164 protein-coding genes and 6 pseudogenes are annotated in these 174,636 nt (G+C 67.4%); 91 read left to right on the top strand and 79 right to left on the bottom strand.

From position 1 onward, the window contains the following. Positions 1–4 precede the first annotated feature (4 nt). The 8 genes from ABZ863_RS13990 (at position 5) to ABZ863_RS13955 (ending at position 17,796) form a co-directional block, all read left to right on the top strand. A complete protein-coding gene (locus ABZ863_RS13990) occupies positions 5–5,242 on the top strand; it encodes a type I polyketide synthase (RefSeq protein WP_358535068.1) in 5,238 nt (1,745 codons plus the stop codon). A gap of 1 nt (position 5,243) precedes the next feature. Continuing rightward, positions 5,244–8,333: an acyltransferase domain-containing protein gene (locus ABZ863_RS13985; RefSeq protein WP_358535055.1), complete on the top strand. Its 3,090-nt coding sequence runs from the start codon at positions 5,244–5,246 to the stop codon at positions 8,331–8,333. 81 nt (positions 8,334–8,414) lie between these two features. Further along, positions 8,415–11,561, top strand: a complete 3,147-nt coding sequence (locus tag ABZ863_RS13980; protein ID WP_358535054.1) for an AMP-binding protein — start codon at positions 8,415–8,417, stop codon at positions 11,559–11,561. Positions 11,562–11,730: 169 nt separating this feature from the next. Further along, positions 11,731–13,071, top strand: a complete 1,341-nt coding sequence (locus ABZ863_RS13975) for a lysine N(6)-hydroxylase/L-ornithine N(5)-oxygenase family protein (RefSeq protein WP_358535053.1) — start codon at positions 11,731–11,733, stop codon at positions 13,069–13,071. 41 nt (positions 13,072–13,112) lie between these two features. Beyond that, complete coding sequence (locus tag ABZ863_RS13970) at positions 13,113–13,907, top strand: alpha/beta fold hydrolase (protein WP_358535051.1); 795 nt, start codon at positions 13,113–13,115, stop codon at positions 13,905–13,907. Continuing rightward, entirely contained in the window at positions 13,897–15,504 is a 1,608-nt protein-coding gene (locus ABZ863_RS13965; protein ID WP_358535049.1) for an AMP-binding protein, read from the top strand. Before ABZ863_RS13970 ends, ABZ863_RS13965 begins: the two co-directional genes overlap by 11 nt. 3 nt (positions 15,505–15,507) lie before the next feature. After that, the gene (locus ABZ863_RS13960; RefSeq protein ID WP_358535047.1) at positions 15,508–15,774 is read left to right on the top strand and encodes a phosphopantetheine-binding protein; all 267 of its coding nucleotides are present in this window, start codon (positions 15,508–15,510) and stop codon (positions 15,772–15,774) included. A 51-nt stretch (positions 15,775–15,825) separates the two neighbouring features. Further along, positions 15,826–17,796, top strand: a complete 1,971-nt coding sequence (locus tag ABZ863_RS13955) for a radical SAM protein (RefSeq protein ID WP_358535046.1) — start codon at positions 15,826–15,828, stop codon at positions 17,794–17,796. 104 nt (positions 17,797–17,900) lie between these two features. On the opposite strand, the gene ABZ863_RS13950 is transcribed toward ABZ863_RS13955, so the two are convergent. Further along, positions 17,901–18,569, bottom strand: a complete 669-nt coding sequence (locus ABZ863_RS13950; protein WP_358535044.1) for a hypothetical protein — start codon at positions 18,567–18,569, stop codon at positions 17,901–17,903. A 104-nt stretch (positions 18,570–18,673) separates the two neighbouring features. Here ABZ863_RS13950 and ABZ863_RS13945 point away from each other — a divergent pair, with 104 nt between their 5' ends. The 5 genes from ABZ863_RS13945 to ABZ863_RS13925 are packed head-to-tail and all read left to right on the top strand — an operon-like array spanning position 18,674 to position 21,385. Next, positions 18,674–19,072 (top strand): DUF2089 domain-containing protein, encoded by a 399-nt coding sequence (locus ABZ863_RS13945; protein WP_358535043.1) that lies wholly within the window; start codon positions 18,674–18,676, stop codon positions 19,070–19,072. Next, on the top strand, positions 19,069–19,329 hold the full coding sequence (locus ABZ863_RS13940) for a hypothetical protein (RefSeq protein ID WP_358535041.1): 261 nt from the start codon (positions 19,069–19,071) through the stop codon (positions 19,327–19,329). The genes ABZ863_RS13945 and ABZ863_RS13940 overlap by 4 nt, the downstream gene beginning before the upstream one ends. A 19-nt stretch (positions 19,330–19,348) precedes the next feature. Continuing rightward, positions 19,349–19,762, top strand: coding sequence for a hypothetical protein (locus ABZ863_RS13935; protein ID WP_358535039.1), 414 nt, complete (start codon positions 19,349–19,351; stop codon positions 19,760–19,762). A 52-nt stretch (positions 19,763–19,814) separates the two neighbouring features. After that, positions 19,815–20,624 carry an ATP-binding cassette domain-containing protein gene (locus ABZ863_RS13930; RefSeq protein WP_358535037.1) on the top strand — a complete coding sequence of 270 codons (810 nt, stop codon included), beginning with the start codon at positions 19,815–19,817 and terminating at the stop codon, positions 20,622–20,624. After that, positions 20,624–21,385, top strand: a complete 762-nt coding sequence (locus ABZ863_RS13925) for an ABC transporter permease (RefSeq protein WP_358535036.1) — start codon at positions 20,624–20,626, stop codon at positions 21,383–21,385. The genes ABZ863_RS13930 and ABZ863_RS13925 overlap by 1 nt, the downstream gene beginning before the upstream one ends. Positions 21,386–21,524: 139 nt before the next feature. Here the strand turns inward: ABZ863_RS13925 and ABZ863_RS13920 are convergent, their stop codons facing one another. The 4 genes from ABZ863_RS13920 to ABZ863_RS13905 form a co-directional block, all read right to left on the bottom strand. Then, positions 21,525–22,223 (bottom strand): LmbU family transcriptional regulator, encoded by a 699-nt coding sequence (locus ABZ863_RS13920; protein WP_358535034.1) that lies wholly within the window; start codon positions 22,221–22,223, stop codon positions 21,525–21,527. Positions 22,224–22,451: 228 nt separating this feature from the next. Then, entirely contained in the window at positions 22,452–24,998 is a 2,547-nt protein-coding gene (locus ABZ863_RS13915) for a non-ribosomal peptide synthetase (RefSeq protein WP_358535032.1), read from the bottom strand. Beyond that, the gene (locus tag ABZ863_RS13910; protein WP_358535030.1) at positions 24,995–25,819 is read right to left on the bottom strand and encodes an SDR family oxidoreductase; all 825 of its coding nucleotides are present in this window, start codon (positions 25,817–25,819) and stop codon (positions 24,995–24,997) included. The genes ABZ863_RS13915 and ABZ863_RS13910 overlap by 4 nt, the downstream gene beginning before the upstream one ends. Next, the gene (locus ABZ863_RS13905; RefSeq protein WP_358535029.1) at positions 25,810–26,703 is read right to left on the bottom strand and encodes an alpha/beta fold hydrolase; all 894 of its coding nucleotides are present in this window, start codon (positions 26,701–26,703) and stop codon (positions 25,810–25,812) included. The genes ABZ863_RS13910 and ABZ863_RS13905 overlap by 10 nt, the downstream gene beginning before the upstream one ends. Before the next feature lie 419 nt (positions 26,704–27,122). Between ABZ863_RS13905 and ABZ863_RS13900 the strand changes: the two genes are divergently transcribed. Together ABZ863_RS13900 and ABZ863_RS13895 are read left to right on the top strand one after the other, a co-directional pair. Beyond that, the gene (locus tag ABZ863_RS13900; RefSeq protein WP_358535028.1) at positions 27,123–27,314 is read left to right on the top strand and encodes a hypothetical protein; all 192 of its coding nucleotides are present in this window, start codon (positions 27,123–27,125) and stop codon (positions 27,312–27,314) included. Positions 27,315–27,756: 442 nt separating this feature from the next. Next, positions 27,757–27,936: a hypothetical protein gene (locus tag ABZ863_RS13895; RefSeq protein WP_358535026.1), complete on the top strand. Its 180-nt coding sequence runs from the start codon at positions 27,757–27,759 to the stop codon at positions 27,934–27,936. Positions 27,937–28,084: 148 nt separating this feature from the next. Here ABZ863_RS13895 and ABZ863_RS13890 read toward each other — a convergent pair whose 3' ends face one another. From ABZ863_RS13890 to ABZ863_RS13875, 4 genes are read right to left on the bottom strand one after another with little or no spacing between them, the layout of a single operon-like run. Continuing rightward, positions 28,085–28,549 (bottom strand): hypothetical protein, encoded by a 465-nt coding sequence (locus ABZ863_RS13890; RefSeq protein WP_358535024.1) that lies wholly within the window; start codon positions 28,547–28,549, stop codon positions 28,085–28,087. Then, entirely contained in the window at positions 28,546–28,800 is a 255-nt protein-coding gene (locus ABZ863_RS13885) for a hypothetical protein (RefSeq protein WP_358535022.1), read from the bottom strand. Before ABZ863_RS13885 ends, ABZ863_RS13890 begins: the two co-directional genes overlap by 4 nt. A gap of 58 nt (positions 28,801–28,858) precedes the next feature. Further along, entirely contained in the window at positions 28,859–29,713 is an 855-nt protein-coding gene (locus tag ABZ863_RS13880; protein ID WP_358535020.1) for a mycofactocin-coupled SDR family oxidoreductase, read from the bottom strand. Between the two features lie 45 nt (positions 29,714–29,758). Next, on the bottom strand, positions 29,759–30,589 hold the full coding sequence (locus ABZ863_RS13875; protein ID WP_358535018.1) for a mycofactocin-coupled SDR family oxidoreductase: 831 nt from the start codon (positions 30,587–30,589) through the stop codon (positions 29,759–29,761). 133 nt (positions 30,590–30,722) lie between these two features. On the opposite strand from ABZ863_RS13875, the gene ABZ863_RS13870 reads away from it, so the two are divergent. Both ABZ863_RS13870 and ABZ863_RS13865 read left to right on the top strand, forming a co-directional pair. Further along, positions 30,723–31,547, top strand: a complete 825-nt coding sequence (locus ABZ863_RS13870; RefSeq protein ID WP_358535016.1) for an enoyl-CoA hydratase/isomerase family protein — start codon at positions 30,723–30,725, stop codon at positions 31,545–31,547. Between the two features lie 126 nt (positions 31,548–31,673). Continuing rightward, positions 31,674–31,976, top strand: coding sequence for an SDR family NAD(P)-dependent oxidoreductase (locus tag ABZ863_RS13865; protein ID WP_358535014.1), 303 nt, complete (start codon positions 31,674–31,676; stop codon positions 31,974–31,976). On the opposite strand, the gene ABZ863_RS13860 is transcribed toward ABZ863_RS13865, so the two are convergent. From ABZ863_RS13860 to ABZ863_RS13840, 5 genes are all read right to left on the bottom strand, one after another. Then, the gene (locus ABZ863_RS13860) at positions 31,957–32,838 is read right to left on the bottom strand and encodes an aminotransferase class III-fold pyridoxal phosphate-dependent enzyme (protein WP_358535012.1); all 882 of its coding nucleotides are present in this window, start codon (positions 32,836–32,838) and stop codon (positions 31,957–31,959) included. The two genes, ABZ863_RS13865 and ABZ863_RS13860, sit on opposite strands and share 20 nt — an antisense overlap. After that, entirely contained in the window at positions 32,835–33,323 is a 489-nt protein-coding gene (locus ABZ863_RS13855; protein ID WP_358535010.1) for a nuclear transport factor 2 family protein, read from the bottom strand. The genes ABZ863_RS13860 and ABZ863_RS13855 overlap by 4 nt, the downstream gene beginning before the upstream one ends. 2 nt (positions 33,324–33,325) lie before the next feature. Then, a complete protein-coding gene (locus ABZ863_RS13850; RefSeq protein ID WP_358535008.1) occupies positions 33,326–33,874 on the bottom strand; it encodes a hypothetical protein in 549 nt (182 codons plus the stop codon). An 81-nt stretch (positions 33,875–33,955) separates the two neighbouring features. Then, complete coding sequence (locus tag ABZ863_RS13845; RefSeq protein WP_358535006.1) at positions 33,956–34,378, bottom strand: LLM class flavin-dependent oxidoreductase; 423 nt, start codon at positions 34,376–34,378, stop codon at positions 33,956–33,958. A 167-nt stretch (positions 34,379–34,545) separates the two neighbouring features. Then, positions 34,546–35,007: a nuclear transport factor 2 family protein gene (locus tag ABZ863_RS13840; RefSeq protein WP_358535004.1), complete on the bottom strand. Its 462-nt coding sequence runs from the start codon at positions 35,005–35,007 to the stop codon at positions 34,546–34,548. A gap of 188 nt (positions 35,008–35,195) precedes the next feature. On the opposite strand from ABZ863_RS13840, the gene ABZ863_RS13835 reads away from it, so the two are divergent. Further along, positions 35,196–35,579, top strand: coding sequence for a nuclear transport factor 2 family protein (locus tag ABZ863_RS13835; RefSeq protein WP_358535002.1), 384 nt, complete (start codon positions 35,196–35,198; stop codon positions 35,577–35,579). Between the two features lie 23 nt (positions 35,580–35,602). Here the strand turns inward: ABZ863_RS13835 and ABZ863_RS13830 are convergent, their stop codons facing one another. Further along, on the bottom strand, positions 35,603–35,938 hold the full coding sequence (locus tag ABZ863_RS13830; protein ID WP_358535000.1) for a hypothetical protein: 336 nt from the start codon (positions 35,936–35,938) through the stop codon (positions 35,603–35,605). Next, the gene (locus ABZ863_RS13825) at positions 35,827–36,057 is read right to left on the bottom strand and encodes a helix-turn-helix domain-containing protein (protein ID WP_358535066.1); all 231 of its coding nucleotides are present in this window, start codon (positions 36,055–36,057) and stop codon (positions 35,827–35,829) included. Before ABZ863_RS13825 ends, ABZ863_RS13830 begins: the two co-directional genes overlap by 112 nt. Here ABZ863_RS13825 and ABZ863_RS13820 point away from each other — a divergent pair. The 8 genes from ABZ863_RS13820 (at position 36,049) to ABZ863_RS13785 (ending at position 43,806) form a co-directional block, all read left to right on the top strand. Then, positions 36,049–36,552, top strand: a complete 504-nt coding sequence (locus tag ABZ863_RS13820) for a hypothetical protein (RefSeq protein WP_358535070.1) — start codon at positions 36,049–36,051, stop codon at positions 36,550–36,552. The two genes, ABZ863_RS13825 and ABZ863_RS13820, sit on opposite strands and share 9 nt — an antisense overlap. Positions 36,553–36,564: 12 nt before the next feature. Next, positions 36,565–38,199, top strand: a complete 1,635-nt coding sequence (locus ABZ863_RS13815) for an NAD(P)/FAD-dependent oxidoreductase (RefSeq protein WP_358534998.1) — start codon at positions 36,565–36,567, stop codon at positions 38,197–38,199. Continuing rightward, positions 38,196–39,281 carry an LLM class flavin-dependent oxidoreductase gene (locus ABZ863_RS13810; RefSeq protein ID WP_358534996.1) on the top strand — a complete coding sequence of 362 codons (1,086 nt, stop codon included), beginning with the start codon at positions 38,196–38,198 and terminating at the stop codon, positions 39,279–39,281. Before ABZ863_RS13815 ends, ABZ863_RS13810 begins: the two co-directional genes overlap by 4 nt. 229 nt (positions 39,282–39,510) lie before the next feature. Continuing rightward, a complete protein-coding gene (locus tag ABZ863_RS13805) occupies positions 39,511–40,458 on the top strand; it encodes an SDR family NAD(P)-dependent oxidoreductase (protein ID WP_358534994.1) in 948 nt (315 codons plus the stop codon). Beyond that, entirely contained in the window at positions 40,455–41,480 is a 1,026-nt protein-coding gene (locus ABZ863_RS13800; RefSeq protein ID WP_358534992.1) for an NADP-dependent oxidoreductase, read from the top strand. The genes ABZ863_RS13805 and ABZ863_RS13800 overlap by 4 nt, the downstream gene beginning before the upstream one ends. Beyond that, a complete protein-coding gene (locus tag ABZ863_RS13795; protein WP_358534990.1) occupies positions 41,480–42,271 on the top strand; it encodes an acetoacetate decarboxylase family protein in 792 nt (263 codons plus the stop codon). Before ABZ863_RS13800 ends, ABZ863_RS13795 begins: the two co-directional genes overlap by 1 nt. Before the next feature lie 78 nt (positions 42,272–42,349). After that, complete coding sequence (locus ABZ863_RS13790; protein WP_358534988.1) at positions 42,350–43,153, top strand: MoxR family ATPase; 804 nt, start codon at positions 42,350–42,352, stop codon at positions 43,151–43,153. A gap of 188 nt (positions 43,154–43,341) precedes the next feature. Beyond that, complete coding sequence (locus ABZ863_RS13785; protein ID WP_358534986.1) at positions 43,342–43,806, top strand: VWA domain-containing protein; 465 nt, start codon at positions 43,342–43,344, stop codon at positions 43,804–43,806. Between the two features lie 195 nt (positions 43,807–44,001). On the opposite strand, the gene ABZ863_RS13780 is transcribed toward ABZ863_RS13785, so the two are convergent. The 10 genes from ABZ863_RS13780 to ABZ863_RS13735 all read right to left on the bottom strand — a co-directional run bounded on the left by ABZ863_RS13780 (position 44,002) and on the right by ABZ863_RS13735 (position 55,451). Further along, positions 44,002–45,204, bottom strand: a complete 1,203-nt coding sequence (locus ABZ863_RS13780) for an ABC transporter permease (protein ID WP_358534984.1) — start codon at positions 45,202–45,204, stop codon at positions 44,002–44,004. Continuing rightward, a complete protein-coding gene (locus ABZ863_RS13775) occupies positions 45,201–46,655 on the bottom strand; it encodes a sugar ABC transporter ATP-binding protein (protein ID WP_358534982.1) in 1,455 nt (484 codons plus the stop codon). The genes ABZ863_RS13780 and ABZ863_RS13775 overlap by 4 nt, the downstream gene beginning before the upstream one ends. Next, complete coding sequence (locus ABZ863_RS13770; protein WP_358534980.1) at positions 46,652–47,791, bottom strand: substrate-binding domain-containing protein; 1,140 nt, start codon at positions 47,789–47,791, stop codon at positions 46,652–46,654. The genes ABZ863_RS13775 and ABZ863_RS13770 overlap by 4 nt, the downstream gene beginning before the upstream one ends. A 28-nt stretch (positions 47,792–47,819) precedes the next feature. Further along, complete coding sequence (locus tag ABZ863_RS13765) at positions 47,820–48,656, bottom strand: mycofactocin-coupled SDR family oxidoreductase (RefSeq protein ID WP_358534978.1); 837 nt, start codon at positions 48,654–48,656, stop codon at positions 47,820–47,822. Next, positions 48,653–49,027, bottom strand: coding sequence for an iron-sulfur cluster assembly protein (locus ABZ863_RS13760; protein ID WP_358534976.1), 375 nt, complete (start codon positions 49,025–49,027; stop codon positions 48,653–48,655). Before ABZ863_RS13760 ends, ABZ863_RS13765 begins: the two co-directional genes overlap by 4 nt. Beyond that, the gene (locus ABZ863_RS13755) at positions 49,024–50,124 is read right to left on the bottom strand and encodes an amidohydrolase family protein (RefSeq protein WP_358534974.1); all 1,101 of its coding nucleotides are present in this window, start codon (positions 50,122–50,124) and stop codon (positions 49,024–49,026) included. The genes ABZ863_RS13760 and ABZ863_RS13755 overlap by 4 nt, the downstream gene beginning before the upstream one ends. A 121-nt stretch (positions 50,125–50,245) precedes the next feature. Then, positions 50,246–51,307, bottom strand: coding sequence for an acyl-CoA dehydrogenase family protein (locus ABZ863_RS13750; RefSeq protein ID WP_358534972.1), 1,062 nt, complete (start codon positions 51,305–51,307; stop codon positions 50,246–50,248). 23 nt (positions 51,308–51,330) lie between these two features. Beyond that, positions 51,331–52,545, bottom strand: coding sequence for an acyl-CoA dehydrogenase family protein (locus tag ABZ863_RS13745; protein WP_358534970.1), 1,215 nt, complete (start codon positions 52,543–52,545; stop codon positions 51,331–51,333). A gap of 33 nt (positions 52,546–52,578) precedes the next feature. Further along, positions 52,579–53,430 carry a cyclase family protein gene (locus ABZ863_RS13740; RefSeq protein ID WP_358534968.1) on the bottom strand — a complete coding sequence of 284 codons (852 nt, stop codon included), beginning with the start codon at positions 53,428–53,430 and terminating at the stop codon, positions 52,579–52,581. Further along, a complete protein-coding gene (locus ABZ863_RS13735; protein WP_358534966.1) occupies positions 53,427–55,451 on the bottom strand; it encodes a 3-hydroxyacyl-CoA dehydrogenase NAD-binding domain-containing protein in 2,025 nt (674 codons plus the stop codon). Before ABZ863_RS13735 ends, ABZ863_RS13740 begins: the two co-directional genes overlap by 4 nt. Before the next feature lie 179 nt (positions 55,452–55,630). Between ABZ863_RS13735 and ABZ863_RS13730 the strand changes: the two genes are divergently transcribed. The 6 genes from ABZ863_RS13730 (at position 55,631) to ABZ863_RS13705 (ending at position 62,292) form a co-directional block, all read left to right on the top strand. Next, entirely contained in the window at positions 55,631–56,494 is an 864-nt protein-coding gene (locus tag ABZ863_RS13730; protein ID WP_358534964.1) for an alpha/beta hydrolase, read from the top strand. A 160-nt stretch (positions 56,495–56,654) separates the two neighbouring features. Next, positions 56,655–57,146, top strand: a complete 492-nt coding sequence (locus ABZ863_RS13725; protein WP_358534962.1) for a biotin/lipoyl-containing protein — start codon at positions 56,655–56,657, stop codon at positions 57,144–57,146. Next, complete coding sequence (locus tag ABZ863_RS13720) at positions 57,139–58,521, top strand: biotin carboxylase N-terminal domain-containing protein (RefSeq protein WP_358534960.1); 1,383 nt, start codon at positions 57,139–57,141, stop codon at positions 58,519–58,521. The genes ABZ863_RS13725 and ABZ863_RS13720 overlap by 8 nt, the downstream gene beginning before the upstream one ends. Continuing rightward, a complete protein-coding gene (locus ABZ863_RS13715; RefSeq protein WP_358534958.1) occupies positions 58,518–60,068 on the top strand; it encodes an AMP-binding protein in 1,551 nt (516 codons plus the stop codon). The genes ABZ863_RS13720 and ABZ863_RS13715 overlap by 4 nt, the downstream gene beginning before the upstream one ends. Positions 60,069–60,374: 306 nt before the next feature. Continuing rightward, positions 60,375–61,031 (top strand): TetR/AcrR family transcriptional regulator, encoded by a 657-nt coding sequence (locus tag ABZ863_RS13710; protein WP_358534956.1) that lies wholly within the window; start codon positions 60,375–60,377, stop codon positions 61,029–61,031. Between the two features lie 430 nt (positions 61,032–61,461). After that, positions 61,462–62,292, top strand: coding sequence for an enoyl-CoA hydratase-related protein (locus ABZ863_RS13705; RefSeq protein WP_358534954.1), 831 nt, complete (start codon positions 61,462–61,464; stop codon positions 62,290–62,292). A 110-nt stretch (positions 62,293–62,402) separates the two neighbouring features. Here the strand turns inward: ABZ863_RS13705 and ABZ863_RS13700 are convergent, their stop codons facing one another. Continuing rightward, positions 62,403–63,365: an LLM class flavin-dependent oxidoreductase gene (locus ABZ863_RS13700; protein WP_358534952.1), complete on the bottom strand. Its 963-nt coding sequence runs from the start codon at positions 63,363–63,365 to the stop codon at positions 62,403–62,405. Between the two features lie 360 nt (positions 63,366–63,725). Then, positions 63,726–64,409, bottom strand: a complete 684-nt coding sequence (locus tag ABZ863_RS13695) for a hypothetical protein (RefSeq protein ID WP_358534950.1) — start codon at positions 64,407–64,409, stop codon at positions 63,726–63,728. 150 nt (positions 64,410–64,559) lie between these two features. On the opposite strand from ABZ863_RS13695, the gene ABZ863_RS13690 reads away from it, so the two are divergent. The 7 genes from ABZ863_RS13690 (at position 64,560) to ABZ863_RS13660 (ending at position 73,174) form a co-directional block, all read left to right on the top strand. Next, positions 64,560–66,041 (top strand): carboxyltransferase, encoded by a 1,482-nt coding sequence (locus tag ABZ863_RS13690; protein ID WP_358534948.1) that lies wholly within the window; start codon positions 64,560–64,562, stop codon positions 66,039–66,041. Then, positions 66,038–66,817, top strand: a complete 780-nt coding sequence (locus ABZ863_RS13685; protein ID WP_358534946.1) for an enoyl-CoA hydratase-related protein — start codon at positions 66,038–66,040, stop codon at positions 66,815–66,817. The genes ABZ863_RS13690 and ABZ863_RS13685 overlap by 4 nt, the downstream gene beginning before the upstream one ends. Before the next feature lie 145 nt (positions 66,818–66,962). Next, on the top strand, positions 66,963–68,012 hold the full coding sequence (locus tag ABZ863_RS13680; RefSeq protein WP_358534944.1) for an LLM class flavin-dependent oxidoreductase: 1,050 nt from the start codon (positions 66,963–66,965) through the stop codon (positions 68,010–68,012). Between the two features lie 234 nt (positions 68,013–68,246). After that, positions 68,247–69,374 (top strand): hypothetical protein, encoded by a 1,128-nt coding sequence (locus ABZ863_RS13675; protein ID WP_358534942.1) that lies wholly within the window; start codon positions 68,247–68,249, stop codon positions 69,372–69,374. 2 nt (positions 69,375–69,376) lie between these two features. Next, positions 69,377–70,531 (top strand): thiolase domain-containing protein, encoded by a 1,155-nt coding sequence (locus tag ABZ863_RS13670; RefSeq protein WP_358534940.1) that lies wholly within the window; start codon positions 69,377–69,379, stop codon positions 70,529–70,531. Between the two features lie 106 nt (positions 70,532–70,637). After that, positions 70,638–71,567 (top strand): OB-fold domain-containing protein, encoded by a 930-nt coding sequence (locus ABZ863_RS13665; RefSeq protein ID WP_358534938.1) that lies wholly within the window; start codon positions 70,638–70,640, stop codon positions 71,565–71,567. A 110-nt stretch (positions 71,568–71,677) separates the two neighbouring features. Then, a complete protein-coding gene (locus ABZ863_RS13660; RefSeq protein WP_358534936.1) occupies positions 71,678–73,174 on the top strand; it encodes an AMP-binding protein in 1,497 nt (498 codons plus the stop codon). Positions 73,175–73,294: 120 nt separating this feature from the next. Here ABZ863_RS13660 and ABZ863_RS13655 read toward each other — a convergent pair whose 3' ends face one another. From ABZ863_RS13655 to ABZ863_RS13645, 3 genes are read right to left on the bottom strand one after another with little or no spacing between them, the layout of a single operon-like run. After that, positions 73,295–74,101, bottom strand: a complete 807-nt coding sequence (locus ABZ863_RS13655; RefSeq protein ID WP_358534934.1) for a mycofactocin-coupled SDR family oxidoreductase — start codon at positions 74,099–74,101, stop codon at positions 73,295–73,297. Beyond that, on the bottom strand, positions 74,101–75,198 hold the full coding sequence (locus ABZ863_RS13650) for an LLM class flavin-dependent oxidoreductase (protein WP_358534932.1): 1,098 nt from the start codon (positions 75,196–75,198) through the stop codon (positions 74,101–74,103). Before ABZ863_RS13650 ends, ABZ863_RS13655 begins: the two co-directional genes overlap by 1 nt. After that, on the bottom strand, positions 75,195–75,659 hold the full coding sequence (locus tag ABZ863_RS13645; RefSeq protein ID WP_358534930.1) for a hypothetical protein: 465 nt from the start codon (positions 75,657–75,659) through the stop codon (positions 75,195–75,197). The genes ABZ863_RS13650 and ABZ863_RS13645 overlap by 4 nt, the downstream gene beginning before the upstream one ends. A 286-nt stretch (positions 75,660–75,945) precedes the next feature. On the opposite strand from ABZ863_RS13645, the gene ABZ863_RS13640 reads away from it, so the two are divergent. From ABZ863_RS13640 to ABZ863_RS13625, 4 genes are all read left to right on the top strand, one after another. Beyond that, positions 75,946–76,134, top strand: coding sequence for an ATP-binding cassette domain-containing protein (locus ABZ863_RS13640; protein ID WP_358534928.1), 189 nt, complete (start codon positions 75,946–75,948; stop codon positions 76,132–76,134). An 80-nt stretch (positions 76,135–76,214) separates the two neighbouring features. After that, a complete protein-coding gene (locus ABZ863_RS13635) occupies positions 76,215–77,033 on the top strand; it encodes an SDR family oxidoreductase (protein ID WP_358534926.1) in 819 nt (272 codons plus the stop codon). Then, on the top strand, positions 77,030–77,944 hold the full coding sequence (locus ABZ863_RS13630; protein WP_358534924.1) for an alpha/beta hydrolase: 915 nt from the start codon (positions 77,030–77,032) through the stop codon (positions 77,942–77,944). The genes ABZ863_RS13635 and ABZ863_RS13630 overlap by 4 nt, the downstream gene beginning before the upstream one ends. Beyond that, positions 77,941–78,675: an SDR family NAD(P)-dependent oxidoreductase gene (locus ABZ863_RS13625; RefSeq protein ID WP_358534922.1), complete on the top strand. Its 735-nt coding sequence runs from the start codon at positions 77,941–77,943 to the stop codon at positions 78,673–78,675. Before ABZ863_RS13630 ends, ABZ863_RS13625 begins: the two co-directional genes overlap by 4 nt. Positions 78,676–79,328: 653 nt before the next feature. Here the strand turns inward: ABZ863_RS13625 and ABZ863_RS13620 are convergent. Genes ABZ863_RS13620 through ABZ863_RS13600 form a run of 5 tightly spaced genes read right to left on the bottom strand, consistent with a single transcriptional unit; the run spans position 79,329 to position 83,289 of the window. Beyond that, positions 79,329–79,832: a flavin reductase family protein gene (locus ABZ863_RS13620; protein WP_358534920.1), complete on the bottom strand. Its 504-nt coding sequence runs from the start codon at positions 79,830–79,832 to the stop codon at positions 79,329–79,331. A gap of 21 nt (positions 79,833–79,853) precedes the next feature. Then, a complete protein-coding gene (locus ABZ863_RS13615) occupies positions 79,854–80,297 on the bottom strand; it encodes a nuclear transport factor 2 family protein (protein WP_358534918.1) in 444 nt (147 codons plus the stop codon). A 16-nt stretch (positions 80,298–80,313) separates the two neighbouring features. Next, the gene (locus ABZ863_RS13610; protein ID WP_358534916.1) at positions 80,314–81,150 is read right to left on the bottom strand and encodes a mycofactocin-coupled SDR family oxidoreductase; all 837 of its coding nucleotides are present in this window, start codon (positions 81,148–81,150) and stop codon (positions 80,314–80,316) included. 2 nt (positions 81,151–81,152) lie between these two features. After that, the gene (locus ABZ863_RS13605) at positions 81,153–82,412 is read right to left on the bottom strand and encodes a bifunctional 3,4-dihydroxy-2-butanone-4-phosphate synthase/GTP cyclohydrolase II (RefSeq protein ID WP_358534914.1); all 1,260 of its coding nucleotides are present in this window, start codon (positions 82,410–82,412) and stop codon (positions 81,153–81,155) included. Positions 82,413–82,443: 31 nt separating this feature from the next. Next, the gene (locus ABZ863_RS13600) at positions 82,444–83,289 is read right to left on the bottom strand and encodes an enoyl-CoA hydratase-related protein (RefSeq protein WP_358534912.1); all 846 of its coding nucleotides are present in this window, start codon (positions 83,287–83,289) and stop codon (positions 82,444–82,446) included. Between the two features lie 146 nt (positions 83,290–83,435). Here ABZ863_RS13600 and ABZ863_RS13595 point away from each other — a divergent pair, with 146 nt between their 5' ends. The 5 genes from ABZ863_RS13595 (at position 83,436) to ABZ863_RS13575 (ending at position 87,890) form a co-directional block, all read left to right on the top strand. Further along, positions 83,436–84,560 carry an acyl-CoA dehydrogenase family protein gene (locus ABZ863_RS13595; RefSeq protein ID WP_358535064.1) on the top strand — a complete coding sequence of 375 codons (1,125 nt, stop codon included), beginning with the start codon at positions 83,436–83,438 and terminating at the stop codon, positions 84,558–84,560. A gap of 6 nt (positions 84,561–84,566) precedes the next feature. Then, the gene (locus ABZ863_RS13590; protein ID WP_358534910.1) at positions 84,567–85,466 is read left to right on the top strand and encodes an acyl-CoA dehydrogenase family protein; all 900 of its coding nucleotides are present in this window, start codon (positions 84,567–84,569) and stop codon (positions 85,464–85,466) included. Positions 85,467–85,495: 29 nt separating this feature from the next. Beyond that, complete coding sequence (locus tag ABZ863_RS13585; RefSeq protein ID WP_358534908.1) at positions 85,496–86,326, top strand: mycofactocin-coupled SDR family oxidoreductase; 831 nt, start codon at positions 85,496–85,498, stop codon at positions 86,324–86,326. A gap of 21 nt (positions 86,327–86,347) precedes the next feature. Continuing rightward, positions 86,348–86,578 (top strand): hypothetical protein, encoded by a 231-nt coding sequence (locus ABZ863_RS13580; RefSeq protein ID WP_358534907.1) that lies wholly within the window; start codon positions 86,348–86,350, stop codon positions 86,576–86,578. A 229-nt stretch (positions 86,579–86,807) separates the two neighbouring features. Then, positions 86,808–87,890, top strand: a complete 1,083-nt coding sequence (locus tag ABZ863_RS13575) for an LLM class flavin-dependent oxidoreductase (protein WP_358534905.1) — start codon at positions 86,808–86,810, stop codon at positions 87,888–87,890. A gap of 80 nt (positions 87,891–87,970) precedes the next feature. Here ABZ863_RS13575 and ABZ863_RS13570 read toward each other — a convergent pair whose 3' ends face one another. Continuing rightward, a complete protein-coding gene (locus ABZ863_RS13570) occupies positions 87,971–88,597 on the bottom strand; it encodes a TetR/AcrR family transcriptional regulator (RefSeq protein ID WP_358534903.1) in 627 nt (208 codons plus the stop codon). A gap of 297 nt (positions 88,598–88,894) precedes the next feature. Between ABZ863_RS13570 and ABZ863_RS13565 the strand changes: the two genes are divergently transcribed. The 5 genes from ABZ863_RS13565 to ABZ863_RS13545 all read left to right on the top strand — a co-directional run bounded on the left by ABZ863_RS13565 (position 88,895) and on the right by ABZ863_RS13545 (position 94,335). Continuing rightward, the gene (locus ABZ863_RS13565; RefSeq protein ID WP_358534901.1) at positions 88,895–89,371 is read left to right on the top strand and encodes a biotin/lipoyl-containing protein; all 477 of its coding nucleotides are present in this window, start codon (positions 88,895–88,897) and stop codon (positions 89,369–89,371) included. 11 nt (positions 89,372–89,382) lie between these two features. Further along, positions 89,383–90,861, top strand: coding sequence for a carboxyltransferase (locus ABZ863_RS13560; RefSeq protein WP_358534899.1), 1,479 nt, complete (start codon positions 89,383–89,385; stop codon positions 90,859–90,861). Beyond that, positions 90,858–91,787 (top strand): cyclase family protein, encoded by a 930-nt coding sequence (locus ABZ863_RS13555; protein ID WP_358534897.1) that lies wholly within the window; start codon positions 90,858–90,860, stop codon positions 91,785–91,787. The genes ABZ863_RS13560 and ABZ863_RS13555 overlap by 4 nt, the downstream gene beginning before the upstream one ends. Positions 91,788–91,867: 80 nt before the next feature. Continuing rightward, positions 91,868–93,169 carry an MFS transporter gene (locus tag ABZ863_RS13550; RefSeq protein WP_358534895.1) on the top strand — a complete coding sequence of 434 codons (1,302 nt, stop codon included), beginning with the start codon at positions 91,868–91,870 and terminating at the stop codon, positions 93,167–93,169. A 23-nt stretch (positions 93,170–93,192) separates the two neighbouring features. Further along, complete coding sequence (locus ABZ863_RS13545) at positions 93,193–94,335, top strand: thiolase family protein (RefSeq protein ID WP_358534893.1); 1,143 nt, start codon at positions 93,193–93,195, stop codon at positions 94,333–94,335. A gap of 177 nt (positions 94,336–94,512) precedes the next feature. Here ABZ863_RS13545 and ABZ863_RS13540 read toward each other — a convergent pair. Further along, a pseudogene (locus ABZ863_RS13540) lies at positions 94,513–94,677 on the bottom strand (IS5/IS1182 family transposase); the annotation flags it as partial. A 104-nt stretch (positions 94,678–94,781) separates the two neighbouring features. Here ABZ863_RS13540 and ABZ863_RS13535 point away from each other — a divergent pair. The 3 genes from ABZ863_RS13535 (at position 94,782) to ABZ863_RS13525 (ending at position 97,479) form a co-directional block, all read left to right on the top strand. After that, a complete protein-coding gene (locus tag ABZ863_RS13535) occupies positions 94,782–95,162 on the top strand; it encodes a hypothetical protein (RefSeq protein ID WP_358534891.1) in 381 nt (126 codons plus the stop codon). A 279-nt stretch (positions 95,163–95,441) separates the two neighbouring features. Continuing rightward, positions 95,442–95,579 carry a hypothetical protein gene (locus tag ABZ863_RS13530; protein ID WP_358534889.1) on the top strand — a complete coding sequence of 46 codons (138 nt, stop codon included), beginning with the start codon at positions 95,442–95,444 and terminating at the stop codon, positions 95,577–95,579. 586 nt (positions 95,580–96,165) lie between these two features. Next, positions 96,166–97,479, top strand: a complete 1,314-nt coding sequence (locus ABZ863_RS13525) for an IS110 family transposase (protein ID WP_358534887.1) — start codon at positions 96,166–96,168, stop codon at positions 97,477–97,479. A gap of 423 nt (positions 97,480–97,902) precedes the next feature. On the opposite strand, the gene ABZ863_RS13520 is transcribed toward ABZ863_RS13525, so the two are convergent. From ABZ863_RS13520 to ABZ863_RS13505, 4 genes are all read right to left on the bottom strand, one after another. After that, positions 97,903–98,775: a crotonase/enoyl-CoA hydratase family protein gene (locus ABZ863_RS13520; protein WP_358534885.1), complete on the bottom strand. Its 873-nt coding sequence runs from the start codon at positions 98,773–98,775 to the stop codon at positions 97,903–97,905. A gap of 154 nt (positions 98,776–98,929) precedes the next feature. Continuing rightward, complete coding sequence (locus tag ABZ863_RS13515; protein WP_358534883.1) at positions 98,930–99,706, bottom strand: enoyl-CoA hydratase-related protein; 777 nt, start codon at positions 99,704–99,706, stop codon at positions 98,930–98,932. A gap of 4 nt (positions 99,707–99,710) precedes the next feature. Continuing rightward, the gene (locus ABZ863_RS13510; protein WP_358534881.1) at positions 99,711–100,214 is read right to left on the bottom strand and encodes a nuclear transport factor 2 family protein; all 504 of its coding nucleotides are present in this window, start codon (positions 100,212–100,214) and stop codon (positions 99,711–99,713) included. 49 nt (positions 100,215–100,263) lie between these two features. Beyond that, positions 100,264–101,160 (bottom strand): hypothetical protein, encoded by an 897-nt coding sequence (locus ABZ863_RS13505; protein ID WP_358534879.1) that lies wholly within the window; start codon positions 101,158–101,160, stop codon positions 100,264–100,266. Positions 101,161–101,317: 157 nt separating this feature from the next. Between ABZ863_RS13505 and ABZ863_RS13500 the strand changes: the two genes are divergently transcribed. Then, positions 101,318–101,962 (top strand): carboxymuconolactone decarboxylase family protein, encoded by a 645-nt coding sequence (locus ABZ863_RS13500; protein ID WP_358534877.1) that lies wholly within the window; start codon positions 101,318–101,320, stop codon positions 101,960–101,962. A gap of 213 nt (positions 101,963–102,175) precedes the next feature. Here the strand turns inward: ABZ863_RS13500 and ABZ863_RS13495 are convergent, their stop codons facing one another. The 3 genes from ABZ863_RS13495 to hisD form a co-directional block, all read right to left on the bottom strand. Then, a complete protein-coding gene (locus ABZ863_RS13495; RefSeq protein WP_358534875.1) occupies positions 102,176–102,844 on the bottom strand; it encodes a TetR/AcrR family transcriptional regulator in 669 nt (222 codons plus the stop codon). Positions 102,845–103,563: 719 nt separating this feature from the next. Continuing rightward, positions 103,564–104,337 (bottom strand): SDR family oxidoreductase, encoded by a 774-nt coding sequence (locus ABZ863_RS13490; RefSeq protein ID WP_358534873.1) that lies wholly within the window; start codon positions 104,335–104,337, stop codon positions 103,564–103,566. Then, a complete protein-coding gene (gene hisD / locus ABZ863_RS13485; protein WP_358534871.1) occupies positions 104,316–105,629 on the bottom strand; it encodes a histidinol dehydrogenase in 1,314 nt (437 codons plus the stop codon). Before hisD ends, ABZ863_RS13490 begins: the two co-directional genes overlap by 22 nt. A gap of 30 nt (positions 105,630–105,659) precedes the next feature. Between hisD and ABZ863_RS13480 the strand changes: the two are divergent. Beyond that, positions 105,660–105,773 (top strand): annotated as a pseudogene (locus tag ABZ863_RS13480) (LacI family DNA-binding transcriptional regulator); the annotation flags it as partial. A gap of 78 nt (positions 105,774–105,851) precedes the next feature. Then, complete coding sequence (locus ABZ863_RS13475) at positions 105,852–106,688, top strand: substrate-binding domain-containing protein (RefSeq protein ID WP_358535063.1); 837 nt, start codon at positions 105,852–105,854, stop codon at positions 106,686–106,688. A gap of 406 nt (positions 106,689–107,094) precedes the next feature. Here the strand turns inward: ABZ863_RS13475 and ABZ863_RS13470 are convergent, their stop codons facing one another. From ABZ863_RS13470 to ABZ863_RS13455, 4 genes are all read right to left on the bottom strand, one after another. Next, the gene (locus ABZ863_RS13470) at positions 107,095–107,364 is read right to left on the bottom strand and encodes a hypothetical protein (RefSeq protein ID WP_358534869.1); all 270 of its coding nucleotides are present in this window, start codon (positions 107,362–107,364) and stop codon (positions 107,095–107,097) included. Positions 107,365–107,641: 277 nt separating this feature from the next. After that, positions 107,642–108,505, bottom strand: coding sequence for an enoyl-CoA hydratase-related protein (locus ABZ863_RS13465; RefSeq protein WP_358534867.1), 864 nt, complete (start codon positions 108,503–108,505; stop codon positions 107,642–107,644). A 235-nt stretch (positions 108,506–108,740) separates the two neighbouring features. Further along, positions 108,741–109,724: a nitronate monooxygenase family protein gene (locus ABZ863_RS13460; protein ID WP_358534865.1), complete on the bottom strand. Its 984-nt coding sequence runs from the start codon at positions 109,722–109,724 to the stop codon at positions 108,741–108,743. Positions 109,725–109,966: 242 nt separating this feature from the next. After that, positions 109,967–110,659 carry an SDR family NAD(P)-dependent oxidoreductase gene (locus ABZ863_RS13455; protein ID WP_358534863.1) on the bottom strand — a complete coding sequence of 231 codons (693 nt, stop codon included), beginning with the start codon at positions 110,657–110,659 and terminating at the stop codon, positions 109,967–109,969. A gap of 349 nt (positions 110,660–111,008) precedes the next feature. On the opposite strand from ABZ863_RS13455, the gene ABZ863_RS13450 reads away from it, so the two are divergent. Continuing rightward, positions 111,009–113,048 (top strand): NAD(P)/FAD-dependent oxidoreductase, encoded by a 2,040-nt coding sequence (locus tag ABZ863_RS13450; RefSeq protein ID WP_358534861.1) that lies wholly within the window; start codon positions 111,009–111,011, stop codon positions 113,046–113,048. Between the two features lie 399 nt (positions 113,049–113,447). Here the strand turns inward: ABZ863_RS13450 and ABZ863_RS13445 are convergent, their stop codons facing one another. The 5 genes from ABZ863_RS13445 to ABZ863_RS13425 all read right to left on the bottom strand — a co-directional run bounded on the left by ABZ863_RS13445 (position 113,448) and on the right by ABZ863_RS13425 (position 119,257). Next, a complete protein-coding gene (locus ABZ863_RS13445) occupies positions 113,448–115,118 on the bottom strand; it encodes a class I adenylate-forming enzyme family protein (protein ID WP_358534860.1) in 1,671 nt (556 codons plus the stop codon). 333 nt (positions 115,119–115,451) lie between these two features. Further along, positions 115,452–117,137, bottom strand: coding sequence for an FAD-dependent oxidoreductase (locus tag ABZ863_RS13440; protein WP_358534859.1), 1,686 nt, complete (start codon positions 117,135–117,137; stop codon positions 115,452–115,454). 35 nt (positions 117,138–117,172) lie between these two features. Beyond that, entirely contained in the window at positions 117,173–117,718 is a 546-nt protein-coding gene (locus ABZ863_RS13435; protein WP_358534858.1) for a nuclear transport factor 2 family protein, read from the bottom strand. Positions 117,719–117,904: 186 nt separating this feature from the next. After that, complete coding sequence (locus ABZ863_RS13430; protein ID WP_358534857.1) at positions 117,905–118,369, bottom strand: nuclear transport factor 2 family protein; 465 nt, start codon at positions 118,367–118,369, stop codon at positions 117,905–117,907. 69 nt (positions 118,370–118,438) lie between these two features. After that, positions 118,439–119,257, bottom strand: coding sequence for an SDR family NAD(P)-dependent oxidoreductase (locus ABZ863_RS13425; protein WP_358534856.1), 819 nt, complete (start codon positions 119,255–119,257; stop codon positions 118,439–118,441). A gap of 291 nt (positions 119,258–119,548) precedes the next feature. On the opposite strand from ABZ863_RS13425, the gene ABZ863_RS13420 reads away from it, so the two are divergent. From ABZ863_RS13420 to ABZ863_RS13410, 3 genes are all read left to right on the top strand, one after another. Next, the gene (locus ABZ863_RS13420; protein WP_358534855.1) at positions 119,549–120,937 is read left to right on the top strand and encodes an MFS transporter; all 1,389 of its coding nucleotides are present in this window, start codon (positions 119,549–119,551) and stop codon (positions 120,935–120,937) included. A gap of 356 nt (positions 120,938–121,293) precedes the next feature. Continuing rightward, positions 121,294–122,988 carry an FAD-dependent oxidoreductase gene (locus ABZ863_RS13415; protein WP_358534854.1) on the top strand — a complete coding sequence of 565 codons (1,695 nt, stop codon included), beginning with the start codon at positions 121,294–121,296 and terminating at the stop codon, positions 122,986–122,988. A gap of 510 nt (positions 122,989–123,498) precedes the next feature. Beyond that, entirely contained in the window at positions 123,499–124,014 is a 516-nt protein-coding gene (locus ABZ863_RS13410) for an FCD domain-containing protein (RefSeq protein ID WP_358535062.1), read from the top strand. A gap of 352 nt (positions 124,015–124,366) precedes the next feature. Here ABZ863_RS13410 and ABZ863_RS13405 read toward each other — a convergent pair whose 3' ends face one another. Beyond that, positions 124,367–124,489: a hypothetical protein gene (locus tag ABZ863_RS13405; protein ID WP_358534853.1), complete on the bottom strand. Its 123-nt coding sequence runs from the start codon at positions 124,487–124,489 to the stop codon at positions 124,367–124,369. Between the two features lie 177 nt (positions 124,490–124,666). Here ABZ863_RS13405 and ABZ863_RS13400 point away from each other — a divergent pair, with 177 nt between their 5' ends. Together ABZ863_RS13400 and ABZ863_RS13395 are read left to right on the top strand one after the other, a co-directional pair. Continuing rightward, on the top strand, positions 124,667–125,569 hold the full coding sequence (locus tag ABZ863_RS13400; RefSeq protein WP_358534852.1) for a helix-turn-helix transcriptional regulator: 903 nt from the start codon (positions 124,667–124,669) through the stop codon (positions 125,567–125,569). 133 nt (positions 125,570–125,702) lie between these two features. Continuing rightward, positions 125,703–125,972 (top strand): cyclophilin-like fold protein, encoded by a 270-nt coding sequence (locus tag ABZ863_RS13395; protein ID WP_358534851.1) that lies wholly within the window; start codon positions 125,703–125,705, stop codon positions 125,970–125,972. Positions 125,973–126,104: 132 nt separating this feature from the next. On the opposite strand, the gene ABZ863_RS13390 is transcribed toward ABZ863_RS13395, so the two are convergent. Beyond that, positions 126,105–127,331, bottom strand: a complete 1,227-nt coding sequence (locus ABZ863_RS13390) for an MFS transporter (protein ID WP_358534850.1) — start codon at positions 127,329–127,331, stop codon at positions 126,105–126,107. A gap of 320 nt (positions 127,332–127,651) precedes the next feature. On the opposite strand from ABZ863_RS13390, the gene ABZ863_RS13385 reads away from it, so the two are divergent. The 7 genes from ABZ863_RS13385 (at position 127,652) to ABZ863_RS13355 (ending at position 133,512) form a co-directional block, all read left to right on the top strand. Then, a complete protein-coding gene (locus ABZ863_RS13385; RefSeq protein ID WP_358534848.1) occupies positions 127,652–128,317 on the top strand; it encodes an SDR family NAD(P)-dependent oxidoreductase in 666 nt (221 codons plus the stop codon). After that, complete coding sequence (locus ABZ863_RS13380; RefSeq protein WP_358534846.1) at positions 128,314–129,405, top strand: PQQ-dependent sugar dehydrogenase; 1,092 nt, start codon at positions 128,314–128,316, stop codon at positions 129,403–129,405. The genes ABZ863_RS13385 and ABZ863_RS13380 overlap by 4 nt, the downstream gene beginning before the upstream one ends. 15 nt (positions 129,406–129,420) lie before the next feature. Next, positions 129,421–130,155, top strand: coding sequence for an SDR family NAD(P)-dependent oxidoreductase (locus ABZ863_RS13375; RefSeq protein ID WP_358534844.1), 735 nt, complete (start codon positions 129,421–129,423; stop codon positions 130,153–130,155). A 40-nt stretch (positions 130,156–130,195) separates the two neighbouring features. Next, complete coding sequence (locus ABZ863_RS13370; protein ID WP_358534842.1) at positions 130,196–130,963, top strand: glucose 1-dehydrogenase; 768 nt, start codon at positions 130,196–130,198, stop codon at positions 130,961–130,963. A 17-nt stretch (positions 130,964–130,980) separates the two neighbouring features. Next, on the top strand, positions 130,981–131,535 hold the full coding sequence (locus ABZ863_RS13365; protein WP_358534840.1) for a cyclophilin-like fold protein: 555 nt from the start codon (positions 130,981–130,983) through the stop codon (positions 131,533–131,535). A 37-nt stretch (positions 131,536–131,572) separates the two neighbouring features. Then, positions 131,573–132,127: a cyclophilin-like fold protein gene (locus ABZ863_RS13360; protein WP_358534839.1), complete on the top strand. Its 555-nt coding sequence runs from the start codon at positions 131,573–131,575 to the stop codon at positions 132,125–132,127. A 347-nt stretch (positions 132,128–132,474) separates the two neighbouring features. Continuing rightward, a complete protein-coding gene (locus ABZ863_RS13355) occupies positions 132,475–133,512 on the top strand; it encodes an alpha/beta hydrolase (RefSeq protein ID WP_358534837.1) in 1,038 nt (345 codons plus the stop codon). A 1,030-nt stretch (positions 133,513–134,542) separates the two neighbouring features. Here the strand turns inward: ABZ863_RS13355 and ABZ863_RS13350 are convergent. The 9 genes and pseudogenes from ABZ863_RS13350 to ABZ863_RS13310 all read right to left on the bottom strand — a co-directional run. Then, positions 134,543–135,466 carry a LysR family transcriptional regulator gene (locus ABZ863_RS13350; protein ID WP_358534835.1) on the bottom strand — a complete coding sequence of 308 codons (924 nt, stop codon included), beginning with the start codon at positions 135,464–135,466 and terminating at the stop codon, positions 134,543–134,545. A gap of 213 nt (positions 135,467–135,679) precedes the next feature. Continuing rightward, complete coding sequence (locus ABZ863_RS13345) at positions 135,680–136,657, bottom strand: tripartite tricarboxylate transporter substrate binding protein (RefSeq protein WP_358534833.1); 978 nt, start codon at positions 136,655–136,657, stop codon at positions 135,680–135,682. A gap of 26 nt (positions 136,658–136,683) precedes the next feature. Further along, the gene (locus ABZ863_RS13340; RefSeq protein ID WP_358534831.1) at positions 136,684–138,207 is read right to left on the bottom strand and encodes a tripartite tricarboxylate transporter permease; all 1,524 of its coding nucleotides are present in this window, start codon (positions 138,205–138,207) and stop codon (positions 136,684–136,686) included. 34 nt (positions 138,208–138,241) lie between these two features. Then, positions 138,242–138,712 carry a tripartite tricarboxylate transporter TctB family protein gene (locus tag ABZ863_RS13335; RefSeq protein WP_358534829.1) on the bottom strand — a complete coding sequence of 157 codons (471 nt, stop codon included), beginning with the start codon at positions 138,710–138,712 and terminating at the stop codon, positions 138,242–138,244. A gap of 32 nt (positions 138,713–138,744) precedes the next feature. After that, positions 138,745–139,578, bottom strand: a complete 834-nt coding sequence (locus ABZ863_RS13330) for an RraA family protein (protein WP_358534827.1) — start codon at positions 139,576–139,578, stop codon at positions 138,745–138,747. Between the two features lie 563 nt (positions 139,579–140,141). Beyond that, positions 140,142–140,780 carry a GntR family transcriptional regulator gene (locus ABZ863_RS13325; protein WP_358534825.1) on the bottom strand — a complete coding sequence of 213 codons (639 nt, stop codon included), beginning with the start codon at positions 140,778–140,780 and terminating at the stop codon, positions 140,142–140,144. A 66-nt stretch (positions 140,781–140,846) separates the two neighbouring features. Further along, entirely contained in the window at positions 140,847–141,674 is an 828-nt protein-coding gene (locus ABZ863_RS13320; RefSeq protein WP_358535060.1) for an ABC transporter permease, read from the bottom strand. Next, entirely contained in the window at positions 141,671–142,069 is a 399-nt protein-coding gene (locus ABZ863_RS13315) for an ATP-binding cassette domain-containing protein (RefSeq protein ID WP_358535058.1), read from the bottom strand. Before ABZ863_RS13315 ends, ABZ863_RS13320 begins: the two co-directional genes overlap by 4 nt. 31 nt (positions 142,070–142,100) lie before the next feature. Then, positions 142,101–142,400: pseudogene (locus ABZ863_RS13310) on the bottom strand (ATP-binding cassette domain-containing protein); the annotation flags it as partial. Positions 142,401–142,554: 154 nt separating this feature from the next. Between ABZ863_RS13310 and ABZ863_RS13305 the strand changes: the two are divergent. The 7 genes from ABZ863_RS13305 to ABZ863_RS13275 all read left to right on the top strand — a co-directional run bounded on the left by ABZ863_RS13305 (position 142,555) and on the right by ABZ863_RS13275 (position 150,644). Beyond that, entirely contained in the window at positions 142,555–143,286 is a 732-nt protein-coding gene (locus tag ABZ863_RS13305) for an NUDIX domain-containing protein (RefSeq protein ID WP_358534823.1), read from the top strand. Then, on the top strand, positions 143,283–144,419 hold the full coding sequence (locus ABZ863_RS13300; RefSeq protein ID WP_358534821.1) for a 5'-methylthioadenosine/S-adenosylhomocysteine nucleosidase: 1,137 nt from the start codon (positions 143,283–143,285) through the stop codon (positions 144,417–144,419). The genes ABZ863_RS13305 and ABZ863_RS13300 overlap by 4 nt, the downstream gene beginning before the upstream one ends. A 50-nt stretch (positions 144,420–144,469) precedes the next feature. Continuing rightward, complete coding sequence (locus ABZ863_RS13295) at positions 144,470–146,416, top strand: hypothetical protein (RefSeq protein WP_358534819.1); 1,947 nt, start codon at positions 144,470–144,472, stop codon at positions 146,414–146,416. A gap of 184 nt (positions 146,417–146,600) precedes the next feature. Next, positions 146,601–147,020 carry an MFS transporter gene (locus ABZ863_RS13290; protein WP_358534817.1) on the top strand — a complete coding sequence of 140 codons (420 nt, stop codon included), beginning with the start codon at positions 146,601–146,603 and terminating at the stop codon, positions 147,018–147,020. 2 nt (positions 147,021–147,022) lie between these two features. Then, positions 147,023–148,468, top strand: coding sequence for an amidase (locus ABZ863_RS13285; protein WP_358534815.1), 1,446 nt, complete (start codon positions 147,023–147,025; stop codon positions 148,466–148,468). Between the two features lie 46 nt (positions 148,469–148,514). Further along, a complete protein-coding gene (locus tag ABZ863_RS13280) occupies positions 148,515–149,534 on the top strand; it encodes a hypothetical protein (protein ID WP_358534813.1) in 1,020 nt (339 codons plus the stop codon). 57 nt (positions 149,535–149,591) lie between these two features. Beyond that, a complete protein-coding gene (locus tag ABZ863_RS13275) occupies positions 149,592–150,644 on the top strand; it encodes a hypothetical protein (RefSeq protein ID WP_358535057.1) in 1,053 nt (350 codons plus the stop codon). Between the two features lie 393 nt (positions 150,645–151,037). On the opposite strand, the gene ABZ863_RS13270 is transcribed toward ABZ863_RS13275, so the two are convergent. Both ABZ863_RS13270 and ABZ863_RS13265 read right to left on the bottom strand, forming a co-directional pair. Then, positions 151,038–151,505, bottom strand: a complete 468-nt coding sequence (locus ABZ863_RS13270) for a pyridoxamine 5'-phosphate oxidase family protein (RefSeq protein ID WP_358534811.1) — start codon at positions 151,503–151,505, stop codon at positions 151,038–151,040. Between the two features lie 487 nt (positions 151,506–151,992). Further along, positions 151,993–152,124 (bottom strand): annotated as a pseudogene (locus tag ABZ863_RS13265) (oxidoreductase); the annotation flags it as partial. Here ABZ863_RS13265 and ABZ863_RS13260 point away from each other — a divergent pair. Further along, a pseudogene (locus tag ABZ863_RS13260) lies at positions 152,093–152,296 on the top strand (acyl-CoA dehydrogenase family protein); the annotation flags it as partial. The pseudogenes ABZ863_RS13265 and ABZ863_RS13260 sit on opposite strands and share 32 nt — an antisense overlap. A gap of 99 nt (positions 152,297–152,395) precedes the next feature. Beyond that, the gene (locus ABZ863_RS13255) at positions 152,396–153,298 is read left to right on the top strand and encodes a LysR family transcriptional regulator (RefSeq protein WP_358534809.1); all 903 of its coding nucleotides are present in this window, start codon (positions 152,396–152,398) and stop codon (positions 153,296–153,298) included. A 32-nt stretch (positions 153,299–153,330) separates the two neighbouring features. Here ABZ863_RS13255 and ABZ863_RS13250 read toward each other — a convergent pair whose 3' ends face one another. Together ABZ863_RS13250 and ABZ863_RS13245 are read right to left on the bottom strand one after the other, a co-directional pair. Continuing rightward, entirely contained in the window at positions 153,331–154,773 is a 1,443-nt protein-coding gene (locus tag ABZ863_RS13250) for a cation:dicarboxylase symporter family transporter (RefSeq protein WP_358534807.1), read from the bottom strand. Positions 154,774–154,795: 22 nt separating this feature from the next. After that, entirely contained in the window at positions 154,796–156,256 is a 1,461-nt protein-coding gene (locus ABZ863_RS13245) for a class II fumarate hydratase (RefSeq protein ID WP_358534805.1), read from the bottom strand. A 213-nt stretch (positions 156,257–156,469) separates the two neighbouring features. Between ABZ863_RS13245 and ABZ863_RS13240 the strand changes: the two genes are divergently transcribed. Continuing rightward, complete coding sequence (locus tag ABZ863_RS13240) at positions 156,470–156,769, top strand: hypothetical protein (protein ID WP_358534803.1); 300 nt, start codon at positions 156,470–156,472, stop codon at positions 156,767–156,769. On the opposite strand, the gene ABZ863_RS13235 is transcribed toward ABZ863_RS13240, so the two are convergent. Beyond that, positions 156,766–157,410, bottom strand: coding sequence for a TetR family transcriptional regulator (locus tag ABZ863_RS13235; protein WP_358534799.1), 645 nt, complete (start codon positions 157,408–157,410; stop codon positions 156,766–156,768). The two genes, ABZ863_RS13240 and ABZ863_RS13235, sit on opposite strands and share 4 nt — an antisense overlap. Positions 157,411–157,512: 102 nt before the next feature. On the opposite strand from ABZ863_RS13235, the gene ABZ863_RS13230 reads away from it, so the two are divergent. From ABZ863_RS13230 to ABZ863_RS13220, 3 genes are read left to right on the top strand one after another with little or no spacing between them, the layout of a single operon-like run. Further along, a complete protein-coding gene (locus tag ABZ863_RS13230) occupies positions 157,513–157,995 on the top strand; it encodes a 2Fe-2S iron-sulfur cluster-binding protein (protein ID WP_358534798.1) in 483 nt (160 codons plus the stop codon). Then, entirely contained in the window at positions 157,992–158,984 is a 993-nt protein-coding gene (locus ABZ863_RS13225; RefSeq protein ID WP_358534796.1) for a xanthine dehydrogenase family protein subunit M, read from the top strand. The genes ABZ863_RS13230 and ABZ863_RS13225 overlap by 4 nt, the downstream gene beginning before the upstream one ends. Continuing rightward, positions 158,981–161,185, top strand: coding sequence for a xanthine dehydrogenase family protein molybdopterin-binding subunit (locus tag ABZ863_RS13220; protein WP_358534795.1), 2,205 nt, complete (start codon positions 158,981–158,983; stop codon positions 161,183–161,185). The genes ABZ863_RS13225 and ABZ863_RS13220 overlap by 4 nt, the downstream gene beginning before the upstream one ends. Before the next feature lie 96 nt (positions 161,186–161,281). Here the strand turns inward: ABZ863_RS13220 and ABZ863_RS13215 are convergent. From ABZ863_RS13215 to ABZ863_RS13195, 5 genes and pseudogenes are all read right to left on the bottom strand, one after another. Beyond that, positions 161,282–161,464, bottom strand: a pseudogene (locus tag ABZ863_RS13215) (site-specific integrase); the annotation flags it as partial. A 115-nt stretch (positions 161,465–161,579) separates the two neighbouring features. Next, positions 161,580–161,942 (bottom strand): nuclear transport factor 2 family protein, encoded by a 363-nt coding sequence (locus tag ABZ863_RS13210; protein ID WP_358534793.1) that lies wholly within the window; start codon positions 161,940–161,942, stop codon positions 161,580–161,582. A 51-nt stretch (positions 161,943–161,993) separates the two neighbouring features. Then, the gene (locus tag ABZ863_RS13205) at positions 161,994–162,143 is read right to left on the bottom strand and encodes a hypothetical protein (protein WP_358534791.1); all 150 of its coding nucleotides are present in this window, start codon (positions 162,141–162,143) and stop codon (positions 161,994–161,996) included. Between the two features lie 79 nt (positions 162,144–162,222). Next, positions 162,223–162,996, bottom strand: coding sequence for an ABC transporter substrate-binding protein (locus ABZ863_RS13200; protein ID WP_358534789.1), 774 nt, complete (start codon positions 162,994–162,996; stop codon positions 162,223–162,225). A gap of 50 nt (positions 162,997–163,046) precedes the next feature. After that, positions 163,047–163,238, bottom strand: a complete 192-nt coding sequence (locus tag ABZ863_RS13195) for a DUF4177 domain-containing protein (RefSeq protein ID WP_358534787.1) — start codon at positions 163,236–163,238, stop codon at positions 163,047–163,049. 792 nt (positions 163,239–164,030) lie between these two features. Between ABZ863_RS13195 and ABZ863_RS13190 the strand changes: the two genes are divergently transcribed. Next, entirely contained in the window at positions 164,031–164,990 is a 960-nt protein-coding gene (locus ABZ863_RS13190; protein WP_358534785.1) for a DUF5996 family protein, read from the top strand. Positions 164,991–165,146: 156 nt separating this feature from the next. Here the strand turns inward: ABZ863_RS13190 and ABZ863_RS13185 are convergent, their stop codons facing one another. Next, entirely contained in the window at positions 165,147–167,933 is a 2,787-nt protein-coding gene (locus ABZ863_RS13185) for an AAA family ATPase (protein WP_358534783.1), read from the bottom strand. Between the two features lie 213 nt (positions 167,934–168,146). Between ABZ863_RS13185 and ABZ863_RS13180 the strand changes: the two genes are divergently transcribed. The 3 genes from ABZ863_RS13180 to ABZ863_RS13170 all read left to right on the top strand — a co-directional run bounded on the left by ABZ863_RS13180 (position 168,147) and on the right by ABZ863_RS13170 (position 170,328). Next, positions 168,147–168,809: a hydrolase gene (locus ABZ863_RS13180; RefSeq protein WP_358534781.1), complete on the top strand. Its 663-nt coding sequence runs from the start codon at positions 168,147–168,149 to the stop codon at positions 168,807–168,809. A gap of 80 nt (positions 168,810–168,889) precedes the next feature. Further along, positions 168,890–169,927, top strand: coding sequence for an LLM class flavin-dependent oxidoreductase (locus ABZ863_RS13175; protein WP_358534779.1), 1,038 nt, complete (start codon positions 168,890–168,892; stop codon positions 169,925–169,927). Then, positions 169,924–170,328 carry an NAD(P)-binding domain-containing protein gene (locus tag ABZ863_RS13170; protein WP_358534777.1) on the top strand — a complete coding sequence of 135 codons (405 nt, stop codon included), beginning with the start codon at positions 169,924–169,926 and terminating at the stop codon, positions 170,326–170,328. Before ABZ863_RS13175 ends, ABZ863_RS13170 begins: the two co-directional genes overlap by 4 nt. Here ABZ863_RS13170 and ABZ863_RS13165 read toward each other — a convergent pair. From ABZ863_RS13165 to ABZ863_RS13155, 3 genes are all read right to left on the bottom strand, one after another. Beyond that, positions 170,265–171,593: an ISL3 family transposase gene (locus tag ABZ863_RS13165; protein WP_358534775.1), complete on the bottom strand. Its 1,329-nt coding sequence runs from the start codon at positions 171,591–171,593 to the stop codon at positions 170,265–170,267. The two genes, ABZ863_RS13170 and ABZ863_RS13165, sit on opposite strands and share 64 nt — an antisense overlap. Positions 171,594–171,760: 167 nt before the next feature. Then, on the bottom strand, positions 171,761–172,186 hold the full coding sequence (locus ABZ863_RS13160; RefSeq protein ID WP_358534773.1) for a nitroreductase/quinone reductase family protein: 426 nt from the start codon (positions 172,184–172,186) through the stop codon (positions 171,761–171,763). A gap of 47 nt (positions 172,187–172,233) precedes the next feature. Continuing rightward, on the bottom strand, positions 172,234–173,013 hold the full coding sequence (locus tag ABZ863_RS13155) for an SDR family oxidoreductase (protein ID WP_358534771.1): 780 nt from the start codon (positions 173,011–173,013) through the stop codon (positions 172,234–172,236). A 143-nt stretch (positions 173,014–173,156) separates the two neighbouring features. Here ABZ863_RS13155 and ABZ863_RS13150 point away from each other — a divergent pair, with 143 nt between their 5' ends. Both ABZ863_RS13150 and ABZ863_RS13145 read left to right on the top strand, forming a co-directional pair. After that, the gene (locus ABZ863_RS13150; protein ID WP_358534769.1) at positions 173,157–173,801 is read left to right on the top strand and encodes a TetR/AcrR family transcriptional regulator; all 645 of its coding nucleotides are present in this window, start codon (positions 173,157–173,159) and stop codon (positions 173,799–173,801) included. A gap of 317 nt (positions 173,802–174,118) precedes the next feature. Continuing rightward, positions 174,119–174,636: IclR family transcriptional regulator C-terminal domain-containing protein (locus ABZ863_RS13145; RefSeq protein ID WP_358534767.1), on the top strand; the 518-nt coding region annotated here is incomplete at its 3' end.

The raw sequence follows: 174,636 nt of genomic DNA, 5'->3' as shown, positions 1-174,636 counted from the left end.
GGCCATGCGCCACGGGGTGCTGCCCCGGACGTTGCACATCGACCGGCCCTCCACCCACGTGGATTGGTCGGCCGGGGCCGTGGAGTTGCTGACCGCGGCCAGACCATGGCCCGGCACACCGGATCGGCCGAGAAGAGCCGGGGTGTCGTCGTTCGGGGTCAGTGGCACCAACGCACACCTCATCCTCGAGCAGGCACCCGACGAGGAGGCGGCCGCTACCACCGATCGCGGTGCCGACGGGGTGGTGCCGTGGGTCGTGTCGGCGCGGTCGGCGGCGGCGCTGCGGGCGCAGGCCCGGAACCTCCGCGAGTTCGCTGCCGGTCAACCAGACCTGGAAGTCGGCGACGTCGGCTGGTCGCTGGTGTCGAGCCGGTCGCGGTTCGAGCACCGTGCGGTGGTGCTGGGGCGTGACCGGCAGGAGTTGCTCGACGGCTTGGCGTCGGTGAGTGACGGCGCGGAATCCGCCTCGGTGGTGCGTGGCGTCGCCGAAGAGCCCGGTGGCGTGGTCTTCCTGTTCCCCGGGCAGGGCGCGCCGTGGGCCGGCGTGGCCAGGCAGTTGTGCGACGTCTTCCCCGCCTTCGCCCAGAGCCTCGACGAGATCTGCGAACGCTTCGACGCGCACCTCCCGTATGCGCTCAAACCCCTGCTCCTCGCGCCGGCGGAACAGCCCGTCGGGCGAACCGACATCACGCAGCCGGCGTTGTTCGCCATCCAGATCAGCCTGTGCCGGCTCATGCAGCGGTTCTGCCCGCAGCCGAGCCACCTGATCGGTCACTCTGTCGGTGAGATCGCCGCGGCCCACGTCTCCGGAGCCCTCGATCTGGACGGCGCGGTCAGGCTCGTGGCCGCACGCGGACAGGCCATGCAGGCGGTCGGCGAACGCGGCGCCATGCTGGCGGTGCGCGCACACGAGGACGAGGTCAGCGCGCTGCTCCGCCAGTACGAGGGTGTCGGCATCGCCGCGGTCAACGGGCCGGATTCGGTGGTGGTCTCGGGTCGCCGCGACGTGGTCCTCGACCTCCGGGAGAAGTTCGTCGCGGATGGCACGTCGGCGAAGCTGCTCGGCGTCGATCAGGCGTTCCACTCGCCCCTCATGGACCCGGTCCTGGCCGACTTCGCGGGATCGATCGACGAACTGCCTGCGGGCCGGTTGTCGATCCCCCTCGTCTCGACCTCGCTGGGCCGCGAGGCCACGCTCGAGGAGCTGACGTCCGTCGCGCACTGGGTGCACCACGTCCGCGCCCCCGTTCGCTTCTTCGACGCGGTGCGGCACGCACGGGCGGCCGGTGCGAACATCTTCCTCGAGGTGGGGCCCGGCGCGACGCTCGCGAGCATCACCAAGGAAGCCCTGGCCGGCGATGGCGTACCCGAGGCGCTGGTCCTGTCCTCGTCACGGCGCGACCGCGGGGCGGTGGACGCCGTGGTCGGCGCGCTGGCCCACTTGCACGTCCGGGGTGTCGAGGTGGACTGGGGCGCCCTGTTCGGCCCACGCCAACGCGTGGACCTGCCGACGTACGCGTTCCAGCGGCAGCGGTACTGGCTGGACTTCCAGGCCGGGCCGGGTGGTGGGGGCCTGGGTTCCGCCGGGCTGTCGGCCACGGAACACCCGCTGGTGAGCGCCGTGGTGGAGCATCCCGGCACCGGAGAGATCGTCTTCACCGGGGTGTGGTCCCAGCGGACCCACGGCTGGCTGGCCGATCACGTCGTGCTGGGCGCGGTCGTCGTACCGGCGACGGTCTACCTGGACCTGGCGCTGTGGGCGGGGGAGTTCGCGGACTGCGCGGTGATCGAGGAGCTCTCCCTGGAGGTTCCCCTGGTTCTTCCCCGTGACGGCGGCATGCAGGTGCGGATCGTCGTCGGCGCGGCGGACGAGGCAGGGCGCAGCTGCCTGACCATGTACTCGCGCCCCCATGGTGACGGCCAGGGCCGGTGGACGAGAGGCGGGTGGACCCGCCACGCGACCGGGAGCCTGTCGTCCAGCGCGCCGCAGCGCACCGACGACGTACGTTCGCTGGCCGTCTGGCCACCGGCCGGGGCGACCCGACTCGACCTCGACGGTCTCCACGACGCCTTCGCCACGGCGGGCTACGACTACGGTCCGGCCTTCCGCGGGCTGCGGGAAGTGTGGCGGCGCGGCGATGATCTCTACGCGTCGGCCACGCTGCCGGTGACCGCCGACGGTCCGGCAGGTGGCGGGTTCGTCCTCCACCCGGCGTTGTTCGACGCCGCGCTGCACGCGATGGTGGCGGGCGGTGTCCTCGAGGTGGGAGACGGCCAGGTGTGGCTGCCGTTCTCGTGGTCCGGGGTGACCCTGACCGGCGCGTGCGGGCCGGGCTTGCGGGTCCGGATCTCACCGGCGGGCGACGGCGTCGTCGCGGTGACGGCCGCCGACGAGCAAGGCCGCGAGATCGCGCACGTCGGGGCGTTGACGTTGCGGCCGGCGAATGCGCTGCCGCACTCGGTGCGTGGCGGGCAGGAGCGCTCGCTGTTCGCCCTGGAATGGCGGCCGGTCCAGCCAGGCGAGCGGGAAACTCACCGCGGGCGGTGGTGCGTTCTCGGTGCGAAGAACGGCCTGGCCGGGCGAGTAGCGGCGGCCGGCGACCAGAGCGTCGTGCTCATCGAGTCCCTGGACGATGTGCCGGGGGAGTGCCCCCGGCACATCGTTCTCTGCCTGGACGATCTCTACCTCGCCGACATCGAGCTGACCGCCGCGGTCGGCGACGCCACCACCCGGGTGCTTGCCTGCGTCCAGCGGTTCCTCGCCGAGGAGCAGCTCGCCGGAGCCGCGCTGGTGGTGCTCACCCGCCTGGCCCTCGACACCGGCGGCGGGGAGAAGGTCGAAAGCCTCCCCGGCGCATCCGTGTGGGGCTTGGTCCGGTCCGCCCGGACCGAGCACCCCGGCCGGTTCCGGCTGGTGGACATCGACGACGACGAAGCGTCTCTGACGCGACTCCCGGACGCGCTCGCCGTCGACGAGGACCAGCTGGCAGTACGAGGCGGCGCGTACCTCGTCCCCCGCATGACGCGGGCCGCACCCCCGAGCGGGCAACTCCCACCACCGCCGGCCGGCGCACACCGGCTGGGCCTCCGAAGCCAGGGGACGCTGGAGAACCTGGCCTGGACTCCCTGCCCCGAGGTGGAGGCGCCGCTGAGCGGTGGGCAGGTGCGTATCGCCGTGCACGCCGCCGGGCTCAACTTCCGGGACGTGACGATCGCCCTCGGGCTGGTGGCGGGGACAGCCCTCGGTGCCGGGCTCGGCGGTGAGGGTGCCGGAACGGTGCTGGAGGTCGCCGGCGACGTCAAGAACCTGTCGCCGGGTGACCGGGTGATGGGCATCTTCCCGGGCGCCTTCGGCCGGGTGGCCGTGGCCGATCACCGCATGATCCTGCCCATTCCCGGCGCATGGAGCTACGCCGAGGCGGCGTCCGTGCCGGCCGCCTTCCTCACCGCCTACTACGCGCTCCACCACGTGCGGCACCTCGCGAGGGGGCAGCGGATTCTCATCCACGCCGCCGCGGGCGGTGTCGGCCTGGCCGCCGTCGCGCTGGCGAAACACGCCGGTGCCGAGATCTACGCGACCGCCAGCCCGGCCAAGTGGCAAACCCTGCGCGACCTGGGACTGGACGACGACCACCTGGCGTCGTCGCGGGATCTGGACTTCGCGGGCAAATTCCTGGAAACCTCCGGCGGTCGCGGGGTGGATGTCGTGCTGAACTCCCTCGCGCACGCCTTCGTCGACGCCTCGCTGACGCTGCTCCCCGAAGGCGGGAGCTTCATCGAGATGGGGAAGACCGATATCCGCGATCCCCGCCGGATCGCGGCCGATCACCCCGGCGTCGACTACCGGGCCTTCGACCTCTACGAGGCCGGCCCGGACCTGATCAACGAGATGTTCCGGGCCGTCATGGCGCTGTTCGCCGGCGGGCGGGTGCACCTCAACCCCATCTCCGTCCGGCACATCCGCGACGTGCGCCACGCTTTCCGCGAGATGAGCCGAGGCCGCCACACCGGGAAGCTGGTCCTCGAGGTGGGCGACGGCTTCGGCGGTGGGACCGTGCTGGTCACGGGCGGGACCGGGGGAGTGGGTTCGCAGGTGGCGCGGCACCTCGTCGCCGAACACGGGGTGCGGAGCCTAGTGCTGGCGAGCCGCCGGGGCATGGCCGCCGACGGCGCCGCCGAACTGGTCTCAGACCTGGAGAAGGCGGGCGCGGCAGTCAAGGTCACGGCATGCGATGTCGCGGACCCGGCCGCCGTGGCGGCCGTGCTCGCCGACATGCCCGGTGGATACCCGCTGACGGCGATCGTGCACGCGGCGGGTGTGCTCGCGGACGGCACGGTGGCGTCGCTGACGACGGAGAGCGTCGAACGGGTGCTGCGCCCCAAGGTCGGCGGTGCGGTCAACCTGCACGAGCTGACCAGGGACCGCACCCTGTCGGCGTTCATCCAGTTCTCCGCCTTCGCGGGCACGCTCGGCACCCCGGGACAGGCGAACTACGCCGCGGCCAACGGGTTCCTGGACGGTCTGGCGGCACAACGCCGGGCGTCCGGACGGGCAGGCACCTCGCTGTGCTGGGGCTGGTGGCACCAGGACGGCGGCATGACCGGGGACCTGGCCCAGGCCAGCCGCTCGCGGATCCGGCGGCTGGGCATCGCCCCGATGGCGGCACCCGAGGCACTGGCCCTGTTCGACGCGGCGTGCGCGATCGGCGCGCCGGTCCTCATCCCGGCCCGGCTGGACGTCAGCGCCCTGCGGAACTCGACCGGCGGCGAACTGCCGCACCTGCTGCGCGATCTCACCGGCAGCGGCGGTCCACGCCGGAACGGGGCGAGCAAGTCCAGGGACGGCGGCCTGTCCGCCAGGCTCGCCGCGTTGCCGGCGGAGGAGGCCGGGGCGGCTGTGGTGGACTGGGTCCGCGATCACGTCGCCACGGTTCTCGGGCACCCCGCCGGTGCCGTCGTCGAGGCCGATCTGTCGTTCACCCACCTCGGGCTCGACTCGCTGACCTCGGTCGAACTGTGCGGCCGCCTGGGTTCCTCGACCGGACTGCGCCTGCCGTCGACCGTCGTCTTCAACTACCCGACCCCCCGCGAGCTGGGTGAGCACATCTTCAGCCTGCTGCGCCCGGCCCCGGGTGCCAGGGACGCCGGGATCCCGGAGGCGCCGCGGGCGCACACGGACGAACTGGCGGACCTGGACCTGGACGCACTCGTCGACCTGGCGCTGAACGAGAGGGGCAGCTGACATGACCGACTCGGCGGATCGGGTCGAACGGGCGCTCCGCGCGCTGTTGGCGGAGCGCGACCAGTTGCGGCAGGAGAACGACGCACTGAGGGCCGGCCGCGCCGAGCCGATCGCCGTGGTCGCGATGGCGTGCCGCTACCCGGGCGGGGTGTCCTCTCCCGAGGAGTTGTGGGACGTGGTCCGCGGTGGCCGGGATGTCGTGACCGAGTTCCCGGACGACCGGGGGTGGCGGGACGTGTACGACCCGGACCCCGACGCCGCCGGCAGCTCGTACACGCGCCACGGCGGTTTCCTGACGGACGTGGCCGGCTTCGACGCGGACTTCTTCGGCATCAGCCCCCGTGAGGCGCTGGCGGTCGATCCGCAGCACCGGCTGCTGCTGGAGACGTCGTGGGAGGTCTTCGAGCGGGCGGGCATCCTGCCCGCCGAGGTGCGGGGGACCGGCGTCGGTGTCTTCACCGGGGTGAGCTCGTCGGAGTACGGGGTGCGGTTCCTGGCGGCGGGCAACGACGAGCTGGAGGGCTACCTGCTGCACGGCAGCGCGCAGAGCCTCGCGGCCGGCCGGGTGGCGTACGAGCTGGGGCTGACCGGGCCGGCGGTCGTCGTGGACACGGCCTGTTCGTCCTCGCTGGTGGCGATGCACCTGGCGGCGCAGTCCCTGCGTCTGGGGGAGTGTTCGCTCGCGCTGGCCGGCGGAGTGTCGGTGATACCCACGCCCGCGCTCTTCGTGGAGTTCTCCCGGCAGCGGGCGGTGTCGGCCGACGGCCGGTGCAGGTCCTTCGCGGATAGCGCGGACGGCACCGGCTGGGCGGAGGGGGCCGGGGTGCTGCTGCTGGAGCGGTTGTCCGACGCCCGCCGCAACGGGCACCCGGTGCTGGCCGTCGTCCGGGGCTCCGCCGTGAACCAGGACGGCGCCAGCAACGGGCTGACCGCGCCCAGCGGACTCGCGCAGGAGAAGGTGATCCGCCAGGCACTGGCGAACGCCGGGGTCGCGCCCGCCGGGGTGGACGTGGTCGAGGCCCACGGCACCGGAACCAAGCTCGGCGACCCCGTCGAGGCGCACGCCCTGCTGGCGGCCTACGGAACGGACCGCGCGCCGGACCGGCCGCTGTGGCTGGGGTCCCTGAAGTCGAACCTCGGTCACACCCAGGCCGCGGCCGGCGTGGCCGGGGTCATCAAGGTGGTGCAGGCCATGCACCACGGTGTGCTGCCGAAGACCTTGCACGTGGTGACGCCGTCCCGGCACGTGGACTGGTCCCGCGGCGCGGTCGAACTGCTGACGCGGGAGCGGGAGTGGACCCGGGCGGACGGTCCGCGGCGGGCCGGGGTGTCGTCGTTCGGGGTCAGCGGCACCAACGCGCACCTGATCCTCGAAGAGCCCGCGCGGGACCAAGCCGGCGAACCGGCGGGCCGGCGCGGTCCTGTGCTCGGCGAGCTGGTGCCGTGGGCGGTCTCCGGCAAGGGCGCGGCGGCCTTGGCGGGGCAGGCGGAGAAGCTGCGCGCGTTCGCCGTCGCCGCACCAGAGGTGGACATCGCCGACATCGGCTGGTCCCTGGTGTCGGGCCGGACGCACTTCCCGCATCGCGCGGTCGTGCTGGGCCGCGACCGGGACGAGTTGCTGAGCGGGCTGGCGTCGTTGCGTGACGGCGCCGAGTCCGCCGGGGTGGCGCACGGTGTCGCCAGTAACCCGGGCGGGGTGGTCTTCGTCTTCCCCGGGCAGGGGTCGCAGTGGGCAGGCATGGGCCGGGAGCTCTACGACACCTTCCCGGTCTTCGCGCGGGCACTGGACGAGTGCGCCGCGGCTCTGGCCGAATGGGTCGATTGGCCGCTGCTCGACGTGCTGCGCGGCGTGCCGGGAGCGCCGGAACTGGACCGGGTGGACGTGGTTCAGCCGACGTTGTTCTCGGTGATGGTCGCCATGGCCGCGCTGTGGCGCTCCTGGGGGGTGGAGCCGGCGGCGGTGGTGGGGCACAGCCAGGGCGAGATAGCCGCCGCCTGCGTCTGCGGTGCGTTGTCGCTGCGGGACGCCACCAAGGTCGTGGCGTTGCGCAGCAAGGCCTTGGTCGCTCTGACCGGTCGCGGCGGCATGGCCTCGGTCGCGCAGGCCGAGGACCTCGTCGCGGCGCGGCTAGCACCGTGGCAGGACCGGGTGTGCATTGCCGTGGTCAACGGACCCAGCTCGGTGGTGGTGTCCGGGGAACCGGGCGCACTCGACGAGTTCGTCGAGAAGATGACGGCCGAAGGCGTGCCGGCGCGGCGGATCGCGGTGGATTACGCCTCCCATTCACCCCAGGTGGCCCAGATCCGCGACCAGGTGATCGAACCCCTGTCCGGCGTGCGCCCGGCGACGTCGGCGCTGCCGTTCTACTCGACCTTGCGCGGCCACCGGATCGACACCGCGGAGCTGACCGGCGACTACTGGTACCGCAACCTGCGGGAGGGGGTCCGCTTCGAATCCGCCGTCCGGCGGCTGGTCGCGGACGGCCACCGGGTGTTCGTCGAGATGAGCCCGCACCCCGTGCTGGCCGCGCCGGTGCAGGAGATCACCGAGGACGTCGACGGCGCGGTGGTCCTGTCTTCGACGCGGCGGGGCGGGGGAGAGGTGGCGGCCGTCGCCGGCTCGCTGGCGCGACTGCACGTCCACGGTGGATCCGTCGACTGGGCCGCGGTCTTCGGGACGCGGCGGCGGGTGGAGCTGCCGACGTACGCGTTCCAGCGGAAGCGGTACTGGCTGACTTCCTCGCCCACGGCGGCGGCGGTGGTGGCGGCGCCCCCGCCCGACGACGAGCACCCCGTCTCCCTGGCGGACCGGATCGCCACCCTCCCGCACGGTGACGGGACGGCACTCGTGCTGGACCACGTCCTGCGGAAGGTCGCCGTCGTGCTCGGCCACCCCGCGGGCGAGACCTTGGACCCCGACCAGGAGTTCAAGCTCCTCGGCTTCGACTCGCTGCTGTCGGTGGAGCTGAGCAAGCGCCTGGCCGCGTCGACCGGGCTCAAGCTGAAGGCGACGCTGGTGCTGCGGTACCCGTCACCGAGACTGATCGCCGGGCACCTCATGTCCTTGCTGGCCGGCCGCGATCGGCCGTGATCCCTGTGCCCGGAACGCTTTCCGCCCGGTCGGACCGTCCTGTCGACAGGACACCGCGAGTTCTCCGAGGAGATGGTCTGTGTGCGTTCGCTCAGTGCGTCGTCCGCGCAGCGAGGCTTGTGGCTGGCGCAGAGGATGTCCCCGGACACGTTGAACCACCCGCTGTTCCTGTGGGACGTGGACGGTGAGCTGGACACGGCCATCATGGCCGCGGCGTTCCGCCACGTGCTCGCCGAGGCGGAGGTGCTGCGGGCCGGCTTCGCCGACGACGGCGGCGAGCTGCGGCTGGTGCCCAGGGAGCCGGCGGACTGGGAGCCGTTCCTCCTGGACCTGCGCGACGCGGCCGATCCCGAGCAGGCGGCCCGCGAGGCGCTGGCTGACCTGGTGGGGCAGCCGTTCGACCTGGAGCGCGACGTACTGCTGAGGCTGGGTGTGGTCCGGCTCGCGGCGGCCCGCTCGCTCGTGGTGATCGCCTACCACCACCTCGTGTCGGACGGGTACGGCGCGGGAAACCTGCTGTCGCGGCGCCTCGCGGACGTGTACACGGCGATGGAGCGGGGCACGCGGATACCGGACCTGCCCCAGCCGTGGACCGCCGAGCCGTTCGCGGCCGAGGCAGCGGCGTACCGCGCCTCCCCGGCGTTCGCCGAGGACACGGAGTTCTGGCGCACCTACCTGACCGGCGCGCCCGCACCCGCGCGGATCCCGCCGGTCGCCCAGTCCGACGCGGCGCGGTCGGCCCTGTCCGAACCGGTGAGCAGCGCCGACCGCTGGTCGGAGCTGGCCGGCGCCATCGGCATGACGAGCCGGACGCTGACCGTCACGCGTGCCGAGGCGGACGCGTGGACCGAGGCGGCGAAGTCCATGGGCGTGTGGATGTCGTCGCTGCTGGCCGGGGCGGTGGCGGTGTACCTGCGGCACCGCTGCGATCGTCCCGAGCTCCTCTTTTCGCTGGCCGTGGGCAACCGGGCCGGAGCGGCGAGCCAGGTGCCCGGCCTGGCGGTGAACGTGGTCCCGGTCCGGGCGCGCGTGCCGCTCGGCGCGAGCTTCACCGAGATCGTCGAGGCGGTCATCGACGAGACGTACGCGATCGCCGGTCACACCGCCTGCCACTACTCCGACATCCAGCGCGTGAGCGGAGCCGTCCTGAGCGGCCGCAGCTGTTTCGGTGCCCTCCTCAACGTCGTCGAGCTCGGGGATCAGCTCCACTTCGCCGGCCACCCGGCGCGCCACGTGAGCGCGACGATCGGGGCTTTCGACGAACTGACGGTCACCACCTACACCGACGGCAGCGCCGACAGCGACCTGTTCCTCCGGCTCGACGCCCCCGCGGGCCTGTACTCCCGTGCGGAGCTGCGGTTCCTCGGCGAGGAGCTGATCGCGTTCATCCACGGCCTGGTAGCCGCCCACGCACAGCCGGTCGGTGCCGTGGACGTGCTGAGCACCGCCGAACGGGACCGGGTGCTGCCCGCGCCGGACCACGCGGAGGCGGTGGTTCCGGGTGCAACGGTTCCGGAGCTGTTCGCCCGGCAGGTGCAGCGGACTCCCGACGCCGTCGCGGTGGTGGCCGGGGACTCGGCGGTCTCGTACCGGGTGCTGGACGAGCGGTCGAGCCTCGTGGCCGCGGCGCTGCGACGCAGGCAGGTCCGAGCCGAGACGGTTGTGGCGGTGGCGATGCCTCGATCGGCGGACCTGGCCGTCGCCCTGCTCGCGGTGGTGAAAACGGGCGCGGCCTACCTGCTGATCGATCCCGCGTCGCCCGCGGGCCGGATCCGGTCGATGGTCGCCGAATCCTCGGCGCGCGTGCTGATCACCGGTGCGACGGCGGCCGGGGCGTCGCTCGCCGAGCCGGACGTGCCGGTGATCCCGTTCGCCGACCTCTGCGCGGATTCCGGTGGTGTACCTGAGATCCCGGCCTCTCCGCGGGAGGACAACCTGGTGGCCGTGCTGCCCGGCTCCGGTGCGGCCACCGGCGTCGAGGTGACGCACCGGAACCTGCGGCGGCTGGTCACCGACCGCGGCCCGCACACCGTGCTGTGGCACTCCCCGCACAGCGGCGACGGGTTCGCCGTCGAATGGTGGGGGTCCGTGCTGACCGGCGGACGGGTGGTGGTAGCCACGCCGGGAGAGCCGGACGCCGACGCGCTGACCGGGATGCGCACGGCGAACGGCATCTCCGCGATGTGGCTGCCCGTCGGCCTGTTCTCGGCGATCGCGGCGGAACGCCCCGCGTGGTTCGCCGGGCTGCGCGAGGTGTGGACCGGTGGTGACCGGGTGCCCGCGGCCGCCGTGCGGCGGGTGCGGGACGCCTGCCCCGAGCTCACGATCGTCGTCGAGCACGGTTCGGCGGAGACGGCAGTTCTCAACCTGCCGGGCGAGGACGAACCGGGTGACACGGCTTTCCACGTGCTGGGGCCGGGTTTGACGCCGGTCCCCGCGGGCGTGGCCGGTGAGCTGTACGTGGCCGGGTCCGGCGTGGCGCGTGGCTACCGCGGGCGGCCGGGGCTGACCGCGGAACGGTTCGTCCCGTGCCCGTTCGGTGCGCCCGGCGGGCTCATGTACCGGACCGGCGACCGGGTCCGGTGGGGCACCGGCGGCCACCTGGACCACGTCGGCCGGACCGGCGGCCAGGCCGAGATCCGCGGCGAGCTGGTCGAGCCCGCCCGGATCGAGGAGGTACTGGCCGAGCACCCCGGGCTGGCCCGGTCGGTGGTGGTCGCCAGGGAGGACGCCGCCGGGCAGCAGCGGCTGGTGGCCTATGTGGTCCCGGTGCGCGACCACGGCCCCTCCGTGGCCGAGCTCCGCCGGTTCGCCGCGGAACGCCTGCCGGAAACCATGGTGCCCTCGGTGTTCGACGTGGTGGAGCACCTGCCGGCGACACCCGGCGGGAGGGTGGACCGGGCGCTGCTGCCGGACCCCGTGTTCGACGACCGGCCGCACCGGGCCCCGCGCGACCATCCCGAGCAGGTGCTGGCCGAGGCGTTCGCCGAGGTGCTCGAGCTGAACCGGGCGGTGGGCATCGACGAGGACTTCTTCGATCTCGGTGGCAACTCGCTGCGCGCGATCCGGCTGGTCGGCCTGATCCGGACGACGTTGAACCTCGAGCTCTCCATCCGGACGTTGTTCGCGGCACGCACCATCGCCGGCCTGTCGGACAGACGGAAGGACCTCGCCGCGTCGAGCAGGCCCGCGCTGCGGCGCCGGACGAGGAACGGCGAAATGCTCTGAGCGTTCGTCCTTTGCCTAGTGCCGGTCAAGACTGCCCGGGGAAGCGATCCGGGGATATCGTCATTCCAGCCCTCGCCCATCAATTGTATGGCTTTCTTGGAGAGAGCAAACACTGGTCGGAAACGCGAACTCCGTGCACTCTGCAGCCATGCCAGCGGGAGAATTCTCTATGAGTGATCGAGGACCTGAGATCTACGATGTGGCCGGCATCGGGTTCGGCCCGGCCAATCTGTCGCTGGCCATCGCCATCGAGGAGTACGGGGCGAGTCGGCCGGGAAAGGGGATCAGCAGCCTCTTCTTCGAACGTCAGGCTTCTTTCGGCTGGCACCGCAACATGTTGCTTCCATCGGCGACGATGCAGATATCCTTTCTCAAGGACCTGGTCACCATCCGGAATCCGACGTCGAGTTTCAGCTTCGTCGCGTACCTGCACGCGTCGGGGCGGCTCCCGCAGTTCGTCAACAAGCAGGATTTCTTCCCCACCCGCCGCGAGTTCCACTCCTACCTCGAGTGGGCGCAGGCGCGGGTGTCCGACCGCATCGCCTACGGCTCGGAGGTCACGTCGATCCGGCTGCCGGCCGGCGAGGCCGCGGAAGCGCCGGACCACCTGCTGCTGGAGATCGCGGACGACACCGGCCGCCGCGTGATCAAGGCGCGGAACGTGGTGATCTCGACCGGGTTGGTCCCGAGCCTGCCCGAGGGGACCGAGCGTGACGAACGTGTGTGGCACAGCTGCGATTTCCTGGAGCAGTACCGGCGGATGGACCCCAGGACCCTGCGCCGGGTCGCGGTGGCGGGCGCCGGCCAGAGCGCAGCCGAGATCACCCGGTTCCTCTACGACGAACTGCCCCACGCCCAGGTGTACGCGGTCACCCCGTCCTACGGCTACTCCGTCGCCGACGACACGCCTTTCGCGAACCAGGTCTTCGACCAACCGGCCGTCGACGACTACTACTTCGGCACCGAGCAGACGCGCGAGGCGTTCTGGCGGTACCACCGCAACACCAACTACTCGGTCGTCGACGACGAGGTGATCAGGGAGCTGTACCGCAGGTCCTACGACGACGACGTGCTCGGGGTCAGGCGCCTGCGGTTCCTCAACCTGACCAGGGTCACCGGTGCCAAACGCGCGGGCGAGGAGACCCGGATCTCGCTACAGGTGGGGGAGGACGGCGAGGTGCGTGAACTCGACGTCGACGCGCTCGTGTGCGCGACCGGCTACCGCGCGATGGAGCCCGCCGGGCTGCTCGGCGACCTCGATCGGCACTGCCTGCGTGACGAAGCGGACCGGTACCAGGTCGACCGGGACTATCGGCTCGTCACCGTGCCCGAGGTGCGGTGCGGCATCTACCTCCAGGGCGGTACCGAGCACACCCACGGCCTGACCTCCTCACTGCTGTCGACCATCGCCTTGCGAAGCGGCGAGATCGTCGAATCGATCGTCTCCCGGCAGGCCGGGGACAACGTGGACAGTGCCGTTCCGGTCAAGGTCGGGAGCGATCTCCGTTGACCACACTGACGATTCCTTCCGATCCTGATAGGAGGACTCTGTTGCGGAGTCCGGTGGAAGAGCGGTGGATACGCCGCTTCCGTGATGACGCCGGGTGCCAGACGAAGCTCGTCTGCTTCCCGCACGCCGGCGCGGGTGCGAGTGCCTACCGCACCTGGCCCCTGGGACTGCCGTCGAACGTCGGCGTGCTCGCCGTCCGGTACCCGGGCAGGGAGGACCGGTTCGGCGATCCGTTCCCCGCCCGGCTGGAGGCCCTCGCGGACGACATCGCGGGCGCGCTCGGCGATCTGGCCCCCCACCGGCTGGTGTTCTTCGGGCACAGCATGGGTGCCTCGGTGGCGCACGAGGTGGCTCTGCGCTTCCAGGACCAGGGTCGTCCGCCCGCCACGCTGTGCGTCTCCGGCAGGCGGCCGCCGCACGCGCTGGCCGGCCGGCAGATGATCTCCGGCACGGACGAGGAGATCATCGCGCACGTGATGAGCTTCGACGCGAGCGCGTCCGCGGTCTTCGCCGATCGTGGCCTGCGGGAGGTCGTGCTCCCCGCGATCCGCGCCGACTACCGCCTGACCGACGACTATTCCGGCGGCGCCCGGCCGCCGCTCGACTGCCCGGTGTACGGCTACGTCGGGAACCACGATCCCGAAGCGTCCCCGGAGCAGATGCGCCGCTGGGCGGAGACGACGAACGCCGCCTTCCGGCTCCGGGTGCTGCCCGGTGACCACTTCTACCTCAGAGCCAACGCGGCCGCGCTGCTCGCGGACCTGCATGACGTGGTCATATCCGGTCGTAACGGTGTCCTGAGCGACCTCGGCCAAGGGATGGCAGATGGCCAGTGAAGCGACCGCGCTGACCACACCCCGCCGGCTCACTTCACTGTCGGGCGGCACGGCGGATCCGCCGTGCCTGATCGACGCGCTGGCCGCGACCGCGGCGGCGCGGCCGGGCCACGTCGCGGTCCGCGACGAGGACCACGAGCTCACCTACCACGACCTGAGCAGGTGGACCGAGCAGATCGCCGCGCTACTGGCGGACCACGGCATCCGCCCCGGCGACCCGGTGGCCATCACCGGCACGCGAAGCGCCGCGATCGTGGCGGCGATGCTCGCCACCGTGCGCATCGGGGCCACCTACGTGCCGCTAGACGCCGGCTACCCGGTGAAACGGCTCGAGTACATGACGGCCGACAGCGGGGCCAGGATCGTGCTGTGGGCCGGCACCGAACCCGGGTTCGCGACCGGCGTGCCGTCCGTGCGCATACCGCCTGCCGACGACGCGGCCGCGGTGGGAACGCGCGCCCACGCGGCCGTTCTGCGGCAGCCGTGCCGGGCGGACCTGCCGGTGTACATCATCTACACCTCCGGGTCGACCGGCCTGCCCAAGGGCGTCGTGCTGCCGCACCGCAGCATCGACAACATGGCGCACTGGCAGCGCGGTCACTCGGTGCGGCCGGACCTGCGCACCGCCCAGTTCACCCCGCTCAACTTCGACGTGTGGTTCCAGGAGGTCCTCGGCACGCTGGGTGGCGGCGGCACGCTGGTGATCATGCCCGAGCCGCTGCGCCGTGACCCGATCGCGCTGCTCGACTGGCTCGCGGACAACCGGATCGAGCGCCTGTTCCTGCCGTACGTGGCGCTGCACATGCTCACCACCGCCGCGGCCGCCGCGGACTCACTCGACGGTCTCGCGCTGCGGGAGGTGAACCTCGGTGGCGAGCAGCTCGTCTGCACCGCGACCGTCCGGGACTTCTTCCGGCGCCTGCCGGGAAGCCGGCTCAACGTCCACTACGGACAGAGCGAGTCCGCCATGGTCACCGCGCACACGCTCACCGGGCCGCCGGACAGCTGGCCGACGCTGGCGCCGATCGGGCGCCCGCTGCCGGGCTGTCAGGTGTTCGTCGACCCGGTCGACCCCGGCGAACCCGCGGTGGGGGAGCTCCTGGTGGCCGGCCTGCCGCTCTCGATGTGCTACCTCAACCAGCCCCGCCTCACCGCGGTGCGGTACCTCCCGGTCACCGGCGGCGACCGCACCTTCCGCACCGGTGACCTGGTGCGCGTCGAGGACGAGGTCATCCACTACGTCGGCCGTGCCGACCACGAGGTCAAGATCCGCGGCGTCCGGGTGAACCCCCTCGAAGTGGATGCCTGCCTGCTCGAGCAGCCGGGCGTCACGGAAGCGGTCTGCGTTCCGCTCGAGATCACCGAGGGCGCCCGCCAGTTGCGGGCCGCGGTCACCGTCGACGGCGACAGCGTGGGATTCGACCAGGGCCGGGCGCTCGCCGCCCTGGCCGAGCTGCTGCCCGCGCAGGCGGTTCCCGTCTCCATCACCGTCCTGCCGGAACTGCCGCGGACACCGAGCGGCAAGGCGGACCGCAAAGCCGTCGCCCACGCGCTCGCCGGTATGCACCTGCGAGGCCACCGACGCAGACAGGGGTAGGGAATGGATGGCGACTTCGAGACGCGGACGGAACACCAGCTCGCGGAGATCTGGGCCGGTGTGCTCAAGATCGACAAGATCGGGCGCGAGGAGAACTTCTTCAACCTGGGCGGGGATTCACTGCTGGCCACCAAGGTCGTGCTCGCGGCCCGCCGCCGGTGGCAGATCGATTTCACGGTACGGGTGCTGATCGACCGGCCGGTCCTCGCCGACCTGGCCGAGCACATCGACCTGTGGGCGCACCAGGACGCCGGGACACACGCACCCTGAAACCAGCCGGTGCCGGCACGGACAGTACGCACCTCGGCGGGAGGCCGGAAGTTGCTGATCAACAATTTCGCGCAAGAGGGCGGCGACCAGGATCGCAAGAAGGTCGTGCTCGTCGAGATTCCCAGCTACGAGAACATCCTGCCGCTCGCGTCCGGTTACATCCAGGCGTGCGCACAGGAGGACGAGGGAGTGGCGGCGACGCATTCCTTCGAAATCTTCTCCTACCCGGTGAAGGACGACCGGCACAAGCTGCTAGAAGAGCTGGTCGGGAAGTACGCGGACATCTACACGTTCAGTTGCTACATCTGGAACATGAAGCTGATCCGCTGGGTGCTGAAGGAGTTGCGGGAGCGGCAGCCGAACGCCCATTACCTGCTCGGCGGCCCGCAGGTGATGAACCATGCAGCCACCTACCTGGCGGATGCGCCGGAGAACGTGTACGTGTGCAACGGCGAGGGGGAGCGAACGTCGGTGGAGCTGTTCAGGCAGCTCAACAGCGCGGCTCCCGACCTGCGCCAGGTCCCCGGGCTCAGCTTCTGGTCCGGCGGCGAACTCGTCACGACCGAACCCGCGCCGCGGATCGGCGATCTCATGGAGATTCCTTCGCCTTTTCTCACCGGCGTCTTCGATGGTTACGAGTTCAGTCTCGGGATCCTGGAGACCAACCGCGGGTGCCCGTTCCGCTGCAGTTTCTGCTACTGGGGCGCGCGCACCAACTCGAAGGTGATCAAGTTCGAGGAGGACCGGATCAGGGACGAGCTGACCTGGATCAGCGACAACGGGTTCTCCGGCCTCTTCATCGCCGACGCGAACTGGGGGCAGTCACCCCGTGATGTGGCGATGACCGAGCACATCGTCGAGCTCAAAAGGGAAAACGGCTACCCGCTGGTCGTATACATGGCGGCGGCCAAGAACCGGCCGGAGCGCATGGCGCAGATCACCGAGATCTTCGTGCGGGGCGGCCTCATGGTGACCCAGCCGATTTCGCTCCAGACGCTGAACCCCGTGGCGCTCAAGCTCGTCGAGCGGGACAACATTCGCGAGGAGACCTACGTCGAGTTGCAGCGCACGCTGCGGGAAAAGCAGATCAGTTCCTATGTGGAACTGATCTGGCCACTGCCGGGGGAAACCTTCGAGTCCTTCAAGGACGGGTTGACGAAGCTGTGCCGCTCCTATGCCGACACCGTCATCGTCTACCCGGAGCTTCTCCTGAACAACACGCCCATGTACCTGCAGCGGGAACTCTACGGCCTGGTCACGGAACCGGTCCCGAGCGACGTGTCCGAGGCGGAGGTCGTCGTCGGCACGAACTGGGTGTCCAGGGAGGCGTGCTTCGACGGGTACTGGCTGTACAACGCGATGCACACCGTGTACAACATGCGGGGTCTGTTCCTGCTCTCCGGCTACCTCGACGAGGTCGGCATCCTCTCCTACGGCGATTTGTTCGCGAGCGTCGCGCGTTACTTCGAACAGCGGACCGATTCCGAGGTGCTCCAGCTCTTCACCAAGTCCTTGGCCCACCTGGCCAACTACGACGTGCTCGTCAGCGGCAAGATCGGGCACATGATCCTCAGCACCCACCGTGAGGAATTCGACGCGTTGCTGGCCGCCTATGTCCGGTCCCAAGAGTGGTGGTCCGACCCGCTGGCCCGGCAGGCGTTCGAAATGGACCTGCTCGCCCGGCCTTACATCTACCGTGAACCGGTGCGGGTGCCGGACTACGAATTCACCGAGTGCACCGTGCACGGCCTGGGCGACGCCGAGAGTTTCCTCGTGGAGGTCCCCGCCGAGCTGGCCGGGTTGCTGGTGGCGCGCGAGGTGCTCGACGCCGGCGTGCTGGGTGACGCGGCGTCGGGCCGGGTCACGCTGCGCATCAACCACCATGCCCGGCAGAAGATGCCCTACATGCCGCAGCGGAGCCTCGAGCACAACGCCAACTACTGCCACGGCACCGTCCTGCGCTTCCGCGAGATCCTGCCCTTCGTCGAGGTTCACTCACCCGAGGTGGTCGCGACGCGCTGATCCGGCGATCGCACCCCGGCGGCCAGAAAGGAGCCGCGCGTTCTCCGGCCGCCACGCGACAGGCGACCTTCCACCGTGTCGTCGGCCCCACCCGCGGGATCGGGTCAGCGGCTGCTGGCGGTGATGGTGCCTTCGGTGGTGGTGGCGTGGATGTCGAGTTCGGCGGCGGTGCCGTCGTTCCTGAGGGAGTTCTTGATGCGGCCCCCGCCGCCGGCGTCGAGGGTGGCCATGACCCCGGCAGCGGCGCTGACGGAGATGTCGCCGGACAGGGCGTGCAGCACCACCTTGCCGCGCACGGCCTCGCCGATCCGGATGTTGCCCTGCAGCGTGCTGATCTCCGCGGGCCCGCCCAGCCTGCCGACCTCGATGTCGCCGTCCACCACGGTGATGTGGACGCTCGCGGCCTCGTCGATGGTGACCGGGGCTTGCACGCCCTCGAACTTGACGTCGCCGAGCCGTCCGACGGTTCGGAACTCGGTACTGGCCGCCTGCGCGTCGACCCGGGAACCGGTGGGCAAGTGGACCCTCACCTTGACGGAGCCGGAACCGGAACCGCCGCCGAGCAGTCCGGTCGACTGCCAGCGAATCCGCAGGGCGCCATCGCCGTAGTCGACCTTGATCTGCTCGGCCACTTTCACATCGTCGCTCTTCGCGCCGTCCGCGGGCAGGACCTCGACCGCGGTGTCGGCCCGGTCGGTGGCGACGAACTCGATCCGCCCCGCGACGATTTCGACGAGGGCGGAGATCGGGGCTGGGGTATCGAATGTCTGCATCGTGCTCCTTGTCCTGACGGGAACGGCGGAGGGTTCATAATATTGCATAATAGGTATGAGAACTCAAGAATTCGGCGTTGACAGCTTAAGAAAATCAAGGAAGCATGGCGTCGTACCGCGTTGGGAGTGGAGGGGTCGAGGTGGACTGGCAGGAGCTGACGGACCTGACGCGCGGTCAGCCGTTCGTGGTCGAGCGGGTCCGCATCGTCAGCAGTGGGGTGGCGATAGAGGCTCCGTTCGAGCCGCCGCAACTGGCCAAGCTCAGCGTCGACGACCAGGTGTTCGTCACCGCCTTCGTGCGTTCGCACGGTTCGATCAAGGAGATGGAGCGGGTCTTCGGGGTGAGCTACCCGACGGTCAAGGCCCGGCTGAACCGGATCGCCGAGCAGCTCGACTTCGTCGACACGGATCCGGCGCCGACCGGCGCGGACGTCGTCGACCGGCTGCGGCGGGGGGAGATCAGTGCCCGGGAGGCGCTGGACGAGCTGGAGAGGTCCCGATGATCCCGCAGCTGGTGACCTACCGCCAACGCCGTTCCGATGGCCGCTGGCTGCGGCTGTACATCCCCGTCGTACCGGTCGTCCTGGTGCTGTCGCCACTGCTGCTGCTCGGCGTGCTGGCCGGACTGGTCGCCTGCCTCGTCACCGGGGTGAACCCGGTTGGCGCGCTGCGTGGTCTCGGGCAGTTCGTGTGGGCGCTGCCCGGCACCCGGTTCGAGATCGAGGATGGCCGCACGGCTGTGCTGGTCAGCATCAGATGAGTCGCGAAGGAGGGCAATGATGAACGAGCAGCGCCGCCAGGTCCTGCAGATGCTGGCCGATGGCAAGCTCGCCGCCGACGAGGCCGAGCGGCTGATCGATGCCCTTGACCGGGAACGGCCGGTGTCGACGCCGAAGGGCACCACCCGGCCCAAGTACCTGCGCGTGGTGGCGGTGGACACCTCCGGGGACAGCGGGCCGAGCCGGGTCAACATCCGGATCCCGCTCCAGCTGTTGCGTGCCGGGGTCCGCCTCGCGAGCCTCATCCCGCCGGAGGCACTCGTCAAGATCAACAAGGCCTTGGAACGGTCGGGAACACCGATCGACCTGACCGAGCTCAAGCCGCAGAACATCGGGGAGTTCATCGAGCAACTCGGCGAGGTCGACATCGACGTCGACGACGCCGACAGCAGGGTGCAAGTGTTCTGCGAGTGACCAGCGAAGACTCCGCTATCTCCACAACTACACAGCAGAAAGGGCCGTCCGAATGACAGCACAGCATGCGATCCGCGTGCAGGGCCTGGAGAAATCGTACAAGCGGTTGCAGGTGCTGCGCGGCGTGGACTTCGACGTGGCGCGGGGCAGCATCTTCGCCCTTCTCGGCCCGAACGGGGCGGGCAAGACCACGACCATCAAGATCATGTCCACGCTGCTCAAGGCCGACGCGGGTACCGTCACCATCAACGGCTTCGATGTCGTCAAGCAGGCTGGGGAGGTACGGGAGTCCATCAGCCTGACCGGGCAGTTCGCGGCCGTCGACGAGATCCTGACCGGGCGCGAGAACATCGTGCTGGTCGCCGAATTGCGGCATCTCAAGGCCCCGGGAAAGATCGCGGATGATCTGCTTGGCCGTTTTTCGCTGATCGACGCGGCAGGGCGGAGGGTTTCGACGTATTCCGGTGGCATGCGCCGCCGTCTCGACATCGCGATGAGCCTGGTCGGGGAGCCGCCGGTCATCTTCCTCGACGAGCCGACGGCCGGGCTCGATCCCCAGGCGCGCAACGAGGTGTGGCAGTCGGTCAAGGAGCTCGCCGAGCGCGGCACGACGGTGCTGCTCACGACGCAGTACCTGGAGGAGGCCGAAAAGCTGGCCGACCGGATCGCGATCCTGCACGGGGGCCGGATCATCGTGAACGGCACCCTCGCCGAGCTCGGGCAAGTGCTCCCGCCCACCCAGGTCGAATACGTCGAGAAGAAGCCGACCCTCGATGACATCTTCCTCGCCATCGTCGGCCGCGACAGCGATGACAGTGCCGTCGATGAGCGCAGCGTCAGCTCGACGAGAAAGGAAAGCTGATGGCCAAGAGTCTTCTCGGCGACACGACCGTCCTGCTGCGTCGATCCCTGCGCCACATCATGCGCAGCCCGGACACCATCATCACGACCGCGGTCATGCCGATCGCGATCATGCTGATGTTCGTCTACGTGTTCGGTGGCGCGATCGAAACGGGGTCGGAGTCGTATGTGAACTTCATGTTGCCCGGTATTCTGCTCATCACCATCGCTTCGGGCATCTCGTACACCGCGTACCGGATCTACGGGGAGATGTCGAGCGGCATTTTCGAGCGACTCCAGTCTCTGCCGATCGTGCGATCGTCCGTGCTGTGGGCCCACGTGCTGACCTCGCTGATCGCCAATCTGATCTCGCTCGTGCTCGTCGTGGGTGTCGCCCTCCTCATGGGCTTCCGCTCGGGGGCGAGCTTTCTGGACTGGCTCGCGGTCGCCGGCGTGCTGCTCCTGTTCACCCTGACCCTGACGTGGATCGCCGTCATTCCCGGCCTTTCCGCGAATTCCCCGGACGGCGCGGGCGCATTCTCCTTCCCGCTCATCTTCCTGCCGTTCGTCAGTTCGGCATTCGTGCCCACCGAAACAATGCCCGGCCCGGTGCGCGCCTTCGCCGAGAACCAGCCGATGACCTCCATCGTCAACACGATTCGCGACCTGTTCGCCCAGAACCCGGTCGGCAACGACATCTGGGTCGCCCTCGCCTGGTGCGTGGGCATCCTCATCGTCGCCTACGCCTTCGCCAGGGTCGTCTACCACCGCAAAATCGCCTGAACGGCGCGCCCCTCACCCCATCACTTCCGACGAACAATCACCGGAGAACTGATCACCCCTCGTGACGGCATGGGTACAGGCCTGCGTTTCCTGTGCCCATGCCGTTCCTTCGACCCAGGATTCACCTGCACCGTGAAGATCAGCTCACCTTGCTACTCGGGGATGGGGTCAGAGTCCTGAGCGCTGCTGTCACCAGGATCTGCTCGGCCCATGCCTCCACCTCGAGGCCGAGTTTGCTCGCCGCCTCGTGGCAGGACTCGAGACTTTCCGCCGCGATCGAGACTCTGAGCAGCACGGTTTCCTCGGGTGAAAGCGCAGCGGTACCTTCGCTGGATTGACTTCTACCTCGTTCCAGTTCGTTGTCATTGGTTCGTTCCAGCATGCTCGTCTTCACCTCGCGACGCAGGCGTTTGGCCGACCATGCGTTCTCCTCGGCCTTGCGCAGCCAGAAGTCCTGTTCGGGTTCCGTGAGGCCTGCCACCTCGGCATGATGGGTGAAGCTGAGCGTGTCCCGGCGGCGAGACAGGGGAAAGCTCCGCGCCACCCACGCGTGATTCCGCAGAGTCTGGTAATCCAGTGACGTGAGCGTGATCGCGTCTTTGTAGCGGCCGTTGAAACTGGCCTCTCCGTACAGGAGCCAGTCGCCAAGGCACCACGCCGACGAGGAATAAATGCCGGACAGGTAGCTGCCGAGCCCCATCCAGTTATCGAATGATATCCTCTTCGGGAGGAGCAGTCCTTGCCTGGTGACAAAGGACGAAATGTCGTAGGCTGCGCTTTTGTTCCGTCTCAAGGAAGGTAGCTTACCCGTTTGCCGATCTGGCAGACCCCCAGTCATCCCAACTCCTCGCACGTAGATTTACTCGGTTTATCGTTGGGGCGTGAGCTAAGCGCGCCTCAGCCTGCCATAACCCCGACACCGGCGGTAGCCGCAGGTACGCTTGCGGCCGGACCTATTGACTATCCGGCCACGCCTGTCGCTGTCGGTCTATCCGCCACCTGCCGGATGGCTATTCAAGATCGTCGCTCAGTCTCCCGCTTTCGCGGATTGCGCGGTGATCTTCGGTTAATGCGCAACTAGTCCATACGGAAGCGGTTGTTGGTCTACTCGGCGCGTGCCGCGCGGACCGGCGAACCCTGATTCCCGGACGCTGTCGGCGAGTGCGGCGGGGGTGGGGTGGCGGTAGAGGTCGCGCAGCGCGAGCGAGCCGTGACCCGCCTTGCGCAGCGCCGTCAGCAGGCGCACCGCGAGCAGCGAGTTGCCGCCCAGTTCGTCGAAGAAGTGCGAGTGCTCGTGCAGATCGCCGCGCAGGACGGACCGCCACAGTGCGACCATCGCGCCGACGGGGGAGTCGGGGCGGGCGGCCGATCCGGCGGGGGCGGCAGCGCTGGGTAGTGCCCCGCGGTCGAGCTTCCCGTTGCCGGTCAACGGGAGAACGGGAAGTGGCACGAGATCGGCCGGAAGCATGTAGTCCGGCAGCACGGCGGCGATCCGGTGCCGGACCGCCCGGGGTTCCGCACCGGCGCGCAGCACGACGTAGGCCACGATGCGCGCGTACTCGGCGCCGCGCTCGCGGTCGAGCACGATCACGGCCGCGTCGGTCACGTCCTGGTCCTCGAGCAGCACGGAGCGGATTTCGCCGAGCTCGACGCGGTGACCGCGGATCTTCACCTGGTCGTCGAGCCTGCCGAGGTGATCGAGCGTGCCGTCCCGGTTCAGCCGGCCGAGGTCGCCACTGCGGTAGAGCCGCTCGCCGCCGACGTCGACGAAGCGTGCCGAGGTCAGCTCGGGGCGGTGGAGGTAGCCGTGGGCGAGGCCCGCGCCGCCGACGTAGATCTCCCCGACCGCGCCGACGGGGAGCGGCCGCCCCCTGCTGTCGCGCACCGACACCGTCCAGCCCGGCAGCGGCCGGCCGACGCAGTGCGTTCTCGGGTGGCGCGCGTCGACGTCGTGGCTGGTGACGTGCACGGTCGTCTCGGTGATGCCGTACATGTTGACCAAGCGGGTGGCCGGCCGGTCCCGCAGCCAGCCGACGACCGCGTGCGGGTCGAGCGCCTCGCCACCGAAGACCACCAGCCGGGGTGCGGGCCCCGCGAACCCCGAGAGCGCGGCGAACGCCGACGGGGTCTGGCTGAGCACGCTCACCTGTTCGCGGACGAGCAAGTCGGCGAACTCCTCCGGCGACCGGGCCGTCAGTGCGGGCACGACGACCAGCCGGCCACCGGTGAGCAGGCAGCCCCAGACCTCCCAGACCGAGAAGTCGAAGGCGGCCGAGTGGACGAAGGTCCAGCTGTCGGCGGGCCCGAGGCCGAGGTCGTCCTCGGTGGCGGTGACCAGGGCCAGGACGTTGCGGTGCGGGACCACCACGCCCTTGGGCTTGCCGGTGGTGCCCGAGGTGTACACGACGTAGGCGGGTGAGTCCGGTGACCGGGCGGGCAGTTCGGCGTCCGATGCGACGTCGAGGTCCTTCGGCCGGAGGGGGTGCTCCGCCGGGAAACCGGAGATGCCGGTCACCACCAGCGCCGCGCCGGAATCCGCCGCCGCGTGGCGCAGGCGCTCGTCGGGTGACTGGACGTCCATCGGGACGTAGGCCGCGCCCGCCTTGAGGACGGCGAGCAGGGCGACCACGAGGTCGACGGTGCGTTTGAGGCACACGCCCACGTACCCGCCCGTCGCGCCGCGGTCGACGAGGACCCTGGCCCACGCGGTGGACCGCGCGTCGAGTTCGCGGTAAGTCAGGCGCCGGGTCGCGTCGCACACCGCGACGGCGTCCGGGTCGCGTGCCACGACGCGCCGGAACGCTTCGTGGATGGTCTCCGCGCCGGCCGGCCCGGGAACCGGTCCCCGGCCGAGCGCGACCACCCGCGCGGCCTCCGCGTGGTCGAGCAGGTCGAGGTCGCCCACCACACGTCCCCCTGGCGCGGCCAGCGCCGCGGCCACACGGGCGGCGTGCCGGGCGAAGTCCTCAGCCAGGTCCGGCGTGAGCCCGTGCTCGTCGTGCGCGTGGCCGCCTGCCGTGGCGCCGGCCGGGAACGGGACGTAGTCCTCGGCGTCGGGCTGCCCCGCCAGCACCACGCAGGGCGGGGGATCGGTGCCGACCGCGCCGGCCAGCGCACCGGCGACCGCGTCGAGAAAGTCCGCCACCGGCTGGCCGTCGTCGACGTCGACGGCCAGTGCCGCGCCCGGCGTGCCGACTCGCACCGAGCGCGTGTGCGTGTACCGCGACAGGGCGATGGCCGCGGCCGCGACGGGCACCACGGGAGCGGGCGGGGCCGTGCCGGTGCCGCCACCCGCGCACCGGTGCGCCTCGGCACGCAGCCCGGCGTGGTCGAGCGCCTTCCTGGCCGCCACCACGACGAGGTCCGCGGTGGCATCGGCGTAGGTGGTCAGCACGGTGCGCACCGGCGGACCGCCGGGGTCGACGGGGCGGCGGGCCTCGCGGTACGGCAGCAGCCGGGCGGTCTCCGCGTCGTGGTGGGCGTCGATGTGCTGGTGCCACTGGACGGCGGCCCGTGCGGCGGCGATCCGCGCCGGGTCGGTCAGGCGCAGGACGAGGCCGTGGTGCAGCTCGCCGTGTGTGGTGCGCGTCGTTCCGTCGGGTGCCGGTGTCATCGGGCGGTGAACCCGCCGTCGACCGTGACCGTGGTGCCGGTGACGTGGCTGGAGTCGTCGCTGGCCAGCCACAGCGCCGCACCGGCCACCTCGGCGGGCTCGACCAGCGCGTTGGTGGGCTGGGCGACGACGAACGCCTGCTCGTGTTCGTCGACGTCGACGTCGAGGCTGCGGGCGATCTCGCCCAGCATCCGGCCGTCGACCGCCGGCGTGTCCCGTACCGAGCCGGGACACAGGGCGTTGACCCGGACGCGGGCTGGTGCGAGGTCCAGCGCGGCGGCCTTCGTGAGTCCGACGAGACCGTGCTTGGCCGCGACGTAGGCGGCGAAGTGCCGGTAGCCCACCAGACCGGCGGTGGAGGCGACGTTGATGATGCTGCCGGTGCGGCGCGCGAGCATGCCGGGCGCGACCGCCCGGATCACCCGCCACGCCCCGGACAGGTCGACGTCCAGCATCAGTGCCCACTCGTCCTCGCTCATGCCGTGCACGGGTTTGCCCGCGGGCGCGGCGATGCCGGCGTTGTTGACCAGCACGTCGATGCGGCCGAACCGGTCGAGCGCCCGGCGGACGGCCGCGTCGACGTCGGCGCGGTCCCGCACGTCGGCCAGCACGCCCAGCGTCGCGGCACCCGCCTGGCGGCACAGCGCCTCGGTTCGGGTGAGCTGGGCTGTCGTGGCCAGCGGGTAGGGCACGCCGGGGACGTCCCCGCCGATGTCGACGAGGACGAGATCCGCACCTTCTTCCGCGAACCGCACGGCGCACTCGCGGCCCAGCCCGCGCCCGGCACCGGTGACGAGGGCCGTTCTGCCGTTCAGCCGCACGACGAGTCCAGCGTGCTCGCGATGACGCCCATGACGGCCTCCGGGTCCTCGGTGAGGTACATGTGGCCACCCGGCAGCTCGGCGTAGGTGAACGAGCCGCTCGTCGCTTCCGCCCACGCCATCGCGTCCTCCCGGGACACCAGCGTGTCCTCGACGCCACGCAGGCAGGTGATGGGTGCGTCGATCGGATGGGGCGACACCGGTTTGTACGACTCGTGCATCGCCACGTCGGCCCGCAGTGTGGGCAGCAGCAGCTCGCGGAACTCGGCAACGTCGAACGCCGGGTGCCGGTAGCCGGCGAGCTCCTCGACCCTGGCGAGGAACTCGCCGGTGTCGAGGTCGGCCGAGCGGGCCGCCCTGCCGCGTGCCGGTGCGGGCGACCCGCTGACGAACACGTGCGACATGGTGATCTCCGTGCGTTCCTCGACGGCGCGCGCCAGCTCGAACGCCAGCACCGCGCCGAGGCTGTGGCCGAAGACCGCGACCGGACGGCGTCCGGCCGCGGCGTTCCGCAGCGCCGTGCCGCGCAGCATCGCCTCCACCGCGGACCGCACATCGCGATGCGGCGGCTCGTCGGTGCGCTCCTCACGCCCTGGCAACTGCACGGGCAGCAGGTCGACCCCGGTGGGTGCCACCTCCTGCCAGGTGCGGAAGAACCCGGCGCCCGCCCCGGCGTAGGGCAGGCACACCACGGGATCGCTCATGCGGTACCGCCTCCGGTCATGCCCGGGTGACCGACTCCGGCCACCCCTTCGGCTCATCCACGCGGGATCAGCGGGGAGGTCGTGGCGTCCTCCCGACCCGACGATCTCGCCGAGGCCGGAGAACGGGTCCGCGGCGAGCGCGGTCCGCTCGTCTGCGCCGAACGCATCGTAGAACGGCACGGACAACAGGGTCTAGATCGTGCAGCCACACCGGAACTCGCCCACCTTGTCCAGCCGCGCGTCCTTCCTAGCGAGGCTGCGCCGTACCGCACGCACCGGGCTGCTCGGCACGGAAGGACGGCATGATCGTGTAGCAGCCGTACTCCAGCGGAAACCGCGTCGAGTCCGCGAGGCAGGTGTCGACGCCGTCCGGCGTTTCGTGGTGGCTGGCCGCGCCGTGCGGGGCGCTCCCGTGCGGCGTCGGCCCGGTCCGTCCACTGTGCTGAGACGGCGCAAAACCGAAAAGTCCACTGAGGACAATCGCGTCGGGCCTGCAACTTGGCGTATGAAATAACGCCAGGACCCTGCCACTGTACGCGTCGGAAGCACGATGAACTGCCAGGTGCTGGGTCGATGCAGACCCGGACGACAGGGCGGAGGTGTACCACCAGCCTCACTTCTCCGCCCGGCCGATCCCGGTGCTGGTGCCGATCGGACTGTCCGTGCTGTTCGTCCCCCTGGGCATCTTCGCGGCCGCGACGAGCAAGGGCGAAGGCCTGGCCGCGATCCGCGCACTCGGCGCCATGATCGTCGGCCTGCCCCTGCGTCCTTCCTATGTGGACTTACCATAGCGGCCGGCGTTCGATGTGCTGCCCTCGTTCTGGCCTCCCGTAGCCTTCCTCGCGGTAGCCGACGGCGTGAGCTGGTGGCCCACCACGCACTGGTCATCAGCCCCCTCTACCGCCGATTCACCCGCGCCAACGAAGAGTGTCGATCGAGGCTTGACCACACGCGTCGCTGTCAGTCGTTATGGCCCGAGGGGTTTGTTGCTGAGTCTGGTTGAATCAGTCAATGGTGATGATGCCACGTCCAGTCGAAGGGCGAGATCGAATAGCTACGGTGTGTAGTTTCCCGTGTGAGCGTGAGGCTGGCCGGTAGGCTCGGCCTCGGTGCGCCCTCCCCCTGGTGATCAGGAGTGGGTGACAGTGAGTTCTGCCGTCTTGTCGACGGTGCTCCCCGGGTACGTGCGTGCTGATGCGGGGACGGTCTCTCCGAGAGGGGGAGTCGAGTCGTGTGCCGGACGGGGTCCCGGTGTGGGGGATGTCGGCGGCGCCGGTTCCGTTGTTGTCGTTCGACACCGCAATCATGGAGGCCACGGGCCGGGTGCGTAACCGCGGCGTGCTGGTCGCGTCGGGCTGCGGTGTGGGGAAGCGTTTGCGGGCGACGGTGGTGGGCCGGTCGGTGGTGATCTAACGGGATCGCCATTGGTCGATGCGGTTGTCGGCGTCGTTGACGCTGTGATGGACGGCGCCGCAGCATGGCCTGTATCCCTGCCGTCATGCGACGGGTCTCCGCGCCGCGGGCGGCACCTCGGCTCTCGCCATGCGTCCGCTGGCCGGCGTTACCAGACCGACCCGGACATAGCCCGTCTCGTCCCACACGTCCGGTAAGCCGTTCGAGAATCCTCCGGGGTCAGCTCGGCGCTGCACGTCGCCCCTTCGGTCTGGCCGAGGATGAACCGGCTCACCTGCGCGCCGGCGGCGGCGATGATCTCGCCGGTGAGCGTGCACGAGGAGTGCGCCAACGACCAGTACCGGCGGCGCCTGCTCCGGCCGGAAATCGCGTTCGAGGACCTCGCGGCGTTCCGGGCTGACGTGGGGCACCCTGGCGTGGAACGGCGTCCAGGCAGTGGGCGAGATCGCGTTGACGATGCGGCCGTAGCCCTGCGCGGCGAGGTGCGGCCAGGGCTGCCTTTTGATCCGCCAGTGCCACGGAGAGAGAGCATCTGCTCGAACTCGTCGTCCGGATACTCGGCGAACTTGTGGAACTGCACGATTCCCGCGTTGTTGACGACGATCTCGATCACGGCTGTATGCTTCCAGCGCCGTGACGATCACGGCCTCCGTCCCGGCCTTGGTGCCGATGTCCGAGGGTGTCCGCGACCGCCGAACCGCCAGCCGCGGTGATCGACTCCGCGACCTCGGCGGCGACGGGCGGCTGGTCTTCGGTGCCAGGACGGATGCGGTTGTCGACCGCGACGCCGCGCTCGGCGAGCGCCATGGCGTAGGCCTGGCCGAGACCACGACGCGCGCCGGTCACCACGGCGACCTGGCCCATCCAGACGCAGCTGTGGCGCCACCGTGACCTACTCGTCCAGCATCGTTCCGCCCAACGTTTACTGAACAGGTGCGGGGTTGAAGTGCGGCAGCGCGGTGTGGCCGGCATCGATGGGGAGCTCGATCCCAGTCACGTCCTTCGCTTCGTCTGAGAGCAGATAGAGCACCGCATTGCTGACATTGACAGGGTCGAGTGGGCCGCGACCTTTGAGGACCCCGTAATAGGGAGCGGCGGCGAGGCGGTCAGCATCGGTGCCACCCGGCTTTCCCGCAAGAAAGTCATAGGCGCCTTGCCATTTGTGAATCGGGGTGCTGATGAAGCCGGGCAGGATGGCGTTGCAGCGAATGTTGAACGGCCCGCCTTCCATCGCGGTTGTTTTCATCACGCCGAGCACACCGAACTTGGCAGCGCAGTAGTTGATCGCGCCGGGGAGGCCTTCGATTCCATTAATCGACGAGATCAGCACTATCGAGCCGGTTTCGCGTTCCCTCATGTGTGGGAACACCGCCTTCACGCTGTGCCAGGTGCCGGTCAAATTGACGTCAATCGTCTCCTGCCACTGGTCGTCACTCATCTCCCAGCTCGGTGCGAGGGTCCAAATCCCGGCGTTCGCGACGAGCTGGTCAAGCCGGCCGAACTCGGAGATCGCCGTCTCGACCGCACGATCGAGGTCAGCCTGCGACCGGACATCACCCTCGACCACGACGGCCCGCCGACCAAGCTTTTCGACCTCGGCTGCGACTTGGTCCAGTTCCTCTCGCGTGCCGAGTCCATAAGGGACGGTGGGCAGCTCGCCTGGACAGTCGAAGATGACCAGATCCGCTCCTTCGCGGGCAAGCGTCACCGCGTGGGAAGCACCCATTCCCCGCGCGGCGCCGGTGACCAGCGCGACCTTGCCTTCAACTCTTCCCATCGTCGTTCCTCCTCGATCCTCAAACTTGCTGCGTGATCGCGAACGTCACTTCTCGCAGTAGCCGAGATCGACCCGCATCTGCATCCCGGTGACGTACCGCGACTCCTCGGATGCCAGGAACAGCACCATGTTCGAGATGTCGCGTGGCTGCACCCAGCGCTCCGGCAACGTGTGGAGTGCCTTGAACACCTCGCCGAAATCGTCCTTGCCCGGGTTGTCCAGGTCGGGCCGGAACAGCCGGTACATCGTTTCGTTCGCGATCATCGGCGTGTCCACCGAGGTCGGATGCACGGTGTTGACCCGAATCCGGTCCGGCCCGAACTCGACGGCCCACGCCTTCATCAGGCCGACCACGCCGTGCTTCGCGGCCGTGTAGTGCGCCAGGGTGGGAAAGCCTTTGATACCAGCGGTGGAACTGGTCATGACGATCGAGCCGCCCTGCCCGCGCTCCTTCATCCGGGGGACGATCGCGCGCACGGTGTTCCACACGCCGGTCAGGTTGACGTCGATCATGTCCTGCCACACCCGCGGCGACATCGCCTCACTCGGCTCGGTGCTGAAGATGCCCGCGTTGGCAACCACCACGTCGATCGGCCCGACCTCCGCCTCACCGCGCCGTACCACGGCCTCCAGTTGCGCGAGGTCGCGCACGTCGGCCGCCTCGGTGTGGATACGTCGGTCGAACGCCTCGACCTCCTTGGCCGTCTGCGTCAGGTCCGCCGCGTTACCCATCGCGTAGGGCACACTGTCGATCTGACCGCACAGATCGACAGCGATGATGTCGGCCCCCTCTTCGGCGAGCCGGATCGCATGCGCACGCCCCTGCCCGCGGGCAGCACCCGTGACCAACGCGACCTTGCCACTCACCCGTCCCATAAAACCTCCTCGTCGAGGTGGACCGATCGAGAGCAAGCTACCAAACAGCTGATTGGTGAATCAACCACAGGTCGGTGTTTAGAGGGTAAACGTGGCACTATCGGTCGGTTGGCCAAATGGGAAGGAGACGGAGGTGCAGGACCCCGGAACCTGGACGGAAGAACGGCACGGGCGGGTCGTCCTCGCTCGGTGGGCACGCCCGCCGATGAGCTACTTCACCGACGCGGGCCTTGCCGAGCTGTCGACTCTGCTGGACCGATGGGAAACCGAGGACGTGGGCGCGGTCGTCCTGGCCGGGGGCGTGCCGGGGCGATTCATCACGCATTTCGACGCCGACGAGATCCTCGCGACCCAGCGGACGATGGACCCGGTCACCGCGCCGGAACGCAGTGGCGTCGCCCAGGCGCTCACACTTCGCTTGCACGACTTGCCTTTCCCCGTTATCGCCGCACTCAACGGCGATGCGATGGGATGGGGCTTCGAACTCGCCCTTGCCTCCGACATCCGCATCGGCGAGCGCGGCGATTACCGCTACGGGCTCATCGAGGTGCGGCTGGGCATCGTGCCCGGCGCCGGTGGTCTCACCCGGCTGGCCCGGCTCGTCGGCACGGGTACGGCGCTGATGCTCGGGCTTGGCGCCAGGCCGGTGCGGCCCAAAGAAGCCGCTCGACTCGGCCTCGTCGAAGAACTGGCTGACGACGCCGTCGGGGCCGCGATGACCCATGCCAAGAGGATGGCCGCCATGCCTCGCACCGCCATCGCCATGGCCAAGCGGTTGGTGCATCGTGGCGCGGACCTGTCGCTGGCCGCCGCCCTCGACCACGACGCCGACTGCGCCTTCCGCGCCAAGCTCGGCGCCGACTCCGCCCCAGCACTAGGGTCCTATTTGGACGTCCCACCCGAGGAACGCCGCGACTGGCTCGAGGCCACACCGGTGACCAACCAATCGAACGGTTGACAAGAAGCGTCGTCAGCGCCACGCTGTCGCTGGACAGCCAGGAGCCGCAACCGTCCGATCCACTAGGAGAGGCTGATGCCGGAACTCAACGGGAAGGTTGCATTGATCACGGGAGCTGCTTGAGGCATGGGCGCATCGCATGCCGCTCATCTCGCCGCGGGTGGCGCGCGAGTCGTTCTCGCCGACATCCTCGACGACGCCGGAGCCCAAACGGCCGCGGCTATCGGAAATGCGGCCATCTATCAACATCTGGACGTCAGAGATGAGGAACAATGGGCCAACGTCGTCGCGGCCACTATTCGGCGCTTTGGTCAGCTCGACGCGCTGGTTAACAACGCTGGTATCAACGTCGTGAGTCCACTCGCGGACCAGACAATGGAGTCCTGGAACAAGGTCCTCGAGATCAACCTCACCGGCACCTTGCGCTGATCGGGAAGTACCCCGAGGACAGCCCCTTGCTCAGGGTGATCAAGTCGCCCCGCACGCCGAAATGTTGCTGACCGAACAAGGTGCCCTTGCGACCCCAACCGCAGAGCACCTCGTCGGTGATGTGCAGGATGCCGTGTTTGCGCAGCACGGTCTGGACCTTCTTCCAGTGGTCGAGGTGGGCCACCCGGATACCGCCCTCGACGCTGGCCGGGATCGGCTCGGCCAGCAACGCGGCGATGCGATGTGGCCCGACCTCCTCGATCGTCGCTTCGAGCGTGGCCACCCAGGAATCGGAGGCTCGCTCGTCGGCGTGCGGCGTTGGCGGCAGCCGCCGGAACATCACGTCAAGGTCACTGATGTAGTGCGCGTTCTCGACGTTGCCCGGCGCGGCCATCGTGGCGATCGTGGTGCCGTGGTACGAGCCATAGGTCGATAAGATCACCCGGCGCTCGGCCTCGCCTCGGTTGACGTGGTAATTGAAGGCAATGCGCAGGGCGGCCTCGACCGCCTCCGACCCGCTGGTCGCGTAGCGGACGCTGCCGCCTTCGTGCCCGGTCAACTCCAGCAGCTTGTGAGAGAGCCGCGCCGCCGGCTCGTTGGTACACCCGAACACGCTCGGCAGGTGCGCGCCCCGCACCATCTGGTCGTAGGCTGCCTGCGCGATCTCTGTACGGCCGTGACCGACGATGCACGAGCCGAAGGACGCGTGGCCGTCGACGTAGCGGCGCCCCTGGGCGTCCCAGAGGTAGATGTTCTCGCCACGGTCGAGCACGACCGGTTCCACGCCGTGGTCCGCGCGCAGAGTCGAGTGGTGCCACAGGGGCCGGAGGAACGAGAACTCCGTAGCGCTGGTCTCGGTCACGAGGAACCTCCCTGGGGCGCAGCGGACGATGTGGGGCCGAGTTGGGCGAGCGGGCCACCGACGCGATCGTGGACGACCCGCGCCACGAACACCCAGCGGTCACCGTCACGCCGCAGCCGGTCCTCGTACGTGGCGGCGGTGAGCCACCCTTCGCCCTCGGCCGACAGCGTGGCGACCAGGACGTCGCAGACCCCGCGTGCGGTCGTGTCCGAGAGCAGCTCGACCGCCAGATTCCCGGTCAGATGGTGGGTATGGGCCAGCGACCGCACGGTGTTGTCGAAGCCCTCGAGAATCTGACCGCGCCCCTCGAACCGGATGCCGCGGTCGCGCAGCTCCTGCACGGCATCCTCGGCCCAGAGCTCTCCGAACGCCTCGCGATCGCGCTGGTCCAGACTGCGGCAGTAACGCGCGGTCAGCTCGGAGATCGCGGCACGCGCCTCCAGGCGGGCCATGCGCTCCTCGACGGTGAGGACGGTCTCGACCACGGTCAGCGCAGCCTAGGGGCGATGTCCTGGGCGAGCCGGTGCACCGACTCGTTCCACGGCGCCGGATCGTCGCTGTAGTCGTGGTTGTAGATCATCAGCGTCCCGAATTCGCCGTTTTCGGCGCGCCAGGCTCGAAGCTTCTCGAGCACAGTGTCGGGGCTGCCAATGATCCACACGTTGTCACAGAGCCAGTCGATGTCCACGTCGTCGGAGGACATGTCCGGGTCGCTGATCATCGAGTCGAGCAGGTTGTGGTGTTTGTAGATCGGCAGCATGTACTCACGCCACGCCTTGCCCATCCCACCCTCGATCGCGAGCTTGCGGGCGTCGGCGTCGGCGTCGGTGTCGGCGACAAGGACGTCGCGTACCACGCGGTGGTCGGAGCGCTTGGCCTCCCGGCCCGTCTCTTGGCACGCCTGCTGGTAGTTCTGCCAATGGTTATCGAGCGCACCGACCCCCGAGTAGACCGAGACCGGGAGGTAGCAGCCACGCAGGCCCGCCATCCGGATCGATGGTGAGTTCTTGCTCAGTCCCGTGATGCCCACGCGCACGGATCCGCCGTACGGCACCAGATCACGGAACGGATGTGCGGGGTCCTCCTCGGCCAGGCCGGCATTCCAGAACTCTCCCTCCTAGTAGAAAGGCTTCCCGGCCCAGATGCGCTCCATGATCTCAATGGACTCGGGGACCATCTTGTGGTTCTGGGAGAGATCTTTGAGACCGCGGATCAGCGCGTCGGCCGGAAAGGCGCCGGCACCGACGCCGAGAATGTAGCGCCCTTCGAGGATCTGGGTGAGCCACGCGATCTGGATCGCGAGCGAGCCCGGTTGGTGGTACGGCAGAAGGTGCGCGCCGGGAGCGAGTACGAGGCGCTCGGTCTGGAGCGCGGCACCCGCGATGACGAGCTCGGGATTGGGAATCGACTCCCAGGCCTGGGTGGCGTGCTCCCCGATCCAGTACTCCGTGAGTCCTGCCTGGTCGGCCATGACGGCTTGGTCGACGGCCCAACTGAAGAGCTGCTTGGCGCTGCGCCGCGGAGACATGAATGGCGTCATGAACATCGAGGTGTGCGCTGACACTCCTCATTTTCTTGCCTACCGATTGGTCATTAGATTATGGTGTAATGCGGCGCACGTCAAGACAGTTCCATGGGAGCATAGAAATTCGTGCACCCGCACTCTGTCTAGCGACTGTATGGGAGATTACCTCCGAGCCGCCCGCGTCAGGCCTGATTGGACTCGGCTATCCGGAAGTGCAATCCGACACGGTTGAGGTGGTCGACCCGGATCGTCTTGCGCGCGAACCGCCAGGCTCCGCCGGCCCGGACGAACTCGTCGTCGTACCGGCCGCCGACGACGATCTGGTATTCCTCACCGGGAGCCCGTTGCAGCACGGTGAAATAGCAGCGCGATGTCGCCGAGGTCCGGTCCTCGTCGATCTCGATGAGCTGGTTGGTGATCAGGTGGCGCGTGCGTGGGTCACCATTCTCGTATGTCACCACCTGGTTGGCGTAGAAGGCGCTGATCGCCTCTGCGCCGACGATGGGTTCCGCCGCCACGCCTGGCATCGCCGGCACCAGTTCGCCGCCTGCGAGTAAGGCGCCGATCGCGGCGAAGTCGCCGTCGTCGACGGCATAGGTGTAGCGGAAGCAGAGGTTGCGGATGTCTTCATGGTCGGTGCACATGGTGGCCTCCTCGACGGCGGGCAGATCAAACAATCGACTGGTTTACGATGGCTGTCAAGCCCTGCCTCCACGGAACAGATCTGTACTGGTCAGAGCATAAATACTTGTGGACAGAGCGTTGACTACCATCCGATTGGTTTGACATGCTTTGACCGCCATATTCAACACCAAGCCGGAGGCGCCCTCCCATGACAGATCAGGAAACCATCGCTGACCTGGCCGAGCAGTACGTGGCCGCGTACAACAGCAACGACCTGGACGCCCTCGAGGCTCTGCTGCACGACGATGTCCATTTCCAGCACCACAACCGCGAGGTCGACTACTCCACCAAGACCACTGCCATGGAGATGTTCCGGACGGCCGCGACGGCATTCCCAGGCAAGGCGTTCTCGAAGCGGGTCTCATTGCGGATCAGCGGCGACACCGCCATCCTGCAGCACACGTGGACCTGCACTCCAACCGTGGACGCCCCCAACATGGGCGCCACCGCCGGCGTTCCGCTGTCCGCCGAACTCGCTACCTTCCTCACCTTCCAGGACGGCCTGCTGCGCGAGTACCACGACTTCGGCTGAGCACGCCGACATGGACGAGCGGCTCAGCCGTCGAAGGCCAGGTAGGTGGACATCGTGGCGAACTCCGACGCCACCCGTGCGGCGGAGTAGGGACCGCTTGCCCGGTACCAGACCGGGATGTTGTTGATCGCCCCCAAGATGTAAAAGGTGGCGAGCCGGTCGTTGATCCCGGGCCGAAGCAACTCGGGATCCTCGATCAGGATGTCACGGATGTAGTCGGAGAAGATCCGACGCTGCTTGCGCACGGTCACCGCGTTTTCGCCGGTGAGGTAGCGCCATTCGTTGAAGTAAATGCTGCACCGCTCGACATTGCTGAGGTACCAGTGCATGATCTCGGAGAGGAAGGCTTCGAGGCGCATCTTGGGGGGCAGGCGCCGGAAGCTGACGTCTTGTAGTGGTACAGACTGCCTTTGAGCACGCCCACGGTGTCGGCGACATCCAGCACGGAGGCGGCGGAGTAGCCCTTGACATGGAACACCACGATCGCGGCTTCGAGCACCTCCACCTCGCGGTTACGCCGGACGACGACCTTGCGGGCTTGGCACTGTTGGAGCCCGTCATGGGACTGTGTCTCCGTCCTTTCGGCGGTGAACAGGGAGGACACCGCGGCGATCTCGGCCGCACAGGTCACGGGCTCGGTGCAGCCCGCCAGCGCGCGGATCTCCTGTTCACGTGCCGCGAGGTCCTCAGCGCAGTGGTGCGGGTCGAAGTAGCCAGAGGACAGCACAGTCGTCACGCGCGCGACCTTTCCGGAGGACGAAGAGAAGATCTCGCCGTTCGGCGTCGAGTCGCGGTGCGCCGGCCAGACGACAGTCGGCGCGACCACCGCTGTTCGAACGCCGTTGCCCCGATGGCGGTGACCAGGATGAACAACGAAATGTTCTTCGGCGGCGCGGCCGAAGACAACGACTCGTGGATCGCCGAACGGGGTCGTATTTCTAGCGTACCTACCAGTCGGTTGACTCAACAATGACGTGAGGACGACATGGACACTTCCCCCGCCCCCGAAGTGGACGCGGTTGTTGTCGGAGCCGGGTTCTGCGGGCTCTACGCGACCAAGCGCCTTCGCGACACCGGTCTGTCCGTACGCGCGTTCGACGCCGCTGACGGGGTCGGCGGGGTCTGGACGTGGAACCGGTATCCCGGAGCGCGAACGGACTCGCTGCACGACACCTACTGCTTCACCTTCGACCGCAAGCTGGTCGACGAGTGGTCATACACGGAGCTCCACCCCGGCCAGGCAGAGGTGCTCGCGTACCTCAACTTCGTCGCCGACAAGTACGACCTGCGCCGGCACTACACGTTCGGCGCCTCGGTGACGTCAGCCGTGTTCGACCAGGCGAGCGGGCGGTGGCGGTTCCGCACCGATCAGGGTGAGTCGCTGACGGCGAAGTACTTCGTCACCGGACTCGGACTGGTGTCGGCGCCGATCCTGCCGGACGTGCCGGGTCTCGGCCGCTTCTCTGGCGAGGTCCACCACACCTCTCGCTGGCCGGAGTATCCGGTGGAGTTCGCCGGCAAGCGGGTGGCCGTCATCGGCACCGGGTCCAGCGGGGTGCAGCTGGTCTCCACGATCGCTAATACGGTGGGTGAGCTGACCGTGTTCCAGCGGACGCCGAACTGGGTGGTGCCGACCGGAAACCGTCCGGTGACCGAGGCCGAGCACGAGCACATCCGTGCCCACCACGAGGAGATCTCCCGGCTGGTCCGGAACCACCCGGCGGGTTGGCCGTGGGAGCTGGTCAACCGGAAGTGCGTCGAGACTCCGGCCGAGGTCCGTGACGCGATGTTCGAAGCGGCTTGGCAAGAGGGCGGCTTCGCCCTGCTGTACAAGACCTTCAGCGACCTGTCCACGGACAAGGCCGCCAACGACATCGCCTGCGCGTGGATGGCGAAGAAGATCGCCTCGATCGTCGACGACCCCGAAGTGGTGGACAAGCTGACGCCCACACATCCGTACGGCGCGAAACGGCCCCCGGCTGCGGACGGGTACTACCAGGCCTTCAACGAGCCGCATGTCCGGCTGGTCGACATCAAAGAGACTCCGATCGAAGCCTTTACCGAAAAGGGAATCCGGACCACCGAGGACGAGTTCGAAGTCGACCTGATCGTGCTGGCGACCGGGTTCGACGCCATCACCGGCGCCTTCACCCGGATGGACATTCGCGGGATCGGCGGAAGGGATCTCAACGAATACTGGCGGGAGGGGCCGCGGACGTATCTCGGCCTGGGTGTGTCGGGCTTCCCGAACATGTTCATGGTGGCCGGCCCGCAGAGCCCGTTCGCCAACCTGCCGCCCGGTGCGCAGGAGCAGGGGAACTGGATTGCCGGGTTCATCGCCTACCTACGGGAGAACGGGATCGAGTTCGCTTACCCGACCGAAGAATCCGAAGTGGACTGGACGAAGCACCTCCACGAGGTCGCGATGAGCCTGATGACCCGGTACGGCCTCGAGGCCAACTCCTGGTTCGCGGGAGCGAACATCGAAGGCAAGGCGCGCGCGTTCAACGTCTACTTCGGCGGGCACGCCGCGCATGCCGACCGTTGCGCGGCGGAGGCGGCGGCGGGATATCCCTCGTTCCGGAAGTTCGCCACGAAGAACGAGCTGAGCCAGTCATGAGTCGTCCAGTGACCTTCGGCGTGATCAACACCTTCGGCAATCCCGATGAATGGCGGCAACCCTGGAAACAGCGATACGACGCGATCTTCGAGCAGATCGAATGGATCGACCAGGAGACCGCCATCGACGGTGTCTACGTCACCGAGCACCATTTCTACGATGACGGCTATATCCCAGCGACGATGGTGATGTGCGGGGCCATCGCTGCCCGTACACGGCGCGTGCGGATCGGCACCAACCTGATCCAGCTGCCCCTGCACAATCCCGTCCGGCTCGCCGAGGACGCGCTGGTGGTTGACGCCCTCTCGGGTGGCCGGTTCCGGCTCGGTGTCGGCATGGGGTACTACCACCAGGAGTTCAACGGTCTCGGGCAGCGCCTCGCCGAACGGGTCAGCCGCACCGAGGAGGGCATCGCTATCCTGCGCAAGGCATTCTCCGGGGAACCGTTCGAGTTCCACGGCAAGCGTTACGACTTCGGCGAGATCAGCGTGACACCGGGGCCGGTGCGCGACGGCGGTCCGGAGATCTGGATGGGCGGCTTCGCCCCAGCCGCCGTCCGGCGTGCGGCGCGCCTCGCCGACGGGTTCCTGGAATTTGATCCCGGCACGCACCGGACATATTTCGAGGAATGTGACCGGCTGGGCAAGGACAAGGCCGGGCAGCAGCTCAACGTGACCTACTGGGCGATCATCGACGAGGACCCCGAACGCGCGTTCGCCCAGGCCGGCCACCACTGGATGCACCTGCTGAACCAGTACATCCTCCGGGACGCCTACGCGGCGCGGACCCCGGCGCTGACCGAACCTTACGACGACCCGAAGAAGGCGCTGGCTGACGGGCTCGTGATGCTCGCCGACGGTCCAGCCGCGGTCAAGGTGTTCAACGCCGATGTGGACAAGGGCGCCATCGACATCAACCTCGTGACCATGATGCCCGGCGAACCGGTCGATCAGGTCACCGAGCGGCTGGCCTACCTCAACGACAAGGTCATCCCGCACGTGAAGCTCACCGGCCATCCCGCTGCGGGCTCCCCTTCAGCCAGTCCCGGCGCGCCGCGGGCAGAACATCCAAATAGGACCTGAATGCGGGAGCGAAGTCGGCGCCGGGCTTGGCGCGGCAGTGAAGCGGGTCCGTGCCTCGCCCAGGCGCTAGCCAACCAAGTCGCCATTACCAAACCACTTGATTGGTCGACCTTTCGATGATCTCAATCGGCGATTATCGCTGCGCTGTGGATTGAGAACCAACCACTCGATTGGTAGCATCGTAGGTCGCCGGGGGTGACCCGGAACGATGCGGGACGAGGAGGTTGGGGTGACGGCACAGCTGCGTCTTGATCGACAGGTCGCCGTGGTGACCGGCGCGGGCCGTGGTCTCGGCCAGGCCTACGCCAGGGCGCTCGCCGAGCGTGGCGCCAGCGTGGTGGTCAACAACCGCATCCGTCCCGGGACCGAAGACCAGCCGCCCGTCGCGGCCGAGGTCGCCGGGTCGATCACCGCGGCCGGCGGATCGGCTGTCGCGGACACCTCGGACATCGGCACCAAGGGTGGTGCGGAGGCGGTGATCGAGACGGCGCTCAAAGCGTTCGGGCGCATCGACATTGTCGTCAACAACGCGGGAATCGTGCAGTTCCACCGGTTCGCTGAGTATCCGGACGACGAGTTCGAGCAGATGCTCGACATCCATTTCCGCGGCACATGGCGGATCAACCAAGCGGCTTGGCCGCATCTCGCCGGGCAGGGCTACGGCCGCATCGTCAACACGGTGTCGCGCGGCGCCTTCTTCGGGGACGCGCACGGCGCCGCCTATGCCTCGTGCAAGGGCGCGATTCTCGGGATGACGCGGGCGCTGGCGGTGGAGGGCAAGTCGCTCGGCATCATGGTCAACGCGATCTCGCCCACCGCCTGGACTCCGCTGTATGCCAGGGCGCCCGACGTCAGCCCGGAACGCCGCGAGGTGCTGGCCCGCGACTTCCGCCCGGAGCAGGTGGCGCCGGTGCTGGTCGCGCTGGCGCACTCCTCGTGCAGGTTCACCGGCGAGGTTATCGCCGCCGCCGGTGCGCAGGTGAGCCGGTTCTTCCTCGGCCAGACCGAAGGGGCGGCCCTCAGCGCGGAGCCGACGCCGGAGGAGTTCGTCGAGCAGCTGCCCGACGTGTGGGACGAGACAGACTACGTGCCGGTCGGTCTCGTGACGCCGGGCCAGCGGGCGCAGCGCACGCCGAGGGCCGAAGTTCCGGCCGCCGCGCGGAGGCCGGTCGGATGACGGCCGGAATTCAGGCCGTGCTCCGGCGCCGTCCGGCCGGTCCGGTGCGTGAAGGTGACATCGGGCTGGTGGAGGTCGAGCTGCCCGCTCCGGGACCAGATCAGATTCTGGTGCGCAACGAGGCGATGTCGCTGGATCCGGCGCTCCGGATCCGGATGCGCGCCGAGGCGGGTGGCTATCTACCGGCACTGGCCGTCGGGCAGCCGCTCGAGGGGTGGGCCGTTGGTCAGGTCATCGCTTCGCGCTCGGACCGGCTCGTCGAGGGCGACTGGGTGATGCACGCGCTGGGCTGGCGGGAGTACGCGCTGATCGACGACGGGGCCGGCGTCCTGACCACCCTGCGACCCGAGCGGATCGAGGTCACCGGGGGTGTTCCCGCGCGCTGGTTTCTCGGACCTTTGGGCTGGGTGGGGCTCACCGCCTGGGTCGGGCTCAACGACGTCGCGGAGCTACGCGACGGTGATGTTGTGTTCGTCTCCGGGGCCGCGGGGGCGGTCGGTGGGCTGGCCGTGCAGATCGCGAAACTGTGCGGGCACACCGTGATCGGCAGCGCGGGGACGCCTGCGAAGGTACGCCACGTTCGCGAGACCCTCGGCGCCGACGCCGCGTTCTGCTACCGCGACGGGCCCGCCGCTGACCTGCTGCGGGCCGCCGCGCCGAACGGGATCGATGTGTACTTCGACAATGTGGGTGGCGACCAGCTCACCGCGGCGCTCGACCTGCTGCGGGAACACGGCAGGGTCGCGCTGTGCGGCGCGATCTCCACGTACGAGCTCCCCGGCGACACGCCCGGTCCACCGAACCTGTTCAATGCGGTCGCGAAAGGCCTTACTCTGCGCGGGTTCCTCGCGCGCATGTACCCGCACCGGTTGGCGGAGTTCCGCACGCTGATGCGGGAATGGCTGTCCTCCGGCGCGATCAGCTACCCCGAGACGATCACTCGCGGCCTTTCGTCAGCCCCTGCGGCGTTCCGCGAAATGCTCAACGGGGGGAATATCGGAAAGTCTATTGTGGAGCTCTGATGGGATTCGTCCGAACGCAGAAGGAGATCCGGGAGATCGAGGCCGCCCTGGCCGCGCCGGAGTTCGTGCACGGGGAGCAGCTGCTGGTCCGGTTCCGGACCAGCGAAGAGACCTACCGGCGGCTGCTCCCGCCCCCGCTCGAGCCGCTCGATGATCCGCTGTGTGTCGCGGCCATCGGCCGGTGGCAAGGTTCGTGTGTCGGCGACTATGCGGGCGGCAGCGTGTCATTGTCGGCCGCCCACCAGGGCGACGCCGGCGGGTTCGCCGTCGCGATGTGGATGAACACCGAGGCCTCGGTGATGTTCGGCCGGGATGTCTTCGGGGAACCCAAAAAGCTCGCCGAGAGCGGACTTGCCCGCGACGGCGAGCGGGCGCATGCGTGGATCGACCGCCACGGTGTCCGGCTCGTCGAGCTGATGTGCACTGTGGACATCGAAGAGGATCCGGCCAGCATCGACCGGCTGGCGTTCAACTACCGGTCGCGGACCGCGGCAAACGGCATTGGCCTGGAGGGTCCCGCGGTCCTCACGCGCACGGTATTCAGCACGACCATCCACGAGCGCAGGCGGGGTCCCGGATCGGTCAGGTTCTCCTCGACCGTACACGATCCGCTCGGTGAGATCCCGGTGCTGGAGGTGCTCGACGCGGAGTACCAGCGGCACGATATCCGCGCCGCCTGTACGGTCGCCGACGAGGTCGCGGCGGAGGACTTCCTGCCCTACCACCACGGGCGCGCGGACGACTGGCGGGCGCTGGACTCCCGGCGTCCTTTGGGGGAAGGGGCGAGATGAAGGCATTGTCGTCGGTGCGGGAAGACCTCGCGCACGGTGGTCGGCCGCGAACGTGAGCTGAACCTGGTTCTCGCGGCAGTGACCGCCGGACGTGACATCCTGCTGGAAGGCCCGCCGGGTACGTCGAAATCGACCATCCTGCGGGCCATCTGCACGAGCTGGGATGTGCCGCTGGTTTTGGTGGAGGGCAATGCCGAGCTGACACCGGCCCGGCTCGTCGGGCACCACAACCCCTCGCGGGTGCTCACCGAGGACTACTCGGCGGACAACTTCGTGCCCGGCCCGTTGCTCGAAGCCATGCGGTCGGGCGGGTTCCTGTACATCGAGGAGCTGAACCGGACCACCGAGGACACGCTGAACGTCCTGCTCGCCGCGATGGCCGAGTGCGCGATCGCGGTGCCGAGGATCGGCACCGTCCGAGCCGAACCGACGTTCCGGGTACTCGCGTCGATGAACCCGTTCGACAACGTCGGCACCGCACGGATCTCGGACTCGGTGTACGACCGCTGGTGCGGCTCGTCGTCGTACCAGGACGCCGCTGCGGAAGCCGACATCGTCGCGGTGCGCACCGGCTGCGAGGACCAGCGGCTGATCGAGGACGCGGTGGCGATCACCCGGGCCACGCGAGCACATCGGTTGCTGCGAAGGGGATCCTCGGTGCGGGGCGCAATCGATCTGGTCGCGATCACGGTCGAGCTGGCCCGGCTGAACGGGCCGGCCGATCGCGAGCGGCTGATCCTGGACGCGGCGTTACTCGCCCTCTCGGCCCGCGTCGGGGTGGACGAGGTGGCCGAAGCTACGCCTGAGCAGGTCATCACCGAGATCTGGGAGAACCTTTTTTTCTCCAGCCCCGGCAGGCAGCTCTGGGACCGCACCGCCTGAACGTCGAGTCCGCCGTCGAGCTGCCCGCCGCGAACGACCGGCAGCGGACTCCGTTACGTCGCAAGCCGAAGAAGCTGACAGAGGCGCCCGGCCTCTACCTACCGGATGGCGCGAAGGGCACGCCGGTACTGGCCGAGCTCGACGCTGACCGGTCCTCGGGCCCGACCGGCCCGGTCGGCGGTCAGGGCGTGCTCGTCACCGCGCAGGCCGCCCAGCTGCGCCCACTGGCGGATCTGCTGGAAGACCACGCCGGCGACCGTGAGGTCGCGGCCATGGCACAGGCGATCGCCCGCCGGTTGGCGGTGCGGCGCCGGCGCCACGATCCGCACGCGGAGCGGGGCACCGGCACGTCCGCGTCGATGCCGTACCGGTACCAGTCCGACGAGCTGGACCTGGACCGCACCATCGAGGTACTCGCCGAACGGCCGCGGCCCGAGGACACCGATATCGTGGTGCGCGAACGGATGGGTACGCGCCGTGCGGTGGCACTGGTCGTCGATGTGTCGGGTTCCATGCGGGACGAGAAGGTACGCATCGCGGCGGCGACGATGGCCGCGCTGTCGGCGGACCTCAGCCAGACCGGCGATCAGTTCGCCCTGATCGCCTTCTGGTCCGACGCCGCCGTGCTCAAACCCATGACGGTCCGTGAGTAACCGAACTCGTTGGTGGACAAGCTGGTGCGCATCGCCGCTCGCGGGCTCACGAATGTCGCGTTCGGACTGTCCGTTGCGCACACCGAACTCGCGCGCTCGAATACGCGCCGCCGTTCCGCGATTCTGCTCACCGACGCGGTGCACAACGCCGGCGGAGATCCGCGGGACGTCGGATCGACCGGAAAGTCGTCCGGGTCACCGGTTCCGTCGCTGGAGGAGGGTGGAGAGGGAGACCGCGACGATCAGCACGGCTCCGTTGACGATGCCGGTCCAGGTGAATTTGAGCCCGGCTTCGATCAGCCCCTGGGCAACCCAGATGATGAAGATGCCGCCGATCGCCGTCCCGGTCACCGTGAACAGGCCGCGGGAGAAGATCACCGTCGACAGGAAGGCCGCGGCGAACGCCGGCAGGAGGAACCCGCCCGCCACGTCGGGCGACGCAGCGCCTTGGTTGGCTGCCAGCGCGATCCCGGCCAGCGAGGCCAGGACCCCGGTGCCGATGAACGCACGGTAGGTCTCCTTGCCGGTCCGCACGCCCGCGAGGCGGGCGGCGAGCGGGTTCGCGCCCGTCGCTTTCATGCTGCGACCGTGAACCGTCCGCTCCATCAGCACCCAGATCAGGAAGACGACCACGAGGTAGAGCCCGACCAATGCCGAGATGGCCTTGATCCAGCCCTGGAGGTCGAACACGAAATAGACCACAGCGCCCAGCACCAGGACGAGCACCGCTCGCCAGACCGGCCAGGCCGGTGCGAGCGCGGCCGGTGGCCGCACCCTGCCCAGAGCGACGAAGGCCCAGCACAAGGCCGCCGCGACGAGCACCAGCTGCAGTGGCAATGGCAGCTTGGTCGTGAAGCGGCCGAAGTCCAGGAACCAGCCCGGCAGCGGCGTGCCGCTTGCGGAGGTGACCACGGCCCCGCCCGAGTAGACGGCCGAGATCCCGACCATGATGCTGCCTGTACCCAGGGTCGCGATGATGACGTTGACGTTCAGCGTCGAGACGATCAGGCCGTTGACCAGACCGGCTGCCACACCGACGCCGAGCACGATGACCAGCACCAGCGGGAATGGCAGACCCTGTTGGGCGGTAAGCCCCACGGCGAGGAAAGCCGTCAGCGTCGCTGTTCCCGATATCGACAGGTCGAAGGCGCCGGCCAGCAGGCCCACCACCGCCGCGGTGGCCAGCAGCAGCACGGGGACGTTCTGGTGGATGTTCAGCATCCGCGGCGCCGCCACGAAGAAACCACGGCTGAGCCAGAACTGCATCACGATGAAGATGGCGACGAAGCCGGTGACGGTCGCCGACTTGATGACGAGATCGTGGGACCACACACTGACCTTCGCCGCGACGCGGGCTCGCGAGCCGGTCGGGGCCCTCTCGTGTGTTTCCTGAGTCACAGCAAGGCCTCCAGCTCATGAACTGAGATGTCCTCTGCCGGGCGCGCGGGCGTGAGGACGCCGTCGTAGATGACCGCGATGCGGTCGCTCGTCGTGAACAGATCGGCTGAGTCCGAACTCAGCACGAGCACCGCGTTGCCGTCGTCGCGCAGGCCACGGATGAGGGAGTAGATCTCGAGCCGGGTGGCGACGTCGACGCCCCGGGTCGGTTCGCAAAGGACGTAGACGTTCGCCCGGCGCAGCACCGCACGGCCGAAGATGACCTTCTGCTTGTTTCCGCCCGAGAGCGCACCGAAGCGGTACCCGAGGTCCGGCGGGTCGACGGCCAGCGCCCGGGCTGTCTCCTGGCAGGCCTGGCGCTGACGGGAGACCGACAGCAGCCCGCCAGGCCGCCGCCACCGTGAGAGCGCGGAGGCGGCCATGTTCTCCTCGACCGTGTGGTCGTCGAAGCCGCCCTGGGATTCGCGGTGCGGTGGCACCAGCGCGGTCGCGGCGCCGGCCGCGAGCCTGACCTCACCGTGCGACGGTTTCGTCGTGCGGTGGACGAGGAAGGCGAGATCGTGGAGACCCGAGCCAGGAAGCCCGCCGATGCCGGTCACCTCGCCGCGGCGCAGCCGGAGATCGATGGGCCCCAGCGCTCCGCGGCGGGCGCCGCGCAGTTCGAGTAGCACCTCGCCCGCGCCGTGACTGGCTACGGGTTGCGTCGCCGCGCTGCTGTGCGGGTTCTCGTGGTTCATCAGCAGCCCCGTCAGCGCCGCATGGTCGAGGCCCGCCGTGGCGCGGTCGAGCGCGAGCCTGCCGTCGATGAGCAGGACGATGCGCTGGGTGACATCGAGAACCTCGGACAGTTTGTGGGTGACCATGACGATGGACGCGCCGCGTGCGGCGCTGCGCGCGAGGGTGTCGGTGACCCGGCGGGCATCGGAGGGAGGCAGGGTCGAGGTGACCTCGTCGACGAACATGATGCGCGCGCCGCGTTGGAAAACCCGGGCCATCGCGACGAGAGCCTGCTCCGCGGGCGAGAGCTCACTCACCAGGGTGGATGGTGCGATGTCAAGCTCTACTGTGGACAGTGCCGCCTCGGCCGCTTTTTGCTCGGCCTTCCTGTTCACGATCGGGCCGAGCCTGACCAACGGCGGCGCGCCCAGCCGCAGGTTCTCCATCACCGAGAGGTCGTTGATCAGCCCGAGGTCCTGGTGCACGAAGCCGACGCGGGGATGCCCAGCCAGCGAGCCGACAGGTTCCCCGTCGAGCAGGATGGAGCCGCTGGTCGGCTGGTACACCCCGGCGAGGATCTTCACCAGGCTGGATTTGCCCGCTCCGTTGGGTCCGAGCAGCCCGACGAACTCGCCCGGTGTGATGTCCAGATCGATCGAGGACAGCGCCGCGTGCCGGCCGAAGCTCTTCGAGATGCCGCGGAGGCTGAGCGCGGGGGCGGCACTGCCGGTCACCTGATGCCCCAGAGACCCTTGAACGCGGCCTGCCAGTCGCCCTCGGGGGTGAACTCGGAGAAGTTTCCGGCGTCCTTCGCCGTGAGCAGGCGCACGGGGAGCTTGGTCGCGTCGTAGGTGGCGACGCCGGCGACCTTCCGCGCGGCCAGGTCCGCGCCCGCCCAGTCGGCCCAGTGGTAGGGCAGGGCGACCGTGGCCGAGTACGGCGTGTTGCCGGCTCCGATCATGTGCAGCGCCTCTGGGTCGGCGTCGTATCCCGTGATCGCGACGTCGGTGCGGCCCACGTCGGTCAGGGTCTTGGCCATCGGCACCCCGAGCACGTCGGCCATGCCGACGGCGTCGGTGATCCCGTCCGGGTGGGCGCTGAGGAACGCGCTCCACTGGGGAGGTCCGGGCTGCGCGATGTCCGCCGACGGGATCACGAGGTCGTCGAGCACGCGGCAGCCGGGGCAGTGCTGCTGGACTATCGACCTGACACCGGCGGCGCGGTTGACCGTCGCCCTGGAGCCCGGGTCGACGGTGTTCACCACGGTGCCGGAGCCCTGGGAGCGCTCGATCAGATACCAGCCCAGAATCTGCCCCTCTGCCTCGAAGTCGACGGTCGCGTAGAGGACGCCGAGGTCGGCATACTCATGGTTCAGCGGGCACATGACGCAGGAGACCGTGACGCCGGCGCGCAGCGCGTTCTTGATCGCTTCGCCGGTGTCCTCGATGTTAACGGAGGTGAGCACGATGGCACGGGCGCCCTCCTGGACGGCACTGTCGACCAGACCGCCGATGACGGGCGGCGAGAACTGACCGTCCAGCGGTCCCGTGACGTCCCAGCCCATGGCCTTGAACGCGTCGACGGATCGCGCTGCGTTCTGCTGCACGACCTCGACGGAGGACCCGAACGCGATGACCGCGGCCTTGCCCTGGCCGGGGTCGAATGACTCCGTGGGCACCGGGAACTGCTGCGCTGCCGACGAGTATTCCTCGACCTTCTTCGAGGCGGCTGCGACGGCGTCGGCGGCGGCTCCGGTGGCGGCGGCCGGTGTCGCCCCATTGCCACCGCCCTCGCTGGAGCAGCCGGCGAGGGTCAGCACCAAGCTGAGGGCGGCCGCGCACCCCCGGAATGTGTTTCGGAGCGAGAACATCGTTGTTCCTCCACTGAACTTGGAGTGGTCACTTGACCAGGCAGCCCGCGTCGACAGGAAGCGTCGCGCCGGTGATGAAACGGGCCTCGTCGGACGCCAGGAACAACACCGCGTTGCTCACGTCGACGGGCTCGACCCAAGGTGTCGGCAGCGCATTCATCGCCTGCGACACCGGCAGGAAGTCCTCGACGGTCGGGTTCTCGACGCCGGGACAGAACAGCTCGTAGGTCTTCGGGTTGTTGATCATCGGGGTGTTGACCTGCGTCGGGTGGATGCTGTTGGCCCGGATCCCGTGTGGCGCCAGCTCCACCGCGAGGGTGCGCATCAGCCCGACGACGCCGTGCTTGGCCGCCACGTAGTGCGCGATGTTCGCGTACGCCCGGAGGCCGGCGGCCGAGCTGATGAGCACGATCGACCCGCCCCGCCCGCCGGCAAGCAGATGTGGCGTGCCGGCCTTGACGGTGTGCCACACCCCGGTGAGGTTGATGTCGATCATCTGCTGCCACACGGTGTCGGGTATCGCGTGCGCTTCGAACGGCAGGCCGGCGATCCCGGCGTTGGCGACGACGATGTCCAGCCCGCCCAGTTCGGTGACCGCGGCATCGACGACGGATTTCAGCGCAGCGGCGTCACGGACGTCGACCCGGCCGGTGACGACGCGACGGTCCGTGGCCTCGACGAGCCGCGCGGTCTCGGCCAGTTCCGTGGCAGTGCCGGTGGGGTAGACCATGCCCTCGATCTGCTTGTCCGCGTCGAGCGCAATGACATCGGCACCTTCTTCCGCGAGGCGGATGGCGTGGGCGCGGCCCTGGCCCCGTGCCGCGCCGGTCACCAGGGCCACTTTGCCGGCGACCCGCCCGCTCATACCGGCGCCCGCCGTGCCACCCGAGCGGCGACCTCGAGCGCGAGGAACTTGCGGCGCCGGCGCTGCGCTTCCTCGGCCCGGATGAACGAGGGGTCCCAGTCAAGACCTTCGTCGAAGGTGACCTTCACGGAGGTGATGCCGCGCAGCCTTGTCACCCGGTCGGTGATCTCGTCGGTGAAGAATCCCAGCATGTAGCATCCGGGGGAGCTGAGTCGCATGTGGACGGTGACAGTGCCCGACTCGATCTCGATGTCCTTGACCAGCCCCATGCCCGGCAGGCTCAGCGGCATTCCGGTCGCGACGCTGCACGGGTCGATGACATCCTCCAGCGCGGCCAGCACCTCGGCATGCGACGGCAGTGCGGATGTCACGAGATCACCTGGCCGGCGACGGAGGTGGTGGAGAACGGCGCCGGCAGTGGCGTGCCCGCGGCACGGGAGAACTCGTCGCCGGCGATCGCTGCCAGCCTGGCTTCGATGTCGATGCCGTGCATCCGCGCGTAGTTGCTGCCGAGGATGTTGTTCTTCTGTCCTTGGGTCACCTCGGGAATCTGGCTGAAGAGGCCGTACTCGGCGCGTAGCGAGTCCGGGAACTTCACATCCTCGAAGACCTCGAGGCACAGTCGCGGGTGGACCTGCATCGCACCCGAGGACCAGACCATTCGGTCGAGAACCGGTGCGCCACCGACATGGCACATGCCGATGACCAGGCGGGCGAACATGTCAGGGCGCTTGAGCATGAGGACGGTGAGCGTCTCGAGGTTGACGTAGATGTTCTCGTAGCGGCCGAGCAGCCAGGCGGTCTCCTCGGTGAAGGCCGCACCGCCGTGCACGATCTCGAAGTTCAGTTCCGGGAAGGCCGCCGCTGCGCCCTCGACGTCCCCGGGGTGGAAGGAGGGACCGGTCGGAGCCGGGCCGAGCGGCACTGCCTTGTGTACCGCAATGGTCCTGATGCCCCGCTCGGCGGCCGCTTCGTAGATCGGGAACGCGATCTGCGGGTCGTCCATCCGCCAGGTCGCGACGGTGTCTCCCCGCCAGCTGGTCGGGTACAGCTTGACGCCGAGCGGCCGGTACTGCGCGCAGCGGCGGTCGAGCTCTGCCAAGGCTTCCTTGCCGGTGAGCGGGTCGAGGGCCACATACGCGCCGAGCATCCGGTCCGGGTACCTCTCGAGGATCTCCACGGCCTTGTCTGCGGAGGACATGCCGTCGGAGAAGGCGAAGATCGGCGTGGGGTGGTACACCGCGAAGTCGGTCTCGCTCTCGCCGAAGGTCATGGCGGCGACGTCGTGGACCGGCCAGTCCCGCAGGAGCGCCGCGCGCGAGAGGGGATAGCCCGACGGGAGGCCCGTCTGCGTGAGGTTGTAGGTCAGCTCGGCGATCGGTCGCGCGTGACCGTCAACCGCGAAGTTGCTCTCGTCGAGATTGAAGGCGTGTAGCACGGTGTCGATCACATACTGGCCGTTCCACATTGAACACTCCCAGCTAGAGAACCAACCGATTGTCTGGTTATATTCACTCGTTCCGGGGTGAGTGTCAACGCCTACAGTGATAAAGAAGAGGAAGTTGTTGGACAAACGATCGTTTGAGTAATCAACTGAAGCCGAGGGCGCGGGACAGCTCCGCCGCGCGTTCGACGATCGGTCCGCGGAGGTCACGGTCGGCGAGGGCGCGGCGATAGTACAGCCCTATGTCGTGCTCGTCGGTGAAGCCGATCCCGCCGTACAACTGGATCGCCTCGCCGGTCATGCGCTGGGCGCAGCCCGCCGCGCGCACGAGTGCACTCGTAGCCGCTACCGTCAGCTCGTCGATCGGCCCGTCTGACACGAGCGCCGCAGCACCGTGCACCAGCTCGCGTGCCAGCGACACCGCGACCGCGGCGTCCGCGCACCGGTGTTTCAGCGCCTGGAACGAGCCGATGGGCTTACCGAACTGGTGCCGGGTCCGTAGATACTCCAGCGTCATCTCCAGCGCCCGGCCGGCGCCGCCAACGAGGGAGGCCGCGAGATAGATATCGGCGGCGGACAGCCCTCGCCGCAACCGGTCCGGCGAGCCGAGGTCCAGCCGTGTCGCGGGCGCGCCGGCGAACCGGACCTCCGCGACGCGGCGGGTGTCGTCGGCGCACGGTGACCGGTCGATCCGGACGCCCTCGCCGCCCGGATCGACCACGAACACCTGATCTCCGGCGACGACAACGAGGATGTCGGCGGTGGTGCCGTCGAGCACCCGCCGGGCTGTCCCGGTGAGGGTGTCACCCGCGGAGACGGTCAACGGCGCGTACACGAGCGTGGCGATCCGCTCCCCGGTCGCGAGCGCGCTGACCAGCTCGGTCGCAACGGGATCGTCGCACGCCGTCAGCACAGGCAGGGCGAAACCGGCGGAGGCGAGCAGGGGCCCTGAGCCCAGCGCACGTCCCGACTCCTCGAACAGCGCCGCCAGCTGTGGCGGCCCGTACCCTGCGCCACCGTCCTCGTCGGACAGTGCCAGCGCGGCCCAGCCCATCTCCGCCATCTCGGCGAAGTCCGCGGGGTCGTAGCCGTCGTCGGTCGTCGCCAGCCGTCGCACGCGCTCGGTTGGGCACCGTTCGGTGAGGAAACGACGGACCACTTCGGCGATCGCTACGGTGTCCTCATCGGTCAGTGGTTCGGTCAGCATCGTTGTGCTCCTTCTGTGGTCTGTCAGCGCGGCAGCCCGAGGAGCCGTTCGGCGATGATCGTCCGCTGGATCTCCGTTGTGCCGGAATAGATCGACTTGGCGCGGCACGCGAGTCGGTGGTGAATCGCGGCGGCCACGTCCCGGCCGGCGAGGTCTGCGACGTCCCCGTTGAGGTCGGCGACGTCCTTGGCGAGCTCGCCCCAGACGAGGTTGGTCACCGAACCGGTTTCCGCGATCGGTCGGCCTTGCTCGGCGAGCACCGCGAGGCGGACGTTGAGTGCACGGAGTTCCTGGCATCGCAACCACAACGAGGTCGCTCGTGCGCGGATGTCGGCGGCCGCCGCGGGGGAGAGTGCCGCGGCGGCGAGCGTCGTCCGGATGTCAGCGAGTTCCACGAGCAGGCGCGCGTGGTCGGTGTAGCCGGGATCGCCGCGTTCGAACTGGAACAGTGTCATTGCGGCGTGCCATCCCGCGCCCGGTTCACCGACGACCCAGCCGGCGGGGACCCGCGCGTCGTCGAAGAACACCTCGCTGAACTCGCGGTCGCCGCTGATCTGCCGGATCGGCCGCACGGACACCCTCGGCTGATCCATCGGGCAGATCAACAGCGTCAATCCCCTGTGCCGCCGGGAATCCGGGTCGGTGCGTGCCAGCACGAAACAGTAGTCGGCACGGTCGGCGAAGGTGGTCCAGATCTTCTGGCCGTCAATCGCCCAGTCACCGGTCGACCGATCCCGGCGGGCGCGGGTGCGCAGCGACGCGAGGTCCGAACCGGAGTCGGGCTCGGAGAAACCCTGGCAATACAGGTCCGCGCCGCTGAGGATGCGGGGGAGGAACCGCTCCTTCAGCTCGTCGGTGCCCAGCAGCATCAGCGTCGGTCCCAGGAGGATCATCCCGGGTGTGTTGGCCGGTTCGGGTGCCCGGTGCAGCGCGAGTTCCTCATAGGCCATGAGCTGCACGAGGGGACCCTCACCGCGGCCGCCGTACTCGGCCGGCCAAGTCAGCCCGGCCCAGCCGCCGGCGTGCATAGTCGCCTGCCATGCGCGCCGGTGCGCGAAGCGCTCGTCCTCGTGCGCGGGTTCCGGTTCGGTGGGCGCGTGGCAGTCGAGCCAGCTCGCGAACTCCGCACGGAACGGGTGCTCGAAGGGAACGGCGCCGTTTTCCGGTCCCAGCACCCGTCGCGACAGCGGGGCGTGGCCGAGCGCGCTGGTTCTCCGGACAGGGTCGGTGGTGGTCATGGAGAAGGTCTCCTTGGCGGTGAGCGGACCCGGTCAGGCGGGCACGAAGGCGAGCGGGCGGATCGGTGAGCCGGTCCCGCCCTTGATCCGCAGCGCCGACGCGACGAAGAAGAAGCCGTCGTACACGCGGTCCGCAGCCAGCCCTTCCAGGTAGACCGACTCCATGATGGGAATCGCGGACTTCACCAGCAGGTGCACGTGGACGTCGAGCGCCGGGACAGTCCACCGTGGCTTGTGTTCGAAACTGGCGGTGTCCCCGCCGACGGCGAGCACGCCGTGTTCGGACAGCCAGCGAGCACCGGAGAGGGATAGCCCTGGAAGGCCGAGGCCCACCCCGAGGTAACGCTCCGGGTCGGTCCAGTGCTTCATGTAGCCGGTGCGGAGCAGCACGATCGAGCCCGGACCCGGCGCGGGACGGTCGGCGAACCACCGCTCCAGCTCCGGCGCGCCAAAACCGTCCGCACTGGATAGTTCGCGGCCGAAGAGCTCCTCGCCGTCGACGAGATGGCCCGGGCCGACGAGCGGGGGCAGCTCCTCGACGGACCCGATCTCCACGCCTTCGGTCCACGACTGATGCTCGCCGATCGGACGATCACCGTAGATGCAGCCGTTGAGCGAGATGTGGCCGAGGGAGTCGACGTGGGTGCCGCAATGTCCGGGCAGCGTCAGCAACTCCATCGCGCTGGAGATGCCGCCCGGGTAGTTGTGCTCGCCGTGCTTCTTGATGAGCGCGTAGGAGAACGGTGGATGCGCGGCGTGGTGGGTCATCCCGTGTTCCATGCGCACGGCCAGGTCGTACGCCCTGGCCGCACCGCGTTCCGGCCAGGTGGTCGCGCCCTCCCAGACCGCGCCTCCCCACGGCTGAGGCACCGTCGTTCCGCTCATCGTCGCGTCTCCTTCCGGTCAACCTGAGACAGCACAGTCCCGACCTCCGCTGGCACCTCGCCCCGCGCGGCGGGCTCGAGGATCGCGAACGTGATGGGGCAGGTCCGGTACACCGCCGCGAGCACGCGAACGAGTTCCTCTGGCGGGCGCTCGGAGAGCGCACGTAACGGTCCGCCCAGCGCCTTCGGGAAGCCGAAGCCTTCGGTGAGCGCGACGTCGATGTCCGAGGCCTGCCGCGCCACCCCGTTGCCGACGATCACCGCGGCCGCGGCGACCATCGAACCCAGCACGCGGTCGCGGATCCCGTCCGCGGACACTGGGCGGGGCTCAATGCCTTTCGCTGTACGGTATTCCTTGATGATCCTGGCCACCTCGGGGTCCGGTTCACCGCGACGGGCACCGGGGGGATAGCGGTACCAGCCCGCCCCGGTCTTCTTGCCGAGCCGCCCTGCCTCGCACAGCAGGTCCGGGATCTCGACGTAGCGCTGCCGCGGGTCACGGGTGGCCGCGAGCCGTTTGCGCCGCGCCCATGCGATGTCCAAGCCGGACATGTCTGCTACTGCGAACGGCCCGATCGCGAACCCGAGTTCAACGCAGGCCCGGTCGACCTCCTCTGGAGATGCCCCGTCTTCGACGCAGAATTCCGCTTGGCTGCGGTAATCCGCGTAGACCCGGTTACCGACGAAGCCATCGCCGACCTCGGCTGCGATACCGGACTTGCCGAGCCGGCCGACGATCTTGCCGAGAGTGGCGGCGGTGACGCTGTCCGTCATGGCGGTCCGGATGACCTCGACCAGCGCGTTGCGGTCGGGTGGGTTGAAGAAGTGCAGCCCGGCGAAGCGCTCGGGCCGGCATAACGCCGCGCCCATCTGGTCGAGATCGAGGTAGGAGGTGTTGCTCACGAGCACCGTGTCCGCGCGTACCACCGGCTCCAGCTTCGTCAGCAGTTCCTGCTTGACGGCCATGTCCTCGAACACGGCCTCGATGACCAGATCGGTGTCCTGTAACGCGTCGAGGGACTGCGCCGTGTGGATCTGCTTGTTCAGCTTCGCGAGCGCATCGCGACTCTTGTCGACCACGGTGACCGTGAATCCCCGCGCGGCGAACGTGCGCGCGAGAGCGGCACCCATCGTTCCGGCGCCCACGATGCCGACCGAATGCACGACGCGCGGCGGCGCCTCGCTACGGAGCGCCTTGGCCGCGCGCTGGCGGGCGAAGAACAGGTAGCGGAGGTTGCGGGCTTCCTCGGTGAGGCGCAGCTCGTGGAACAGTGCGCGCTCCTGCTCGAACGCTGTTGCCGCGTCGAGCGTGGCGCCGCGCACGACGGTCTCGGCTGCCTGCCGCACGTTGGGCCGGGCGCGCTTCGGCAGGTTCGCGAGGACCGCGTGCACCTCCGCGGGCTGGTCGTCGGGGACAGCCCGATCACGGGCGAGCGTTTTCCCGTTCCGTGCGCGGGCCAGGTCAACAGCCGCGTTCACCAGGTCTTCCGGCGCGACGACCGCCTCCACCAGGCCCAGCTCGAGGGCTTCGGTTGCGGGGACCTGGCGGGCCGAAGTGACGAGGTCGATCGTCCGCGGTACCCCGATGAGCCGCGCGGTGCGTACCGTGCCACCTGCGCCCGGCAGCATACCGAAGGTGACCTCGGGAAAGCCGAATGCGGCTGACTGCTCGCAGATGCGGGCGTCGCAGCCCAGGGCGAGTTCGAACCCGCCGCCCAACGCGAGCCCGTTGACCGCAGCGACCACCGGCACCGGCAGCCGCTCGATCAGGTCGATGATGTCGGGTAGCTGCGGGGACTCCAGGACCTCGGCGTCGAACTCGCGCAGGTCGGAGCCGGCGTAGAAATGCCGGCCAGCGCTGACGATCACCACACCGTCCAGATCCGCGCCTGCCAGGGCTTCGAGCGCGCCGGCCAGTGCCCGCCGCTGGGCGGTGTTCCCCGTGTTGACGGGTGGGTTGTCGAGGATTAGCAGCGCCGTGCGGCCGCGGAACTCCGTCGTGACGATGGTCTTGTCTGCCACGTGCTTCCTCTCCGGCTCACTCTTCCTACGTGCCCAACCAGTCGTTTGATTGAAGGTAGATCGCAGATGGTCTACGGGTCAACCTGCTTGGCGAACCTCCTTCTTGACGGTTCCCTGGCGGTCCGTATGGTTACCAACCATACGGCTGGTCGCACTGTGGAGGAAACGGAGGAGCCGCCATGAGTGAGACCTCCGAGTCGGCGGTCCCTGCATGGTTCACCGAAACACTGGCCCGTCCGGTCGCGACCGGCAAGGTTGACGTGCGGGGTACATCGATCGCCTACCGGGCCTGGGGCCCGGAACGCGCCGAGAACGGTTGCCTACTGCTGCACGGCGTGGCTGCGCACGCGCACTGGTGGGATCACATCGGACCGTATCTCGTCGGTGCGGGATCCCGCCGGGTCGTCGCGATCGACCTTGCCGGGCACGGGGACTCCGGACGGCGCCTGCGCTACAGCATCGCCGGATGGGCCGCGGACGTCGTCGATCTTCTCGGGCCGCTCGGGTTGGGGCCCCGTCCTTCCGTTGTCGGGCACAGCCTCGGCGGCATGGTGACGCTCGCCGTGGCCGGGCTCGTGGGCGCACGGATCGGCAGGGCAGTGGTCGTGGACGGCGCCGTGCGTGAGCGCACCGACCAGCAGGAGGCGTTGCGCCGTCGCCGTGCCCAGCCGTCCGCGCGCGTGCTGCCGACGCGCGCCGAAGCGGTGGCACGGGTTCGCAAGGCGCTGCGGCACCAGGGTCTGCCGTACATACTCGACCACATCGCGGAGACCTCCGTGCGCCAGGTGACCAGTGGCTGGGCCTGGAAGGTCGATCCCCTCGTTCACGACCGACCGGCGATGCTGCCCACTGACCTGGCGCCGATGGCCTGCCCGGTCACGATCGTGCGGGCCGAACACGGCCTGTTCACCGACCAGATCGAGCGCACCATGGTGCGGCTGCTGGGCGGTGACGTCCGGGTGCGCCGCGTGCTACGTGCGGGTCATCAGGTGCTGCTGGACGAACCGCGCGAGCTGACCTCGGCCCTGCTCGCCGTCTTGTGAACCAACTACCCGTTTGGTAACTTCGTTGTGAGACAGCAGCAGTGCGGACGAGGAGGTCTGTGATGGCGCGAGTTCGCATGAGCGGGCGTGGCGAGGGCAGGATGCGATGAGTAGTCCCGCTACCGAGCGGACGGCCGGATCGGCGCAAGGAGCGAGTGCCATGCCCCTCACCCCCGACGACATCGCGCGCATCCTCGACGCGCTCGACAAGTCCAGCTGGGACCAGGCGGAGATCGTCGTGGACGGCGTGCGCATCGCTGTGGGCCGCGACGACCTGCCGCCGCCCACCGCGCCCACCGCGATCGCCGCCACGCCGGCACCGGAAGCACCCGATCCGGCCCCGGCTCCCGTCGTTGCCGCCGTATCCGAACCGGCACCGCCCGCACCGCAGGACACCTCCAGCGCGGAGGATCATGTGGTGCCTTCCCCGAGTGTCGGCGTGTTCTGGCGCTCGCCCTCGCCGGGTGCGCCGCCGTTCGTCGACATCGGTTCGAAGGTCGAGGCGGGCGACACCATCGGCATCGTCGAGGTGATGAAGCTGATGAGCAATGTGGCCGCCGATCGCGCGGGCACGGTCACCGCGGTCTTCCCGGCGAACGCCGAGCAGGTCGAGTACGGCACGCCTCTCGTTGCGATCCGGCCCGATGCCTGAGCCGAGCCTGCGCCGCGTTTTGGTTGCCAACCGCGGGGAGATCGCACTGCGTATCCTGCGCGCGTGCTTCGACGAGGAGATCGAGGCCGTGCTCGCGGTGTCCGATGTGGACCGTGACTCGCCGGCAGCGCAGCTCGCCGACCGCGTGGTGGTGATCGGGCCCGGCGTGGCGTCGCAGAGCTATCTCGCGGTGGACCGTGTCGTGCAGGCCGCGTTGTCGACCGGGTGTGACGCCGTCCATCCCGGCTATGGGTTCCTTTCCGAGCGCCCTGAGTTGGCGGAGGCGTGCGCGGACAACGGGCTGATATTTGTCGGCCCGCCGGGTGAGGTGATGCGCCGGGCCGGCGACAAGATAACCGCGCGCGACGTCGCGGAGAAGACCGGCATCCCCATCGGCGGTCGCAGCCGTCTGCTGTCGTCTCGCGCGGAGGCCGAGGATGCCCTGGCCGAGGCGCTCGACGGGGACGCGAGCCTGCCGATGATGCTCAAGGCCTCCGCCGGTGGTGGCGGGCGCGGCATGTCCATCATCCGCGCGGAGTCCGAGATCGGCCCCCGGTTCGACAACGCCCATCGCGAGGCCGAGCAGGCCTTCGGTGACGGGCGGCTTTACCTGGAACGGTATGTCGCCCATGCGCGTCACGTCGAAGTCCAGGTCATCGCCGACACCCACGGCAACGTCTGCCACCTCGGCGACCGCGACTGCTCCACCCAGCGCCGGCACCAGAAACTGATCGAGGAGGGACCGGCGCCGAACCTGCCGACCTCGCTGTCGGAGGCCATCCGCAGCTCCGCGGTGCGGCTCGCCGCGGAGCTGGGTTACGTCGGCGCGGGCACGGTCGAGTTCCTCGTCGACGTCGACCGCGAAGACTTCGTGTTCCTGGAAGTCAACGCGCGCGTTCAGGTCGAGCACCCGGTCTCGGAGATGGTGACCGGCATCGACATCGTCCGCGAGCAGCTTCGGGTGGCCGCCGGGCGCCCCTTGTCCTTCCGGCAGGAAGACATTGTCCTCAACGGACACGCTGTCGAGGTCCGCGTCAACGCCGAAGATCCCGAGCGGGGATTCCTGCCCACGCCCGGCACGATCATCGGCTGGGCGCTACCCGCGGGCGCGGGCGTGCGCGTCGACACCTTTGCCCACCCCGGCGCGGTTGTGTCGCCGCACTACGACTCGCTCGTTGCCAAGATCATCACACATGCGCCGACCCGCGCCCGGGCGATCGCGCTGATGTCGCGGGTGCTCCGCGGCGCGCGAATCGAGGGCATCTCGACCACGATCCCCCTCCAGTGCGCCGTCCTGGAATCCGGGGACTTCCAGAAGTCCCCGGTTACCACACGCTGGTTGGAGGAGGAGTTCCTGAGGAAGGATAAGTTGTGACGTCGCAGGAGATCGAGTTGCCCGCACGCTCAGTGCCCGAGCTCGTCCGGGCACGCGCCGCCCGGTACGGCGAACGAACGTGGGCGACCTTCGAGGGCAGGAGCTACTCTTACGCGGATCTCGATCGGCTATCAGCCAACGTTGCGGTCTGGTTGCGGCGCAACGGAATCCGACGCGGCGACCGGGTCGCGATGCTGATGACGAACTCACTGGAGTTCCTGCCGGTGTTCTTCGGCATCGCCCGCGCGGGAGCGGTTTCAGTGCCGGTGAATGCTTCCTCGGTGGGGGAGGGATTGCACTACACGCTGGAGCATTCGGGTGCCGCCGGGATCGTGGCGGACAACGATCTCGTGCCTCGGCTGGACGCGATCAACCCGCTCCCGGCGCTGAGGTGGCGAGTCGCCACCGGGAGCCTTGGCGAAGTCTTCGATTCACACGGAGATCCGAAGCCGGTCGAGCACGAACTGCTGGACCCGATGTCGATCATCTACACATCCGGCACGACGGGACCGCCCAAGGGTGTGGTGCTTTCGCATGCGAGCTACCTGAACACCGGCCGCTACTTCGCCAAGCACTACGGTCTCGGCGAAGAGGACGTGCTGCACACCTGCCTGCCGCTGTTTCACTGCAACGCCCAGCAGACGACGATGATGGCCTCGCTGGTCTGTGGCGGCGCGATAGCGCTCAACGGAAAATTCTCGCTGAGTCGCTTTTGGACCTGGATCGCCGACAGCGGTGCCACCATCACCAACCTGCTCGGCTCGATGCTGTCGCTCCTGGAAAAACGCGATCCGGATCCCATCGAGCGGCGCACGCGGCTGCGGTTCATGGCGGCGGCGCCAGTGCCGGAATCGCTGCACCGGCCGCTCGAGGAACGCTTCGGCGTGCGCATCGTCGACGGTTACGGGCTGACCGAGACCGGCACCATGGCGTGCAAGAACCCGGTGTCGGACACCAGGTCGGGCACCATCGGCATCCCGCTCGACCACAACGAGATCAAGATCGTCGACGCGGACGGCACCGAATGCGCCCCCGGGGTCATCGGCGAGATCGTGACCCGCAGCCGAATTCCCGGCGCGTTCCTGTCCGAATACTTCCGGGAACCGGAGAAGACCGCGGAAGCGGTACGTGGCGGCTGGTTCCACACCGGCGACGCCGGTTACCGGCGCGAGGACGGCTACCACGTGTTCGTGGACCGGATGAAGGACACTATCCGCCGCCGCGGCGAGAACATCTCGTCGTTCCTCGTGGAGAAGGCCATCACCCAGCATCCGGACATCCTTGAGGCCGCCGCGGTCGCGGTCCCGTCCGAGCTTTCGGAGGACGACGTCAAGGTCTTCGTCAGTGCCCGGCCCGGCGCGACGCTGGAACCCCGTGACGTCATCGAGTGGGCCCGCCACCGGCTCGCGGACTTCGAGGTGCCGCGCTACGTGGAGTTCCGAACTGATTTCCCCCGCACCGAAACCGGCCGGATCCACAAGTACAAGCTACGCGAGGAGGGCGTGGGCAACGCGTGGGACCGCGAAGCCCAGGGGGTGACGTGGTGAGCGAGGCCGCCTACGACGACCAAACCGCGTGAAGAACCGGCCCTGGTGAACAGCTAGTTCCTGCACGTCACTGGCTACGCGCTGTCACCGGAGCTGTACCCGCGCGCCATCCGGTTCACCGGGACGTCGATCGGATGGAACATCGGGATGATCCTCGTCGGCGGTTGAGCAAACGCCCGACCCTCGTTTGGTTGGACCAGGGACAAACCGGTATCTGAGCCTCTTGTTGCGGGATTCACGGCGGTCAAGTAGTCGACCACCCGTTTGAGGAGGTAGCATTGACGGAACCTCGTCGAAAGGAAGTCCATGGCGACCAGGCGCAAGTCCGGCACGACCGATCGCCGGAACCGCGAGCCGGAGATCGTCGATGCCGCGGTTCGTGTCTTTCACGACAAGGGCTACCTCGCGGCTTCACTGCAGGACGTCGCCGACATCGTCGGTGTGCTGAAGGGCAGCCTGTATCACTACATCGATTCCAAAGAGGACTTGCTGTACCGGATCTGTGCCCACTCGCACGAGCGCGCCTCGGAGATCATGCGCGCGGCCGTCGAGGCCTCCGACGACCCGCTCGAGCAACTGCGCACGTACCTGACCGACATCGGGGCCTGGTACCTGCACAACATCGAACGCGTCAGCATTTACTTCAACGAGGGCCGGTGGCTCACCGGTGAGCGGCTGGAGAAGGTGCGCGACGAGCGGCGCGAGTTCCAGGGATTTCTGCGCGGCCTGATCGAGAAGGCCGCGCAGCAGGGCGAAATCGCGCCCCACGTTGAGCCTCGCCTGGCGACGCATCTCATCCTGGGGTCGCTCAACAACGTGTCCACCTGGTACCGGCCAGACGGTTTGTACGCGCCGACGGAGATCGTCGAGGCGTTCACGCAGATGGCGCTGGCCTCGCTCACCGGTGAGAGCCCGTCGCCCCGCACCAAGCAGCCGGCCCGGGGCCGCGCGCGCGCCAAATAGGAGTGTGCTGAATAATCTGGCCCGTCGGTTGATGGGCACTGGCGAGGTCTGATCCGGCACTGGGTTCTGACAAAACCCTGGCACCAGATTCGCGTGCCATTGAGAATCCCGGCAGCAACCAGCTTCGTCGATCGACCGTACCGTGCGCGCTGAACTTCGCGGTGAGGATCCATCCCGATCCGGTCGAATCCCTCTGTGTGTGTGCCTCCTCGATGAGCTTGCGGTTCCAATCGCGCCGGAATCTCTGTGGTCTCTTCCTCCCAGGGCGCCCCGCGTGCCGATTTTTCCGCTTCGGCACCGACCGATCGAGGCACTCGCGAGCCCGTCGGCGGAAGTCGTCCGGGTTCGTCCATATGTGTTAGGCAGGCCAACACCCAAGCGACACGTCTTACGATGCTAGCCAAACAGTCGTATGGACGGAGTCGAGACAATGGCCGACAGCCTGCTGGTGGACCGGGAAGGACCGATCGCCTGGCTCACCTTCAATCGCCCGGAACGACTGAACGCCATCTCGATGGAGATGCTCGACCAGCTGGCGGGCGCGCTGAGCGATCTCGAAGACAGCGACACTCGTGTGGTCGTGCTCCGTGGCGCCGGCCGCGCGTTCTCCGCGGGGCACGACCTCAAGCCGGACGGGCAGGAGTTGGGGGTCGCCGTGAGCCCAGTGGCCGACCGCAACCGGCAGGCCGCCTACATTGACCGCTTCACGCGGATCTGGCGCCACCCGCAGCCGGTGATCGCCGCGGTGCACGGCTACTGCCTGGCTGGCGCCTCGCAGCTGGTGTGCTTCTGCGACATCACCGTCGTCGCAGAAGACGCCGTCGTCGCCGCTTCGCCGTTTCTGCCGACCGGGGGCGGGTTCATCTCGCCGCTGTGGTCGTACCGGGTCGGACAGCAACGGGCTAAGGAAATGTCGTTCATGCCAGGACGGAGGATCGACGGCAGGACCGCCGCAGAGTGGGGCTTCGCCAACGTCGCCGTGCCAGCGGCGGAACTTGAGGACCACGTGCGAGCCATGGCACTGTCGATCGCGCGGGTGCCCGCGAATGTGCTGCAGATGAAGAAGCTGGCGATCAACCGGGTGCTGGAGCTCCAGGGTTTCCTCACCGTGGCCGGGATGGGTGCGGAGACCGATGCGTTCGTCCATGGCACGGCGGAGGTCGGGGACATCCACGAGCTGGTCAGGAAGGTTGGGCTGAAGGAGGCGATTCGCCGGTACAACAACGCCGCTCCTGGGACGAGTGACTACTTGTTTGATTGACCTGTCATCAATCAGCACACGATGGCTCTTGGTCACATTGAGCGAAGTCTCGACGAGGAGCAAATATTAACGATTCGACCGCATGCGCTCGTCGAGTACCACGATTATGGCTAGTCCACCGTGGACAATAGGGTCAGCATCTCGGCGATCCGGTCGGCCGGGGCGCCGTCGGGAAAGCGGAGGACCGGGTCGGTGACGCCCGCGGCCAGCACCGTCGCGAGCCTCGCCAGCACCGCATCCGGTGTGCCGGCCAGGCCGCTGGTCGTCACGATCTCGTCCGGCACGGCCGCGCGGGCGCCCGCGCGGTCACCACGCCGCCAGTGGTCGATTACCCGGTCGACCTCCTCGCCGTATCCCCGCCGACGGAACAAGTTGGCGTAGGCGGTGCCGTTCGCGGCCAGGTACCACGCCGCGCTCCGGCGGACCTCGTCCTGTGCGGTTGCCGGGTCCCCGGCGTTCACCGACGTGTAGTAGTACGCCGCGATCCGGCCAGTGGCCGCGGGGGAGTCGGGGATTTCCTGCTCGTCAAACCAGATCGGCAGCCAGCCGCCGGCCTCTGCGGCGACGCTTTGCGAGGCGGGTGTGAGCCCCGCGACGAACACGTCCACCGGCCCGGCCGGCCGGGCCGCGAGCCGGAACGTGTGTGTCCGGACGACATCGCCGTCGAACCCGACCACCCCATTGGCCAAAGTGGACTTCAGGATCCGGACGTAGTCCCGCAGGCGCGCGACGGGCCGGTGAAACGGGACACCGTGGAAACCTTCGATGACCGCCCTCCCACTCGTGCCGATACCGAGATGAACCGGCCGCCCGCCGGCGGCTTCGCTGAGGCTGACCGCGGCCTGGGCGAGCGTCGCCGGAGAGCGGCCGAACACGTTGACGATGCCCGTGCCGAGTTCGAGCCGCCTGGTGGAGAGCGCGATCTCGGTGAGCACGCTGAACGCGTCGCGCCCGAGCGCCTCGGTGAGCCAGAGTCCCCGGAACCCGAGATCCTCCGCCGAGTGAGCCACCCGTACGAGGTCGGCCCGGGAGAGTGAATCGGTGCCCAGCGCGATGTGGATCCGGTCGAGCATGCTGCTCCTCAGAGGTCGGTGAGTCAGATGAACGCTCGTCAGCCAGTGGTGGCGAAAGTACAGCTAGAATATGCTGGACCCGGCAGCATAACCAAACGATCGGTTGCCAGTAGCGGGTGAAGTTGCGTGGAACGGCGGCTGGACGACTCACGGCACGCCTGATGAAGGCGCCGTCGCCGGAGCTGGGGCCGGAGAACCACGCCGGCCGCCGACAACTTCGCGACGTGGAAGATGTTCGGCCGGATCTGCAGAAACCCACCCACGAGGACTTCCTAAAGGCGGCACGCACGCTGCAGGTGCTGCCTACGCCCTGAGTCGGAGGACATCCCGAACGCCTGCCGGCCTACCTGAGGGCCCTCCTCAGGTTGCCGGGGTCCACTCCTCGTCGATGCGGTAGATGTCGACGTCCGGGCCGGCGACCGAGGCGGTGAAGCCGTCTCGGCGGATCGGGGCGTAGTCCTCGGAGCCGAAGGTGGCCTCGAAGTCTTCCGCGCTGTCGAAGCGGATCTCCGCGCTACGCCATGCCTGCGCGTGCACGCCCGCGGGCCAGTCGACGGCGCGCATGACGGTATGCCGGCGCAGCCGGGGCAGCCTCCGCACACCGGGGACGTGGACGTTGAGGTAGACGTCCTCGACATCGGCCGGGGTGAGCCGGGCGGGCACCTGCCAGATCCCGCTGAGTGCGGTGGGTGTCGAGCCGGGCGCCGGTGCGCCGCGACCGGCGGGCTCGAACTCCTCGACGATGTCGAAGACGTGTCGGCGCAGGCCGGCCACCAGCGACGTGAACCGCCCCTGCCACAGCTGCGTCCACGTGCCGGTCGCCGCCGCGGCATCGAGTTCGGCCACATCGTCGAAGTACAGCTCCTCACCTCGCCACCAGGCCGGATGGCCGCCGGCCGTGTCGCGGAGGAACGTCAGCACGGTGTGCCGCCGGATGCCGGGCAGGGTGCGGACGAGCGGGACATGGACGCCGGAGAACTCGGCGTCCGGCTCGGTGGGAGTGGCCGCGCCTGGGATGTTCCAGGTGGCCCGAAGCTTGAGCACAACCACGAACCTAACGGATGGTTGCCTCCTGTGCCAGATCGACATGCAATGCTACTGGTATTCGCACTTGGTACCGTCCTACGATCTCGTGGGTAGTAGCCGACTGGATGGTCGTTCACGCCGTGGTGAGCCTTGCAAGGAGCCTTGACGATGCAAGTCGAGTTCATAGACCAGACACTTCGCGACGGACAGCAGAGCCTGTGGGGGCTGAGGATGCGCGCCTACCAGGCGACCCCCGCCCTGCCCTACCTCGACCGGGCTGGGTACCGGGTCATCGACCTCACCGGCGCCGGCATGTTCACCGTGCTGCTGCGCACGTTCGCCGACGACCCGTTCGCGACGCTCGATCACCTCGTCGCCGGACTTCGAGGTAATGAGCTGCGAACGGCGACGCGCACCATCTCGGTCGGCGGGATGGGTTTTTCGCCGGACTCGGTGGTCGACCTGTGGGTCAAGATGCTCGTCAAGCACGGGATCGGCAGCTTCTGGATCTTCGACTGCCTCTTCGACATGCCGAAGATGCGGCGCGTCGCCGAGGTGGTGCACAAGGAGGGGGCGAAACCGGTCCCAACCGTCATGTACGGACTGACCGACGTGCACACCGACGAGTTCTTCGCGACCAGGGCTGCCGAGATGGCAACCTGGCCCGGCGTGGAGACCGTGGAGCTGGAGGACGCGGCCGGTGTACTGACGCCCGAGCGGGCCCGCACGCTGCTGCCCACCGTGAACGGGGCGACCGGCGCCACGCCCATGGAACTGCACTGCCACTCCACGAGCGGTATGGCGCCCGCCGTTTACCTGGTCGGGCTGGAGTCCGGGATCTCGATCCTGCACACGTGCGTGAAATCGATGGCCAGCGGGCCGTCGATGCCCTCTGTCGAGTCGATGGTGGCCAACCTCGAGATCCTCGGCCACACCCACAACCTGGACACATCGACATTCGCGCCGGTCAGCGACCACTTCGCCGCCGAGGCGGCGCGGATGGGCGGTGCTGCGGCCGGCTATGAGGTCGGCGTGCCCAACGAGTTCGACCTCGTCCCCTACCAGCATCAGCTGCCCGGCGGGATGACCGGGAGCCTGAAGAGCCAGCTTGCGCAGTACGGGATGCAGGATCGCCTCAAGGAGGTGCTCCTGGAGATTCCGAACGTCCGGCGCGACCTCGGCGAGCCGATCATGGCGACCCCGTTCTCACAGTTCGTCGGCATCCAGGCGCTGCTCAACATCGTGACCGGCGAGCGCTATTCGCTGATCCCCGACGAGGTCATCCAGTACACGCTCGGCCAATACGGTCCGCTGGCCCGTGAGGTGGAGCCGAACGTCAAGGACAGGGTTCTTTCCTCGGAGCGTGCGCAGCAGTTCGCGAACTGGACCCAGCCGCAGCCGACGCTCGCCGAGCTGCGCAACCGGTTCGGCAAGTCCATTTCGGACGAAGAACTGCTATTGCGGGCCCTGTTCTCCGGCGAAGAGGTCGACAACATGCTCGCCGCCGGACCGATTCGGACGGATCCGCGCACCGGAGGTTCCGAGATCGTCGACCACATCGAGGCCCTCATCGGCGAGAAGCGCAGGGCGGGGTCCCTCTCGGTGACCACGCCGGAGTTCTCGGTCACCCTGCGCAAGAGCACCACATGACGACCGGCACGCTGCTGTGCGAGGTCTCCGACGGTGTGCTGTGGCTGAGATTGAACCGGCCCCGCAAGCTGAACGCCATGGACGCGGACATGCGCCGCGGCCTGCTGGAGGCACTGGCCACCACGGGGCAGTCCCCGGATGTCCGGGCCGTGGTGATCGGCGGGACGCCGCCGGCCTTCTCCGCCGGCGTCGATGTGAGCGAGCTCGGCGACGGGCTGCTGGGCACGGTGCAGATGCTCGATCTCGGCCGCGACATCATCACCACGATCGCGAACCTGCCCAAACCGGTGATCGCCGCGGTGCGGGGGACCGCAGCGGGCGCCGGCCTGAGTCTCGTGCTTGCCTGCGACCTCGTCGTGGCGGCCGCGAGTGCGTCGTTTCGGCCGATCTTCGCCGACCGCGGCCTTGCCCCGGACTGGGGCTGCGCGCACCTGCTGGTCCAGCACGCCGGGCTGCTGCGGGCGAAGAACATCCTGTTCGCCGGGCAGCCGCTGGACATGCGGACCGCGCAGGAATACGGCCTCGTTACGCGGTTGTGCGAGGACGACGACTTCGAAGACGAACTCGCCGGCTTCGCCGCGCGGCTGGCGGCCGGCCCGACCGCGGCGCTGGGCGTGACCAAGCGGCTGCTCAACCACGCGGCTTCGGGCGCGGATCTGGCCGCGACGCTGGCCTTGGAGACCTACGGGCAGGCGTTTGCGACGGCGAGTGCGGACCACGCCGAGGCGGTGCGCGCGTTCACCGAACGGCGCGCGCCATCCTTCGGCGGACGGTAGTCACAACCACCTGTTTGAGATAGTGCCGTACTAGCCCATTTAACTCGCAGTTTGTCTACCAATTAGTGGTTTGGTATGGTGGCCGTCACAGTGCGCGACCTCAGGTATTCCACATTCTTCTTGGAGCCGGACAATGAAGTTTGCGATGTTCCAGACGCCTTTCATGCGGCCGACGCGTTCCCCACGGGAGGTCTTCGACTGGGCGGTGGGCCAGGCCGAGGTGTGTGATCGGCTCGGTTTCACCGAGTACTGGATCGGCGAGCATGCCACGATGTCGTACGAGTCCATCCCGAATCCGGAGCTCGTCATCGCCGCCGCGGCGCGGGGAACCGACAACATCGTGCTGGCGCCGGGTGCGCACCTTCCCGCGTATCACCACCCTGGGACGCTGGCACTGCAGGTGTCCTGGCTGACGCATGTCACCCAGGGGCGCTACATTCTCGGTGTCGGCGCGGGCGCGTACCCCAGTGACGGCGCCGTGCGCGGGCTCAAGGATTTGTCGAATAACCACAAGATGATGATCGAGTCGATCGACATCATGCAGCGGATCTGGCAGGGCAAGCCCTTTCATTACGAGGGCGCGTTCTGGAAAGCCGGCTTCCCCGAGGCGGTCGACGGGCACGAATGGCGCGACCCACGGCCGTACGGCGGCAAGGTCAGGCTCGCGATGGCCGGCCTGAGCCCGAATTCACCGACCCTGGCCTACGCGGGCAAGAACAACTACTTGCCGCTGTCTGTATATGCGGGCGAAGCGGCGATCGCCAACCACTGGGAGACCTACGAGGCCGCCGCCAAGGAGGCCGGGCACGCCGTGGACCGGTCCGATCTGCGGGTCGTGCGCGACGTCGTGGTCGCCGACTCCGACGCCGAGGCCAAGAAGCTCGCCGTGGAGGGCGGTATGGGCCAGGCGTGGCTGAACTACCTGCTGCCGGTGTACAAGCAGTTCGGCCTGCTGCAGAAGATGCTGCCAGGCCATGACCTCAACGATGTCGACGTGGACACCCTGGCCGAGCACGTGTGGATCGTGGGCTCGCCGGACACCGTGACGGAAAAGCTCGCCTCGATCCAGGAACGGACCGGCGGGTGGGGGACCACGCTGGTTTACGGCCACGACTACACGGAGAACCCCGGCCCCTGGAACCACTCGCTCGAGCTGCTCACCACCGAGGTGGCGCCGAAGCTCCAGGACGCCTGACATTCATGGGAAGTCTCGACGCCGAGACTGTCCTCATCGAACACACCTGGACGGCCACGGCCGCCGCGGACCTGCGGGGCGGGCGAGCGCGTGCGGCTCAACTATGCGTCCGGTTCACCGTTCGACGCGGGACGATTCTCGAGTGCCGTGGATACGGCTAAACCCAAGCCACACAAGAAAAGTCACGATGGAGAAGGTCTACCAAACGAGTAGTTGGTTTGTTAGGGTCGATCCATGTCGTCATCCGATCTCAGCCGGGTAGCTGCTGTCGCGTCCGCTCAGACGCAGCTCCGGGAAGCATGGAGCGGCCTGCAGCATGTGGACCTGATCTTCTCGGCGGTCTCCAGTGCTTTGAAGGGCACCGGCCTCGGCATCGAGGATGTCGATCTGGTCGTCGACTCCGGAAGTGACGTGCTGGACGGCCGGAGTATCTCGAACTGTGGCTTCCTCGGTGCGATGGGCGCGCACCACAAAGAGGAGTCGCGGGTTGAGGAGGATGGGTTGTGGAGCGCCGCCTACGCGATGAACAAGATCGCCGCGGGCGACGCGAAGGTCGCCGTGGTAGTGGCCTACTCCAAACCGTCCGAAGCGGACGTTTCCCTGTACTACTCGAGCATCGCCGAGCCGTTCTACCAGCGCCCGGTGGGGCTTGACCAGCTTTCGGCCGCCGGTCTGATGGCCAACCAGTACCTCGCGGCCGTGGGCCTTCCGGCCGACTCGTTGGCCGATGTCGCCGCCTACGACTGGGCGCGCGCTGCCGAGAACGCCGGGGTGGAAACCGGCCAGGTGCCGGACCGGGACGCGATCGCGAACGCTAAGTGGGTCGCGGAACCGTTGCGCCAGTGGGAGGTTTCCCGCCCGGTGGATGGTGCGGTGGCGGTCGTCCTGGCCACCGAGGAGGTCGCCCGCCGCTGTGCGCAGACTCCGGTGTGGCTCACCGGTGCGGGTTCGGCTATGGATGCGCACATGCTGGCCGAACGCAAGGCGGGAGAGCTGGAAGCCTGCGCGGCCGCGGCGCAGACCGCCTACCGGCGCGCCGGGATCGACGACCCGTCGACGTTCGGCCTCGCCGAGGTGAGCGCAGGTTCAGCAGCCGCCGAGCTCATGGTCCTGGAGGCGCTCGGCCTCGCCGGGAAGGGCAAGGCGGTCGCGCTCTACGACGGGTCATCATCCACTGTGGTCAATCCTTCCGGTGGGGCGATCCCTGCCGACCCGATCATGGCGACCGGCCTGGTGCGGCTGCATGAGGCCGTCGGCAGGCTGTCTGGGCAGATCGGGGTGTCCGGTGCACGCAGTGCCGTCGTGCACGGCGCGGGCGGGCTCGGGATGCAGAACCACTGTGTGTTCACCTTGGAGGTTTGAGCGTGCGAAACGTTGCCATTATTGGTGCGGGCCAGACTCATCACGCGCGGCGCCGGACCGATGTGACCCAGGTGGGGTTGGCTCGCGAGGCCGCGGTGCGGGCGCTGGAAGACGCCGATCTGACGATCGACGACATCGACAGCGTGGTGGTCTGCACTGGGCCGGTGCTCTTCGCCGCGGTGAACCAGCCCGAGAAATGGCTTGCCGACGCGCTCGGCGCGCGGCTGAAGCCGGTGGTCCGGGTGACCAGCGGTGGCGGTACCGGGCTCGCGGGTGCGCTGAGCGCGGTGAACCAGATCGCCGGCGGGGCCGCGGAACGGGTGCTGGTGGTCGCCTATGACAAGCTTTCCGAAGGTGCCCTCCAGTACTCGATCTCGACGCTCTACGACCCGTTCTGGGGCCGGGAGTTCGCGGTCGGCATCATGGGTTTCTCGGCGGCCTACTGGCGTTCGCGGATGGAACCACTCGGGCACACCGAGGAAGCCGCGGCCATGGTGTCGGTGAAGAACCGCCGCAACGCGATCCGCAATCCCTACGCGCATGTCAAGAAGGAAGTCACCGTCGAGGACGTGCTGAACTCTCGACCGCTGTGCGCGCCGATCAAGCTGTTGGACGTGCCGCCGATCTCCGACGGCGCATGTGCCGTGGTGCTGGCGAGCGAAGGAGCGGCGAAGAAATCGCCGAACCCGGCGTGGATCCGCGGCATGGCCTACTACGCGGAGGCCGAGAACGCGATCGGGCGCTCGATGCTGCAGTCCGAGCCGCTGACCCTGGCCGCGCAGAAAGTGTACAAGCAGGCCGGGATCACCAACCCGCGCCGCCAGTGCGATGTGGTGGAGGTGCAGGAGCCTTACACCTGTTTCGAACTGAGCTACTACGAGGGTCTGGGTCTGTGCCGCCAGGGCGGCGCCGCCGAGCTGATCGCGTCCGGCGCCACCCAGATCGACGGCGACATCCCCGTCAACCCGTCAGGCGGCTGCATGGGTGCCAACCCCATCGGTGCGACGGCGCTGATCCGGCTGGCCGAGGTCGCGCAGCAGGTGCGAGGTCGCGCCGGCGACTACCAGATCCCCGGCGCGAAGGTCGGTCTCATGCAGGCCGGTGGTGGCTGGGCGAACCTGCGTGGTGTCGCGGTAGTGAGCTCGACTAAGTCGTGAACGGTGTGCGGCAAGGGATTGCGCGGCCGGCACCGCGCCTCAGCGGATCAGTGGCACTGAGCGCGGTGGGAGCCTGCCGGCGTGTGAGGCAACGAAAGGACGAATCGTGACAAGCGGATTGCAGACGAGCATCGACGAGGCACCGGCCTACGAGACGACGCTCACGATGCCCTACACGCTCACCACGGGGCGCGCGGCCGGTACCTTCCTGGCGGAGCTGGCCCAGCACCGGATCGTCGGTTCTCGATCGGCCGGCGGCAAGGTCGTGGTGCCGGCGCAGGACTACATTGACGGGGAAGAAGCGGCGGAGCTCGTCGTGGTGCCAGGCACCGGGACCGTCACGGCCTGGACCCGGACCGCCTCGGGTGCACTCGCGACTATCCGGCTCGACGGCGCCGACACGGACCTGGTGCACCGCGTCCTCGGCGACACCGGTGGACTCGCCAACGGCGCGCGCGTCAAGGCGGTGTGGTCGTCCGAACCCGACCAGGGTTTCCTCACCCTGGCGGGGTTCGAACTCGGCGACGCGCCCGTCGCGGACGCGGTGACGCCGCTGGACTCCACCGCCGAGCCGATCAGCATGCTGCCGTACCGGCTCGAGCTGGACTACCGGCACGCCTACGGGCCGTACTACGGCAGGATGTTCGACGAGCTGGCTGCACACCGCCGGATTGTCGGCGTGAAGTGCCCGAGCTGCCAGAACGTACTGGTACCGCCGCGGGGCAACTGCGACGCGTGTTTCGTGCCGACGGCACAGGTGGTCGATGTCGCGGACACCGGCATCCTGAAGGCGTTCTCGGTGATCCATCTCGAATTCGAAGGCCAGACGCGTACACCGCCATATGTGTATGCGGAAATCACGCTCGATGGATCGGGCACCCGGTTGATCCACAACGTCGGCGGGTTCGACATCGACGAAGCCGGGGAACTCCTGCACATCGGCATGCCGGTGCGCGCGGTGTGGAAGGAAGGCGTGCCGCCGCGCGGCGCGCTGGCCGACATTGACTACTTCGAGCCGATCCTCGGCGAGGGGTGATGTCCGGGAGCTGTACGGCGATCGCGGGCGCGCGCTTCCGGCCATGGCATCCGTCGCCGTCCGGTTCGTCGGTCGGCGCGCTGCGCGCGTAGACCGGTGGTGGAGAGGAAATGGATACGATCGCCAGTCAGATCCGGTACCGCGCCTCGATCCATCCCGGACGTGCGGCTGTCATCGACCACGACGGCTCCACGACGACCTACGCCCAACTCGAGCGGCGCGGCGACGAGCTGGCTTACGCCTTACTGGCGCGCGGTCTTCGGCACGGGGACCGCGTCGCGGCCTGGCTGGCGGACGGTCCGGAGTACGTGGCACTGTACGTCGCCTGCGCGTTCGCTGGTTTCGTCGTCGTTCCGGTGCATGCGCGTTACACGGCGAGTGAGGCGCACCATCTCATCGAGGATTCGTGTGCCCGTGCGCTCGTGTTCGACGCGACCGTGGCAGATCGTGTCTCCGAACTGGACGAGACGACGGTCGCGCTGGCGCTGCTCGGACCCGAGCTGGAGGCCGTCGCGAGTGCGGCACCGCTACCCGCACCGGCACCGGATGACCTTTTCGTGCTCGGCTACACGAGCGGGACTACCGGGCGACCGAAAGGCGCGATGCTGACGCACCGGTCTGTCACGGCGATCGCGCGGTTGAATGCGATCTCGTACCGGTTGCCGGTCGGTAGCATCGCCGCGATGACCGGCTCGATGTCGTTCGTGGCCGTGGTACCGGCGCACGTCTTCTCCCATTTCCAGGTCGGTGGCACGGTCGTGTTCCTCGGGAAATGGGACGTCGATTCGCTGTCACACGCCATCGCCCGGACCAAAGCCACTTTTACTTACGTACCAACGCCCCTGTTGCAGGAGTTCACCCAGTCCGTCGCCAAATACCCAGATCGATGGCGCACGGTGCTGACGGTCCTGCATTCGGCGTCGAAGGCGGATCCCGACAAGCTGCGGGCATTCGCGGAAGCCAGCGGCAACCGGCTCGTCGAAGGCTGGGGAATGACGGAGAACTCCGGCGGTCTGGCGGCCGTGACCGTGCCGGCCGACATCGACCGTGGGGACTTCGGCACCGTCGGCCGCGCGGCGGTGGAGACGGCCATTCGGCTGGCCGGCGACCTGCCACACGACGGGGAGACGGTCGGCGAGCTGTTGATCCGTTCACCCGCGCTCGCGTCCGGGTATTGGAACCGGCCGGAGGACACCGCGAGCAGTTTCCGCAACGGGTGGTATCACTCCGGTGACCTCGGCTCGATCGATCCGGGCGGTCACGTGCGTATCGCGGAACGGCGGACGGATCTCATCGTGTCCGGCGGGATGAACGTCTATCCGTCCGAAGTAGAACGTGTCATCGCGGCCGATCGTCGGGTCGCCGCGTGCGCCGTTGTCGGCGTGCCGCATGAGCGCTGGGGCCAGACCGTTGCGGCGGCAGTGGTCTGCGTACCCGGTGCGACGCTCGGCGAACAAGACGTCATCGACCATTGCCGCCGCCACCTCGCGGGCTACAAGAAGCCGACAAAGGTCGTCTTCCTGGACGCCCTGCCCACGACTCCCAGCCTGAAGGTCTCGCGTGCGGCGGTACGCGATCTGATCGCCGGCGCGGCGAGGAAACCCTGATACGTGCGCTTCAGTAGCGGCGCGGGTTCCGAGGTGGCCGAGCTACCGAAACCGGTTCCCGGCCCGGGGCAGGTGCTGCTGCGCGTGACGGCGGCCGGGCCCTGCCACGCCGACGAATTCTCACCTGGCGACCAGGCCTGCGTCGACGCACAGCTGCGCACCGGTGACGTAGCGCGCGTCCTCGGAGGCCAGGTACAGCACGGCTTTGCTGATGTCGACCGGTTCGACGGTTTCGATCGGGTACGCGTTGCGGAACAGCGGGCCGAGCTCGGCATCCTGGTTGATGAGCGCGTCGAGGCCGCCCAGCCCCTCCAGCATGGTTGTCGGCACCCCGGTCGGGTGCACGCTGTTGACGCGGATGCGGTGCTTGGCGAGCTCGTTCGCCAGCGACTTGACGATACCCACGACGGCGTGTTTCGACGCCACGTACGGGGAGAGGAAGGGGAGTCCCTTGAGCCCGGCCGTCGAGCTGGTCGCGATCATCACGCCCCCGCCGCCCGCCATCAGGTGTGGCACGGCGGCGGTGAGTGTGTTCCACACCCCGACGATGTTGGTGTCCAGCGTTTCGCGCCAGATCTCCGGGGTCACCTCGTCCCAGGTCTGCAGCGTGCAGATCCCCGCGTTCGCGCACACGATGTCCAGGCGGCCCAGCGTGTTGACGCCCTCGACGAGTACGTCCCGCAGCTGCCCGGCGTGGCGGACGTCGGCGACTGCGGTGACCACACGGCGGTCCAGCTTCTCGACGAGCCGGCCGGTTTCGGCCAGCTCCTCACGCGTGGCCATCGGGTACGCGGTCGTCTCGTAGTCGCGGCAGACGTCGACGGCGATGATGTCCGCGCCTTCCGCCGCCAGCGTCAGCGCGTGACTCCGACCCTGACCACGTGCCGCGCCGGTAATGAACGCGACCTTGCCTGCAACTCGTCCCATCACGATTCCTCCGTAACATAGGTTCGGGCCAGTTCCCTGATGGCCGGGATCGCCTGTTGCCCGAACAGTTCGAGGCTGTGTGCGGCGGCTTGTTTACTCATGCCGCCGTAGAAGAAACAGCCCGCCTGGCTGATTTCGGGGCCCAGCAGCTTGAACCGTTCTTCGATGCGCTCGACAATCTGGGCGGGGGTGCCGATCCCGACCTGGGCGTTGACGTACGCTTCGGCGGCGGCGTCGATTCCGGCTTCCCGCAGCGCTTTCGCGTCCTCGGCGTACGCCGTGTAGCCTTTGGCGTTCTCGAAGTGCGTGCCGTCCATTTCGTAGTGCCGCACCACCGTCTTGAAGTAGTTCGATGCGTACAGCATGCCCAGCTCCAGCGCCTCGTCGGCGCTCTCGCGAACCAGGAAGAAGTCGTCCAGAACCACATGGGACCGGCCGTCGGAATGGGTGTCCGCGTACTTTGCGCAGTAGCCCTCGATCAATGGCAGCATGTCCGGGACCGGCTTGGTGACGAACGTCAGCAGGCGGGCACCCAGTTCTCCCGCGACGACGGCCGAGTCGGGGGACATCCCGACCGAGTAGAGCTCGTCCGCCAGCGCGGGGCGCGGTTTCGGGTGGATGGGGGTGCGTTTCTGCGGGTAGTACGGCCCGTCGCCCTCGATGTACCCGGTGCGCAGCGCGTTGATGACCATCTCCGCGGCCTCGTCGAACCGGCCGCGAGAGGAGCTCATTTCGATCCCAAAGTGATCGTATTCGATCTTGGCGAGGCCACGGCCGAGGCCGACAAGGCAGCGGCCGTCGCTCAGGTGGTCCAAGAAGGACAGCTTCTCGGCGGCGCGCAACGGGTCGTTCCAGGGAAGGATTACCGCGCCGAGCCCGACCTGCAGTGTCGTGGTCCTGGCGGCGATGTAGCTCAGCGGAAGGAAATTGTCCGGGCAGGCCGAGTAGTCGATGTCGAAATGGTGCTCCGGACTGAACGTCGCGTCGAAACCGAGCCCCTCCACCAGCTCCATCAGTTCGATCTCTTCGCGGACGAAGTCGCGGGCAGACCGTTTGCTGCCGGGATTCTGCCACACCGGGGTGTATATGATCTTCATCGACCATCCTTTCCGGACTGTGTGTCGAATGCGTCCTCAAGATTGACGATCCGGGTGGCCGTGATCGGCGGTATGCCGGGCAGTTGGCTAGTCGGCAGTGCGCCACCGCCGCGGACAACAAAGTGCGGGATCGGAGCCCTCGCAGCACGCCAGACCAAGCTCAGATTGACCTCGATCATTGTGCCGAAGTCCTTGTCGGTCACCGTGTCCCACGGCGCCGTCAGCACGATCCCGTGGTTGATGACGCCGAGGCAGTGGCGGTCGAGTCCCTCTGCCAGTCCGACCGTCTCGTCGAGATCGTCCTCGGTTGCGAGGGAGTAGGGGAAACCCTCAATCTGGCGGCACATATCGACCGTCGCGATGTCCGCGCCCTCGTGTGACATGGCGACCGCGCGTGCACGCCCCTGCCCGCGAGCGGCGCTGGTGATGAAAGCGATCTGCCCGGTCAGCCTGCCTGTCATCGCGAACCCTCCTGACCGGAAGCCGGAACCACACCATCGGGGGACCAAGAAGATGTTAACAAACACTCGGTTGGTAGACCACCATCGAAACCGGGTTGCCGGGTTACCGGTTCGTGACGTCGTACTTGGCCGGTTGGTTGACTGCTTGGCATAGGCGTGCTGAAATCGACGTCGGTCCGGCCTGGTGTCACCAACCACGGCCGCGCCGAGCGGCCTACCAGATATTAGGTGGAGGTCGCCGGATCTACTTTTTGCTTGCTGAGCAACGGAGATTCGGGGTGTGCCTATGCCGGCTGACCGCGGTCCCGTGTTGGCCGCGAAATCACTGTCCAAGAAATTTCCGGGAACGCGTGCACTCGACAGCGTCGACCTCGAGATCGCCGTGGGCGAGATCCACGCCCCGCGCGGCGGCAACGGGTCCGGAATGTCCACGCTGATCAAGATCTTCTGCGGGGTGCAGCAGGGGCGAAACTGATCGTCTTCGGCGGGTCCGGCCAGGGCTACGTACAAGAAACTCTGGTCAGGAACGAACTGACACCGATTTGGAGAAGCGACATGAAAAGCCTGCGGGGCAAGGTCGCGGTCGTGACCGGTGGCGCGAACGGGATCGGCGAGGCAGTGGTGAGGACGCTGGCTTCGTACGGCACCACCGTCGTCATCGCCGACAAGGACGGTCCGCGAGCGGCCGCGGTCGCCGAAGAAGTCACGGCCGAGGGTGGCACGGCGTCGGCGATCGAGACCGACGTCCGGGAGGAGGCGCAGATCGTGGCGCTGCTGAGGGAAACCGTCGAACGGTACGGGCGTCTCGACATCCTCGACAACAACGCCGCGGCGCTCGAGCTCATCCCGGACGACCCCGACGTGACCGGCAGCCAGGCGGCGGTGTGGCTGGACACGATGAGGGTCAATGCACTGGGCCCGCTGCTGGCTTGCAAGCACGCGATTCCATTGATGATCTCCTCCGGCGGCGGCAGCATCGTCAACATGGGGTCGGTCTCCGGCGTGGCGGGTGAGGCGAACATGCTGGCCTACGGGATGTCGAAGGCCGCGATCATGCACCTCACGCGGGCGGTGGCCGCGCAATGGGGCAAGTCGGGAATCCGGTGCAATGCGGTCGCGCCGGGCCTGGTGCTCACGCCGAACACCGCGGCCGCGATGCCCGAAAAGACGCAGGAGATCTACGTCAGGCACAGTCTCACGCCGTACGTGGGGCGGCCGCAAGATATCGCGAACGTCGTGGCGTTCCTCGCCTCCGACGAGTCACGGTACGTCTCAGGGCACATCGTGTACGCCGACGGAGGGATCAGCTCGTCGTTGCCGATCCTCGCTGACACCCGCGACCTGGTCACGGCGGCAGAAAGGACCTCCCAGTGAAGACGAATCAGGCAACCGGCGACCAGAAATCGCTGCTGGACAAGGCAGTCCAGATGTTCTTGGCCGCGACCCCGCCGGTCGGGGCACCGATCGAGGAGTGGCGCGCGGGGTTCGAGGCGCTCGCGGCGAGCTTCGAGATCGCGGTCGATGCGGAGATCGAGGAGATCGACGCTGGCGGGGTCCCGGGCAGGCTGGTACGTGCGCCGGGAGCACGCCAGGACCGCGTGGTCATCCATTTCCACAGCGGTGGCTACGTGCAGGGTTCCTCGTTGTCGTACCGGGATTTCGCTTACCGGCTCTCGGCCGCGACCGGTCTGTCGGTGTTGGTCCCCGACTACCGGCTGGCACCGGAGAACCCGTACCCGGCCGCAGTCGAGGACGCGAAGACCGTCTACGAGTGGGCGCTGGAGGCCTGGCGCCCCGAGCACATCGTGATCAGCGGTGACTCGGCCGGCGGCGGGCTGGCGATGGCGACCCTGCTCGCGCTGCGGGATGCCAGCCAACCGAAACCGGCCGCGGCCTTTGCGATCTCGCCGTTACTCGACCTGGCGGGGGAGGGCCTGTCGATGCGGGAGTGCGCGGACTGTGATCCGCTGATCGATCGGACGATGGTCGTGGAGATGGGCAAGGTCTACATCGGTGACCGGGACCCACACGACCATCCGTACTGCTCACCGTTGTGGGGCGAGCACCACGACCTGCCCCCGTTATTGTTGCTGGCCAGTAACTCGGAGGTGTTGCGGGATGATTCCGTCCGCATGGCCGAGAGCGTGCGGGCGGCCGGGGGATCGGCGGAGCTTTCGTTGCCTGCTGACATGGTGCACATCTGGACGCTTTTCCCGTTCCTCGAGCAGGCGTCCGACAGCCTGCGGACGATCCGCGGCTTCGTCAAGTCGCATGTGGACCCGTGAACGCGTTGCGGGGTGAGGTCGCGTTCGTCACCGGCGGCGGGGCCGGGATCGGTTTGGCTTGTGCGGTCGAACTGGCGCGTCGGGGTGCGCGGGTCATGATCACCGATATCGACGAGGCTGCCGCCAGGGAGGTGGCGTCGAGTATCGGTGGTGCCGCGTTCGCGCTCGATGTTCGCGATCCTGTCGCGGTCGATGCGGCAGTGGCGGCCACGGTCGAGGAGTTCGGTTCGCTGACCGTGGCGGTCAACAACGCCGGGGTGGGCGTTCCGACACCCTTTCGCACGGCGGAGGTGACTGACGCGGAATGGCGGCGTGTGCTGACGGTCAACCTCGACGGTGTTTTCCATTGCCTGCGGGCGGAGACCGGGGTGATGGCGGGACGCGGTGGTGGGTCGATCGTGAACATCGGTTCGATCGGTTCGCTGGTGGGGCTGCCGGGTGCCGTCACCTACACCGCGGCGAAGCACGCCGTCCTGGGTATGACCAAGGCTGTGGCCGCGGAGTATGCGGCTGATGGTGTACGTGTCAACCTGGTCACGCCGGGCTATGTGGACACGGCGATCTCGCCGCGCTCGCCCGAGCAGAAGGCCGCGCTGGCGGCGAAGCATCCGCTGGGCAGGCTCGCCACATCCGAGGAAGTCGCCGCCGTGGTGTGCTTTCTGGCTTCGCGCGAGTCGTCGTTCGTGACCGGCTCGTATTACTCGGTCGACGGTGGGTTCACCGCCCTCTGATCGGATGGGTTGCTGGTCGACACTACCGCGATCTAGGGGTATGCCAGGATGGGATCTGGCCGGCAACTAATGGGCGATGCCCTCCGCCTTCTCAGCTTGCCAAGTTCCTCGCCGGCTGGGCCCGGCCGCTGGGGTTGGTTGAATCGGTCTGCCCCGGTACCGGTGGCGCGCCACGACGAGGTTCCGCTGCGGCGCTGTAGCAGGCACCGCAGGCCGACACGAGGACAGTGGTGCTGCGCGCGAGCGGCACCATGAGCCCGGATACCGCAGTCTCGCGGCAGATGCCGTGGTCGTGGCCCATGGGCCGGCACAGACAGCCACACCTGTTGTCGATGAGGTGTACTGCAGGGACTTCGCGCAAGTGCTCGACATCCGACCGACTGGCGAACCGACGCGGTGGCGGTGTGGTTGCGGTCATGGCACTCCTCGTCGTCGGCTTGACGACCCCGCGAAGCCACTGTAGCAGATTTAGCAAACAAGCGTTAGGGAGTGGAGGGTGTGTCGTTCCGGAAGCGATGTCGATGTCTGTCGATGTCAATGTCCGAAGAGGACCTTGTCGGCGCCGACGGTCACGGATGGCAGGTCGCCATGCGCGTGCTAGGGCCGGAGCGGGGGACTCGCCAGCCGGAGCGGGGACTCGCCTGCGGGAGCGGTCAGTTGATCGCGGCGAGTGTGCGGAACCGGCTGCCGTGGAAGATCAACGGTGCGGCGCCAGGATTGGCCCGCAGGCCGTGGATGCGGAGCAGAGCGATCGAGTGGTCGCCTGCAGGGACTTCGCGTTCGATGGAGCAGTCCAGCCACGCTGTGGCTCCGTGGATGTACACGGCGCCGCCGGCGGTGGCTGCCCAGGACACACCGGCGAACCGGTCGCCCTCTTTCCGCGACAGGCTACGGCACTGTGCGTCGTGGCCCTCGGCGAGCACGCTAACCCCGAGTCGGGCGCGGGGCCGTAGCTTCGGCCAGGTCGTCGAGGTGTTCTGTACACACACCGAGACGAGGGGCGGGTCCACCGAGACCGACGTGAATGAGCTGGCGGCCATGCCGGTCGGTACCCCGCCGATCAGTGCGCAAACGGCCGTCACGCCCGACGGGAAGCACCCGAATGCCTCGCGCAGCGCGTCTTTCTCGCCGGCCAGTGGGGGAAGTTCGATCACCATGTCTCCCAGGTTTGACAGCTGTCAGCAGATCGTCGCGAGTACCGCGCCCCGTAGTCCGGCACCGGTGAACGGGTCGTAGCGGTGGAGGTGGAACCGCCAGGAGCCGTCCTCGTACCGGAACTCATCGGTGTAGCAGCCCATCGTTACCAGCCGGACCGCTTCCTCGTCCGCGGTGACGACCTGTACGTAGGCGGAACCTGTCGCGGTCTTTCCGGGTGCGGGATCCACGACGACGTTGGACACGAAATGGCGGATACCGGGGGTGCCTGCGCTGCGCGCCAGCTCGACGATCTCGTCGCGGCCGACCACCGGATCCGTACCGGGTCCGCGCACGAAGGTGGCGGCCGACGTGAACAGGGCGCCGAACTTCTCGCCCTGCCCGTCGTCGTAATACTTGGCGTACCGGGCGTACAGCTCGCCGATCTCCAAACGTACCAACGGATTCAGTGGACCTTCGTACTGCATCGACACTCCTGGCCGGCTACTTCAGCAAGGCGCCGGCGTCCACCGGCAGCGCGACACCGGTGATGAACCGAGCCTCATCGGAGACCAGGAACAGCAGGGCGTTGGCGATGTCCTCGGGCTGGACCCAGGGCGTGGGCAGCACTTGCAGCGTGCGTGCGGCTTCCAGGAAGTCGTCCCGGGTCGGGTTCTCCAGGTCGGGACGGAACATCCGGTGGGTCGCCTCGTTGTCTGCCATCGGGGTGGCGACCTGCGTGGGATGGATGCTGTTGACGCGGATGTTGTCCGGTCCGAGCTCGAGAGCCAATGACCGGGCGAGCCCGAGTACGCCGTGCTTGGCGGCCACGTAGTGCGGGACATTGGCGAACGGGTGCAGGCCGGCGACCGAGTTGGTGATCACGATCGCGCCGCCGCGTCCGCCGTCCTGGATGTGCGGGATGGTGGCCCGGCAGGTGTGGTAGACGCCGTTCAGGTTGATGTCGATCATGTCCCGCCAGATGTGGGGTTCCATACCTGCGACCGTGGTCGGCGCTGCCGCGATGCCGGCGTTCGCGGCCACGATGTCGAGCCTGCCGAGTTCGGCCACGCTGCTGCCGACAAATTCGGTGAGGGCCTGCACATCGCGTACGTCGACCACTGCCGTGCGGGCCCGGCGGCCAAGCGCTTCCACCGCCTTCCCAGTTTCGGCCAGCTCCTCGCGGGTGCCGCCCGGGTACGGCACACCGGGAATGTCCTCGCAGATGTCGATGGCGATGATGTCGGCGCCCTCGCGCGCGAGCGTCACGGCGTGCGCTCGGCCCTGGCCGCGGGCTGCCCCGGTGATGAAGGCGACCTTGTCCTCGACACGTCCAGCCATGATCACGAGCTCCTTTGCTGGTCGATGGACGATGGTGCGGCCGTGCCGGGAAGCAGATGTCCCAACCGGTCGCGCTTGGTGCGCAGGTAGCGCACGTTATGGGGGTTGTGGCTGATCGGTAGGCTGACCCGTCCGACGATCTCCAGCCCGTACCCGTCGAGCCCGCCGTACTTGGCGGGGTTGTTGGTGATGAGGCGGAGTTTCCGGATGCCGAGATGGCCAAGGACCTGGGCGCCGACGCCGTAGCTGCGTGAGTCGACGGGCAGGCCCTGCGCGAGGTTCGCGTCCACTGTGTCCAGACCTTGTTCCTGCAACGCGTAAGCGCGGATCTTGTGGCCGAGACCGATTCCCCGGCCCTCGTGGCCACGCAGGTAGACGACTGCTCCGCAACCTTCCTCAGCGATCGCCTGGAGGGCCTGTTCCAGCTGTGCTCCGCAATCGCAGCGCAGCGAACCGACGATGTCGCCGGTCAGGCATTCGCTGTGCACGCGCACCAAAGCGCCGCGCTCGGTCCGACCTGCCGCGGCGATGTCACCGAGAACGAGTGCGAGGTGCTCGGTGCCGTCCAGTCGCGACCGGTAGGCCACCGCCCGGAATTCCCCGAAAACAGTCGGCATCGCGGACTCGCCGACTGGCTCCACCAGTTCCTCGGTCGCCCGCCGGTACCGGACTAGGTCCGCGATCGCGAGCAGCGGGAGGTCGTGCTCGCTGGCGAACGCAGTGAGTGCGGCGCCGCGGAGCATCTCACCGTCGGCGCCCACCAGCTCACTGATCACGCCGACTGGGGTGCGGCTCGTCAGGCGCAGCAGATCAACCGCGGCCTCGGTGTGCCCGGCCCGGACCAGCACGCCCCCGTCGCGAGCGCGGAGGGGGAAAAGATGGCCGGGCCGACGCAGGTTCTCGGGCCTGGTGGCGGGTTCTGCCAGTGCGCGGCAGGTGCGCACCCGTGCGGAGGCCGCGACACCGGTGCCTGCGTCACGATGGTCCACCGGGACCGTGAACGCCGTGCCGTGCGCGTCAGTGTTGTGCTCGACCATGAGCGGCAGGCCGAGCGTGTCGGCGCGTTCGCCGGTCATCGGGGCACACACGATCCCGGTCGAGTGCCGGACCAGGAACGTCATCTGCGCCGGCGTGATGCATTCGGCGGCGAGGACAAGATCACCCTCGTTCTCGCGGTCGTGGTCGTCGGTGACGACAACCATCCGGCCGTCTGCGAGCGCGGCGACGGCTTGGTGGACTGCTTCGGCCGGTGTCAGGGGCACGGGAAAGACCTCCTCGTTTCCGTGCGGGGTGTCAGCCGCGGAAGTGCGCGATCGCCTGCTTGAGGCCGATCTCCTTGATCAGTTCCTGTAACTCGGAGACGTCAGGTGTGGTGTGAATCAGCGCGTCGGTGTCGGCCCCGATACCGGCGATGGTGAGGAACCCGCTCAGCTCCTGCACGCGATTGATCGCGAGCTTCTTCATCCGCAGGATCGATGCGGGTGTTTTCGCGATAGACAGCGCGAGCTCCCGTACGTACTGCTCCAGCGCGCCGGCGGGGACCGCAGTGTTGGCGAACCCCCATGCGGCGGCCGTGCACCCATCGATCCGCCGCCCGGGTACGAACGACATCTCCTTGGCCCGCTGCGGCCCGACCTGGAACGACCACAGCGGCGAGATGAACCCGCCGCCGAGCGGTATCGCAGGTGAGGCGGCGATTTGTGTGTCTTCGGCGACCACGGTGAGATCGCAGAACAACGAGAGCTGGGTGGCGCCGGCCATGCAGTAGCCGTGGACCGCGGCAATGACCGGCTGCGGATGCTTCCAGATGCGGGTGAAGCGCTCGATGTAGGCCGCCTGGCGGTCGCGATCCGCGACAGAGCTGCGCTTGTGTGCGTCGCCAATCTCCTCCGACTCGCGCGAAACATCGTAACCCGCGGAGAAGGCGTCCCCCTCGCCTCGTAGGATCACCACCCGGGCGTCCGAGGCCTCGAGGGCGGTCAGGTGCGCGACCAGCTCGTCCAGCATGCGCATCGACAGCGCATTGAGCCGGTCAGGCCTGGAGAAAGTCAGCCACGCTATCGGTCCCTCGCGCTCGAGGGTGACCTCTGGCTTCGCCTCCGGCGATCCCTGCTGCACCGCACCGACCTCCTCGGCCATTCACAACCGATCGTTTGGTTGTGTCTTTCAGATGTTGAGTGATGAGCAGCATATACAGGCTAGACTCTTTTTGTCATTGACTTGACGGTGAGTTGGTTCATAGTCTGCCTGATAGTTGGTTGGTTACCTGGGAAGTAGAGGTGGCGATGACGCTGTCCGAGCGTGCGGACCTGGCGCGGTTTCGCGAGGACGCTGCACGATGGTTGCGCGAGGCTGTGCCGGAGCGCTGGCGGAGCCAGCGCAGCTCGCTTTCACCAGCTGAGCTCACCGGGATCCGCCGGGATTGGGACAAGCAACTGCACCGTGCCGGCTACGCGGGACTCTCCCTGCCGGCCGAATATGGCGGGCAAGGTTTAGGCCTGGCCGAAGAGGTTGCTTTCCACGAGCTCGCGGCGCGCGCTCATGCGCCGGAGGGCTTTGGCCGGATCGGCAAGATCCTCACCGCGCCCACGCTCATTGCGCATGGGACTCCTGAGCAGCAGGCTCGGTTCCTACCGGGAATCCTTTCCGGCGAGCAGATCTGGTGCCAGGGTTTTTCCGAGCCCGGCGCGGGCTCCGACCTTGCCAGCGTTTCCACGAGTGCGCGCCGGGACGGCGACGGTTACCGCGTCACCGGGCAGAAGATTTGGACCAGTTTCGCGGACGTCGCCGATCGCAGCCTGCTTCTTGCGAAGACCAATCCCGATGCGCCGCGATATCGCAATCTGTCGATGTTGTTGCTCGACATGCGGCAACCGGGAGTCACCGTCCGGCCGATCAAACAGATCTCCGGCGTCTCGCATTTCGCGGAGGTCTTCTTCGAGGACGTCTGGGTCGCCGACGAGGACCGGCTCGGAGGCGAAAGTGAGGGGTGGCAGGTCGCGATGACAGTGCTGCAGAACGAGCGCGGCGCGATCGAGGGGATCACCCGCTATGTCGAGATGCGCGGCGACATGGACCTGCTGTTGCACTGCTGCGCGGCCCGGGTCGGGCGCACACTCGATGCCGCGGACTTCGAGGTCCGGCTCGAGCTGGTGCGCTGGCAGGTGAGCAAAGCCGTCGAGCTCGCCAACGATCCAGCGGCATTCGCCCGCGCATCCGCGGTCCTGAAGGTGACCTGGAGCGAGCTGTGGCAGGAGATGACCCAGCTCGCCATTGCGGCCTCGTGCCCGGTGCACCGCGCGCACTGGCGCCACCAGTACCTGGAGACCAGGGCGTCGTCGATCTACTCCGGTTCTTCGGAGATCCAGCGCAACATCATGGCCGAGCGGGTGCTCGGCCTGCCGAAGTGAGGGGCGATGACACAGTTGACTGCGGGCAAGATCGGGAACCTGGCCGCCGAGGGCATCCGTGACCTGCTGGCCCGGTCACTTGGCGGCGAGCCGGTGCTGCGCTACACGGAGGAGCCGGGGCTTGACTGGGCCACGCTGCGGGAGGGGGGTTGGGACGAGATCGGCGTTCCGGAAGAGGTCGGGGGAGCGGGCGCCTCGCTGCGTGATCTCACCGAGATCGCGATCACCTGGGGTGAGTTCTGTGTCCCGCTGCCCCTGATCGTCACGCTCGCCGCGAAGCGCTGGTCGGCCATCGCCCGCGAGCACACCGGTCCGGTGACGGTGGCGGTTGCGGGCGGGGCGCTTGTGGCCCCCTTCGGCGGCGAGCCGGACGTCCGGGTCCTGGCCGGGTGTGGTGTCGAACCGGATGCGTTCCTGTCCCGTACCACCGGCGAGACAGATGGGTTCGCATTGACACTGCGGCCGGTCACAGCGGACCAGGCCACAGCCTTCGGCGCCGAGGCCGCACGTGAGCTTGCCGTGCTGTGGGCGGCGGAGGGCGTGGGCGCAGCCAAGCGGTGCCTCCGCGATGCAGTCGACTATGCCAAGGGGCGCAAGCAGTTCGGTGTCCCGATCGGCAGCTTCCAGGCGATCAAGCACCGCACGGCGCACATGCTGGAGCTCACCGAACGCGCGGAGACTGCAGTGTTGTGGGCGGCCGCCGACGGCTACTGCGATGGAGCCGAGTCGATCAGCACACGGCGCCTCGTGTTGCATGCGCTCGCGACGGCGCGGGAGATCGTGGAGAGCGCGATCCAGGTGCACGGCGGGATGGGCATCACCTGGGAGATGGGCGTGCACGTTTACCTGCGCCACGTGGTCACGCTACGGGAGCTGGTGCAGGGCCTGCTTCACGAAACCAATTGACGACAACGGAGTCGGAAGGGAAACACGTTATGGGTCGTGTCGAAGGAAAAGTCGCTTTCATCACTGGTGCCGCCCGTGGACAGGGGCGAACACATGCCATCAGGCTCGCCGAAGAGGGCGCCGACATCATCGCCGTGGATCTCTGCGGTCCGATCGACGCGGTCAACTATCCGATGTCCACCCCGGCGGAGCTCGAGGAGACCGCTCGCGAGGTCGAGAAACGTGGTCGCCGGGCGCTGGTCAGGGTGGCCGACGTGCGTGACCAGGCGGCGCTGGCCACCGTCGTGGCCGAGGGGGTAGCCGAGTTCGGCAGGCTCGATATCGTGGTGGCGAACGCGGGCATCCTTGCGATCAGTCTCACCGAGCCCGAGGACCCCGAGCAGCGTCAGCAGGTCTGGCAGACCACTGTGGACATCAACCTCAGCGGCGTGTGGAATACCGTCGAGGCAGCCGCGCCCGCGATGGTCCGTGCCGGCAACGGCGGCGCCATCGTGCTGACATCGTCTACGCAGGGGCTTCGATATGCCGCGAACAACGATCTCAGCCTGACTGCGTACACCGTCACCAAGCACGGGGTTGTCGGGCTGATGCGGTGCACCGCAGCCGACCTCGCGCCACACGGGATTCGCGTCAACAGCGTCCACCCGACAGGTGTCAACACGCCCATGGTGACCAACGACGTCATGGCCGAGTACGGTGCGAAACATCCGCGGCTGGGCGAGCTCATGGGAAACCTGCTTCCGGTCGGTGTGGTCGAACCGGAAGACATCACCGAAGCCGTGCTGTACCTGGTCTCCGACTCGGGTCGCTACGTCACCGGGGTCACGCTCCCTGTGGACGCCGGGCACCTCATCGCATAGCCCGGGGGATCAGCCGTAGTCGTGGTGCTCCACCAGCAGGCCGTCGCGGACGGTCATGAACGTGCCGAGGTCCAGGCTCGCGGTCTCGCCCGCGGCGGCCTAGCCAGGCACGTCAGCCGCGGCCTTGCCGCTGCACGTGTACTCGACGAAGACCCGGTTGCCGACGGTAGCGATGCTGCGTCGATTGCTGAAAACCCTGTTGCTGAACAGTTTTCCGTACGTCTCGAACAGCTGACGGGCCGGTTCCTTTAGGCTCCCGCGCTGGAGGCCGACACCGGGACGCTAACGAACCACCCGTTAGATTGACAATCAGAGCGAGGTGTCCGAAGGTCGCAAACCATGCATTGACTAGGTCACATGCTGTGGCTACGCTCGCCAAACAGTCGGTTGGTTGTCACCTTGGTTGTCAGCCGCGGCAACCGGGCTGCCCGCAGATCGGACGGGTGGAGCCCGGACGAAACATTCGGCAAAGGAGCTACCTGTGCACGCTGCTGTGTTCCAGACCCCGTTCATGCCGCCGACACGGTCGGCGAGGGAGGTGTTCAAGTGGGCGGTCGACCGCGCGACAGTCGCCGACCAGGCCGGCTGTACGGAGTACTGGGTCGGTGAGCACGCGACTCAGTCGTGGGAATCCATCCCGAACCCGGAGATGGTGTTGTCGGCCTGTGCGATGAACACCGAGAACATCATTCTGGCCCCGGGCGCCCACTTGCTCCCGTACCACAACCCCGCATCCCTGGCGATCCAGGTTGCCTGGCTGACGCAGGTGCTGGAGGGTCGCTACATCCTCGGCGTGGGCGCCGGAGCCTATCCCGCGGACGGAGCGCTGCGCGGGCTCACGGATCTGTCGAAGAACCACAAAATGGTCGGCGAGGCGATCGACATCATGGAACGGGTCTGGAAGGGTGAACCGTTCCACTTCGAGGGCGAGTACTTCAGCGCCGGGTTCCCGGAAGAGGACCCGGCTCACCCGTTCCGGAACATGTTGCCCTACGGCGGCAATGTGAGGATGGGGGTGACCGGCCTGAGCGCCAACTCGCCGTCGATCCGCTTCGCCGGCCTGCGTGGTTACCTGCCGCTGTCGGTGTACTCGGGCAGCGCCTTCCTGAAGAACCACTGGAAGGTCTACTCGGAGGCCGCGGCCGAGGCCGGCCGTTCGGCCGAGCGCGAGGTCCACCACGTGGTGCGGGACGTCTTCGTTGCCGAGACTGACGCCGAGGCCAAGCGCCTCGCAAAGCAAGGTGGCATGGGCGCGGCGTGGACCGAGTACCTGCTGCCGGTGTATAAGCAGTTCGGCATCCTCAACGGCCTTGCCGAGGGCACGGGTGTGGACCCGTCGGACATCGATGTGGACTTCCTCGCCGAGCACGTGTGGATCTGCGGCAGCCCGGACACCGTTGTGGCCAAGTTCGAGGAGTTCCAGGAAGAGGTCGGCGGGTTCGGCACGATCATGACCTACGACTACGACTACATTGACGACCCGTCGCCGTGGAACGAGTCGCTGCGCCTGCTCGCGCAGGAGGTCGCGCCGCGGGTGAAGCTGCCCGTGTCGGCGGCGAGCTGAGCAAACGCGTACGGCAGGACAGGGGCGTCCGCGCGAGGGTGCGGGCGCCCCTGTCGGTGTGGCTGGGACTGCGGCTGCGATCAAGCCGAAACTAGGCCTGGGACTGGGTTCGCCAGCGAGGCCAGTGTCATGTCGGTGTAGATGCCCGCGATCTCTTCGGGTGAGTACAGCCCATCCGGCCGGTACCAGGTGGAGATGTTGTTCAGCGCGCCGATGATCAGCTGAGCCGCGACCCGCGGATCGACGTCTGTGCGGATCCTGTCCTCGCTGCGCGCCCTGTCGATCAGCGAACGGATGAAGGCGTGGAACTCGCGGCCCTGGGTGCGCACCTCCTCGAGGCGGTCGCCGGTGAGCCACTTTCCTTCGTTGAAGTAGATGTGCACCCGTTCGATATTGGTGAGGTACCAGATTGCGGTCTTGTGCAGAAAAGTGCGCAGCTGATCCAAGGGGGTGTCCGCGGAGTCCAGTGACTCCTGCATGATCATCGACGACTGCTTGTGCGACTCGACGCAGATTCGGGCCAGCAGCTCCTCTTTGGAGGAGATGTAGTGGTACAGGCTGCCTTTCAGCACGCCGACGATGTCGGCGACGTCCCGCAGCGAGGCCGCCGCGTAGCCCTTCTTGTGGAAGACCTCGATCGCCGCGGCGAGAATCTCTGGTTCCCGGTTGCGCCGGTCGATGGTCCGTCCCTTGGGCCTGGTCGCCATCGTCGTCCCCTCATGCTCGATATGGCCGATATCGTCCCGAGGCGTCCCAGGTCGGCACCGCAGCGCCGACGGCGTGGGCCGAAATTTCGCCTGTCGGCCGCCCGGAAAGGCCAACCAACAGTGTATAGCAAACGGTGAAACACGTCTGCAGGACTTGCGATAATCCCGTCCATAACCCGAATTTCGACCAACCAATTGAGTACCAACCATCTGTTTGGTAGATTCTCGCGAGGGTAAGCCCGGCGCACACCGGCGCCGCCGGGTGTCGAACGACCTCGAATCACGTCAAGGAGTGTCATGACCGTCGATTCCGCCGATGTTGCCCGGATCCTCGCGGCGCTGGACGAGTCCACTTGGGAGCAGGCCGAAATCGTCGTCGGCGACGTCCGGATCGCAGTGGGGCGGCACGGCCTGCCCTCGGCCGCGACGCCGCCGACCCTGTCCTCGGTGGCGGCGCCTGAACCTGCGCAGCCCCGCGCGGTCGAGCCGGAACCGGTCGCGCGGGCGGCCACCGAGACTGCCAGGACAGACGACCATGTGATCAACTCCCCGAGCGTGGGCGTGTTCTGGCGCGCGCCATCGCCGGGAGCAGCCCCCTTCGTCGAGGTCGGAGCCGGCGTCTCGGCCGGCGACACGATTGGCATCGTGGAAGTGATGAAGCTGATGAACAACGTGGTCACGACGGTCGCGGGCACGGTGACGGCTGTGTTCCCAGCGAACGCCGAACAGGTGGAGGCGGGTACCCCGCTCGTCGCGATCCGTATGAACGCGTGAGAGGAACTGAGATGACCAGTCCCGCCATCGAGTTCGTGGACCAGACGCTGCGTGACGGCCAGCAAAGCCTGTGGGGCCTGCGGATGCGGGCTTACCAGGCCACCGATGCACTGCCACATCTGGACCGCACCGGGTTCCGGGTGGTCGACCTGACCGGCCCGGGGATGTTCACTGTGCTGTTGCGGGAGTTCAAAGACGACCCGTGGGCCTCGACGGACTTCCTGGTGCGGAACCTGCCGAACAGCACGCTGCGGGCCGGCATGCGCACGACTGCGGTGATCGGGTTCGCGATGTCGCCCGACTCGATCGTCGACCTGTGGGTGCAGACGCTGATCAAGCACGGTGTCACAAGTTTCTGGATCTACGACTGTCTCTACGACATGCCAACCATGCACCGGCTGGCGAAGGTGATCCACCAAGCCGGCGGACAGGCCGTTCCGGCGATCATGTACGGGCTGACGGGTGTTCACGACGACGCGTTCTTCGCCGCCAAAGCCAAGGAGATGGCGAGCTGGGACGGCGTGGAGACGATCTACGTCGAGGACGCGCCGGGCGTGCTCACCCCGGAGCGTGCCCGCACGCTGCTGCCCGCGATCCGGTCCGCAACTGGCTCGATCCCGCTCGAGTTGCACTGCCACGCGTCGACCGGCCTCGCGCAGCACAACTACATCGAGGGCATCAAAGCGGGTTTCACGATCCTGCACACCGCATCTCGCCCGATGGCGAACGGGCCGTCGCTGCCAAGCACAGAGGGCATGCTGCCGATCCTCGAATCGATCGGCGTCTCGCACAGGCTGGATGTCGACCAGTTGCCTCCGGTGGAGGAGAACTTCGTCTGGGCGGCCCGCGATGCCGGGTTCGAGCCGGGTGTGCCCGCGGAGTACGACCCGCGGATCTACCAACATCAGCTGCCGGGTGGGATGACCGGCACGCTGAAGAACCAGCTGGCCACGCACGGCATGGCGGACCGGCTGAACGAGGTGCTGGCCGAGATCCCGCGGGTGCGCGAGGAGCTGGGACACCCGATCATGGCCACGCCGTTCTCCCAGTTCGTCGGGATCCAAGCGGTGCTCAATATCGTCACCGGCGAGCGCTACCGGCTGGTCCCCGACGAGGTCGTGCACTACGTGCTGGAACACTACGGCCCACTGGCCGCGCCGTTGGACCCGGATGTGCGGGACCGCATCCTCTCCGGGAACAGGGCGCAGCAGCTCGCCGGCTGGGAACGCCCGCAGCCATCGATCCAGGAGATCCGCAAGAAGTTCCCGGCAGGGATGTCCGACGAAGAGCTCCTGCTGCGGTACCTGACGTCCGACGAGGAGGTCGACGCGATGAAGCAGGCTGGTCCTATTCGGACGGACCCCCGGCGTTCGGCCAACGCGATCGTGAACGAGGTGGTCGACCTGATCACCGAAGAGCGGTCGGTGACCTCGTTGCACATCAGCAGGCCCGGGTCGGAGATCCGGCTCGGGCGTAAGGGGGCCGCGTGATCGGCGAACCGGAGTACGACGCGTTACCCGAGCTCGGCAACCTCGGTATTCGGCATGCGTGGGACGTGCTGCCTGCTCCGCTCGGCACGCTGTCCAGGCTCGGTCCGCAGGACGTGCTGCATGCTGCCGGATTGGTTCGGACCGGTGACGTGATACCCCTCAACCTCAGCGTCGACGCGTTCGATCCGCCGCTTTTCGGCCGTACTCCGGTCAGGCACGAGGTTTTCCTGCACGACCGCAACACCTTCGAAGACACCCTTGGCGACTTCAACCCGCAGGCTTCGTCGCAATGGGACGGGCTTGCGCACGTACGGGCCCGCGAGCACGGCTGGTTCGGCGGTAGCACCAGCCAGGCCGAGGCGACGCGCACGCTGGGCATTCACCACTGGGCGGCGCGCGGCATCGTCGGCCGCGGGGTGCTGCTCGACATCGCCGCCCACAAGCAGCGTGCCGGCGGCGGCTACGATCCCTTCGGCGGCGACCCCGTCACCGCGGAGGACCTTGTCGCCGCGGCCGAAGAGGCCAGGGTGGAGCTCCGGCGCGGGGACGTGCTCTGCTTGCGGTTCGGTTGGACCACGGAGTACCGGCGGCGTGCTGCGGCCGGAGACGACATGCCCGCTGCCGTCAAGGCGTGGACGGGTCTGTCCGGCGCCGAATCCACCGCGCGGTTCCTCTGGAACACCGGGATCGCCGCCGTTGCGGCCGACAACCCCGCGGTCGAGCGCGGACCAGGATCGCGGGAGGACGGTTCCCTGCACCGCAGGCTGATCCCGGCACTCGGCTTCGCGCTCGCCGAGCTGCTCGACCTTGACACGCTCGCCGAGACCTGTGCACGCCAGCGGCGGGCCGAGTTCCTGTTCGCCGCTGTTCCGCTGCCGATCACCGGTGGGGTCAGCTCACCGGCGAACGCCATCGCGCTGCTGTAGTTGTCTGTCTACATCGAACGACCTTCTGTCTCCTCGTCCCCTAGCCGAGAGGCAACACAGTCATGTCCATGGATTCCACGATGTCCGAACCAGACAGGGCAACCACCTCCGCGGATACTGTTACCTTCCGTCGGGCCCGCCGTGCAGCAATCGCAGGCGGGGTCGGTACCTTCGTCGAGGGCTATGACTTCAGTTCTTACGGGTACCTGTCGATCTTCATCGCGCCACTGTTCTTCCCGGACCAAGATCCGGTGGTCTCGTTGCTGCTCACCCTGGTTGTGTTCGCGACGGCGTACGTGGCCAGGCCGCTCGGTGGGATCGTGTTCGGGCTGCTGGGCGACCGTGTCGATCGTGGCAGGGTTCTGGTGGCGACCATCCTGTGCATGGGGGTCGCGACCACACTGCTCGGGTTGCTGCCCACCACCGCGACGATCGGTGTCACAGCGACGGTGCTGTTGATCGTGCTGAGGCTGATCCAGGGCCTCTCGGTGGGGGCGGAGGTCGCGGGTGCTGCGACGTTTGTTTCGGAAGCGGCGCCGAACCGGTTCAAGAGTCGCTTCGGAGCGTTCAATCCGGCCGGTGCGACCCTCGGCTTCGGTGCGGCCGCGGCTGTGGCCGGTCTGGTGTCCGCCTTGACCACGGCCGAGCAGATGGCCCAGTGGGGTTGGCGGATCCCGTTCCTGCTCGCGTTGCCGTTGACGTTGGTGTGCTTCGCGATCAGGCGTCGGATCACCGCGGAGGCGCAGCCGGTCGAGCAGGCGGGCAAGCGGACGTCGCTGCTGGATGTCCTCCGCCTCGGGTGGCTGCCGATCCTCAAGGGTGCAGGGCTGTCAGCCGCGGTCAACGGCACAGCGTACTTCGGCCTGACCTATGTCAGCATCCATCTGATTCAGCAGCTGGGGTATCCCAAGACCGGCGTGTACTGGGTGACCACGGCTGTTGTGGTGATCACCGCACTGCTGATGCTGCCGGTTGGCAGGCTCGGTGACCGGTGGGACCTGCCCCGGCTCGGGGTGGCTGGTTCAATCGGCTTTCTCGCCCTGACGTGGGTGGGCATGTGGCTGATGGGGCAGGGTAGCCTGCCGCTGGCGGGCCTGGCGTTCGCGGTGATCATGGCCAACAGTGCGTTCCTCCAGGTCACCGGATACTCGCTTTCGCCGGAACTGTTTCCCCGCGCGATCCGCTTCACGGGCATGTCATTGGGATGGAACATCGGGGTGATCGTCGCGGGTGGCACCGCGCCCGTGCTGTGTGTATGGCTGGTCGAAGTCACCGGCAACGCCCTCGCGCCTGCATTCTTCGTCATGACCGCCGCCCTGGTCGGCCTCATTGCGATCTGGGCGATCGCAACCGGCCCGCGGCCCGGCCGCGATGGTGACTAACGACAGAGCAGGAAGGAACTCACATGCGTGACGCCGTGATCGTCGAGGCAGTGCGGACAGCTGTCGGCAAGCGCAACGGCGCGTTGGCGCGCGTCCACCCCGTCGACCTGTCGGCCCATGTGCTCGACGCACTGGCAAGCCGATCAGGCATCGAACCGTCTGTTGTGGATGATGTGGTCTGGGGCTGTGTATCCCAGATCGGCGAGCAGACCTTCGACATTGCCCGCAACGCGGTCCTCGCTGCAGGTTGGCCGGAATCCGTACCGGGGTGCACTGTGGACCGCCAATGCGGTTCGTCGCAGCAGTCGATCCATTCGGTGGCCGCGGGCCTCATCGCGGACCAGTACGATGTTGCCGTCGCCGGCGGTGTCGAGTCGATGTCCCGGATCCCGATGGGCTCGTCAGCCAATGGCATGGACCCGCTCGGGCCGCGTTTCGCCCACCGGTACCACGGTGTGGTGCCCAACCAGGGGATCGGGGCGGAGTTGATCGCCGACCGTTGGGGCTTCTCGCGCACCACACTGGATGAGTTCGCCCTGCGCAGCCATGAGCGAGCTGCTGCCGCCCAGGATGCGGGCCTCTTCGATGCCGAGATCGCCCCGATCGACGTCGATGGTGCGGTCTTCGCGCAGGATCAAGGGATCCGCCGTGGCGGCAGCGTGACGAAGCTCGCCGAGCTGAAACCCGCTTTCCAGCCAGACGGAGTGATCACGGCGGGCAATGCTTCGCAGATCTCCGATGGCGCAGCCGCTCTGCTCATGACGACGACGGAGAAGGCGAAGGAGCTGGGCCTGCAGCCGCTCGCCCGGGTACACACGGCGGTACTGGCCGGCTCGGACCCGATCATGATGTTGACTGGCCCGATCGCTGCTACCGAAAAGGCGCTGAGGCGTTCCGGTCTCGGTATCGACGACATCGGAGCGTTCGAGGTCAACGAGGCCTTCGCTTCGGTCCCGATGGCGTGGCTTGCTGAAACCGGTGCCTGCGAAGAGCTTGTCAACGTGAACGGCGGCGCGATCGCGCTCGGCCATCCGATGGGCGGCTCCGGCGCGCGGATCGCGACGACCCTGCTGCACCACATGCGCCAGTCCGGGATCCGGTACGGGTTGCAGACTATGTGCGAGGGCGGGGGACAGGCGAATGCCACGATCTTCGAACTGTTGTGACACAGGCGGTGCAACGGCACGTGTCACCTGGGGGCGCCGAAGCTCAGCGGCCCAAGCACCTCGCCGCCCTAGCAGGCGGCGGCATTGTCGACTCGGCGCCTGGTTCCCCGGTATCGCCGGACCACCTCTCGAAACCGGCGAGCGGGACGAGTGCGAGGAACCGGCAGGCTGGGGACTCCATTCGGGCAGATCACTGCCGTCACGGGGTTTGCGGTAAGGCATGACAACTGCGGGGTTGCCCTGGTAGCCACCATCGGCCATGACCTGCCGGGCGGCGAGTTCCTCGGCGATGCCCGAGTCGCGGTAGACGGTGCAGTCGTTGCCAGAATTTCCACCGCGCGGCGGTCGCGGATTGTGGCCGTTGTTTCCTATCGTAATAGCCCGACCGTGATACCTTCGCCCACTGACACATTCGGGCGATCGGATAGTTGCCTTCCTCAGATTCGATGAACGCGTACTTCGCGGTCACCGGAACCTCTTCCGAAGAAGGCCGCCGATTTTCCCAGGAAATCGTTCTCACGTTCCAACTCTCGGACACGGCGCTCCAGTTCCTTCAACCGGACACGCTCCGGAACCGACAGCTCCGGCTCATCGGCAGTAGGTGCATGCGGCTCTCCGACACGATCCAGGCTCAGACCAACGGCCTGGTCGACCGCATCGAGGCCAATCCGGACGACTGCGAGGCACGGGAGTCGCTAGTGGACATCGGGCGGGAACTCGCCGAGCAGGCATGCGGACTCTTGGATCACCTCGGATTGGACGTTTCAACGGTGTTCAACGCCCTTGACGAACTGATCGACTCAGCGGAGCACGGCGAATACAACTAGGCGCAGAACCAAGAACCGGTGTTAGCCCCGCAACGGGGGAGGTCGCGATGAACAGTGGCGTGATGTTGGCGCGGCCAGCGCGGGCGTCATCGGCGAGACCCAGCGCGTGTGTCATGTGTTCCCGATTCCGGAGGGCGCTGTGCCGGACCGGATCACGGCGCTCTGTGGTGCGTCATTCGCCCCGGTCAGCTTGAGCGCCTCAACGGTCCGGCAGGCATGCCCTGTGAAAGCTGTCTGTCGAGAGCGCCAGAGACGCCGAGCGACGCTTTGACGCGTTCGGTGGCGACCGATGACGAGTCGGTCGCGAAGCGGCTCGACATGATCGAACGGGCTCTGGATCAGTTGGAGCGGCACCTTGACGGGCTCCGGGCGGCCGTCGCGGCGATCCTCGACGACCACAGACGAGACGGTGGCTGATGGGGGATAGGCCGTCCTTGTCACTGGCGACGAGTTCGCGCAAGCAGCGCCTGTTTCGGGACACTGGGACACGAGCGTCCTGAGGCGTCCCGGCGTCCCATGACCATTTCTGCGCTGGTCAGTGGTGGTTTCCGCCTGTCCCGGAAAGGTGTCCCCACTGGTCGGCGACGGGACACCTCGCTAGAAACCCTGGGCCACAGCCCGCCGTATTCCGAACAGTAGGGATAGTGCGCAAGATCGTCCTCGGACACATATGTGTGGCAAATTTGCCACACCGCGGCGTAGTCATCTGTCACGCTGAGTGTTCGTAGTGTGGATCGCCGAGCGGTATGCTTGGTCCGATATTCCTCCCCCATGAGCTATGCGCAGGGTGAGGAGTAGATGACAGTGAGTATTGCTGTCGCCATGCGGCGACCCCCGGACACATGCCCAGAGGGGCCACGACGGTCTCGAGGGATAGCGCGGAGTCGGTGGGTATGCCGACTGAGGCCCCGGTGTGGGCGATGCCGACGTCGCCGGTTCCGTCGTTGTCGTTCGACACCGCAATCATGGAGGCGAACCCACCGATCTTGAAACAGTCCCGGGCTTGCAGTCCCAGGACATCGAGGAGGACGTCGTGGTCCACGGTAGTGGTCTGTCGCGTGGTGACAGGCGCCGGAATGAGCGGTTGGCTCGGCTGCGGGTGCTGGTGCCGCCCCAGCATGCGATCGTGGGGATCGATCTGGCGGATGAGAAGCAGGCGATCGTGGTGACAGATCACGATTCGCGGGTGCCGGCGCGCAAACGGGTCCGGGCGAAGGCATGGCGGCTGGGTTCGGTGCTGGAGTGGGCCCGCGAGGTCGCCCGCCGGCACGGGTTCGCCGATGTCACGGTGGGCTGTGAGCCGACCGGGCACCGGTGGCGGGTGCTTGATCAACTCGCGGCCGGGTTGGGCATGCCGCTGGTGTGTGTGCAACCGCTGCTGGTCGGCCGGGCCCGGGAAAGCGAGGACTACACCAGGGACAAGACCGACGACAAGGACGCCGTGCTGATCGCACGGCTGGTCGGTGACCTGCGTTGCTACGTGCCGGAACGGGCAAACGAAACCTGGGCGCGGCTACGGCACCTGGGTGCTCGGCGGGAGCGACTGGTCGCCGAGGCCACCGCGAACGTGCAGCAGCTGCGCGATCTGCTGGAATGCTCCTGGCCAGCGGTGGTGCTCGACCGCTGCAACGGCCAGCCGGAACGGCTGACCAGGATGGGGCTGGCGCGGTTTCTGCAGGCGGTCAACCGAGAAGTCACGCGCTGGGGTGGGCGCCAGATCTGGCGGCGCATCGTCAGCGCCGTCTTCACGGCGCTGACCGATCAGGCGGGCGTAACCGCGCAACGGGCCGGTGCGCTGGAACGGGCCTGTTTCGTGCTCGCCGACTGGCATGCAACGAAGCGCCGACTGTCCGAAGTGGAGGATCGTATGGTCGAAGTCCTCGACCAACTCGAACTCACCGATCTAGTCACCTCCATCCCGGGGCTGTCGGCCGTCGGCGCGGCTGCGATCCTGGCCGAAACCGGGAACCCAACCCGGTTCGACAGCCCACGCGCGGTGGTCAAACACGCCGGGCTATGTCCCCGCGAGAACAACAGCGGCACCAAGGAAGGCCGGGCCCACATCACCCGCCGCGGCCGCCCCAGGCTGCGCCTGGCCGCATGGCGAGCGGTCTGGGGAGCCCACGCGAACAACCCCGTACTCACCGCTCGCTTTCAGCATCTGACCACCCGGGCGGAAAACCCGCTCACCACCGGCCAGGCCCACGCCGCGCTCGCCGCCGCGCTCCTGCGCTGGCTGCACGTCATCATCACCCGGCGGGTCCCCTGGAACGAACAGATCGCCAGCGGACCCGCCAACCTGACCACCGCCGCCTGACCCCAGGCTGCGCCCCCAGGGACGGGCCAAGCTCCACCCGGCGTTGAGGACCGACCTCGACCGACACCCTGAGCAGGCCCGCCGTCTCCTCCCCGAACTCGATTGCACGCTGTTGGGTCAGCAACCCCATTGCCAGCTACGTAGAGCCGAGGAGCCGGTGAGCCCCCGCCCCCCATTTGACAAATTTCGCCTTACGTTGGTGTCGGGCCGAAAACACCGCTCGCGACACAGTCCCTCGACCGGAAGGTGATCCAACCGGGCGACCCTGGCGGACCACCATGCGACGCACCGTCGAGGCGTGCACCTTGATGATCCGCCGTTCAAGACGCCTGGGAGTACGGCGCAAGCGGAGACAGGTCGGAGTGATTGGTCCACACCCAACCTGAAAGTCCCCTCATTCCAAGGTCTCAAGGAACTACGCGATCATTCGGTGAAGATCCTCGGCATGTCCGAGGCTTTGCTGTTGAACTTTGGAGCACGCCGTTCAAGGAAGGCTGCAACACCCTCCTTTCCGTCTGCGATCGAGGTGTAGAACATCGCGAGGGAATCAGACAGGTGGGCTTCGAGTGGCCCAGGGGCAGCGCTGTTGCGGTAGAACAGCTGCTTGGCCAATCCCAGTGCGACTGGAGACCGATCCACCACGAAGGAGCGTGCAAGGTCGTGAGCGGCGCCCAGTAGTTCTGCCGGCGGGTGGACTGAGCGGACAAGCTTTCCGCGATAAGCCTGGTCCGCATCCAAGATCTCGGCCGTGTAGGCCCATTCGAGCGCCTGTTGGATGCCGACGATGCGCGGAAGAAACCAACTGGAGCACGCCTCGGGCACGATCCCCAGCTTGCCGAACACGAACCCGATCCGTGCGTTCGACGATGCCATCCGAATGTCCATTGCCAGCGTCATCGTCGCACCGATTCCGACTGCGGGGCCATTGATGGCGGCGATCACCGGCTTGGGGAGCGTATGAACGGCCAACGTCACCCGACCGCCGGTGTCCCGAATGCCGCTGTGCATCGGCTCGTCGGAGTACGCGGCCCGCATGTCCTCCGGGCTCGGCGAGAGGGACTCGTCGAGCCCGAAGACGTTGCCGTCGGCCGAAAGGTCCATTCCTGCGCAGAACGCGCGCCCAGCGCCGGTGACGACGACCGCATGTACATCGTCATCGTGTGCCTCGACGAGGAAGAAATGCTCCAGTTCTCGTGCCATCGTCACATTGAAGGCGTTTAACGCATCCGGCCGGTTCAGGGTGAGGGTGGCGATGCCGTCATTGTCGACGGCCCAATCGAGTGTTTCGTACACCACGGCGGGTTCCTCTCATGTCTTGCAGTGTCGCTCGCCACCGCCAGTGACTACGGGCCAAGCTACGTTGGCGTGCCGAGACCGGACCGCTCTCGAACGCGGCGTTAGTCCATCCCGTCCCGACTACCGGTGGGTTACCCCGCTCGCTGGTTGTCTCTCAGCGACCAGTCCAGATGGGCACCCGCTTCTCCGCAAAGGCCTTGCGCCCCTCGTTGACGTCCTCGGACGACGCGTAGAGCTCGATCGGCTCATAGCGCATTCCCAGCGCCGTCGGCAACGGAAGGTCGATCCCGATTCGCACTGCTTCCTTGGCTGCCTGCTGAGCCAACGGCGATGCCGCGACGAGCTTCTCGGCCCACCGCTGAGCTGCGGAAGCCAGATCCGCCGCCGGTACTACCTCATTGACCAGTCCATACGCGCGAGCCGCCTCCGCAGGCAGTCGCTCGCTGGTCAGGATCATCGCCATGGCCACTCGATATGGGAGCTGTCGCACGGCACGGTGGATGACTCCGGAGTCGCCGATGATACCGGCTCTTACTTCAGGGAGTCCGAACTGGGCGTTGTCCGCGGCGACGATGATGTCCGCGCACATGGCGAGTTCGAACCCGCCGCCGAGCACGTAGCCCTGCGCGGCAACAACAAGAGGTTTCTTCAGAATGCGCAGCGACCCGCCGACGCCGGTGAGGCCGCCGCCCAGCGAGAGACGATTCGGATTCGCCTGTGCGCCTCCGCTGATGTCTGCTCCTGCGCAGAACGCGCGATCGCCGCTGGCGGCGAGCACCGCAACCCAGATGTCGGGGTCAGCATCGATCTCGTCCCAGCGCTGCGCGAGTTCTTGGTCGAGTTCGAAGGAGATCGAGTTCAGGACCTTCGGACGGTTGAGAGTCAGGTACGCGACATGGTCGCGAACCTCGTACAACAGCTCCGGTGCCATGGCCTCAGGTCTCCTTGCTCTTCCGCGGAGCCATCACCAACGTCTCCGGCCGGGCGTGGTACTGCTCAGTCCCGGTGGTCAGCTGCTTCCGCTGCTGGATTTTCCAGCCCTCTGCGGTGCGCACGAAGACGTCGTGGTACTGCGCGTACACGATCCCGTCGGGCCGCTCGCGGTTGTACTTGTGCCAGGCGTAGAGCACCGATCGCACTGTCGCCTTGTCCGTGTCGGCGAAGTCGATCACAACGTTCGAGACGTGGTGGCTAGTGCCGGCGAAGAACGCCGCGATCCCGGTCTTGTTGTTGGCCAGGACCTCCAGATACTCCTCAGGGCCGGAGGCGCCGTGCGACTCGCCGTAGGCCACATACAGGTCCGGCGTGAACAGCGGCAGCATCTTGGCCGGATCCGCCGCGTCGAGATGGAACGCGTACTCGAACAGCACACGCTTGATGTCCCTTTCGTCGACCAGTTGCTGCACGTGGTCGAGCAGATTGTCGGCGGTAACAGGCACTGTCCCACTCCATGATCGTAGTGATTAATTCCAGGCCGGCGCCAACAGTCTACGGATGTGTTGACCCGTCGTCAACGCATCCGTAGACCGGCTCCTGCAGGGGTTGCGCGACAGATCGGACGTCGGCTCGACGCGGTAGTCGGATCACTTGCTTCAACCCCTCTGTCGCCAGCCGCTGATGGATGTCGTGTACCGATGGCAGCGTGTGGGCCAAGGCGTCGGCATCCGCGACACCGGCCACAGCGTTGCGAACACCCGTTGCTTCCGTCGCGCGGTTGATCGCCATCTTCTTGATAGCGAGCAGGTCCCAGGGAGTCATTGCGATGCGTTCTGTCCGGCTCCTGACGGCAGTGAGCAGACGCTCGGGGAGAACGGCATGGTTGCCCACGCCCACTCCGCGGCCGTGCGGCCATCGATGTGGTTCCCTGGTACGGAGGCGATCTCCTTCGCGCGCTTTGACCCACGAGCGTCGCCCCAGGTCGGTGTGACAAACCCGGCGCCCGCCGGAACCGTCGCCGGCGTCCTCGGCCATCACGGTGATGTCGGTAAAGGGCATCAGTAGCGAGGCGCGAGCGATGCAATTGCCGTGCACCGCGCCGATCACGAACTTGGGGTGGCTCCAGATCGCCAGGTATCGATCAATGTTGCGTTGCAGCCGTACCGGGGCGGCGAGTGGATTCGCGGCCGCGGTCGCTACGACCTGTCCCAGATCGCAGCCCGCGCTCAAACCTTTCCCTCGTCGCGAATGCCGATGATCGGCCCACCCTCGGGATTGCAGCCGCTCCATAGCGTCGCTGACCTCGTCAAGCAGATCGTTCAAGGAATCGTCCTGCTCGACGCGGATGTGCTCGTAGTCGTACTGCGCCACGGGTTCCATGTCGACCTTGTCGTTGAGTCTCCGCGCCACGGGGCGGGTGCGGCGCTCGTCGCCGACCGTAGACAGCACCTATAGTGGTAGTCAACACTTCCGTTTAACCGCCCGTCGGTGGGCCGCGGTGCGCGCTGCTTCAGAGGGTTGCCGCCGAGCTCGCCGCGCCGGCGGCACCTTCGGATTACACCTGCCCGGCGCCCACCGGCACGCTTCACTCCAAGGAGAGAAAGCCATGTACGACCAGGCCCGAATCGACCAAGAGGTCGATTCACTGCTTCAGGGTGTCTCGCTTGGCGACGACCTCGACGATGAGCAGGTCATCCTGCTGAGCTTTGGCCTCAGGGCCTGTGCGACGGCCTTGGACGTCGGGGGTGCCGACGAGTGGATGAAGCGCGGGTTGGCGCAGGGCATCGCAGCCGAGAAGTTTCACGAGATCGTGACGCTGATGTCCGCTATCGGGGTTCATGTGTTCTTCGAGTCCTCGCGCGCGCTGGCGGCTGCGATCGCCCCGGATGATGGCTGGGGGGCAATGGACGACCGTCGTCAAACGCTGTGGGACAAGTACGTCGGCTCACGCAAATACTGGACGTCGATGCAGGCGGAGATCCCCGGCTTCCTCGACGCTCTCCTGCGTATGTCGCCCGAGGTGTTCGAGGCCTTCATCACGTTCGTTGGCATCCCGTTCAAGAGCCAGAACGTCCCCATCCTCACCAAGGAGATCATCAGTATGGCAGCGGACGCGTGCCCTTCGCACCAGTACCTGCCCGGCATGCGGATGCACCTGAAAAACGCGATCCGCATGGGCGCGGGCCAGCGGGCCATCAAGCACGCTATGCGCATTGCTGCGGAGTCGCCCCTGCACGTCGGCGTCTCTTGACTGGGCGCCAACCCTGCACATGGCAGAGCTGCGAACGCGGAAGAGACAAGACCAGGCGCTCACCCACCGGTACCCTGCCGACGAGATCGAGCAGCGGCTGAAGATGCTGCTCGACGGCTTCACCGGGTGAACTTGCAGCGTGCCGCCATACAGAGTAAGTCGGCGCAATCTGTGGGCCGCTAAGCCAATGCAATCGAGACCTTGGGCGCCGGCTTAGGCGTCTGCGCCCTCGATTCCGTTGAGGAGAACCGTTGTGAATACCTTGATGAGGTCGTCGGCCGAGTGGCGGCTGCCACCAGGGACGGGCAGCCACCAGCGGTGAGTCCACTGCGTCATTCCGAAGAGGCTGTTCGCGATGAGCGTCACGGAGAGATCTGAGCGGAACGAGCCGTCCGCAACACCCTCCTTGAGTGTGTCGATGAAGTACCGCTCCAGCCGGCGAGTATGTTCGACCATGGTCTGGGTCCACTCGGTGTCTTGGGATGGCTTTTTGAGCATGTCCTCCTGCATGTACACGTACATGTAAGGGTAGTGCTCGACCTGAGAGTTGATCAGCACGGCAATGAGCTGACGTAGCTTCTCGCGAGGCGATATGTCCTGGGCGGTAATCGCTTTGGCCCGCTGCAGGTTCAGAACCACGGTCTCGGTGATGCACTCCTGAAAGAGCTCCTCCTTGCTGCCCACGTAGTAGTAGAGCGACGCTCGGTCGGTTCCGAACCTGGAGGCAATTTCGTTGAGGCTGGCGGCGGCCAGGCCCTTCTCGCGGAATACCTCGGCGGCGACCCGGACGAGTTCGTTCCGCTTGGCGATGTAGTCCGGAGTGTTCCCAGACAGCGCAGCGGCTCGTCGCTGTGCGATGCGGCTCGACTGGCCTTCTTTCATCAGATCTCCCTGCTCGGCTCCGACAACACGTTACCAACTCTTGTGTTGACGACGAAGCCTCGCCGGACATCCGGTGTTCCGCCATGCACGCCCGTGTCGCCCCTCGGCGCTGGGCGGGATCCAGGCGAGCAGGGGTAACCGCCTGCCAAGCGGCGCGCAAGGTCGGGTGCGGCGCACGCGACAAGAAATCTGCTGGGTATGTAAGTAATTCGATGCGAGTTGGGTCTCGACTTTGCTGCAGATCGTCGAGCGCGGCGACAACCTCAAGGGCCTCCAGGTCCTGCCACCCCGGTGAGTGGTCGAACGCGTCACCGTCAACCCCTAGCAGCAGTCTCGGTCTCCTTCGCCCATCCGAAGAGGGTGTTGGCGCATCCGCCGTCGGCCCATACCAATGCGATGGACGGGAAGCGGGCAGCCAGGAACTCGAGAATCCGAGCGTGCCTCCGACCAGATGCCGCTTGCAGCCGGTGGTCGGCTGTCCGTGAACCCCGGCGCCAGGGCGCCCTCGGTGCTCTTGATCGACGGGGCGTCCAGCACAGCCGCTGTGGCAAGTGCGGATCGCTACCGCCCGTGCTCCACGCGCCAGGGCCCGCAGCTGATCGCGGCGGCGATCCTAGGCGCCATCGCCGACCCATTGTCGGTATCAGCGGTAAACGGCGTCCAGGGAAGCCCGAATACAGCACGAAGGAGATGGCGTCCACCACGAACCGATCGTCGTCTTAGCGCCCAACCATTCCCGCTGACAGGTCGATGTCGGCGCCACACAAGCCCGGCATTCGCAGCATTGCGACCACAGCTAGTGCGACCTCGTTCTCGGTCACCATTCGCTGCAGTGCCGACCGCGATACGAACTCATGCTCGGCGGCTTCGACAGAGATGCCCTGACGCTGCGCCTCCAGTGTGAAGTTGCGTGTCATCCGAGGACCCGCCACCGGGCCAGGGGACAGGGTATTGACGTTGACGCCGAACGGACCGACTTCGTGCGCCAAGGTTGCTGTCAACCCGATTACGGCCATCTTCGAGGCCGTATAGGGGGTACGTCGTGCGAGCGGACGCTTCCCGCTCACCGAGGCCAGGTTGATCACATCCCCGCGTCCACGGTCGATCATCGAAGGCAGGAAGGCGCGACACATCAGGTAGGTGCCGCGCACATTCGTTGCGAACACCTCGTCCCACTGCTCAGGTTCCACCTCCCACAACGGTGCGACGGGCCCCGCGATCCCAGCGTTGTTGACAAGGATCGACACATCCTCATCGTTCAGCGCCGCGGCGAGTTCAGTGACACTCTTGGGAGAGGAGGCGTCAACGACCTCGATGCGAGCCATCTCGCCGATCTCGTCGCCGACGGACTGGAGCTTGGACTTGTCGCGCCCGGTCAGGACGACGCGGGCGCCCTCGTACGCCAGGCGCACTGCGATGGCGCGACCGAGTCCGTTACCGGCCCCGGTCACGACCGCCGTGCGCCCCGCGATCACAGGTTTGCCGGTGCCCATGGGAGCGGCGCCCCGGCGTACTTGTGAACTCGAACATCGCCCGATCGAGCATGACCCTCGAAGAGCTCTACCCGCGCGGCGCGCCCGCACAGTTCGCCAAGGGCAGCGCTCGCGGCTTTGTCTGTGACCTCTTGGTAGGTGACGGTCTTGAGATACTTGCCTACCCACAGCCCGCCGGTGTACCGGGCTGCGCCGCGGGTGGGCAGCGTGTGGTTGGTGCCGATGACCTTGTCACCATATGAGACGCAGGTGCCCTCACCCAGGAACAGCGCACCGTAGTTGCGCATCTTCGCCAACGCCTGCCGCGGGTTATCCGTCAGAATCTGAACATGCTCGGAGGCGTAGGCGTCCCCGAGACGGAACGCGTCATCGAGAGTTGCAGCGACCGCCACCTCGCCGTGATCGCGCCAGGCCGGACCCGCGAAGTCGGCGGTCGGCATGTCGGGAAGGAGCTGTTCGATCAGCTCGATCACCCGGGTAGCGAGCGCCTCCGATGTCGTGATCAGCAAGGCCGGCGAATCCGGACCATGCTCGGCCTGGCTCAACAGGTCTACGGCCACTACGAACGGGTCCGCATGTTCGTCGGCGATCACGAGGATCTCCGTCGGACCTGCGAAGAGGTCGATTCCGACCTCGCCGAACAGCTGTCGCTTCGCCTCCGCGACATACGCATTGCCGGGCCCGGCGACTAGATCGACTTTGCCGATCGTCTCGGTCCCGAGCGCCATCGCCGCAACGGCTTGCGTACCTCCCAGCAGGAAGATCTCATCGGCGCCGGCCAGGTGTAGCGCAGCCACCGTCGCGGCGGGAATCGCACCCCTGATCGGCGGAGTGCAGGCCCGCACCTGTTCGACGCCGGCAACCTTCGCCGTCACCACCGTCATGTGTGCGGACGCCACCAATGGGTAGCGCCCGCCGGGCACGTACGCGCCGGCCGCGCCCACCGGGATGTTTCGCTGCCCGAGGTGCACGCCCGGCTCGGTCTCGACCTCGACGTCGATGATCGAGTCACGCTGATGCTGAGCGAAAGTCCGGACGCGCTGCTGGACCGCCTTGATGTCGGCGATGGCCTGCTCGGGAACCGAAGCGGTGATCTTCTCGATCTCCTCAGCCGACAAGCGGAACGAGGCCGGGGACCAGCCGTCGAACCGCTCGGAGTATTCGCGCACCGCGACGTCACCACGCTCACGCACATTGGCAATGACTTCCGCCACGGTCTTGCGCACCGCGTCCTGTCGAGCACGATCGGCCGCGCTCGCGGTCGCCCTCTTCAGGTAGAGGGGCTCACTCATGCCTGGTCTCCTCTCGTTCGGGATTCCAGCATGGGTTGCATACGTATACTTCGCAACATGCTCAAGGTGACAAGTATTGATGTCGCTCGTCGAGCAGGTGTCTCGCAACCGACGGTGTCCCGCGCGTTGCGGAATCTGCCCGGCACCTCTCCGGCCACGCGTGAGCGAGTGCTCCAGGCCGCACGAGAGCTCAACTACACCGCCAGTGACCGCGGCCGCGCGTTGTCCACCCGGATGACTCGGCGTGTCGCGATTGTCTCCGCCGAGCTCACCAATCCGTACTACCCAGAGCTGGTCGAGCCCGTGCGCCAGTTCCTCGAGGAGGCCGGGTACCGCTCAGTAGTGGTCACCGACCACGAAGTCGGCGATGTTGGGCTTGAGGCACTGGTTGACGGCTCATATGACGGTGTCATCCTCACCACAACGACACGTCGCTCCACGTTGCCCAGGGACCTGACCGAGCGCGGGATCCCGCACGTCCTCGCCAACCGTATGCTTGACCATCCCGAATCACCCAGCTGCGGCATTGCCAATGCTGAGGGCTCAGCCGCGGTGGCTGAGTTGCTCGTCGAGCTCGGCCATACCCGGATTGGCCTGATCGCCGGCCCCGTCGAAACCTCGACCGGGCGGGAACGCGCTAACGGGCTCAGGCGCACGTTGCGGGCCCACGGGATCATCGTCCGGCGCGAGATGACACGCCGATGCGTCTTCACCCATGACGCAGGCATGGCCGCGGCCGAGGATCTGCTCTTGCGCCGCGATCGGCCCACCGCATTGGTCTGCGGCAACGATGTCATCGCCCTGGGTGCCCTGTCCGCTGCCCGTCGCGTCGGTGTCGAGGTGCCCGCCCAGGTCAGCGTCATCGGCTTCGACGACATTCGCATGGCCCGCTGGCCCACGTTCGATCTCACCACCGTGCGCTGTGACCTTGTCGAGCTCGCTCGCCGAACCGTCAGGATGCTTTGTGACCAGATGGCCGGAGGTTGCTTGAGTGCAGTCGAAACGAGACTGAGCCCAAGCCTGGTCCTCCGAGGCACCCACGGTCCGTCTCTTTGCTGAACGAGAACCCCATCGCGTCAACGCATGTGTAGAATTGTGCTGCGGCACGCACAGGCGCTGATCTGGCAGCTTCCCGGAGGCAAGATGCTCTCGACCACCTTCACCTAGCAGTGCCGAGAACGGCATCGACGTAGTTCAACGTGACGCCGACCTACGCGCAGCTGCGCATCGAGGAGATACTGCCGACCACACACGTCTCTCCCCTCGTGCTGCTCGATCGCGAAGCGGTTCCCGAGTCGGTGTGGCGCACGCTCACCACGGAAGGACCTACGGCGCATCCACAATGGACAGACAGACGCCTGCGGTGGGCAGGCCGAGCTGGAACACCCACGCCTACGTGCTCGGCTCTCCCTGCCGCCAAGCCCCGGTGCGGGTAGCGCTGCGATGTCGAGCTTGCCGTTGACCGTCAACGGCAAGCCGTCCACCGTGACCACGTCGGCAAGCACCATGTAGTCGGCAGCCGCGCCGCGAGTTGCTCGCGCCAGGCGATGTCGCGCTCCGCGACGACGTAGTCGATGAGCCGGCGCTGGGCGTCGACGACCGCCGCATGGATCACCTCGGAATGTGCGGTGAGCGCGGCGTCGATCTCGCCGAGCTCGACGCGGTAACCACGGATCTTGACCTGGTCGTCGGTACGCCCGAGGAAGTCGATGATGCCATCGGCGCGCCGCCGCACCGCAGTAGGCGACCAGCGCCTCGGCGTTGCGGCGCAGCTGCTCGCCGCAGACGTGCAGCTCGTGCTCCTCGACGAGCCAGAGCAGCTCCTTCCAGGACTGACCAAGCAGCTGATCTACCGCAACGCCGCGCCCGCCGTGCCGGCTCCCTGGCGATGTTCTATACCTCGATCGTGATGGCAAGGAGGGGTCGCCGCATTCCTGGAGAAGCGCGACCCGGGGTTCACCGGACTTGCGTCGGAGCTCCCGCGCATCTCCCGGGGCTGCGTGCGTCGCACGTCAGCGAGCGGCGGGCGCCGTCCCGTCGTCCCTCGTCTCCTGGGAGAGCGTCATCGTGGGCGGAACCCGGAAAGACTCGATCACCGATTTCAGGCCTTCGTCGGCGATCCGTTGTCGCAGCTCAGCCACACCGGGCGTGAGGTGCGCGAGGGCGTCAGCGTCCGCGATCGCCGATACCGCGTTGCGGGTCCCCATCGCGTCGAGTGCTCGGTTGATCGCGAACTTCTTGATGGTCAGCATGTCTGCCGGGATCAGGGCCATGCGGTCGGCGAGCTGGCGCACGCGGGTGAGTAGTTGGTCGGCGGGAACGGCATGGTTGGCCCACCCCCACTCGACGGCGGTCGGCCCGTCGATCCAGTTGCCCGGCACGAAGGCCAGCTCCTTGGCCCGCTTCGGACCGACGAGTGTGGCCCAGACGGGGGAGACGTACCCCGCGCCCACAGGGATGGTCACCTCGCCGATCCGGGCGTCCTCGGCGACGACGGTGATGTCGGTGAAGGTCACGAGCTGTGAGCCGCCTGCGATGCAGTAGCCGTGGACGGCCGCGATGATCGGCTTCGGGTGCTCCCACATGGTGAGGTACCGATTCAGGTTGCGCTGCAGCCTGGTCCGGTCCGAGACGGGATCCGCGCCGCGCGGATCGGCCACCTGCCCCATGTCGTACCCCGCGCAGAACCCACGCCCCTCGCCGCGAAGGCCGATGATCGGGCCGCCTCCGGTCCGCAGCCACTCGAGCGCCGCGGAGAACTCGTCTAGAAGCTCGTTCGAGAGAGCATTCGCGCGATCAGGACGGTCGAGCACGATCCAGGTGAGCGGGCCGTCGTCCTCAAGGCGGATGTTGGTGTACCTCGGGTAGTCGCTCATCGCTGCACCAGCCTTGTGTCGGTGATCGTGGACAGGCTGCTGGGGCACCCGGGGCACTGCCGGGTCGCGGGTTCGCCCGGACGAGGTCGGGACGTCCGGCACGAGTTCCGGGCGACCGGGTGGCTATCTGTGGCGTGCCGACCGTCGACAGGTGTGCCCGCTAGGCGGCGCTGCACAGTGAGTGGCCCGGCCACGCCGCCGCACCCCAGAGGGGAGTGCCTCCCCACTGGGCTCGTCACGCCACGACCACCGCAGACGCCAGGCGCTTCTGGATCAGGTCTTCCGCCTCCGACATGATCGAGGACACCACCTCCTGGCAGCTGAGCACCTCGGTGATGAGCCCCTGCGCCTGGCCGACCCACCACAGGCCGTCGTTCAGGTCGCCCTCGGCGAGGACCCGATCCCGACCCCGGGCGCCAGATGCGAGGTGCGCGACGTCCTCGAACGTGGTCTCCGGCCGACGCTCGATCTGGATGATCTCGTCCGAGACGGGGTTCTTGGCAACTCGGGCGCTGTTCCGGAACTTCCGGAACACGATGTTGGTGTCTCGTTCGGTATTCGCGACGATCTGGTCTTTTACGTTCTGGTGCACCGCCGCCTCGGTCGTTGCCACGAAACGCGTGCCCATGTTGATGGCGTCAGCGCCGAGCGAGAGCGCGGCGACCAACCCGGCACCGGTGGCGAACCCGCCGGAGGCGATGATCGGGATGTCGAGTTTCGCGGCGGCGGCCGGGATCAGCACCAGGCCGGGAACGTCGTCCTCGCCCGGGTGACCAGCACACTCGAACCCGTCGATCGAGACGGCGTCGACGCCTAGCGCCTGCGCCTTAAGGGCGTGGCGAACGGCCACGGCTTTGTGGATCACCTTAACTCCTGCAGCCTTGAACGCGGGGAGGTGCGGTGCCGGGTTCGCTCCCGCTGTCTCCACGATGCGGATGCCGTTGTCGATGATGACGTCGCGGTATTCGTCGTAGGGAAGCGCGGTCATCGAAGGGAGGATCGTGAGGTTGACCCCGAACGAGCGATCGGTGAGCGACCGCGTTCGTGCGATCTCCTCGTCGAGGTCTTCCGGGGTGCCCCGCGTGTGCGCGGACAAGAATCCGAGAGCGCCGGCGCTGGCGACGGCAGCGATCAGCTCGGCGGTGCCGACGCCGGTCATACCACCGCACACGATTGGATAGTCCACGCCGAATTCCTTCGTGAATCTCGTCGAGATCATGGGTGCTCCATCAATCCGGGGACTGCGACAGTCTACATGAGTGTTGACAAAGGTGGAGGGTTGACGTGGTAGGGCGCCATGTCCCTTGCTGGTGTCGGTCGGCGGATCGTCTCTGTCGGCCACGGGGCGACGTTGGTGCGGCTTAACCTGGCGCGGGACTGGACGTCGTGTCCCGCGGAGGAACGCGATCCGTTCGCCGGGTTCCCGCGCGGAAAGGTCCTTAGTGGACGTAAGCAGGGTTGTCAGTAGGTCGCCCGGCCACCGCTGATGTCGTAGACGGCGCCGGTCGAGAAACTGACTTTGTCGGAGGCGAGCCAGGCGGCCAGTTCGGCGACCTCCTCGGCGCGACCAGGTCGTTTCATGGGGATGAGGTCGGTGACGTGCGCGAGGACATCAGGTGTGGTCGCCTCGTTCATCGGGCTGGTGATTACCGCTGGTGCGATGGCGTTGACGAGGACTCCCGTTGTCGCCAGTTCCTTGCCGACCGATTTGGTCATAGCGATCATGGCTCCCTTGGAAGCCGAATAGGGCGCCAGCTTGGGGTTTCCGTCCTTCCCCGCGATACTGGCGATATTCACCACCCTGCCCCATCCACGCTCGACCATGCCGGGGATGAACGTTCGCATCACCGCGACGGCCCCGAAGAGGTTGACGTCGAGTGTTCGGATCCACTGGTCATGGGACACGTCTACGAAGGGCAGGCTCGGGCCCACGATGCCGGCCGAATTGATGACGATGTCCACCGGTCCGATCTCGGCGAGGACGTCGCGGATGGCCTGCTCCTCGGTGACATCCGCCGTGAGGTCCGCGTTGCGGTCGCGGTCGAGGGTGTAGGACCGGACGCCGTCCGCCCGCAGGCGGGCGGCGCAGGCCGCACCAATCCCGCTGGCGCCGCCCGTGACGAGCGCGACCCGTGGCGGTGCTCCCGTGCTCACCCGTTCTGCCTCACGCCGATGATCCAGGTTGTGCTCCGCCCTTCGCGCGGCGCCTGTCGCGCCCACGTGTCCGCGGCTGGTGACGGTGGCGTTCCCGTCGAGCAGTGATGAGTGCTGCTTCCCATGCTTTCTCGCCTTCGTGCTGTGGTGAGCGGTGCCGTGCTGTCGGGTTCGGCGGAAATCGCGCGCTTGACCGAGACGATAGGTACCTCTACGCCGGGTCGTCAACGCTGGCGTTGGCAAGAGTCACGGAAAATGGACGAGTCGAGTTCGTCGGTCAGCGCCGGCGACTGCGTTGGTGCCAACACTCATGTTGACACGAGCTTCAACGTGAGTGTTGACTGAAGTCATGAACGCGTCAGTGAAGGGAACACAGGACTCCTTAGGGGCTCCGGGCATCCAGGTGAGCGGAGATGGCGCGAACGTCGGCCTCGACACCGGGGCAGAGATCCGTGCTGCTGTCGATCGTGCGGCTGTCCCTGTCCTACTGATGCTGCTGTACCAGATGTCCGGGGACGACAGGTGGCTTGACGAACGCTACCGGCCCACACCTTTCAAGGGGGTCGCGCCGCGCATGTCCGGTGGTCTACCGGACGAGGTGCAGGCCGAAATCCGTCAGGCCGCCGTGCCCGTCATCGCAGCACTTCTCGCCGGCCAGGAGCCATGCGTGGCTTTCGAAACCGACGACGAGATGGCCCGCGCCGCGCGGTTCTTTCTTGGGCAGGATCTGGACAAGCGGTTCGTCTCGATCCTTCGGGAGGAGCTCAGCCGACGGCTCTCGAACTCGGAACCGGTGACCGAACGGCCCGCTCTCGACGTGCCGGACGGCTTTCGCGCCGCCGTCATCGGTCTGGGCATCTCGGGTCTGGCGGCGATTCACGTCTTGCAGCAGCTTGGGATCCCCTTCGTCGTCTTCGAACGCGCGCCCGAGGCCGGTGGCGTCTGGTTCCAGAATCGTTACCCAGGTGCCGGCGTCGACACGCCCAGCCACCTCTACTCCTTTTCCTTCCACTATCGGGACTGGGAGCGACACTACGAGCTCCGGGACGATCTGCACGCGTATTTCAACGATGTCCTCGATGAGTTGGGAGTCCGTGACCAGATCCGCTTCGAGACAGAAGTCGTCAGTGCGCGGTACGACGACGAAGCGGCACTGTGGACTGTCTCCACTCGGGGGTCGGATGGTCGACTCGACGATCACGTCGCGAACGTCGTGATCAGTGGGGTTGGGTCCCTGAACCAGCCTCGTCTGCCCGACCTGCCGGATATGGAGCGGTTCACGGGTCTCCAGTTCCACTCGAACCGCTGGCCGGCCTGTGACCTCAACGGCAAGCGGGTCGCCGTCGTGGGCGCGGGTGCCAGCAGCCAGCAGATCTGCCCCGAGATCGCACCGGATGTGCAGCGGCTCAGCGTCGTGCAGCGCTCGCCACAGTGGGTGGCGCCGTTCGCGCAGTTCCGCCAGCCTATCGACGATGCCGAACGGCTCCTTCTGGAACACGTGCCGCTGTACCGGGCCTGGAACTGGGTGGGGTTGTTCTGGCAGCACGGCGACAAGATCATCGACGGCCTGCGGGTGGACCCGCAATGGGAGCATCCCGAGCGCGCGGTCAACGCCCGGAACGACCGGGCGCGTGAGTTCCTCACGAAATACATCAACGAGCAGCTGGACGGTCGTCCCGACCTGATCGAGAAGAGCGTGCCTGGCTACCCACCCTTCGGCAAGCGGATGCTCCTCGACAATGGCTGGTACCGCATGTTGAAACGGGAGAACGTCGACCTGCTCAACGACTCCGTGACGAGGGTGACCGAGACCGGCCTATTGCTGGCCTCGGGCGAGCATCTTGAGGTGGACGTCATCATCTGGGCCACCGGCTTCCGGGCCACGGAGTTCCTGAGCTCGCTGGATGTCTATGGCCTAGAGGGTCGTCGGCTGCGGGAGGAGTGGGACGAGGATGACCCACGAGCCTTTCTCGGTGTGTCAGTGCCGCATTTCCCCAACCTGTTCCTTCTCGGTGGTCCGAACTCGCTCCCCGGCAGCGGCAGCTTCATGTACGTGACCGAGATGCAGGCTGAGTACATCCGTGACCTGCTCGTGCAAATGCTGTCCCACGGATACGGGGCGCTCGAGGCGACGCAGCAGGCGTGCGATCGGTACGTCGATCGGGTAGATGCGATGCACGCGCAAACCATCTGGTGTCATCGCGGATTCAACACGTACTACCGCAACTCAAAAGGGCGCGTCATCTTCATCATGCCGTTCCTGAACGTCGAGTACTGGGAGATGCTGCGTCATCCCAATCTGGGTGACTTCATCGCACACGAGCAAGCGCTGAGGCCGAGTGGGGATCAGCTGCCTCCGGGCAGGGACGCCGCTTCGTCGCAGCCGTAAGCACACGGTTGCGCCTGCGAACGATACGGTTGGCCGCTCTCTCGCCTGACGCGACACCCTGGGAGACCCTGACCCGGGGTGTCGCGTTCTGTCGTGCGTGGTGCTCGCATGAGAAGCGGTGCCCTGCACTGGTTGGGGCCACGGTAGCCCCACCGTAGGGACGACGCGGGCCGAGAGGGGCATCAGGTCCGCGCCGTCCGCGGTGTAATGGAATCGACGATTGTGGACAGTCCAACGCGGCACCAGGCCACGGATATCTTTGCCGGGGACTAGTCGTGCGCGCTGTTGTCTGCGGAGACTCGGGAGTCTCCGCACCGCCGCACGAGTGCGGTTCACGCCACCGCGCTGAGGGCAACCAGACCCTGTGGCGCCACACGAGCGGCGCCGGGTCGCTGCCGGCTATTCGGCGGTGGGTTTGAGATGGTCCAGCGCCATCGTTCGGAGCGCCCGCTTGTCGAGTTTGGTCGCGGACCGAGGCCAGTCGACAGCCGCCATAAAGTAGACGGCCCGAGGGACCTTGAAGCTGGCAATACGGCTCCGGCAGAAGGCGATCACGTCATGCTCGCTCAGCTCGGCACCGGGCTCTTGCTCGACGAAAGCCACGGGTACCTCGTCGAGCCGGGGGTCCGGGATGCCGACGATGGCGGCGTCTCGGATGTGCGGGTGACCGCACAGGAACGACTCGACCTCGACGGCCGGTACGTTCTCCCCACCCACTTTGAGCATGTCCTTCAGACGGCCCTCGAAGATCATGTGGCCCGAAGCCAACCGCCGGAAGAGGTCGCCGGTCCGAAGCCATCCGCCGGCGTCGATCGTCTCGGCGGTCCGCTCGGGGTCGCGGTAGTAGTGCGACATCATCGAGTAACCACGAAGCAGCAACTCACCGAGCTCACCGTCGGCGACAACGGCCCCGGTGACGGGGTCGAGGAGACGCGCCTCGAACCCGGAGAGGAGCTTGCCGACCGAGGTCGCCCTCTCCTCGAGGGTGTCATCCACGTGGGACAGGCAGTAGAATCCGGCCATCTCGGACATCCCGGAGCCGTTGACGATCGTCGCCCACGGCAGCATCTCTTGAATCCGCCGGAGATCCTTCGACGGCCCTCCAGTGACGATCGAGGAGATCGAACGCAGCTCCTCCGGGTCGAAGGCCGAGCTGTCCATCAATGAACGCATGGCCGCGATGAAGCCGGGCCAGAGGGAGGTCGCGCGCCACTTCTTGATGTGGTCCACTGCTCGGTCCGCGTCGAGATAGACGTCGGTCAGCAAGGTCACGCCGGCGCCGATGCAGTAGACGAATGCCTGCATCGCAGCGATGTGGAAGAAGGGCAGTGGATGCCAGAGAGCGCGCCCTGCCCGGGGCTCAGGGAAGGGAACGGCCTCCGCCGTTCGTTGCATCGAAGCACGGACGATCGACTCCTGCGTGATGACACAGCCCTTGGGGCGCGCCGTGGTACCGGAGGTGTACAGGATCAAGGCAGGATCCGAGGGCGTCACGCCGCTTCGCATCCGGGCGACAGCAGAAATGTCTACTGTGGACGCCGACTGTCGGAACTCCGCCGCGCCGAGACAACCGGGCCCGCCCGCGCCCTGCAACATAGCGACGGACCGCAGGTGAGGCGCGCTGGGGAGGTTCAGGCACTCGCCGGCGTCGGCGCTGTCGAGCCCTGGCACTGCCTCAGCGAGGGTCTTGCAGAAGTCCGTGCGCGCCGCCACGCGGTCCGTGGTGAGCACGGCAGTGAGCTGCGCATGTTCGATGATGTAGCTCAGCTCGGCAGCCCGGTAGCGGACGTTTAGCGGGACCAGCACCGCGCCGATGAGTGCCGCCCCGAAGAATCCCTCGGCGAACTCGGGCGAGTTGGGGGCGAGCAGGCCGACGTTGTCCCCAGGCCGAACGCCCTTCGATACCAGGCCGCGGGCGACGATCATCGACCGCTCGAGCAACTCGGCGTACGAGATCGCTTCGTCCGGGAAGGCGAGCGCGACGTGATCGGGATAGTGCGCTGCCGAGCGCGGCAACAGCTCCGCCAACGTCGTCGACTTGTTCTGAGGGGAAGCCCGGGAAGCGGTCATCTCGGGATCTTTCAATCGACTTTCCGGTGCGTCCGACGTTCCGACACGGTATCGACCGTCAACGTTCACGTTGACGATTGTAGGTGGTGCCCCGCGCCGCGTCAACGCTCGGTTGTACCGCGCGGCCCCGGTGTCAGGTGCGTCGATTCCGCGCGGCGCCAGGCGCTTTCAGGTCGCGGGCACGCCGTGTTGCCGGCCGCGCGGTGCCGGTGAGGTCGCGCGCGTTGGCGAGGTCCCTGGTGTTGGCGGTAGCGCGCCCACTGCCCTGCGGCCGATTGGTACCGGTGGCCGGCGACGTGCGAAGCCGCGGGTTCATTGGCCTCCGTGTCCCGTCTACTGGTTCACCCCGGTCGGGCGTGGCGGCTTCGCCGCGGCCAGCACCTCGCCCGCGGCGAAGCCGAAGACCAGGCTCCGCCCGACGGCCATGCCACTGTTGTAACCACCGCCGAACTCCAGTCGCGCGGCGGTGTTGCCGACCGCGAACAGTCCGGGGATCAGTCGGCCGTCGACGTCGTGCACCTGGGCGCTCGCATCGGTCTTGAGTCCCGCGGACGCCAGCCCGGTGCCGACCCGGCCGAGTTCGATCGCGTGGAACGGGGCGCGGTCAACCGGACCCAGGTTCGGATTCGGCTGCCTTGTCGGGTCGCCCAGGCAGGTGCGGCTCCAGGGACGGTTGCCACGTCCGAAGTCCTCGTCCACGCCCGTGCTGCTGAAGGCGTTGAACCGTGCCACCGTGGCGGTCAGTTCGGCCCGGTCGATCTCGCACAGATCGGCGAGCTCGCCGAGCGTCGTCGCCGACCTGGCCATCCCCGGCGGGAGCGGTGCGCCGGGAGACAGTGGCCCGAGGCGGTACTTCCGCCGGAAGTTGTCGTCGAAGACGAACCACGCAGGCCAGTTCGGGAATTCCTGGCGGTCGCCGTCGAAGGTATACATCGCGGCGACGTAGCTGTGGAAGAAGGACTCGTCACCGAACCGCCGCCCGCGCTGATTCACCACCAGCGAGTGGGGAAGGCCGGGCATCATGTGCCGATACATCGGCTTGCCGCCCCAGGTCTCCCCGGGGACGTGCACACCAAAGTGTGTACCTTTGCCCTGCGGCAGGGTCGTAGCGATCGCGGCACGCAGCCGCGCCCCGAGCCGGAAGTGGTCGCCGGTCACTGTGGGCAACGTGACGCTGTGCATCCCTCGGACGTACTCGAAACCCTCGACGAGCTCGGGCGCCCAGTCGTAGCCGCCCATGCCCAGTACGACACCCGAGCGGGTGCGGATGGCGATCCGGCGATCGCCTGCCTCGACCAGCAGGCCGTCGACCTGGTCCGTCCCGACCAGGTCGACGGCTTTCGTGTTCACGCGAAACTCGACACCCTTGTCGAGAGCAAGAGCGATCAGGTTCGCGGCTATCCCAGCGCCCTGCGCTCGCTCGGAACGGGCGGTTCGCTCGGCGGCTCGCCGCGCGAGCAGCTCGCTGTCCCCACCGCATTCGATGTGGTCCATGCTGCTCAACCGGTTGCCGCCGATACCGCCCGTGCTCACGCCCGCATGGCAGACCACCCGTTCCGCCCACGTCCCGAGACGGTCGGCCGAGAACGGAACGACCTCGAGATAGCGACCCTCTGGCTTCGAACCTGGTGCGTCGGGGTAGTAGTAGTCGGCCATGCCGCGGATCACTTGCAGCTCCAGCCCGTGGGCGGCGAGAGCCTCGAGTACCTCGCCCCCGCGCGCCACGTAGGCGCCGCGATTGTCCAGATCGCCGAACCCGGCGCTCAGGAAGTCGAGGTAGGCCAGCACCTCATCCGGGGAGTCGGGCAGGCCGGCGCGAGCGGCGTGGGCGCTGGGGCCGAGCCAGAGCTGACCAGCTGACAGTGCCGTGACCCCGCCCAATTCGTGGTACTTCTCGACAACGAGTACGCGCGCACCTGCCGCCGCGGCCACCAGGGCCGCCGTGACACTTCCGGCGCCAGAGCCGACGCAGACCACGTCATACTCCTCGTCCCATCCCGGTTTGCTCGCGCTGGGCACGGTTGTTCTCCTTCGGTCCTCCGCTTGGCCCGGGCTCATGCCTCGGGCCAGGGGTCGTAGAGCATGTCCGTCCGATCGCGACGAGGCGTCGGCCAGGTCGGGGCGAACGGGACGAAGTCATCCGTCGCGCCGCGCGTCATCAGGTCGTTGATGCAAGTGCGGACCTTGATTCGCCATCCGGCGGATTCGCGACGCTCGTGCGTGTCCACGTAGCGTCCGAGCACGCGGACGAAGACCGGGCAGCCCTGATGGCCGGCGAACGGATCTCCGTCCGGCGCGTCTACGACTTGCAGGCTCAGGTAGTAGCTTTCGGAGCGCGCCAGCGTGCGGTCGGCGTTGAACCGGATCGACACGTTGGTCAGCAGATGAGAGGACGACAGCACGTGTTCGTGCCGGCGGGTCAGCCAGTCCACCAACCCGTCCGGGCCGCCGACGTAGGCGCCGTGGTTGTCGACCGCGTCATCGTGATAGCACGCTCGCACTTGCGTCCAGTCCCGCCTGTCGACGCCTTGGCAGTAAGCATGCAACACCTTGTTGATGCTGCGTTCGTCCAGCAGTGCCGCTAGGTCTCCGTCATGCACATATGTCATTCAACGTGGCTGCCGCGATCTGGTCAACTAGGTCGTTGACCGATTTTGCTCTCAACGCTGCGGCCACGCTAGTTATCGTGCTGGAACAATCCATCCAAACCGTGCCAACAAGCATGCTGCGGGGTCGGTTCCGGCAACAGCCCTAGATACGCGGACTACGGCAGAAATTCCTCGAGCTCAGACTCGCAAGCCGCGCTTGAGCAGATCTCGGCCAGCCTGTGAGCCATCAAGCAGGACATTAGTCCGGCTGGCGACCTGCCAACCTTGTTTGGTGCGCACCAGTTCCCACCGCGAGGCGACGATGCGGATTGTCCGAAAACCGTCCTTTGTGCACAGTGCAAGCTGAGCGTAGTTGATGGCGGTCGCCTTGTCTCCGTTCAACATCACGTGCGGAAAGGAAAGCAGGTGCGCCGATCCTTGATGGATGTAGTTCTGGTGGAGCTCGGACTCGAGCAATCCGGCGATCTCGTCCTGTCCGGTGAAGCTTCCGACACCGTCTACCTCGTAACTGCCTTCGGCCTGCCACAGGTCGACCGCTGCCTGTGTGGCGCCGGCATCGGCTGCTGGCCCGTACCGACTCACCACCTGGTAAATGGCCAGCTGATCTTCGATGCGTCGCACGCGTTCCTCAATGTCTGTCATGATGTCTCCCCGGTCCGATTCGTGGTCGTGACTAAAGATGTGGCGGCTGCTTGCCGGATGGATAGCGGATCAGCAGGTCCACCAGCCGCCGTTCACGTCCAGGCTCGTGCCGGTGATGTAGGTGGCTTTGTCGCTAACGAGGAACTCGATCGCGTCGGCAACCTCTTCGGGGCGTCCTGGCCGGCCCAGGGGGATCTGGTTCACGAGTTTGTCTTCCCCGCGGATCCGCGCTGTCATGGCCGTCGACGTATGGCCGGGGGCGACACCGTTCACCCGGATTCGGCGCGAGGCGAGTTCCCGAGCGAGAGATGCCGTGAGGTTCTGCAGGGCCCCCTTCGAGGCGCCGTAGGCGGCGGACGACGGGCTGAATGGCGGGAAGGTATCGTCGGGCAGTCCGCCGGTCCCCATTTTGGACGTGATCGACAGGACGTTGACGATGGAGCCGCTGCCATCCGTGGGCATCGCGGCGAAGCTCTCCCGGATGAGCAGAAACGGTGCCCTGACGTTGACCGCCATGATGCGGTCCCACTCGTCCGGGGTAATCTCGAAGAACGCTTTCTTGCGCCCTTCGTTCTTGGGTGAGATGCCGATCGCGTTGACCACCACCGACAGGATGCCGAGCCCCGTTGCCGCGGCGACGGCGGCGCGGTTGGCTTCCAGTGTCGTCAGGTCGCCAGCGACTCCCGCGTGCCTTTGGCCGGGGCCGTCGAGGGCAAGCTCGCCGGCCACTCGCTCAACGCCCTCGGCGTTCGAGTCGGCGACGACGACGGAGTACCCGAGCGTCGCGAGCCGTCTGCAGGTCAGGCTTCCCATGCCACCGGCTCCGCCGCTCACGATGGCGCTTCTCCGTGTGCTGGCAGGCTGGCTGCCTCCGCTGCCTGTCGACATCCTGGAATCCTTTCCGCTCATGATCGCAACGATCGCTCGCTGAACTGATGAGGGGTGACCTCGGCGCTCGAGATGTCGCGCCCCCTGTGGGGGTGTCGGGCAGCGCGGCTCGTGCACCGTCGCCGCGGCGATCAGCGCGGCCGGCACGGGATCGGCCAGGCCCGGGGTACCGCAGGTCTTGCCACGGATCGCAGTCAACACTAGTGTTGCGAGCCTCGTCAACAGTCGCGTGGATTCGCCGTCACTGGCAGCCGCCTCAGCCCTTTCACACTGACGTAAAGGAAAACAGACATGGCGACTAACGATCCAGCTGGCACAGAGTCCAGTGCCATGCCGTTCTCACAACCATCAGCTCGCCGTCGCCTCGTTGGTGGTGCCGTCGGAACCTTCGTCGAGTGGTACGACTTCCTGACCTACGCGGTGACAGCTCCGACGCTGGCCCTGCTGTTCTTCCCGCAATCGAATCCCACCGCGGCTGTTCTGGGAACGTTGGCCATCTTCGCCGTCGGATTTGTCGCGCGGCCCCTCGGTGGCGTGGTTTTCGGCTACCTGGGCGACCGGTACGGGCGCATCCGCATCATGGCGCTCGTCATCTTGATGATGGGCGTCGCGACGGGGACCATTGGCCTCCTCCCCACGTACGCGCAGATCGGGCTTGTCGCGCCTATCCTCCTATTGGTCTTCCGACTGCTGCAGGGTTTCTCCACCGGCGGCGAGCACTCCGGGGCGCTGAGCTTCGTGCTGGAGTCGGCGCCGGCCAAACACCGTGGGTTCTGGATCGCGATCATCTACGCAGTGACCATCCTCCCCAGCCTTTTCCTGGGGTTCGGCATCATCGCGTTGCGCGGACTTATCGGTGACGACGCCTACATCGAGTGGGGATGGCGGCTGCCGTTCCTCCTTGGAGCCCTTCTGGCGGGGGCTGGCCTGTGGATCCGGATGCGGTTGAGCGATCCCGAAGAGTTCGTCAAGGCCAAGAAGGTGGACGGGGAGCGCAGCAAGAACCCGCTCAAGGCGACGCTCGTGGAGGAGTGGCCCGCGCTGCTCCGCGTGTTCCTGCTGCTGGCGCCGACCCTGATCGCCTACTACCTCGGCATCACGTACATGTACACGCACATGGTCTCCAACCTGGAGATGAATTCCAACGTGGCGCTGACAGTGAACACACTCGCCTCTGCGTCGATCGCGATTCTGGTGCCCCTCCTAGGTCGAGTGTCCGATCGCATCGGCCGTAAGCCGCTGATGTACATCGGTGCGGTGTACATGACAGCGGCCGCGTTCCCCGCGATGTTGCTGACGAACACGGCCTCGTTCTGGTGGGCGTTTGTCGGTCAGTTCCTGCTCGCGTCGGCCACATCGGTATTCGTGTCCGGCAGCATCGTGACGATGCTCGAGTTGTTCCGCACCTCCAGTCGGTACTCCGGTCACGGGCTGTCGTACAGCCTGGGCACGCTGGTGTTCGGCGGTTTCACCCCTATGATCGCGGGAAGTCTGGTTGCGACAGTTGGTCCCACCTCGCCCGCCATCATGGTCGTCATTGCCGGGATCGTCGGCCTGATCGTGCTGCGATTCACTCCAGAGACGAGGAACGTCAACCTCGTCACCGCGCGCAACGACTCAGACGCCGGTGCTCCGGAGGCGGGAGCAGCGCCCGCCTCAGCCCCAGCGGACACGCACTAGCACAGCACGAAAGCTCGTGGGGCAACGCGTACAAGCGTTCGCCACGTGTCAGTGGGTTCTCCTGGCGTCAAGCGTTGGGAGAACCCGCAGACCTTTCGGTTTTGCCTCGCGTTCGGTGCCGCGCACCAGCTGCGAGCCGAAAGGATCGGCTCGGTCTTTCAGGCTAGTGTCTCGTGTGGACTAAACAGGGTCATCCGTGTGTGCGTCGTGTCGGGACGCGAACGCGCAGCCGCGCGCCGGTAGTCAACTCATGTGTTGAGCACATTCAAGGTCGACGCTACGGTCAGGATCAACATCACCGTGGACCGGTACCCGCCGGGGAGCGAGGCGGCGCGGGTGGGAAGGAGCGCGGGAGTATGAACGCAGCGGCGAAGGTCGCCGAGTTCGATTTTGTGGTCATTGGCAGCGGCGCCGCAGGTCTCACCGGAGCTGTGGTCGCAGCGCTCAACGGCCTGAGTGTCCTAGTCGTGGAGAAGACGGCCCTTCTCGGCGGGACGACGGCAGTGTCCGGCGGCACGGTGTGGATCCCGAACAACGATCACGAGTCCGAGGTGGGGGTGGAGGACTCGCTCGATGACGCCCTCTCTTATCTGCGTGCCTGTGTCGGCGAGGCCGGGGATCCGGCGCACGTAACCGCACTCGCTGGTCGCGGTGCAGAGGCGATCCGCTTTCTGGAGAAGCGGGCGGGGCTCCGGTTCGTGCCCATGCCCTCCGCTGGTGGCAGCATGGACTACCGGCCGTGGCTGGCCGGTGCGAAGGTCGGTGGTCGCGGGCTGACTTCGCCGGAGACCGACCTCGGCGTTCTGGGTGAGTGGGCGAAGAGGATCCGTCTGGTCGACACCTCGGAGTGGACGTTCGATCCCCGCGACTACATTACCGAGCGGATGCACCTGGACCCTCCCGGTCTTGAGCGACCGGGCGCGAGCATGTTCTCACCACCGCCGGATGACCTAGATGCCCGGCCCCGCCCTGCGTCGGTGGGCCGAGGAGCGGCACTGGTGGCGCAGTTGGTGCGGGCTGGCCTTGCTGCCGGCGTCGAGTACCTCCTTGGAGTCCGAGCCGAGGAACTGACGACGTGTGACGGGCGGGCCACTGGTGTCCGCCTTCGACGGTCAGGCGGCGAAGAGCTGAATGTGCGCGCGTCGGCCGGTATTCTGCTCGCGACCGGGGGGTACTCCAACGACGAGCGGCTCCGCCGGTCCTGGCTTGCCAGGGAGATCCAGTTCTCGTGTGAGCTTGAGTCGAACTCAGGTGACGGTCATCGCATGGGTATGGCGGTGGGCGCGCAAACAGCCGGACTTGGTGACGCGTGGTGGATGCCGCACATTCCGCTTGGGTCTGGCAACGCCGTCGTCAACACGGCGGGCAGTCGAGAGGACCGCAGTCTGCCCCATACCCTCATGGTGAACGATGCCGGCGTTCGTTTTATGAACGAATCGGTCAACTATCACGACGCGGGCGAGTACTTCGCTTCGAAGGTCGGCGGCTGGCACTCGAATTTCCCAGCTTGGCTGATTTTCGACAGTCAGGGTGTGGAGAAGTACGCGATGCTCTCCTGGAAGGTCCCGCCGGCGGGGGAGGAGTTGCCGGACTGGCTTCGCTTGGCCGACACCATTAGCGAACTCGCAGGCGCGACGGGTCTCGATCCGGCTGCTCTGTCGGCCACAGTCACGCGCTTCAACGGTTTCGCTCTGGCGGGTGTCGACGAGGACTTCCAGCGTGGTGAGTCGCGGTGGGATCGCGCATGGGGAGACCCGCGCAACTCGCCGAATCCGTGTCTGGCCCCGCTGGAGAAAGGGCCGTTCTACGCCGTCCGCATGTACGCCGGGGCACTTTCGACGCGGGGAGGGTTGCGCGTGGACGCCGATGCGCGGGTCTGTTCGGCGGCGAACGAGCATGCCATTCAGGGACTGTACGCCGCTGGCAACTGCTCCAACGGTGGCCCTGCGGCCAGTTATCCCGGTCCGGGGGCAACTCTGGGCGCGGCGGTTACCTTCGGCTACCTTGCTGCGATGCATGCGTCCGGGGCGGCCCTACCGCCGGTGGCCTGATCCGCGGAGCGACGTGCGGCGCATGTTGGCCGCTGCAGAGAGGCGCTTGTGGCCAGCGAACGAGCGGAGGGCGCCGTGTCGTGGAGCCAGGTGAAGCGGAACTGCGGTTGGCCGAGTAGTCGATGGCGTACGCCTCCGATGCCGATCGACTGCGGCCCCGGGCGACGCTGTCCTCGAGCACCACGCACTCGTGCGCCGGGAGCCCGAGTGCCAGTGCAGCGAGCACCGGAACGGAGAGTCGGCCGACAGCGGCTCCACCGGCCAGACATTGGTCGCCGCCAGGAAGCGGCCTTGCCCGTATGCGCTCGAGGAGGGCGTCGAAGTCGCCGACGGCAGCCTCATCGAGATCGGTCATCTTGGCCCGCCGCGGCGCACTTGCTTTGTTGATCAAGATGTCCAGCCTGCCGATGCTCGCGAGGCAAGTCGCGAAGACCTGCTCCGTGGAATCGTTCGTCGGTCACGTCGGTGGCACGCGCATACATCCTGCTGGCGCAGGTATCCGGATGGTCGATGCGCTGGCGGTCGGCCGGTCGAAGCAACCGTCACGACGTCACCGCACCCATGTGCGGGCGGGTTCCGCCGGTGTGTGGTATCCGCCGGTTACCTGACCTCAGTAACATCCCGGAGCTGACTGAGGTTCGTCGCGTGCTCGAGGTCCCCGCTGCTCGGCACGCCGCTATCCACCGCACTGACGCCCACATTCGTCAGCTGGATTCGATCGTCGAGCGACAGCGGACCACGACGATCGAAGACCCCGCAATCCCGGAGTACGACCTCGCGTTCCACACGACGATCGGGCAGGCATCCGGGAACCGTCTTCTCGCCGCGTTCATCGCCGCTGTGCACGACGCGACGCATCCTGCACAGTTCCTTGATGTCACGGAGGAGGTTGGCCGCAAGACCGTCAAGCAGCACATGGCGATCCTCGCCGCGATTAAGGACGAGGACGAAGAGGCTGCCGCGAAGGCCATGGCGACGCATCTTGATTACGTCCTGAGATACTCCACCACCCGGCCGACCGATTAGACCTCGCTCAGTGGCCTTGTCCCGGTCACGTGACAGGTTGCTGCGGCAGCGCGAAGAACGACCCCATTGGCGGCGGTGTTGCCGATGATGACCCGCAAGCTAGGTGTTGCTGGAGAAGGGTGTTTCGGCCGGGACGATCCATCGTGAATTGTTCTATGTGGACGATGCACCAACCCCGCTGGCGCGGCACGAGGAAGCGCCCGTCGAGGACTTGACCAGCGAGGTCACGGTCGTACTTGCGTGCCCGAGTTGACAGGCGTCGTGGTAGGCGACCCGACTGGAGACGGGGTGCGCGGGTCCCGTGGGAGTCTCTGTCAGGGTCCCCCCCCCGGGACCGGGGCTGACGCCGGTTTCAACTGGCCGCCAGGTCGCCGATGCCGTCCCCGTTCGAGTCCTGGAACGAACGCGGGCAGATCTGGTGGACCACAGCGCTCTTCCACCACCGTGATGTCGCGTTGGATGCCGGTCCGGTCATGGTCGTGTCGCTCCTCTATCTCCTTCAGCGCAGTCCCCGGTCGCTGGACCCATCACGGACGGGCGGACGGTCCGCCCTCATCGAACCCGACGATCGCCCGCCGCGTGGGAGTCCCGGTCGATGGAGGTAACACGAGGGTCTCCCTCGCGGGCAACTTCCTGGCCTACCGTGGAGCGCATGGACAATCGGGCCGAGGTACGCGAATTCCTCACCTCGCGCCGCGCTCGGGTGGCCCCGGACCAGGTCGGCCTCGCCGCGGGGACGAACCGTCGGGTCGACGGCCTGCGGCGCAGCGAGGTCGCGACGCTCGCCGGTGTGAGCATCGAGTACTACACGAAGCTGGAGCGCGGCGCGATCAGCGGCGCGTCCCCGGAGGTCCTCGACGCCATCGCCAAGGCGCTGCGGCTGGACGACGCCGAGCGCGCGCACCTGTTCAATCTGGCCCACGCGGCCAGCCCGGTCGCTCGTCCGCCCCGGAAGCGCAGTCCGAAGGGCTGGACGCCGCACCAGAGTCTGCAGTGGACGCTGGACGCGGTCACCGCTGGGCCAGCGTTCGTCCGCAATGGCCGCATGGACCTGCTCGCGGCGAACGCGCTGGGCCGGGTTTTCTACAAGGACGCCTATGACATGCCCGGCCAGCCGCCGAACATCGCCAGGTTCACCTTTCTCGACGAGCGCGCCTTCGAGTTCTACCCGGACTGGGACGCGTTCGCCGAGATCACCGTGTCGATCCTGCGCACCGAGGCTGGCCGCGACCCGCACAACAAGGAGCTGCACGACCTCATCGGCGAGCTCTCTACCCGCAGCGATGAGTTCCGTCGCCTGTGGGGGGCGCACAACGTTCGACACCACGGCACGGGCTTCAAGACCTTCCACCACTCCGTCGTCGGCGAGATGACGCTGGCCTACGAGGGGCTGGAGATGGAGGCCGAGCCCGGCCTGACGCTGACCATCTACGCCGCCGAGCCCGGATCGGCCTCCGTCGAGCGCATGCAGCTGCTCGCCTCCTGGGCCGCCAGCGAGGAACACGAGACGTCCGCGGATGCCGCGTACGATCCGCGCTCACAGCCCCGCGGCTGAGAGACGGCCCCAGCCGCCTGACCTGCACGCCTCGGAAGGATGCATCTCGTGAAGATCACCCTGCGCTTCGGCGACGACATGGTTGCCGGGGAGCTCTACGACAACCCCGCCGCCGACCGGATCGCTGCGATGCTTGCCCTTCGAGGCGGGCTTCGACGACTTCGGCGGGCAGGAGAAGCTCGCGCATCTGCCGCGCTCCTTGAACCTGGACGGCGTCCCGCGCGCGGACGCGCCGCAGCCGGGTGAGATCGGCTACTACGCCTCGGGCGCGTGCCTGGTCCTCTACGACGCCAGCCCGGGCAGGTGGCCGGGACTGGTCCGCGTGGGACGCTTCGACCACCGCCTCGAGGACCTGCGTGCGGTGCCCGACGGCACCCGGATCCGCAGCACTGCCGACGGGTGAGACGAGACGCTGGCGCGCGCTTGAGCTGAACCTGGGGAAGACACGCCCCGCTTCGCTGAGCGCGAGGTGGGCAACTTTCTCCTCATGACGCATCCACGATCCACGACGAGCGGATGGTCGGCGCGTCAGGCCTCAGCCCGCGACGCGGCTGTCCTCCGCGTGGTGTCGCTCCGCGCGGCGGTCCCTGACGACGAGCGCGCTCAGGGGCAGGAAGTACAGGGCCGCGATCGTCGCGCCGACGACGACCGGGCCGGTCGCGCCGAGCGCGGACTCGAGGGCGAACCCGGCGATCCAGGACCCGACGGCGGTGCCGACGTTGAACGCCGAGGTGCTCAGCGCGGAGGCGAGCGTCGGAGCCTCGTCGGCGTATCCGACGGCCTTGCCGATGAGGATCGGGTTCGTCGACATGCCAAACAGGCCCAGCAGGAATACGAAGACAACAGTGGCCGCCGGCGAGTGGGAGAACACGGCCAGGCCGACGAGCACGAGGAAGGTCGCGGCCGCGGAGGTGAAGAGCACGCCGTACGGGCGCGAGGAGCCGATCCGGCCGCCGAGGTTGGACCCGAAGAGCGCGCCGACGCCGTAGGCTAGGAGCACCAGCGGCACGGAATCAGCGGCCATTCCGGTGTTCTCGGTCAGCAGCGGGGAGATGAAGCTGTAGGCGGCCAGCGACGACCCACACACGATCGCCGCCCCCGCGAGCACGAGCCAGACCCTGACGTCGCGCAGTCCGGCGACCTCCGCTCTCAAGGACGGCAGCGGGGCGTCGCTGGGGTCGGCGGGCACGTGCTTGAGGATCGCGACCACGGCCAGCAGCGCGAGGACGGCGAGGGCCCAGAACGGTCCGCGCCATCCGATGGCGTGCCCGGCGAACGCGCCGAGCGGCACGCCGACGACGTTGGCGAGCATCCCGCCGCCGAGCACGATGCCCAGGGCCCGGGAGCTCAGCGCCGGCCCCGCCGCTTTCGCGGCGACCACGGCGGCGACGGCCCAGAACGCGCCGGTGGCTAAGGCGGTGACGAACCGCATGCCGAGGACGAGCGGGAAGCTCGAAGTCAGCGCGACGATCACATGGCCGACCGCGAACACGACCAGCGAGAGGGAGAGCGCGATCCTGCGCTGGAGCTTCAGGGTCGCGATCGCCATCAGGGGCGTACCGACGATCATCCCGATCGCGAACACGGTGATCATCAGCCCCGCATCGGCGACGCTCACTCCGATGTCGGCCGCGATCTCCGGCAGGATCCCCGCGACGATGAACTCGGTGGTGCCCATGAGGAACACCCCGGCGGCGAGGACGTAGGTCACGAACGGCAGACCAGTCGTCGCGGAGGCGGATCGAGCGGTTTCTGCGGACACGGTTTCCTCAGACATGACGAAGGACGGGGATCTTCCGGTTAGAAGGCGATGAAGGGCGGGGTCTCGGCAGCCGCGGCGAGGCCCAGGATTCATGGCACCACGTCCTGTCCAGACGAGGGAGTCCCGCCTGATGGAGGTACTCAGAGGGACTCCCGACTCCGCCGTGGGCTCCCTAACGTGGCAGTCGTAAACAGCGCCGCTGCGCAAATCTGAGCGGTCTCGATCTCCCGCCGATGCGACTTCGTCGCTGGCGCGGAAGCGATCGCTGAATCGGGTCTCCGCAGTCCAGAGGCCCGGGAATCCCCATCGGAAGGACCAGCATGACCACAGTCGCCATCGTCGGAGCCGGGGCCGGTCTCGGCCAAGCCGCCGCCCGCCGCTTTGGCCGCGAGGGGTTCTCCGTCGCGCTGATCTCCCGTACCCAGGCTAACGTCGACCGGCTCGCGGCCGAGTTGGCTGAGGAGGGCATCGCTGCCCGCGGGTGCGCCGCCGACGTGCAGGACCGGGTTGCGCTGGCCGCCGCGCTCGAGAAGGCAGCCGCCGAGCTCGGGGCGATCGAGGTGCTGCAGTACAGCCCGGTCCCGCGGAAGGACTTCCTGCGGGGCGTGCTGGAGACCACCGTCGACGAGCTCGCGGCCGCCGCGGAGTTCTCCATCCTCGGAGCGGCGACGGCCGTCACTACGGTGCTGCCCGGTCTGCGCGAGCTGGGCCGGGGCACGGTCCTACTGGTCAACGGGTCGAGCGCCGCCGCCCCGAACGGGAACGTCGCGGGCACGTCGACCGCATTCGCCGGGGAGTCGGCCTACGGGCGGATGCTCCACGACGCGCTCGCGCCGGAAGGCATCCACGTCGGGCAGCTGATCATCCCCGGCGCGATCGGCGGCGGCGATCCGCTCTACGCGCCCGACGCGCTGGCCGAGAGACTCTGGACGATCCACACGGAGCGCGGCCGATTCCGCACCACCGTCGGCGAAGAGGCTGCATGAGCAAGCTGTCCCTCGTCGGGCGCGGCCGCACGGCGGTGCTGTTCGTGCCCCTCATAGCCGTGGCGGTTCTGGCCGGCTGCACGACCACTTTGGACCGAGCTTCTTCGACGCAGCCCGGGGAGACGGCGGGCTCCAGCGTGAACGTCACGACCATCGCCTCCGGCCTGGAAGCGCCCTGGTCGATCGCCTTCGACGGCGAGACCGCGCTGCTGAGCGAGCGCGACTCCGGCCGGATCCTCGAGCTCGCCGACGACGGGACCCCGCGGGAGGTCGGCGCGATCGACGGGGCCACGCCGATGGGCGAAGGCGGCCTGCTCGGCATCGCCGTCCACAACGACCACCTGTACGCGTACTTCACCGCCGGCGACGAGAACCGCGTCCAGCGGTACGAGCTCACGGGCGAGCGCGGCTCGCTCGGCCTCGGCCCGGCGGAGACGATCCTGGAGGGGCTGCCGTCGGCGAGCTACCACAACGGCGGGCGGATCGCGTTCGGACCCGACGGCATGCTGTACGTCACCGTTGGGGACGCCGGGGACCGACAGGCGGCACAGGACCGCGGCTCACTGTCGGGCAAGATCCTGCGCCTGACTCCCGACGGCGGAGTGCCTGCCGACAACCCCTTCGACGGATCGCCGGTCTACAGCTACGGGCACCGCAACCCGCAGGGCATCGCCTGGGGCGAGGACAGGACGATGTACGCCAGCGAGTTCGGCCAGGACACCTGGGACGAGCTGAACGTCATCGAGCCCGGCGGCAATTACGGCTGGCCAGCGGTCGAGGGCATCGCCGAGGACGACCGGTACACCGACCCCGTCCAGCAGTGGGCCCCGGCCGACGCCAGTCCCAGCGGGATGGCCATCGCGGCCGGCAGCATCTGGATCGCGAACCTGCGCGGCGAGCGGCTCAACGAGGTCCCGCTGGACGACCCGACCGCGTCGACCGAGCACCTGGTTGGCGAGCAGGGACGCCTGCGCGACGTCGCCGTCGCCCCGGACAGCGCGCTGTGGGTGCTGACCAACAACACCGACGGCCGCGGCGACCCCGGCCCCGGCGACGACCGCGTTCTGTGGCTCGACCCCACGGCGTAGCCGAGAGGAGCAGCCGTGTCGCGCATCCTGATCACTGGGTCGACTGACGGCGTCGGCCGGGCCGCCGCCACGTCGCTGCTCGACGACGGCCATCACGTCGTCGTCCACGCCCGCACGCCTCAGCGGCTCGCCGCCGTGGGCGACTTGACCTCCCGTGGCGCGCTGAGCGTCGTCGGAGACCTCGCGCATCGCGACGAGGTGCACGGCATCGCGGAGCAGGCGAACCGGCTCGGCCCGTTCGACGCGGTCATCCACAACGCCGGGATCATCGACGGCTCCTCGCTCCTGCCGGTCAACGTCGTCGCGCCCTACGTGCTGACCGCACGCATCCCGGCGTCGCGGCTGATCTACCTCAGCAGCAGTATGCACCGCGGCGGGCGCGCCGACCTCTCGCACGCCGACTGGTCTGGCACGCGGAAGACGGCGTCCTACTCCGACAGCAAGCTCTTCGTCACGGCCCTCATGGCCGCTGTCGCGCGGCGCTGGCCGAGCGTGCTCGCGCACGCGGTCGACCCCGGCTGGGTGCCCACGAAGATGGGCGGACCCAGCGCCAGTGACGACCTCGCTCTCGGCCATGTCACCCAGGCCTGGCTCGCCACCGTCGACGATCCCGAGGTCCTCGTCTCCGGGCGCTACTGGCACCACCGGCGGACCGAGGAGCCCCACCCCGCGGTGCACGACGAGGGATTCCAGGACGAGCTGCTCGCCGCCGTCCACCGCCATAGCGGCATCGACCTGCTGCGCCGCTGACCCCCTGACCCTGGCCACCCAACAGAGGAGCACCTCCACCATGACCGTCACCTACGACTTCACAGGCAAGACCGCGTTCGTCACCGGCGGCAGCGCCGGCATGGGAGCGGCCACCGTCCGCGCCTTCGCCGAGGCCGGCGCGAACGTCGCCGTCGTCGACCGCGACGGCGACGCCGCCCAACGGCTCGCCGACGAGCTCACCGGCCAGGGGCTGAAGGCCCTGGCCGTGCCCTGCGACGTCACCGACGAGGCGCAGGTCGAGCGCGCCGTGGCCCGCACGGTCGAGGAGTTCGGCAGCCTCGACATGGCGTTCAACAACGCCGGCATCATGCTGCCCCCGGCGGACTCCGCCGACGAGACCGCCGAGGCCTTCGACAAGATCGTCGCTGTCAACCTCCGCGGCGTGTGGGCGTCGATGAAGCACGAGCTCGTCCAGATGCGCAAGCAGCAGTCCGGCGCGATCGTGAACTGCTCGTCGCTCGGCGGGCTGGTCGGAGGCGACGGGCGCGCCACCTATCACGCGACCAAGCACGGCGTGATCGGGCAGACCAAGAGCGTCGCCCTGCAGTACGGCCGGCACGGGGTGCGGGTGAACGCCGTGTGCCCCGGGACCATCAGCACCCCGATGGTCGAGCGGATGACCGCCGGTGGCGAACTCGACCCGGAGGCCGCTGCGGCTGGTGTGCCGCTGGGACGGCTCGGCCGTCCCGAGGAGATCGCCGCCGCGGTGCTGTGGCTGTGCAGCGACGCCGCCAGCTACGTCACCGGCGCTGCTCTCCCCGTCGACGCCGGCTACACCGCGCAGTGACGCGAAGGGTCTTCTCGATGCGACAGGCCAGGCACGCCGTCGGCGCGGGGATCGCCCTCGCGCTCGTCTTCGCCGCCTGCGGTGCGCCCGACGGGGAGGGGCCCGAGACCAGCAAATCCGCCGTCGGCGTCCGCGACGCCGACTCCGCCCCCGCACCGACGAGCGACCCGACCCCGACCGAGGGGGCCTCCATGGACACCGTCATCATCGGCACGGTCATACGCTTCACCGCCGCATCCGGCGGAATGATCGACGTGACCATCGACGAGGACAACCCCGCCGTCCGCGACCTGCTGACGATGCTGCCGCTGACGCTCTCCTTCGAGGACTTCGCCGGGAACGAGAAGATCGCCTACCCGCTGCGAGACATCCGGACCGCCGGCTCGCCGCCGTCGAGCGCCGGGACCGGCGACCTGGCCATCTACGTCCCCTGGGGCAACATCGCGTTCTTCTACTCGGGCGAGCGCGGCACGCCCTCGGCCGACATCGTCCACCTGGGCGTGTTCGATGCCTCCTCAGAGCAGCTCGAAGCCCTCGAGGAGGGCGATGTCACCGTCGCCATCGTCGACTGAAGCCCGATCCCGATCCGAGACGAAGGAGCCCGCCCCGATGAAGAAGACGACCCTCGCCCTGGTGGCGGGACTGGTCGGCGCTCTGCTGCTGGCCGGCTGCCTCGGCGATCCCGACGCAGGGGAGACCGCGACCGCGCCGCCGAGCCAGTCCACGTCGCCGAGCCGGAGCGCCGAGGCGGTCCCCGGCTCTTCGGTCGCCTCTTCGCCGTCATCGTCGGATGAGAGCGTCGAGGGCACGGTGGTGCGGTTCACCGCCGGGGACGCGTCCGTCGACGTGACCATCGGCGAGGACAGCCCCGCGGTCCGCGACTTCCTGTCCATGCTGCCGATGACCCTCGAGCTCGAGGAGTTCAACGGGCGGGAGAAGATCGCGGATCTCCCGCGCGAGCTCGAGTGGCAGGGCTCGCCCGGCTCCGACCCCGAGGACGGCGACCTCATCTACTACGTCCCCTGGGGCAACATCGGCTTCTACTACAACACCGACGGGATCGGGTACTCCGACCAGACCATCCACCTCGGCACCTACCACGCGACTGAGACCGAGATCGCGCGCTTCGAAGGCCAGGAGACGACGGTTGAGGTCGTCGGGTAGCGCACCGGGGATCGGATCCGTGCGCGGGGTCGATGGCATTGGCGCTGCCCGCAGGGCTGCGCTGCCCTGTCGGTGCCCCCATCAGCAGGGACTCCCGCTCATGCCGTCGCCGCGGTTCGATGGATCCGCGACGAGGCAATGGGACGTGGAGGTTGCCCGGAACGTCCATAACCGAAGAATCCCGTCTGCATCTCACCATCCCGTCAGATATGGGGCGCGTCAACGGCGGAGCGGTCCATCCAGATCCACGAAATCTAGAAAGGCCATTCATGACCTCTGAAGAATCGCGTGAATCGATGAGAGCAGAAGACGGTAAGCAGGGCGTGCAGCGGCGTCAGGTCCTGAGGATGACCGGCGCTGCAGTCGCCGCCGGAACGCTTGCCGCCGCCGGAGGCAACGCGGTCGCTCACGCCGAGAAGCCCCGAGGAGGGGCGGAGTGGGACAAGACCTTCCCCCGGAGCAAAAAGGTCGACCACGAGAAGGTGTCGTTCAGCAACCGGCTCGGGATCAAGCTGGTGGCCGACATGTACGTCCCCAAGCGGCTCCGCCACCGGCGCGCACCGGCGCTCATCGTCGGGCACCCGTTCGGCGGCGTCAAGGAGCAGACGTCGGGACTGTATGCGCAGACCATGGCCGAGCACGGCTTCGTGACCGTGGCGTTCGATGCCTCCTACAACGGCGAGAGCGGTGGCCGGACGCGGCACATCGCATCTCCCGAGGTGTTCGTCGAGGACTTCAGCGCCGCCGTGGACTTCCTGGGCACGCATCGGCTCGTGGCCCGGGATCGGATCGGCGTGATCGGGGTCTGCGGCAGTGGCGGGTTCGCCCTCAGCGCCGCCCAGATCGACCCGCGCCTCAAGGCCATCGCGACGGTCAGCATGTACGACATGGGGCGGGCCTACCGCGACGGTCTGGGGTATGCGCCGATCCCGAGCGAGGTGAACACCGTCGACGAGCGCCAGCCGGCCCTCGCCGAGGCCGCTGAGCAGCGCTGGGTCGAGTTCGAAGGCGGAGAAGTGCGATACGGCGGCGGGGACGCCGTGCCGCTGAAGCCATCGCAGCAGGCGGCTGCCGACGAGTTCGCCGAGTACTACGCGACGCCAAGAGGTGCTCATCCGCGCTCGACGGCGATGAGCCTGACCAGCCTCGGCGCGATCACGAACTTCATGCCGCTCGCCCAGATCGAGTTGACTGCTCCGCGTCCGCTTCTGTTCATTGCAGGGGATAACGCGCACTCCAGGTACTACAGCGAGGATGCCCACGCACAAGCGCCTGAGCCGACGGAGCTCCATATCGTCCGAGGGGCCGGGCATGTGGACCTCTACGATCGGGTGGACCTGATTCCTTGGGACAAGCTCACGGACTTCTTCGGCGAGCACCTCTGATCCCGCTGACAGCAGGCCGCGTCCCGATTAGATGGAGACGCATAACCGACCAAGTGACCGAGCTCGGCGCGCACCGATGGGTCGGCACTGGTCGGCAGCAGGAGGGCGGATCGCGTGTCCGGTGCACCGCGGTACTTCCCGTGCCGGTCGAGCATGCACATCGCCGAGTTCTTCCAGGAGCTTGACACTGACTGGTCCCGCGGCGGTTCGACCCCGTCACCGCTGGGTTGCGGACGTGTTTGACGCCATGCTGGATGAGCCGCACGATGGCCGACGGGTCCGTCCGAGATCTTCTGTCATCGAATGGCTCGTGGGTCTGATCAACGCGATGAATGAGTGAGACGCCGACGGGTAGGTGATGCGGGTACGGAGCTCAGGCTTTCCCGATGTCTACGATGGGCGATACCGTTGGCGTTGGCTGATGGCTTAAAGTATTGGTCTGACAACTTCACAGGTGGGTGGGCGCACCGGCAGAAGCTGTGCCCCAGGGGATATCGGGCCAGGACACGAATCTCATGCAGCTGCGGAGAAGTTCCGTGGTGCAGCGAATTCCTTGGTTTCGTGGGGGTTCAAGTCCCCCCTCGGACACCGGCACTAACCCTACGGATCGGTTGGATGGTCACATCCACGGCCCGTTCTTTCATGGTCGTAGAGCATCTCCAAGCCCAGACCCGCGTACAGCTCTTGCAGCTTGCGTGGGTCTGCACGTTGCAGGATGCGTTTGACGTCGCCGAGAGAGTCGATCCTTGCGTGGACCTCGGCGGCTGTCAGCTCGTTGGGCGCGGGAGCCCCGTCGAGTTCCGCACGCGCGGCGGCTCGTTGTTCCTGCGCCTGGTTGATGCCCTCAACGAGTGCGGCCGGGTCGACACCGGCCTCAATTGCCGCCCGGAGCTTGCGAAGGCGCGTTTCGGCGCCGTCGAGTCGTCGTTTCGCCGCCTCGTGAGTGACCGCTCCACCGCCGGATCGGTGCAGAGAGAGAAGCGAGGCGACTGTTGTCCGGTTATGCGCGGTGTTGGTGGAATGCGAGGACTCAGGTGGAATCGCCTCGACGTTCGCGTTCCTCGTCGAGCAGGCGAACCGACTCTGCTCGGGCCGCTCGAAGTGCAGCTGTCAGGGCCGCCGATGACGATCCCGTGGGATAGGCCAGCGCGAGCGGGAGGCTCAGGTCGCGCTCGAGTGGCAGGAAAACGATGTCTTCGCGGGTGTGGTCGACGAAGAGGAAGGGCAGCACCGACACTCCGCGCCCGGCGCCGATCAGCGCGAGCTGGGCCCACATGTCGTGGGCTTCGATGATGCGGCCCGGCGAACAGCCTTCGAGTGAGAAGTTCCGAATGAGCTCGTCGAAGTACGGCGTGTTGCGGACCCGGGGTGCCATGACGAAGTCTTCCCCATCCAGCTCGGAGAACTCGACGCGTAGCTTGTCAGCGAGGGGATGAGAGCGGGGGAGTACGCAATAGAGTGGCTCGTGGATCAACGGTTCACAGTGGAATCCGGCGGGTACGTCCTGTGCCCGCAGGAGTCCCACATCCAGCTGGCCGTCGACGAGCAGTCGGAGCTGGCTGTTGCTGCTCGCAGGGCGAAGGCTGAGCTGGACGTCGGGAACCTCGGCCTGGATCGCGCCCAAGATGCGCGGCACCAGAACCCGCATGGCGGGGTTCACCGCGCCGATCCGGAGCGAGATGGAGCGGCCGGCGATGACATCGCGGGTTCGCTCTTCCAGTCGGGCCAACTCGTCGAGCATTCGCTCGGCTCCGTCGACAAGTACCTTGCCGGCTGGGGTGAGCCGGCTACGGCGCGTTGTTCTCTCGACCAGGAGTCCGCCTACCGCCCGTTCCAGCCGCTTCACCGTCTGGCTCAGCGACGACTGTGACACGTTCAACCGGTCCGCTGCTCGGCTGAAGCTGAGCTCGTCTGCCAATACGACCAGGCACTGCAGGTCCCAGATGTGGAGCATTCGCCAATTTTGCCGCACCGATGCGACCGACGCTGGGCCACCAGGGTGGGGCGGGGACGGGATCAGATCGTTCTTGATCACCGGCTCTGCCTCCTGGGTCAGCAGCGTTCGATCGCCGCTCAGCACCGCGTAGATGGCAGCGCTGAGCGGCGATGTGTCAGGACGGCCACAGTGGCTGAGTCGCCGGAGCAGGTCGGTTGCGTGCCCACATACTCAAGGATGGATCAGTTGCAGCGCCGTCAGTGTCTCGCGGTAGACCGCGAAGTCGTCCATGATCTGCTGTTGAAACGTCGTGGCTGGTGCGTAGTCGGGCAGTACCCCGGTGTTCTTGAGGATGCGGTTGACGTCCGGGTCGTTGAGGGTCGCTTGAAAGGCGTCGTGGAGGACGGTTACCCGGTCGTCGGGGATGTCGGCGGAGGCGACGATCCCGAAGTAGGCGTCAATCGCCATGTCGTAGCCCAGTTCGGTCAGCGAGGGGACCCCGTGCAGGTAGTCGATGTCACGATCGGTGCCGAGATTGGCCAGGATCTTGACCTCTCCGGCCGCGAGGCCTGCCTTGACCTGTTGGGACGACACCGAAACCCCGTCGACGTGCCCGCCGAGTAGCGCCGCGTAAGCCTCACCGGTGGACTGGAAGGGGACGTAGGAGGTCCGCAGGTTTTCGGCCAGCACTAGTTGTTCCAGCGCGAGTTGGGACGGGGCACCGGTGGCGCCACTGGCGTAGGAGAACTCTCCTGGATTCTTCTTTGTCCACTCGAGCCACTCTTCGAAGGTGTCCCAGGGTGCGTCGGAACGGACGGCGAAGACGATCGGGTTGCTCGCGAGCCGGATGATCGCTCGGAACTCCTCAGGCTGGTAGGGCGCGTTGCCGTAGAGCGGTTGGACTGAGAGAGGGCCCGGCGGGACCATGGAGATGGTGTAGCCGTCGGGCCGGGCTTGCCATGCCTTGGTCGTGCCGACCACACCGGCGCCGCCGGGGATGTTTCGCACCACCACGGGTTGGTCCCCGGGCATGTGGTCGGAGATGACCCTGCTGAACGCCTGCGCGATCGAGTCGGTCACCCCGCCCGCCTCGTAGGCGATGATCATCTCGATCGGACGGTTCGGATAGTTCGCGTCCTCGGTGTCGCCGGGGACCGCACAACCGGTCAGCAGGACGCAGACGGCGATCAGTGACCAGAGCTTTCTCATCGGTTGTCTCCTTCGTCGTGCCACGGTCACCCGACCGGCGTGCTCACGTTGGCGTCGCTGCCTTTGCCGCGCACGAAGCGCATGTACAGGCGCACCGCCATCGCGATCACAGCGATCGCCACACAGGCGATGAGGATTCCGAGCGCGATCGGGCGCCCGAGGAAGATCAGCAGACCGTCGTTGGACATGGCCAGAGTCTGGACAAGCGTCCATTCGATGTTCCCGCCGAGAACGAAGCTCAGGGCGATGGGAGCGACCGGGAAGTCGAGCTGTCGCATCACATAACCGACCGCGGCGAATACGAGCGTGATCACGACATCGCTCATCGAGTAGTTGATGCTGTAGGCGCCGATCACCGCGATGGCGAGGATGGCCGGATACAGCAACGGGTACGGCAGCTGGATCAGCTTCGCCCACAGGTTGATGAGCTTGATGTTGAAGATCAGCAGGATCACGTTGCCGGCGAGCAGGCTGGCGATGACGGCCCAGACGAACTCCGGTTCGTCGGTGAACAGCGTCGGCCCGGGCGTCAGCCCGTGGATCATGAACGCGCCGAGCAGAATGGCCGTGGTGGGCGAACCTGGAATTCCCAGAGTGAGCAACGGGATCATCGAGGCGCCCGCGGCCGCGTTGTTGGCCGACTCGGGACCGGCGACTCCTTCGACTGCCCCGCGTCCAAACCGAGTCGGGTCCTTCGCGAGCCGCTTCTCCGTCGCATACGACACCAGCGACGCGACTGCGGCCGAGATCGCGGGAATGACGCCGAGCACGACCCCGATGATCGACCCGCGCAGGGTCGCGGTCGTGGTGCCACGAAGCTCGGCCCGGCGCGGACGCATTCCGGTGATCCGCTCGTTGACGGTGACGATCGCTTTCGTGTCGAGGTTCAGCAAGATCTGAGACAGCCCGAAGATGCCGACGGCGATCAGCACGAAGTTGATCCCGCCCAGGAGCTCGCTGAACCCGAAGTTGAAGCGCGCGACACCCATGGTCGGTTCCATCCCGACCATGGCCAGTGCCATGCCGAGGAAGGTGGAGATCAGGCCCTTGACGAGCGACTTCCCGATCAAGGCGCCGATCAGCAGCATTCCCGTCAGCATCGCCGCGAAGTACTCGGGTGGCCCGAAGTCAAGGGCCACACCGGCCAGGGCCGGTGCGATGAAGACCAGCGCCAGCAGCGCGAGAGTCGAGCCGACGAACGACCCGAGCGCGGCGACACCGAGCGCGACACCGGCTCGTCCTTGCTTCGCCAGTGGGTGACCGTCCATCGTGGTGATCACCGACGCGGAGTCGCCCGGGATGTTGAGCAGAACCGAGGTGATGGTGCCGCCGTACATCGATCCGTAGTAGATGCCGGCGAGCAAGATGATCGCCGCGGTCGGATCGAGGCCGTAGGTCACCGGGATGAGAAGAGCGGCGCCGGCAACCGGGCCGATTCCCGGAAGCACGCCGATGAGCATCCCGATCGTCACGCCCACGAGGACGAACAACAGGTTCATCGGGGCGAACGCGGTTTGCATGCCCTGTAAGAACAGGATCAGATTCTCCATCGAACCTTTCCTTCAACAAGCCCTCCCGGGCTGATTACCAACCCAGCGCGTTCACTGGTAGCTGAACGCCGAGCAGGGTGCGGAACAGGACGAACAGCGCGATCGAAATCCCGACGCTCAGTCCGGCACTGCGCAGCCAGCCAAAACCGTTGGCGAAACAGTAGATCAAGAACAGGAAAAGCGCGCACGCAATGGTGAATCCAGCAAAGGGTGCCAGTGCGACAAAGAGAACAACGGATCCGAAGACCTTCACCAGCTTGAGAAGCGACTGTCCGGACGGCAGGATTCTGGTTTCAGTGACGCGCTTTCGAATCTCCTGAACCAGGTTCACGATCGAGAGCGCGACGAGTATCCCGAGAATCCATACGGGGAAGAACCCGGGCCCTGGCCGGGAACTGCCACGGGCCTCGACCATGTACGGATACCCCAGTGCGACGACGAGCAGTGCGGCGAACATCACCACGATGCCGCCGCTGGCGACAACCGTGGAGCCCGGCTTCCTCACGGACCCACTCCTTTCCGAGTCAACGACGAGACTTACTTGGAGTACCGTTCCCGGAAGATGGAACGGATGCTTTCCAGCGGCGACCGTTGCTCGACCAGCGACTCGAGGCGACCCTCGACGTCGCACATCTCGGTGACCTTGTGCAGCACCGGGGCAGCCAGGTCGACCGGTATGGCGCAGATGCCGGCATCGTCGGCGATGATCAGATCGCCGGGATCGACCCGGATGTCGTGCACTGTGATGGGCCCGTTGATCTCGATTGCTTCCATCCGGAACTTCCCCGAGATGGGGGTGACCCCTCGCGACCAGATCGGGAACCCGGAATCCCGCAGTTGATTGACGTCGCGCACGTAGCCTTCGACGATCATTCCGGCGAATCCGTAGACGCGGGCCATACTGGTGGCCATGTAGCCGAGGCTCGACACGTCGGTGACGGCATGCTCCGACACCATGACGTCGCCGGGCTCGCCGAGCGGGAAGATGTCGCGCTGGCTGGTCTTGATGAAGTCGCGGTCGGCGAAGCCCTGCGTCGCGGTCATCCGCTCGGGGACGCTACGCAGCGTCAGAGCCTGACCGACGACGCGCTGCCCTTGGTGCAGCGGCGAGAGCTGGGAAGCCGAAACGCTGGCTCGGACGCCGAACGAGTCGAGGACGTCGGAGATCGACGACGTCAGGTCGGGAAGCTTCTTGAACGACTCGATGATCGATGCATCGACACGCGGAAAGGTGATTCGACGGATCCATTCCCGTGGGACGGCTCCCCAGACCCTGCCCTCGGATCGGTAAGCTTCGTACTCGATATCCCGCTGTTTTCGATTCGCGATTTCCTGTTCGTTGATACGTTCTGCGCGCTCGAACAGGTCCATCAGTCAAATCTCCTTTGATTGCCACGCAATGTGTCGAAGCTTCCATGAGCGGATTTGCGACAATGTCGTGCTTGATCGTCGGCCGTCATATCAGCCTGAACCGTATCAGGCGATCCTGGAGAGAAATATCGGAAGTTCATAATATGTTTATTTGCGGAGGCGATAGGTTCAGGGAGGAAACGCCCATCGCTCGCGAACCGGTCATCGCCACCGCGGCCAACCGGAGGTTGATGCGGGCCACCAGCTCGTCCGGCAGCCGGGTGCCCCCTGGCGCTGAGCAGGGGAGACGTGCCAGTCGCCGCGCACGCCTCTGCTGTGAAGGAGCGGGGTGCTGTGCCGACCGCACTGATGGCCTGTGCGACTCCGGCCGTGTCACAGCGCGTGTATCGATGGACACGTGCTGCAATCCGCCGCCAGGGTGAGCGCAAGATCGGTGCTCTGAACCGTGGACACAGATCGGCCCGGCCAGGCGGTGTTCGCCGAGCCGAGCCGGGTGGCGGGCAGCGCAGTCGTTGCGCCGCTCCGCTAGGCCTCGTCGCTGATGCTGTACCGGTGGAAGGCGACTAGTCGCCTTGCCGTGACCTCTCGGGCGTGTCGTCGCGCCAGGCCCTCCGCGCACTCGTGATCCTGGGCCGCGATGGCCTCGACCAGCGCGATGTGCTCGTCGGCCAGGTCAGGCCGGGACTGCCGGCGGTCGCCGCCTGGCCTCGATCGATAGAGGCGTTGAGTTGGCGCAGTTGCTTGGCCAGGTAGCTGTTTCTCGAGGACCTGACGATGGCCTGGTGGAGCTCGCGGCACAGATTCTCGATCTTGCCGGGATCCTGGTCGTCAGGTGCGACGCTGATCTCGTCGGCTAGTTCCGTCATCGTTCGCAGATCGAGATCCAAGCGGCGCTGAGCGGCCAGGCGGCCTGCCATCCCTGCCAGTGCTTCCCGGACTTCGCACATGTCCTCGAGTTCGGTGTGTGATACCGAGCGGACGACGTAGCCTCGGCCTGTTCGTTCGACGAGGCCGTCTGCCTCGAGTGTGCGGAGTGCCTCGCGGGCGGGTGTTCTGCTGGTCGAGTAGGTCTCTGCGATCACCACCTCGACCAGGCGTTCGCCGGGAGGGAGATCGCCGTTCAGGATCGCGCCTCGGAGGTGGGCATGTAGTTCAGAGGAGCGCAATCGCTTCCCTGTAGGCGGAGGGTGCGGCTGTGGCATGTCAAGAACCGTCCATCGGTGCTGTCGTGACGGCATGGGGCCGGGGTTCGCACCCCGGCCCCGGACTCAGTCGGTGACGGTTGTCCGCCACGGCGTGAGCCGTTTCTCGGCTGCCTTGATCGCGCTCATGATGAGCACCGAGATGATCACCATGATCATCACACCGGCGAGATAGCGCCCGGTGTTGAAGGCTTCGGCATCGGCACGGATCCGATAGCCGATTCCTCGCGTTGCGGCGATGTACTCGCCGACGACGACGGCGATCATGCCCTTGCCGATAGCGAGGCGGACCGCGGTGATGAAGAACGGGATGACCGCGGGAAACGTCACGTCCTTGTACACGGTGAGCCCTTTGGCCCCGAACGATCGTGCCGCCCTGATGAGAGCCGGATCCGTGGTGCGAACGCCCTCGATCATGTTGATGATGACCGGAAAGATCGCCAGGATGGCGACGTTGGCCACTTTCGATCCCATCCCAAGGCCGAACCACACGACGAGCAGCGGGGTCAGTACCAGGATGGGCGTCGAGTACAGGGCGTTGATGATGGGGTCGAACGCTTGGTACAGCGTCTTGTTGGACCCCAGCGCGAGTCCGATCGGGACACCCAGGCCGAGGGCGATGAACATTCCGACCGCGAACTCCGAGCCGCTCACCGCGAGGTCGGACCAGAGCGGCCCCTGAGTCAGCGACAGGAAGCCATCCCAGATCTCCAATGGCGAGGCGAAGAAGAGCGGATTCCAGGCGCCGGCGTGGCCGAGACTCTCCCAGATCAGCAGGATGACGACGACGGTCAGTACCGGCAGCCACAGGCTTCGATGACGACTCCACCAGCCAGGTGTCCGTACAGTGCGGCCGTCGGTGGCGCTTCGCGGATGGTCCTGTGTGGTTGTCATAACTCGGCCCCTTCGCCAGCTCTCGTCACGTTCACTTCGTCCCGCAGGTGCGACCAGAGGTTGGTTCGGTACTCGTCGTAGCGGATCGAGTACTCGGTCGACTCCGACGACGGCAGCTCCACCAGCACGTCGTCGCGAATGGTGCTCGGGCCGGCGCTCATGAGCAGAATGCGCGAAGAGAGTTGTAGCGCTTCGTCCAGGTTGGGCGTCACGAAAACGACCGTTCGGCGTTCGCGTTCGACGAGCGAGCGAACCTCCTCTCTGAGGATCTCGGCGCTCTGGGCGTCGAGAGCGCCGAACGGCTCGTCCATGAGGAGAAGCCGTGGTTGCACTGCGAAAGCCCTGGCGAGCCCCACTCGCTGTTGCATGCCGCCGGACAGGTGGCGCGGGTACAACTTCGCCGAGGAGGCGAAGCCCGACCATGGCCAGATACTCCATCGCCAGGTCGGTGCGTTCCTTCCGGCTGAGGTCGGTGCGTTTGTAGCGAAGCCCGAGCAGGACGTTGTCTAGCACCGTCTTCCACGGCATCAGCGCGAAGCTCTGGAACACGGTGGCCCGCGAGCCCTCACCGAGCCGAGGAACCTCTCCCTCGACCAGAATCGAGCCGGAGTCCGGCGACAGGGTGCCGTCCATCATGGCGAGCAAGGTGCTTTTGCCGCAGCCCGAGGGACCTATCAGCGATACGAAATCACCTTCCTCTGCTTCGAAGCTGACGCCGTCGATCACCGTCTTCTCGCCGTAGCCGAACTTGACATCATTGATCTTGAGTACCGGTGTGACATCTGAACTGGTCGGCCAGCACGGTTCGCACGCTCTGCAATCGCTGAATCACCCGAACGTCATATTTACTGTCTGTCTGACAGTAAATATGATCAGAGACATGTCGGATGACGACTGGACCCCTCCGCCGGTACTACTGGCCGTTGACCTCGTGATCTTCACCTTGCGCGTCTCGGCACTCCATGTACTGCTCATCGAACGGGGCATCGAGCCGTTCCAAGGTTTATGGGCGTTGCCAGGTGGCTTTTTGAACAACGACAAAGAAGACGTACTCTCTGCTGCTCATCGCGAGCTGAAGGAAGAGGCGAATCTCGATGCCTCACGCCTGCATCTGGAGCAACTGGGCGCCTACGGGGCACCGGACCGGGATCCACGAGGACGCGTGATCTCGGTCGCGTACCTGGCCATAGCCCCCGGTCTTCCGGAACCTCTGGCAGGTACCGACGCCGCTCGCGCGACCTGGACGCCGGTGCCAGACATCCTGGACGGGCAGATCCAGCTCGCGTTCGATCACCACGAAATCTTCAGCGATGGGCTGGAGCGAGCGCGTTTGAAACTTGAACGCTCCGCGCTCGCCACGGCGTTCTGCCGGGAAACCTTCACCATCAATGAACTGCAGCAGGTCTACGAGGCGGTGTGGGGGCTCCGGCTCGATCTGCGGAACTTCTACCGGAAGGTCCAGGCCGCCACGGGTTTCATCGTGCCCGCCGGTACCGAACGCCGCGCCGGTAAAGGCCGTCCGGCCCGGCTGTTCAAGGCCGGTGACCGCACGACGATTCACCCGCCGCTGGTACGACCTGCCGCTGCGACGACACGTGAGGAGAACGCATGACGGACGATCTGGTGGTGATGTTGACCGCCTTGAACACCGAGTACGAAGCGGTCCGCCGCCGGCTCAGCAATCTGGGACCGGTCCGGCACGAGCGCGGGACTCGCTTCGAGATCGGTACTGTGCGCGGTACTTCGTGCCGCGTCGCTCTGGGCCTCACCGGCAAGGGGAACCACTCGGCCGCGGTACTGGCCGAACGTGCTATCTCGCATTTCTCCCCAGTCGCACTGATGTTCGTGGGCGTCGCCGGAGCGTTATGGGACACCCCACTCGGCGACGTGGTCTTCGCGACGCATGTCTACGCCTACCACGGCGGCACCAGCGAGGACGACGGTCTCAAAGCGCGTCCAAGGACATGGGAAACCGCCCACGAGGTGAACCAGATCGCGCAGCATGTCGCACGCATCGACGACTGGAAGCGGGACGTCCCACCGGGGACAAGCATCCACTTCGGTCTTGTCGCCGCCGGTGAGATCGTGCAGAACTCGACCATTTCCGCCGAGGCACGATGGATTCGCGGCCATTTCAACGACGCATTGGCGATCGAGATGGAGGCCGCAGGCGTCGCGCAAGCCGGACATCTCAACGGCGCCGACGTCGCGATCGTGCGCGGCATCAGCGACAAGGCCGACGGAACGAAGAACTCCGCCGCGGACCGGAACTGGCAACCGCAGGCCGCCGCGAATGCCGCGGCGTTCGCGACACACCTTGCCACCGAGCTGCTCAAGGAAAGGGAACAAGTCGTCGTGCCTAAGGCGAGTACCTCAGGCGGTCCGAACACCGTCCACATCCACGGGACCGGGACGATCGGGATGCAGGCTGGGACCATCTCCGGCAGCACCGTTGTGCAGAACATCTCGTCGCGTTCCAGGGACACTCCGGACTTCGCCACCGAGTTGTCGAGCCTGCGTCGCGATCTGGAACGGGAACATTCACGCGGGCAGCTCGACAACGACACCTACGAAGCCGCCCATGAACAACTCGACATCGCGGACAAGGCACTCGCGTCCGATACCCCGGGGGGACGAAAGACGTTCGTACTGGCACTCAAGCGGCTCGGCGGGCTTATCACGGAACTTGTCGGTCCCGCAGCGAAGCTCGCCGCGCTCGTGGTGGCGGCGAACGGACTCTTGTGATTCCACCGAATCAGTCCACATACACGGCTGAAGCTGGCTCGACAGTCGGTATGCAAGCCGGGGAAATCCATAACTCGACGGTCTATCAAGTTCTGCCTGACTCTCCGCCTGAGGAAAAGTACAAGGTCGGTATCGCGTACCTGCGGGACGGCGTTCCAGCCCGCGCTCTCAAATTCATCGACGAAGCACGAGCCCATGGGTACGACACCGCCGAAGTCAGGTTCCACTGGGTGCTCGCAATGCTCAGTAGGCGCTCTTATCGTGATCTCACCCCGGACGAACGGAAGCGCCTGGCAACCGAAGTAGCCCGGCGCGACGACCACCAAAGCGACGAGTGGGCGCGCTCGCTCTCGGCGGTGCACGACCTGCTCGACTACCTCAGTGGCACCGATAAGGATCCCGAGCACGCGCTCGCGCAGCTGGCCGGCTTGCCGGCAGCGCAACGCGGGCAGGTGATCCACCACCTCGACCTAGTACTCACCGGCGGCCTGAAAGACCGGTTCTGGGCGGATATTCGCCAGCACGCGAACGAAACACGCACAAGCCACGATCGGCACAAGCGCGTCTGGGCCTACTTCGAGCCATCTCCTGTCGGCCCTCGAACCCGACGGCCGATACCCAATGCGACCACCACACACGATCGCGTCCGGGCCGGATTTGCCACGGTGACGGCCGCCCTTGGCGCCGGATACCTCGCCAAAGTGGCCATCCTGACAGCGCGACCGCTGCCGATGGTGGCGTATCTGATCGCCATCGTCGCAGCTGGCTACGCGATACGGAGCGGAGTCTGGTGGCGCATCCTCGACAAGCGCTTCACCGACCACGAATTACGATACTGGGGGCCGGGCAGGAAAACGGAAACCACTGGCAAAGGCTTCGCCGCTAGTGTGACCCGGCAATTCGAGTACTACTTCAACCGGTATCCACCCACGGGCATGGACCCCGCCCAGTGGATGAGGACGGCTGCTGGTATCCGATCGTGGTTACGCAACGAGATCGTCGATCTCTACCGCGAAAGCCGGATCTCCTCCGGGCGGGTCAAGTGGCTTGTCCGCTTCCTCGCGCGAGACGTGCGCGACAAGTGGTACAAGGGTGAACTGTTCGAGCACCGCGAGCGGTACCAAGTCGCCGTATCCACGAAGATCGTCTGCACACTGTCCACAATGGCCTTTTTCGGACTCGCCCTCTGCGTAGTGTCGGCGGCGTTCGAAATCGAACCCGTGGCGACCATGGCCGCGACTCTCGTCGTACTTCTCGGAGCCTGGTACGCGATCCGCAGCTGGTCGGACATCATCGGCGAACGTTTGCGGGTAGCGGAGGACTGGCTCGAACACGAGCGGACACAGAAGGCACGCCAGGACGAATACCGACGCTGGACGGACAAACTGGACGTGATCCGACCATCGGAGACCGAAATGGAGACCTGGCTGATTGCCGACAAGACGCTCGTCGTAGAGCAGGCACTGCGCCATTACCGCCTGGCTTGGCGTGACGTACTCACTCATGCTCTCCTGCAGACACCGGGCAAAGGCAGCAAGCACGCGCGAGTCCACGGTGGCCCACGACGTTACGCGAAGTACGACATCCGACTCTTCCTCATCACCCTTGATGGCGTACGAGAGCTGGGCACCTCGATCGACTTCGAGCACATGGCCCTCACCGATATCGAACGCAACAACTTCCGCTTCGACGCCGTCTCCTCGGTCTACGTCGCGACACCAACCGACCTCAGTTGCGAACTCGAACTGACCCTCATGAACGGTGAACCCCGGTGCATCCACGTCATCGACGCCACCGGCGACCAGATCGCTCCAGACGAGAGTCGGGATGTGGTCGCAAAAATGAACCTCGAAGTCACTGGATTCATGCACACACTGCACATCCTGGAAGGCATCGCCGCGGAAGGAAAGCGGTGGATCGAGCGCGACCCGTACCTCACCAAGCCGGTCAGGGGTCTCGCCGAAGAACTTGATCGTCCAGAACCTGACGAGCACTGATGCCGCTAGAGCCACAGGCGGACCGAACGGGTCCTGCAGAGCGGGAAGCGAATCATCGGCGCCTTGTCGGGTGCGGACAAAGCAGATGGCCCGATCTGATCAACCGGAACTTCGGCGCGTACTTCCATAGAGGTAGGGACAGCGACCACGCACTCAAGTAGTCCTCCTACCTGCACTTTCCGCCATGTTGACGATCAACGGCCTCGGCCGGCGCCCGGTGTACCTGGCGGGCGCCGTGCTCCTCGCGGCCAACTCATTCCTGCTCTTCACCCTGGTCAATGCTCAGTCCTCGGGACTGCTGATCCTGGGCTTCGCGATCTCGATGGGAGTCCACGGCATGATGTACGGTCCGATGGGCGCCTTCATGGCAGAACTGTTCGGTCCACGCACCCGCTACACGGGCGCATCGATCGGATACCAGATCGCCTCCATCGCAGGTGGGTTCGGCCCGATGATCGGTGGTGTCCTATTGGAAGCGGCCGGCGGTCCGCCGCACACCCTGTACCTTTCCCTCTTCATGTCCACAATGCTCGCGCTCACTGTTCTCGCGGTCGTGATCGTCAAAGAGACCAACAAAACCGACCTGGCGAGCGAGCGGCCCTGATCATGCATGACATCGTTTGCTTGGAAGCATTGGAACTCAGTGAGGCGATCGCGCAGGGTCACGTCTCGTGCCGTGAGGTCATGACGGCGTACCTCGATCACATCGAGGCCGTCAACCCGACGATCAACGCCCTCGTCGCCGTGCAACCTCGTGAGGTCCTGTTGCGACAGGCGGACGAGCGGGACCGGGAACTGGGTGCGGGGCACCGGCGGTCGTGGATGCACGGATTCCCCCACGCGGTCAAGGATCTCACCGAGGTCGCGGGAATTCCCTTCACCGCAGGCTCTCCGATCCACCGGGAACGGATCGGACGCGTCGATGATGCGTTCGTACGACGTCTGAGGAATGCCGGAGCGGTGATCATCGGCAAGACCAACACGCCCGAGCTGGGTTTCGGTTCGCAGACCTACAATCCGGTCTGGGGCACTACTGTCAATCCGTACGACACCACACGAACTGTCGGTGGCAGCAGCGGAGGCGCCGCTGCTGCCCTGGCAGCTCGTATGGTGCCGGTCGCTGACGGCAGCGATTACATGGGATCGCTGAGAAACCCCGCGGCTTTCACCAACACCGTCGGGTTCCGCCCGAGCCTCGGACGTATTCCGAAGCCAGGTTACGTCGCCCAGCTGTCCACCATAGGGCCGATGGGCCGCACCGTCACCGATGTCGCACGCCTCTTCGACGAGGTGATGGCCAACTCTGATCCCGGCATGCCGCTCGCATGCGGGCGAGATCGGTCGGACCAGCGGTCCGAACCAGCAGATGACCTGACCGGGACACGGTTGGCGTGGATGGGTGACCTGGGCGGGCACCTCGCGTTCGAGGGCGGTCTCCTTGAGTTGTCCGAATCCTCGCTCCGGGCGTTCGAAGATCTCGGAGCCACTGTCGAACACGTCGTCCCGGATTTCGACTTCGACGAACTCTGGGACGCCTTCCTCGTGTGGAGATGGTGGCATTCGGTGGACTTCGCCGAACTGTACGACGACCCGAAGACCCGTGCACAGCTCAAGCCGGAAGCCTTGTGGGAGATCGAGAACGGCCTGAGGTTGAGCGCTCGCGAGATCAGTCGGGCCAACAAGGTCCGCACCCGCTGGCATCAGACGGTGGCGCAGCTGTTCGAACGACACGACTTCGTCGCTGCCCCGACGACGCAGGTGTTCCCTTTCGACGCCGGGCAGCACTGGCCTCGGGAGGTCGGGGGACGAACCATGGACACCTATCACCGGTGGATGGAGACGGTCGCTCCGTGGTCGCTCACCGGCTGCCCCGTGCTCGCGCTGCCCGCGGGTTTCGACGATCGCGGCCTTCCCGCAGGGATCCAGCTGATCGGCCCACTCCGCCAGGATCTGTCCGTCCTGGCGACCGGCCGCCTCTACGAGCAGCAGACCCAGTGGGTCACCCGGCGCCCACCCGAGCCGACGCGCCACGCTCAAGCCGCCAGACCGTAACGGCCAACTACCCGGACATCCGAACACGAGGGATACACCAGTACACATGCCTGTCACCACCGTCCTCGGCAGCATCGACGCCACCCGGCTGGGCCACACCCAGCCGCACGAACACCTGTTCTGCGATCTGCGGGGTTACCTCCGTCCAGAACAGCGACAGGGGTACCCGATCGACCTGGCGAACTACTACCGGAGCCGGGTCGACCGCGACAACGCCGAAGACATGGTCCTCGACGACGTGGAGGCCGTCGCGGATGCGCTCGAGGACTACCACCGGGCCGGTGGTGGATCCATCGTGGACGCCACCCCGCACGGCCTGGGCCGCAGCCCCGAGACCCTCCTGCGAATCGCGCAGCGATCCCGCGTCAACATCATCATGGGCTGCGGTTACTACACCCAGCCGTTCCACCCCGACTCTGTTCCCCATGACACCGAGGAAGACATCATGAAGGGCATCGTCGCCGATCTCGTCGACGGTGTCGATGTCGGCGGGACCGCGGTTCGTGCCGGCATCATCGGCGAGATCGGCATCTCCTCGCCGACCCATCCCGACGAGGAGAAAGTGCTCCGGGCTGCCGCCAGGGCTCAACGCGTCACCGGTGCGGCATTGTTGATACATCCGGGACGATCGCCCGAGGCCCCGCTGCAACATCTCGGCACAGTTGCCGCCGCGGGCGGCGACATCGAGCGGGTGGTGATGAGCCACATCGATCGGACGCTGTTCGACCTCGACTCCATGCTCGCCGTGGCCGACACCGGATGCGTACTCGAGTTCGATCTGTTCGGAACCGAAACGAGCTACTACCCGCAGAACCCGGCTGTCGACCTCCCCAACGACGGGCACCGCGTCCACTACATCCGTGAGCTCGTCGACCGGGGCTACGGCGATCAAATAGCCATCGCCGAAGACGTGTGCCGCAAGACCCAGCTCAAACCGTACGGCGGGGAAGGATACGAGCACATCCTCCGACGCGTGATACCGCTGATGCGGGCACGCGGCATCCGGGAGACCGACATCAAACAGATCACCGAGCGGACACCTGCCCGCCTTCTGGACCGGGCGTAGCCGAAGGAGGCGAACGCGCGACAACACGGAACCGACGGAAAGGAACCGGCCTTGACGGTGGTGCAGTCCGCGCTGGGACCAGTCCCGGCCTGCGAGTTGGGCCCGACTCTGAGCCACGAGCATCTCTTCATCAACCTGATGCGGGAACGCCGCGGCGACGGGCTGCTCAACGACACGAGCCTGATGGCCGACGAATTGCGCGTATTCGCAGAACAGGGCGGCCGCACGATCTTCGACCTGACGACGGCGGAGCTGACCCCGGGCTCGACCCCAGGCAGCGATCCGGGATTCACCGCAACCTCGGCGGGCCAGACCAGAGACCCGTCGAATGTCGTCGCGATCCAGGAGGTGTCGAAAGCGACCGGGGTGAACGTCATTCTCGGCGCCGGGCGCTACCGAGATTCATTCCTCCCGCACGATCTGATCGACCGTATCGGAATCGTCGGCCTCGCCGAGGAGATGGTCCGCGACATCGAAGAAGGGTTACCGGGAACCTCCGTTCGGGCAGGCCTGATCGGTGAGATCGGCGCCGACAAGTGGTTCATCTCCGCTCACGAGGAAAGGGTGTTCCGGGCGGCAGCGCGCGCACAACTTCGCACTGGCGTGCCGATCTACACCCACGCCGCGCGGTGGCCGGTGGGGTTGGAGCAGGTGGCACTTCTCCGCGAAGAAGGGGTGCCACCAGACCGTATCGCTGCCGGACACGCCGATACCGTCCCGGAGCCGTCGTATGCGCACCGCGTTGCCGACCAGGGTGTGTACATCGGTATCGACACCGTCAACACCTCGGCATTCACCGAAGTGTCGTCGCGAGTGAAAACCATCGGCGACCTCGTCCGCGCAGGCCACATCGATCGAATTCTGCTCTCCCACGACGTCTGCCTCACATCGCAGCTCACCGCCCACGGCGGAAACGGATTCGGATTCATCATGGGCGGCTTCCGGGACCGCCTGCTTGAATCAGGATTGAGCCGGGAGCAGTTCGACCACATCGTGGTGGTCAATCCGGCGCGCTACCTGACCGGAGACGACCGCAACCACCCAGCAATGGCACCTCCGACGTCGATCGTTGGTTTGAACGGGTCCAGCTTCGACACCCGCTTCGGATAAGGCTCGCGCGGTCGGCCGTGCCGACTCGAGCGCTGCCGGCACGGTGCGCCAACCAACACGATGCTTCCGCTCGATCGGCCGTTTCGACAGGCCGGCACGGTAATCCCGGCGAATCGCAGCGAACGGCCCCACCCGGGTCGTCGAACCCGCTCCTGCTGGGACCGGGATGTCGGAGCCGGACTGACTCAACGTTGATCCCGCAGCTGGCTGGTTGCTGTTCTTCCAGCCTGTGAGACCTGTCTGCACAGCTGGTCGAGGTCAATGCGCCTCTGTGCTAACCCCCCGGGGGCGGCGTGCTGCAATCTCCGGTGGTCCGCCATGTTGGGTCGCAGAGGGCGGACAGCTTCTGGAGCGCAGACATATCCGTGGCCCGATCCGCAAATGATTCTCGGCCTAGTCGACGGGAGCGGTTAGCCACTGAGAATTCTGCATGACTGTTCGTCCGGAGAATTCGTGGAATCCGTTCCACACCTGGATCCGTTCTGGCGTTAGGCGGATATAGACGAACCCGGGCATACTGCGTGGATCATGGGAGACCTCGGCGTATCGATCAGCGAGGTTCGGATCGATCGCGGGAACCGGGACGAACCGGGCGCGAGCGTCGACCATCACAACGTCCATCGTGTCACCGAGCGCGATTCGGGCGTGGCTTGTTCGCTTGAGGTTGCTGACGGTGTGGCTTCTCTCGAAGGTGGCCGTGACGAATTCGCCCGAGTCCCAGACGTATGCGACCGGGATGAGATGTGGCCCCTGACTGCTGCCCGATGCGAGCCAGAACTGTCTGCTGGCCTGCACGCGCTCCTGCGCTGCGGAACGGCGCTCGGCAAGGGTGCGCGCAACGGGCTCAATTTGATTCGTCATGTGACGTACCTCCCTGACTGTTTGGTTGCGCTTGTCGAACTGGGTGTTTGCCCGCGCCAGCGGTCACTGCGCCTCCGGGCTGAGCGTCATTAACCATCTGATAGTCCATGCCGCCAAAGTCGCTGAACTTCCAGTCGAACAAGGATCCGTAAAAGTCGCGGGTACGGTTGGTGTCCGGGGTGGGCAACTCGAACCAAACCAAGTGAGCTGTCATAACAAATCTCCCTTTCCATCGGTGTGAGATGCAGGCCTGGCGCCGACAGCGTAGGCGTCGGAGGGCTTCGCTCCAACCCGCGTTCGCAGCAAGGACGCCAACCGACCGCACGACTCGTCATGGAGGGCGAAGTATTTTGAGTTGCCAGGCGCGCACCTGTACGACTGTTGAGGCTGTCGTCTGTCAACCGTGGCTGGGAGCGCCATTAGAGCTAGTCAAGGGCGGCAAGCCTGGCTTGCAGGTGCCGCTTCTCGACCGGGTTCGTGACCAGTCGGCCTGCAGGAGCGGTTCGGGACCGCAGCAGTAGACGGCCGTGTCCGGTGTGGACTCGGCGAGCAGGCTCGCCAGGTCGAGTTCCCCGGCTGCCGTGAGCGCCTCGGTGAACGCCATCGAGGCGGCGGTGCGGGTCGCCGACCTCGCCGTCCAGATCCACGGCGGATCCGGCTACATGCGCGAGACCCCCGTCGAGCGCATATACCGCGACGTGCGGCTGCTGCGCCTCTACGAAGGCACCAGCGAGATCCAGCGGCTCATCGTCGGTGGAGGCCTGGTCAGACAGGCCCTCTCGGCATCGTGAGCAGACCGGGGCTGCGCACGCGGGCCGGACGGTCATCGCGCTCGAGCCGTTGCCAACCACATCGGCTTCGACCAGCGTGGCCTGCGCTAGGTTTACCCGGTGACCTCACCAGCGGCGACCGTCGCCGCGGAGTTGGTGTGCCGCCTCACGCTCCTGCGTGCGATGGCAGAGCACGGACATCTGAGTGCAGCGGCGAACGCGGTCGCGGTTCCGCAGTCGACGGCGACCCGCTGGCTGGCTGAGCTGAGCCGGGCTGTGGGGGTCGAGCTCACCCGCCGGGTCGGCCGTCGGATCGAGCTGACCAACGCCGGTCAGGTTCTCGCCGACGCCGCCGGGGCGGTACAGACGTCGCTGGCCGTCGGCGTCTCCCGGGCCCGAGAGGCCGCCGACCCGGAGAGCGGCCAGATCGTGTTCGGTTTTCTGCGCACCATGGGGACCAGCAGGGCCCCGGAACTCCTGCGCGGATACCGGGCGGCGCGCCCGCGAACACGGATGATCTTGGTGCAGGCCTCGCACGAGGAGCTCGTAGGGAAGCTGCACGACGGGACGATCGACGTAGCGATGTCGGCACTGCGTCCGACGGAGCCCGGCATCGAGGCAGTCGAGTTGTTCCGGGAGCACTTCGTGGTCGTCGTCCCGCGGGACCATCGGATCGCATGCCTCGATTCGGTCCGGCTCCGCGACTGCCGCGACGAGACGTTCGTCGGACTGGCCCGGGGGATTGCTCTGCGGCGCCGGGTGGACGAGCTCTTCGCGGCGGCCGGGGTGCGGCCCCGCTACGGCTTCGAGACAGAGGAGGTCGAGACCGTTCGCGGGCTTGCGACGACCGGGGTGGGCGTCGCTGTACTGCCGGGCCGACACGGCGGGCCCCTGTCCGGATCGGTCGAGATCCCGGTGGTGCCCCGCAGCTACCGCCGGATCGGCCTACTCGTCTCGACGCGGCGGGCACCGGAATCGGTCGTGGCCCACTTTTGCGAGTGGGCCACGACGCAGCAGCGGTGACGCGCTCAGGACGAGTACGCCACCGCCGGGGGTCACCGGGCTGGGGCCACCGGCGCCGCGGACGCGACCTCGGTCGGGGAGCCCTCGCCGAGGTGCGTTTCCTGCTCGATGGCGTCCCGGACCAAGGACGGGTCGTTCAGGGCGGCGTGGAAGCGTTCGTCGTCACGCTGCCCGCACCAGCCGGCGACAACCATAGTCGCCACGGTGTTGCCGATGACGTTGGTGAGCGAACGCCCTTCGCTCATGATCCGGTCGATCCCGGCGATGATCGCGATCCCGATGGCGATGGCCTCGGTCGTGTAGAACTCACCGCCGAAGGCCTGGAGCGACGCCGCAAGGGTGATGAGCCCGGCCCCGGAGACCCCGGCCTGTCCCTTGGAGGTCAGCAGCATCAACCCGAGTAGGGCGATCTGCACACCCCACGGCAGGTCCTGACCTCCAGCCTGGGCGATGAAGATCGCGGCCATCGTGAGGTAGATGCACGACCCGTCCAGATTGAACGAGTACCCGGTCGGCAGCACGACACTGACGGTGGAACGCGAGGCGCCCGCCGCTTCGAGTTTGGCGAGCAGCCGGGGCAGCACGGTCTCCGACGACGACGTCCCAACGACGATGAGGAGCTCGTCCTTGATCATCCGCAGCAGCTTGAAGATGTTGAACCCGGACAGCGCGCACACCGCGCCGAGCACGACGACCACGAACACGAGACAGCTGCCCCAGAAGGTCGCCATCAGCGCGACCAGGTTGGCCAGGCTCGCACCGCCGAGCTCCCCGACCGTGTAGGCGATACCGCCGAACGCTGCGAGCGGCGCCATGAACATGATCAACCGGATGATGCCGAAGACGACCTTGCCCATCAGGTCGATACCGCCGACAACTCGCCGCCGCAGCGGGGGTGCAAGCATTGAGGTCGCGACGGCAACCAGCAGGGTCAGGACGAGCACCCGCAGGATCTCGTTGCCCACAAACGGTCCGAAGAAGCTCTCGGGGAGCAGCACGTTTTTGACGAAGTCGACGACGCCACCGTCCTCCGGTCCGTCGGCGAGGCTGGCGCGGGCGGTGTCGAGGGCCGCGGGGTCCGGCGGGATCGCCGGGAAACCGGCCCCGGGCTGGACGAGGTTGACCGCAGCCAGCCCGAGCCCGAGGGCGATCACTGTCATGAGCAGGAAGTAGCCGAGGGCGCGGGTCGCGATCCCGCCGGCCGCGGCGAGACTGCCGATAGAGGCGATCCCCACGATCACCGTGCAGAAGATGACCGGGGCGGTCACAGTCTTGACGAGCTGGATGAAGATGTCCGGCAGGAACTTCATCTGGCTGCCGAACTCCGGCGCCACCAGCCCGACGACGGCGCCGCCGACCAGGCCCAGCACTACCCAGAACCACAGCTGGGTCCACGGTGGCTTCCGGCGCGGGGCCTGTGGTGTGTCGGGGCGTGGGGGCGGTACGGGTTCGCGGGGGGCGTCGGGGATCGACATCGTCGTCACTCCTTCGGGTAGGTCAGTTGGAGCCGGTCATCCGGCGCGGATCGAGCAGTCGGGTGAGCTCGTCTTCGGGTAGATCGGTCTGTTCGCGGGCCACCTCGCGCACTGTTCGCCCGCTCTCCCGTGCGGTCGCGGCAATCTCAGCCGCCCGGTCGTAGCCGACCCGGGGAGCGAGGGCGGTGGCCATCATCAGTCCGCGCTCGACCGCTGCGGGGCCGGCGTGGGTGGCGCGGATACCGGAGACGCAGTGCTCGGCGAACACGGTGGCGGCGCCGGCGAGCAACTCGATCGACTCCAGCAGGCAGTGGGCGACGACCGGGGACATCACGGTGATCTCGAAGTTGCCGTGCCCGCCCGCGACGGTGATGGTGGCGTCGTTCCCGATGACCTTCGCGGCAACCTGGCAGACGGCCTCGGCGACGATCGGATTCGTCTTGCCGGGCATGATCGATGAGCCCATCGACAGGCCCGGGATCTCGATCTCGCCGAGGCCGGCCCGGGGGCCGCTGTTCATCCACCGGATGTCATTGGCGATCTTCAGCAGGCTCACGGCGACCGTCTGTAGTGCCCCCGAGATGAAGACCACGGCGTCGATCGCGTTCTGCGCCTGGAAGTGGTTGTCGGTCTCGCGCAGCTCGATCCCGAGTTCGGCCGCCAGGGTCGTGAGCACCCCGGCGGCGAACCGGGGATGGGTGTTGATCCCGGTGCCGACCGCGGTGCCGCCCAGCGCAACCTCCGCCAGGCCGGTGCGCGCGCAGCGGACCCGCTGCACACCCCGCTCGATCTGGCCGGCGTGCCCCAGGAACTCCTGCCCGAGCCGGATCGGGACGGCGTCCTGCAGGTGGGTGCGCCCGGTCTTGACGACGGTGTCGGTGCGGGCGGCGACCTCGCGTAGCTCGCGGGCGAGCCGGTGCAGCGCCGGCTCCAACCGGTGCACGAGCGCAGTCTGCGCGACCGCGTGGATGACCGTCGGGGTGACGTCGTTGGAGGACTGCCCCAGGTTGACATGGTCGTTGGGATGCACCGGGCTGCGGGCACCGAGCGGTGAGCCGACCAGCTGGTTCGCCCGGTTGGCGATGACCTCGTTGGCGTTCATGTTGGTGTTGGTCCCGCTGCCGGTCTGGAAGACGTCGACCGGGAACTGGTCGTCGAGCTGCCCGTCGGCCACCTCGCTCGCGGCCGCGACGATCGCGTCGGCCAGTGCCGGTTCCAGCAGACCCAGCTCGGCGTTGGTTCGCGCAGCAGCCCGTTTCAGCGCTCCGAGGGTGTGCAAGTAGGAGCGGGGCAGCCGCAGCTCGCTGATTGTGAAGATTTCAATCGCGCGCTGGGTCTGGGCGCCCCAGAGCGCTCCGCCGGGCACGGTGACCGCGCCGCCGAAGTCGTGCTCCGTGCGGGAGGGCGCGTTCACCTCAACGCCCCCGTTGGCGCCCTGCCGATCCACTCGTTTCTCTGTGGCCTCGCCGACGCTGCCATCCACTGGCGATGTCCCCTTTTCTTGCTCGGCATCCCGGGAGCAGCAGACTGCATCACGCCGGGGCGGCGGTCACGCACACCGCGGGCGAACTGGGGTTCCCGGCAGGCTTGCGACGCGGCTGGTAGTCGGGCTGAGCAGGAGCTATCCGGATCTGATGGTCGTCCATCCAATTTCGGGGATGGGGATCGAAAGCGCGCAATTGGCCGTGATCCGCGAATGAACCTTGACACCTGGAGCCCGAACGGTGACGTGGGCTTGGACGCCATGGGAGGAACGGTCCGTGGGACTGTTGGACAAGCGGAAGCAGCACTTCGTGGAAGTCAGGACGCGGCACCTGTGGCGTTGCCGGCATCTCGGGACCCCGATGAAGCCGCCATCGAGCGGTATCGCATCGAGCGGCAGACCGTGATGCACGTCGGCGGCCGCACTCGCGGCGATATCGACATGCGCGTAGACGCGGTTCACCGCCAGGCAGATCTGGCCGTTGTCGGCGAACGCTCGCTGCGGAAGGCCTAGCGCAACGTCGGCAAACCTGCGGCCACCGCCGCGAGCGCGCGCTTCAGCGTGGGAGTGAACGGCAGGCAGGCGGCGGCGAGATCCGGGTTCTGCGCGTAGACCTCAACGAGTGTGGGCGGCGGGTTGGCGGCGGGGTAGAGGACACTCGCGACCCCGGACGCCATCGCGGCCAGGTACCGGCTCTCCGCGTCGGTCAGGTCCGTGCGCACCGCCGCCACGGCGGCCCCGACCTCGGCGAGGACACTCAGCACCGTGCGCTTGAACTCGGCGGCGGCGGGGACCGAGACGTTGTGCTCGAGCGTGGTGGACGTGTGGCCGAGCAGGTCGCAGAACAGCTGGCGCTCGGCGAGCGTCTCGGCGAGGGTGTCGATGACGTCGGCGCCGTTGTCGAGCCGCCGGTTGACCTCGTCGGCCCACTCCCGCCAGCATTCGGCGGCGAGCTCGAGGTAGATCTCCTCGCGGGTGCCGAAGTAGCGAACGACGTTGGACTTCGCCAGCCCCACGGCGGCGGCGACGTTGCCGAGGCTCACGTTGCGTACCCCGGATTCGATGGCGAGGTCCCGTGCCGCCGCGAGGATGGCGTCGCGCCGCTGCTGCTTGTGTTCCGGACGCCTGGCCCGCACGAACGTCGACTCAGCCATATCCCGATCAGTATAGATCCCGATTTAACAGAACGCTGTCCTCTTGATAGGTGAACACTGTTCTGTTAATTTGGCCATACCGGACTGACGAAGGGGATCAACGTGGTCGAGGTGCGATTGCGCGTGAACGGGGCGGACGAACCGCTCGACATCCAGCCACAAGTCAGCCTGCTCGACGCGCTGCGCGAGCACCTCGGCCTCACCGGCACCAAGAAGGGCTGCGACCAGGGCGCCTGCGGCGCCTGCACGGTGCTCGCCGACGGCGAGCGGATCAACTCCTGCCTGGCGCTCGCCGTTCAGTACGAGGGCAGGGAGATCACCACCATCGAGGGGATCGACCACCCGCTGCAGGCGGCGTTCGTGCGGCACGACGGCTTCCAGTGCGGCTACTGCACGCCCGGCCAGATCTGCTCGGCCGTCGGGATGCTCGCCGAACACAAGGAGGGCATGCCCAGTGCGGTCACCGGCCAGGCCTCCGGCGGAGAGCTGTCGCCGGCGGAGATCCGCGAGCGCATGAGCGGGAACCTGTGCCGCTGCGGCGCCTACAACGGCATCATCGAGGCGATCCGGGAGGTCGCGAGATGAGGACCTTCTCCTACCTGCGTGCGCCCGATGTGAAGACCGCACTGCGGGCCGTCGCCACCGAGCCGAACGCGAAGTTCCTCGGCGGTGGCACGAACCTGGTCGACCTGATGCGCGAGAACATCGAGCGGCCCGACGTGGTGGTCGACATCAGCAGGCTGCCACTGACCGGGATCGAGGAACTGCCCGGCGGCGGTGTCCGGATCGGCGCGCTCGTGCGCAACAGCGCGCTGGCCGCGCACCCGCTCGTCCGCACGCGCTACCCGGTGGTGTCCCAGGCGGTTCTGGGTGGCGCCTCGGCCCAGCTACGCAACATGGCCACCGTCGGCGGCAACCTGCTGCAGCGCACCCGTTGCCTGTACTTCTACGACGACGCCTCGGCCTGCAACAAGCGCGAGCCCGGCAGAGGCTGCTCAGCGCTCGGCGGCCTCACGCGCAACCACGGCGTGCTCGGCGTCAGCGAGCACTGCATCGCCACCCACCCCTCGGACCTGTGCGTGGCGCTCACGGCTCTCGACGCGGAGATCGAGGTGGAGAGCACCCGCGGGACCCGGCGCATCCCACTCACCGAGTTCCATCGCCTGCCGGGCTCCACCCCGCACGTCGAGACCGCGCTCGCGCCGGACGAGCTGGTGACGGCCGTCGAACTCCCGGCCCCGGTCACCACGCACTCGCGGTATCGCAAGGTACGCGACCGGGCCTCGTACGCCTTTGCGCTGGTCTCGGTGGCCGCCGCGCTGGAGGTCCGCGACGGCACGGTGACCGCGGTGCGCCTCGCACTCGGCGGCGTCGCTCCCAAGCCGTGGCGGGCCACGGAGGCGGAGCGGGTGCTGCTCGGTGCACCGGCGACGGAGGAGTCCTTCCGGCTGGCCGCCGAAGCCGAGCTCGCGGCCGCGACCGGGCACAACGGCAACGACTTCAAGATCGAGCTCGCGCGGCGCACCATCGTGGCGACGCTGCGAGACCTGCTCACCGACAGGAGCGCGGTATGACCCAGACCCTGCCGGCAACCCGGGAATCCGCCGTCGGCAAGCCGGTCGACCGCGTCGACGGCGCGGTCAAGACCACCGGCGCGGCCCGGTTCGCCGCCGAGTACTCCTATCCAGGCCTCGCCCACGCGGCGCTGGTGCACGCCACAATCAGCCGCGGCCGGGTCACCACGATCGACACCGCCGAAGCCGCCGCGGTGCCCGGCGTCATCACCGTGCTCACGCACCACAACGCTCCCGCGCTGAAGCCACCGCGCAAGGTGACGCCGACGGACCTGAGCACGATGGCGTCCGGCACGTCGGTGAACTACCTCAACACCGACGAGGTGCACTGGGACGGACAGCCGATCGCCGTCGTCGTCGCGGAGTCTCCACTCGCGGCGCGCGAGGCGGCGGGACTGGTACGGGTCACCTACGAGGCAAGCGAATCCACAGTGGACTTCGCGGCTGCGGAGCCGAACGCCACGCCACAGAAGAACAACCTGATCATGCAGGGCTCGGCGAAGAAGGGCGACGCCGAGGCCGCGTTCGCCGAGGCGCCCGTCAGGATCGACAGCCGGTTCACCACTCCTCCGTTGCACCACAACGCCATCGAGCCGCACGCGACGCTGGCGTTGTGGGACGGCGACCGGCTGACCGTCCACGACGCGACGCAGAGCATCGACTGGCTGCGCTCGCACCTCGCGACTCGGTTCGGCATCCCGGCGAGCGACGTACGCGTGATCGCGCCGTTCGTCGGCGGCGGGTTCGGCGGGAAGGGCTTCATCTGGGCAGGCACGATCCTCACGGCGCTGGCGGCGCGCGCCACCGGCAGGCCGGTGCGGATGGTGCTGACCAGGGAGAGTGTGTACCGCGTCGTCGGAGGGCGCACGCCGTCGACGCAGCGGGTGGCGCTGGGCGCCCGCGCCGACGGCACGCTCACGTCGCTCATCCACACAAGTGTGAGCAGGCTCGGCCGCGTAGGCGGGTCCCCAGAGGCGGTCACTTCGCAGTCGAAGCACCTGTACGCGGCCGAGAACATCCTGGTGCAACAGAACCTGGTGGAGCTCGACCTCGTCTCCAACGCGCCCATGCGCGCACCGGGCGAGGCCATCGGCACGTTCGCGCTCGAGGCGTCGATCGATGAGCTGGCCTACGAGCTCGGGATGGACCCCATCGATCTGCGGATGCACAACGAACCCGAGCGCAACCCCATCGACGGCAAGCGATTCGCCCGTCGCTACCTACGCGAGGCCTACCGCGTCGGCGCCGAGCGGTTCGGCTGGGCCAACCGCACACCGGAACCGAGGTCGATGCGGGACGGCCGCTGGCTCGTCGGCATGGGCGTGGCGACGGCGTTCCACCCCTCGCTGTTGTTCGTGGCCAACGTCGCCGTCCGGCTCTCCGTCGACGGCACCGTGCTCGTGCGCTGCGGTATGCAGGAGATGGGCATGGGCGGCGCGACGGTGCAGGCGCAGATCGCCGCCGACGCGCTCGAGGTGCCCGTGGAATCGGTGCGGGTCGAGTACGGCGACTCCACGTTGCCCATGGCGCCGAGCGCCGCCGGGTCGATGCAGACCGCGAGCGTGGCCAACAGCCTGCTGGCCGCGTGCGAGAAGCTCAGGCGGAGGCTGACGAAGCTGGGCCGGTCGGCCGACGAGAGCCCGGCCGCGGTGCTGGCCCGCGAGGGCCTGCCGTCGCTGGAGGTATCCGTCGGCTCCGACACGCGACTGGGCAGGGTGGCCGGACAGCTGAAGTTCATGTCGAAGTTCCTGGTGGACCAGCGGCGCTGGATGAAGGCCGCGTTGGGAGCGCACTTCTGCGAGGTCAGGGTGGATCCCGACACCGGAGAGGTCAGGGTGTCGCGCTGGACGGCGTCCTTCGACGTCGGCAGGGTGATGAACGCGAAGACGGCCGCGAGCCAGCTGCGGGGCGGCATCGTGATGGGCATCGGCATGGCGCTGGCCGAGGAGACCCTGATCGACCCGCGCAACGGCCGGATCATGAACCCGAGCCTGGCCGAGTACCACGTGCCCGTGCACGCGGACATCCCGCCGATCGATATCACCTACCTCGACGAACCCGATCCCACCATGCCGCTCGGCCTGGTGGGCATCGGCGAGGTGAGCATCACCGGCGTGGCCGGCGCGATCGCGAACGCGATCCACCACGCGACGGGCAGGCGCGTCCGGGACCTGCCGATCACCCTCGACAAGCTGCTCTGAGGTCACCGACGGTTCGCCTTCCATTCCCTGGTCTCTGTCACTACTCGACCGCATACTGTGACCAGAGAACGAAGGTGACCAGTACGGGTCTCCGTCTCCCCGCTGTTCCTGGTGGTTGATCAGGTGGCGCATCAGTGTGGGCGAAACCGGTTGCCAGCGTACGGTTTCGCCTTTCTCGCGCAGCCGGACGAGGGACTGATCCGGATCGAGGTCTTGCGGCCGGAGAGCGAGGGCACCGCCGCGGCGGCACGCGGTCTCGGTGTGCAGGCGCAGCAGGAGTAGATCGAATGTCCGGCCAGTTGCTTGATCTCGAGCGGTGTGGGCTCGTCGATGCGTCGATCTCTCGACACGTCCACACCGAGCACGAGGTGCGCAACCGCGGCCGGTGGCCCGCTCAGACCATCGGGTTGCCGCTGGTGGTCTGGTCCGCCTCGACATACGGCTGGACGACATCCCAGTGCTCGACGATGCGACCATTCTCGAAGCGGAAGATATCGACGATCGCCGCGTCACCATCGGGGATCCATCCGCTGACCCGGCTGTGCGCGATGACGTAGTCGCCGTCTTCGAACACTCGCTCGGGGGCCCAGCGGAAGCCTTCCAGCATCGGCACGGCGGCGCGCAGCCCGTCCAATCCGTTGGGCAGGTTGGGGCTGTGCTGGATGTACGGCTCGGCCCAGTACCGGTCCAGAGCCGTCACATCCTTGTCGTGGAAGAGCTCGCGCATGGCCGTGAGCAGGGTGTTCTTGTTCGACATATCAGGCCTCCTCGAAGGTTCCGGCCAGCCGGTAGAGCTGGCCGTCGAGGGTCACGGTCGAGTGCAGCGTGGAGTTGGCCAGATCCTCGACGTGGACCTGGTCACCACGAACGTCATCCGCATGTCAGATTCGTAGGTCAACCGCACCTGCAACTGACCGAGGTCCGCTGCGAACGTCTTGCCGACGAGCTGAGCTGCCATGACTAGTCCTCTCTCCCCAGGGGTGCTGAAATAAGTGAGCTGAATCTGCAACTCACCTGGTGGCGCCGCGAAGAGAACTTCACGCCGCATCGATCAGCACGTACAGGCTCGCGATTTTGCCCTCCCGCAGGACAAGCACGTCACGGCCGGATGCGATCGGCACTTGACCATCGACGCCCAGAGTCCAGCTGTACGTAACCAGGTCCTGCGCCATTTGAACTGGACCTGAGCGGCTGATCACGGTGCCCGGAAGCTGTGTCTGGAGGGCGGCGATTGCCTCGGACATCCCGGCGTGCCCCTTGTAGGCGGCTTCTGGCTCACCGACGAATACGTCTGACGCATAGAGCTCTGCGATCGACTCGTCCCGGTCAGTCCCAGCCGGCCCGTTCCAGACATCCAGGTGCGCGGTGATGATACTTTCGATTTCTGCGTTCTCAGTCGCGCCCAGTATCGGATTTCGTGCGAATTCCGCGTCCGCGGACACGAACGCGACCGTTCGAGGCCTCGGTGACTGTCTCGACGCCAGCTCGAAGAATCCCTCGGTGAGTGCCGAATTCGGTCGCGGGCCGGTTGGGATCATCACGAAGTAACCCGAGTATTTCAAGGTAGCGTTGACACCTAGGCCCATCAGCCCGACGAAGTATCGTTGGCGATCGACGATCAGCGGCATTGCTGGAGCAAGGGTGTTCGTCCCGTATCCGCCGAGGACGATATCTACCTTGTCGACATCCATCAATTGTGTGTAGATTCCGGGAACCGAAGATGCATCGGTCTGATCGTCGTAGTAGATGAGCTGAACTTCACGCCCGATCAGACCACCATTCCGGTTCACATCGTCGACCCAATTCTCCAACGCTCCATACCTTTGGACAGCTCCAGAGGAGCCAGGCCGGACGGGACTCCTCAGCCCACCGTCCGCTTCAACACAACGCCGATCTCGATCGACTGCCCCGCCCCCACGCTGGGCACGATCGTCCCGACGGTCTCCCATCCGTGGGCTCCGAGCTCGTTGAGCTCCCGCTCCACGGCGGCGTAGTCGAAGCCCTTCCAGCCCCAGCCGAACTTGAGCACCTTGTGCTCGAACGTCGCGGTCATGTCGTGTCCCTCCGGTGTGGATGGTCGAGTAACTGTTCGATCCGGCGCACCGGGGAGAGTGCGTTCGGCTCAGGCTGTGATCTTGTTGAGCTCGGGAAGTACCAACGGACGATCGAGCGGAGCCGGCACGCCGAGCGCTGGTCACGGACGCCGTGACGCTACAAAGGTCCGGGTTCGTGTGAATCGGGTACGCAATCGGTCACCGACACACCGCCGGGTCGGTCATCCGCCGTCGGTGCCCACGCGCAGCCGCAGGTCGCCCGAGAGATCGATCCGGGCGAGCTCGGGGGAGGGGTGAGGCCAAGCTTCGGGCAGACATTGGTCAGGTGATGGCCGACCGTGCGAGGCGCGCCCGTGCGCTGCGCCCACGTCTTCACCGTGGCAATCGATCGCCCCTCATCGATCACGACGACCGACCGATTGACCAACCGATCCGGCGGGGGCCGCGGTGCCCGACACTCGGCGCGTGAGCCACCCCGCACGCGCCGCTGTGCTCGAGGAGAAGACGGTTCCCTCGTCTGGACCGACGTCGATGCCGAGGACCCCATCCCGACGAGGTCCTCGTCCGCGTACTCGCAACCGGGCAGTCACGTCATCGACGCCCCGATGCGCAGCGGACTGATGTCGGTCCCGCTGCGGGTCGTTCTCGGGCACGAGAGCCAGGAGAGGGGGAACCACGTGATCCTGAGCTTCTACTCCTGCTGCCTGTCCGCGTACCCGCCTCCTGCAACCGAGAGTTCGCCGGGCCGCTCGCGCCACCCCCTGTAACAGCGCACAAGGATGTGAGGACCGATGATCAGACCGGCGACGGTGAGCTGGCCGAGCCTGCGGGTTTCGGACTGGACTGCCACCCGCGAGACGCTGCACATGTGGACCCAGATCGTGGGCAAGATCCGCATGGCCCACGCTCCGCTGGTCAACCACTGGTGGCAGGTGACCTTGTACGTCAGCCCGCGCGGGTTGACGACGTCGACGATCCCGCACCGCGCGGGGGCCTTCGAGATCGAGTTCGACTTCGTCGGTCACCAGCTCGAGGTCCGCAGCAGCGACGGCGGCGTGCGGAGGTTGCCGCTGCGGCCGATGCCGGTCGCCGAGTTCTACACCCGGATCCTGGATCTGCTCGACCAGCTCGGGATCGAGGCACCGATCCGGCCGCACCCCAACGAGGTCGAGCCGGCGATCCCCTTCGCCGAGGACCACGTCCACGCCTCCTACGACGGCGAGGCGGCCGCCCTGTTCTGGCGACAGCTGCTGCAGGCGAACCGGGTGATCGGCGAGTTCCGGTCGCACTTCGTCGGCAAGGTCAGTCCGGTGCATTTCTTCTGGGGCGCGATGGATCTCGCCTGCACCCGCTTCTCCGGGCGGTCAGCTCCGCCGCACCCCGGCGGAGCGCCCAACTGCGGGGACTGGGTCATGGTCGAGGGCTACTCCCGGGAACTGTCCAGCTGCGGGTTCTGGCCCGGCGGTGGTGAGGAAGGCGCCTTCTACTCCTACGCCTACCCCGAACCCGAGGGGTTCGCCGATCAGCCCATCGGCCCCGACGGCGCGTACTTCAGCACCGAGTTCCAGCAGTTCCTGCTGCCCTACGAGGCCGCCCGCGCCGCACCCGACCCGGACCGCGCGGTCGCCGAATTCCTTCGCACCACCTACGAAGCCGCCGCGAACTGCGGACACTGGGACCGCTCCGCGTTGGAAGACGACCCCTTCCGGTGGCATGGAACCCCTGCGCCTCAAGGAAACAACGACGCCTGACCAGACCGACCCGCCGGAGCCCACCCCGACTGAACCTCGCCGTGACGAAGAAACCCGTCGGGCCGCCCATCTGATCGAGCAACGTCGGCTCTGCTTTCGCCTGTTCAGAGCGGCCCGCGGGCAGGGCTCAGCTCCCGGTCTGTACGAATCGGATGCTCAATCCGGCGCAGGGCCGGGCCGGTCACCGGCCGTGGGCGGTCTGAGCCGGAGGTCGCCATCGAAGTCGATCCTGGCCAGGTCGGCGCGGGAAGCGATGCCGAGCTTGGGGTAGACGTTGGCCAGGTGGTGGCCGACCGTGCGTGGGCTGATCAACAGCTGTGCCGCGATCTCCCGGTTGGTCAGACGGTCTGCGGCCAGCTGCGCGACCCGGAGCTCCTGCGCGGTCAACCCGGCCGCGGTCGGAGGATCGGCCACGCGGGGGGCGGCCCGCCGTTCGGTCAGGGCCTGCTCGCGCAGCGCCCGCATCCGCAGTGGTTCCGCGCCAAGGCGGTCGAAGATCTCGGCTGCTCCGGCGAGCTGGAGCCGGGCGTCGGCCCGGCGGCGCGCGCGCCGCAGCCACTCCCCGTACGCCAGCCGGGTGCGGGCGTACTCGAACGGATGGCCCCCCGCCCCCTCGACGTCCAGGGCGGCTCGGAACGAGGCCTCGGCCGCCGATCCACCCTGGACGAGGGCCCGGAGACGGTGACCGGCCGTACGCGCCCAGGTCGCGCCGGTACGCTGCGCCCACTTCTCCACCATGGCGACCTGAGCCTCGACGACGTCGCCGCTGCCGACCTGCACCGCTGCCTCGACGGTGTCCACGGCGGCGAGCAGTGCGAAGGTGGGGTGAGCTGCCTCGTGGCCGGGCTCGGCGAGACACAGCAGGTCGGTCAGCGCCTCCTGTGGACGACCGTCGAACAACGCCGCGCGTCCACGATGCCAATACGCCGATGCGCTGAGCGCTCGTACCCCACGCGGAACCGAGATCTGCAGGATCCGGGTGGTGTGCTCGTCGACGGTGCGGTGCTCGCCGCGGGCGGCGGCCAGTGCTCCGAGGGAGGATCGGCTCTGCGTGGCCACATGATCCGCCCCAACCTCCTCGGCCAGCCGCAGCCCCTCGGCCGCCGCGGACTCGGCGGCACCCCACCGGCCCGCGGTGGTATCGAGGACCGCGATCTGGGCCAGCACCAGCGCCAGCGCGGTGAGCTCGTGCCGGCGCCGCAGCTGTGCGGCCTGCACGCGCAGCACGTCGAGCAGCCCACCCTCGATGCCCCAGGCCTGGACCAACGGCACGGGCGGGAGCAGCTCCCACGCGGCTGTGCCGAGCCGATCGACCGTGTCGCTGGCCAACTCCGGGGTGGTCGGGGTGACCTCACCGGTCTGGTCGTAGCAGGACCACCAGTTCCGCAGCACAGGCAGCAGCTCCGACAAGGCGGGGTCATCGTCGGTGTTCACGGCCCGCACCTGCTGTAGCGCCTCCTGCTGGAGGTCGGACCGACCGGCCGACCACGCGGCCCGGACCGCCACCGTTCCCAGCTCCACCGCGCGGCGGGTCTCGGGGACCACGGTCATGTCGCAGACCAGGTAGCGGTGGGCACGCTCGGGCATGCCGTAGGCGAACTCGAGGATCCCGCGCAACCCGCCGCTGAGCCGGACGACGGGAACCACACCGCCCAGGCGCTCCGCGTCCTCGAGCAGCTGCCGCGCTGCCTCGGCGTGGCCGGCGTCCCACGCGGCGCGGGCGGCAGCGGCCAGCCGGCGCGCGGCGGCAGCCGGCGTCGGCGACAGCTCCGCCGCCCGACGCAGCGTGCGAGCCGCCATCGGACCCGCGCTGCGTCGCAGGCACTGCTCGGCGGTCTGTTCCAGCAGCGTGGCGACGTCCTCGTCCGGCCCGTCGGCGGCGGCGGCCAGGTGCCAGGCCCGTTCCTCGGTGGCATCCGTCGGCAGAGCGGCGGCCAGCGCCCGGTGCGCGGCCTGCCGGTCCAGGAAGGGGGCACCGTCGTAGACCGCCGCCCGGATCAGCGGGTGCCGGAACTCCAGCCGGGCCCCCGAGGCGCGGATCAGACCGGAGCGCAGGGCCTCGTCCCAGGTGGACGTGTCGACGCCCCATCCGGACCCGGCACGGTGCATGACGTGACGGTCGCCCCGGTCCTCGGCGGCGGCCAGCAGCAGCAGCGCCCGGGTCGCCGGTTTCAGCGCCTCGGCCCGCGCGCAGAACGCCCGCCGCAACCGTGGCCCGACCGGAATCGGTTCCCCGGACAGCAGGAGGGGCGCCTCGCCGTCGGTCTCGCGATCGAGGGTGGGCAGTTCGTGCAGCGCCAACGGGTTGCCCCCCGCCGCCCGGACCGTGTGATCGACCAGCGCCTCGTCGGCGTCCGGCACGACGGCCTCGACCAGCCGGCGTGCGTCGTCGTCGGCCAGGCCCACGACCTCCATCGCCGGCAACCCCTCCCACGGCCCCGAAGCGGGATCCTCGTGTCCGGTGAGCAGTACCACGACCGGCTCGGTCGCCACGCGGCGCGCGAGGAAGCCCAAGCAGTGCGCGGTCGCCTCGTCGACCCACTGAGCGTCGTCCACCACGACGAGCACCGGTCTCTCCCGGGCAAGACCGCTGACCAGCGACAGCACGGCGGCGCCGATCAGGAACCGGTTGGTCGTGTCCCCGCTCAGTCCCAGCGCCCCGCGCAACGCCGCAGCCTGCGGAGCGGCGAGCGTCTCCAGCCGGCCCATCACGGGCCACAGCAGCTCGTGCAGGGCCGCGAACGCGAGCCCCGCCTCCATCCGAGTGCCCCGGCACCGCAGTACCGTCGCGCCGGACGCCGTCCCGACGGCGTGCTCGAGCAGGGCGGTCTTGCCGATACCCGGCTCACCCCACATTACGAGCCCGGAACCCGCGCCATTCGCCGCCCGATCCAGCAGCCGGTCCAGGGCCGCAGTCTCGGCGCGCCGTCCGAACAGCTCCATGTACCACCCCAGAATGTCGCGCCGGGCCGCGGTGGTGCGGCCGTTTCGAGCCTATAGCCCGATCTGCCCATCGCGGGCGACCGATTCGCCGGCCGATCCAGTGAGGGCCGTGGCGCCCGACACTCGATCCCATGATCCCTCCGCATGGCCGTGCCTGGGGCCGCTTCGGTCCGTACCCGTCCACCTGATCCACGCAATAAAAGGAGATGTGCCATGAGCGCCAAGAAGACCGGACTCGATGCGTTGTTAACTCCGGAGGAGAGTGTTCTCCTGCTGATCGATCATCAGCCGTTCCAGTTCGCCAACCTCCACAGCCACGAACCGACGATGGTCGTCAACAACGTCGTCGGGCTTGCGAAGACCGTCAAGGCATTCGGTGTCCCCACGATCCTGACCACAGTCCTGGAAGAGCGCGGCGGCTACCTGATCAAAGGACTGCAGGACGTCTTCCCCGACCAGAAGCCGATCAACCGGACGTTCATCAACACCTGGGAGGACAGTCGCGTGGTGGACGCCGTCAGGGCGACCGGGCGCAAGAAGCTGATCATCGCGGGTCTCTGGACGGAGATCTGCGTGGCCATGCCGGCGATTCAGGCCCTCGACGACGGCTACGCCGTCTACGTCGTGACCGACGCCTCCGGTGGGGTGTCGGCCGAAGCGCACGACATGGCCGTACGGCGCATGGTCCAGGCGGGTGTGGTGCCGATGACCTGGGTTGCCGTGCAGGGTGAGCTGCAGCGTGACTGGGCTCGCGAAGCGACCATCCCGGCGCTTGCGGAGGTCGCCGCACAGCACCAAGGCGGTACCGGGGTCGCGTTCGCCTGGGAGGCGCAGCTGCTCAACACTCCCGCCCCCACCACCGGCACCCGCGCATAGCAGCGCCGGCGACCAGCACCTTGTGCGACACGTCATCCTTCCAGAACTCTCACGTGCAAAGACCATCCAGGAGCAGCCCGATGAGCGACCTCGTGCTCGGCCTCGACACCTTCGGTGACGTGCCCGAAGACGACTCCGGCGCCCCCGTCTCCCACGCCGAGGCGATCCGCCAGGTCGTCACGGAGGCGACCCTCGCCGACGAACTCGGGGTCGACGCCATCGCGCTCGGCGAGCACCACCGACCCGAGTACGCGATCTCCACACCCGAGACGGTGCTCGCCGGCATCGCCGCCCGCACCTCCCGCATCCGCCTCGGCTCCGGCGTCACCGTGCTCAGCTCCGACGACCCCGTGCGTGTTTTCCAGCGCTTCTCCACCCTCGACGCGATCTCCTCGGGCCGCGCCGAGGTGATCCTCGGGCGCGGCTCGTTCACCGAGTCGTTCCCCCTGTTCGGCTACGACCTCGCCGACTACGACGTCCTCTTCGAGGAGAAGCTCGAGCTGTTCGTCCAGCTCCTCGACGAGAAACCGGTCACGTGGACCGGCACCGTGCGCGCCCCGCTCGAGCACGTCGACGTGTACCCCAAGACCGACTCCGGACGCCTGACCACCTGGGTCGGCGTCGGCGGTTCACCGCAGTCGATCATCCGCACCGCCCGCCACGGCCTGCCGCTCATGCTCGCCATCATCGGCGGCCCGCCCGAGCGGTTCACCCCGCTCATCGAGCTCTACCGCCGCGCCACCGAGCAGCTCGCCACCCCCGCATGGCCGATCGGCCTTCACTCACCCGGCTTCATCGCCGACACCGACGAACAGGCCAAACAGCTCCACTACCCTCGCTACAAGGTCATCCGCGACCGCATCGGCGCCCAGCGCGGCTGGCCACCGCTGCGCCGGGAGGAGTACGACGCCGATCTCGAGCACGGCTCGCTGTACGTCGGCTCCCCGGAAACCGTCGCCCGCAAGATCGCCCGCACCGTCCGCACACTCGACGCCGGCCGGTTCGACCTGGTCTACACCAGCGGCTCGCAGCCGATGAGCGCCCGCCTGCGGGCCGTCGAGCTCTACGGCACCAAGGTCATCCCCATGGTCCGCGACATCCTCGCCGAGACGACATGAACACCACCATCGCGATCCTCGGTGCAGGCAAGGTCGGCACCGTGCTCGCCCGGCTCGCCGTCGCCGCGGGCTGCCGCGTGCTCGTGGCCGGCTCCGGCGACCCGGCGAAGATCGCGCTCATCATCGAGGTCGTCACGCCCGGCGCGACCGCCACGACCGCCACCGAGGCGGCCGGCCAGGCCGACATCGTCGTCCTCGCCCTCCCACTCGGCAAGCACCGCACCATCCCCGCCGACGCGCTGCGCGGCAAGCTCATCGTCGACGCGATGAACTACTGGTGGGAGACCGACGGCATCCGCGACGACCTCACCGACCCGCGCACCTCCGTGCCGGCTCATCACGATCCAGGGGGTAGCCGCGGTCTGAAGCCTCCGGTCTCGATCAAACTTCTGGCGATGTAGTTGGTCAGGTTGCGGAACCCGAGCGCGGAGCCGCGGAGGTGTTCGAGGCGTCCGTTGATCGCCTCCGTCGGGCCGTTGGATGTGCCGGGCCGGTCAAAGTAGGCCAGGACGTCGTCGGCGCGCTTCTTCAACGTCCGGCCCAGCGTGATGACCTCGGCCAGCGCGGCCGGGACGCCGTGGCTGACCGAGTCGATCAGCTTCACCATCAGCTCGCGGCCCCGTCGCCGGTCTTCGTGGCGGTAGGCGGCGATCATCTGCTGGTAGATACCCCAGGTCGCCTCGACCTCTACATGCTCATCGACCGCGAACAAGGCGGTGAGCCGGTCGGCCTGCTTGTCGGTGAGTAGCCCGGCACCGGTGTGCAGGGTCCGTCGGGCGGAGTAGAGCGGGTCGCCCTTCATGCCGCGGTGGCCGTGGATGTCCTGCTGGCCCCGGCGCCGGCACCGGTCGAGCGCATCGCCGGCCAACCTGATGACGTGGAAGGGATCCATCACCGCGACCGCGTCGGGCAACTCTTCGCTCGTGGCGGTCTTGAACCCGGCGAACCCGTCCATCGCGACCACCTCGATCCCGTCGCGCCAGGCTTCGGGGCGTGCAGCGAGCCAGGACTTGAACGCCTGCTTGGAACGTCCTTCGACCATGTCGAGTAGCCGTGCCGGGCCGGTGCCGTCACGGATTGGGGTCAGGTCGACGATCACGGTGACGTACTTGTCACCGCGCCTGGTGTGGCGCCACACGTGCTCATCGACGCCAACGACGGCCGCGCCGTCGAAGCGGGCCGGGTCGTCGATCAGGACCCGCTTGGCTTCGGCCAGAACGGCGTCGTTGGCGGTGTTCCACGCGACCCCGAGGCCCTCGGCGACGCAGGCGATGGTGAGGTGGGCGAGCACGATGCCTTCTAGCGCCCACCGCAGCCCGCGACGCGAGATCTTCGCGCGCGGCGCGGCGGCAAGGCTGTTGTCTTGGCGCCAGACGTGGCCGCATCCGGTGCATCGGTAGCGGCGGATCGTGACCAGCAGAGTCGTGGGCCGCCAGCCGAGCGGTTCGTGGGCCAGGCGCCGGGTCACGGTGTCCCGCGGGATCCCTTCACAGCCGCAGCGGCGGCACCACTGGTCAGGTTCGAGGACCCGGCACGCGAGGATCGCGCGATCGGGTTCGAGGCGCTGACCGGTGACGACCAGTCCGAGCTCGTCGAGTCGGCAGAACGTAGTCAGATCGGGGCCGGCGAACACAGCTAAGCGCTCGCCGAAGGTGGCGTCGGGCACGTCGAGGTTCTTTCAAGATGAGCGTTTGCAGGAGGCTGCTCCTCGAGAGACCTCGACATGCATCCTGGAACCGCTGCGCCAACTACACCCTCATCTGGCGAAGAGCCGCTCTAGCCCCGACTTCACCCCAGCCCCTGGGAGTAGGTCATCTGTCGAGGAACCCGGGATCACGGCCCATGACGGAAGCTGATGCGCATCAGCCGACTGTCAGCCCAGTCTTCGAGCCGAGTGGGCCGGATGGTGCCGGGGTCGTGGGGCTGATTGAGATCCGCGACGATCTCCGCCAGCACGGCCTGACGTTCAGCTGGGTCGGTGACCGGCGTGGCGCGTGCAGGCAGATCTGCGCGGATCCCGTTCTTGAGGTGGAAGGTGAAGTCGGGATTGGCGAGAAGGTTCGCATACCAGTCGGTCGCGGCACCGCCGGCGCCGCTACACAGGTAAGTGGTGCCCGCAGCTCGGTAGAAGAAAATCTCGATGCGGCGTGGCCGGCCGGTGCGGCGCCCCAGCGTCGTGATGTCGATGATCCGTTCTCTGGTGCCCGCGGCGAGGGTGATCTCGATCGCTTGCCGGATGTGATCGGGTAGGTGCGACAAAGACGCGTCCCGTGCGGAGTCGTTCGATCCGGTCGTGTCTGGGGTGCTCATGCGGTCTCGGCCTGAAGGGCGGGGCCGAGGAGGAGTCCACCGTCGATGACGTACTCCGACCCCGTGATGAACGACGCGTCCGATGACGTGAGGAACAGGAGAAGACGGCTGACGTCGGTCGGCTCCCCGAGCCGAGGGATGGCGAACGGCTCGGGTGAGTAGAAGTCGGCGATTGCCGCGACTGCGCCAGCTGCTGGTTCGTGGATGAAGGAGGTCGAGATCACGCCGGGGTGGATGGTGTTCACGCGGATGTGGTCGCGGCCGAGCTCGAGTGCTGCCGTTTGGGTGAGGCCTCGCACGGCCCACTTGCTGGCGACGTACGGCGCGTAGTGCGCCGTGCCGCCCAGGCCCATGGTCGAGGCGACGTTGACGATGGCTCCCCCTGCTGCGCGGCGCAAAGCGGGGGCTGCGGCCTTGATGCCGAGGAAGGTCCCGGTGAGGTTGATGTCGAGGATGCGCGACCACGTGGCCTGGTCCGTGTTCTCGATCGTTGCAGGCGGATTCTGCACGCCTGCGTTGTTGACGAGCACGTTCAGGGCGCCGAAAGCGCTCTCGGCGGCTAGCACAGCGGCGGACCACGAGCTCTCGTCGGTCACGTCAAGGCGGGCGAAGCGAGCGCGGGTCCCGAGCTCGTCGGCGAGAGCGGCGCCGCGTTGCGCGTCGATGCCGCCGATCACCACGTTCGCTCCCTCCGCGTGGAAGGCGCGCACGTGGCTCGAGCCCTGGCCGCCGGTCCCACCGGTCACGAGCACGGTCTGGTTGTCGAAGCGGGGCATCGGATGTTCCTTCGGTACGTGGTGAATGACCGGGGTCACCAGTGACGAACGGCGGCCAGTGGTGAGCCGGGCGACTCACCATGCCATCGACACTAGGTCGGCAGCAGTGGCGAGTCAAGCCACTCACCTCGTATGCTCGGCCCATGAGCAGGATCGTGACGACGTATCACCAGCGCGTCGCCCAGGAGAAGCGCGCGCTGATCGTGACGGCCGCGACCGCACTGTTCCTCGAGTTGGGCTACGACCGGACGTCGCTGGCGCGGATCGCCGAGCGCTCGGGCGTTTCGCGGGCCACCTTGTTCAAGCAGTTTCCGAGCAAAGCTGCCCTGTTCGACGCCATCGTGACCGAGTCCTGGTCGACCGCTGACGAGGAGGATCCTCCGCCGGCAGGCAACGTCGTCGACGGGCTCAGCATCATCGGTCGCCGTTACGCCGAGCTGCTGGGCCGTGCCCAGATGACCGACCTGTTCAGGATCGTCATCGCCGAGCTGCCGCGGTTCCCTGAGCTGGCCCATGCGCAGTTCTCGCACGGGAAGATGCCCTACTTCGAGTCCGTACGCAGCTACCTCCTGGCCGAACACGAGGCCGGAACGGTGCGGGTCGAGGACGTGGACCTCGCAGCCACCCAGTTCCTGGGCATGATCTCCAACTACGTCTTCTGGCCGACACTCCTAGTGCCAGGCTGGCAGGTGAACGCCGAACGCGTCGCTCAGGTAGTCGACGAGGCCGTCCGCACCATCGCCGCCCGGTACGCCGCGACTGGACCAGGGGCGTCCACCCACGACTGAGTCCCGCCGACCGCGACAGAGTCCCGCCGCCACCAAAGGAGCTGATGCCTAAGCAATCGAGGCCGTCGGCACCAAGGGCGTTCGCGGGGCATCACCGGGGCGGACACCGGACGAGGGCGTGCCGATGTGTTGACCCACATCGATCAGCCTGGCACCAGCACGGCCCAACAAGAGGTCTCAGCAGCGGACCCAAACCTCCACGGCTCCGCTCTCGGGTGGAAACTCCGAACGACATCATGAGGGGAGGCCCAAGATCCGCGAGCTCAGGCCCGCGGCTACACCCTCAGTTGTGAAGAGCCGCCATAGGCTTCCATCACGTGGGGCACCAGGCCCAGCAAACTGGAGAAACGACGTTCGTGCAGCGTCGGGTGAAGGACGATTCTCACGCCGTTCTCTCCGTTGAGCCGGACCGTGCGCTGGTGTTGTCCTTCCGAGAAGGGAACGCCATGCCGCTGAACCGTGGCGCGGTCGCCAAGGTGCTTCTCGCGTTCACGCCAAGCCAGTTCCGGCGCGACTACGTCAACCGCATGAGCGATGACGAGGACCGTCGTGCGGCGTTCGTCCGCGACCTGGAGACGATCCGGGCCGAGGGATTCGCCGAGAGTGAGGCAGAGGTCGACGAAGGAATCTGGGGCGGTGCCGTACCTCTCCGATTCGACGGATCTGTCATCGCTGCACTGTCGATCGCCGGGCCCGTTTTCCGGTTGGACGCCGAGAAGAGAAAGGTCGTCCGTCGCCTCTGTCAATGGCCATTCTTTTCTCCCCGTGGGCGGCCTGGGGTTTTCCCCGCTGGTGGCCACCTGGATCTCCCCGACGACGGCCAGATAATTCCCCG

The sequence above is a fragment of the Saccharomonospora sp. NPDC046836 genome (assembly GCF_040645195.1).
Taxonomy (GTDB): Bacteria; Actinomycetota; Actinomycetes; order Mycobacteriales; family Pseudonocardiaceae; genus Prauserella_A.
The sequence above is the reverse complement of the archived record's forward strand: the minus strand, read 5'-3'. Positions and strand labels throughout refer to the sequence as shown.

Coding starts and splice junctions, on each gene's coding strand:
- ABZ863_RS13990 (WP_358535068.1), top strand. CDS start 5: ATGCGCCACGGGGTGCTGCCCCGGACGTTGCACATCGACCGGCCCTCC.
- ABZ863_RS13985 (WP_358535055.1), top strand. CDS start 5,244: ATGACCGACTCGGCGGATCGGGTCGAACGGGCGCTCCGCGCGCTGTTG.
- ABZ863_RS13975 (WP_358535053.1), top strand. CDS start 11,731: ATGAGTGATCGAGGACCTGAGATCTACGATGTGGCCGGCATCGGGTTC.
- ABZ863_RS13965 (WP_358535049.1), top strand. CDS start 13,897: ATGGCCAGTGAAGCGACCGCGCTGACCACACCCCGCCGGCTCACTTCA.
- ABZ863_RS13960 (WP_358535047.1), top strand. CDS start 15,508: ATGGATGGCGACTTCGAGACGCGGACGGAACACCAGCTCGCGGAGATC.
- ABZ863_RS13950 (WP_358535044.1), bottom strand. CDS start 18,569: ATGCAGACATTCGATACCCCAGCCCCGATCTCCGCCCTCGTCGAAATC.
- ABZ863_RS13945 (WP_358535043.1), top strand. CDS start 18,674: ATGGCGTCGTACCGCGTTGGGAGTGGAGGGGTCGAGGTGGACTGGCAG.
- ABZ863_RS13940 (WP_358535041.1), top strand. CDS start 19,069: ATGATCCCGCAGCTGGTGACCTACCGCCAACGCCGTTCCGATGGCCGC.
- ABZ863_RS13935 (WP_358535039.1), top strand. CDS start 19,349: ATGAACGAGCAGCGCCGCCAGGTCCTGCAGATGCTGGCCGATGGCAAG.
- ABZ863_RS13930 (WP_358535037.1), top strand. CDS start 19,815: ATGACAGCACAGCATGCGATCCGCGTGCAGGGCCTGGAGAAATCGTAC.
- ABZ863_RS13925 (WP_358535036.1), top strand. CDS start 20,624: ATGGCCAAGAGTCTTCTCGGCGACACGACCGTCCTGCTGCGTCGATCC.
- ABZ863_RS13920 (WP_358535034.1), bottom strand. CDS start 22,223: ATGACTGGGGGTCTGCCAGATCGGCAAACGGGTAAGCTACCTTCCTTG.
- ABZ863_RS13915 (WP_358535032.1), bottom strand. CDS start 24,998: ATGACACCGGCACCCGACGGAACGACGCGCACCACACACGGCGAGCTG.
- ABZ863_RS13885 (WP_358535022.1), bottom strand. CDS start 28,800: ATGGGCCAGGTCGCCGTGGTGACCGGCGCGCGTCGTGGTCTCGGCCAG.
- ABZ863_RS13880 (WP_358535020.1), bottom strand. CDS start 29,713: ATGGGAAGAGTTGAAGGCAAGGTCGCGCTGGTCACCGGCGCCGCGCGG.
- ABZ863_RS13875 (WP_358535018.1), bottom strand. CDS start 30,589: ATGGGACGGGTGAGTGGCAAGGTCGCGTTGGTCACGGGTGCTGCCCGC.
- ABZ863_RS13865 (WP_358535014.1), top strand. CDS start 31,674: ATGGGCGCATCGCATGCCGCTCATCTCGCCGCGGGTGGCGCGCGAGTC.
- ABZ863_RS13845 (WP_358535006.1), bottom strand. CDS start 34,378: ATGACGCCATTCATGTCTCCGCGGCGCAGCGCCAAGCAGCTCTTCAGT.
- ABZ863_RS13840 (WP_358535004.1), bottom strand. CDS start 35,007: ATGTGCACCGACCATGAAGACATCCGCAACCTCTGCTTCCGCTACACC.
- ABZ863_RS13835 (WP_358535002.1), top strand. CDS start 35,196: ATGACAGATCAGGAAACCATCGCTGACCTGGCCGAGCAGTACGTGGCC.
- ABZ863_RS13830 (WP_358535000.1), bottom strand. CDS start 35,938: ATGCGCCTCGAAGCCTTCCTCTCCGAGATCATGCACTGGTACCTCAGC.
- ABZ863_RS13820 (WP_358535070.1), top strand. CDS start 36,049: ATGGAACACCACGATCGCGGCTTCGAGCACCTCCACCTCGCGGTTACG.
- ABZ863_RS13815 (WP_358534998.1), top strand. CDS start 36,565: ATGGACACTTCCCCCGCCCCCGAAGTGGACGCGGTTGTTGTCGGAGCC.
- ABZ863_RS13810 (WP_358534996.1), top strand. CDS start 38,196: ATGAGTCGTCCAGTGACCTTCGGCGTGATCAACACCTTCGGCAATCCC.
- ABZ863_RS13800 (WP_358534992.1), top strand. CDS start 40,455: ATGACGGCCGGAATTCAGGCCGTGCTCCGGCGCCGTCCGGCCGGTCCG.
- ABZ863_RS13795 (WP_358534990.1), top strand. CDS start 41,480: ATGGGATTCGTCCGAACGCAGAAGGAGATCCGGGAGATCGAGGCCGCC.
- ABZ863_RS13770 (WP_358534980.1), bottom strand. CDS start 47,791: ATGTTCTCGCTCCGAAACACATTCCGGGGGTGCGCGGCCGCCCTCAGC.
- ABZ863_RS13765 (WP_358534978.1), bottom strand. CDS start 48,656: ATGAGCGGGCGGGTCGCCGGCAAAGTGGCCCTGGTGACCGGCGCGGCA.
- ABZ863_RS13755 (WP_358534974.1), bottom strand. CDS start 50,124: ATGTGGAACGGCCAGTATGTGATCGACACCGTGCTACACGCCTTCAAT.
- ABZ863_RS13750 (WP_358534972.1), bottom strand. CDS start 51,307: ATGCTGACCGAACCACTGACCGATGAGGACACCGTAGCGATCGCCGAA.
- ABZ863_RS13745 (WP_358534970.1), bottom strand. CDS start 52,545: ATGACCACCACCGACCCTGTCCGGAGAACCAGCGCGCTCGGCCACGCC.
- ABZ863_RS13740 (WP_358534968.1), bottom strand. CDS start 53,430: ATGAGCGGAACGACGGTGCCTCAGCCGTGGGGAGGCGCGGTCTGGGAG.
- ABZ863_RS13730 (WP_358534964.1), top strand. CDS start 55,631: ATGAGTGAGACCTCCGAGTCGGCGGTCCCTGCATGGTTCACCGAAACA.
- ABZ863_RS13725 (WP_358534962.1), top strand. CDS start 56,655: ATGCCCCTCACCCCCGACGACATCGCGCGCATCCTCGACGCGCTCGAC.
- ABZ863_RS13720 (WP_358534960.1), top strand. CDS start 57,139: ATGCCTGAGCCGAGCCTGCGCCGCGTTTTGGTTGCCAACCGCGGGGAG.
- ABZ863_RS13710 (WP_358534956.1), top strand. CDS start 60,375: ATGGCGACCAGGCGCAAGTCCGGCACGACCGATCGCCGGAACCGCGAG.
- ABZ863_RS13705 (WP_358534954.1), top strand. CDS start 61,462: ATGGCCGACAGCCTGCTGGTGGACCGGGAAGGACCGATCGCCTGGCTC.
- ABZ863_RS13700 (WP_358534952.1), bottom strand. CDS start 63,365: ATGCTCGACCGGATCCACATCGCGCTGGGCACCGATTCACTCTCCCGG.
- ABZ863_RS13690 (WP_358534948.1), top strand. CDS start 64,560: ATGCAAGTCGAGTTCATAGACCAGACACTTCGCGACGGACAGCAGAGC.
- ABZ863_RS13685 (WP_358534946.1), top strand. CDS start 66,038: ATGACGACCGGCACGCTGCTGTGCGAGGTCTCCGACGGTGTGCTGTGG.
- ABZ863_RS13680 (WP_358534944.1), top strand. CDS start 66,963: ATGTTCCAGACGCCTTTCATGCGGCCGACGCGTTCCCCACGGGAGGTC.
- ABZ863_RS13675 (WP_358534942.1), top strand. CDS start 68,247: ATGTCGTCATCCGATCTCAGCCGGGTAGCTGCTGTCGCGTCCGCTCAG.
- ABZ863_RS13660 (WP_358534936.1), top strand. CDS start 71,678: ATGGATACGATCGCCAGTCAGATCCGGTACCGCGCCTCGATCCATCCC.
- ABZ863_RS13655 (WP_358534934.1), bottom strand. CDS start 74,101: ATGGGACGAGTTGCAGGCAAGGTCGCGTTCATTACCGGCGCGGCACGT.
- ABZ863_RS13650 (WP_358534932.1), bottom strand. CDS start 75,198: ATGAAGATCATATACACCCCGGTGTGGCAGAATCCCGGCAGCAAACGG.
- ABZ863_RS13645 (WP_358534930.1), bottom strand. CDS start 75,659: ATGACAGGCAGGCTGACCGGGCAGATCGCTTTCATCACCAGCGCCGCT.
- ABZ863_RS13640 (WP_358534928.1), top strand. CDS start 75,946: ATGCCGGCTGACCGCGGTCCCGTGTTGGCCGCGAAATCACTGTCCAAG.
- ABZ863_RS13635 (WP_358534926.1), top strand. CDS start 76,215: ATGAAAAGCCTGCGGGGCAAGGTCGCGGTCGTGACCGGTGGCGCGAAC.
- ABZ863_RS13620 (WP_358534920.1), bottom strand. CDS start 79,832: ATGGTGATCGAACTTCCCCCACTGGCCGGCGAGAAAGACGCGCTGCGC.
- ABZ863_RS13615 (WP_358534918.1), bottom strand. CDS start 80,297: ATGCAGTACGAAGGTCCACTGAATCCGTTGGTACGTTTGGAGATCGGC.
- ABZ863_RS13610 (WP_358534916.1), bottom strand. CDS start 81,150: ATGGCTGGACGTGTCGAGGACAAGGTCGCCTTCATCACCGGGGCAGCC.
- ABZ863_RS13600 (WP_358534912.1), bottom strand. CDS start 83,289: ATGGCCGAGGAGGTCGGTGCGGTGCAGCAGGGATCGCCGGAGGCGAAG.
- ABZ863_RS13595 (WP_358535064.1), top strand. CDS start 83,436: ATGACGCTGTCCGAGCGTGCGGACCTGGCGCGGTTTCGCGAGGACGCT.
- ABZ863_RS13590 (WP_358534910.1), top strand. CDS start 84,567: ATGACACAGTTGACTGCGGGCAAGATCGGGAACCTGGCCGCCGAGGGC.
- ABZ863_RS13585 (WP_358534908.1), top strand. CDS start 85,496: ATGGGTCGTGTCGAAGGAAAAGTCGCTTTCATCACTGGTGCCGCCCGT.
- ABZ863_RS13570 (WP_358534903.1), bottom strand. CDS start 88,597: ATGGCGACCAGGCCCAAGGGACGGACCATCGACCGGCGCAACCGGGAA.
- ABZ863_RS13565 (WP_358534901.1), top strand. CDS start 88,895: ATGACCGTCGATTCCGCCGATGTTGCCCGGATCCTCGCGGCGCTGGAC.
- ABZ863_RS13560 (WP_358534899.1), top strand. CDS start 89,383: ATGACCAGTCCCGCCATCGAGTTCGTGGACCAGACGCTGCGTGACGGC.
- ABZ863_RS13550 (WP_358534895.1), top strand. CDS start 91,868: ATGTCCGAACCAGACAGGGCAACCACCTCCGCGGATACTGTTACCTTC.
- ABZ863_RS13545 (WP_358534893.1), top strand. CDS start 93,193: ATGCGTGACGCCGTGATCGTCGAGGCAGTGCGGACAGCTGTCGGCAAG.
- ABZ863_RS13535 (WP_358534891.1), top strand. CDS start 94,782: ATGAACGCGTACTTCGCGGTCACCGGAACCTCTTCCGAAGAAGGCCGC.
- ABZ863_RS13515 (WP_358534883.1), bottom strand. CDS start 99,706: ATGGCACCGGAGCTGTTGTACGAGGTTCGCGACCATGTCGCGTACCTG.
- ABZ863_RS13500 (WP_358534877.1), top strand. CDS start 101,318: ATGTACGACCAGGCCCGAATCGACCAAGAGGTCGATTCACTGCTTCAG.
- ABZ863_RS13495 (WP_358534875.1), bottom strand. CDS start 102,844: ATGAAAGAAGGCCAGTCGAGCCGCATCGCACAGCGACGAGCCGCTGCG.
- ABZ863_RS13490 (WP_358534873.1), bottom strand. CDS start 104,337: ATGGGCACCGGCAAACCTGTGATCGCGGGGCGCACGGCGGTCGTGACC.
- hisD (WP_358534871.1), bottom strand. CDS start 105,629: ATGAGTGAGCCCCTCTACCTGAAGAGGGCGACCGCGAGCGCGGCCGAT.
- ABZ863_RS13465 (WP_358534867.1), bottom strand. CDS start 108,505: ATGAGCGACTACCCGAGGTACACCAACATCCGCCTTGAGGACGACGGC.
- ABZ863_RS13460 (WP_358534865.1), bottom strand. CDS start 109,724: ATGATCTCGACGAGATTCACGAAGGAATTCGGCGTGGACTATCCAATC.
- ABZ863_RS13450 (WP_358534861.1), top strand. CDS start 111,009: ATGAACGCGTCAGTGAAGGGAACACAGGACTCCTTAGGGGCTCCGGGC.
- ABZ863_RS13445 (WP_358534860.1), bottom strand. CDS start 115,118: ATGACCGCTTCCCGGGCTTCCCCTCAGAACAAGTCGACGACGTTGGCG.
- ABZ863_RS13430 (WP_358534857.1), bottom strand. CDS start 118,369: ATGACAGACATTGAGGAACGCGTGCGACGCATCGAAGATCAGCTGGCC.
- ABZ863_RS13425 (WP_358534856.1), bottom strand. CDS start 119,257: ATGTCGACAGGCAGCGGAGGCAGCCAGCCTGCCAGCACACGGAGAAGC.
- ABZ863_RS13420 (WP_358534855.1), top strand. CDS start 119,549: ATGGCGACTAACGATCCAGCTGGCACAGAGTCCAGTGCCATGCCGTTC.
- ABZ863_RS13415 (WP_358534854.1), top strand. CDS start 121,294: ATGAACGCAGCGGCGAAGGTCGCCGAGTTCGATTTTGTGGTCATTGGC.
- ABZ863_RS13410 (WP_358535062.1), top strand. CDS start 123,499: ATGCGCTGGCGGTCGGCCGGTCGAAGCAACCGTCACGACGTCACCGCA.
- ABZ863_RS13405 (WP_358534853.1), bottom strand. CDS start 124,489: ATGACCGGACCGGCATCCAACGCGACATCACGGTGGTGGAAGAGCGCT.
- ABZ863_RS13400 (WP_358534852.1), top strand. CDS start 124,667: ATGGACAATCGGGCCGAGGTACGCGAATTCCTCACCTCGCGCCGCGCT.
- ABZ863_RS13385 (WP_358534848.1), top strand. CDS start 127,652: ATGACCACAGTCGCCATCGTCGGAGCCGGGGCCGGTCTCGGCCAAGCC.
- ABZ863_RS13380 (WP_358534846.1), top strand. CDS start 128,314: ATGAGCAAGCTGTCCCTCGTCGGGCGCGGCCGCACGGCGGTGCTGTTC.
- ABZ863_RS13370 (WP_358534842.1), top strand. CDS start 130,196: ATGACCGTCACCTACGACTTCACAGGCAAGACCGCGTTCGTCACCGGC.
- ABZ863_RS13365 (WP_358534840.1), top strand. CDS start 130,981: ATGCGACAGGCCAGGCACGCCGTCGGCGCGGGGATCGCCCTCGCGCTC.
- ABZ863_RS13360 (WP_358534839.1), top strand. CDS start 131,573: ATGAAGAAGACGACCCTCGCCCTGGTGGCGGGACTGGTCGGCGCTCTG.
- ABZ863_RS13355 (WP_358534837.1), top strand. CDS start 132,475: ATGACCGGCGCTGCAGTCGCCGCCGGAACGCTTGCCGCCGCCGGAGGC.
- ABZ863_RS13350 (WP_358534835.1), bottom strand. CDS start 135,466: ATGCTCCACATCTGGGACCTGCAGTGCCTGGTCGTATTGGCAGACGAG.
- ABZ863_RS13345 (WP_358534833.1), bottom strand. CDS start 136,657: ATGAGAAAGCTCTGGTCACTGATCGCCGTCTGCGTCCTGCTGACCGGT.
- ABZ863_RS13340 (WP_358534831.1), bottom strand. CDS start 138,207: ATGGAGAATCTGATCCTGTTCTTACAGGGCATGCAAACCGCGTTCGCC.
- ABZ863_RS13330 (WP_358534827.1), bottom strand. CDS start 139,578: ATGGACCTGTTCGAGCGCGCAGAACGTATCAACGAACAGGAAATCGCG.
- ABZ863_RS13325 (WP_358534825.1), bottom strand. CDS start 140,780: ATGCCACAGCCGCACCCTCCGCCTACAGGGAAGCGATTGCGCTCCTCT.
- ABZ863_RS13320 (WP_358535060.1), bottom strand. CDS start 141,674: ATGACAACCACACAGGACCATCCGCGAAGCGCCACCGACGGCCGCACT.
- ABZ863_RS13305 (WP_358534823.1), top strand. CDS start 142,555: ATGTCGGATGACGACTGGACCCCTCCGCCGGTACTACTGGCCGTTGAC.
- ABZ863_RS13300 (WP_358534821.1), top strand. CDS start 143,283: ATGACGGACGATCTGGTGGTGATGTTGACCGCCTTGAACACCGAGTAC.
- ABZ863_RS13295 (WP_358534819.1), top strand. CDS start 144,470: ATGCAAGCCGGGGAAATCCATAACTCGACGGTCTATCAAGTTCTGCCT.
- ABZ863_RS13290 (WP_358534817.1), top strand. CDS start 146,601: ATGTTGACGATCAACGGCCTCGGCCGGCGCCCGGTGTACCTGGCGGGC.
- ABZ863_RS13285 (WP_358534815.1), top strand. CDS start 147,023: ATGCATGACATCGTTTGCTTGGAAGCATTGGAACTCAGTGAGGCGATC.
- ABZ863_RS13280 (WP_358534813.1), top strand. CDS start 148,515: ATGCCTGTCACCACCGTCCTCGGCAGCATCGACGCCACCCGGCTGGGC.
- ABZ863_RS13270 (WP_358534811.1), bottom strand. CDS start 151,505: ATGACGAATCAAATTGAGCCCGTTGCGCGCACCCTTGCCGAGCGCCGT.
- ABZ863_RS13250 (WP_358534807.1), bottom strand. CDS start 154,773: ATGTCGATCCCCGACGCCCCCCGCGAACCCGTACCGCCCCCACGCCCC.
- ABZ863_RS13240 (WP_358534803.1), top strand. CDS start 156,470: ATGAACCTTGACACCTGGAGCCCGAACGGTGACGTGGGCTTGGACGCC.
- ABZ863_RS13235 (WP_358534799.1), bottom strand. CDS start 157,410: ATGGCTGAGTCGACGTTCGTGCGGGCCAGGCGTCCGGAACACAAGCAG.
- ABZ863_RS13225 (WP_358534796.1), top strand. CDS start 157,992: ATGAGGACCTTCTCCTACCTGCGTGCGCCCGATGTGAAGACCGCACTG.
- ABZ863_RS13220 (WP_358534795.1), top strand. CDS start 158,981: ATGACCCAGACCCTGCCGGCAACCCGGGAATCCGCCGTCGGCAAGCCG.
- ABZ863_RS13210 (WP_358534793.1), bottom strand. CDS start 161,942: ATGTCGAACAAGAACACCCTGCTCACGGCCATGCGCGAGCTCTTCCAC.
- ABZ863_RS13205 (WP_358534791.1), bottom strand. CDS start 162,143: ATGGCAGCTCAGCTCGTCGGCAAGACGTTCGCAGCGGACCTCGGTCAG.
- ABZ863_RS13195 (WP_358534787.1), bottom strand. CDS start 163,238: ATGACCGCGACGTTCGAGCACAAGGTGCTCAAGTTCGGCTGGGGCTGG.
- ABZ863_RS13190 (WP_358534785.1), top strand. CDS start 164,031: ATGATCAGACCGGCGACGGTGAGCTGGCCGAGCCTGCGGGTTTCGGAC.
- ABZ863_RS13185 (WP_358534783.1), bottom strand. CDS start 167,933: ATGGAGCTGTTCGGACGGCGCGCCGAGACTGCGGCCCTGGACCGGCTG.
- ABZ863_RS13180 (WP_358534781.1), top strand. CDS start 168,147: ATGAGCGCCAAGAAGACCGGACTCGATGCGTTGTTAACTCCGGAGGAG.
- ABZ863_RS13175 (WP_358534779.1), top strand. CDS start 168,890: ATGAGCGACCTCGTGCTCGGCCTCGACACCTTCGGTGACGTGCCCGAA.
- ABZ863_RS13170 (WP_358534777.1), top strand. CDS start 169,924: ATGAACACCACCATCGCGATCCTCGGTGCAGGCAAGGTCGGCACCGTG.
- ABZ863_RS13155 (WP_358534771.1), bottom strand. CDS start 173,013: ATGCCCCGCTTCGACAACCAGACCGTGCTCGTGACCGGTGGGACCGGC.
- ABZ863_RS13150 (WP_358534769.1), top strand. CDS start 173,157: ATGAGCAGGATCGTGACGACGTATCACCAGCGCGTCGCCCAGGAGAAG.